Source organism: Micromonospora olivasterospora (assembly GCF_007830265.1).
GTDB lineage: Bacteria > Actinomycetota > Actinomycetes > Mycobacteriales > Micromonosporaceae > Micromonospora > Micromonospora olivasterospora.
Window position 1 is genome coordinate 403,155 of record NZ_VLKE01000001.1, and the last position, 230,686, is coordinate 633,840.

Annotated in this window: 192 protein-coding genes, 1 tRNA gene and 18 pseudogenes (1 of these 211 running past the window's edge); 78 read left to right on the top strand and 133 right to left on the bottom strand. The window is 73.5% G+C overall.

The annotated features are described in order from the left end of the window. Positions 1-280: 280 nt before the first annotated feature. Complete coding sequence (gene ltrA, locus JD77_RS01535; RefSeq protein ID WP_246140489.1) at positions 281-2,008, top strand: group II intron reverse transcriptase/maturase; 1,728 nt, start codon at positions 281-283, stop codon at positions 2,006-2,008. Beyond that, positions 2,005-2,172, top strand: a complete 168-nt coding sequence (locus JD77_RS33230; RefSeq protein WP_246140490.1) for a hypothetical protein — start codon at positions 2,005-2,007, stop codon at positions 2,170-2,172. Before ltrA ends, JD77_RS33230 begins: the two co-directional genes overlap by 4 nt. 33 nt (positions 2,173-2,205) lie before the next feature. Here the strand turns inward: JD77_RS33230 and JD77_RS01540 are convergent, their stop codons facing one another. From JD77_RS01540 to JD77_RS01565, 6 genes are all read right to left on the bottom strand, one after another. After that, positions 2,206-3,462 carry an amidohydrolase gene (locus JD77_RS01540; protein ID WP_211372463.1) on the bottom strand — a complete coding sequence of 419 codons (1,257 nt, stop codon included), beginning with the start codon at positions 3,460-3,462 and terminating at the stop codon, positions 2,206-2,208. Further along, a complete protein-coding gene (locus JD77_RS01545) occupies positions 3,459-4,397 on the bottom strand; it encodes an aldo/keto reductase (RefSeq protein ID WP_170286350.1) in 939 nt (312 codons plus the stop codon). The genes JD77_RS01540 and JD77_RS01545 overlap by 4 nt, the downstream gene beginning before the upstream one ends. Before the next feature lie 193 nt (positions 4,398-4,590). Beyond that, positions 4,591-4,950 (bottom strand): tautomerase family protein, encoded by a 360-nt coding sequence (locus JD77_RS01550; protein WP_170286351.1) that lies wholly within the window; start codon positions 4,948-4,950, stop codon positions 4,591-4,593. Positions 4,951-4,996: 46 nt separating this feature from the next. Continuing rightward, positions 4,997-5,815 carry a MetQ/NlpA family ABC transporter substrate-binding protein gene (locus JD77_RS01555; protein WP_170286352.1) on the bottom strand — a complete coding sequence of 273 codons (819 nt, stop codon included), beginning with the start codon at positions 5,813-5,815 and terminating at the stop codon, positions 4,997-4,999. Between the two features lie 40 nt (positions 5,816-5,855). After that, complete coding sequence (locus tag JD77_RS01560) at positions 5,856-6,518, bottom strand: methionine ABC transporter permease (RefSeq protein ID WP_145772708.1); 663 nt, start codon at positions 6,516-6,518, stop codon at positions 5,856-5,858. Further along, positions 6,518-7,480 carry a methionine ABC transporter ATP-binding protein gene (locus tag JD77_RS01565; RefSeq protein WP_145772709.1) on the bottom strand — a complete coding sequence of 321 codons (963 nt, stop codon included), beginning with the start codon at positions 7,478-7,480 and terminating at the stop codon, positions 6,518-6,520. Before JD77_RS01565 ends, JD77_RS01560 begins: the two co-directional genes overlap by 1 nt. A gap of 369 nt (positions 7,481-7,849) precedes the next feature. On the opposite strand from JD77_RS01565, the gene JD77_RS01570 reads away from it, so the two are divergent. Beyond that, the gene (locus JD77_RS01570) at positions 7,850-9,910 is read left to right on the top strand and encodes an FAD/NAD(P)-binding protein (RefSeq protein ID WP_145772710.1); all 2,061 of its coding nucleotides are present in this window, start codon (positions 7,850-7,852) and stop codon (positions 9,908-9,910) included. A 296-nt stretch (positions 9,911-10,206) separates the two neighbouring features. Here JD77_RS01570 and JD77_RS01580 read toward each other — a convergent pair whose 3' ends face one another. The 4 genes from JD77_RS01580 to JD77_RS01590 all read right to left on the bottom strand — a co-directional run bounded on the left by JD77_RS01580 (position 10,207) and on the right by JD77_RS01590 (position 12,392). Beyond that, positions 10,207-10,419 carry a hypothetical protein gene (locus JD77_RS01580; RefSeq protein ID WP_246140491.1) on the bottom strand — a complete coding sequence of 71 codons (213 nt, stop codon included), beginning with the start codon at positions 10,417-10,419 and terminating at the stop codon, positions 10,207-10,209. 168 nt (positions 10,420-10,587) lie between these two features. After that, positions 10,588-10,737 carry a hypothetical protein gene (locus JD77_RS31780; protein WP_170286301.1) on the bottom strand — a complete coding sequence of 50 codons (150 nt, stop codon included), beginning with the start codon at positions 10,735-10,737 and terminating at the stop codon, positions 10,588-10,590. A 306-nt stretch (positions 10,738-11,043) separates the two neighbouring features. Continuing rightward, entirely contained in the window at positions 11,044-11,802 is a 759-nt protein-coding gene (locus JD77_RS32705; protein ID WP_211372464.1) for a helix-turn-helix transcriptional regulator, read from the bottom strand. Positions 11,803-11,876: 74 nt separating this feature from the next. Further along, entirely contained in the window at positions 11,877-12,392 is a 516-nt protein-coding gene (locus JD77_RS01590; RefSeq protein WP_145772712.1) for a helix-turn-helix transcriptional regulator, read from the bottom strand. 269 nt (positions 12,393-12,661) lie between these two features. Here JD77_RS01590 and JD77_RS01595 point away from each other — a divergent pair, with 269 nt between their 5' ends. After that, a complete protein-coding gene (locus tag JD77_RS01595; RefSeq protein WP_145772713.1) occupies positions 12,662-13,456 on the top strand; it encodes an AfsR/SARP family transcriptional regulator in 795 nt (264 codons plus the stop codon). On the opposite strand, the gene JD77_RS01600 is transcribed toward JD77_RS01595, so the two are convergent. The 14 genes and pseudogenes from JD77_RS01600 to JD77_RS01660 all read right to left on the bottom strand — a co-directional run bounded on the left by JD77_RS01600 (position 13,443) and on the right by JD77_RS01660 (position 26,247). Beyond that, positions 13,443-14,669 carry an NADase-type glycan-binding domain-containing protein gene (locus tag JD77_RS01600; RefSeq protein WP_145772714.1) on the bottom strand — a complete coding sequence of 409 codons (1,227 nt, stop codon included), beginning with the start codon at positions 14,667-14,669 and terminating at the stop codon, positions 13,443-13,445. The two genes, JD77_RS01595 and JD77_RS01600, sit on opposite strands and share 14 nt — an antisense overlap. Then, positions 14,666-15,235 carry a phage tail protein gene (locus JD77_RS01605; protein WP_145772715.1) on the bottom strand — a complete coding sequence of 190 codons (570 nt, stop codon included), beginning with the start codon at positions 15,233-15,235 and terminating at the stop codon, positions 14,666-14,668. Before JD77_RS01605 ends, JD77_RS01600 begins: the two co-directional genes overlap by 4 nt. A gap of 18 nt (positions 15,236-15,253) precedes the next feature. Next, positions 15,254-17,215, bottom strand: a complete 1,962-nt coding sequence (locus JD77_RS01610; RefSeq protein WP_145772716.1) for a putative baseplate assembly protein — start codon at positions 17,213-17,215, stop codon at positions 15,254-15,256. Continuing rightward, positions 17,215-17,625 (bottom strand): GPW/gp25 family protein, encoded by a 411-nt coding sequence (locus JD77_RS01615; RefSeq protein ID WP_145772717.1) that lies wholly within the window; start codon positions 17,623-17,625, stop codon positions 17,215-17,217. Before JD77_RS01615 ends, JD77_RS01610 begins: the two co-directional genes overlap by 1 nt. 4 nt (positions 17,626-17,629) lie before the next feature. Beyond that, positions 17,630-18,001, bottom strand: coding sequence for a PAAR domain-containing protein (locus tag JD77_RS01620; protein WP_145772718.1), 372 nt, complete (start codon positions 17,999-18,001; stop codon positions 17,630-17,632). Between the two features lie 15 nt (positions 18,002-18,016). After that, positions 18,017-19,779: pseudogene (locus JD77_RS35360) on the bottom strand (VgrG-related protein). Next, positions 19,766-20,497: a CIS tube protein gene (locus tag JD77_RS01630; protein WP_145772720.1), complete on the bottom strand. Its 732-nt coding sequence runs from the start codon at positions 20,495-20,497 to the stop codon at positions 19,766-19,768. Before JD77_RS01630 ends, JD77_RS35360 begins: the two are co-directional and overlap by 14 nt. After that, positions 20,497-20,925 carry a phage tail protein gene (locus JD77_RS01635; RefSeq protein ID WP_145772721.1) on the bottom strand — a complete coding sequence of 143 codons (429 nt, stop codon included), beginning with the start codon at positions 20,923-20,925 and terminating at the stop codon, positions 20,497-20,499. The genes JD77_RS01630 and JD77_RS01635 overlap by 1 nt, the downstream gene beginning before the upstream one ends. Before the next feature lie 96 nt (positions 20,926-21,021). Further along, positions 21,022-21,429: a hypothetical protein gene (locus tag JD77_RS31795; RefSeq protein ID WP_170286355.1), complete on the bottom strand. Its 408-nt coding sequence runs from the start codon at positions 21,427-21,429 to the stop codon at positions 21,022-21,024. A 1,486-nt stretch (positions 21,430-22,915) separates the two neighbouring features. Beyond that, the gene (locus tag JD77_RS01645; protein WP_145772723.1) at positions 22,916-23,347 is read right to left on the bottom strand and encodes a hypothetical protein; all 432 of its coding nucleotides are present in this window, start codon (positions 23,345-23,347) and stop codon (positions 22,916-22,918) included. A gap of 228 nt (positions 23,348-23,575) precedes the next feature. Then, positions 23,576-23,734: a DUF6760 family protein gene (locus JD77_RS31800; RefSeq protein ID WP_170286356.1), complete on the bottom strand. Its 159-nt coding sequence runs from the start codon at positions 23,732-23,734 to the stop codon at positions 23,576-23,578. Next, complete coding sequence (locus JD77_RS01650; RefSeq protein ID WP_145772724.1) at positions 23,731-24,207, bottom strand: hypothetical protein; 477 nt, start codon at positions 24,205-24,207, stop codon at positions 23,731-23,733. The genes JD77_RS31800 and JD77_RS01650 overlap by 4 nt, the downstream gene beginning before the upstream one ends. Then, positions 24,204-24,644 (bottom strand): phage tail protein, encoded by a 441-nt coding sequence (locus JD77_RS01655; protein WP_091462645.1) that lies wholly within the window; start codon positions 24,642-24,644, stop codon positions 24,204-24,206. The genes JD77_RS01650 and JD77_RS01655 overlap by 4 nt, the downstream gene beginning before the upstream one ends. A gap of 55 nt (positions 24,645-24,699) precedes the next feature. After that, entirely contained in the window at positions 24,700-26,247 is a 1,548-nt protein-coding gene (locus JD77_RS01660) for a phage tail sheath family protein (protein WP_145772725.1), read from the bottom strand. A 358-nt stretch (positions 26,248-26,605) separates the two neighbouring features. Here JD77_RS01660 and JD77_RS01665 point away from each other — a divergent pair, with 358 nt between their 5' ends. After that, on the top strand, positions 26,606-27,811 hold the full coding sequence (locus tag JD77_RS01665; protein WP_211372465.1) for an eCIS core domain-containing protein: 1,206 nt from the start codon (positions 26,606-26,608) through the stop codon (positions 27,809-27,811). Between the two features lie 35 nt (positions 27,812-27,846). Here JD77_RS01665 and JD77_RS01670 read toward each other — a convergent pair whose 3' ends face one another. The 4 genes and pseudogenes from JD77_RS01670 to JD77_RS01685 form a co-directional block, all read right to left on the bottom strand. Then, positions 27,847-29,979: an ATP-binding protein gene (locus JD77_RS01670; RefSeq protein ID WP_145772727.1), complete on the bottom strand. Its 2,133-nt coding sequence runs from the start codon at positions 29,977-29,979 to the stop codon at positions 27,847-27,849. Between the two features lie 334 nt (positions 29,980-30,313). Continuing rightward, positions 30,314-30,787, bottom strand: a pseudogene (locus tag JD77_RS35365) (Pvc16 family protein); the annotation flags it as partial. A 13-nt stretch (positions 30,788-30,800) separates the two neighbouring features. After that, complete coding sequence (locus JD77_RS01680; RefSeq protein ID WP_145772728.1) at positions 30,801-33,836, bottom strand: NEW3 domain-containing protein; 3,036 nt, start codon at positions 33,834-33,836, stop codon at positions 30,801-30,803. Between the two features lie 197 nt (positions 33,837-34,033). Beyond that, positions 34,034-34,654 carry a helix-turn-helix transcriptional regulator gene (locus JD77_RS01685; protein WP_145772729.1) on the bottom strand — a complete coding sequence of 207 codons (621 nt, stop codon included), beginning with the start codon at positions 34,652-34,654 and terminating at the stop codon, positions 34,034-34,036. Positions 34,655-34,823: 169 nt separating this feature from the next. Between JD77_RS01685 and JD77_RS01690 the strand changes: the two genes are divergently transcribed. After that, a complete protein-coding gene (locus tag JD77_RS01690; protein ID WP_145772730.1) occupies positions 34,824-36,113 on the top strand; it encodes a COG1470 family protein in 1,290 nt (429 codons plus the stop codon). A gap of 223 nt (positions 36,114-36,336) precedes the next feature. Here the strand turns inward: JD77_RS01690 and JD77_RS01695 are convergent, their stop codons facing one another. The 3 genes from JD77_RS01695 to JD77_RS01705 all read right to left on the bottom strand — a co-directional run bounded on the left by JD77_RS01695 (position 36,337) and on the right by JD77_RS01705 (position 38,032). Then, on the bottom strand, positions 36,337-37,356 hold the full coding sequence (locus JD77_RS01695) for a tyrosine-type recombinase/integrase (protein WP_145772731.1): 1,020 nt from the start codon (positions 37,354-37,356) through the stop codon (positions 36,337-36,339). Further along, a complete protein-coding gene (locus JD77_RS01700) occupies positions 37,353-37,697 on the bottom strand; it encodes an AbrB/MazE/SpoVT family DNA-binding domain-containing protein (protein ID WP_246140494.1) in 345 nt (114 codons plus the stop codon). The genes JD77_RS01695 and JD77_RS01700 overlap by 4 nt, the downstream gene beginning before the upstream one ends. A 251-nt stretch (positions 37,698-37,948) precedes the next feature. Next, positions 37,949-38,032: transfer RNA gene (locus JD77_RS01705), tRNA-Leu, on the bottom strand. A gap of 234 nt (positions 38,033-38,266) precedes the next feature. Here JD77_RS01705 and JD77_RS33240 point away from each other — a divergent pair. The 6 genes and pseudogenes from JD77_RS33240 (at position 38,267) to JD77_RS01745 (ending at position 48,489) form a co-directional block, all read left to right on the top strand. Continuing rightward, positions 38,267-40,237 carry a tetratricopeptide repeat protein gene (locus tag JD77_RS33240; protein WP_246141187.1) on the top strand — a complete coding sequence of 657 codons (1,971 nt, stop codon included), beginning with the start codon at positions 38,267-38,269 and terminating at the stop codon, positions 40,235-40,237. Continuing rightward, on the top strand, positions 40,234-41,079 hold the full coding sequence (locus tag JD77_RS01725) for a fibronectin type III domain-containing protein (RefSeq protein WP_145772732.1): 846 nt from the start codon (positions 40,234-40,236) through the stop codon (positions 41,077-41,079). Before JD77_RS33240 ends, JD77_RS01725 begins: the two co-directional genes overlap by 4 nt. Positions 41,080-41,232: 153 nt before the next feature. Beyond that, a complete protein-coding gene (locus JD77_RS01730; protein WP_246140495.1) occupies positions 41,233-43,869 on the top strand; it encodes a fibronectin type III domain-containing protein in 2,637 nt (878 codons plus the stop codon). 30 nt (positions 43,870-43,899) lie between these two features. Continuing rightward, entirely contained in the window at positions 43,900-44,892 is a 993-nt protein-coding gene (locus tag JD77_RS01735) for an AAA family ATPase (protein ID WP_145772733.1), read from the top strand. Positions 44,893-44,909: 17 nt separating this feature from the next. Further along, positions 44,910-46,136, top strand: a complete 1,227-nt coding sequence (locus tag JD77_RS01740) for a DUF58 domain-containing protein (protein ID WP_145772734.1) — start codon at positions 44,910-44,912, stop codon at positions 46,134-46,136. Then, positions 46,112-48,489: pseudogene (locus tag JD77_RS01745) on the top strand (transglutaminase TgpA family protein). Before JD77_RS01740 ends, JD77_RS01745 begins: the two are co-directional and overlap by 25 nt. On the opposite strand, the pseudogene JD77_RS01750 reads toward JD77_RS01745, so the two are convergent. Beyond that, a pseudogene (locus tag JD77_RS01750) lies at positions 48,441-48,881 on the bottom strand (SDR family oxidoreductase); the annotation flags it as partial. The pseudogenes JD77_RS01745 and JD77_RS01750 overlap by 49 nt on opposite strands. Before the next feature lie 146 nt (positions 48,882-49,027). On the opposite strand from JD77_RS01750, the gene JD77_RS01755 reads away from it, so the two are divergent. The 4 genes and pseudogenes from JD77_RS01755 (at position 49,028) to JD77_RS35370 (ending at position 53,176) form a co-directional block, all read left to right on the top strand. Beyond that, on the top strand, positions 49,028-49,651 hold the full coding sequence (locus JD77_RS01755) for a low temperature requirement protein A (protein WP_246140496.1): 624 nt from the start codon (positions 49,028-49,030) through the stop codon (positions 49,649-49,651). Between the two features lie 39 nt (positions 49,652-49,690). Beyond that, positions 49,691-50,012: pseudogene (locus JD77_RS33245) on the top strand (DUF1028 domain-containing protein); the annotation flags it as partial. Between the two features lie 158 nt (positions 50,013-50,170). Continuing rightward, on the top strand, positions 50,171-51,184 hold the full coding sequence (gene mtnA / locus JD77_RS01765; protein WP_145777370.1) for an S-methyl-5-thioribose-1-phosphate isomerase: 1,014 nt from the start codon (positions 50,171-50,173) through the stop codon (positions 51,182-51,184). A 34-nt stretch (positions 51,185-51,218) separates the two neighbouring features. Continuing rightward, positions 51,219-53,176, top strand: a pseudogene (locus JD77_RS35370) (bifunctional aldolase/short-chain dehydrogenase). 41 nt (positions 53,177-53,217) lie between these two features. On the opposite strand, the pseudogene JD77_RS01775 reads toward JD77_RS35370, so the two are convergent. Then, positions 53,218-53,487: pseudogene (locus JD77_RS01775) on the bottom strand (maleylpyruvate isomerase N-terminal domain-containing protein); the annotation flags it as partial. A gap of 77 nt (positions 53,488-53,564) precedes the next feature. Between JD77_RS01775 and JD77_RS01780 the strand changes: the two are divergent. Beyond that, entirely contained in the window at positions 53,565-54,020 is a 456-nt protein-coding gene (locus JD77_RS01780) for a YbhB/YbcL family Raf kinase inhibitor-like protein (RefSeq protein WP_145772736.1), read from the top strand. A 49-nt stretch (positions 54,021-54,069) separates the two neighbouring features. Here the strand turns inward: JD77_RS01780 and JD77_RS01785 are convergent, their stop codons facing one another. After that, positions 54,070-54,957 (bottom strand): phosphatase PAP2 family protein, encoded by an 888-nt coding sequence (locus JD77_RS01785; RefSeq protein ID WP_170286357.1) that lies wholly within the window; start codon positions 54,955-54,957, stop codon positions 54,070-54,072. A 91-nt stretch (positions 54,958-55,048) separates the two neighbouring features. Here JD77_RS01785 and JD77_RS01790 point away from each other — a divergent pair, with 91 nt between their 5' ends. Next, positions 55,049-55,765 carry a DUF3159 domain-containing protein gene (locus JD77_RS01790; RefSeq protein WP_145777371.1) on the top strand — a complete coding sequence of 239 codons (717 nt, stop codon included), beginning with the start codon at positions 55,049-55,051 and terminating at the stop codon, positions 55,763-55,765. A 336-nt stretch (positions 55,766-56,101) separates the two neighbouring features. On the opposite strand, the gene JD77_RS01795 is transcribed toward JD77_RS01790, so the two are convergent. The 3 genes from JD77_RS01795 to JD77_RS01805 all read right to left on the bottom strand — a co-directional run bounded on the left by JD77_RS01795 (position 56,102) and on the right by JD77_RS01805 (position 60,541). Next, positions 56,102-56,524, bottom strand: a complete 423-nt coding sequence (locus JD77_RS01795) for a roadblock/LC7 domain-containing protein (RefSeq protein WP_145772738.1) — start codon at positions 56,522-56,524, stop codon at positions 56,102-56,104. Then, a complete protein-coding gene (locus JD77_RS34625) occupies positions 56,521-59,034 on the bottom strand; it encodes a sensor histidine kinase (RefSeq protein ID WP_145772739.1) in 2,514 nt (837 codons plus the stop codon). The genes JD77_RS01795 and JD77_RS34625 overlap by 4 nt, the downstream gene beginning before the upstream one ends. 82 nt (positions 59,035-59,116) lie before the next feature. Further along, complete coding sequence (locus JD77_RS01805; RefSeq protein WP_145772740.1) at positions 59,117-60,541, bottom strand: FGGY family carbohydrate kinase; 1,425 nt, start codon at positions 60,539-60,541, stop codon at positions 59,117-59,119. Between the two features lie 268 nt (positions 60,542-60,809). On the opposite strand from JD77_RS01805, the gene JD77_RS01810 reads away from it, so the two are divergent. Next, a complete protein-coding gene (locus tag JD77_RS01810) occupies positions 60,810-62,762 on the top strand; it encodes an anthranilate synthase family protein (RefSeq protein ID WP_145772741.1) in 1,953 nt (650 codons plus the stop codon). 63 nt (positions 62,763-62,825) lie between these two features. Here the strand turns inward: JD77_RS01810 and wrbA are convergent, their stop codons facing one another. Continuing rightward, positions 62,826-63,446 (bottom strand): NAD(P)H:quinone oxidoreductase, encoded by a 621-nt coding sequence (gene wrbA / locus JD77_RS01815; RefSeq protein ID WP_145772742.1) that lies wholly within the window; start codon positions 63,444-63,446, stop codon positions 62,826-62,828. A gap of 109 nt (positions 63,447-63,555) precedes the next feature. On the opposite strand from wrbA, the gene JD77_RS01820 reads away from it, so the two are divergent. The 3 genes from JD77_RS01820 to JD77_RS01830 all read left to right on the top strand — a co-directional run bounded on the left by JD77_RS01820 (position 63,556) and on the right by JD77_RS01830 (position 66,049). Then, on the top strand, positions 63,556-64,044 hold the full coding sequence (locus tag JD77_RS01820) for a GNAT family N-acetyltransferase (protein ID WP_145772743.1): 489 nt from the start codon (positions 63,556-63,558) through the stop codon (positions 64,042-64,044). A 61-nt stretch (positions 64,045-64,105) separates the two neighbouring features. Beyond that, positions 64,106-64,696, top strand: coding sequence for an HAD family hydrolase (locus tag JD77_RS01825; RefSeq protein ID WP_145772744.1), 591 nt, complete (start codon positions 64,106-64,108; stop codon positions 64,694-64,696). 240 nt (positions 64,697-64,936) lie between these two features. Next, complete coding sequence (locus JD77_RS01830; RefSeq protein ID WP_145772745.1) at positions 64,937-66,049, top strand: winged helix DNA-binding domain-containing protein; 1,113 nt, start codon at positions 64,937-64,939, stop codon at positions 66,047-66,049. Positions 66,050-66,119: 70 nt separating this feature from the next. Here the strand turns inward: JD77_RS01830 and JD77_RS01835 are convergent, their stop codons facing one another. The 4 genes from JD77_RS01835 to JD77_RS01850 are packed head-to-tail and all read right to left on the bottom strand — an operon-like array spanning position 66,120 to position 70,452. Beyond that, positions 66,120-67,328: an ABC transporter ATP-binding protein gene (locus JD77_RS01835; protein ID WP_145772746.1), complete on the bottom strand. Its 1,209-nt coding sequence runs from the start codon at positions 67,326-67,328 to the stop codon at positions 66,120-66,122. Between the two features lie 10 nt (positions 67,329-67,338). Continuing rightward, a complete protein-coding gene (locus JD77_RS01840; protein WP_145772747.1) occupies positions 67,339-68,175 on the bottom strand; it encodes a carbohydrate ABC transporter permease in 837 nt (278 codons plus the stop codon). A gap of 1 nt (position 68,176) precedes the next feature. After that, the gene (locus JD77_RS01845) at positions 68,177-69,175 is read right to left on the bottom strand and encodes a carbohydrate ABC transporter permease (protein WP_145772748.1); all 999 of its coding nucleotides are present in this window, start codon (positions 69,173-69,175) and stop codon (positions 68,177-68,179) included. Beyond that, positions 69,172-70,452 carry an ABC transporter substrate-binding protein gene (locus tag JD77_RS01850; protein ID WP_145772749.1) on the bottom strand — a complete coding sequence of 427 codons (1,281 nt, stop codon included), beginning with the start codon at positions 70,450-70,452 and terminating at the stop codon, positions 69,172-69,174. Before JD77_RS01850 ends, JD77_RS01845 begins: the two co-directional genes overlap by 4 nt. Before the next feature lie 219 nt (positions 70,453-70,671). On the opposite strand from JD77_RS01850, the gene JD77_RS01855 reads away from it, so the two are divergent. The 3 genes and pseudogenes from JD77_RS01855 (at position 70,672) to JD77_RS01865 (ending at position 71,782) form a co-directional block, all read left to right on the top strand. Then, positions 70,672-71,097 (top strand): VOC family protein, encoded by a 426-nt coding sequence (locus JD77_RS01855; protein ID WP_145772750.1) that lies wholly within the window; start codon positions 70,672-70,674, stop codon positions 71,095-71,097. A 149-nt stretch (positions 71,098-71,246) separates the two neighbouring features. Next, positions 71,247-71,479: pseudogene (locus tag JD77_RS01860) on the top strand (hypothetical protein); the annotation flags it as partial. Positions 71,480-71,506: 27 nt separating this feature from the next. After that, a complete protein-coding gene (locus JD77_RS01865; protein ID WP_145777372.1) occupies positions 71,507-71,782 on the top strand; it encodes a hypothetical protein in 276 nt (91 codons plus the stop codon). 383 nt (positions 71,783-72,165) lie between these two features. On the opposite strand, the gene JD77_RS01870 is transcribed toward JD77_RS01865, so the two are convergent. Beyond that, entirely contained in the window at positions 72,166-72,876 is a 711-nt protein-coding gene (locus JD77_RS01870) for an HAD family hydrolase (protein WP_145772751.1), read from the bottom strand. A 151-nt stretch (positions 72,877-73,027) separates the two neighbouring features. After that, a complete protein-coding gene (locus tag JD77_RS01875; protein WP_145772752.1) occupies positions 73,028-75,766 on the bottom strand; it encodes an MGH1-like glycoside hydrolase domain-containing protein in 2,739 nt (912 codons plus the stop codon). A gap of 42 nt (positions 75,767-75,808) precedes the next feature. On the opposite strand from JD77_RS01875, the pseudogene JD77_RS01880 reads away from it, so the two are divergent. The 4 genes and pseudogenes from JD77_RS01880 (at position 75,809) to JD77_RS01895 (ending at position 80,931) form a co-directional block, all read left to right on the top strand. Continuing rightward, positions 75,809-77,751 (top strand): annotated as a pseudogene (locus JD77_RS01880) (amylo-alpha-1,6-glucosidase). A gap of 132 nt (positions 77,752-77,883) precedes the next feature. Then, a complete protein-coding gene (locus tag JD77_RS01885; RefSeq protein ID WP_145772753.1) occupies positions 77,884-78,489 on the top strand; it encodes a YdeI/OmpD-associated family protein in 606 nt (201 codons plus the stop codon). Between the two features lie 173 nt (positions 78,490-78,662). Next, positions 78,663-79,991: a glycosyltransferase family 4 protein gene (locus JD77_RS01890; RefSeq protein WP_145772754.1), complete on the top strand. Its 1,329-nt coding sequence runs from the start codon at positions 78,663-78,665 to the stop codon at positions 79,989-79,991. A gap of 130 nt (positions 79,992-80,121) precedes the next feature. Further along, the gene (locus tag JD77_RS01895; RefSeq protein WP_145772755.1) at positions 80,122-80,931 is read left to right on the top strand and encodes a metal-dependent hydrolase; all 810 of its coding nucleotides are present in this window, start codon (positions 80,122-80,124) and stop codon (positions 80,929-80,931) included. Positions 80,932-80,964: 33 nt separating this feature from the next. On the opposite strand, the gene JD77_RS34630 is transcribed toward JD77_RS01895, so the two are convergent. The 7 genes from JD77_RS34630 to JD77_RS01925 all read right to left on the bottom strand — a co-directional run bounded on the left by JD77_RS34630 (position 80,965) and on the right by JD77_RS01925 (position 88,292). Then, a complete protein-coding gene (locus JD77_RS34630; RefSeq protein ID WP_281292076.1) occupies positions 80,965-81,090 on the bottom strand; it encodes a hypothetical protein in 126 nt (41 codons plus the stop codon). A gap of 158 nt (positions 81,091-81,248) precedes the next feature. Further along, the gene (locus tag JD77_RS01900; RefSeq protein ID WP_145772756.1) at positions 81,249-81,842 is read right to left on the bottom strand and encodes a nucleotidyltransferase family protein; all 594 of its coding nucleotides are present in this window, start codon (positions 81,840-81,842) and stop codon (positions 81,249-81,251) included. Positions 81,843-82,034: 192 nt separating this feature from the next. Next, positions 82,035-83,726, bottom strand: a complete 1,692-nt coding sequence (locus tag JD77_RS01905) for a bifunctional 3'-5' exonuclease/DNA polymerase (protein ID WP_387226641.1) — start codon at positions 83,724-83,726, stop codon at positions 82,035-82,037. A gap of 144 nt (positions 83,727-83,870) precedes the next feature. Then, complete coding sequence (locus JD77_RS01910; protein ID WP_145772757.1) at positions 83,871-84,827, bottom strand: carbohydrate ABC transporter permease; 957 nt, start codon at positions 84,825-84,827, stop codon at positions 83,871-83,873. 13 nt (positions 84,828-84,840) lie between these two features. After that, positions 84,841-85,782 (bottom strand): carbohydrate ABC transporter permease, encoded by a 942-nt coding sequence (locus JD77_RS01915; RefSeq protein WP_145772758.1) that lies wholly within the window; start codon positions 85,780-85,782, stop codon positions 84,841-84,843. Positions 85,783-85,825: 43 nt separating this feature from the next. Next, positions 85,826-87,241, bottom strand: a complete 1,416-nt coding sequence (ngcE, locus tag JD77_RS01920; RefSeq protein WP_145772759.1) for an N-acetylglucosamine/diacetylchitobiose ABC transporter substrate-binding protein — start codon at positions 87,239-87,241, stop codon at positions 85,826-85,828. A gap of 94 nt (positions 87,242-87,335) precedes the next feature. Further along, on the bottom strand, positions 87,336-88,292 hold the full coding sequence (locus JD77_RS01925) for a MurR/RpiR family transcriptional regulator (RefSeq protein ID WP_145772760.1): 957 nt from the start codon (positions 88,290-88,292) through the stop codon (positions 87,336-87,338). 199 nt (positions 88,293-88,491) lie between these two features. On the opposite strand from JD77_RS01925, the gene JD77_RS01930 reads away from it, so the two are divergent. Both JD77_RS01930 and JD77_RS01935 read left to right on the top strand, forming a co-directional pair. After that, complete coding sequence (locus tag JD77_RS01930; RefSeq protein WP_145772761.1) at positions 88,492-89,481, top strand: N-acetylglucosamine kinase; 990 nt, start codon at positions 88,492-88,494, stop codon at positions 89,479-89,481. 208 nt (positions 89,482-89,689) lie between these two features. Further along, positions 89,690-92,116 carry an ATP-binding protein gene (locus JD77_RS01935; RefSeq protein ID WP_170286359.1) on the top strand — a complete coding sequence of 809 codons (2,427 nt, stop codon included), beginning with the start codon at positions 89,690-89,692 and terminating at the stop codon, positions 92,114-92,116. 7 nt (positions 92,117-92,123) lie between these two features. On the opposite strand, the gene JD77_RS01940 is transcribed toward JD77_RS01935, so the two are convergent. The 3 genes from JD77_RS01940 to ngcE (JD77_RS01950) are packed head-to-tail and all read right to left on the bottom strand — an operon-like array spanning position 92,124 to position 95,405. Beyond that, positions 92,124-93,029 (bottom strand): carbohydrate ABC transporter permease, encoded by a 906-nt coding sequence (locus JD77_RS01940; RefSeq protein ID WP_145772763.1) that lies wholly within the window; start codon positions 93,027-93,029, stop codon positions 92,124-92,126. After that, positions 93,026-93,934 (bottom strand): carbohydrate ABC transporter permease, encoded by a 909-nt coding sequence (locus JD77_RS01945; RefSeq protein ID WP_145772764.1) that lies wholly within the window; start codon positions 93,932-93,934, stop codon positions 93,026-93,028. The genes JD77_RS01940 and JD77_RS01945 overlap by 4 nt, the downstream gene beginning before the upstream one ends. Positions 93,935-93,989: 55 nt before the next feature. After that, positions 93,990-95,405 (bottom strand): N-acetylglucosamine/diacetylchitobiose ABC transporter substrate-binding protein, encoded by a 1,416-nt coding sequence (gene ngcE / locus JD77_RS01950; protein ID WP_145772765.1) that lies wholly within the window; start codon positions 95,403-95,405, stop codon positions 93,990-93,992. Positions 95,406-95,606: 201 nt separating this feature from the next. On the opposite strand from ngcE (JD77_RS01950), the gene JD77_RS01955 reads away from it, so the two are divergent. Then, on the top strand, positions 95,607-97,052 hold the full coding sequence (locus JD77_RS01955; RefSeq protein ID WP_145772766.1) for an acyltransferase family protein: 1,446 nt from the start codon (positions 95,607-95,609) through the stop codon (positions 97,050-97,052). A 60-nt stretch (positions 97,053-97,112) separates the two neighbouring features. Further along, positions 97,113-98,084 (top strand): hypothetical protein, encoded by a 972-nt coding sequence (locus tag JD77_RS01960; protein ID WP_246140497.1) that lies wholly within the window; start codon positions 97,113-97,115, stop codon positions 98,082-98,084. A gap of 299 nt (positions 98,085-98,383) precedes the next feature. Here JD77_RS01960 and murD read toward each other — a convergent pair whose 3' ends face one another. Continuing rightward, entirely contained in the window at positions 98,384-99,733 is a 1,350-nt protein-coding gene (murD, locus tag JD77_RS01965) for a UDP-N-acetylmuramoyl-L-alanine--D-glutamate ligase (protein ID WP_145772767.1), read from the bottom strand. Between the two features lie 72 nt (positions 99,734-99,805). Here murD and JD77_RS01970 point away from each other — a divergent pair, with 72 nt between their 5' ends. Continuing rightward, positions 99,806-101,131 carry a MurL-like N-terminal domain-containing gene (locus JD77_RS01970; protein ID WP_387226653.1) on the top strand — a complete coding sequence of 442 codons (1,326 nt, stop codon included), beginning with the start codon at positions 99,806-99,808 and terminating at the stop codon, positions 101,129-101,131. A gap of 39 nt (positions 101,132-101,170) precedes the next feature. Here the strand turns inward: JD77_RS01970 and JD77_RS35850 are convergent. Together JD77_RS35850 and map are read right to left on the bottom strand one after the other, a co-directional pair. Then, positions 101,171-103,053 (bottom strand): annotated as a pseudogene (locus JD77_RS35850) (PucR family transcriptional regulator). Positions 103,054-103,189: 136 nt separating this feature from the next. Further along, a complete protein-coding gene (map, locus tag JD77_RS01980) occupies positions 103,190-104,008 on the bottom strand; it encodes a type I methionyl aminopeptidase (RefSeq protein ID WP_145772769.1) in 819 nt (272 codons plus the stop codon). Positions 104,009-104,084: 76 nt separating this feature from the next. Here map and JD77_RS01985 point away from each other — a divergent pair, with 76 nt between their 5' ends. Then, on the top strand, positions 104,085-104,351 hold the full coding sequence (locus JD77_RS01985) for a helix-turn-helix domain-containing protein (protein WP_145772770.1): 267 nt from the start codon (positions 104,085-104,087) through the stop codon (positions 104,349-104,351). Here the strand turns inward: JD77_RS01985 and JD77_RS01990 are convergent. The 8 genes from JD77_RS01990 to JD77_RS02025 form a co-directional block, all read right to left on the bottom strand. Continuing rightward, on the bottom strand, positions 104,348-105,748 hold the full coding sequence (locus JD77_RS01990) for an RNA-guided endonuclease InsQ/TnpB family protein (protein ID WP_145772771.1): 1,401 nt from the start codon (positions 105,746-105,748) through the stop codon (positions 104,348-104,350). The genes JD77_RS01985 and JD77_RS01990 overlap by 4 nt on opposite strands. Before the next feature lie 203 nt (positions 105,749-105,951). Then, on the bottom strand, positions 105,952-106,800 hold the full coding sequence (locus JD77_RS01995; RefSeq protein ID WP_246141189.1) for a TrmH family RNA methyltransferase: 849 nt from the start codon (positions 106,798-106,800) through the stop codon (positions 105,952-105,954). 53 nt (positions 106,801-106,853) lie between these two features. Continuing rightward, complete coding sequence (locus tag JD77_RS02000) at positions 106,854-109,115, bottom strand: transglycosylase domain-containing protein (RefSeq protein ID WP_145772773.1); 2,262 nt, start codon at positions 109,113-109,115, stop codon at positions 106,854-106,856. 228 nt (positions 109,116-109,343) lie between these two features. Beyond that, positions 109,344-110,159, bottom strand: coding sequence for a hypothetical protein (locus JD77_RS02005; protein WP_145772774.1), 816 nt, complete (start codon positions 110,157-110,159; stop codon positions 109,344-109,346). A 156-nt stretch (positions 110,160-110,315) separates the two neighbouring features. Continuing rightward, positions 110,316-111,422, bottom strand: a complete 1,107-nt coding sequence (locus JD77_RS02010) for an SPFH domain-containing protein (protein WP_145772775.1) — start codon at positions 111,420-111,422, stop codon at positions 110,316-110,318. Between the two features lie 11 nt (positions 111,423-111,433). Then, positions 111,434-112,372 carry an IS607 family element RNA-guided endonuclease TnpB gene (gene tnpB / locus JD77_RS02015; RefSeq protein WP_145772776.1) on the bottom strand — a complete coding sequence of 313 codons (939 nt, stop codon included), beginning with the start codon at positions 112,370-112,372 and terminating at the stop codon, positions 111,434-111,436. Beyond that, entirely contained in the window at positions 112,369-112,953 is a 585-nt protein-coding gene (locus JD77_RS02020; protein WP_145777375.1) for an IS607 family transposase, read from the bottom strand. Before JD77_RS02020 ends, tnpB begins: the two co-directional genes overlap by 4 nt. A gap of 55 nt (positions 112,954-113,008) precedes the next feature. Continuing rightward, entirely contained in the window at positions 113,009-113,482 is a 474-nt protein-coding gene (locus JD77_RS02025; RefSeq protein ID WP_145772777.1) for an NfeD family protein, read from the bottom strand. 115 nt (positions 113,483-113,597) lie between these two features. Between JD77_RS02025 and JD77_RS02030 the strand changes: the two genes are divergently transcribed. After that, a complete protein-coding gene (locus tag JD77_RS02030) occupies positions 113,598-114,914 on the top strand; it encodes a serine hydrolase domain-containing protein (RefSeq protein ID WP_145772778.1) in 1,317 nt (438 codons plus the stop codon). A gap of 9 nt (positions 114,915-114,923) precedes the next feature. Here the strand turns inward: JD77_RS02030 and JD77_RS02035 are convergent, their stop codons facing one another. After that, positions 114,924-115,736, bottom strand: a complete 813-nt coding sequence (locus tag JD77_RS02035) for a DUF3097 domain-containing protein (protein ID WP_145772779.1) — start codon at positions 115,734-115,736, stop codon at positions 114,924-114,926. A gap of 179 nt (positions 115,737-115,915) precedes the next feature. Here JD77_RS02035 and JD77_RS02040 point away from each other — a divergent pair, with 179 nt between their 5' ends. Then, the gene (locus JD77_RS02040) at positions 115,916-116,710 is read left to right on the top strand and encodes a hypothetical protein (protein WP_145772780.1); all 795 of its coding nucleotides are present in this window, start codon (positions 115,916-115,918) and stop codon (positions 116,708-116,710) included. Positions 116,711-116,726: 16 nt separating this feature from the next. Here the strand turns inward: JD77_RS02040 and JD77_RS02045 are convergent, their stop codons facing one another. The 8 genes and pseudogenes from JD77_RS02045 to JD77_RS02080 all read right to left on the bottom strand — a co-directional run. Beyond that, positions 116,727-117,506 carry an HAD-IIA family hydrolase gene (locus JD77_RS02045; protein ID WP_145772781.1) on the bottom strand — a complete coding sequence of 260 codons (780 nt, stop codon included), beginning with the start codon at positions 117,504-117,506 and terminating at the stop codon, positions 116,727-116,729. A 34-nt stretch (positions 117,507-117,540) separates the two neighbouring features. Continuing rightward, positions 117,541-118,569, bottom strand: coding sequence for a ferrochelatase (locus JD77_RS02050; RefSeq protein ID WP_145772782.1), 1,029 nt, complete (start codon positions 118,567-118,569; stop codon positions 117,541-117,543). A gap of 55 nt (positions 118,570-118,624) precedes the next feature. Next, a complete protein-coding gene (gene fabI / locus JD77_RS02055; RefSeq protein ID WP_145772783.1) occupies positions 118,625-119,392 on the bottom strand; it encodes an enoyl-ACP reductase FabI in 768 nt (255 codons plus the stop codon). A 39-nt stretch (positions 119,393-119,431) separates the two neighbouring features. Continuing rightward, a complete protein-coding gene (gene fabG, locus JD77_RS02060; protein ID WP_145772784.1) occupies positions 119,432-120,136 on the bottom strand; it encodes a beta-ketoacyl-ACP reductase in 705 nt (234 codons plus the stop codon). A 720-nt stretch (positions 120,137-120,856) separates the two neighbouring features. Next, positions 120,857-121,807 (bottom strand): VWA domain-containing protein, encoded by a 951-nt coding sequence (locus JD77_RS02065; RefSeq protein WP_145772785.1) that lies wholly within the window; start codon positions 121,805-121,807, stop codon positions 120,857-120,859. Further along, positions 121,804-122,829 (bottom strand): DUF58 domain-containing protein, encoded by a 1,026-nt coding sequence (locus tag JD77_RS02070; protein WP_170286360.1) that lies wholly within the window; start codon positions 122,827-122,829, stop codon positions 121,804-121,806. Before JD77_RS02070 ends, JD77_RS02065 begins: the two co-directional genes overlap by 4 nt. After that, on the bottom strand, positions 122,808-123,920 hold the full coding sequence (locus JD77_RS02075; protein WP_145772786.1) for an AAA family ATPase: 1,113 nt from the start codon (positions 123,918-123,920) through the stop codon (positions 122,808-122,810). The genes JD77_RS02070 and JD77_RS02075 overlap by 22 nt, the downstream gene beginning before the upstream one ends. A 169-nt stretch (positions 123,921-124,089) precedes the next feature. Further along, positions 124,090-124,911 (bottom strand): annotated as a pseudogene (locus JD77_RS02080) (IS5 family transposase); the annotation flags it as partial. 271 nt (positions 124,912-125,182) lie between these two features. Between JD77_RS02080 and JD77_RS02085 the strand changes: the two are divergent. From JD77_RS02085 to JD77_RS02095, 3 genes and pseudogenes are all read left to right on the top strand, one after another. Further along, entirely contained in the window at positions 125,183-125,413 is a 231-nt protein-coding gene (locus JD77_RS02085; RefSeq protein WP_145772787.1) for a hypothetical protein, read from the top strand. Positions 125,414-125,435: 22 nt separating this feature from the next. Continuing rightward, positions 125,436-125,994 (top strand): annotated as a pseudogene (locus JD77_RS02090) (PH domain-containing protein). Then, positions 125,991-127,322 (top strand): PH domain-containing protein, encoded by a 1,332-nt coding sequence (locus tag JD77_RS02095; protein ID WP_145772789.1) that lies wholly within the window; start codon positions 125,991-125,993, stop codon positions 127,320-127,322. The pseudogene JD77_RS02090 and the gene JD77_RS02095 overlap by 4 nt, the downstream one beginning before the upstream one ends. Before the next feature lie 3 nt (positions 127,323-127,325). Here the strand turns inward: JD77_RS02095 and JD77_RS02100 are convergent, their stop codons facing one another. Further along, complete coding sequence (locus tag JD77_RS02100; protein ID WP_145772790.1) at positions 127,326-128,426, bottom strand: phosphatase PAP2 family protein; 1,101 nt, start codon at positions 128,424-128,426, stop codon at positions 127,326-127,328. Between the two features lie 60 nt (positions 128,427-128,486). Here JD77_RS02100 and JD77_RS02105 point away from each other — a divergent pair, with 60 nt between their 5' ends. Continuing rightward, the gene (locus JD77_RS02105; RefSeq protein WP_145772791.1) at positions 128,487-128,942 is read left to right on the top strand and encodes a thioesterase family protein; all 456 of its coding nucleotides are present in this window, start codon (positions 128,487-128,489) and stop codon (positions 128,940-128,942) included. Further along, the gene (locus tag JD77_RS02110; RefSeq protein WP_145772792.1) at positions 128,939-129,769 is read left to right on the top strand and encodes an MBL fold metallo-hydrolase; all 831 of its coding nucleotides are present in this window, start codon (positions 128,939-128,941) and stop codon (positions 129,767-129,769) included. Before JD77_RS02105 ends, JD77_RS02110 begins: the two co-directional genes overlap by 4 nt. 75 nt (positions 129,770-129,844) lie before the next feature. On the opposite strand, the gene JD77_RS02115 is transcribed toward JD77_RS02110, so the two are convergent. Continuing rightward, on the bottom strand, positions 129,845-130,072 hold the full coding sequence (locus JD77_RS02115; protein WP_145772793.1) for a GntR family transcriptional regulator: 228 nt from the start codon (positions 130,070-130,072) through the stop codon (positions 129,845-129,847). A 324-nt stretch (positions 130,073-130,396) separates the two neighbouring features. Here JD77_RS02115 and JD77_RS02120 point away from each other — a divergent pair, with 324 nt between their 5' ends. The 3 genes from JD77_RS02120 (at position 130,397) to JD77_RS02125 (ending at position 131,287) form a co-directional block, all read left to right on the top strand. Next, positions 130,397-130,693, top strand: coding sequence for a hypothetical protein (locus JD77_RS02120; RefSeq protein WP_246140499.1), 297 nt, complete (start codon positions 130,397-130,399; stop codon positions 130,691-130,693). Between the two features lie 172 nt (positions 130,694-130,865). After that, positions 130,866-131,003 carry a hypothetical protein gene (locus JD77_RS31805; protein WP_170286302.1) on the top strand — a complete coding sequence of 46 codons (138 nt, stop codon included), beginning with the start codon at positions 130,866-130,868 and terminating at the stop codon, positions 131,001-131,003. Then, the gene (locus tag JD77_RS02125) at positions 130,997-131,287 is read left to right on the top strand and encodes a hypothetical protein (protein ID WP_145777379.1); all 291 of its coding nucleotides are present in this window, start codon (positions 130,997-130,999) and stop codon (positions 131,285-131,287) included. The genes JD77_RS31805 and JD77_RS02125 overlap by 7 nt, the downstream gene beginning before the upstream one ends. Here JD77_RS02125 and JD77_RS02130 read toward each other — a convergent pair. Continuing rightward, the gene (locus tag JD77_RS02130; RefSeq protein WP_145772794.1) at positions 131,277-132,212 is read right to left on the bottom strand and encodes a carbohydrate kinase family protein; all 936 of its coding nucleotides are present in this window, start codon (positions 132,210-132,212) and stop codon (positions 131,277-131,279) included. The genes JD77_RS02125 and JD77_RS02130 overlap by 11 nt on opposite strands. Before the next feature lie 17 nt (positions 132,213-132,229). Then, on the bottom strand, positions 132,230-134,191 hold the full coding sequence (gene asnB, locus JD77_RS02135) for an asparagine synthase (glutamine-hydrolyzing) (protein ID WP_145777380.1): 1,962 nt from the start codon (positions 134,189-134,191) through the stop codon (positions 132,230-132,232). 131 nt (positions 134,192-134,322) lie between these two features. Here asnB and JD77_RS02140 point away from each other — a divergent pair. The 3 genes and pseudogenes from JD77_RS02140 to JD77_RS02150 all read left to right on the top strand — a co-directional run. Next, positions 134,323-135,798 (top strand): annotated as a pseudogene (locus tag JD77_RS02140) (aminopeptidase P family protein); the annotation flags it as partial. A gap of 225 nt (positions 135,799-136,023) precedes the next feature. Continuing rightward, the gene (locus JD77_RS02145) at positions 136,024-138,051 is read left to right on the top strand and encodes a hypothetical protein (protein WP_246140500.1); all 2,028 of its coding nucleotides are present in this window, start codon (positions 136,024-136,026) and stop codon (positions 138,049-138,051) included. Between the two features lie 362 nt (positions 138,052-138,413). Next, positions 138,414-140,492, top strand: coding sequence for a hypothetical protein (locus JD77_RS02150; RefSeq protein WP_145772795.1), 2,079 nt, complete (start codon positions 138,414-138,416; stop codon positions 140,490-140,492). An 81-nt stretch (positions 140,493-140,573) separates the two neighbouring features. Here JD77_RS02150 and JD77_RS35035 read toward each other — a convergent pair whose 3' ends face one another. The 4 genes from JD77_RS35035 to JD77_RS02170 form a co-directional block, all read right to left on the bottom strand. Beyond that, on the bottom strand, positions 140,574-142,163 hold the full coding sequence (locus JD77_RS35035) for an alpha-1,6-glucosidase domain-containing protein (RefSeq protein WP_342799626.1): 1,590 nt from the start codon (positions 142,161-142,163) through the stop codon (positions 140,574-140,576). Positions 142,164-142,339: 176 nt separating this feature from the next. Beyond that, positions 142,340-143,029 carry a cellulose binding domain-containing protein gene (locus JD77_RS02160; protein WP_145772796.1) on the bottom strand — a complete coding sequence of 230 codons (690 nt, stop codon included), beginning with the start codon at positions 143,027-143,029 and terminating at the stop codon, positions 142,340-142,342. A gap of 242 nt (positions 143,030-143,271) precedes the next feature. Continuing rightward, a complete protein-coding gene (locus JD77_RS02165) occupies positions 143,272-143,661 on the bottom strand; it encodes a hypothetical protein (RefSeq protein WP_145772797.1) in 390 nt (129 codons plus the stop codon). Positions 143,662-143,754: 93 nt separating this feature from the next. Continuing rightward, positions 143,755-144,444: a hypothetical protein gene (locus tag JD77_RS02170; RefSeq protein ID WP_145772798.1), complete on the bottom strand. Its 690-nt coding sequence runs from the start codon at positions 144,442-144,444 to the stop codon at positions 143,755-143,757. An 85-nt stretch (positions 144,445-144,529) separates the two neighbouring features. On the opposite strand from JD77_RS02170, the gene JD77_RS02175 reads away from it, so the two are divergent. Beyond that, on the top strand, positions 144,530-144,724 hold the full coding sequence (locus JD77_RS02175) for a hypothetical protein (RefSeq protein ID WP_145772799.1): 195 nt from the start codon (positions 144,530-144,532) through the stop codon (positions 144,722-144,724). Between the two features lie 98 nt (positions 144,725-144,822). On the opposite strand, the gene JD77_RS02180 is transcribed toward JD77_RS02175, so the two are convergent. Beyond that, the gene (locus JD77_RS02180; protein WP_145772800.1) at positions 144,823-145,191 is read right to left on the bottom strand and encodes an ArsC/Spx/MgsR family protein; all 369 of its coding nucleotides are present in this window, start codon (positions 145,189-145,191) and stop codon (positions 144,823-144,825) included. A 1,390-nt stretch (positions 145,192-146,581) separates the two neighbouring features. On the opposite strand from JD77_RS02180, the gene JD77_RS02185 reads away from it, so the two are divergent. After that, positions 146,582-147,247, top strand: coding sequence for a C39 family peptidase (locus JD77_RS02185; protein WP_145776651.1), 666 nt, complete (start codon positions 146,582-146,584; stop codon positions 147,245-147,247). Between the two features lie 75 nt (positions 147,248-147,322). On the opposite strand, the gene JD77_RS02190 is transcribed toward JD77_RS02185, so the two are convergent. After that, positions 147,323-147,979, bottom strand: a complete 657-nt coding sequence (locus JD77_RS02190; protein ID WP_145772801.1) for a DedA family protein — start codon at positions 147,977-147,979, stop codon at positions 147,323-147,325. A 147-nt stretch (positions 147,980-148,126) separates the two neighbouring features. Beyond that, positions 148,127-148,519 carry a VOC family protein gene (locus JD77_RS02195; RefSeq protein ID WP_145772802.1) on the bottom strand — a complete coding sequence of 131 codons (393 nt, stop codon included), beginning with the start codon at positions 148,517-148,519 and terminating at the stop codon, positions 148,127-148,129. Positions 148,520-148,680: 161 nt separating this feature from the next. On the opposite strand from JD77_RS02195, the gene JD77_RS02200 reads away from it, so the two are divergent. Next, a complete protein-coding gene (locus tag JD77_RS02200) occupies positions 148,681-151,536 on the top strand; it encodes an aconitate hydratase (protein WP_145772803.1) in 2,856 nt (951 codons plus the stop codon). Positions 151,537-151,598: 62 nt separating this feature from the next. Here the strand turns inward: JD77_RS02200 and JD77_RS02205 are convergent, their stop codons facing one another. The 8 genes from JD77_RS02205 to JD77_RS02235 form a co-directional block, all read right to left on the bottom strand. Further along, on the bottom strand, positions 151,599-152,213 hold the full coding sequence (locus tag JD77_RS02205) for a GTP-binding protein (RefSeq protein ID WP_145772804.1): 615 nt from the start codon (positions 152,211-152,213) through the stop codon (positions 151,599-151,601). Continuing rightward, positions 152,194-152,580, bottom strand: coding sequence for a DUF742 domain-containing protein (locus JD77_RS02210; RefSeq protein WP_145772805.1), 387 nt, complete (start codon positions 152,578-152,580; stop codon positions 152,194-152,196). Before JD77_RS02210 ends, JD77_RS02205 begins: the two co-directional genes overlap by 20 nt. Positions 152,581-152,583: 3 nt before the next feature. Continuing rightward, positions 152,584-153,003: a roadblock/LC7 domain-containing protein gene (locus JD77_RS02215; RefSeq protein ID WP_145772806.1), complete on the bottom strand. Its 420-nt coding sequence runs from the start codon at positions 153,001-153,003 to the stop codon at positions 152,584-152,586. Positions 153,004-153,090: 87 nt separating this feature from the next. After that, entirely contained in the window at positions 153,091-155,682 is a 2,592-nt protein-coding gene (locus JD77_RS02220; protein WP_145772807.1) for a sensor histidine kinase, read from the bottom strand. Between the two features lie 97 nt (positions 155,683-155,779). Further along, positions 155,780-157,354, bottom strand: a complete 1,575-nt coding sequence (locus JD77_RS02225) for a prenyltransferase/squalene oxidase repeat-containing protein (RefSeq protein WP_387227179.1) — start codon at positions 157,352-157,354, stop codon at positions 155,780-155,782. Between the two features lie 134 nt (positions 157,355-157,488). Then, the gene (locus tag JD77_RS33270; RefSeq protein WP_246140502.1) at positions 157,489-158,403 is read right to left on the bottom strand and encodes a terpene synthase family protein; all 915 of its coding nucleotides are present in this window, start codon (positions 158,401-158,403) and stop codon (positions 157,489-157,491) included. Beyond that, the gene (locus JD77_RS02230) at positions 158,400-159,785 is read right to left on the bottom strand and encodes a cytochrome P450 (RefSeq protein ID WP_387227167.1); all 1,386 of its coding nucleotides are present in this window, start codon (positions 159,783-159,785) and stop codon (positions 158,400-158,402) included. Before JD77_RS02230 ends, JD77_RS33270 begins: the two co-directional genes overlap by 4 nt. A 265-nt stretch (positions 159,786-160,050) precedes the next feature. Continuing rightward, positions 160,051-160,482, bottom strand: coding sequence for a hypothetical protein (locus tag JD77_RS02235; RefSeq protein ID WP_145772809.1), 432 nt, complete (start codon positions 160,480-160,482; stop codon positions 160,051-160,053). A 30-nt stretch (positions 160,483-160,512) separates the two neighbouring features. Between JD77_RS02235 and JD77_RS02240 the strand changes: the two genes are divergently transcribed. After that, entirely contained in the window at positions 160,513-160,758 is a 246-nt protein-coding gene (locus JD77_RS02240; protein ID WP_145772810.1) for a DUF2630 family protein, read from the top strand. 87 nt (positions 160,759-160,845) lie between these two features. On the opposite strand, the gene JD77_RS02245 is transcribed toward JD77_RS02240, so the two are convergent. From JD77_RS02245 to JD77_RS34635, 3 genes and pseudogenes are all read right to left on the bottom strand, one after another. Next, positions 160,846-161,784, bottom strand: a complete 939-nt coding sequence (locus tag JD77_RS02245) for a serine protein kinase RIO (RefSeq protein ID WP_145772811.1) — start codon at positions 161,782-161,784, stop codon at positions 160,846-160,848. A gap of 427 nt (positions 161,785-162,211) precedes the next feature. Beyond that, on the bottom strand, positions 162,212-162,952 hold the full coding sequence (locus JD77_RS02255; protein WP_145772812.1) for a carbon-nitrogen hydrolase family protein: 741 nt from the start codon (positions 162,950-162,952) through the stop codon (positions 162,212-162,214). Positions 162,953-163,034: 82 nt separating this feature from the next. Further along, a pseudogene (locus tag JD77_RS34635) lies at positions 163,035-163,166 on the bottom strand (helix-turn-helix domain-containing protein); the annotation flags it as partial. 19 nt (positions 163,167-163,185) lie between these two features. Here JD77_RS34635 and tnpA point away from each other — a divergent pair. The 7 genes from tnpA (at position 163,186) to mug (ending at position 168,267) form a co-directional block, all read left to right on the top strand. Next, positions 163,186-163,602, top strand: coding sequence for an IS200/IS605 family transposase (gene tnpA, locus JD77_RS02265; protein WP_145772813.1), 417 nt, complete (start codon positions 163,186-163,188; stop codon positions 163,600-163,602). 184 nt (positions 163,603-163,786) lie between these two features. Beyond that, a complete protein-coding gene (locus tag JD77_RS02270) occupies positions 163,787-164,359 on the top strand; it encodes a TetR/AcrR family transcriptional regulator (protein ID WP_145772814.1) in 573 nt (190 codons plus the stop codon). Between the two features lie 109 nt (positions 164,360-164,468). After that, a complete protein-coding gene (locus tag JD77_RS02275; RefSeq protein WP_145772815.1) occupies positions 164,469-165,389 on the top strand; it encodes a TIGR04222 domain-containing membrane protein in 921 nt (306 codons plus the stop codon). Next, positions 165,386-166,288, top strand: coding sequence for an MbnB/TglH/ChrH family RiPP precursor modification enzyme (locus JD77_RS02280; protein ID WP_145772816.1), 903 nt, complete (start codon positions 165,386-165,388; stop codon positions 166,286-166,288). Before JD77_RS02275 ends, JD77_RS02280 begins: the two co-directional genes overlap by 4 nt. A 114-nt stretch (positions 166,289-166,402) precedes the next feature. Beyond that, positions 166,403-166,870, top strand: a complete 468-nt coding sequence (locus JD77_RS02285) for an SCO6045 C-terminal-like domain-containing protein (RefSeq protein WP_145772817.1) — start codon at positions 166,403-166,405, stop codon at positions 166,868-166,870. Positions 166,871-166,903: 33 nt separating this feature from the next. Continuing rightward, positions 166,904-167,665, top strand: coding sequence for an SDR family oxidoreductase (locus tag JD77_RS02290; RefSeq protein WP_145772818.1), 762 nt, complete (start codon positions 166,904-166,906; stop codon positions 167,663-167,665). Beyond that, the gene (gene mug, locus JD77_RS02295) at positions 167,665-168,267 is read left to right on the top strand and encodes a G/U mismatch-specific DNA glycosylase (protein WP_211372469.1); all 603 of its coding nucleotides are present in this window, start codon (positions 167,665-167,667) and stop codon (positions 168,265-168,267) included. Before JD77_RS02290 ends, mug begins: the two co-directional genes overlap by 1 nt. Here the strand turns inward: mug and JD77_RS02300 are convergent, their stop codons facing one another. From JD77_RS02300 to JD77_RS02310, 3 genes are all read right to left on the bottom strand, one after another. Continuing rightward, positions 168,268-170,247: an ABC transporter ATP-binding protein gene (locus JD77_RS02300; protein ID WP_145777384.1), complete on the bottom strand. Its 1,980-nt coding sequence runs from the start codon at positions 170,245-170,247 to the stop codon at positions 168,268-168,270. It lies immediately after the preceding gene. Between the two features lie 107 nt (positions 170,248-170,354). After that, entirely contained in the window at positions 170,355-171,122 is a 768-nt protein-coding gene (locus JD77_RS02305) for an enoyl-CoA hydratase/isomerase family protein (protein ID WP_145772819.1), read from the bottom strand. 46 nt (positions 171,123-171,168) lie between these two features. Beyond that, the gene (locus JD77_RS02310; RefSeq protein WP_007462679.1) at positions 171,169-171,396 is read right to left on the bottom strand and encodes a helix-turn-helix domain-containing protein; all 228 of its coding nucleotides are present in this window, start codon (positions 171,394-171,396) and stop codon (positions 171,169-171,171) included. Positions 171,397-171,638: 242 nt separating this feature from the next. Between JD77_RS02310 and JD77_RS02315 the strand changes: the two genes are divergently transcribed. Beyond that, positions 171,639-172,241 (top strand): cadmium resistance transporter, encoded by a 603-nt coding sequence (locus JD77_RS02315; RefSeq protein WP_211372470.1) that lies wholly within the window; start codon positions 171,639-171,641, stop codon positions 172,239-172,241. A gap of 76 nt (positions 172,242-172,317) precedes the next feature. Here JD77_RS02315 and JD77_RS02320 read toward each other — a convergent pair whose 3' ends face one another. Beyond that, entirely contained in the window at positions 172,318-173,922 is a 1,605-nt protein-coding gene (locus JD77_RS02320; protein WP_145772821.1) for an ABC-F family ATP-binding cassette domain-containing protein, read from the bottom strand. A gap of 215 nt (positions 173,923-174,137) precedes the next feature. On the opposite strand from JD77_RS02320, the gene ypfJ reads away from it, so the two are divergent. Beyond that, positions 174,138-175,055 (top strand): KPN_02809 family neutral zinc metallopeptidase, encoded by a 918-nt coding sequence (gene ypfJ / locus JD77_RS02325; protein WP_145777385.1) that lies wholly within the window; start codon positions 174,138-174,140, stop codon positions 175,053-175,055. A gap of 17 nt (positions 175,056-175,072) precedes the next feature. On the opposite strand, the gene JD77_RS02330 is transcribed toward ypfJ, so the two are convergent. From JD77_RS02330 to JD77_RS02370, 9 genes are all read right to left on the bottom strand, one after another. Then, positions 175,073-175,738, bottom strand: a complete 666-nt coding sequence (locus JD77_RS02330) for an acVLRF1 family peptidyl-tRNA hydrolase (protein ID WP_145772822.1) — start codon at positions 175,736-175,738, stop codon at positions 175,073-175,075. A 210-nt stretch (positions 175,739-175,948) separates the two neighbouring features. Further along, on the bottom strand, positions 175,949-176,401 hold the full coding sequence (locus tag JD77_RS02335) for a metal-sulfur cluster assembly factor (protein ID WP_145772823.1): 453 nt from the start codon (positions 176,399-176,401) through the stop codon (positions 175,949-175,951). Continuing rightward, positions 176,398-176,871, bottom strand: coding sequence for a Fe-S cluster assembly sulfur transfer protein SufU (sufU, locus tag JD77_RS02340; protein ID WP_145772824.1), 474 nt, complete (start codon positions 176,869-176,871; stop codon positions 176,398-176,400). Before sufU ends, JD77_RS02335 begins: the two co-directional genes overlap by 4 nt. Further along, complete coding sequence (locus JD77_RS02345; protein WP_145772825.1) at positions 176,871-178,175, bottom strand: cysteine desulfurase; 1,305 nt, start codon at positions 178,173-178,175, stop codon at positions 176,871-176,873. Before JD77_RS02345 ends, sufU begins: the two co-directional genes overlap by 1 nt. A gap of 6 nt (positions 178,176-178,181) precedes the next feature. After that, a complete protein-coding gene (gene sufC, locus JD77_RS02350; RefSeq protein ID WP_145772826.1) occupies positions 178,182-178,955 on the bottom strand; it encodes a Fe-S cluster assembly ATPase SufC in 774 nt (257 codons plus the stop codon). Further along, entirely contained in the window at positions 178,955-179,281 is a 327-nt protein-coding gene (locus JD77_RS02355; RefSeq protein WP_145772827.1) for a non-heme iron oxygenase ferredoxin subunit, read from the bottom strand. The genes sufC and JD77_RS02355 overlap by 1 nt, the downstream gene beginning before the upstream one ends. Continuing rightward, positions 179,281-180,429, bottom strand: a complete 1,149-nt coding sequence (sufD, locus tag JD77_RS02360) for a Fe-S cluster assembly protein SufD (protein ID WP_145772828.1) — start codon at positions 180,427-180,429, stop codon at positions 179,281-179,283. Before sufD ends, JD77_RS02355 begins: the two co-directional genes overlap by 1 nt. Before the next feature lie 127 nt (positions 180,430-180,556). After that, positions 180,557-181,987, bottom strand: a complete 1,431-nt coding sequence (gene sufB / locus JD77_RS02365; protein ID WP_145772829.1) for a Fe-S cluster assembly protein SufB — start codon at positions 181,985-181,987, stop codon at positions 180,557-180,559. After that, positions 181,984-182,694, bottom strand: coding sequence for a helix-turn-helix transcriptional regulator (locus tag JD77_RS02370; RefSeq protein WP_145777386.1), 711 nt, complete (start codon positions 182,692-182,694; stop codon positions 181,984-181,986). The genes sufB and JD77_RS02370 overlap by 4 nt, the downstream gene beginning before the upstream one ends. A 193-nt stretch (positions 182,695-182,887) precedes the next feature. Here JD77_RS02370 and JD77_RS02375 point away from each other — a divergent pair, with 193 nt between their 5' ends. Beyond that, positions 182,888-183,862, top strand: coding sequence for a COX15/CtaA family protein (locus tag JD77_RS02375; RefSeq protein ID WP_211372471.1), 975 nt, complete (start codon positions 182,888-182,890; stop codon positions 183,860-183,862). A 101-nt stretch (positions 183,863-183,963) separates the two neighbouring features. On the opposite strand, the pseudogene JD77_RS02380 reads toward JD77_RS02375, so the two are convergent. The 3 genes and pseudogenes from JD77_RS02380 to JD77_RS02390 all read right to left on the bottom strand — a co-directional run bounded on the left by JD77_RS02380 (position 183,964) and on the right by JD77_RS02390 (position 186,590). Then, positions 183,964-184,889, bottom strand: a pseudogene (locus JD77_RS02380) (ATP-grasp domain-containing protein). Positions 184,890-184,895: 6 nt separating this feature from the next. Beyond that, positions 184,896-185,231, bottom strand: a complete 336-nt coding sequence (locus tag JD77_RS02385) for a hypothetical protein (protein ID WP_145772831.1) — start codon at positions 185,229-185,231, stop codon at positions 184,896-184,898. Between the two features lie 399 nt (positions 185,232-185,630). Next, positions 185,631-186,590: a heme o synthase gene (locus JD77_RS02390; RefSeq protein ID WP_145772832.1), complete on the bottom strand. Its 960-nt coding sequence runs from the start codon at positions 186,588-186,590 to the stop codon at positions 185,631-185,633. Positions 186,591-186,888: 298 nt separating this feature from the next. On the opposite strand from JD77_RS02390, the gene tkt reads away from it, so the two are divergent. The 6 genes from tkt to pgl all read left to right on the top strand — a co-directional run bounded on the left by tkt (position 186,889) and on the right by pgl (position 195,755). Continuing rightward, entirely contained in the window at positions 186,889-189,027 is a 2,139-nt protein-coding gene (gene tkt / locus JD77_RS02395; protein WP_145772833.1) for a transketolase, read from the top strand. Positions 189,028-189,043: 16 nt separating this feature from the next. Beyond that, positions 189,044-190,222 carry a transaldolase gene (gene tal, locus JD77_RS02400; RefSeq protein WP_145772834.1) on the top strand — a complete coding sequence of 393 codons (1,179 nt, stop codon included), beginning with the start codon at positions 189,044-189,046 and terminating at the stop codon, positions 190,220-190,222. Positions 190,223-190,361: 139 nt separating this feature from the next. After that, positions 190,362-192,011, top strand: a complete 1,650-nt coding sequence (locus JD77_RS02405) for a glucose-6-phosphate isomerase (protein WP_145772835.1) — start codon at positions 190,362-190,364, stop codon at positions 192,009-192,011. Positions 192,012-192,302: 291 nt separating this feature from the next. Further along, entirely contained in the window at positions 192,303-193,817 is a 1,515-nt protein-coding gene (gene zwf, locus JD77_RS02410; protein WP_145772836.1) for a glucose-6-phosphate dehydrogenase, read from the top strand. 31 nt (positions 193,818-193,848) lie between these two features. Beyond that, positions 193,849-194,865, top strand: a complete 1,017-nt coding sequence (locus JD77_RS02415; protein ID WP_145772837.1) for a glucose-6-phosphate dehydrogenase assembly protein OpcA — start codon at positions 193,849-193,851, stop codon at positions 194,863-194,865. A 119-nt stretch (positions 194,866-194,984) separates the two neighbouring features. After that, complete coding sequence (pgl, locus tag JD77_RS02420; RefSeq protein WP_145772838.1) at positions 194,985-195,755, top strand: 6-phosphogluconolactonase; 771 nt, start codon at positions 194,985-194,987, stop codon at positions 195,753-195,755. A 4-nt stretch (positions 195,756-195,759) separates the two neighbouring features. Here pgl and JD77_RS02425 read toward each other — a convergent pair whose 3' ends face one another. The 12 genes and pseudogenes from JD77_RS02425 to rsgA form a co-directional block, all read right to left on the bottom strand. Next, a complete protein-coding gene (locus JD77_RS02425; protein ID WP_145772839.1) occupies positions 195,760-196,101 on the bottom strand; it encodes an RNA polymerase-binding protein RbpA in 342 nt (113 codons plus the stop codon). Between the two features lie 130 nt (positions 196,102-196,231). After that, complete coding sequence (secG, locus tag JD77_RS02430) at positions 196,232-196,492, bottom strand: preprotein translocase subunit SecG (protein WP_145772840.1); 261 nt, start codon at positions 196,490-196,492, stop codon at positions 196,232-196,234. Between the two features lie 95 nt (positions 196,493-196,587). Further along, positions 196,588-197,352 carry a triose-phosphate isomerase gene (gene tpiA, locus JD77_RS02435; protein ID WP_145772841.1) on the bottom strand — a complete coding sequence of 255 codons (765 nt, stop codon included), beginning with the start codon at positions 197,350-197,352 and terminating at the stop codon, positions 196,588-196,590. 28 nt (positions 197,353-197,380) lie between these two features. Then, positions 197,381-198,589: a phosphoglycerate kinase gene (locus JD77_RS02440; protein WP_145772842.1), complete on the bottom strand. Its 1,209-nt coding sequence runs from the start codon at positions 198,587-198,589 to the stop codon at positions 197,381-197,383. Then, entirely contained in the window at positions 198,586-199,590 is a 1,005-nt protein-coding gene (gene gap / locus JD77_RS02445) for a type I glyceraldehyde-3-phosphate dehydrogenase (protein WP_145772843.1), read from the bottom strand. Before gap ends, JD77_RS02440 begins: the two co-directional genes overlap by 4 nt. 333 nt (positions 199,591-199,923) lie before the next feature. After that, positions 199,924-200,904: a DNA-binding protein WhiA gene (gene whiA / locus JD77_RS02450; RefSeq protein WP_111134126.1), complete on the bottom strand. Its 981-nt coding sequence runs from the start codon at positions 200,902-200,904 to the stop codon at positions 199,924-199,926. Between the two features lie 54 nt (positions 200,905-200,958). Beyond that, a complete protein-coding gene (locus tag JD77_RS02455) occupies positions 200,959-201,939 on the bottom strand; it encodes a gluconeogenesis factor YvcK family protein (RefSeq protein WP_145772844.1) in 981 nt (326 codons plus the stop codon). Beyond that, positions 201,936-202,850 (bottom strand): RNase adapter RapZ, encoded by a 915-nt coding sequence (gene rapZ, locus JD77_RS02460; protein WP_145772845.1) that lies wholly within the window; start codon positions 202,848-202,850, stop codon positions 201,936-201,938. The genes JD77_RS02455 and rapZ overlap by 4 nt, the downstream gene beginning before the upstream one ends. A 396-nt stretch (positions 202,851-203,246) precedes the next feature. Continuing rightward, positions 203,247-205,154 (bottom strand): annotated as a pseudogene (gene uvrC / locus JD77_RS02465) (excinuclease ABC subunit UvrC); the annotation flags it as partial. 382 nt (positions 205,155-205,536) lie between these two features. Then, on the bottom strand, positions 205,537-205,995 hold the full coding sequence (locus tag JD77_RS02470) for a Rieske (2Fe-2S) protein (protein WP_145772846.1): 459 nt from the start codon (positions 205,993-205,995) through the stop codon (positions 205,537-205,539). A 171-nt stretch (positions 205,996-206,166) separates the two neighbouring features. Beyond that, positions 206,167-209,109 (bottom strand): excinuclease ABC subunit UvrA, encoded by a 2,943-nt coding sequence (gene uvrA, locus JD77_RS02475; RefSeq protein ID WP_145772847.1) that lies wholly within the window; start codon positions 209,107-209,109, stop codon positions 206,167-206,169. A gap of 445 nt (positions 209,110-209,554) precedes the next feature. Next, positions 209,555-210,606 (bottom strand): annotated as a pseudogene (gene rsgA / locus JD77_RS02480) (ribosome small subunit-dependent GTPase A). A 179-nt stretch (positions 210,607-210,785) separates the two neighbouring features. Between rsgA and JD77_RS02485 the strand changes: the two are divergent. Together JD77_RS02485 and JD77_RS02490 are read left to right on the top strand one after the other, a co-directional pair. Continuing rightward, the gene (locus JD77_RS02485) at positions 210,786-211,502 is read left to right on the top strand and encodes a maleylpyruvate isomerase family mycothiol-dependent enzyme (protein WP_145772848.1); all 717 of its coding nucleotides are present in this window, start codon (positions 210,786-210,788) and stop codon (positions 211,500-211,502) included. Positions 211,503-211,510: 8 nt separating this feature from the next. After that, the gene (locus JD77_RS02490) at positions 211,511-212,164 is read left to right on the top strand and encodes an MBL fold metallo-hydrolase (protein ID WP_145772849.1); all 654 of its coding nucleotides are present in this window, start codon (positions 211,511-211,513) and stop codon (positions 212,162-212,164) included. 39 nt (positions 212,165-212,203) lie between these two features. Here the strand turns inward: JD77_RS02490 and JD77_RS02495 are convergent, their stop codons facing one another. Both JD77_RS02495 and JD77_RS02500 read right to left on the bottom strand, forming a co-directional pair. Continuing rightward, positions 212,204-212,818, bottom strand: coding sequence for a DedA family protein (locus tag JD77_RS02495; protein ID WP_145772850.1), 615 nt, complete (start codon positions 212,816-212,818; stop codon positions 212,204-212,206). A 77-nt stretch (positions 212,819-212,895) separates the two neighbouring features. Further along, entirely contained in the window at positions 212,896-213,600 is a 705-nt protein-coding gene (locus tag JD77_RS02500) for a class I SAM-dependent methyltransferase (protein WP_145772851.1), read from the bottom strand. A 192-nt stretch (positions 213,601-213,792) separates the two neighbouring features. Here JD77_RS02500 and JD77_RS02505 point away from each other — a divergent pair, with 192 nt between their 5' ends. Beyond that, complete coding sequence (locus JD77_RS02505) at positions 213,793-213,996, top strand: cold-shock protein (protein WP_145772852.1); 204 nt, start codon at positions 213,793-213,795, stop codon at positions 213,994-213,996. A gap of 47 nt (positions 213,997-214,043) precedes the next feature. On the opposite strand, the gene JD77_RS02510 is transcribed toward JD77_RS02505, so the two are convergent. Next, positions 214,044-214,913 (bottom strand): hypothetical protein, encoded by an 870-nt coding sequence (locus JD77_RS02510; RefSeq protein ID WP_145772853.1) that lies wholly within the window; start codon positions 214,911-214,913, stop codon positions 214,044-214,046. Positions 214,914-215,176: 263 nt separating this feature from the next. Beyond that, positions 215,177-216,037 carry a lytic transglycosylase domain-containing protein gene (locus tag JD77_RS02515; RefSeq protein WP_145772854.1) on the bottom strand — a complete coding sequence of 287 codons (861 nt, stop codon included), beginning with the start codon at positions 216,035-216,037 and terminating at the stop codon, positions 215,177-215,179. Between the two features lie 552 nt (positions 216,038-216,589). Here JD77_RS02515 and typA point away from each other — a divergent pair. Further along, positions 216,590-218,458 carry a translational GTPase TypA gene (gene typA, locus JD77_RS02520; RefSeq protein ID WP_145772855.1) on the top strand — a complete coding sequence of 623 codons (1,869 nt, stop codon included), beginning with the start codon at positions 216,590-216,592 and terminating at the stop codon, positions 218,456-218,458. Positions 218,459-218,537: 79 nt separating this feature from the next. Next, positions 218,538-219,398, top strand: coding sequence for a serine hydrolase (locus JD77_RS02525; RefSeq protein WP_145772856.1), 861 nt, complete (start codon positions 218,538-218,540; stop codon positions 219,396-219,398). 23 nt (positions 219,399-219,421) lie between these two features. Here JD77_RS02525 and JD77_RS02530 read toward each other — a convergent pair. Beyond that, a pseudogene (locus JD77_RS02530) lies at positions 219,422-220,218 on the bottom strand (tyrosine-protein phosphatase). Between the two features lie 44 nt (positions 220,219-220,262). On the opposite strand from JD77_RS02530, the gene JD77_RS02535 reads away from it, so the two are divergent. Both JD77_RS02535 and JD77_RS02540 read left to right on the top strand, forming a co-directional pair. After that, positions 220,263-221,360 carry a mandelate racemase/muconate lactonizing enzyme family protein gene (locus JD77_RS02535; protein WP_145772857.1) on the top strand — a complete coding sequence of 366 codons (1,098 nt, stop codon included), beginning with the start codon at positions 220,263-220,265 and terminating at the stop codon, positions 221,358-221,360. Between the two features lie 59 nt (positions 221,361-221,419). Next, positions 221,420-222,343, top strand: coding sequence for a C40 family peptidase (locus JD77_RS02540; protein WP_145772858.1), 924 nt, complete (start codon positions 221,420-221,422; stop codon positions 222,341-222,343). Between the two features lie 67 nt (positions 222,344-222,410). Here JD77_RS02540 and JD77_RS02545 read toward each other — a convergent pair whose 3' ends face one another. After that, positions 222,411-223,406: a TerC family protein gene (locus JD77_RS02545; protein ID WP_145772859.1), complete on the bottom strand. Its 996-nt coding sequence runs from the start codon at positions 223,404-223,406 to the stop codon at positions 222,411-222,413. Positions 223,407-223,804: 398 nt separating this feature from the next. Here JD77_RS02545 and JD77_RS02550 point away from each other — a divergent pair, with 398 nt between their 5' ends. Further along, on the top strand, positions 223,805-224,098 hold the full coding sequence (locus JD77_RS02550) for an antibiotic biosynthesis monooxygenase family protein (protein WP_145772860.1): 294 nt from the start codon (positions 223,805-223,807) through the stop codon (positions 224,096-224,098). A gap of 303 nt (positions 224,099-224,401) precedes the next feature. On the opposite strand, the gene JD77_RS02555 is transcribed toward JD77_RS02550, so the two are convergent. The 3 genes from JD77_RS02555 to uvrB all read right to left on the bottom strand — a co-directional run bounded on the left by JD77_RS02555 (position 224,402) and on the right by uvrB (position 228,526). Further along, positions 224,402-225,379 (bottom strand): helix-turn-helix domain-containing protein, encoded by a 978-nt coding sequence (locus tag JD77_RS02555; RefSeq protein ID WP_342799627.1) that lies wholly within the window; start codon positions 225,377-225,379, stop codon positions 224,402-224,404. A gap of 137 nt (positions 225,380-225,516) precedes the next feature. After that, positions 225,517-225,885 carry a VOC family protein gene (locus JD77_RS02560; RefSeq protein ID WP_145772861.1) on the bottom strand — a complete coding sequence of 123 codons (369 nt, stop codon included), beginning with the start codon at positions 225,883-225,885 and terminating at the stop codon, positions 225,517-225,519. 535 nt (positions 225,886-226,420) lie between these two features. Continuing rightward, complete coding sequence (gene uvrB, locus JD77_RS02570; protein WP_145772862.1) at positions 226,421-228,526, bottom strand: excinuclease ABC subunit UvrB; 2,106 nt, start codon at positions 228,524-228,526, stop codon at positions 226,421-226,423. A 430-nt stretch (positions 228,527-228,956) separates the two neighbouring features. Between uvrB and JD77_RS02575 the strand changes: the two genes are divergently transcribed. Both JD77_RS02575 and JD77_RS02580 read left to right on the top strand, forming a co-directional pair. After that, positions 228,957-230,045: a hypothetical protein gene (locus JD77_RS02575; protein ID WP_145772863.1), complete on the top strand. Its 1,089-nt coding sequence runs from the start codon at positions 228,957-228,959 to the stop codon at positions 230,043-230,045. Continuing rightward, positions 230,042-230,686, top strand: partial view of a hypothetical protein gene (locus JD77_RS02580; RefSeq protein WP_145772864.1) — the 5' portion only. The gene runs 36 nt beyond the window's last position; the window shows 645 of its 681 coding nt (coding positions 1-645); its start codon is at positions 230,042-230,044; its stop codon lies off the right edge, out of view. The genes JD77_RS02575 and JD77_RS02580 overlap by 4 nt, the downstream gene beginning before the upstream one ends.

Sequence of the window (230,686 nt, forward strand, 5' to 3'; positions counted from 1 at the left end):
TGTAGGTTCTGTCACAGGAGCCGGATGCTGTTGGTGATCTTGGTTGCTTGATCGCCGTGGGGGTGCTTCGCTGCTGGAGCTGGGGGCGCTTCGATGCCTAGATAGCGCTATGTCGATGGGTGTTGGTTCGGCTTCTGGCGCCCCGACACCCGGCTTTCGGCTGTGGTGACCGGCAGCGGAAGGTTCGGTGAATTGGGCCGGCTCGAGTTGCCGGCTGCGGAGCGAGCACTGCAGGACTGGGGAACGATCGCCGTTCCCCTCACGGCGGAACTGCCTGCCAGTGCGTCTACTGGCGTACCTCGCCGCCCTTGTCGGCGCGCTCCTCGTCGCCGCTCCGGCGCAGGCGCACGTCCGCGCGGCCTCGGTCGCCGTCGACCTGCGCAGCCAGGGCAACGGCGCCGCGGCTGTCGTCGACGTGGAGTACGGCGTCCTCGCCCGGCTGCTGAGTCTCTGGGCTTGCATGCCACCCGCCGGGGTCCGGGTGGGCCGGGAACGGCTGCGGCAGATCCTGCACCGACACCGGATCACCTTCCAGCGGACCAAGACGTGGAAGGAGTCCACCGGCCCGCAGCGCGAGGTCAAGATCGCCCGGATCGAGTACGTCAGCAGGCACTTCCCGCAGCGCGTGTTCGCGTTCGACGAGTTCGGGCCCCTGGTGATCCGCCCGCAGGCCAGCGCCGGGTGGGCGCTGGCCGGGCACCCGCACCGGCTGCCCGCGAACTATCAGGTGAATACCGACGCGCCGCCGCTGGAGTGGCCCTTGCTGGGGTCGGCTGAGCTGCGGGTACAGAAGATCCAGGCCAAGCTGCACCGATGGGCGACCGACGATCCAGATCGCCGGTTCCACGATGTGTTCAACCTCGTCCATGACCCTGCGTTCCTGCTGGTCGCATGGCAGCGGGTGCGGGGCAATCGGGGTGCCCGCTCGGCCGGCGTGGACGGCCATACCGCGTTCTTCATCGAAGCGCGCCGAGGCATGGAGCCATTCCTCGCCGAGATCCGCGACCAGCTGAAGACGCAGCAGTTCCGTCCCTTACCTGTCCGCGAACGGATGATTCCGAAACCGGGCGGCAAGCGACGCCGACTGGGCATCGCCACCGTGCGAGACCGCATCGTGCAGGCGGCCTTGAAGCTGGTCCTTGAACCGATTTTCGAGGCTGACTTCCTGCCCTGCTCATACGGCTTCCGGCCGAGGCGCAGAGCGCACGACGCGGTCGCTGAGGTCCGCACCTTCGCCGGTCCACCCCACCGTTACGAGTGGGTGTTGGAGGGCGACATCACGGCCCGCTTCGACGAGATCGACCACACCCTCCTGATGGGGCTCGTGCGGCGGCGGATCACGGACAAGCAGGTCTTGGCGCTGGTCAAGGCGTTCCTGAAGGCCGGGATCTTCAGCAAGGAGACGGGCCTGCGGGAGTCGCGTGAGGGCGCACCCCAGGGTGGCATCCTGTCGCCTTTGCTGTCCAACATCGCGTTGAGCGTGCTCGACGAGCACTTCGACCGCATCACCCGACACCGACGAAGCCTTCCCCGTAGTCAGCAACGCGAGCTGCCGGTGTTCCGGCTGTCGCGTTACGCCGACGACTGGGTCCTTCTGGTGAAGGGTGAACGGGACGAGGTCGAGGCGCTGCGCGAGGAAGCAGCGGCGGTGCTGGACACGGTCGGACTGCGCCTGTCGCAGGCCAAAACCGTGATCACCCACATCGACGAGGGCCTGGACTTCCTCGGCTGGCGCATCCAGCGTCACCGCAAGCCAGGCACGGCCAAGAGCTACATCTACACCTACCCGAGCAAGAAGGCCGTCAAGGCGGTCACGGGCAAGGTGCGAACGCTGAGCCGGTGGAACCGGAACCAGCCGCTCGAAGTATTGCTGTACAACCTGAACCCAGTGCTACGAGGCTGGTGCGCCTACTTCCAGCCCGGGGTGTCCAGCGCGACGTTCGCCTACCTGCATGGTTTCACCTGGCGCAGGGTGATGGGCTGGCTACGCCGCAAACACCCCGGATGACGTGGAAGCAACTGCGCCGCCGCTACTGCCAGGGCGGCTGGTGGCCGTCCGACGGTGACGTAGTGCTGTTCAACTCGACGCGACTCGCCAACCTAAACGACCTCTACGCCCTCGCCGCCGCAGAAGGCGTTGCCATCCCGCAAGAGATCAAAGCAGCGTGTTGATGATCTGCGAGCCCTAACTACCCGGCCTTGGGGCTAGGACGGAACGTCGAGACGGGTGCCGAGAGCTGCGAGCGCGGCGCGCACTCCTGCCGGGATGGCGTACTCGGGCTCCGGAGCGAAGTGCGGCGTGTGGTTCGACGGCATGTCGCCGGGATCCCGGCCGGGGCGGTAGGCGCCGAACATCCAGAAGACGAGCGGCACGCCGATCGCGTCGGCGAGCCAACCCACGTCCTCGCTGCCGGTCGCCCGCAGGTCACGCGCGACGTTGTCCGACCCGAAGACGGCATCGAGGGCCGCCGCCACCTCGCCAGCCTGCTCCGGCGCGTTGAAGCACCGGGGAAAGCGGCTGATCTCCTCGATCGTCGGCTCGTGCGCGCCGCTCGCGCTCGCCTCGGCGGCGATCATGCGCCGGACGGCGGAGAGAACGGTTTCCCGCGTCTGGGCATCCGGCGTGCGGATGTTGAGCGAGAGGGTCGCCTCGTCGGGAATGATGTTCTCCTTGGTGCCGGCGTGGAAGGTGCCGACGGTGAGCACGACCGGGGATCCGGGTTCCACCTGCCGGGAGACGACGGTCTGCAGGCGGGTGACGAGGTGGGCACCGAGCACGATCGGGTCGATGGACTCGTGCGGGCGGGCTCCGTGTGCGCCGCGTCCGCGCAGTCGCACGCGCCACGAGTCGCCGAGGTTCATGACGTTCCCGACGCCGATCCGCACCTGGTCGCTCGACAGGGATGTCACGTGCTGCGCCAGCACCGCCTCGGGACGCGGGGCCTTTTCCCACAGCCCGTCGTCGACCATCGCCGCCGCCCCCGAGGCTGTCTCCTCGGCCGGCTGGAAAATCCACACGACGGTGCCGGCCCAGGCGGCCCGGTTCTCGGCCAGCACGCCGGCCGCCGCGAGCGCGACCGTCAGGTGGAGGTCGTGGCCGCAGGCGTGCATCACCCGGGTCACCGATCCGTCCGGCAGTTGGCCCTTGTCGGTGCTCGCGTAGGCCACGCCCGACTTTTCCTGGATCGGGAGCCCGTCGAGGTCCGCGCGGTATGCCACGACGGGTCCTTCGCCGTTGCGCAGGATGCCGACGACGCCCGTACCGCCGCACCGGAACGTCTCGATGCTCAGGTCGGCGAGTCGTGCCTCGACGAACGCGGCAGTCCGGTGCTCCTGTCCGGACAGCTCGGGATGGGCATGCAGATGGTGGTAGGCGGACAGCGACGGAGCCAACCGTTCCGCGCTCCAGAGCCGGCTCAGGACGGCACCTGCCGGGCCCGCCGCCCGCGCCGACCGGTTCACGCCGTCCCCGGGGCCGTGGCCTCGAGGTCCTCCGCCAGCTCGTCGAGGGCGGCCGTGACGCTCGCGTCGATGTCGAGTTCGGCGCCTGCGATGATGTCGTCTAGGTGCGACTCGCGACGGATGCCGCAGATGACGTTGACGGCGTCTGACGACGCGAGGAGGTAGGCGATCGCCAGCGCACCGGGAGTGGTGCCCACGGACGAGGCGACGGCGGTCAGTCCCTCGACGAGGTTCATGGCCGGTCCGAAGCGGTCGCCGAACAGTGGGTCGTCACGCCGGGAGCCTTCGCGCGCCGGCGGCGCGAACCTGGTGAACGCGCCGGTGAGGAGCCCGTTCGCGAGGGGTGAGTAGGCGTGCAGGGACAGCCCCGTCGACGCGCACAGCGGCAGGATGTCGTCGCGTACTCCGCGGGCAAGGAGGCTGTACTTGCGCTGCACGATCTCGATCGCGTCGTGCGCGAGGTAGGTCTCGACGTCCTCGGGAGGACAGTTCGACGCACCGATCGTGAGGATCTTCCCCTCGTCGCGCAGCTCGATGAGCGTCGCGATCGTGTCCTCGATCGGCGTCATGAACGGTGGCATCGCCGGGTTGTGGGTGTAGTAGATGTCGATGCGGTCGGTGCCGAGCCGGCGCAGGCTCTCCTCCACCTCGATCCGGATGGTCCGCGGACTGAGGTTGCGCTTGACGGCGTGCCCGTCCCATGTGAAGCGGTAGCTGCCCTCGTCGTCGCCCCACCACAGCCCGCACTTGGTCGCGATGATGACGTCGTCGCGGCGGCCGCGAACGGCTTCGCCGATCACCTCCTCGCTGTGACCGAATCCGTAGACCGGCGCAGTGTCGATGACGTTGATACCGCGGTCGAGGGCGGCGCGTAGGGCGCGGACCGACACCGCGTCGTCGGCATCCGGGTAGCGGAATCCGCCGCCGATGCCCATGGCTCCGAAGGTGACCACGGACGCCTTCAGCGAGGTCCGGCCGATCGGGCGGTACTTCATGCGATGTTCCTCTCGAAGTAGGTCGGTCAACGAGTTGGGCCGGCCGTCAATTGGGCTGGTGGGGCTGCGGTGCCTCACCCGCATCGCCCAATTGACGGACGCCCCTACTCGGCAACGGCACGGTCGGCCGATGTCAGGTCATGTCGAGGCGAAGGATCCCGCCGACTCCGACGTTTTCGGCGGCATGCTCCTTGATGATGACCACCACCTTGACGGTGTCGCCCCAGTCACTGGCCTGGACGACATCGTGGAGCGCCTTCACTATCCGACGCTTGAGCTCCACGCTCTTGCCGGGCGCCGTGTACAGGAAGAACGTGATCTCGTAGCCGTCCTTCACCGTGCAGTTCTCGGGTGGCAGCGGCACGAGGTAGACGCTGCGCATGTGCGGGGGCAACTCGAAGGCTGTCTGCGCCGCACACCCGATTTCGTCGACAAACGTGGGGAGATCGACCCTGTCGAGCGGGAGATCGGTCATGCCGACGACGCTGACCATGGTGTTTTCCTTCCTGAGGGGCTGCGGTTCGAGGGGCTGCGAGGAGTCAGGGCGTCTTCTTGAGGCCCTTGTAGGTGTTCGCGATCCAGGTCTTGTAGTCCGCGGACTGCATGAACGAGGTCGCCGCATCGAGCCAGGCGGTGTTCTTGTAGCCCTCCTTGACGACCCAGAGCGTGCCTCCGTAGGTGCGGTAGACCTCTGGCGTCTCCTCGTAAAGGGCCTTTATCGAGGGGTCCTTCATCAGGTAGACGGTGATCGAGGGAGCGGTCATCGCGTCCAGGTCGGGGAACGCCGCGGCCTTGCTGCGCGGGTTGACCTCAACCCAGCGGAGGTTCTTCGGGTTGGAGGTGACGTCGAGGATTGTGGGCGCCTCGACGCCCTTCGCGAGCTCGATGAGGCCGTTGGCGGCGAGGAGTTGAAGCTCCCGGGCGCGATTCGCGGAGTCGTTGGCGATGCCGATGCGCGCCCCGTTCGGGAGTGCGTCGGCCGAGTCGTACTTGCTCGAGACGAACTGCACGGCCGTGGTCTGCAGCCAGGGACCGTAGGTGACGAGCGATGATCCGTTGCTGTCCTTGTAGCTTTTGAGGTAGTTTGCGTTCTGGAAGAAGTTGGCGTCGATGCTGCCGTCCTCGGTGGCCCGATTCATGGCGATGTTGTCGTCGAACACCTGGACCTTCATCGTGTAGCCCTGCTGAGCCAGATGCTCGGCCACGAAGTTCAGGTCGGGCTCCTCGCGGGCGAGTACGCCGATCCTGACCGTCTTGCCGTCGCCTCCGGAGGCGGAGCCGGACGAGCAGGCCGCGAGGGACACGGCCAGGGCGCCGACGACGAAGAGCGTGATCACTCTCCTGAGGGGGTTTCTCATGGGGGTGCTGCCTTTCGTGCTGGGACTCATGGGGCTGGAGTTACCGGAGTTTGCGGTAGAGGGCGTTGCCGCCGAGCTGAATGCCGATCACCATGACGACCAGGATCGCTACGGTGCCGTACATGATGTGGTCGTTGAAGTTCTGGTAGCCGTAGGTCAGGGCGACGGCACCCAGGCCGCCCGCGCCGATCGTGCCGGCCACTGCGGTGAAGCCGAGCAGCGAGATCACGCCGAGCGTCATCTGCGAGACGATCGCCGGTACCGACTCGGTGACGATGACCCGGAAGGTGATCTGCCGGTCGCTCGCGCCGAAGGATCGTGCCGCCTCGATGAGGCTCGGATTGACCTCCTTGAAGGCGCTCTCGAGGAGCCGCGCGATCAGCGGGCTGCCCGCGAATGTGATGGCGAAGACCGCCGCCCACACGCCGATCGACGTGCCGAGTACCAGGCGGGTTAGCGGGATGATCGAGATGGCGAGGATGATGAACGGCACCGACCGCAGCATGCTGATAACGGTGCTCACGATTTCGTGGACCGTCCGGTTGGGTCGGAGCCCGTGTGTGTCGGTCGTTACGAGGACCAGTGCGAGCGTGAACCCCACCAGGGTGCACGTGATGAACGAGCCGAGCAGCATGGTGATGGTGTCAAGCAGCCCGGGCAGGATGATCCGCTTGAAGAGCTCGGAAAACTCGTATTGGTACATCAGATCTCCCTCCAGTCGGCCCCGAGCGCGGTCAGGCCGTCGCACACCGCGCGAAGATCGGCGTCGGCCACATGAAGCAGGAACGATCCCGAGACCCGGTCCCGGTAGCGGTCGAGCCCGCCCCACGAGATCTCGAACGGCACGCCGGTGCGGATGGCGAGCTGCGACAGCAGACTGGTCTCCGCGACGTCCCGCTGGACGACCCGGACGAGCGAGGTGCCGGGAGCGACTTCTGGGCGACGCCCCGCGTCGCGGATGAAGTCCCCCAGCAGCTCCGGATTCTCCAGGAAGAAGTGCTCGACGGCCCCCTTCGCGCGCAGGTGCCCGTCGCTGAGCAGGCCCATCCGAGTGCACACGGACTTCATGACCGCCACCTCGTGGGTCACCACGACGATCGTGAGGCCGAGTTCGCCATTGATGCGCTTGAGGAGATCGAGGACCGCCTCAGTGATGTTCGGATCGAGCGCGGAGGTGGCCTCGTCGCACAGCAGGATCGTCGGATCGTTCACCAGGGCCCGCGCGATGGCGACCCGCTGCTTCTGCCCACCGCTCAACTCCCGGGGCAGCGCCTTGAGCTTCTCGCCGAGTCCGACGAGGTCGAGGAGATCGCGCACCTTCCGGTCGGCCGCTGATCTGCGTACGCCCTGGCACTTGAGAGGGAAGTACACGTTGTCGTAAACGTTCTTGCGCTCCATCAGGGAGAACTGCTGGAACACCATGCCGATCCGGCGGCGGAACTGCGGCAAGTCCCGATCGCCGATGGCGCGTACGTCCGTGCCGTCGACGATGAGGCTGCCGCTGTCGATCTCCTCGAGCCGGTTGATGCACCGCAGCAGCGTGGACTTCCCCGCGCCGCTCACGCCGACCAGACCAAAGATCTCTCTCTGGTCGATATTCAGGTTTATATCGTCGAGCACGACGTGATCGCCGTAGGACTTTCTCAGGTCGCGGAACTCGATCACCGTCGCTGTGTTTCCTTCCCACGCTCACTTCAACCTCGACACAATCCGGAAAATGGCAGGCGACAGCGCGCCGGTGTGGTGAGTTGCCCCTGGTTGAACCTCGTGCGACGCATCGTCACCGACACCGTTTTTGATCCGTCGAAAATCGTCTACGGAAAGTCAACCGCCGGCATGACGGCGGGTTATACCCTCGCCGAAGGCGCCTCCGATGCCCCGATCTCACCGACATCGAGGCGGCGGGTCCGGGTCATGGCACACACTGTCCGTCCTGCCAGCGTCACACCGCGACACTGCTCGCGTATGCCGGGTGACCAGCAATTTCACCATGCCGGAACCCTACTAAACCTAGCGACCAAGTAGGGTAGGGCTGTGACCCGGTTCATAGACATTCGTCCACTATGGACATCCCGCCCCTCCCGCCCCGTCATCGCGCTCATCGGCGCAGGCCCCCGGGGGGTATCGCTGCTCGAGCGAATCGGTGCGAATCTCGCGGACTTCACCGATATCGACCACCTAGACATACTTGTCATTGACGACACTCAACTCGGTGCGGGTCGCATCTGGCGTACCGACCAAACGCGCCAGATGTGCATGAACACCCTCGCGGGGGCCGTGACACTCTTCACCGACGACACCGTGACGATGGCCGGCCCGGTCGCACCCGGGCCCACGCTGTTCGAGTGGTGCCAGCTCGCACTCGATGCCGCGCACCCGTCGCCGTCGTCGGCGATCCAGGTGGCAGACATCGATCCGGCCCACCGCGCCGCGTTCGCCTCGCTTGCCGTCCGCCCGGGCTTCGTCGACGACTACCGCGACGAGCTTGAGGCGATCACGGTTGCATCCCATCCAAGCCGATCACTTTATGGCGAGTACATCCGCTGGTGCTTCGAGCGGGCACTCAACACCATGCCGGAACGCGTGACGGTTGCCACCCACCTGGCGCGAGCAGTCGGCATACGCGAGGACGGCGGGCGCCAGCTCATCGAACTCAGCACCGGTGAGGTGCTCGCGTGCGATGCCGTCGTGGCCGCGACCGGGTGGATGCCGCGCGACCACACGTCCGAGGAGCACGGCTTCCTGGCGGTGCTGGCCAGGCATCCCGAGATGATGTGGGTACGTCCCGACAACCCGATCGACCAGGCCCTCGGGGATGTTCCGGACGGGGCGACCGCGATCGTACGCGGGCTCGGGATGGGCTTCTTCGACGCGATGACGCTGCTGACCATCGGCCGCGGTGGGCGATTCGTCGACGACTCGCTGACGCGGGCGGGAGTGCGCTACGAACCGTCGGGCCGCGAGCCGAAGATGCACGTCACCTCTCACCGGGGCGTCCCGTACCGGGCGAAGTCGCTCTACGGCTCCCTGCCACCCTCGGCGCCGCAGCGTCACCTGCGGTCGGTCGACTGGTCGACAATCCCACGCCCCATCGACTTCGACCGTCAGGTGTGGCCGCTCATCGTCAAGGATGCATTCGTCGACTACTACGAGACGCTTCACCGCGTGCGCCCCGAAGCGTTCGCCGCCCCACTGACCACGGTCCTCGCGACGATCGACACCACCGAAGGCCTGCCGTCGGCACTCGACGCCGCGATAGCGCCACACGTTCCGGACGCCACGGACCGCTTCGACCTGCCGGCGGCGATGTCGCCGGTCCGCGGAGCGTTCCCCGATCCCGAGACATTCACCGCCTGGGTCGTCGACTACATGGCCGACGACCTCACCGAGTCGGCGAAGGGACGGGACAGCGCCATCAAGGCCGGACTGTGGTCGATCAGCGCGGCGCGACAGCTGGCGAACGCCATCGGAACGTTCGGCGGCTTCGACGCCGAGTCGCGCGCGAGCGGCTTCCGCGCCCTGCAGGCGTTCGGCGGCATGGTCGGCAGCGGCCCACCGGCCTTTCGCAGCCGGCAGTTGCTGGCCCTCGTGGACGCCGGTCTCGTCAGGTTCATCGGCCCCGCGGCGCATGTCATCGCCGACGACGAGCTCGGCCTCTTCCGCGCCGAGTCGCCCGCTGTCGCCGGTTCCGCCGTCACCAGTCCCGTGCTCATCGACGCGTGGATGCACGCGCACGACGTCACGGCCAGCGCCGATACCCTCACCCACTCGCTCGCGGCGGCGGGCCGCATGCGTCCATTCAGCGTCCGCGGACGGGACGGACGCCGGCACCCCACCGGCGGATTCGATGTCGACCCCCAGACGGGGCTACTGGTCCGTCCCGACGGCACGCGCGACACCGCGTTCCACGTCGCCGGCATCCCCCTTGACGAGGTAATGGGCGACACGATCATCAGCCCGATGCCGCGCACCGATCCCACGATGCTGCGTGAGACCGACCGCGTGGCTTGTAGCGTCCTGCGGGTGGCGGCCGAGGCCGCCACCTCCCTTCGTACGTCGAGGGGAAGCCGCGTTTCGCCGACGTTCAACGGTTGACAATGGCGCCTCCCCAGCTTCCGGCGGCGGCACCGTGCTGCTCGACGACGCCGAGCCGGGCGTGCCCTACTCGGTGCACGGGACGCTCGGAACCTCGCTCCGGCCTCGGCGCACGCGGGCCGCCCAGGCCCCTGCCGGCAACACAGCCGGGCAGCGCCACCGGGCCGAGGACATCCAAGAGCGCCATCGCGTCATCCTCACCAACCCTCGCCGCAGCGGGTGGCAGGTGTGGAACAAGCAACGTACCGATGAGGTATTACTGGACGTCGAGGACGTGGCGATGGACCACACCGGCGTCATGCGCTGGAGCGCGCCCGACGCCCGACGAGTCGTCGCTGCACCCGGTCCACCAGCGGATCCAAAGCCACCGCGAAGAACACCGCGGCCACCACCCAGCTCAACACACGCTGGGTCTGCCACATCAACGCCAGCCCGACCAGGGTGACGAGAACCAAACCGATGACGATAAGCGTCCGGCGGACGGTGACCCGCTCGTCTGCAGCGCTCATCCGACGCAGCTACTTTCCGCGAGGGAACAAGGGCTCAACGCAACCCCCTCGTACCCGACGAGGAGCCGTTGAAGGCTTGAGGAACTGTTACGAGATCAGTTGCCGACTCCGACGTACGTGCCCAAACAGGGCTGGACCACTCCACCAGTGCCACATGGCGGTAGCCGCCTACGCCCTTCTGCGGACCCAGCCGGCGATCACGGTCGCGACGAACAGGAGCGCACCGACCACGGTGAGCCAGAACAGGCCCTTGACCACCAGCCCGATGATCACCAGAACCAGCCAGAGCAGCAACAGTGCAACGATCAGTGCGATCACCCGCGTCGCCTACCCGTACGTCTGCCGCACAAACCATGCGGTCAACGGGGCGCTGTTGCGTTGGCGGATCGGTGGACACGCCGGGCCGCGTCACCGGGCATTGTCAGATGGCTCGGGCCAGTTCCGTGAACGCGGCGGCCACCCGCAGACCGGGCGGGACGTCAGCGGTGAGTTCGTAGTGTCCGCTCCACCGATCCGCCAACGCAACAGCGCCGCTCGACCGAGCCACCGACATCCTCGAAGCGGTCAACGACGTCCCGTCGATCCGGCACACGGAGCGGGTGCGGGCCCAGCTCGGCGAGCCCCTCAGGTGATCGGGTCGACGCCGGAGCGGCGACGCTGCACCAACCCGAGGGTGATCGCCTTCAGGGTCAGCTCGGCCTTGTTCCCGACGTCGAGCTTCGACCTGATCCGGGTGACGTAGGTGTTCACCGTGGCCTCGGAGATGCCCAGCCTGCGGGCCGTCTGGGCATGCGTCAGGCCCTGGGCGATCAGCTCCAGGGTCGCCGCCTCCCGGGGAGCGAGCGCGGGCCGGCGGGGCGCCCGGGAACGTGTTCGGTCCCGGCCCGGCCCGGGACCCGGCGCGCAGGCCGGGCCCCCGCCGCCGGCCGCCTCCCGACCGCCGGTGACCGCGCCGCCGGACCGGCCGCCGCCGACCGGGCGCTCCGGGCCGGGGCCGTCCGCGTCGGCGCGGAGCCGGGCGGAGAGCATCGGGCACAGGTAGAACCCGCCGGCCGCGGTGACGTTGAGGGCGATCCGCAGCTGCGTACGCTCGGTCGCGGTGCTCACCACGGAGCGGGCGCCGGCCCGGATCGCCTCCAGCGTCGTGGCCTTCGTCGACTCCGGCATCATCACCAGGGTCGGGTGTCGCGCGCAGGACCACCGGACCACCTGCGGCAGCGGGTCGACCAGGACCACGACCATGTCGGGGCCCCCGCCGGCCGCGGTCACCTCGCTCGCCGTGTCGACGGTGAGCAGGCACCGGACCAGGTCATTGCCGTCGATCAGCTGGTGCACCCCGCGCCGGGCCAGCGGCTCGGACACCACCACACACACGTCGTACATCCGCCCACCTCTCGGTGAGCAGTCAACTACAGAATGGGTGGCGGGGCGAGGCGAGAAGACCGGCAAATGTGTCGTCACACCGACAGATAGCCGAGTTCGACCGCGCGCAGGGTCAGCTCGGCCTTGTTGGCGGCGCCGAGCTTGCGGCGCAGCCGCTTCGCGTACGTGTTGATGGTCTGTACCGTGACTCCGAGGCGGTGTGCGGCCTGCCGGTGGGTGAGGCCCTGGGCGATGCACCGGAGCGTCTCCACTTCCCGGGGGCCCAGGGACGCCGGGTCTCCCCGGCCGTCGCCGTCCGGCCGGCCGCCGACCGACGCGGCCACGCTCCGCGACAGGTACGACCCGCCGGTGAGCACCGCCGACCGGGCCAGATCCAGCTCGTCGGTGCCGTCGCCGTCCCGTAGGACGGCCCGGACCCCGGCGGCGAGCAGCGCCAACGGGGCGACCGTCGTCTCGTGGGGCAACACGAGGAGGACCAGCCCGTCGGCGGTGAGGTCGGCCAGCTCCGGCCAACGTTCGCCGGCCAGGTGGTCCCACCGGACCACGACCGGCATGGGTCCACCGACTTCGGGCGGGTCGACGGTCGACATCAGGTCGCTCCTGGAAGGATAAGTGCCCGAACCCCCAGCGTACCGAGCGCTACCGATGGTAGTTGCCACGAAAGTCCCCGAATTGACGTCTGCCCATGTCCCCCGACGGCCGAGCAGAATCTCCGGCGCGACGTGGGTCGCCCACCTCCCCAGCGCAGGCGGTCCCGCCTGCGCCGTGACCGCGCCGACACCGGCGCGGCCCGGTGCTGGCTTCTGGTCGCGGACCAGCAACGGCCCGCGTTGTCGTGGCGACAAGGGAGACAGATCACATGATTTCGAGGGATCGTCCGGCAGCCGCCTCCGAAGGGCGCCGGTACCTGCGGTTACGCTGCTTCGGCGGATTCCGGCTGGAGCCGGACGGCGTCCCGGTGGACTGGTCGGGCGTGCGCCCCCGGATCCGGACCCTGATGCGTTACCTCGCGGCGGAGGCCGGCCAGCCGGTACACCGGGAGCGGATCACGGCGGCGCTCTGGCCGGAGCTGCCGGACCGGGCCGCGGTCAACAATCTGCACGTCGGCGTCTCGACGCTGCGTACCTTCCTGGAGCCCGGCGTAGCCCGGGGCGCGTCCCGGTTCATCGTTCGCGACGGGTCGTCGTACCGGTTGGACGTGGGGGCGGGTGGTGTCTGTGACGTGTCGGCCTTCGAAGCGGCGCTGGCCGCCGTTCGACGGGCCCGGTCGACGGGCGAGGACGCGGCTGCGGTCGCGGCGCTCCGTGGCGCGCTCGACCACTACACCGGTGACCTGCTGCCCGAGGAGGGACCAGCCGAGTGGGTGCTCGCCGGCCGGGACCGACACCGGACCCGGGCTACGGAGGCGGCGGTGCTGCTCGCCAGGCTGGAGCTGAACCGGGGACGGGCCCGGGCCGCGGCGACGGCGGCCCGGCGGGCGCTGGAGCTGGACGGTTACCACGACTACGGATGGCGGCTACTGGTCGCCGCGCAGCGCCGGGCCGGCGACGTGGCGGCGTCCCAACGCAGCCAGCAGACGTACGAGCGGATGCTCCGCTCGCTCGGCGTCGCCCGGCCGGCCGACACCCGACCCGTGCACGTCACGGCCGCCTGAACACCTCGATCTCGGCCAGCGCCACCTGCCGTCCCCGCTGCGCGCCGTAGCTGGCGTCAACGGTCAACCGGAGCCGGGCCACCCCGCCCGTCACGTGGTGGAAACTCTGCGGTCCGGGCCGGTCGGTCAGGCGCAGCACCGTGGTGCTGCTCGTGCCGTCCCTGGTCCACAGGGTCATCGTCAGCTCGGCCGGCCTCCCCTGCCGGACGAACGCGTCCTGCTGCGGGGACGCCCCAGTGTGCACGATGAGATCCATCAGCCGGATCGGCGGGTCGAAGGTCAGCTCCACGTACTGGCCGGTGGCCGGCCAGTCGGCGGCGGGCGCCCAGTACCGGTTGTTCAGGCCGTCCACGGTGGACCGGGCGGGGTGGCCGGACGCCTCACTGGAGGCCGTCACCGTGCTCGGCAGGACCGCCTCGGGCTTCGCCGTCCGGTCCCGGACCGCGTCGACGACCGGGCCGGCGAAACGGGCGACAGCCCAGACCGCCCCGGCGACCAGGACCAGGGCCACCAGCACCGCGAGCAGCCGCCGCAGCCGGCCCCGGCCGGGCCGCCGCCGGGGCCACCGCAGCCGCCGCCACCACGGTACGACCACCGCCGGTCGGGCCGTCGCGATCAGCGGCCGGCCGCACCCCCGGCAGAACGAGCTGCCGCCCCGGTTGGTGGTCCCACAGGCCGGGCAGACCACGTGGTCCGCGCCGCCGGCCCGGTCACCGGCGAAGTCGCGGACCTCGGGCGTGGGCGCGACGGGCCGGCCGGGAAGCACCGCGCCGGGTTGGCCGGCGACGGGAGGCCGGTCGGCGGCCGGTGGTGGGCTGACGGCGGCGCGGTCGGGCGGCGGGGTGGGATTGGTTTCGTCGGCGGGGCGCACCGGGAGCACGAGCGCGGCGGCCCGCAGAAGATCCCGCTCCTGCGCCCGGTGTTCCTCGTGCTCGACGTCCCCGGTCCCGGCCGCCGGCTTGGCCGCCGGTTCAGTCGGTTCAGTCGGAGTCCTGGCCGGCGTTTCCGCCGCCGCCGTCCCGCCCGTCCCGGCCGGCGTTCCGGTCGCAGTCGCGGCCGGCGTGGCGCCGTCGCTGGCTGGGGCGTCCCTGGCGGTCATGGTCGCCGGCGCGGGTGCCGTGTGGGTGGCGTCCCAGGCAAGGAAGGCGCCGCAGGTGCCGCAGAAGCCGTCGCCGGGGGCCACCTCGGCGCCGCAGTTGTCGCAGATCCTCACCGGGGCCCGCCCGCCGCCGGACCGCCGTCCAGCGACAGCACCTCCACGGTGTATGGCACGTGTGCCGGCCGATTCGCCTCGACCACCGCCCGGAGCCGGGACTCCAGGGCCGCGGTGGGCTCGGACGCCCTGATCCGTACGGTCAGGGCGGGCTCGGCGGAGCCGGGCAGCTCCGCACCCGGGGTGGCGGACCAGGCGGTCCCGCCGCTCTCGGCGACCTCGGGGGTAACGCCGGTGGCGAGCCGGATCTCCTCGGCGAGCCCGGCGGCGGTGCCGCGCACCCGGTGCCGGGCGACCGCGCCCGCGACCACCCGGCGGCGCTCGTCGGGGGCCGCGTCGCGCCCGCCCCCGGCGGCGACCCAGCCACCCAGCCAGTCCACGAAGTCCGGCGGGGCCAGCGCCGGGTCGAAGTACGCCCACAGGCTGTCCAGCGTGGCGTGCACCGGCGCGATGACCTGGTCGTACGCGTCGGTCAGGCGTTGGGCCAGATCGTCGGCGGCGTAGACGGCGGGCAGCCGCCGACCCAGCGGGTCGGGCGTGGCCAGCCCCTCGATGGCGACGCGCATCCGCGTGCTCCCTCCTGCTCAGGCGCCCGGCGGGCGCTCGTCGACCCGGACCTGGTGCTGGTGGGAGAAGGCGAGGGCGTGCCGGTCCAGCTCGATCCGGGTCACCTGCTCGCCCCGGCGGCCGGTCAGCGGGTCGGCGGGGAACATCCGTACCTCCTCGACCACCTCGACCCCCGGCAGCCGTTGCAGGACCCCGAAGATCTCCCCGGAGTGCACCTGCCGCCCGAACGGCCACCCGGTCCCCTCCGGCCCGCCGCGTACCGGGTCGAGGTACCGGTACAGGGTGGCCGTCGCCTCCGCGCGGAGCTGTGCGGCAGCCGTGTCGGGGCGGGGAACAAGCCTGGCCGCGACCGTGACGCCCTGGTAGAAGGGCGGCTCCACCATGAGCCGGGTGCCCACCGGGCGGCGGGCGTCGAGGTGCTCGGCGATGGTGGCGAGCATCCTGTCCGGAGGCACCAGGTCCTCGAAGTGGAGTCGGCCCTCCTCGTCGGCGACCACCTCCGGCACGACCAGCAGCCGGACCCCGCCGGCCGCGCTGCCGTCACCGGCGGGCAGGCACCGGACCCGGGCCGCGGCGGGGCAGGCCTGCCGGGCCAGCAGCTCGTAGTCGCGGGCGGTCACCGCCCGGTCCTGCGCGCGCAGCTGCACCGGCCCGCGCAGCCGGGCCTCCGCCACTGTCTCCCCGTCAACGCCGCCGGTGGCCGGGCTCCGGTTCTCCACCCCCGAGATGTATGGCATGGAGCTGCGCAGGACGGCCAGGGCGCCCCGGGCGACGTTGCCGCTGTGTCCGCCCCCAGTGCGGTAGCGCCGGACCCGGACCTCCGACCCGGCGGCGGGTACGGCGCCGTACCGGCGCAGGGCGCCATCGGGTTGCCGGACGGCCGGTCCGAACAGGATCTCCCCGGCGGTCCGGTCGACGACGACGTGCCGGTCGTCCGGCCCGGATCCGTTAAACGTGTCCACCTCGGTCCACTCCAGCCACCCCGCACCATCGGCGGTCTCCACCATCAGCGGGTGCTCGTCGGGGACGATCGGCGACCGGGCCACCGTGAATCGCTGGCCGGGCACCCCCTCGGCCTCCCCGACCTGCTCGCCGAGGACGGTCTCTGCGTGCACGGCGGTGACCGTGCCGCCGATCGTGGCCGCCTCGACCGAGCGCACGGTCGGGGAGGCGGCGTAGAAGGGCTGGCCGGGTCGGGCCTCGACCAGCCGGCACCGCAGCCAGCCGGCCCGCAACCCGGCCACCACGGAGGTGACGTGGGTGGCCGGCATGTGCAGTACCACCTCGCCCGGCCTGTTCAGCCCGCCCGTGTCGTCGTGGTCGACATCGCAGGGCGACCAGTCCTCGCCGGTCCACGCCTCCCACACCAGCGGCGGCTGGCGCGGGTCCACGCCGACGCCCTCCACCCGGCTGTCCATCCGCAGCAGGACCGCGCAGGAGGGGACTGCGGCGGAGAGACCGAGCAGCATGGCGTCCCCGACCGAGGGGGCGGCCGGGAAGCAGGCCACGTCCCGGCCGTCGAGCAGATCCTCGGTCCGGTCCATTGGAGGGCCCTGAGCGGGGTGGCTGCGCAGCCGGGTCAGCTCGCAGGGCACCACCGCCAGGTCCGCGGCGGTGGTGAACACGATGGCCTCGTCGGTCTGGGTCCGTTCCGTGCCGACCTCGGTGCCGGCGCGCAGCACCACCGGCTGGGTCTGCGGGCCCGAGAGCCAGAACGTGACGTCCCCCCGGGCGGCCGTGGGCGGGAACGGCCGGACGCCGATCAGGTCGAGGAAGGCCAGGTAGTTCTTCTCCGGCACCCGGTTGAGCCGGTACAGGAGCTGGTCGACCATGTGGGCGAACGTTTCGACCAGGGTCACCCCGGGATCGGAGACGTTGTGGTCGCTCCACTCCGGGCAGCGCTGCTGGATGAAGCGTTTCGCCTCGTCGACGAGCTGCTGGAAGCGACGGTCGTCCAGGTTGGGCGCGGACAGCGGCATCAGGCGGTGCTTTCCTCGTGGGACGGGATGACGTAGAACGGGAAGACCAGGTTGCGGGGGTCGTTGGTGCCCCGGATCGAGTACCGGACGTCGATGTAGAGCAACCCGGCGTCCTCGGCGTCAAAGCCGATCACGACGTCGTGGACGTCGATCCGAGGCTCCCACCGGTCCAGTGCCCGGCGTACCTCGAAGGCGATGCGCCCGGCGGTGTTCTCGTCGGCGGGGGCGAAGACGTAGTCATGCACCCCGCAGCCGAACTCCGGCCGCATCGGCCGCTCGCCCGGGGCGGTGCCGAGGATGAGCTGGATCGCCTCGATGATCTCCCGCTCCCGGTCGACCAGGGCGATCCCGCCGGTGGCGTCGGTACGCAGCGGGAACGCCCAGCCCGCCCCGATGAACTGCTCCGCCACCTCCTCACCCGCCGATCAGCACGGTCGGCGCGCCGGTGCTCACCACGGCCCGGCAGGTGGTGGCGTCGCCCCGGCGCGCGGCCTGGTGCCCGCCGATCAGCACCCGGCGCAGCGGCGGCGGAACGGCCGGCACGATCCGGTTGGTCAGCAGGTGTACGGCGTGCTGCGGCGGCTTGTCGCAGACGCAGACGGTGCCGACCACGGCGGCGGGCTTGCCGGCGATGAGCACGCTGTTGACGCCGAGCAGCGGGGCGCTGGGTATTCCGGGTGGCAGGGCCCGCCCGCCGGGTGGGCCGATCGTCCCGGTGGGTAACCCGGGGGTAAGCCCGGTGGCGAGGTGGCTGATCTGGTCACCGATGCGCGCGGCCGGTGGCATGTGGTGTTCCTCCGGTCAGTTGAGCTTGACGAGTGGTGCCTGGATGTCGACCTGGGTGCCGCCGTCGACGGTCACCGACCGGCCCCTGAGGGTCAGCTCACCGGTTCCGGCGTCGAGGGTGATCCCGCGCCCCTTCACCATGACCTGCTGCCGGGCCTCGATTTCGACGCTGCCGTCGCTGTGGATGATCACCGCCGTACGCCGCTCGTCGAGGTGCACGGTGAGTCGGTCCCGGGACGTGCACAGCCGGATCCCCCGGGGCCCGGCGGGGAGCTGGGACTCCAGGAACTCGATCCGGTCCCCGCTGCGGGACGCGAACGAGCGCCGGTTCACCCGCCCGGACGAGGCGTCCACCAGCGCGCCGTCGTGCGGGGATGGCTTGTCCACCCCGTTGTAGAGCCCACCGATGACGTACGGGCGGTCCAACAGGCCCTGCTCGAAGCCGACCAGCACCTCGTCGTTGACCTCCGGACAGAACACCCCACCCCCGCCGACCCCGCCGAGCTGCACCGTCCGCACCCAGTCGGTCTCGTAGTCCGGGGCGTCGGTCAGCCAGGGGAACCGCAGCCGCACCCAGCCCTGGCCCACCCGCTCGGGATGGCGGCGGTCCACGTCGGCCTTGGTGTTGGTGACGATCCCGACGGCGAGCCCCGGCACCCGCATCGCCCGGGCCGGCGCGGCGGCGGCCGTGGCCAGGCCCCACGTCGACCGGTCCTGCCGGCCGCTGACTGTCAGCCACGTCTCGTAGAACTGGGCAGCGCCGAAGACGTGCCGGCTGGCGGTGGTCGTGTACTTCCCCTCGAACGGACTGCCCACCCGCTGCAACGACAGCGGCACCCCGGCCCGCAGGCGGGGATTGCCCGGATGCCGACCTCCAGCTCCGCGAACGCCGCCGTCACGTCGGCAGCCACCGCGCCTGCGACCGCCCGGGTCTCGGCCGCCGTCCGGTACGGCACGTCCGCCACGCAGAGCCGGGCCGTGCCGAAGGGCCGAGACACCTTTCCCGGGGTGGTGCCGATCTGCACCTCGTCGCTGGCGTCGGTGGTGACCTCGGTACGGACCGGCCGCTTGGCCCGGATGTCCCACCCTCGCACGGTGACCCCGGCCACCTGGCCGACCGAGGTCACGGTGGAGCGCACCGACAGAAGGTTCTCGTTCATCTCGACGACGAACGGGCTCTGCTCGGCGGTGACCCCGGCGCCCGGGGCGGCGGCGGCCCGCACCGACCGCCGGAACTCGAACCTGCCGTCGACGACCACCACTTCGGCGTCGTTGTCGACCGCCAGCATCTTGAGGAACTCCCAGTCGTTGACGTTCGGCTGGGTGACCGTCTCGTACACGGTCGGGGTGGGGTCGATCCGGCCGACCGGGATCCCGGCGGCGGCTGCTACCTCCCGGGCGATGTCGGAGGCCTTGCGGTTGACGAAGCTGCGGACCCGCTGACCCCGCATCAGCCGGTGGGACAGGTCCAGGGCCCGGACGGTTGTGAAGGTGCCGACGCCGTCGTACTCCGACTCCAGGGTCACCACCTCGCCGCTGAACAGCGGCAGCGGGGCGGCGTCGTGGCCGGTGCGGACCCGGACGGTCAGGTCGGTGCCGATGGTGACCCCGTTTTCGCCCAGGAACCGGCTCTGCTGGTCCCGGAAGCGCAGGGTGGCCGTCGCGGCGAGGTTGGTGCTGTCCTCCACGACCGCCGAGACCAGCCGGTCGGCCCAGGCCCGGAGCAGCGGCCCGGGCAGGCCGACGACCAGGTTGTTGGTGTGGTCACCGCTGGACATGGGGCCCCTCCTGGGTGCGCAGTTCGTCGGGGGCTGGCAGCAGCAGTTGGCTGCCTGTCCGCAGCCGGACCGGGTCGTCGATGTCGTTGGCCTCCGCGATGACCCGCCACGCGGTTGGGTCCCCGTACTCGCGGTGGGCCAGCAGCTCCAGGGAGTCCCCGGCCACCAGCCGGTGCACCCGGCGAGCGGTGCGGCTGCCCGACGTCGGGTTCTGCCCGCGGGTGGCGCCGCTGACCTCGTTGAGCATCAGCGAGCAGGTGGCCCGCAGCGGGGTGCCGTCCGGGTCGAACAGGCTGTACGTGGCGTTGATCTGGCTGACGTACGAGTAGAAGGAGACGGTCTGGAACTGCCCCCAGGCGAACTTCACCCACGGCGGAGACGGCGCCTTCGCCGCGATGCTCGCCTTCGTCGGCACGCAGCAGGTGAGTAGAGCGTCGACCCGTTCCTGGACGCTGCGGGAGTGGGTGTCCGTCGTGTCGAGAAAGATCTCCAGGCTCAGCGTCCGGGGCCCGGACCCGCTGAACTCGGCGACGCCGACGTCCGCCGCGCCGCGTACCACGTGCGGGATCCAGTTCGCCGACTTGGTCAGGGCGAGCTGCTGCGGGTTGAACATGAAGGCGATCGGCCCGCCGAGGGTCCCGCCGGGCTGGCTCCCGCCGGACGTGGGCGGCTGGTACCGCTGGAGGTGCGCCGCCACCTTGCCGGCCCGCGACCGCATCAGCCGACCTCCAGGAAACCGTGGTACGCCAGCTCGATGCTCTCGCTGGCCACTTCGGAGCGGTTCGGGTCGAAGGACGGCCCCGACCACCGCACCAGGACCACGTCGGCCAGCCCCCACTGCACCAGCAGCGCCAGGTCGGGCCGGAGCGCCGCGATCTGCGCGGTCCCTCGGCGCACCCCGCTGGGCAGTTGGGCGAGGTAGCTGGAGACCTTGGCGGTGTCCCGGGTCAGCGGGCGGGTCAGGGTGACGTTCGTGTACCGCAACCGCGAGGGGAGCTGCCAGACGAACTCGTTGTTGCCGCCCTCCTGGTACTGCTCCAGCTCCACTTCGCAGCCGAGGCCGTCACAGCTGTTCCAGTCGCCCAGGTCGATGCCGTCGACCTGGAGCCGGAAGTGGACGCTCGTCCCGGGGTCGCCACCGGCCATTCCCGTCTCCCCTCTCCTGCTGGTTCGTACGGTCCGACCCGTGCGGCCCGTGCGCTGGCTGTGCTGCCTGTGCGGTCGCCCGGCCGCTGGGCGGGCTCACCGTGAGCCGTCCCGCCACCGGCCGGACCGCTCCCGGCTGGCTCGCAGGTCGGCCCGGACCAGCCGGCTGATCGGCTCGACCAGCCGGTGGGCCAGGGCGTCCAGGTGCCGCCGGTCGAGGCCCCGCAGCACGGCCCCCACGTCCGGCTCCCGGTCCGGACCGGCCGACTCGACAGTGCTGCGCCGCTGAACGGTCCCGGCGGTCGGCCCGGCGGCGCTCCGCGTCGGCCCGGTGGTCGCCGGCCAGGCGGCGGTGGTCTGGGCCACCGGCCGGGTCGTCGCCCGCCGGACCGGCGCGGCCGGCTGTGCCGGCGTCGGCCCGGTGGTGGCCCCAGGCCCGCTGGCCGTGACCGGCGCCGCCGTCCGCAGCACCGGCATCGGTACGTCCCCGGTGGCCTCCCGCAACGGTGCGCCATGAGCGGCCACGGGCCGGGGCGCCCCGGCCTGCGGGGCACTCCGGGCTGGACCGGTGACCCCGGGGATGAACGGGCTCGGACCGCTACCCGGACGCGCCCCGGCAGGTCCGTCCCGGTTGCTGTGGGACGGGCCGCCGTGGGGCTGGTCGGTGGCGGGCGCGTGGGACCTCCCCGCGCCGGCTGGTGCGTGCCTGCGTCCGTCCGGTGCAGCGATCCCGGTAGCCTGTTGGACGGTCGCCGGGCGGCCGGGGTACGTCCCTGCGGTGGCAGGCCGTCCACCGGGGGGCGCCTCCAGGGCTCCGTCGCCACGGGTCCGCCAGTTCACCGGCACCGTGGGCCGGGCGTCGGCTGCCGGAGCCGGATCGGTCGGGGCGGGTGGCACGTCGGTGAGCAGGGTGAGCTGGCGCTCGGCCAGCAGCGGGACCCGCCGCTGGACCAGCGTGGGCACGGGCTCACGGGCGACCGACGTCCCGGGGGTGACAGCGGAGCCGGAACCGTCCCGGGTGGCCGGGCCCGCCCCGGCGACAGCCGTGTCTCCGGCCGGGGCGGACCCGGCGCCAAAGCGGGCAGGTGGCCCCGGGCCGGTGCCACCGGAGGCGGTGGTGTCACCCGAAAAATGGGGCGTCGGGGGCGCGTCGGCCCGGCGGGGAGAGATCGTCGTCCCGGGACCGGGCGCGGTGCCGGACATATCGGGGGTCCGCCACCAGAGCCGTTGGACCACCGGCCCGGTCGGCTCCCCGGCGGTGCTCCGTCCACCCATCGACGGCCGGGCCGTCGAGGTGCGGACCGGCACGCGTGGCGGAACGGACGCGGCGCGGTGCGGGCCCCCAACCGGGGCGACCGGCGACGTCCGTTCCCCCGACGGCCGGCCGGGGCGCGGGCGACGACCGGCGGCGCGGGTGACGGTTGCCGGGCCCCTTGATCGGCGGCCGGAGTTGGGTCCGGGGACCGGCCGGCCCGGGGGAGCGGCGATGTGGCGGCTGGCAGTGCACCGACCAGGGGGTCGTCCGCCCGCGAGCTTGTCGCGCCGGGGCGAACTGGTGGCCCCGGGCGTACCGCGGGCGGCGGCGCGTCGGCCGGCAGCGGCGGTCCCAGGCCGGCACGGACCGGTCGGTGGGGTGTCGGGGACGAACCGGTCTGCGCGGAGCCGGCCCACCGGACTCCCCGGGCGGCGGGGTGCCACCCGGCGGACCGGGGCCTGGGCGTCGCCGGTGCGCGGCGCGGCCTCGGCGGATCGGCGGGTGGGGCGGCCCGGACGGTGCGGGCCCGGCCGCCGGTCGGGGTGACGGGTCCGGTGGAGGGCGGGACGACAGCCGTGTCCGAGGTGCCCGTCGGGAAAGGCGCGGTGGCTCCGCCGGTGGGCTGGGTGGACGGGGTCCGGAAGGCCCGCTGGACCATGGTCAGCGGTGGGGCCGAGGGGGCGTCCGCGCGTGGGGTGCCGGTCAGTCGGCGGGTCGGGCCGGGTGGGGGCGCGGTCACCAGCGGCCTGGCCCGGCCGCAGGGGCGGCGACCCCCGGCGGTCTCCCCCACCGGGTCGGCCCGACGTCGGCTGGCCGGGTCGGGGTCGGCCCGGCGAGGGCAGGCAGCGGTTGTCCGGGCGCGGAGCGGTGGACCGGGGCGGTTCCGGCGGCGGCCGGACGGTCGGTTCCCGCCGACTCTGCGGGCGGGAACCCGGTTTTCGCCGCCGGACAGGTGGCGGGGCGGTCGGGGACGCGGCGCTGGACGGCCGGCAGATGTGGGGTCGGCCGCCGGTCGGCCTCCGGTCGGACCGGACGTGGGCGGGCCAGGTCACGGGCCACCCCGAGGGGCGCCTGGTCGCTGACCAGGTGGTCGAGCGGCGTACGCAGGGTGGGGTCATGGAAGGTGCCCAGCCGGTCAGCGAACCGGAGCAGGTCGGTGACCAGCACCGGCGCGGGGGTCAGGGCCCGTTGGATTGGCGGCAGGCTCCACCAGGCGGGATCGGCGGGCCCCGCCGGCCCGGCGTCGGGCGTCGGACCCGAGGCCGTCGATGCCGGCGCGGTGGCGGCCGGCGTCGGTTCAGGGCCGGGCGACGGGCGGACGGCGGTGGGGCCGGCCGGCCGGGCACGGCTTTCGGCGGCCAGCCGCCGCATCCTGTCGCGTAGCCCCATCGTGCCTCACTGACCTTCGTTCATCCTGGTGTTGATGCGGGCGATCTCACCCACGTACCGGGCCCGCTCGGCGTGGGTGAGATCGAGGATCTCGGCGCGCGGCCAGTGGAAGTGGTAAGCGACGTACGAGACCTCCTCCTGGAGCCGGTCGGCCCCGTACGTCACGATTCCCCCGGGCGACCACCCGCCAGGTCCACCTCGAACACCGACTCGCAGGAGGGACAGGTGACCTCGGCGAGGGTGTGCCCCTCGGCGTTGATCCGCCGGTACAGGTCCTGGAGGAAGGCCAGGTCGGAGGCGAAGAGCCGCTCGACGACCTCCGCGCGTACCTGGGTGATCGTGCCCAGCCGGGTGACCACCAGGCTGAGCAGGACGATCGACAGGTACGCCGGGTTCTGCTTGACCCGCAGGTCGACAAGTGGTGCCAGCTCGTCCCGGGCGGTGGCGAGCCGCATGCTGCCGTGCCGGTGCACGGTGCCGTCCTCGTCGACGTACCCCCGCGGTAGCTGGAAGGTGAACTCCGTCTGGAGCCGGACGGGCGCGGGTGGCGCGACCACCGGCGCGGCGGGCTCCTGCGGCCCGTCGACCGGGTCGACGAGGGTGTCGAGGCCCCCGGCCGAGACGCCACGGCGTCTCATTGCGCGCTGATCTCTTCGTACACCACGGTGACCTTCTCGGTCGCCGCCGTCGGGTCGCCAGCCTTGAGCCCCGGCCCCTCCCACCTGCTCACCCACGCGTTGGTCAGGTCGAAGCGCCGGGTCTCGGACTTGTCGGCGTTGTTGAGGATGATGCTGATGTTCTGCCGGGCCGCCTCTACCGCGCCCTTGAGGAACGTCTCCTTGATCCAGTCGGTGAAGGCGCTGCTCTGGTCGAGCCCCCGGGTGATGGTCACCTCGCCGGCCTTCCGGGCCCCGGGAATCTTGCGGATGATCAGCTCGCCGGTGGGGGTCACCGACTTGACCTCGATCGAGTCCAGCTCGACGGTCAGGCCGCTGACCTCCTGCACCAGCTCCACCTGGATGCCGCCCAGCTCCACCTGGAAGCTGTGCACGATGAGGGTGTCACCACTGGCCATCGTGGCCGCCTTTCGTCATGGTCGGTGCGGTCGTCGTACGCGGGGCCCGGCCCGGTCAGTCGCTAACCAGGCTGGTGCTGTCGGAGAACTGCGCCAGGCGGAAGACGACGAACTCGGCGGGCTTGACCGGGCAGATGCCGATCTCGCATACCACCTGACCCCGGTCGATCACCTCCGGGGGGTTGGTCTCGTGGTCGCACTTGACGTAGAAGGCCTCGGCCGCAGTCGCCCCGAACAGGGCGCCCCGCCGCCACTCCTCGGTGAGGAAGGCGGCGACGTTGCGCCGGATGGTGCCCCACAGGCGCTGGTCGTTCGGCTCGAACACGACCCACTGCGTGCCGAGCAGAATGGACTCCTCGACGTAGTTGAACAGCCGCCGGACATTGATGTAGCGCCAGGCCGGGTCCGAGGAGAGGGTCCGCGCGCCCCAGACCCGGACGCCGCGGCCAGGAAAGGCCCGGATGCAGTTGACTCCGATCGGGTTCAGCAGGTCCTGCTCACCCTTGGTGACGTTGTTCTGCAGGTCGACGACGCCCCGGACCACCTCGTTGGCGGGCGCCTTGTGCACCCCCCGCTCGGTGTCGTTGCGGGACCAGAGGCCGGCCAGGTGGCCGCTGGGCGGCACGAACACCGCCCGTCCGGTGCTCGGGTCGAAGACCTTCACCCAGGGGTAGTAGAGGGCCGCGTACCGGGAATCGTACCCGGCCCCGTCCTGCCGCCAGCCGCGCACCTGCTGGGCGGTCAGCTCCGGCGGCGGGTCGAGCAGGACCATCCGGTCACCCATCTGCTCGCAGTGCGAGATCAGGGCGAGCTGGGCGGCCTTGACCGCCTCCAGGTCGACGACCCCCTGCTGGTACGCCCCTATCAGGTCCGGCGCGGCGACCATGGTGATCTCGTCGATGGCCTCCAGCCCGGCCAGGCCGGTGCGGGAGTCGACGTCCCCGACGAACTCATCGGCCGACAGGGTCGCCGGCAGGGCGTCGGCGGGTGCTGCGGGCGGGGCCAGGGTGACCGTCTGGTTGGCCGGCCGGGCCAGGGAGTTGGACGGGGTGGCTTCCTCCATGGTGATCAGCTTGGACCGCTCGCGGACCTGGTTGACCACGGAGGTCTTGCTGCGCCGGAAGGAACCGTCGTACTCCTCGACCGGCTTGCCGTCGGAGTGGACGATCAGCCGGAACCGGTCCTCGCTGGCCCCCTCGCCCTCGACGTCGGCGACCTCCACGGTGACCTCGCCACCGGCGGCCGGCAGGGTGGCCACCCGGAACGTGCCGAGCGCCGACGACTCACCGGCCGGCAGCGACTTCTGCGCGCCCCGGCCACCGCTCTTGCCGCCGGCCGACGGATCGCCGATCCGGACGACGTAGCAGACGCCGCCGCCGTTGGCGAAGTACCCGTACACCGCGTGCGCCAGATAGGCGCCCTCGACCATTCCCCCGAAGAGCTGGACGTACTGGCTCCAGTTGGTGACCAGGGTCGGCGTGTGGAAGGACCCCTTCTCGGCGAATCCCAGGAAGGCAGCGACTGCGGTGCCGACGCCCTCGATGGGACGCGAACCGCTCTGCACCTCCTCCACGTACACGCCTGGGGACAGGTACGTCGGCATGCAAGCTCCTCTGCCAGGTCGGCGGACGCTGGCCAGCCTGCTCGGCCGGGCAGCCGGCGGGAAGGTCCCTACGGACCGCGCAGGGGCAGACTCGCGCACCACAGGGGCAGGGGCCGCGCTCCTGGCCGGACGACCTCGACCGACCGTCTGAACCGGGCCTACAATGGCCGTCGATACCGACCTGCGGTCGAGGAGGTGCCCGGACGTGCGTCATCACCGGTCCGACCTGACATCGAGTCCCCAGGAGCGCCAGGCGCCCCGGCCGGGCCCGGCCGCCGGCCGAAGGGCCGACGCCGTCCTACCGGGGCGCGCCGGTCCCGGGCGCAGCCCGCGGGAGGTCATCGCCCTACAACGGACGGTGGGCAACCGCGCGGCGGCGGGGATGGTCGAGCAGGACCGGCACGAGCACGCGGACTGCGGACACCCGCCGGCCGAGCAGGTGCAGCGGTCGGTCGCCTCGGTGCTCGGCTCCCGCGGGCGGCCGTTGGACGACGCGACCCGGGGCGACATGGAGGCCCGGCTGGGGTCGGACTTCTCCGACGTGCGGATCCACGACGACTCGGCGGCCCGGGCGTCGGCGGCCGGGATCGGGGCGCGGGCGTACACCTCCGGCAATCACGTGGTCCTCGGTGACGGGGGCACGGACCGGCACACCCTGGCACACGAGTTGACCCATGTAATACAGCAGCGGTTGGGGCCGGTGGCCGGCACCGACAACGGGGCCGGGCTGCGGATCAGCGACCCTGGTGACCGGTTCGAGCGGGACGCCGAGGCGAACGCCGCTCGCGCCCTCACCACCGGCCCCGCACCGCAGATGGCACAGGACACCATCGAGTTGCCCCCGCTGACGCTGCCGGGGGCGCAGACCCCGGTGCAGCGGACGCCGAAGGCGGATGTGGGGGGCACGGCGACGTCGAGCAGTCGCAGCGAGCCGTACCCGGGTGACGGGGGTCGTAGCACCCGTTCCAGCACCAGGAGGAAGAATCAGCCGGACCTGCCGGAGGCGAACCTCAACAGCCTACGGCTGAGCTTCACCTCCGAGTACGAGGGTCCGGCCACGCAGCGACTAGACGAGAAGCAGGACATCGGCTTCTACCAGGTCGCCACCCTGCACGCGCCGGAGAACCTGCCCCGTAGCGTGACTGCGTTATACGACTTCAGGCAGCAGGTCAAGGACAGCTTCGTCTACTACGAGCGCGTGGAGGACGACGGGGACTTCGAGAAGAGGGAGCAGCGTCCCAGCGCCTGGGTGCAGGACGGTCCCTACCAACCGGAGTACGACGATGCCCCGGAGGCGATCTCCGTGGGGAGCAACAGCATCGAGTTCAACGACCACCCGGGATGGTCGGGCCGGGTGGCCATGACTCCCGGCTCCTGGCTCGCCAGGTACTCGGTCAGCTTTAGGTGGAAGGTCAAGCGCCGGGACGCCAGGGGCGGCACCTGGACCAGCCCGGCGGTAACCCACAACTTCACCTCCCCTTTCGCCCCCAACAACCCGGTGGAGTCCGCACCGGTCACGGCGACTCCCGCTGAAAACACCGCCTGGGACGTCACGCTCGCCTAGCAGGCCGGCGTCTGCCGTCAGCCAAGGCGGGGACGTCAGGCTCGGCGGGGCCGGGCGCCGTTCGGCGTGGCCGCCGGCAGGAGCAGGCGGCCCAGCTTGCGGTACTCGCGCTGCGCAGCCGTCATGACCATCGCCATGGTCACCGGTGTCCCGGCTGCGGCGGCCAGGTAGCCGGCGCTGACCGCGCAGGACCGGATACCGCCCCCGCTCAACTCGAACGCGCGGGCGCAGTGGTCCAGGTCGACGTCGTCGGCGCGAGGCAGCTCGACGCCGAGGCAGCGGTCCCACAATGCCCGCCGCTGTGCCACGTCCGGGATCGGGAAGTCCACGACGACGTCGATTCGGCGCAGGAACGCCTCGTCCAGGTTGGCCCGCAGATTCGTGGTGAGCACCGCCACCCCGTCGAACGACTCCATTCGCTGCAACAGGTACGCGCTCTCCAGGTTGGCGTACCGATCGTGGGCGTCGCTGGCCTCGGAGCGCTTGCCGAAGATGGCGTCGGCCTCGTCGAACAGCAGCACCCCGTTGACCCCGGCCGCCTCGGTGAAAATCCGTTCCAGGTTCTTCTCGGTCTGGCCGACGTACTTGTCGACCACCGTGGAGAGGTCCACCACGTACAGGTCGAGGCCCAGGTCGGCGGCGACCACCTCGGCGGACATGGTCTTGCCGGTGCCGGAGTCCCCGGCGAACAGGGCGGTCACCCCGCGCCCACGCCCCCCGCCGGGGCGCAGCCGCCACCCACTCAACACCTGGTCCCGGTGGCGTATCCGCAACGCCAGCTCGGTGAGCTGGTCCCGGGCCGGGGCCGGGAGGACCAGGTCGTCCCAGCCGACGGCGGGCTCCACCCGCCGGGCCAGCTTCGCCAGCGCCGCCGCGTTCTGCGAGCGCACCCCCGCCCGGACGTGCCGGGTGGTGACCCGGTCGGAACCGTCGAGGACCGCCTGCTGGGCCGCGGCGACCGCCGCCCGCCGCACCTGGTCGGGCGCCAGCACGTACGCGGACAGCTCCCGCTCCGGGTCGACGTCGGCCGCCAGCTTCACCGAGCGTCCCGCCAGGGCGTCGCGCCACAGCCGGATCCGCTCCGCCGCCCCGGCTGGGGCGGCGGTCACCAGCAGCGGGGACCGGTCGGCCCAGTACGGGTCCCAGCGCAGCCGGCCGGTGAGCAGCACCGGCACCGGCAGGGCGGTGAGCCGGCGCAGCAGCCGAGCGTGGGCCGGGCCGGCCGCCGGGTCCAGGGTGTCGACCGGGCCGACGACCAGGCCCGCCCGGCGCAGCCGGGTCTCCCGCACCACGACGGCGAGGGCCTCCTCCGGCGTCGGGTCGACGCACAGCGCGTCCAGGTCGAGGGCCAGGACCGACCGGCCGGCCGCGAGGAGGGCGGCGGCGGCCAGCTCGTCGGCCGCCCCGCCGGGCTCCTCGCGTAGGTAGACCAGCCGGTCACCGGCGCGCAGCGCCGCCGCCAGCCCGTCGGTAACCGGCTGCCGGTCCGCCGGCCGGGGCACCCGGCGGACCAGGCCGTCGGCACGCCCGTCGCCGCCGTCCTGCCCGAGGAGGTGGCCGGTGACCCGGTCCGGCACCCGCAGGCTCCGGGTCAGGAAGGGGCGGTCGTCCTCCTCGACGAGGAGCAGGCCGCCGGCCACCAGTGGGCCGGCGCCGGCCAGGTGGGTCCGAGCCGCCCCGGTGACCGGGGAGACCCCGCACAGCCCCAGGGCCAGCCCGGTCGTCGCCCGCCGCCGGGTCACGTCGTCGTTGAGGTACCCGTAGAGCCGCTCGTACCGCTGGTCGAGGTCGGGCAGGAGCGCGATCAGCAGCAGTTCGACGTCCAACGGCGTCAGTGCGAAGTCCTCGGCCAACTCGCGCAGCGGCACCCGGCCACCCGCCGACCGGGCCCGGTCGGCCCACCGGTCGGCGGTCGCCACCGCGTCGGCCGCGATCTCGTCCGGGGCGGGTGGCACCGGGTCGTCCACGAGCCGCCAGGCGTCCTCGTCGGAGACGTGCAGCCCACGGAGCGGGTCGTCCGGGGCCGGGTCCGCGGCGCGCGCGGTGGCGACGGCCCGCCGGACCCGCTGCTCCACCAGGAACAGCCGGGCCCGCAGGTACGTCGTGCCCGGCGGTTCGGTCCGCTCCGGTTCCGGGGCCGTCCGGGCGTCTTCGCGTACGGCGGTCACCGGCGGCCGTCCCGGATCGGCCCGCCGGTGCCCTGGCGTCGCTTCCGCTCAGCGGCGGTGCCCCGCGCCCGGCGTACCCCGATCGGGGGAAGGTCTCCCCGGGGGCGGGGTCCGGGTGGCGCAGCCGCCGCGTCTCCGTCCCGGCGGGCGGCTGCTCCGCCGCTGGGTCGCCCGGGCGGCGGGCGCGGGGGCGGGCGGTCCGTCCGGGGCCGGCCCGGTGGTCGTCCGGGGCGGAGTCGGCCCGGGCGCCGGCGCGCAGCCGGAGCCCGTCGGTGACCGGCTGGGCCGCGAAGGCCGTGGACGCCGCGATCGGCGTGGTCACCACCAGGTCCAGCGACGGCTTCAGCGAGCCGCCGAGGGCGGACCAGATGTCGGCCAGCCCCCGGTCCCGCCTCGGCGGCACCGCGATGCTCATCGGCACGGTCAGCCCCAGGTCGGCGAGGCCGCCGACCAACCGGCCCGGGGGCAGCACGTCGTGGGTGACCAGCCCGGCCAGCAGCACGGAGAGCAGCCGGTGCTCGTCCTGCGGCTGGGCGGTCCACGCGGTCACCAGGTACGACAAGGCGAAGTACCGGGGCGGCCGGTGCTCGGCGACGACCACGCCGTCCGCGTCGCACTCCTCGATCCGGCCCTCCCGGCGGTGGGCCATCTCCTCCCGCACGTCGTAGAGGAACAGGTTCACCGTCGGGGCGTTGCGCCGGACCTCCCACTCCCGGGTCGGCGCGTCGAAGGACAACTGCACGTCGGTGCCGGCGAGCAGCTCCTCGGTCAGCAGCGCGTGCAGCGCCTCGTCCACCTCGTTGATCATCGTCGTCGTCCCCTCACCAGCCACGACCGAGCAGGCCGGGCGGCTGTTGGGCAGGCATGACCACCCGGAAGTCGGTGCGGACCGTGCCGAACCCCGGGCCGGTGGCCAGGACCTTCCGGGGGCCGAGCTCGTCGCGCGGCACCACCAGGAGCTGGGCCGCGAACGTGCCGTCGGCCGCCGGCACGGCCGGGTTCGCCGCCACGGTGAGGCCGACGTCCCAGGCCAGCCGCACCGGCACGCCGGGCGGGAAATCGGTGCCCCGGATCGAGGTGACGAAGCCCGGCGGCCCGATGTCCGGGACGGCCACGATCCGGGGCTGCACCACCCGGAACGGCGCCTGGGCCGTGTCGGCCAGCCCGCCGTCGCCGGCCACCGCGCCACGGACCGTCGTCGCCGTCGCCGCGGTCGGGGCCAGCACGAAGGTCAGCGTCCGGCGGGCGCCCGGGGCCAGGTCGGGGACCGGGCAGTAGGTCGCGGCGCAGCCCGCCGGGCGGATACGGACCGGCACCCGGGCCGGCAGCACGGGGGTGATCTGGACCCCGGTCACGCCCTGGCCGCCGGTGTTGCCGACGGTGTAGGTGACCGTGACCAGACCGCCCACGTACCCGGGGGTGGGGTTGACCGTCACCGTGATCTCCAGGACGGTCGGGGCCGGGCTGGTCGGTGCCGGCGTCGGGGTCGCTGGCAGGGTGGTCGTCGGCACGGGAACCGGGTTGACGGTCACCGGCACGGACGCTTCGTTGTCCGAGGGCCGGGCGTCGGCCGTCCAACCCCCGACCGACCAGGCCAGCGGGTACGTTCCGACGGTCACCCCGGTCAGCTCGACGCGCACCCGGACGGTGTTGCCCAACCCGACGGTGCCCAGGTCGCAGCCGGGCGGGTCGACCTGGCAGGAACCCGCCTCCGGCTCTAGGGCGGTGACCTCGACGCCGTCCGGTACCCGCAGGTCGAGGCGGACGTTCGTGGCCGGGGTCGGCCCCCGGTCGGTGACCGTCAGGGTCAGGGTGGTCCGCTCGCCGACCCGCACCGGCGCCGGTGGCTCCAGGACCGTCGTGGCCAGGTCCACCGACCGCTGCCAGGTCGGCTTCCGGTGCCGGCCGGGCAGCTCCCAGGTCAGCCCGTCCAGCACGCCGGTGTCGAAGTCGTACGTCTTGACGTACTCGGGGCTGGCCGGGTCGGTGTACCGGCGGGAGTTCAGGGCGAGCCGGTGCCCCTCCGGCGACCAGGCCACATCCCGGGGCCGGTGCGGGCCGTCCGGCGGGGCGGTCAGCAGGCCGGCGCAGTCCGTCGCCGGGGTCTGCGGCGCCAGCACCTGGCAGTCGCCGCCGGCGGTGTCGGTGACAACCAGCCCGTCGGCGCCCCGCCCGAAGGCGATCCGGGTGCCGTCGGGTGAGAAGCTCGGGCCGTAGTCCGCCCCGGTGCACCCCGGGCAGCCCGCAGCGGTCAGGTCCCGCTGCCCGGTGCCGTCCCAAGCGTCGACCGTCCACACGTGGCTGTCCGCCGCCGCCCCCTCCGGCTGCCCCCGGATCAGCGCCAGCGCGGACCCGTCCGGCGACCACGCGGGCTGGCTGTCAGACCGGTCCGCGCCGGCCCCCGGCGGCACCGTGAGCAGGCGCTCCCCGGTGTCCACGTCGGCCACCACCACCCGGCTCGGCCCGCCTGGGCCGGCCAGGGCGTACGCGACCCGGGTGCCGTCCGGGGACCAGACCGGGTCGGTCTCCAGGTCCGAGTCCGCGCGGCCGGCGAGGGGAAGCGGCCGGGGGTTGCCGCCGTCGGCGTCGACCACCCAGAGGCGGGAGACCCGGTGGCCGGCCACAGTCTCGAAACGGTTCACCACGATCCGCCGGCCGTCCGGGGAGTAGTCGGGGCGGGCGGTCCAGGGGTCGCCGTCGACGGGCCGCCAGAGCCGGTCCGGGTCGGTCGCCGCGCCCGGATCCTCCCGCAGGACGGTCAGTCCGAGGTCCCGGGGGTCGGTGGCGTCGGGGCGGATGTCCTGCAACGTCACCGTGTACCGATCCGGCGCGGTGGTCCGGCTGACCAGCAGGCGGGGCGGGCCGCCGCCCGGCGGGACGTACCAGGCGGGGTCGCCAACGAGGCGGTCCTCGGCGAGGCGGAGCACCGCTTCGCAGGGGCACAAGTCGTCGCGCGGCACCTCGGTGTAGACCAGGTCGACCGCGCCCCGGGCGCCGTCGGTGCCGGTGGTCCGGCTGAGGAACGCCAGCGTGGTCCCGTCCGGCGACCAGTTCGGCCGGCGGCTTTCCCAGAGCGCGTTGAGCAGCGGCCGGTCGTCGCCCCCGGCGCTGTTCATTAGGTGGATCTGCCGCTCGTCCGGGCGCTGCGGCCCGGCCGTGTACGCGATCCGGTCATGCGTCGGGTCCGGGTCCCAGGCGGGCTCCCCGGCCCCCTCCGGCCGGGCGGTCAGGGCGGTGACCGGCCCACCGTCGGCCGGCACGCGCAGGACCTGCGGCACGCCCGCGTCGTCGCGGCCCTCGAACGCCAGGGCGGAGCCGTCCGGCGACCACGAGGGCCGCCGGTTGTCGCCGGTGCCGTCGGTGATTTGGCGCAGGCCGGTACCGTCGGTGCCGATCACGAAGATGTCGCGCCAGCTACCGACACCCTCCCGGGTCAGCTCGAAGGCGATCCGGCCGCCGTCCGGAGACACCGAGGGCGAACCGGCCACCTGCACCGGGTCGTCGGTCAGCCGGACCGGCTTCCCCGCACCGCGCCGCATCCACAGTTGGGCCAGCTCCGACTCCCGCCGGCTGACCCAGCCGACCACGTCCCCACCGGCGGACGCCTCGTCGTCGAAGTGCGCCGGCCCGCCGCCGAACAGCGGCACGGCGGTCGCCGTCGCCCCGGAGCCCTCGATCAGGCCGATGCTCCGGTGCCCGGTGCCCAGGAAGGCGACCCGCAGGTCGGTGACCGGCGGCGGGTCGGCCGGCTCGGCGTACGATACCCGGCCGGGCGAGACGGCCAGCGCCCATGCGCCCAGCAACGCGGAGACCACGGTGACGACGGCGACGAGGGGGGACCTTCGGAAGAGACGCAATCGGCACCTCGGCGGTGGGAGACGGCGGGGCGGGAGGGTGGCGGGCGGCCACGTCGCGCACGGCCCCAGGTGGTCATCATCGACGCGGTGACGGCGTCCGGCACAGGGACTGCCGGCCAGGGACCGGGGCAGGATCCGCGTCGGTACGGGCAACGGACCTCGTCCCGACGGACGGGCCGCCGGGGCCGGGTGCCAGCTCAGATCAGGTCGTTTCTCAGCGCGTACGCCACCGCGTGGGCCCGGTTGCGCAGGTGCAGCCGGGTGGTCATGCCGTGCACGACGTTCTTCACGGTCCGCTCCGAGTAGGACAGCTTGGTGGCGATCTCCCTCGTCTCGAACCCGTCGGCGACCAGCCGCAGTACGTCGACCTCGCGGGCGCTCAGCCCGCCCAGGGTCAGCCCCCGAGGGTTGAGCACCTCCCGCTGGAGCTGGCGCATCTGGTTCAGCAGCCGACCGAGCAGGTCGGCCGGGACGCTCCCCTCGCCCCGGGCCGCCGAGAGGATCACCTCGACCAGGCGGGTCCCGGACGCCTCGCCCCGGCGTACCACCCCCACCACCCCACACTCCACGGCGGCCGACAGTTGGCCGTCATCGATGGTGGACGGCACCAGAACCAGCCGGGTCTGCTCCCGGCGCAGCCGCCGCAGGGTCTGCACCCTCTGCGGCGTCAGGCTGTCCACGACGACCAGGGTCACCGCCGCCTCGGCGGCCTCCGCCTCGGCCAGGACCCTGACCTCCGGGCGGCCCGTGAGCTGGCCCGTCACGCCTGTCCACGAGATCGGATCCGTCGTGTGCACGTAGATTGGTACCCGCTGCATCCTCGCCTCCTCACTCCCCGGCCGTCGGTCCGCGCGCCGACGGCCGGGGAAGTATGCGTGTCGTGCCTTTGCGTGTACTTAACGTCGTCTCCGCGGACAGCCACCTCTGCCCGCCGGCATACCCCGATGGCCCCTGACAGCCCGGGAAACCGCTCTTACGCTCGGCCAGATGCGCGTATCGGCGAATCTGGCCAGCACCTCCGTGAGCGTCGTCCCCGGCGGCGAGATCGATGTCCCGGTCACCGTGCGGAACGCCGGCGACACGGTCGAGGCGTACCAGATCGAGGTCCTGGGCGTCCCGGACGAGTGGGCGACGGTGGAGCCGGCGTCCCTCACCCTCTACCCGGCCGGTTCGGGCACCGTCGTGGTCACGTTCCGCCCGCCCCGGTCCGCCCGGGTGGACGCCGGGGACCGGCGCTTCGGGCTCCGGGTCGTCCCCTCCGAGTACCCGGACTCGGCCCTGGTGGAGGAGGGCGTCCTCACCGTCGAGCCGTTCTTCGCGCTGGCCGCGCAGGTGCAGCCGCTGTCGCGCGGCGGGCTGCGCGGGGCCCGGTACCGGATCGACACCGACAACCTCGGCAACGTGACCGAACCGGTCAGCTTCGCCGCCACCGAGGGCACCGACCAGGTGACGTTCGCGCTGCCAGCCGAGCCGGTCGAGGTTCCCAACGGCACGCGCGCCGAGACCCGGCTGCGGGTCCGAGCCCGCCGGCTGCTCTGGTGGGGCGAGCCGAAGGAGTACCCGTTCACCGTCGAGGCGCGGCCCTCGGACGGCCGGGCCCGCGCCCTGGACGCCACGTTCATCCAGCGCCCGGTGATCTCGGCGGGGCTGCTGAAGCTGATCGCGGCGCTGCTGGCCCTGCTCCTGGCGCTGGCCGCGATCTGGTTCGGGCTGCTGCTCCCGCAGGTAAAGACCGCCGCCCGGGAGGCGCTAGAGGCGGAGAACGCCCGGCAGGTCGCGCAGGGCGAGGTGGTGCCGACCACAGCGCCGAACCCGGTTCCTCCGGCCGCGTCGCCGACCGCGCCGGGCGGTGGCGCACCCGGCGGCGGTACGACCGACGGGGGCGGGGTCGGCGGTCCCGCCGGGGGCCTCGGCGGTGAGCAGTTCTCCGTCGCCGTCACCTTCCGCACCAGCCCCAACGGGTCGGCGGAGCGGAGCTACACCGTCCCCGAGGGGCGGACGTTCCTGCTGACCGACTTCCTGGTCGACAACGTGCAGGGCGACGAGGGCACGCTGACGGTCACCGCCAATCAGGTGCAGGTGGTCACCTACGCCCTGGAGAACTTCCGCAACCAGGACTACCACTCGGTCACCCCCATCCGGGTCCCCGCCCGCGCGAAGGTGACCCTGACCGTGGTCTGCCGTCGCCCGGGCGCCCCGGCCAACGCCCCCCGGGCCACCACCTGCCGCGAGTCGCTCTACCTCAACGGGGTGCTCACCAAGGCGCCGGAGGACTGACCCGGTTCACTTGTTCAAGGACCCGCCGGGAATGTCCCGATCCGTGCCGCTGCCTGATCCGTCCTTCCCCCGGATCGGCCTCGATAACCCGTGCACACCAGGAGTATCTGCCCTCCGATGCTGCCGCCCTCTTCGGCCCTGAGGCAGCGACGTCCAAACAATCGCGCCACCGGCCAGGGTGGGCCTGGACATGTCGACCGGGCCCACCCTGGCTCTGCGGTAGCTATGCCAGGGGATGGGGTTCGCTGGTGAGGGCTGCAAGCGCCGACGCGACCTCTTGGAGGCTCGCCCGCACGTAGGTCGTGGTCGTGCCTACGTCGCCGCCACTGTCCGAGTGACCGGCATAGGCGCGAGCCACGGCGTAGCCGAAGTTCCGCTCCACCCACGTCAGCGTCGTGTGCCGCAGCCAGTGCGTGCTGATCTGCTGCACGTACACCCACGGCAGGTGCTCACCGATGCGAACCCACAGGTGGTCATAGCGTCGGTACGTGATCGGCTGCCCGTTCCGGTACCGCAGCAACTGGCCCGTTCCCGTGGCGTACCGCTCCTCGGCATGCCGCTGCAGGTGTCTCATCAGGGTCGGTGACACCGGCTGCCACCGCACCGTATCCCCCTTCTCCCGCAGCAGGATCAGGCACTGGTCCGGGTCGAGGTCGACCGGCCGCAACGCCAGCGCGCCGCCACGCCGGCACGCCGTCTCGGTATGCAGGCGCAGCAACAGACTGTCCAACGCCGGATCATCACCGGTGCTGGCCGCCACGGCGTTGATCTCCGCCAGCCGACTGTCCGCCACTGCCCGCCGGGTGCTCGGCAACCGCCGCGGCTTGGCCACCTTCAGCGCAGGATTGTCCGCAGCCGCGATCAACCCGTCGGCGACCGCCCGCTTGTACAGACACCGCAACGCCGCGATCAGATGCTCCGCCGCACTACGCCCGCCACGGGCGTTGCGCCGGGCCACCACGTGCGTCTTGACGTACTCCGCCAACTGCTCGATCTCCGACGGTGTCGGCTCATCCAGCCGCCGCTGCCCCCAGTGCTCCAGGACCCGATTCCAGTACGAGCCATACGCCCGCCTCGTACCCGCGGTCACCGCCGCAGACACGACCGGAACATACTCGGCGAACGTCGGCGCCGGTGGACGCTCCGACGCCGCCTCGGCAAGATCAGCCGGCGAGATACCCATCCGCGCCAGCAACAACCGGGCGGCATCCAACTCCGCTCGCCCCGCCGGGGTGTCGCTCATGCGCGATCACCTCCAAGGGCCGCCGCGTGGGCCTGGGCGATCATCGCATCCAGCGCAGCCGGAGGGTGCACCACGAGCCGGGAGGCGTCCGGCTCGGCCGCCAGGAACACGCGGTCGCCGGCGGTGAGCCCACACCAGTGCCGGACCACGGCCGGCAGCCGCAGGTGCCCCTCCTTGGTCACGGCGAATACGCCCTGCTGATCGGCGGCTACGATGATCAGTCCGCGATGTTCCCGGATGTCGAGTCGCCGGCCAGGAGCCCAGCCGAGGGCCTTCATCGCGGTCCGGTCCGCGACCCGCCCACGGGAATCGAGGGTGACCAGGCCGTAGACGGTGCTCACAGCGCGACGGGAGACGAGTCTCGCCAACGGCAAGGGCGGTCGCTTGATTGCGCCTGCCGATGACTTCCTGCGGCCAGCGCTCAGCTGACCTGGCAGAACCACAGCCGGGATGACAGCGGAGACAGCCTGGTTACTCACTCCGCCCACCACCCCGCAAGCGGGGCCGCCATGGGCTTACAGAGAGTGAACGATGGTGGTTGAAGCCGCTCAACCACCGGTCCGCAAAACGTCGCACGGTTGCTACGCGGGAGTGTCCGAGGGGGGACTTGAACCCCCACGCCCTATACGGGCACTAGCACCTCAAGCTAGCGCGTCTGCCATTCCGCCACCCGGACTCACTCGCCCAGCCTACCCTGTCGACCGAGGGTGACCTCATCACCCCTCGGCCGCCCTGGTGGGCCGCACGGGGCATTACTGTACACGGCCGGGGTGGATCATGCACATCCCCTTCCTGCCGGCCCGCATCCACCCCATTCGCCCAGCTCAGCGGGCTGAAAGCCGAGACAGGAACGCGGCGGACGGATCAAGATCGGGACGCGGGTGGCGTCCGGGCACCCTTTTTGGGCAGCATGGCTGATGTGTCACAGCCCTCTCCCCTGGCCGCCCTCCAACATCAGGCACTCGCCATCCGAGCCACCGGCGACCTCGCCGGCGCGTGCCGCCTCCTGACCGATGCGCTCGGCCCACTCCGGGCAAGCTACGGCGAGGACCACCCGGAGGTGCTGGGCGGCGCGCACCTGCTGGCCCGGCTGCACCGGGAGGCCGGCGACCCGGTCTCCGCGCGGCGGGTGCTGGAGGAGGCTCTCGCGGCGGGCGAACGCCGGTGGCACCCGGGCGATCCCCTGATGTTGACGCTTTCCTTCGATTTGGCGTCGGTCTCCGAGGAACTGGGCAACCGGCACGAGGCCCGCCGTCACTTCGCCCGCATCGTCAGCGCCGGGCCCGCCGTGTTCGGCGCCGACCATCCGATGGTGCTGGCGGCTCGGCACTATCTGGGCGAGAGAGCGCCGGGGCCGGCTGCCACCGGGCCCGCACCGCAGCCTGCTCCGTCCGCGCTGACCAGCCCCACGATGCCCTTGGCGGCAGTGCCCACGCCTGCTCCACCGCAGCGCCCCACGCCCGGGCCGCAGGCCACCGCGCCACCGCCTCCAGCGCCGCACCTGCCCCCGCCGCCCCGGGTCCCGGCGCCACCGCAACAGCCTCCGATCCCGGCGCCCCCGCAACAGCCTCCGATCCCGGCGCCCCCGCAGCAGGCACCGATCCCGGTGCCGCCGCAACAGCCTCGGGTACCGGCTCCGCCGCAACAGAGCGTCGTTCCCGCGCCGCCCCGGCAGGTGCCGCCACCACCGCAGATCCCTGCTCCGCCCGCCCCGGTACCCGCCCAGCGCCTGCCCGAGCCGCCACCCTCACCGGCGGCGCAGCACATCCCGCCGCCGCCACCCTCACCAGCGGCGCAGCACATCCCGCCGCCGCGCGTCCCGGCGCCCCCACCGCAGGTCGCGCCGACGCCGGCACCGGCCCGGGCGGTGCCGCCCGCGCAGCCGGCCGCTCCCGCCCCACGGCAGGACGCACCGCCCACCGCCCCGAGCAGCCCGCCCGCGCATTCGGCGGTTCCGCCGGCACCGCGGGTGCCGCCTCCACCTCCTCCCGTCCCGCTCACAGCGAACGGGCCGCAGCACCAGGCGTACGCGCCGCCGGCGGTGGGGGCTCCGCACACCGGTCCGGCCACGTCGCCTCAGCCGCAGCCCCAGCCCGGGCCTGCGGCGGCTCCGCCCGCGCCGACGCCCCCGCGCCCATCTCGCCATGGGCGCCCCAGCCCACGACGGCCGCTCCCCCGCCGCCCGTGCCGGCTCCGCCGGCTACGCCGCAGGCGGCCCCGGCGCAGACAGCTTCCACCGGGGCGGGTCCGCAGCCGGAGCCCGCTCCTGGCCGGTCGGCCGGCTGGGACAAGCCGACGGTTCAGGTACGGCAGATCGATCCTCTGCTGCGGGAGAGGGCCGGACGCGCCGCCGGGGCTGGCACGGCACCGGTCAGCGGCGGCCAGGCCGCACCGGCTGTCGGACAGCCCGTGGGTGGTCCGCCCGTCAGTGGACCGCCGGCCAGCGTGGGCACCCCGGTCAGCGGGCCGCCCGCGAGCACACCGCCCGCAAGCCCGCAACCGCCAGCACCCGCACCACCGCCAGCACCACCGCCGCCGGCACAGGCACGGGCACGGGCACGGGCACGGGCACGGGCACAGGCACAGGCACAGGCACAGGCACAGGCACAGGCACAGGCACAGGCACAGGCACAGGCACAGGCACAGGCACAGGCGAGCGAACCACCGCGTGCCACGCCGCCTGTGGCCGTGCCACCCCCGCCCCGCGGCCCGTTCAGCGCCCCACCGCCCAATGCTCCAGCGGTCAACGCACCACCGGTCAACGCACCACCGATCAGTGGCCCGCCCACCAGCAGCCCACCGCTGGCGGGAGCGCCCGTCAGCGGAGCGCCCGCCAGCGGCGTACCCGTCAGCGGGGCGCCGGTGCCGCCGTGGGGGATGACCGCGCCGCCGTGGAGCAGTCTCGGCCCGCCGCAGCCCCTGGCCGCCCCGTCCGGCCAGCCGGCGGCCGGGGCGTACACCGCGGACAACGCGCCGGCCGAGGCGGACCCGGAGGCGGCCTCCCCGGCGGTCCTGACCGGCCCGGACGACATGCCGGAGCCGCCCCGCATCCCGCAGCCGGGCCAACCGGACGCGGGCCACCCGGCACAGGAGCCGGACCTGGGGTACCCGCACCAAGGCCATCAGGCGCCCCAGGCCGGGCAGGGACAGACGCCGCAGGGGCAGCCAGAGCAGGGCTGGCCCGAGCAGGGCGGCTGGCAGGCCGAGCACGGGAACCCGTCGTCGGCGCAGGTGTGGCCGGCGTACCCGGCGGACGAGCGACCCGCGTCGTCGCGGCGCGGCCGGACGGTGCTCGTGGTCGCGGTGGTCGCGGTCGTGCTGGTCGTCGTCGCGGTGGTCGCGGTGTTGGTGTTCGGCGTGTTCGGCCGCTCGGCGGAGGCGCCGCCTGGGGCCGGGGCTGCGCCGGCCACGGCGTCGGCCGCGGCGAAGGTGACCGGCCCGCCGCCGGGTGACCTGCGGCTGCGCGACGAGGGGAGCACGATCACTCTCACCTGGACAGACCCGTCCCGCGGGGCGGTGCCGTTCATGGTGGCGGGCGGTCGGGCGGGGCAGCGGCTGGGCGTGATGGGCGACGTGGACCCGGGCGAGACGAGCTACACGGTCAACGCGTTGAGCACCCGGGTGGACTACTGCTTCACGGTGCTCGCGGTCTACTCGACCGACACGTTCGCCACGTCCGGTCAGGTTTGCACCGCGCGGCAGGCGGGCTCCACGCCGGGCTGACGCCCTCCGCCGCCGCCCGCACGCTCGGTGTCCGGCGGCGGACGGTGCGGGTTTCCCCTGTCCGGGTCGAACCATATGATGGCACCCGGCTCGGGGCGGGTCGCCGGTCAACGGCGCGTCACCCGGCACGATCACACGGGGAGGCAGCCGGTTGTGGCCACCATCGATGATGCCGTGAGCACGGGTCCGCGGGCTTCTCGCCGACGTTCCCGCCTGCGCGGCGGCCTGGTCACGATCGGTACGGTCGCCGCGCTGCTGGCCGCGATGGGGCTCACCGTCCTCGGGCTGGGCTCGGCCGACAACGCGGTGGCCAACTACGACGCCAGCAGCTGGCTGTGGAGCGCGGCGCGCAGCGAGATGTCCCGGGTCAACGGCGTGACGGCGCGGGTCGACACCCGGGTGGAGGTCCCCGGCGCCCGGCGGCACCCGATGCAGGTCGTGCAGACCGACCGGCTGCTGATCCTGCGGGACCTCAACACCGGGCAGGTCAGCTCGCTGGATTTGGCCACCCTCCAGATCACCGCGACCACCCGCACGACCCCGGGGCTGGGCGTGAACGTGGCGTTGCACGAGGACGCGGCGTTCGTGGTGGACGCGGTGCAGGGCATCGTCCGGCAGCTCGACCCGCGTTCGCTGGTCCCGATCGGCGAGCCGGTGCGCTACCCGCCGGGCATCACCGGCGGCTCGTTCGACGGCGAGGGGCGGCTGTGGATCGCCGTCCCGGCCGAGGGCACGGTCTCGGCGGTCACGGCGGCGGAGCTGCCGGCCGAGCCCGGGTCGGCCGCGCCGGCCGGCGGGGGCCTCAGCCCGAAGAAGATCGAGTCGTACGACGTGACGGCGCCCAGCCACGAGCTGGTGGTCTCCACCCTGGACAACGGCGTCGCGGTGCTGGACCGCACCGCCGGGGAGCTGGTGCGGGTGCGGCGCGGCGAGGTCGCCCGTACCCCGCTGCGGATGACCGGCCCGGGTGCCCTGCCGGCGCGGACCAGCGGCCCTCGGGTGCCGGTGACGGTGCCCGGCGAGCGGAAGGTGCTCGTGGTCGGCGACGGCGGCGAGGAGCGGCAGTTCACCGTCCCGGGCCGGGGCGACGGGCTCAGCCCGGCGGTGGCCTGGGCGGGCCGCTACTACGTCGCCGACGAGACCACCGGCACCGTCTACTCCTTCGACTCCGGCGGCCAGCTCGTCGACACGATCGGCGGAAAGGGCTGGGCCGGGCCGCTGGAGCTGGAGGTGCGGGAGAACCACCTGTTCATCAACGCGCCGGACTCGGCGACCGCCCGCGTGGTCGACGACGAGCACCAGGTGCGCGACGTCGACAAGTACGCCAACGACGTGCTCGGCGGCGACCCGCCGCCGGTGCCCCCGCCGCCGCCTCCGCCGAAGAAGCCGAAGGTGGGCAAGCCGGGCGCGCCGCGCAGCGTCACCGCCTCGGCCGGCGACGCGCAGGCGCGGGTTGGCTGGCAGCCCGCGGCGGCGAACGGCGCCGACATCGTCCGGTACGTGGTGGAGGGCGGTGGTCAGCGCCTCGAGGTGGGCGCCAACCAGCGGTCGGTGGAGGTCACGGGCCTGACCAACGGCGAGACGTACCGGTTCTCGGTGCACGCGGTCAACGCCAAGGGCGACGGACCGGCGCGTACCAGCAACCCGGTCACCCCGACGGCGGAGGTGCCGGACCCGCCGGCCAGCGTCACCGCCGAGGCCCGGCCGGACGGCACGGTCCTGGTGAGGTGGCCGGCCGCGAACGGGCAGGGCAACACGATCGCGAAGTACGCCGTGACCGCCACCTCGGCCGGCGCGAACGCTCCGGCCGGTGAGTCGACGAAGACGGAGCTGGTGGTCCCGGCGGGCGAGCTGGAGTACGGCAACCAGTACGCGTTCACGGTGGTGTCGGTCAACGACCGGGGCGCCGGTTCGGTGGCGTCCCCGGTGAGCAACTCGGTCGTGCCGTTCGCCCCGCCGGGTCAGCCGGTCGGCCTGCGGGCGACGACCGTGGCCGACCAGCCGGGCACGGTGGCGGTGCAGTGGTCGCCGGCGGCGCCCAACGGTCGGCCGGTGACGAAGTACCTGGTGGAGGCGGGTGGCAGGACCAGCGAGGTGACCGACACCCGGGCCACCGTCGGCGGGCTCGGCGACGGGCAGAACGTCACGGTCAAGGTCCGGGCGGTCAACGAGGCCGGGCCGGGCCCGGAGGCCACCGACACGGCGCGGACGGTGGCGCAGCCCCGGATCACGGTCACCGGCTCCTCGGCGACGGCCACCTCGGTCACGGTCACCTTCACCGTGGACGCCGGGGGCGGGAAGCCGGCGTGCACGGTCAGCGTGCCGGGCCAGGCGCCGGTCGCCGCGGCCGACTGCGCCCGCGCCACGGTGTCGGACCTGACGCCGGGGACCGCGTACACGGTCACGGTGACGGTGCGCAACGCCGCCGGCCAGGGCATGGCGACCCGGGCGCAGAGCACCGACGCGCTCTACGGGATCGCCACCTGCAACAACGGGCCCTCGGGCGACCAGCGGACGTACTGCGACGCCGAGGTCGACGGCCGCAACGGCAACGAGGTCTTCAGGGTCACCCGGCAGGACAACAACCAGCAGGTCGGCTGGGCGAGGCCGGATACCCGGCTGAAGGCGTACTGCAAGAAGCAGGGCGCCAACGTCAACTCCTGGATCTACAACAACCAGAAGCAGAGCACCTGGTGGGTGCAGGTCGAGTTCAGCGGCAGGAACTACATCCCGTGGGCCTGGCTCAACCTGGAGGGCGGCGACAACATCAACGTCCTGCCCACCTGCTGACCACGCGCCACCCAGGCAAGGAGCACCGCCGTGAACACCCGTGAACCGCTCACCCAGCCGGAGGTGCAGGGCTTCGCCGCCCTGGCCGCCCGGCTGGCCGAGAACGTCAACTCGGTGGTGCTCGGCAAGCCGCAGGTGGTCCGGTTGGCGCTGACCGCGCTGTTCGCGCAGGGGCACGTCCTGCTGGAGGACGTGCCCGGGGTCGGCAAGACCACCCTCGCCCGGGCGATCGCCGCGACCGTCAAGGGCCAGTGGCGGCGCATCCAGTTCACCCCGGACCTGCTCCCCTCCGACGTGTCCGGGGTGACGATCTTCAACCAGGCCACCCGCGGTTTCGAGTTCCACCCGGGGCCGGTGTTCGCCAACATCGTCATCGCCGACGAGATCAACCGGGCGTCGCCGAAGACCCAGTCGGCGCTGCTGGAGGTGATGGAGGAGCGCACCGTCACCGTCGACGGGGTCCGCCACCCGGTGCCGCAGCCGTTCCTGGTGGTGGCGACGCAGAACCCGGTGGAGATGGATGGCACGTACCGGCTGCCGGAGGCGCAGCTGGACCGGTTCCTGGTGAAGCTGTCCGTCGGCTACCCGGACGAGGCGGTCGAGGTGGAGGTGCTGCGCGGGGCGACGGTCCGCTCCCCCGAGGCGCTGCCCCCCGTCACCGACACCGCCACCGTCGGGGAGATGGTGCAGATGGCCCGCCGGGTGCACATCGCCGAGCCGCTGTACGCGTACGCGGTGCGGCTGGCCGCGGCGACCCGCGGCCACCCGCAGGTGCGGGTGGGGGTGAGCCCCCGCGGGGTGATCGCGCTGACCCGGGCGGCGTGCGCGTACGCGCTGATCGACGGGCGGGGCTGGATCATGCCGGAGGACCTCAAGGTCCTCGCCGAGCCGGTGTTCGCCCACCGGTTGCTGCTCAGCCCCGACGCGCAGGTGCGCGGGGTGACCGCCGCGGAGGTGCTGCGCCAGGCGGTCGCCTCGGTGCCGGTGCCGCTGCCGTCGGGTCAGCTCGCCCCGGCCCGCTGACGGCCGGCCGCAGGGACGTGGGGATCACCGCCCGGGGCGCCGGGCTGCTCGTGGCCGCCGTGGTGCTGCTCGGCGCCGGTTTCCGGTTCGCGTACCCGGAGCTGACCCTGCTCGGGGTGGCCGCCGCCGGCGCGGTCGGATACGCCCTGCTGGTGGCGTCGTGGCGGCCCCGGCTTCAGGTGCGCCGGCACGCCGACCCGGACCGGGTGTCGCGGGGCGAGCCGGCCCGGATGGTGCTGACGGTGCGCAACACCGGGCGGCTGCGGGCGGCGAACCTGCTGGCCGAGGACCGCTGCGGCGAGCGCACCGTGCCGGTGCCGGTGCTGCGGCTGCGTCCCGGCCGGGACGTCACCGTGGCCTACGACGTGCCGACCGACCGGCGGGGCGTGGTGCGGGTGGGTCCGCTGCGGGTGACACGGCGGGACCCGCTGGGGCTGGTGGCGCTGGCCCGCGCGTACCCGGGGACGGTGCCGGTGTGGGTGCACCCGCGCGTGCACCCGTTGACGGCGGTGCCGACGGGCGCGGGGCGAAGCCTCGACGGCCGCGTCGACGGGGTGCCGCACGGGTCGATCACGTTCGACTCGCTGCGCGAGTACGTGGTCGGCGACGAGCTGCGCCGGGTGCACTGGCGCACCAGCGCCCGGGTCGGCGAGCTGATGGTGCGGGAGAACGTGGACACCAGCCTGCCCCGGATCGTGGTGCTGCTGGACAACCGGGCCGCCGCCCACCGCGATCCGGAGTCGTTCGAGTCGGCCTGCGAGGCGGCGGCGTCGGTGCTGGTGGCGGCGCTGCGCGCCGACCTGCCGGTGGTGCTGCTGCTGGTCGCGCCCGAACGCCCGACGGGCGACGGCGGGCCGGCGCCGGTCGGTGCGCCCGGCCGGCGGCGGTGGGTCCCCGCCCGCCGGGCGGCGGCCCGGGCGGCGGCCGTCGAGGAGTCCGCCGGTCCGCTGGACCGGCTCGCCGCGGTACGCCTCGACGGCGATGACGCGGCGGAGGCGCTGCGCGGCGCGACGAGGCGGCTGCGGCAGGAGCGCCTCGGCGACACCCTGGTCTTCCTCACCGGCCCGGACGGCCGGGGCGACCTGGGGCACGTCGGCGCGCTGCGCGGGGCGTACCCGTCAGTGGTGGTCGGGGTGTTCGGGGCGGCGGATCCGACGCCGGCGGCCGCGACCGGGATGGTGGTCGTCGACGCGGCCGACGGGGCCGGGTTCGCGGCCGGGTGGGACGGGGTGCGCCGGTGGTGAGGGTGCTCGGGGCGGCGCGGGCGGCGGTGGCGCCGCTGACGCTGGCGACGCTGGTCGCGCTGACCGGGGTGGTGCTCGGCCGGGTGTACGCGGACGGGCTGCTGACCGGGCTGGTGGCTGGCGCCGGGGCCGGCGCGGTGCTGGTCAGCGTGGCCGCCCGGCGGCTGCCGTCGTGGCTGGTCGCGCCGCTGTCGGTGGCTGCCCTGGCCGGCTGGACGGCGTGGTCGCTGCGGGTGTCCGCGGACGCGGCCGGGCTGGCGGCCCCGCTGGTCGACGTCGCGGCGGACGCGGCCCGCAACGGCATCCCCCGGCTGCTGACCGCGATGATCCCCGTCGAGCCTGCTCCGGACACGGTGCTGGTGCCGCTGGTCGCCGCGTGGCTGGCCGGCCTGGCCGGCGCCGAGGTCGGGCTGCGGGCCGGCCGGCTGTTGCTGGGCTACCTGCCGCCCGCGCTGCTCTACGCCGGGGCGCTGTACGTGGTCGGGCCGAACGCGGACCCGGCGATCTGGCCGACGGTGGCGTTCGCGGCGGTCGCCGCCGTGGGCCTGGCCGTGCCGGCCGGGCGGGCGGCGCCGCCGGGTGCGGACCCGACCGCCGGACTCCCGCCCGGGGTGCGGGCGGCGGTGCGGGTACGGCTGGCCGCCACGACGGCGGCCGGGTTGGCGGTGGTGGTCGGGCTGGCCGCCCTGCTCGGCCCGGCGGTGGCCGGCCGGGTGGAGGGCCGGCCGGTGGACCCGCGCCGGTACGTGGAGCCGCCGCAGGTGGAGTCGCTGGACGAGAACCCGCTGATCCGGATCTCCGGCTGGGCCCTGAACCCGGAACAGAAGCTGCTGGAGGTGAGCACGCGACGCGACAACTCCCCGGCTTCGGCCGCACCGGCGGGCGGAGGGCCGGAAGTCGACGAGGCGCGGGACGGCGGGGGCGCACCGGGCCGGGCGGCGCCGATCAGGCTCGCCGTGCTCAGCGACTACGACGGGGTGACGTGGCGGGTCGGGGCGACGTACCGCAACGCCGGGCGGATCCTGCCGGAGACCCCGACCGCGCCGGGGTCGACGGTCGAGACGGTCCGGCAGGAGATCACCGTGGCCGACCTGACCGGGCGGCTGCTGCCCGCCGTGGCCACCCCGCGGGAGGTCAGCGGCGCCCGCGTCGCGTACGACCCGCAGACCGGGACGCTGATCCGGCCGGAGGGGCTGACGCCGGGGCTGCGGTACACGGTCACCTCGGCGGCGGAGCGGCCCGACAGCAACCTGCTCGCCACGGCGGACGTACCGGCCGGGGACGCGGTGGCGCGGGTGCTGCGGGTGGCCGACGGGGCGCCGGACCCGCTGCGCCGGCTCGCCGCCCAGCTCGCCGAGGACAACAGCGCCCGTACGCCCGGGCGGCGACGATCGAGCAGTTCCTCGCCGAGCACTACCGGATGGTGGCGGACGCGCCCAGCGGGCACGCGTACCCGAACCTGGAGTTCTTCCTGTTCGGCCCGCGCAGCGGCGGCGGCCAGCGGGGCACCTCCGAGCAGTTCGCGGCGGCGTTCGCGGTGCTCGGCCGGCTGGCCGGGCTGCCCACCCGGGTCGTCGTCGGGTTCTCCTCCCCCGGCGACGGGCCGGTGCGCGCGGCGGACGCGTTCGCCTGGCCGGAGGTGCTGTTCTCCGGGGTCGGCTGGGTGCCGTTCGACCCGCTGCCCCGCCCCGACGAGCAGCCGCGCCCGGTCGAGGAGGACTTCCGCCCGGCGCCGGACGAACCGCCGCCGTCGGAGGCGCCCGAGCCCACCCCGGGGCCGGCGGAGTCCGCGCCGCCGGTGGCCGCGCCTGGCGGGCCGGCCGAGCCCGCCGGGGTGTCGACGCCGGTGCTGGTGGGCGGCGGCGCGGGCGGCCTGGTGCTGCTCGTCGGGGCGGCGCTGGCGGTGCTCGTGGCGCTGCGGCGGTCCCGGTCGCGGGTCCGGCTGTTCGCCGGCGACCCCGCGCAGCGGATCTCGGGCGCCTGGCGGGAGGTGACCGACGCGCTGCGGCTGGCCGGACGCCCGGCCGGCGGGGACCTGGCCGCCACCGAGGTCGCCGCCCGCGCCCACGCCGCCCTGGCCGAGGCCCGCGCCGGCACCTCACCGCCGGGCCCCGGCATGCCGGAGGTCGACGTGGCCGAGCTGGCGGGGCTGCTGAACCAGCAGGCGTTCGCCCCCGGCGCCACCACCGCCGAACAGGCCGAGCGGGCGGCCGCCGTGGCCGCCGCCTACACGGCCGCCCTGCGCGCGGCCCGTCCCTGGTGGCGCCGGCTGCTGTGGTCGGTGCACCCCGGCCCGCTGCGCTGGCCGACGGCGGTGAGCAGCCCCGCCGCCGAGCAGGTGTGCAGCAGGTAGCCCTGGCCCCGGGCGAGCATCCCGGGCAGCACCGCCCGGGCGGACTGGACGTGGGCCAGCACGTTGACCCGCCACGCCCGGTCCCAGTCGGCGGCCGGGGCGTCCAGGCCCGCCCCGGTGGCCACCCCGGCGTTGGCGCAGAACAGGTCGATCCGGCCGTACCGCCGCTCGGTGTCGGCCACCAGGTCGCGGACCTGCTCCTCGGCGGTGACGTCGACCTGGGCGGCGCGGGCGACCGGGCCGACCTCGTCGGCGACGGCGCGCGCCCCGGCCGGGTCGAGGTCGGCCACCACGACCGCCGCCGCGCCCTCGGCGGCGAACCGCCGGGTCAGCGCGGCGCCGATGCCGCCGGCCCCGCCGGTGAACACCGCCACCCGGTCGGTGAGGTTCATCGTCGGCTCCTCTCCGCTCGGCCGCCCGGCGAGGACCGTCAGGCCGGGCCCAGCCGGGCGATCAGGAAGGCCGCCACCGTCATACCCCAACGGTTCGTCACCGGTCGATCCTTCCGCTGTCCCGGCGCCCCGGCAAGATCCCGCGGGTGTTCGTCTTCGCGCTCACCCGCATCGTGGCCCGCTCGTTCGAGGACCTGGCCATCGAGGGCCAGATCTCGGGCTGGTCCCCGGTCACCGGCACGGGCAAGACGCTGCTGGTCATGCTGGCGCTGTGGTCGGTGTGGCAGGGCACGGCCTGGACGACGAGCCGGTACGACCCGTACAACGTGTGGCTGCAGAGCATCGTGATGATCGCGCTGGGCTCGACGATGGTGCTGGGGGTGGCCGTGCCCCGCGCGTTCACCTCCCTCGGGTTGGCGTTCGCCGTGGGGTACGTGGTGGCCCAGGTGAGCCGGCCGTTGATCCTGCTGCTGGCACTGGGCCGGCAGCGGCTCCGAGGGCTCAAACAGCGGATGTTGATCGTTCTCAGCGCCACGGCGGTGCTGTGGCTGGCCGGCGCGCTGCTGACCACCAACGTCCGGATCGTGCTCTGGCTGGCGGCGCTGACGATCGAGTACCTGGCCGGCCGGTTCGGCTGGCCGGTGCCCCTGCTCGGCCGATCGGCGGTGAACAGGTGGCAGCTCGGCGGCGCGCACCTGATGCTGCTGGCGGTGGCGGACGCCCGCCGGGCCTGGGGCCGCCCGCCGGAGCGGGCCAGACCGCCGTTCTGACCACTGCCGCCGCGCCCGCGCCTGCTCTGGCCTCCTCGGGTGACCTTCTCGATCGTGGGCCGCTCGGCGGACGGCCGGCAGCACGGCGTGGCCGTGGCCAGCAAGTTCCTCGCCGTCGGCGCGCTGGTGCCGGCCGCCGCGGCGGACGACGCCGCCCGCACCGACGCCGTCCGTCTCGCCGGCGAGGTGGCTCGGGGCGCTGGCCACCCAGGCCCACGCCAACCTCGCCTATCGGGAGCAGGGGCTGGCGCTGCCGCGCACCGGGGTCGCCGCCGCGGACGTGGTCCCGGGGCTGCTGGCCCACGCCGGCCACCCCGTCGGCGCGGCCGGGCTGGACGACGCGCTGGCCTCGTGGGCCGGGGTGAAGAACCTGGAGGAACGCCTGGTTTCCGGCCGGATCGACCCGATCGTCCTGGCGCACCTGCGCCGCGCCGCCCCGCCGCGGGACTGAACGCCGACGCCGTTGATCCAGACCGGGTCGCCACCGTAGATTGTGGACCCGCGGACTGAGGGGTGCAGATGCGAACTGTCGACGGGCGGGACGGCCTGATCATCGCGATCGACCAGACCCGGCTGCCGCACGAGGTCGAGTTCCTGGAGATCGGGACCGTCGAGGACCTGATCGTCGCGATCCGGTCGCTGGCGATCCGGGGCGCGCCCGCGATCGGCGTCGCCGGGGCGCTCGGGGTGGCCCTCGCCGCCCGGCTGCACCCGGACGACCCGGCGAAGCTGCGCGAGGCGCTCGACGCGATCCGGGCCGCCCGCCCCACCGCCGTGAACCTCGCCTGGGGCGTCGACCGGGTACGCGCCCGGCTCGAGGCCGGCGGCGCCGAGGCGGCCCTCGCCGAGGCCCTGACGGTGCTGGAGGAGGACGTCCGCTGCTGCCGGGAGCTGAGCGAGCGGGGCGCCCGCTGGCTGGTCGAGACGGTGGGCCCGCAGGTGGCGGTGCAGACCCACTGCAACGCCGGCGCGCTGGCCACCGTCGAGTGGGGCACCGCGCTCGGCGTGGTCCGGTCCCTGCAGCAGCACGGGGCGCTGGCCCACGTGTACGCCTCGGAGACCCGCCCGCTGCTGCAGGGCGCGCGGCTGACCGTGTGGGAGCTGGCGCAGATCGGGGCGCCGCACACCCTGGTGGTGGACTCGGCCGCCGCGTCGGTGCTGGCCCAGGGGCTGGTCGACGCGGTCGTCGTCGGCGCGGACCGGATCACCGCCAACGGCGACGTGATCAACAAGGTGGGCACGTATCCGCTGGCGCTGGCGGCGGCCCGCGCCGGCGTGCCGATGGTGGTCGCCGCCCCGGAGTCGACCGTCGACCTGGCCACCCCGTCCGGCCGGGACGTCCACATCGAGGTACGCGCCCCCGAGGAGATCACCGCCCTCGGTGCCGCGGCCCTGGCCCCGAAGGGCACCGGTACCCTCAACTACGCCTTCGACGTGACCCCGGCGGACCTGGTCACCGCCATCGTCACCGAGCGTCGGGTCATCCTGCCGTCCGCCGGTGGCCGCCCCGACGACCCCGCCGACCGGGCCTGACCCGCCCCGCCCCCTGCCGCGAGGAGCCGCCCCGATGCGCAACCGCTGGTCCGCCGCCGACGCCCCGGACAGCTCCGATCCGGTCGCGCGGCTCGTGTACGCGTCCCGGCTGCTCGGGGCCGACACCGACCTGGTGCTGCACGGCGGGGGGAACACCTCGGTCAAGACGACGGTCACCGACCTCACCGGCGAGCCGGTGGAGGTGCTCCACGTCAAGGGCAGCGGCTCGGACCTGGCGACCATGGACGCGTCCGGCTTCACCGCGTTGCGGCTGGACCGGCCGCGGGCGCTGCTGCGACTGGAGCGGCTCGGCGACAGCGACATGATGAACGAGCTGCGCTGCGCCCGCCTCGACGCGACCGCGCCGGACCCGAGCGTCGAGACGCTGCTGCACGCGCTGCTGCCGCACCCGGCAGTGCTGCACAGCCACGCCGACGCCCTGCTGGCCCTGACCAACCAGCCGAAGGGCGCCCGGCTGGTCGAGGAGGTCTACGGCGACAGCGTCGTCGTGGTCCCGTACGTCATGCCCGGCTTCGACCTGGCCCGGCTCTGCGCGCAGCTGTACCCGGAGCGCGCCCACAGCGGCACCGTCGGCGTGGTCCTGCTCAACCACGGGCTGTTCACGTTCGGCGCGGACGCCGAGGAGGCGTACCGCCGGCACATCGAGCTGGTCACCCTGGCCGAGGAACGGGTGGCCCTGCCGCGGCCCCGGGTCGCGCCGGCCGCACCGCGTCCGGTGGACCGGGTCCGGCTGGCCGGGCTGCGCCGGGAGGTCTCCGCCGCGGCGGGCGTCCCGATGCTGCTCAGCCGCCACGAGGACCCGGCCGTGCGGGCGTTCCTCGACCGGCCCGACCTGGCGGAGGTCGCCACGCGTGGCCCGGTCACCCCGGACCACGTGCTGCGCACCAAGCGGATCCCGCTGGTCGGCACCGACGTGGCCGGGTACGCCGACGCCTACCGCCGGTACGTCGACGAGAACCGCTCCCGGGCCCGCACCACGCTGACCGTGCTCGACCCCGCGCCCCGGGTGATCCTCGACCGGGAGCTGGGAATGCTCACCGCCGGCCGGCGGGCCGCCGAGACCGTGATGGCCCGGGACATCTACCGGCACACCGTCGACGTGATCGAGGCGGCCGAGGCGGTCGACGGCTACCAGGCGCTGCCGGCCCAGGACATCTTCGACCTCGAGTACTGGGAGCTGGAGCAGGCGAAGCTGCGCCGGGGCGGTCCGGCGCCGGAGTTCGCCGGCGAGGTGGCGGTGGTGACCGGGGCGGCCTCGGGCATCGGCCGGGCCTGCGCCGAGGCGCTGCTGGCCCGGGGCGCCTGCGTGGTGGCCCTGGACCGGGACCCGTCGGTCGGCCGCTCGGACGGGCCGGCCCGACTCGGCCTGACCGTCGACGTCACCGACTCCGCGGCCGTCGACGCCGCCCTGGACGCGGCGGTGGACCGGTTCGGCGGGGTCGACATCGTCGTCGCGTCCGCCGGGATCTTCCCGCCCAGCCGGGACATCGCCGCGCTGGACCCGACCGATCTGCGGCGCACGATGGCGGTCAACGCCGAGTCCGTGGCGTACCTGTTCTCCCGGGCGCACCCGCTGCTGGCGCTCGCGCCCCGCGGTGGCCGGGTGGTCGTGGTCGCCTCGCGCAACGCGCTGGCCCGGGGCCCGGCGCGGTCGCCTACTCCGCCTCGAAGGCGGCGGTGACGCAGGTGGCCCGGGTGGCGGCCCTGGAGTGGGCGGCCGACGGCATCCGCGTCAACGTGCTGCACCCCGACGCGGTCTTCGACACCGGGCTGTGGAGCGCGGAGGTGCTCGAGGCCCGGGCCCGGCACTACGGCCTGACCGTGGCGGAGTACAAGCGGCGGAACCTGCTGCGTACCGAGATCACCAGCGCCCGGGTCGGCGACCTGGCCGCCGCGCTCTGTGGGGAGGCCTTCGCGGCCACCACGGGCGCGCAGATCACCGTGGACGGGGGCAACGAGCGGGTGATCTGACCCCTCGCGGGGCCGGGGCGCGGCCCCGTCCCCGGAAGGGGTCAGCCGGCGGCGAAGGCGAGCCAGCGGACGCCGGCCGCCGCGAGGACGGCGCGTTTCCGGCCGGTGAGCGGCGCCCGCCCGGTGGCCTCGGCGACCAGGGTCGACCCGTCCCAGCCCAGCCCGGCCGGGACGCCACGCCCGCCGGTCACCTCGGCCGCGGCCGGCGTGAGCCACGGCTCGCGCCCCAGGGCGGCGGCCAGGTCCAGGCCGTGCACGCCGACCTCCACCACCCGGGTGACCAGGAACTCGGCCGGGGCCATCGCGTCGCCTCGCACGGCGACCGCCGTCGTTTCGTGCCGACCGGACCGGGTACGCGGCCGGGGCGACGACGAGAGGGGGCTCGGAGATGGCCGGGATCATGCTGCGCAGCGTCGCGTTCAACGACCACGACCGCCTGCCGGATCGTTTCGCCCGGGAGGGCGGAAACGTCTCACCGCCGCTGGAATGGGCCGACGTCCCCGACGGGACGCGGGAGCTGCTGCTGTTCGTCGAGGACCGCGACGCCGGCCGGGAGCCGTTCCTGCACTGGCTGGTCACCGGGATCAACCCGGGCTCCGGCGGGGTCGCCGAGGGCCAGGTGCCCGCCGGCGGCCAGGAGTGGCCCAACGGGTTCGGGGCCACCGGCTGGGGCGGCCCGCACCCGCCGGCCGGCGACGACCCGCACCGCTACTTCTTCCGCCTGTACGCCCTCGAACGGCCGCTGGAGCTGCCGGCCGCGCCCGGCGCCGGCGACGTGCACCGCGCGTTGGTGGACCGGGAGATCGCCAGCGGGAACATGGTGGGCACCTACGTGCGCGGCTGACCGGACGGTCAGCGGGACCCCGGGGCCAGGCCGCCGGGGTCCCGGCCGATCAACCCTTGTGGCGGGGCACCAGGCGGTGCACCGCGGCGAGCGCCAGCGCCGCCACCACGCCCATCGCCCCGGCGATCCCGGCCGCGCTGCCGGCGTACCCGACGAACAGCGGCCGGCGGCCCAGCTCGTGCGGGTCCACCCGGGGCAGGTCGACCAGCCACGACAGGGCGAGCACCGAGGCGACCACGGCCAGCGCGCCGCCGACGCCGAGCACGGCCGCGGCGATCCGGTGCGCGTCGGCCGGTTCCACCTGGGCCCGTTCCCGCTGGGTGACCAGCAGCAGCAGCCCGGCCACCGCCGCCCAGACGCCGACGACCAGGAACGCCGCGACGGCGTCGCTGGGCCGGTGCCAGCCGGCGGAGAGGGTGGCCACCCCGGCGGTGGCGGCGTACCCGGCGCCGAGGAACGCGCCGACGGCGCGCACCTTGCGGGGGAGCACCAGGATCAGCGCCAGCGCCACCGACGCCGCCACGGCCGCGTGCCCGCTCGGCAGGCTGTTGCCCACCGCCGCGCGCTCCGGGTCGATGCCGAAGTCCGGCCGGGCCAGGAAGTACTTGAGCAGCTGGGTGGTCGCGTTCGCGCCGCCGATCAGCAGCGTGGCCGTGACGGCCAGCGCCACCCGGCGGCGCATGAGCGCGATGAAGCCGATCACGGCCGTCGCCGCCAGCAGCGACACCGCCGACATCGCGTTCAGGAGCCGGTCCACCGGCTCGTCGATGCGGTCGTGACCGATCCGGTTGCCGGTCAGCGCGACCGTGTCGAGCCACTGGCCGAGCTCGGTGTGCAGGGCGAAACGCCACACCACGACGAGCCCGGCTGTCTGTGCCAGGGCGAGCACGACCAACCAGACCGCCGTCCAACCCCTTGCCGTCTCACGCACCCGCACACCGTAACGGCACACCGGGGACGTCGCCCACTGGCCCACCGACGGCCGGCGATACGTTGGGGTGGACCTGGAGGAGGTGCCGGTGACCGCCATGCCCGAGCCCGATCAGACGACGGCGGCCCCGCGGCCCGCCGGCCGGCCGGAGTCCCTCGCGGACCTGCTGGGCGGGCGGCGCGGGGCGGTGGACGCGACCCTGCCGCCGGTGGCGTTCGCCCTGGGCTGGCTGTTCACCGGCCGGTCGCTGCTGGGCGGGGTCGCCGCCGCCGTGGTGGCCGGCACGGCGGTGGCCGGCTGGCGGCTGCGGCGCGGAGACCGGCCTCGGTCGGTGCTGGTCGGGCTGCTGGCGGTGTGTGTCGCCGCGCTGGTCGCGTTGCGCACCGGGCGGGCCAGCGACTTCTTCCTGATCCAGGTGCTGTCCAACGCGGCCAGCGCGCTGGCCTGGGCCGTCAGCATCGTCGTGCGGTGGCCGTTGCTCGGGGTGCTGGTGGGTGTGGCGCTGGGCCAGCGGGGGCGGTGGCGGCGCGACCCGGCGCTGCTGCGGGCGTACGCGCGCGGCAGCTGGGTGTGGGCCGGCACGTACGTGCTGCGGCTGGCCGTGTTCGTACCGCTGTACTTCGGCGGGCAGGTGCTGGCGCTGGTGGCGGCGCGGGTCGCGCTGACCTGGCCGCTGGTGGCGGCGGCGCTGGCGCTGAGCTGGCTGGTGATCCGCCGGTCGCTGCCGGCCGGGCACCCGGGGCTGCGGCACCCGGTCACCGAACCCAACCCGCCGGCCGGGAAGACCAGCCGGGGTGAGCGGGCGGAAAGATAAGGGAGAGGCCGCCACGGGGGGAGCGGCCTCTCCGGTGACGTACGTTACTCCGTCAAAGACCGTGGTGTGATCCCCCGACGGCCACTTTTTCCGGTGCTTTTTCGCGGCAAGTTCGGCTTCGGGCGGTGCCGCGGGCCGGCCGGTCCGCCGCGTCGACCGGACGGTCTGCTCCACCCGGCTCGACGTGGGGATCGGGCCGCCCGCCGAGCGCCCTCCTCGGTTCTCCCGGCCCGGCACGATCTCCGGGCGGGCGGGCCGCGCCACCCACCCGGAGAGGCCGGATCACCCGTTCGGGAACGGGTTGCCGCGTCGGCGTCGCCGCCCCCGGGGGCGTTCTCAGCGGGGCAGCGCCTGCTGCAGTTCCGCCCGCAGCGCCGGCGTGAGCATCTCACCGGTCTGCTTGGCCAGCCGGGCCATCTCGTAGCCGACCACGCCGATGTCGGCGTCCGCGCCGGCCAGCGTGGCCAGGATCGACCCGTCGCGGATCTGCATGACCAGGAAGTAGCCGCGGCCCATCTCCACCACGGTCTGCTTGACGACGTCGTCGTCGAACATCTGCGCCGCCCCGGCGGTGATGCTCATCAGCCCCGAGGTCACCGCGGCCAGCTTGTCGGCGTGGTCGCGGGGCAGGTGGTCGGAGACGGCCACCAGCAGCCCGTCGGACGACACCACGATCGCGTGCACCACCCCCGGCACCCGCTCCGCGAACCGGCTGACCAGCCAGCTGAGGTCCTGCGCCTCCTGGCTCAGGGTCATCATTGTTGTCCTCCTTCGCTGCGCCCGCCGACCGGCGGCAGGACAATCTCGGGGGTCTCCTCGGCCTCGGCCCGCCGCACCCCGTCGTAGAGCCGCGACAGCATGCCGCCCACGGCCTCCGGGTCCGGATCGTGTCGCCGCTGCTGCGGCCGCGCCGATCCCGTCGCCGCGGCCAACAGGGCCATCGGCACCCGCACCGGCAGCCCGCGGTCGTTGATCCCGCCGGTGACCGGCACCGCCGGCGGCACCGGGGCCGAAGCCGCCGCCGGGGTCGGGCCCTGCCGCGTCCACCAGCCGCCGCCCGTCGCCTTCTCCGGGCACGCCGCCGGGGCCAGCACGTCCTCCGCCCGCACCGGCACCGGCCGGGCCGGTCGGGGCGCGACCGGGGGCTCGGGCCGGCGGCCCGCCACCGGCAGCTGCCTCGTGTCCGGCGACGCGGCCGGGCGGCGGGGTGACCCGGCCAGCGCGGCGGTCAGCATCCGGCGGGGCGCCGGCGGGTACAGCCCGGCGGGCGGGACGGCGGTGAGCAGGGCGCCCGGGATCACGACCCGCGCCACCAGGCCCTCCCGGCCGGGACGCAGCCGCACCTCCACCGCGTGCCGGGCGGCCAGGTGGCTGACCACGAACAGGCCCATCCGCTCCGACGCCGCGACGTCGGCGGCCGGCCGGGTGGCCAGTACCTCGTTCGCCTCGGTCAGCGCCGCCGGGCTCATTCCCAGCCCCGCGTCGGCGATCTCCACGACGGCGCCGAAGGCCTGCGGCTGGGCCGTCACCACCACCGCCGTGTCCGGCCGGGAGAACGCGGTGGCGTTCTCCAGCAGCTCGGCGAACAGGTGGACCAGGTCGCCGACGACGTGCCCGACGAGGTGCAGGTCCGTCGCCGGCTCGTGGCGTACCCGCTGGTACTGCTCGGTCTCGGCGGCGGCGGCCAGCAGCACCGCGCCCAGCGCCACCGGCCGGTTCCACCGCCGGGTCGACTCGCTGCCGGCGAGCACCAGCAGGCTCTCGTCGTTGCGCCGCATCCGCGCCGCCAGGTGGTCGAGTTTGAACAGGTTCTCCAGCTGGTCCGGGTCGTTCTCCTCGCGTTCCAGCTCGTCGAGCAGCTCCAACTGCCGCTCCACCAGTACCTGGCTGCGCCGGGCGAGGTTGACGAACATCGCGTTGACGTTGCGGCGCATGGTGGCCTGCTCCACCGCGACGCCGACCGCGCTGCGGTGCACCGCCACGAACGCCTCCGCCAGCTCGCCGATCTCGTCCAGCGAGCGGACCACCGCGGGCGGCACCTCGATGTCGGGCACGCCACCGCTGACCTGACGGAGCCGGTCCAGCGCCTCCGGCAGCTCGATCTGCGCGATGCGCAGCGCCTGGCCGCGCAGCAACCTCATCGAGCGGGCGATGGACCGCCCGATCAGCACGGAGATCAGCACCGCGACCAGCAGCACGGCCACCGCCCCGCCGGCCAGCGCCAGGGTCGCGCGCAGCTGGCCCGCGCTGGCCGCGTCGGCCCGGGTCACCGCGTCGGCCACCACCGCCTGTTCGAACTGGCGCAGCAGCTCCTGCCGTTGCTCGCTGGCGGCCCACCACTGCGGCGCGGGCAGCACCGCCGGCTCCGCCCCGCCGCTGGGCAGGCTCTGCTCCTCCAGCTCCGTGGCCGCGACGAACGCCGGGTCCGCCGCCGTGGCCTCGTACCGGCGGATCTGCTCGGCGGTGGCCGCGGCCCGGAACGCGCCGAGGGCGGTGAGCTGCTGGGCGCGCAGGTCGGTCAGCTCGACCTGGTCCTCCACCCCGTACCGGCCGGCGCGGGCGGCGGCGTACAGCTCGGCGCGGCCCCGGGAGGACACCTCCTTGGCCCGGGCGAGTTGCACGTAGCGCAGCACGGCCTCGTTGAGCGCCCGCTGTCGCTCGCCCGCCGAGGGTTGCGCGAGCAGGGTCAGCAGCGCGTCGACCGCCCGGTGGTAGGTGCCGAGGATGGTGTCGCCGGCCAGCACCGCCGGGGGCACCGTCGGCCGGATGTAGATGACCTGGTCGTACGCCTCCAGCACCTCCGAGTACGCCACCTGCCACGCCGCGGTGGTGTCGGCCAGCGGCTCGGCCGCCCGCCGCAGGTCCTGCACGGCCCGGTCGCTGGCCAGGTGCAGCGGCCGCAGCGCGGCGATCGCGGCGTCCCGGTCGGCCCGGCCGGCCGCCCGGCGCAGCTCGGCGAGCTCACCGGCGGTGCGGTCGCGCTCCTGCTGGAGCTGGTGCACGACGGCGGTGATCTCCGGACCGATGCCGACCTGCCGGGCGAACTGGCTCAGCGCCGTGGTCTGCCCCACCAGGCCCCGGGTCTGCACGCCGGCCAGCACCAGGAAGGCCGCTGTCGGGATCACCAGCACGGCGGTGAGCTTCGTGCCCATCCGCCAGTCGCGCAGCCGCAGCGGCGAGCGGCGGCGGTGGGGCACGACGCGGACGTCGAACCGGCGCCGCGCGTGGTTCGACACCCCGCCCCGCGCCCCGCCGGGACCTACGCCCAAACCCGCCTCCCAGGTCCCTCACGTCCACCGCAACCGGACGGCGGGATCCATCCAACCAGTCCGGCCGGCGGTGTCAACGGACCTAACTGAGTGGACGCTCAGGAAGGGCACGCGGGGCGCGCGGAGCTGACGGGGTCGGTGAGGCCACCTCATCCGTCCGGCCGATGTCGACGAGCCGCACGGGGACGTCCAGCCGTCCCAGCGCGGCCCGGGCGGCGCCCGCCGCGCCGATCTCTGGATCGGGCTGGTACCGCACCCGCCGCGGCGCCAGGCTCGCCGCGAAGGACTCCCGCCACCAGGCGGAAGCCGCCATCGCGCCCCCGCCGAGCACCACCTCCACCGGACCGTCCACGGTGGACTCCAGCTCGACGAGGTCGGCGGCGATCAGCCGGCACACCCCCGACATCAGGCCAGCCACGATCTCCACCGCGTCCGTGCCGAAGCTCAGGCCGCCCAGCGTCCCGGAACCGGCCGGGGCGCGACCCGGCGCCCGGTCGCCGCCGAGCCGCGGGTCGGCCGCCACCCCGCCACCCGGCGCGATCCGCGCCAGCGCCGCGTCCAGCTCCGCTCCCTGCGGCAGCCGCAGCTCCCGCCGCGCCCAGGCGAACAGGTTGCCCCCCGACGAGTACGCCGTCCCGGTCAGCACGTGGTCGTGGTCGACCCGGTACCGCCATAGCCCGTCCGGCAGCGGCGGCAGCCCCCACCCGGCCGGCGCCGGCTGGACCAGCCGGACCGCCGCCGACGTGCCCACCGTCACCGCCGCCCGGCCCGGGTCGACGCACCCCTGGCCGATGTTCGACGCCGCCCCGTCCCCCACCGGGGCCGTCCACGCCGCGTCCGCCAGCTGCGGCCAGCGCCGGGCGTGCTCCGGCCGCAGCCGGCCGCGCCACTCCTCCGGCGCCAGCTCCGGCAGCTCACCCGGCCCGGCTCCGGCCAGCGCGCACGCCTCGGCGTCCCAGGTCAGCGCGGACAGGTCGAGCAGGCCCGTGCCCGAGGCCTGGGACACCGACATCGGCGCCTCCTCCAGCAGCGCGCCGAGCGCGTACTCGACCAGGCCGACGAAGCGGGCCGGCCGGCCCACCCCCCGCTCCCGCAGCCACGGCAGCCGCACCGACCAGTAGGCCCGGTGCCACCACGTGCCGGTGCGCTGGTGGTAGGCCGCCGCGTCGGCCGGGCCGGCCACGCCGGCCGGCGGCTCCGGGCGGGTGTCCAGCCACGTGAGCACGGGCCCCAGCGGCTCGCCCGCCCGGCCCAACGGCAGCACCGAGTGCCACTGGCCGGACGTGGCGACCCGGCCCACGTCCCGCAGGTGCCCGCCAGCGGCCAGCTCGTCCAGGCACTCCACGAGGTGGGCCAGGTAGCCGGCGCCGTCCAGGGTCGCGCCGCCGTCGCCGAGCTGCATGCGCACCCTCCGGCGGGCCAGGGCGCCGGGACGCGGCACGGCGTCCGCGTCCAGCACCAGGCCCCGCACCGAGGAGGTGCCCAGGTCCAGCGCGAGGATGTCCATCGTCGATCACCGTACCCGCCGCGCGCCCGGCCGGCCGGGCGTCCGCGTCGGCGGGCGGTCCCGTACGGCGAGAACGGCTACCCGGTGCCGCCGCCCGACGCGTAGGGTGACCGCATGCCCGCGCACCTGTCCAGCTGGTGGCCCGCCGACCAGGCGGCCCACCCCCGCGCGTAGCTACCCCACGCGGCCGCCCGACGAGGCGGCCGCCGGTCCTCCCCCGGTCCCGGGGCCGCCCCCCGACGGAGCCGCCCGGCCACCAGGAGACCCGATGACCAGCCCGCACGACCTGCTCGCCGCCGCCGGCGCCGGCGTCGACCCCGGTCCCTTCGCGCTCGTACGCCGCGAGGGCGCCGACCACCTCGACCTGTTCACCGGCACCGTACGCGCGGTCGACCGGCTCGCCGACGTGCCGCTGCCCGACGGGCCGCCCGGGCCGCGCACGCTCGCGCTGGTGCCCTACCGGCAGGTCACCGAGCGCGGGTTCGCCTGCGTCGACGACGGCACCCCGCTGGAGTGCCTGGAGATCACCGGGCACGCCCGGATATCCCTGGCCGACGCGCTCGCGGCGCTGCCGACCGCCCCGGTCGTCACCACCGGCGCCGGGTTCGACACCGGCGACGCCGAGTACGCCGACGCCGTGGCCCGCGTGCTCGCCGAGGAGATCGGCCGGGGCGAGGGCGCCAACTTCGTCATCTCCCGCACCATACGCGCCGCCGTGCAGGGCCCGCCGCTGGCCGCGGCCCTGTCCGCCCTGCGCCGCCTGCTGCGCCACGAACGCGGCGCGTACTGGACGTTCGTGGTGCACACCGGGCAGCGGACCCTGGTCGGGGCCAGCCCCGAGCGGCATGTCAGCGTCGACGACGGCCTGGTCATGATGAACCCGATCAGCGGCACCTTCCGCCACGGCGGGACGGCCGACCGCGACGCCCTGCTGCGGTTCCTCGCCGACCCCAAGGAGGTCGAGGAGCTGTACATGGTCCTCGACGAGGAACTGAAGATGATGGCCACCGTCGCCGAGCACGGCGGCCAGGTCGTCGGGCCGTACCTCAAGGAGATGGCGCACCTGGCCCACACCGAGTACCTGCTGGCCGGGCGGGGCTCCCTGGACGTGCGGGACGTGCTGCGCGAGACGATGTTCGCCCCCACCGTCACCGGCAGCCCGATCGAGAACGCCTGCCGCGTCATCGCCCGCCACGAGGCGACCGGCCGGCGCTACTACGCCGGGGTGCTGGCCCTGCTCGGCCGCGACGACGCCGGCCGGCAGACGCTGGACGCACCGATCCTGATCCGCACCGCCGAGCTCTCCCCCGGCGGCGAGCTGCGGGTGTCCGTCGGAGCCACCCTGGTGCGCCACTCCACGCCCGAGAGCGAGGTGGCCGAGACCCACGCCAAGGCCGCCGCGGTGCTGGCCGCCCTCGGGCTGCGCCCCGACGCCCCCGACCCCGGCCCGGAGCCCGCCCCGCGGCTGGCCGACGACCCCGACGTACGGGCCGCGCTGGCCGCCCGCAACACGCCCCTGGCCCGGTTCTGGCTGGACCAGCGGACCCCGGGAACGGCGGCCCTGCCCGGGCTGGCCGGCCGCCGCGCGCTCGTCGTGGACGGGGAGGACACGTTCACGGGCATGCTCGCCCACCAGCTGTGCGCCCTCGGGCTCACCGTCGAGGTGACCCCGTGGGACGCGCCCGCCCCCGACGCGGGGCCGTACGACCTGGTGGTGGCCGGCCCCGGCCCCGGCGACCCCCGGGCCGTCGACCAGCCGAAGATGACCGCCCTGCGCGAGCTGCTCGCCCGGCGGCTGGCGACCGGCCGACCCACGCTGGCCGTCTGCCTCGGCCACCAGCTGCTCTGCGGGCTCCTCGGCCTGCCGCTGCACCGCCGCGACGCGCCGTACCAGGGGTTGCAGCGGGACGTCCAGGTGTTCGGCGCGACCCGGCGGGTCGGCTTCTACTCCACCTTCACCGCCCTGGCCGACGCCGACCGGGTGCCCACCCCGTACGGGCCGGTGGAGCTGTCCCGCGACCCGGCGGACCGGGCGGTGCACGCGCTCCGCGGACCCGGCTTCGCCGGGGTGCAGTTCCACCCGGAGTCGGTGCTCAGCCGCGACGGCCTGGCCGTCCTCGCCGACCTGCTCGGACACCTGCTGACGGCGGCCGGCAGGGACCCGGGCGACCCGCGCCGGCTGCCCGCCGGTGCGGCGCATGGAACGCCCGAACGGGGGTAGGGATGGCGACGACCGGTGGCCCCGGGCGGGCCGAGAGCCCCCGCCCGGCCACCGGTCCCCCGGTCAGCCCCCGGCCAGTCCCTTCTTCAGCGCGGCGCCGATCTGCACCGCCCGCCTCGCCGTCAACGCCGTCGCCGACAGCGCCACCTGGTCGGGCGCGATCTCCCCGTTGTTGCTGGTGTGCGAGGCGCCGTACGGGTTGCCGGCGACGAACTGGCTCGGGTCGGTGTAGCCGGGGGTCACCACCACGCCGCCCCAGTGGTAGAAGACGTTGAACAGCGACAGCAGGGTCGACTCGTGCCCGCCGTGGGCGGTCGCGATGGAGCAGAAGGCCGAGTAGACCTTGTTCGCCAGCGCGCCCTGCGCCCACAGCGGTCCGGTGGTGTCGATGAACTGCTTGAGCTGGGCGGCGATCATCCCGTACCGGGTCGGCGAGCCGAAGATCACGACGTCGGCCCAGGCCAGGTCGTCCGGCTGGGCCTCCGCCACGTCCTGGGTCTCCAGGCGGTGCGCCTGCCACCCGGAGTTGGAGCGGATCGCCTCGTCCGGCGCGAGCTCACGCACCTTGCGCAGGCGCACCTCCGCGCCGGCCTCCCCGGCGGCCTCATAGGCCGCCTGCGCCATCTGGTACGTGATGCCGGTCGCGCTGTAGTAGATCACCGCGACCTTGACCGGGCCAGCCATCGATCGTCCCCTCCTCAATTCGGGTCAGCCCCGGCGACTACCCGTTACTTGCGTCAGCAAACGCCGGGCGGCCGCCCGCCGGCCCCTACCACGCTGGCATGCTGGGCGCATGCCGATCAGGGAGGCCAGCGACGCCGACTGGCCGCGGATCTGGCCGTTCCTGCGGCAGATCGTCGCCGCCGGGGAGACGTACACCTGGCCCCGCGACGTCGACGAGACGACCGCGCGGCGGCTGTGGCTGCCGGGCCCTCCGGCGCGCGTCGTCGTCGCCGTGGACGACACCGGCGCCGTGCTCGGGTCGGCGAAGCTCCTCCCCAACCAGCTCGGCCCCGGCGACCACGTCGCCAACGCCAGCTTCATGGTCGCCCCGCAGGCCGGCGGGCGCGGTGTGGGACGCGCCCTCGGGAAGCACGTGCTCGACCTGGCCCGCGCGGAGGGGTACCGGGCGATGCAGTTCAACGCGGTGGTGGCCAGCAACGAACGGGCGGTGGCGTTGTGGCGCTCGCTCGGGTTCGAGGTCGTCGGCCGGATCCCGGAGGGCTTCCGGCACCCGAGCGCCGGCTACGTGGACCTGCTCGTCATGCACCGCCGGCTCTGACCAGGGTGGGAGCGGTCACACGGCAAGGTGAGCCACCACGGCGGACGGCTACCCTGCTGCGGTGATCCTGCCCCTGCCGCCCGGCGACTTCCAGGCGTACCTCTTCGACTGCGACGGCACCATCGCCGACTCCATGCCCCTGCACTACACGGCGTGGTGCCAGGCCCTGGACGAGTGGGGCTGCGAGTTCCCGGAGGACCTGTTCTACGCCTGGGGCGGCCGGCCGGTGGCCGACATCATCGACACCCTCAACGAGCGCCACGGGCTCGCCATGCCCGTGGACGCCGTCGCCCGCCGCCGGGAGGAGCTCTACCAGCAGCTCCTGCCCACCCTCACCGCCGTTCCCGGGGTGCTGCGGCACATCCACGACGCCCACCGGCGGGTACCCTTCGCCGTGGTCTCCGGCAGCACCCGCGAGTCCGTCACCGCCTCCCTGACCGCGCTCGGCCTGCTCGACAAGTTCGACGTCCTGGTCTGCGCCGGCGACTACGCCAGGGGCAAGCCCGACCCGGAGGCCTTCCTGCTCGCCGCCCGACTGCTCGGCGTCCCGCCGCGGTCCTGCCTCGTCTTCGAGGACGCGGACCTGGGCATCCAGGCGGCCACGGCGGCGGGGATGGCCTCGGTGCGAATCCCGGAGCCCCGCAGACGCTGAGCCCCGCGCGTACCCACCGTGGCGGCTCAAAATTTGCGCAAGTTCCCGGCGTGACGGCCCGTAACCGTCGGCAGCCGGCATCCTGAACGAACCGGTGCCGGCGTCTCGTGCCGCCGCCCCGGTGCCGGTCGACCTGGTACGGGGGATCGCGCTCCGCCGACCGGACGTATCCGGCGCACGGTAACGGTGTCGGACCGGCCGCCTATGCTGGCCGCCGAACCACCGACGGGGAGGCCGCGCATGCCCGTACAGCTCACCGCCGCCGAGGCGCTCGCGCTGCGGATGACCAGCCTGCTGCTGCGCCCGCACCCCGCCGCGCGTCCCAAGGACGTGGCGGGGGTCGTCGAGTGGTTCGGCGCGATGCAGGCGCAGGACGCCGCGAGCGGGCTGTGGTCGCTCGGGGCGCGGCTGCCCGGGTGGTCGCAGGCCGACGTGCAGGAGGCGCTGGAGCGGCGGGAGGCGCTGCGCACCTGGCCGATGCGGGGCACGGTGCACCTGGTGCCGTCCCGGGACGCCCGCTGGATGCTGGAGGTCACCGGGGTGCGCGCGCTCGCCGGGGCGGAGCGGCGGCGGGCCGTGCTCGGCCTCAGCGAGGCCGAGGCCGACCGGGCCGCCGACGTGCTCGGCACGGCGCTGGCCGGCGGCGGGCGGCTGACCCGCGCCGAGTGCGTGGCCGAGCTCACCGCCGCCGGCGTCGACGCCGCCGGGCAGCGGGCCTACCACCTGCTCTGGTACGCCGCCCAGCGCGGCGTCACCTGCATCGCCCCGCACGTCGGCGCCGAGCAGACGTTCGCCCTGCTCGACGAGTGGGTGCCCGACCCGCGCCGCCCCGACCGCGACGAGGCGCTGGGCATTCTCGCGCTGCGCTACTTCCGCAGCCACGGCCCGACCACCCGGCAGGACTTCGCCGGCTGGACGGGCCTGACCGCCACCGACGCCAAGCGCGGCATCGCCGTGGCCGGCGAGGCGCTGGCCACCGTCTCCGTGGACGGGGCGGAGGCGGTCATGGACGCCGCGCTGCTGGACGCGCCCCGCGCCCCGGTCGACGACGTGCTCGCCCTGCCCGGCTTCGACGAGTACCTGCTGGGCTACAAGGACCGGTCGCTGATGGTCGACCTCGCGCACAAGCAGGCCATCATTCCCGGCGGCAACGGGGTGTTCCAGCCCACGATCGTCCGGGCGGGGCGGGTGTTGGGCACCTGGAAGCGGTCCGTCGGGAAGACCCGGGTGAAGCTGTCGGCGCGCCCGCTGGCCGCCCCCGACGCGCCAGCCCGGGCCCGGGTGGAGGCGGCCCTGGAGGGCTACGCCGGATTCCTGGGCCTGCCGCCCGTGGTCGACTGGGCCGACGCCTGACCGGAGCACGCCGGGTCGGGGACGTGGCGGTGTCCGAGGGCCTCCGATGCCGCCACATCCCCGACCCGCGTCAGTCCGCGAGCGCGCCGGACGCTCTCCCCTCGTGCAGGGTCAGGTTCCGTCCCGTGGACGGGTCGAACAGGTGGATCTTCTCCAGGTTGAACCAGACCCGCCGGCGCTCCCCCTCCCGTACGGGCGACTCGGCCGACAGCCGGGTCACCAGGCTGGAGCCGGCGCCGGTGAAGTCCGCCGCCCCGGCGTCGGCCGCCAACTCCTCCAGTTCGGCGGCGCTGGCCCGCTCCCCCTCGACGGCGAAGTACACGTACTTGTCCGAGCCCATCGACTCGACGATGTCCACCGGGGCCTCGAACTCCATGCCCCGGCGGCGGGTGCCGTCGTCGACCAGCTCCGCGTCCTCGAAATGCTCCGGACGGATGCCGAGGATCAGCTCCCGGGGCGCGTCGGCCCGGGAGAGCTGGCGGCGGATCCGGTCGCCGACCGGCACGTCGCCGAGCGCCGTGCGCAGCCGGCCGTCCTCCACGGCGGCGGGCAGGAAGTTCATCGAGGGTGAGCCGATGAAGCCGGCCACGAACAGGTTGTGCGGGTGGTCGTACAGCTCCTGCGGCGGGCCGACCTGCTGCACCGCCCCGCCCCGCATGATCACTACCCGGTCGCCGAGGGTCATCGCCTCGGTCTGGTCGTGGGTCACGTAGACGGTGGTGGTGCCGAGCTGCTTCTGCAGGCGGGACACCACCGTACGCATCTGCACGCGCAGCTTGGCGTCGAGGTTCGACAGCGGCTCGTCCATCAGGAACGCCTTCGGCTGGCGGACGATCGCCCGGCCCATCGCCACCCGCTGCCGCTGCCCGCCCGACAGGTTCGCCGGCTTGCGGTCCAGCAGCGGGGTCAGTTCCAGCACCTTGGCCGCGTCCTCGACCTTGGCGTCGATGGTCTCCTTGTCGAGCTTGGCCAGCCGCAGCGGGAAGGCCATGTTCTCCCGGACGGTCATGTTCGGGTAGAGCGCGTACGACTGGAACACCATCGCGATGTCCCGGTCCCGGGGCGCCTTGTCGTTGACCCGCTGGCCGCCGATGCGCAGCTCGCCGGAGCTGATGTCCTCCAACCCGGCGATCATGTTCAGGGTGGTGGATTTCCCGCACCCGGACGGGCCGACCAGGATGACGAACTCGCCGTCGGCGATCTCCAGGTCGACGTCCCGCACCGCCACGGTCCCGTCCGGGAACCGCTTGCCCACCTTGTCCAGCACGATGTCAGCCATTTGTTACCACCTATCCCTTGACCGCGCCGGAGGTCAGGCCGGAGACGATGCGGCGCTGGAAGAAGAGCACGAACAGGATGATCGGAACGGTGATCACCACGGCGGCGGCGCAGATCGCCCCGGTGGGGTCCTCGAACTGCGACTCGCCGGTGAAGAACGACAGCGCCACCGGCACCGTGCGGGCCCGCTCGGTGGAGGTCAGCGTGATCGCGAACAGGAAGTCGTTCCAGCAGAAGATGAAGACCAGGATCGCCGTGGTGAACACCCCCGGCGCGGCCAGCGGGGCGATGACCCGCCGGAACGCCTGCCCCTGCGTGGCGCCGTCCATCTTCGCCGCCTTCTCCAGGTCCCACGGGATCTGCTTGAAGAACGCCGACAGCGTGTAGATCGCCAGCGGCAGGGCGAAGGTGATGTACGGCAGGATCAGCCCCGGCCAGGTGTCGAACAGGCCGAGCTGCCGCTCGATCTCGAACAGCGGCGACACCAGCGACACCTGCGGGAACATCGCGATCAGCAGCGAGACGCCGACGAGCAGCCGCTTGCCGGGGAAGTCCAGCCGGGAGATCGCGTACGCGGCCATCGCGCCCAGCACCACCGCGACCAGCGTGGCGATCAGGGCGATGCCGATCGAGTTGACCAGGGCCCGGACGAACTGGTCGGTGGCGAAGATCGTCCGGTAGTTGTCCAGCGTCCACTCCCGGGGAAGGAACTTCCCGTCGGTGAGGGTGGCCGGGGTCTTGAACGACAGCGAGGCGATCCAGAGCACCGGGATCAGCGCGAAGACGACGACGATGACGTCCAGCAGCCCCCAGCGCAGCTTCGCCCGCGTGGTGGTTTCGGTGGCCATCTCAGCGCCTCTCCCCATCGTCGCTGCCGGGGGCAGCGGTGCCGAACAGCTTCACGAACACGAACGCGATGACCGCCACGGCGAGGAAGATCAGCACCGACATGGTCGACCCGATGCCGAGGTTCAGCCCGCGGATCAGGTTGTTGTAGGCGAGCATCGACACGGACGAGGTCTCGTTGCCGCCGGCGGTCAGCACGAAGATGTTGTCGAAGACCCGGAACGCGTCGAGCGTGCGGAACAGCAGCGCGACCAGGATGGCCGGTTTCATCACCGGCAGCATGACCTTGGTGAACCGCTGCCAGGCGGTGGCGCCGTCGGTGGAGGCGGCCTTGAGCAGGTCCTCCGGGACCAGGGCCAGCCCGGCCATCAGCAGCAGCGCCATGAACGGGGTGGTCTTCCAGATCTCGGCGAGCATGATGATCGCCAGTGAGCTGGCCCGCTCGGTCAACGGTGCGCCCTCGCCGAACAGGTTCGCCAGGTAGCCGGTGCCGGGCGTCCAGGCGTACCGCCAGGAGAACGCGGCGACGACCGTGACGATCCCGTACGGGATCAGCGCCGCCGTGCGGACGATCCCCCGGCCGACCAGGGTGCGGTGCATGATCAGCGCCAGCCCCATGCCGAGCACCAGCTCGACGGCGACCGTGACGACGGTGATCAGCGCGGTCACGCCGAACGCGGTCCACCAGAACTCGTTGGTCAGCACCGTCGCGTAGTTGTCCAGCCCGACGAACTCGCGCTGGTCGGGAAAGCGCAGGTCGAAGCGCTGTAGCGACAGCCAGACCGAGTAGATGATCGGGTACGCCGTCACCGCCACCATGACCAGCGCGGCCGGCGCGCAGAGCAGCCAACCCAGCCGGCGCTCGGCCCGCTTGTTCTCGCTCAGCGGGGCCTTCGCCGTCCGGCGGCCGGTCCGCTGCGCCGGCACGGCGGCGTGCCGGCCGGCGCGGCCGGCCTCGTCCGCGGCGGCCTTCGCCCCGCCGGGCGTCACGTTCGTACTCACGGCAGCACCCCCTTCGATTGCAGGGCGTCGGAGATGGCGTCGCGCAGCTCGTCCGCGGTCTGCTCGGGCCGGATCTGCGACGGCGGCGACAGGATCGCGGACATCACCGTGGAGATGCTCTGGTACGCGGGGGTCAGCGGCCGGACCGCCGGCTCTTTCAGCTCCTCCAGGATGGTCTCCTTCATCGGGTACGCCTTGTCCATCTCCGGGTCGTCGTAGACCTTCTCGATGGTTGGCGGCACCCCGTCGTTGACCGCCGAGAACCTCTGGTTCCGCGCGTCGCGGATGCACCTCGCGGCCTCGAACGACTCCGCGGGGTGGGTGGAGTACGCGCTGACCGCCATGTTGATGCCGCCGATGGTGACCCGGCTCGGGGTGTCCGCGTCGATGCCCGGCACCCGGGCCCACTTCACGGTCTTCGCCAGCTCCGGGCTCGCCTCCTGCATGGCCGGGTAGACGAAGGGCCAGTTGACCTGGAACGCTCCGGCGCCGGACTGGAACTCCAGCCGGACCGGATCCTCGGTGGCGTTGCTGAACGACGGCGACGTCACGCCCGACGTGGCGAGCTTCCTGAGCTGGTCGAGGGCCTTGACCGTGCCGGCGTCCATCACGGCCCGCTTGCCGTCGTCGCTGAGGATCTTCCCGCCGGCGCTCTCGGCCAGGGTGTTGTAGAGGACCACCAGGCCCTCGTACTGGGCGCCCATGGTCAGCACCTGGTACGGCTTGCCGTCCCGCTTGAGCTGCTGCGCGGCGGAGATCATCTCGTCCCACGTCTTCGGGGGCTGCTGCGCCAGGTCGCTGCGATACCACAGCAGCTGGACGTTCGTGTGCTTCGGCGCGGCGTACAGCTTGCCCTGGTAGCGAGCGGTGTCCAGCGGGCCGGCGAGGGTGCCCTGCTCCGCCTCCGCCTTGTCCTGGCCGGTCCACTCCCGGATCCAGTTCGCGCTGGCGAACTCCTGGGTCCAGGTGACGTCGAGGCCGAGCACGTCCATCCCCGTGTCCCGGGCCGCGAGCCGGCGGACCATCTGCACCCGCTGGTCGTCGGCCTGGCGCGGCAGCACCCGGTAGGCGATCTTGTAGCGCCCGCCGGCCTCGGCGTTGCAGGTGTCCACCACCTTCTGCAGGTTCTGCTCCGGCGCGTAGTACAGGTTGATGGTGGGTGTACCGCCGTCACCGCCGGAGCCGCACGCGGCCAGCGGCGCGACCAGCGCCAGCGCGGCGGCGGCCGCGGCCACCCGGGCGGCCGGCCGGCGCCGGTGGCGGGCCGGGTGTGTCATCGCCCTCCCCCTCTCTTCGGCGACAGGCCGGGGAGGTCACCCGTGCCCCGGCACACGGCGAGACGGTCAGGGGCGGGCTCGACGAGCTGACGCCGAGCACGCCCCGGGCGTTTCGTGCGGGGAACACTGCCCGACCGGCGAAGCCGCGAAACCTGCCCGCGACGCGGCGCACCCGCCGGGTAGCCCGGCGCCACGCCCCGGGCCAGGCATGATGTCCGGATGATCGCGCGATTCAAGGACCTCTGCATCGACGCCGCGGACGCCCGCCACCTGGCCGACTTCTGGGCCCGGATCCTCGGCGGCGAGGCGGTCGACACCGGCGACGGCGACGCCCGGGTCGATCCCAGGCCCGGGGGTAAGGGCCCGGAGTCGATCTGGGTCAACCAGGTGCCCGAGCCGCGCACCGGCAAGACCCGGGTGCACCTCGACCTGCGCCTCGCCGAGCCGGAGCCGGCGGCCATGCTGGCGGCCGGGGCCCGGCTGGTCCGCGAGCCGGACGTCGACCTGGCCGGGCCGGACCCGACCCGGCTGATCGCCGCCGGGGCGACGCTGCTGCGCGAGCCCGACGCCGACATCCGGTGGTGGGTGCTGGCCGACCCGGAGGGCAACGAGTTCTGCGCCTTCGCGCCCCGCCCGGCGGCCTGAACCGTCGGCGAGGCGCCTTGCGTCCCATTGTTCCGGAGCGCCACCTCTCCCGGCCCACCCCGGCCTGGCCGAACGGTTGGTATTGGCGCGAACCATCCTCCGCCCGTCCCCCGGTTGGGCAGGATCGTCCGCAACGAGGAGGTGCCGTGGTGCAGGACACCCGCGCGCTCGCCCCGACGTTCGAGGTGAGCGGCCTGCCACCGGTCGAGACCGAGGCCCAGTCCGTCTTCGCCGCCGGGCACCCGCAGGCGAAGCGGGTACGGGCCTGCTCCGGCCGGCCTGCGGGGCGGCCCAACGCACGGGCTGGACACCGCTGGGCGGGCCGGTCGAGCCGGGTGGCCGCCGTACCGGCCGTGGTTTGACCGGCGTCCGCGGTGGGGTACCGCGCACGCCGACGAAGGGAGCGCCGATGTCGGAGCCACACGTCACGCTGGACCCGAGCGGGCTTGACCCCGTGCAGCGCAAGTTGCGCGGCCCGCTGGAGGAGCAGCTGACCTCGGCGCTGCAGGCGGCCACGGAACGGGTCCGGGCCGGCTACGCGGGCGAGCCGGTCGAGCAGGTCTGCCAGCGGCTGCTGGACGAGACACGGTCCGGGCTGCATCCCGACATCGCCGCCGGCTTCGAGCCGGACATGGAGGAGTTCTGCCGGGTGGCGGTGGCGATCGTCCGGGGCGACGTGACCTGATCCGCGCCGACCGGACGCCGGGCACGGGTCAGGGCCGGGTCCGCAACTCCCCGGCCCTGACCCACCAGCCGTCCGGCGGGGCAGCGGAATCTCGCCGTTCCGAGCGCGCGGGCGTGGCACGCCGCCCACGCCGGGCCCGATGCGGCGATCCGGCCCGCATGCACTCAGCTCCACGGTGCTCCGCCGCCGGACCACGGTGCGCTCCGACTCACCCCGAAGAGCCGTGAACGCGGGCCCAGGTTAGGCGCGTCGCCGCAGGTGGGACAAGGTGCTTCGGGCCCACCACGGGGTGATTAATGTCAATGCGAAAAAGTGGCATGTCGCCGTAACAGGGCCAGCCCCGCCGGCGCTGTTACCCACCGGGAGCGGGTGGGGCCCCGGCCTCAGAAATGCGCGAGCAGGTCCGGGAAGGCCGCCAGCCGCAGCACCCCGGTGTCGGTGGGGTCCAGGTCGTCGTGCTCCAGCACCCAGGTGTTCTCGTTCGGGATGAACACCGCCCGCATCCCGGCCGCCCGGGCGGGCACGATGTCGGACTTCGGGGAGTTGCCGATCATCCACGCGACGGTCGGGTCGAAGCGGTGCTCCCGGGCCAGCCACCGGTAGGTGTCGACGTCCTTCTCCTTCACGATGTGCGCGGCGTGGAAGTGGTGCAGCAGGCCGCAGGCGTCGAGCTTGCGCTGCTGCTCCTCCTGGTCGCCCTTGGTCAGCAGCAGCAGGCGGTACCGCCCGGCGAGCGCGTCCAGCGTCGCGGCGACCCCGGGCATCAGCTCGACCCGGTGCGCCACCAGCGCCTCGGCCAGCGCGTCGATCTCGCGGCGCTCCGCGTCGGTGGCCGGCCGCTCGCGCAGCCGCTCCAGGCACTCCCCCAGGCTGCGCAGGAAGACCTTGCTGCCGTACCCGTGGACGAAGGCGTTGGCCCGCTCGACGTCGTCGAGGATGACCCGGATCTCCGTACGGTCCAGCGTCGGGTGGTCCAGCCAGTCCAGGAAGTCGTCGATCACCCGCTCGAAGAGGACGTTGTTCTCCCACAGCGTGTCGTCCGCGTCGAACACCAGCACCTCGGCGTCGCGGCGCCGCCCCGTGACCTGCTGCATCGGCTTCCTCCCCGGTAACCCGGGACACGGTACTGCCCGCGGCGGATCAGCGGCACGCGGGTTTCGCCGGGCCCCGTGTCGCCGACATGGGCGCATCCGCGCGGCTCGGACACCGCCATGTCGCCGCCATGGCCACGATCACGTCGCGCGGTCAGCGGCGCAGGGTGAGGATCAGGTCGGCGACCAGTGCCGTCCAGCCCGTCTGGTGCCACGCCCCCAGCCCGGCGCCGTTGTCGCCGTGGAAGTACTCGGGGAAGGCGATCAGGTCCCGCCAGTCGGGGTGGGTCTGGAACAGCTGGCAGGCGCCGTAGATGGGCCGGCGGCCCCAACCGTCCCGGGTGAACAGCGCGATCAGCCGGGCGGACAGGTCGTCGGCGATCTCGTCGAGGCTGCGCTTCACCCCCGAGCGTGTCGGGTACTCGACCTGGAGGTCGTCGCCGAAGAACGCGGCGTAGTCGCGCAGTGCGCCGATCAGCAGGAAGTTGGTGGGCATCCAGATCGGGCCGCGCCAGTTGGAGTTGCCGCCGAACAGGCCGCTGGTCGACTCGGCCGGCTCGTAGCCGACGCCGAACTCCTGCCCGCCGAGGGTCACCGTGAACGGCTTGTCCAGGTGGGCGCGGCTGAGGGTGCGCAGGCCGTAGTCGGAGAGGAACTCGTCGGCGTCGAGCATCCGGGCCAGCAGCCTGACCACCTGCTCAGGGCCGACCATGGACAGCAGCCGCTGCTGGCGGCCGTCCGGGCCGATCCGGCGGGCGCCGATCACGTCGGCGTACTCGGGGCGGTTGGCGAGGAACCAGCGCACCCGCGCGCCCAGCTCGGGCAGCCGGTGCAGGGTGCGGGCGGTGAGCCGGGTGGTGGCGGCCAGCGGCAGCAGCCCGACCACCGAGCGCACCTTCAGCGGCACCATGGTGCCGTCGGTGAGCCGCAGCACGTCGTAGAAGAACGCGTCCTCGTCGTCCCACAACCCCTGCGAGTACGCGGCGGCGGCGATGTACGCGAAGTGCTCGAAGAACTTCGTGGCGGTGTCCGCCCAGGCGCTGTCCCGCTCGGCCAGCACGATCGCGATGTCGAGCAGGTTCAGCGCGTACATGGCCATCCAGCCGGTGCCGTCGGACTGCTCCAGGACCCCGGCCACCGGCAGGGCGGCCGACCGGTCGAACGCGCCGACGTTGTCCAGCCCGAGGAAGCCGCCCTCGAAGAGGTTGTTGCCGTTGACGTCCTTGCGGTTGACCCACCAGGTGAAGTTGATCAGCAGTTTGTGCATGACCCGGGCGAGGAAGTCGTGGTCACGGGAGCCGTCGATCTCGAACACCCTCAGCGCCGCCCAGGCGTGCACCGGCGGGTTCACGTCCCCGAACGCCCACTCGTACGCCGGGATCTGCCCGTTGGGGTGCAGGTACCACTCGCGGAGCAGGAGCAGCAGCTGGGACTTGGCGAAGCCGGGATCGACCCGGGCGATGCTGACGCAGTGGAAGGCCAGGTCCCAGGCCGCGTACCAGGGATATTCCCAGGGGTCGGGCATGGAGATCACGTCGAAGCTGTTCATGTGCCACCAGGCGCTGTTGCGCCCGTGCCGGCGGCCGGCCGGCGGGGGCGCCGAGCCGGGGTCGCCCTCCAGCCACCGCTTGACGTCGAAGTGGTAGAACTGCTTGCCCCACATCAGCCCGGCGATGGCCTGCCGGGCGACGAGGGCCTCGTCGGCGGTGGCGGCGGCCGGGATGACCCCGTCGAAGAAGTGGTTCGCCTCGGCCCGGCGCGCCCAGACCACCGCGTCGAAGCCGGCGCCCAGGTCGGCCGGCGGCGGCGTCGTCCCCCCGGGCGGCGGGGCGGTGCGGGTCAGCCGCAGCCGGATCTGCCGCTGCCCGCCCGCGGGCACGTCGAGCACGTAGTGCAGGGCGCCCTTGGTGCCCTCCCGGTCCGGGTTGACCGTGGCCGCGCCGTTCACCACGTGGTCGTTGATCCCGTCCTTCGGGTACGGCGAGCGGCCCGGCAGCCCCCACAGCCGCTCGGCGTTGGTGTCGTTGTCGCACAGCAGCGGGACGGGGTCGCCGTCGCCCTCCAGCAGGATCTGCCCGAGCACCCAGTGCTCGCCGAGCAGCCGGGCGCCGGAGCCAGCACCGGAGCCGGAGCCGGCGGGCGAGCCGACGATGCGGGGCACCCGGTCCCCGCCGGGCAGCCCCCACGCCCAGGTGTTGCGGAACCACAGCGTGGGCAGCACGTGCAGCCGCTCGGCGGTGTCCCCCCGATTCGCCACCGTCACCACCACACACATGTCCGTGGGGGACGCCTTGGCGTAGTCGACGGTCACCGCCCAGTACCGGTCGTCGTCGAAGATGCCCGTGTCGACCAGCTCGTACTCGGTGTCGTCGCGGCCGCGCAGCGCGTTGACGGCGACCAGTTCGTCATAGGGGAAGGCGGCCTGTGGGTAGTGGTACCGCCAGCGCATCCAGGAGTGGGTGGGCGTGGAGTCGAGGTACCACCAGTACTCCTTGACGTCCTCGCCGTGGTTGCCCCCGTCGCCGCCGAGGCCGAACATCCGTTCCTTGAGGATCGGGTCGCGCCCGTTCCACAGGGCGAGGGCGAGGCAGAACGTCTGCCGGTCGTCGCAGACGCCCGCCATGCCGTCCTCGTTCCACCGGTACGCTCGCGACCGTGCGTGGTCGTGGGGAAAGTAGTCCCAGGCCGTACCGTGTTCGCTGTAGTCCTCCCGTACCGTGCCCCATGCCCGTTCGGAGAGGTAGGGGCCCCATGCCCGCCAGTCCTGCTCGCCGGCGTCGGCCTGGGCGAGCCGGAGCCGCTCGGCGTCGGGTGCGGGCGCGGAGGGGGGTGGCACGTCCGTGATCACGTGCCCATCTTCGACGCCGCCGGGGTACTTCACCACACGGGCCATTGTTGTCGTGGCGCGTCGCACCACGCCGCCGCTGGAGGAAAGTTGAACGACATCAGGTTCGGTCCGCAGGTGTGCGGACAGCTCCCGGCCGGCGCGGCCAGGGAGTGGCTGGTCCCGGACGGCCGGGGCGGCTACGCCATGGGCACCGTCAGCGGGCTGCGCACCCGCCGCTACCACGGGCTGCTGGTGGTCGCCGGCCCGACGCCGGCGTCCCGGAACGTGGGACTGGTCAGCCTGGACCCGGCCGTCACCCTCCCCTCCGGAGCACGGGTACGCCTCGGCGCGCACGAGTGGTCCTCCGGGGCGGTCGACCCGCGCGGCTTCGAGCTGCTGGAACGCTTCGACCTGACCGACGGGCTGCCCCGCTGGCGGTGGCGGATCGGCGACGTGGTGATCGAACGCGAGCTGGCCATGGCGTACGGCCGGTCCTGCGTCGCGGTGGTGCACCGGCTGGTCTCCGGCGGCCCGGTGACGCTGGAGCTGTCGGCGGCCTGCACCTGGCGGGACGCGCACGGCGAGCGGCGCGCGGACGGCCCGGCGCCCCGGGTCGAGCCGGTTGCCGGCGGCGCGGTGGTCGACGGCGCGTTCCGCCTGGCCGGGCCCGGCTGGACGCCGGAGGGGCAGTGGTGGCGGGGGGTGCACCACCGCGAGGAGGCCGCCCGCGGGCTGCAGCCGGAGGAGGACCTCTGGCACGCGGGACGGTTCTCCGGCGCGCTGGAGCGCCCCGGCGACACGGTGTCGGTGCTCGCCTGGGCCGACGACCTGGCGGCCGAGCCGGCGCCGGCGGCCGAGATCGTCGAGGCCGCGCGGCGGCGCAACCGCGAGGTGGTCGCCGCGGCCCGGCCGGCCGACGCCGTGGAGGCCACCCTGGCCCTGGCCGCCGACGCGTTCGTGGTGCGCACCGCCACCGGCCCGGACGTGGTGGCCGGCTACCCCTGGTTCGGCGCCTGGTCCCGGGACACCATGACCTCCTACGAGGGGCTGTTCCTCTGCACCGGCCGCGCGGACGAGGGCCGCGAGCTGCTGCGCGCGTACGCGGCGACGCTGTCGGAGGGGATGCTGGCGAACACCGCCGACACGGGGCGGGTGGAGTACAACACGGTCGACGCGACGCTGTGGTTCCTGCACGCGGTCGCCCGGCACGTCGCCGTCACCGGGGACACCGACCTCGCCGCCGAGCTGCTGCCGGCGCTGCGCGGGGTGGTCGACGCGCACCTGGCCGGCACCCGGTACGGCATCGTCGTCGACCCCGCCGACGGGCTGATCACCCAGGGCGGCACCCCGGGCACCGCGCTGACCTGGATGGACGCCCGGGTGTACGGGGTTCCGGTCACCCCCCGCACCGGCAAGCCGGTGGAGGTCAACGCGCTGTGGGTCAACGGGCTGGCCGGCCTCGCCGAGCTGGCCGAGCGGGTGGGCGGGGACGCCGCCGAGCTGCGGCGGCTGCACGCCCGCGCCGCCGCGGCGTTCCGCGACCGGTACCCGGCCCCGGCCGGCTGGCTGTACGACGTGGTGGACGCGCCCGCGCCGGCGTACCCGCTGGGCGGCGCCCCGGTCCACGACGACGACCTGCTGCGGCCGAACCAGTTGCTGGCCTGGTCGCTGCCGTACGCCCCGCTGGAGCCGGACGAGCCGACCCTGCGCCGGGTGGCCGTCGGCCTGCTCACCCCGCTCGGGCCGCGCAGCCTCTCCCCGACTCGCCCGGCTACGCGGGCCGGCACCGGGGCGGCCCGGCCGAGCGGGACGGCGCGTACCACCAGGGCACCGTGTGGCCCTGGCTGCTCGGCCCGTGGGTGGACGCGGCGCGGCGGGCGAAGCTGCCGGTCGACGAGTTCCTCGTCGGGGTCGACGCCCATCTGACCGAACACGGCCTGGGCTCGGTCAGCGAGACGGCCGAGGGGGAGCCTCCGCACGCCGCGACCGGCTGCCCCTTCCAGGCGTGGTCGGTCGCGGAGGTGCTACGCGCGCGGCGGGCCTGCCGTTGATGTCGAGACCGTCCTGAGCATCGAGGTCCTGCCCCCGGCGGTCCGCCGAGCGACCGGCGCGCCGGCAGCCCGACGAGTCGGGCGGTCCAACACGCAGAGGCCGCGGCCACGGCGTAGCGATAGCCTGCCGTCATGGCGAGCGCCGAACTGGATGAGTTGATCGTCGCGGACGCGGACGCGCTGCGCGCGTGGTTGTCGGCCAACCACGCCACGTCGCCCGGTGTCTGGCTCGCCCTGACCAAGAAGGGCGGCACAGTCACGACGCTGACGTGGCAGCAGGCGGTCGACGAGGCCCTGTGTTTCGGCTGGATCGACGGGCAGGCCCGTAGACGGGATCAGGAAAGCTCCTGGATCCGGTTCACCCCTCGCAGGCCCCGCAGTTCCTGGTCACAACGCAACGTCGCCCACGTGGCCCGGCTGCAGGCGCAGGGGCGAATGCTGCCCCCGGGCCGCGCCGCGGTAGAAGCCGCGAAAGCGGACGGGCGGTGGGCGGCCGCCTACGCCCCGCCGTCGGAAGCCGAGGTGCCGGCCGACCTCCTCGCCGCCATCGCCGCCGACCCCGCCGCCCAGGCCATGTTCGACGTACTCACCAAAACCAACCGGTTCGCGCTCATCTACCGCGTCAATGCCGTCAAACGGGCGCAGACCCGCGAGCGGAAGATCAGCGAGTTCGTTGCCATGCTGGCCCGTCACGAAACGATTTACCCGCAGAAGGCCAAGCCTCCGCACTCGCCGTAACGCGACGCAACGCTGAAGGGCGGAGCACCGGCCCGCGGTCAGCGCTTTACATGCCGGCAACGGCGGCGTCGCCGCCGGGTATCGAGGCGGCGGCAGGATTGGTCCCGATCCGCGAGCGCGTCACCGGCGGCCGGCCGGCGGCGCGTGCCGGAGGACAACTCAAGGGAGCCTTCATGTCACCTGCCGCCGACGTGATCGACATCCAGCCCGCCCGGCGCCAGCGCGTGCTGATGCTGTCCTGGGAGTACCCGCCGGTGCTCGTCGGCGGCCTCGGCCGCCACGTCCACGCCCTCTCCGTCGCCCTCGCCGCCACCGGCCACCACGTCACCGTCATCACCCGCCACGCCCCCGGCGCACCCCTCGAGGAATACGCCGACGGCGTCCGCATCCTCCGCGCCCCCGAAGACCCCGTCGCCTTCCCTCTCGCCACCCCCAGCCTCCTCGCCTGGACCATGGCCTTCAACCACACCCTCACCCGCACCGCCCTCCGCGCCACCGAAGCCGACACCTACGACGTCATCCACGCCCACGACTGGCTCGTCGCCCACACCGCCATCACCCTGCGCGACCACCTCGACCTCCCCCTCGTCACCACCATCCACGCCACCGAAGCCGGCCGACACCAGGGCTGGCTCCCCGACGAGATGAACCGCACCATCCACGGCGTCGAACACTGGCTCAGCACCGAGTCCAACCGGGTCATCGCCTGCTCCGGCTACATGCGCGACCAGGTGACCCGGCTGTTCGACGTGCCCGCCAACCGCGTGGACGTCGTGCCGAACGGGGTGGACAGCCGGGCCTGGCAGGCCCGCCCCCGCGCGGTCGCCGCCGCCCGGGCCCGCTTCGCCGGCGACGGCCCCCTGGTCGGGTACGCCGGCCGGCTCGTCTACGAGAAGGGCGTGCAGCACCTGGTGCACGCCGTGCCGTACCTGCGCGAGCGGCACCCCGGGCTGCGGGTGGTGATCGCCGGCGACGGCCCGTACCGGGACGAGCTGGTCGACCAGGCGCACCGGCTGCGGCTGGCCGACAGCGTGCGGTTCGCCGGTTTCCTGGACGCCACCCAGCTCCCGGCGCTGCTGGCGGCGACCGACGCCACCGTGATCCCCAGCCTGTACGAGCCGTTCGGCATGATCGCCCTGGAGGCCGCCGCGGCCGGCGCGCCCCTGGCCGTCGCCGCCACCGGCGGGCTCGCCGAGATCGTCGAGCCCGGCGTCACCGGCGTGACGTTCCCGCACGACGATCCGGACGCGCTCGCCGGCGCGGTCCACCGGCTACTGGGCGACGAGGTGCTCTCCCGGCGGATGGCGCGCCGGGCCCGGGCGATGGTCGACGAGCGGTACGGCTGGGCGACCATCGCCGCCCACACCGCGCGCCGGTACGCCGCCGCCCGCCGGGAGCACGCCCCGCTGCGGGCGCGCCGGACCGGGCGTCCGGCCGCCGGTCGGCCCCGGATCGCCATCCCCGAGGGGAACCTGCTGGCGGCCGGCACGCCCACCCGTTGAGCCCCGCGCCCCCCATCCCGCGAGAACGCGACATCATCCCCAGTGGACCGTCCGGGTGATTGCCCCCCGGCGGCCGTTCTGTCAGAGTGGCGTAGTTTGTGGATCAAGACCCTGGGGAGGGCGAGGCGTCATGATGGGACCGTCCCACGCGCTGTCGGGCGCGGCTGTGTGGCTGGCCGGCTCCTGGGCGCTCGACCAGTTCGCCGACTACCACCAGTCGCCGCTGGCGCTGGCGGTGGGCACAGCGGTCTGCGCCGGCGGGGCGCTCTTTCCCGACCTCGACCTGTCCGGCAAGGTGACCCGCAACCAGGGCGGCGCCACGGTGGCCCGCACCTTCGGCGTGTTCAGCCTCTTCCTCGCCGAGGTGATGGAGAAGGTCTCGCTCGGCGTCTACTACGTCACCAAGCTCAGCAAGGACCCGAAGCGCAACAACGGCCACCGCACCCTGACCCACACCATCCCGTTCACGGTGCTGGTGGGCTGGGGCACCACCGCTCTCTGCGCCGCGTACGGCAAGTGGGCCGTGGTGAGCATCCTGTTCTTCATGATCGGGCTGGCGCTGCGCGGGCTGTTCGACCGGTGGGCGGAGCGGGCCGGCTGGGTGATCGTCACCCTGGCCTCGGCCGCCGCCGCCTGGTACACCTTCGCGAACCTCCCCGGCGACCGGGGCTACCCGATGATCGGGCTGGCCGTCGGCGTCGGCTGTTTCGTGCACATCCTCGGCGACATGATCACCCGGGCCGGGGTGCCGATCCTCTGGCCCATCCCGATCAAACGGCGGATGTGGACGATGATCGGCCTGCCGAACAAGATCGCCCTGCGTACCGGCAGCAAGGCCGAGGTGGTGGTGCTGCGCGCCGCCATGACCGTGGTCGCCGTGCTGGCCGCCGTCGGGCTGGTCGCCCCCTCGCTCCTGCGCAGGTTCAACATCGAGATCTGACGGGTCGCCGGCCGGCGCCGGCGGCCGTTGACGTCAGCCGGCGCAGGCGTCCGCCCAGCGGGCGAGCAGCTCCAGCACGGGCCGGCGGCCGGCGAACATCTCGGCCTCCCCGCGCGGGTCGTAGCTCTGCCGGGTGCCGCCGCCGATCCGGTCGAGCATCAGCGGGGCCAGCCGGAAGTACTTCGCCGCCCCGGTGAGCCGGACCGCGCGGACGACGGTGTCCGGGTCGACGGCCCCGCGCAGCCGCCCCGACCCTTCAGCCGACGGAAATCATCGACCCGTACGGGCGCTGAGGCAGGCGGCTCGGTCACCGACTGTCAGACGCCGACCCGCTGGGGCGGGACGTTGAGGCCGTACAGGGCCATCAGCTCCGGGGTGTCGACCCGGCTGCCGTCGGCCACCGAGTCGCAGGAGATGTCGACGATCTCGTCCTTGTGCGCCATCAGGTAGGGGCGGGCGCCCACGTCGGCGCTGGCCAGCGTGGCGATGCCGGACCAGTGCCGGCGGCCGAAGAGCATCGGGTACCCGCGCAGCCCGTCGTAGGTGGCGCAGACCAGCACGTCGGGGTACGGCAGGGCGACCACCCGCCGCACCGCGGCGGCGGTGAGCCCCGGCATGTCCACCGGCACCACCACGACCGCCTCGATCTCCTCGCCGGTCAGCGCGGCCAGGCCGGCCCGGATGGACGAGCCGACGCCGGTCCCCCAGGCCCGGTTGATCACCACTGTCGCCCGCGTCAGTTTCGCGATCTCGCGGACCTGGTCCGCCGCCGGGCCCAGCACGACGACGATCTGCCCGCACCCCGCCTCGGTCAGCGTGTCGACCATTCGGTCCACCAGGGGCTTCTCCCCCTGGTGGAGCAGCGCCTCGGGGCCGCCGATGCGGCGTCCACCGCCAGCGGCGATGATCATTCCTGCGATCCGGTTCAGCGGGCCACCTCCACTGTCGACGGGGACCCGCCCAGCCGCACACCACGTCCGTCCCCTCGTACGCACATGGGATGCAACGAGCGCACCGGCGATGAGTTCCGGGGCGAAACGGATATTTGTCGCAGTACGGGCGCCGAACGCGGTCCGCCGGCGTTCTCGGCCGCCGACCCGCCCTCAGTCGGCGTCGGCGTAGCACTCCACGACGGACAGGTCCAGGGGGAACCGGACCGGGGTGTCGCCGAACAGCAGGGCGGTCGCCCGCGCGCCGCTGTCGCGCACCGTTTCGGCCACCGCGTCGGCCTGCTCGGCCGGGCAGTGCACCACCACCTCGTCGTGCTGGAAGAAGACCAGCTCGGCATCGGTGCCGGCGAGAGCCGTGCGCAGCGTGGCGAGCAGCGTGGAGGCCCACTCGGCGGCCGTGGCCTGGATGACGAAGTTGCGGGTGAACCGGCCCCGGGACCGGGCCGCCCGGGCCCGGGGCCCCTGCGGGTCGGCCGCCGCGTCCGGGTCCGCGCCGGCGTCGTCGCCGTCGCCGTCGCCGTCGGCGAACCCGACCGCCCCCGGCGGACACGTCCGGCCCAGCCAGGACCGGACCAGCCCGCCGGCCTCCCCGGTGCGGGCCGCCGCCTCGACGTATCCGAAGGCGGTCGGGTAGCTGCGCTTGAGCACCGCGAGGGCGGGAACGGCCGCGCCGCCGGTCTGCCCGTACATCGCGCCGAGCAGGGCCACCTTGGCCCGGGCCCGATCGCCGCCGAAGGCGTCCTGGGCGAGGGCGGCGTAGAGGTCGCCGGCACCGCCCGCGGCGGCGAGCCGGGCGTCGCCGGAGACCGCGGCGAGCACGCGCGGCTCCAACTGGCCCGCGTCGGCGACCACGAACCGCCAGCCCGGGTCGGCCACCACCGCCCGGCGGATCACCTTCGGGATCTGCAACGCCCCGCCGCCCCGGGTGGCCCACCGGCCGGAGACCACCCCGCCCGGGACGTACTCGGGGTGGAACCGCCCGCCGCGCACCCAGGCGTCCCGCCACGCCCAGCCGTGCGCCGTCCAGATCCGGTAGAGCTCCTTGTGCTCCAGCACCAGCGGCACCGCCGGATGGTCCACCCCGCGCAGCACCCAGGCCCGGGTGTTCGGCAACTCGACACCCGCGCGGGCGAACGCCCTCAGCAGCTCGGCCGGGGAGTCGGCGTGCAGCTGGCGCAGCCCGAACGCCTCGGCGATCCGCGCGGCCAGCTCGGCCAGCCGGCGGGGCGGGCCGCCGACCGGGGACGGCTCGCCCAGCAGCTCGGTGAGGAGGGCGTCGTGCACGTCGGCCCGCCACGGCAGGCCGGCGGCGCCCATCTCGGCCGCGATCAGGGCGCCGGCCGACTCGGCGGCGACCAGCAGCCGGAACCGGCCGGGATGGTCGGTGGCGGCGACGCGGGCGAGCTGGTCGGCGTACACCCGGGTGAGGGCCTCGACGCCCGGGCCCGGCAGACCGGGCGGCGTGTCGAAGAGCGCGCCCTGGCCATGGCCGGGCGGCTCGGCCGGACGAGCCGGCGGGTCGGGGGGCACCGGCGCGCCGGTCAGCCGCGCCCACGCGGCGGCGCAGGAGCGCGGCTCGCCCCACCGGCCGGCGTAGCCGAGCAGCAGCGCCTCGGTCAGCTCGACGTCGTGGCAGCGGTCGAGCCGGACCCCCGCGCGCAGCAGGGCCGGGTAGACGGCCGCCCCGGAGGCCCAGACCCAGCGGGGGTGCCCGGCGGCCTCGCGGGCGGCCACCGCGGCGGCCAGGTCTGCCGCCGGCTCGGCCGGGCCGGCGGGCCGGCCGTCGGCGCCGAGCGGCTGCAGCACGCCGCCGCCCCGCTCGTCCGACACCACCGCCACCAGCACAGGCGCGATTCTGCCTCGCCCCTGCGACACTCCCCGCGCCCCGGGCCCGCCCGGCGGCCTCTCACCCGGCAATAGTGGCCATTCCGGGTCGAATGACCACTATTGCCGTGAATCTGCGCGCTCGCCGAGGGTCCGGCGTCCGCGCTATTTGCTGACGCCGGCCGTCAGGCCGGACTGGACCTGCCGCTGGAACACGATGTACACGATCAGGACCGGCAGCATCGCCATCGTCACGCCGGCGAACAGGCCGCTCCAGTCGGACCGGTAGCCCTGGTTGACCGACAGCTCGATCAGCCCCTGGGCGATCACCTGGTTCTTCGGCTCCCCCGCCACCGACTGCATCAGCAGCGTCGGCAGGTACCACTGGTTCCACTGACCGAGCACGTTGAAGATGCCGATGCTGATCAGGCCGGGCCTGGCCATCGGCAGCATGACGCTGAAGAACAGCCGGGTGTGCGAGGCGCCATCCACCAGCGCGGCCTCGGCGATCGAGTCGGGCAGCGTCTGGAAGAACGAGTGCATGAAGAAGATCGTGAACGACAGCGACCAGGCCACGTACACCAGGATCAGCATGAAGTGCCGGTTCGGGCCCAGCAACGGCAGGACGATGCCCATGTTGTAGACGCCCTTGAACAGCGGCACCGCGGCGAGGTAGATGGGCAGCGTCAGGCCGGACAGGAACATGTAGTAGATCAGCCGGTTGCCGCGGAACTCGTACCGGGCGAGCACGTACGCGGCCATCGAGCCGAGCAGCATCGTCAGGAAGACGCTGCCGGCCAGGACCAGCACCGTGTTCAGGAAGAACGCGCCGAGGTGGCCCGCTCCCCAGGCCCGGGAGAAGTTGTCCCAGTGCAGCCGGTCCGGGATCAGCGACAGCGGCTCCCGGATGACCTCCGAGTCGGACTTGAACGCCGACATCACCACCCACAGCAGCGGGTAGATCACCATCACGGCCCACACCACCAGGAACAGGTGGGAGAAGCCGGCGAAGACGCGCCCGCCAAGGTTGCGGCCGGCACCGGGCCGCGCCGTACGCCCTCCGGGCGGAGTCCTCCGGTCGGTGCGGGTCGATCCCTCGGACGGATGGGTCACCGTGCTCATCGTCCAGCCCCCTTCAGAACTCGATCCGCTCACGGCGGGTGATCCGCAGCTGCAACGCGGCCAGCAGGATGGTGAAGATCGCCAGCGCCACGCCCATCGCGCACGCGTAGCCGAACTGGCCCTTCTGGAACGCCGTGAAGTTCAGCACGGACGCGAAGATCTCGCTGGCGTGGTTGGGGCCGCCCTGGCTGGGCGTCATCACGAAGACCAGGGCGTACATGTCCAGCGCGATGAAGCCGAGGTACACCCAGGCCACCGAGACGGTGTCGCGCAGCAGCGGCAGCGTGATGCGGAAGAACGTGTGGAAGGGGCCGGCGCCGTCGAGGAGGGCGGCCTCGTAGATGTCTCTCGGGATCGACTGCATCGCGGCCGAGAACAGCACCATGTAGAAGCCGGCGCCGCTCCAGACCGCGATCAGCAGCAGCCACCAGAGCACCGCGGGCACGCCGAGGAAGGGCTCGGGGTCGGCGGTGAAGGCGATCGGGTTGTCCGGGTCGACCAGGCCGATCTTCATCAGTACGCCGTTGATCAGGCCCTGGCTGTCGGAGCGGTAGATCTGCTGCCACATCACGGCGACGACGACGAGCGACAGTACCTGCGGGAAGAAGAAGATGACCTTGTAGAGGCCGGAGCCGAACACGCCCCGGACGCCGGCCCTGTCCTCGCGTCCGCCCACGTTGAGCAGGAACGCGAGGAACAGGGCCAGCGCGATCGTGAACAGCGGCACGGTGACCAGGAAGAACACGTTGTGCCAGAACGCCTTCCTGATGAGCTCGTCGGAGAGCAGCCGGACGTAGTTGTCCAGCCCCACGAACTCCTGCCTGTCGGAGTAGCCGCCCCAGTCGGTCAGCGAGTAACCGGCCGCCTGGGCGAAGGGCCACACCACGTAGAAGAGGTACAGCGCGACGGGCAGGGCCAGGAAGCCCGTGACGAACCGCGCGACACCGTGCCGCATCTCACTCACATCCTCGTTCGACTCGGCGGTTTTCGTTCCGCCGTCAGGCGTCCCGGGTCTGCTTCTTGACCGACGGGTCCTTGGCGATCTTGTCGGCGGCCGCCTGCATCTTGTCGACGAACCCCTGCGCGGTGAGCCGGCCGGCCATCAGCTCCTCGGAGAGGTTCTGGCTCTCCTTGTCCAGGTCGGCGTAGAAGTCCCAGAACTTGGTCTTGATCAGGTCCTTGGGGGCGTTCTTCATCAGCTCGTTGGCGGTGGCCAGGGCCGAGTCCTGCACGCCGTCGCCGGAGCCCTTGGTGGAGGCGAGCGACTTGGTCAGCTCGGCGAACTTCGCGGAGCCGGACTTGGAGAGGATGGCCCGGATGAGCTCCTTGGCCGCCGCCTTGTTCGGGGCCTTGCTCGGCACCACCAGGCCCTCGCCGGCGCCGGCGAAGACGTCCTTGGGCGCCTTGTCGGTGGCGCCCAGGCCCCAGTAGTCCGACAGCTTCATCTCGAAGCCCGGCGGGATGGTCGCCGCCATCTCGTTCTTCAGCCAGGTGCCGACCTGGATGAACGCCGCCCTGCCGTCGAGCCAGGCCTGCTGGGACTGGGTGTGGTTGAGGTTGCCCGGCAGCAGCAGCTTGTCCTTGACCAGCTTCTCCCACGCCTGCAGCGCGGGCAGGATCCCGTCCGCCTTCCAGGCGTTCTCCTTCAGGTTGTCGATGTCGACGACCGCCTGCTTGCCGGCGGACTTCCAGATCGTCGCCATCAGCGCCCAGCGCGGGTAGTAGCCGTGCACCGCGTCGTGCACGTACGGCGCGATGCCCTTGGCCTTGATCTTCGGCGCGAGGGCGAAGAACTCGTCGAACGTCTTCGGCGGCTCCCAGCCCTCCTTGGCGAACAGGGCGCCGTTGTACCAGTTGCCCCACACCGTGAAGGCGACGTTGACCACGAAGAACTTGCCCTGGAACGTGCCGTCGGCCACGGTGCCGGGCAGCAGGGTGTCGGCGACCGTGCCCTCACCGTCCCAGGCCGGGGCGGTCAGCAGGTCGTCCAGCGGCTCGATGGCGCCCTCGTTGACCAGGGTGCTGATGTCCATGATGTCGGCGCCCGAGTTCATGATGAGGTCACTCGGCTGCGTCGCCATCTTGGGCTGCTCTTCGGTCTTGATCTTCTGCGTCGAGCTCATGTTGACGGTGACGTTCGGGTGCTTGGCGTTGAAGACGGCCTTGTCCTCCTTGGCCCACTGGTCGCCGAGGCCGCCGTTGAAGATCACCACCTTGACGGCGCTGCCGTCCTTGATGCCGAACGGGTTGTCCTTGCTCTTGGTGCCACCGGCCTCGTCGGACTTGCTGGGCTCGCTGCCCGCGCAGGCGCTGAGCAGGCCGGCGGCCGGGGTGACGAGCAGGCCCGCGGCGGCGGCGCGGCGCAGCAGGCTCCGGCGGCTGAGGTCGGCCGCGTTCTCGGGGGTAACGGACATCGTCGTCTCTCCTTGTGGTGGTCGGGTCAGGCAGTACGCCGGAGGTTCCCGGCGTATGGGACTCGAGGACGAAGCTGTGCTCGTCGGCCGCTGGTCATGTGCTCGCTCCCTTCGCGGCCTTGTGCCCGTCGACGGCCCGGGCGGTGCGCCGGAAGGCCGCGTGGGCGCGGTCGTGGGTGCGCTGGGCGACGGCGATGTAGAGCAGGTCGAGCACGACGAGTTGCGGGTGCCGGGCCGACAGGGCGTCGGGCCGGAAGGTGGTCGCCTGGCTGGCGGTGACCAGCACGACGTCGGCCAGCTCGGCCAGCGGCGAGCGGGGGAAGCCGGTGAGCGCCACCGTGGTCGCGCCGTGGCTGCCGGCCTCGGCGAGCATCTCGATGGTCTCCCGGGTCTGTCCGGTGTGCGAGATGCCCAGCGCCACGTCGCCGGGGCCCAGCAGGGCGGCGCTGGCCAGCCCCTCGTGCACGTCGCTCCACGCCCAGGCGGCCACCCCGATGCGGTGCAGGCTGAACTGCATCTCCTCGCCGACCAGCGCGGAACCGGAGGTGCCGAAGATGTTGACCCGGCTGGCGCCGGCGATGGCCACCGCGACCCGCTCCACCTCGGCGAGGTCGAGCAGCGCGGCGGTGTCGTGCATGGCCCGGGTGTCGGCGGCCATGAGCTGGCCGAGTACCCGTTCCAGGGGGTCACCCGGCTGGATCTCGCGCCCGATGTCGACGGTCCAGCCGGCGGCGCGGACCCGGCCGGTCTCGGCGGCGATGCCGAGCCGCAGGTCGGCGTACCCCTCGAAGCCCATCGCCCGGCAGAACCGGGTGACGGTGGCCGGCGAGGTGCCGCTGCGCTCGGCCAGCTCCACGATGGTCGCCCGCGCGGCGCCCGCCGGGTCGCTGAGCACGTGCTCGGCGACCCGGCGCAGCGCACCGGTCAGGTCCGCCGCGCCGGCCCGGACCCTGGCGAGCACGCCCTCGGTCGGCAGCGCGCCCCGCCGGTCGACCGCCTCGGCGTCGACCACCGCGGTCCCCGCCGCGGTGTCGACCTCGTGGTCAACCATCGACGCCCTTTCACAAAAGAGTGTTAACTGTTAGTGGTAAAATTTCTTACTAAAGGGCCCCCTCTGTCAAGGCCGTGGTCGAAGTTTTCAAACTGTTACCTGGCGTACCGCCGCCGGGCCGGCCCGGGATCTTGCCCCACGCGACCGGGTCGACCAGCATGAATCCGCCCGCCAGCAGCGCTCCAGGGAGGCCAGCCGGATGTCCGACACCGTCGTGGTCGGTCTCGACGTCGGGGGTACGTCCACCCGGGCGGCCGCCCTGACCCTGACCGGGCAACGCCTCGGCACCGGCCGGGCCGGCGGGGGCAACCCCACCAGCCACGGCGCCGAGCGGGCCGCCGCGGAGATCGGGGCCGCCCTGCGCGGCGCCGTGGCCGACGTGGATCCGGCCCGGGTACGCGCCGGCGCCATCGGGCTGGCCGGCGCCGGCCGGCTGCACGCCGACCCCGACGGGCGGGCCGCGTTCGACCGGGCCTGGCGCGACGCCGGCCTGCGCTGCCCGTACGCGGTGCACGGCGACGCCCTCGTCGCGTACGCCTCTGGCACCGCGAGCCCGGACGGCACGGTGCTGATCGCGGGCACCGGCGCGATCGCCGCCCAGGTTCGCGACCTGCGGCTGGACCGCGCCGCGGACGGGCACGGCTGGCTGCTCGGCGACGCCGGCTCGGGGTTCTGGCTGGGCCGCGAGGCGGTCCGCCGGCTCCTGGCCGACCTGGACCAGGGGCGTCAACCGGGTGCCCTGGGAACCCGACTGCTCACGGAGCTGCTCGGCTCCGACCGGGTGGCCGCCCGGCCCCGGGACACGGTGGACGCGCTGGTCCAGGCCGTCACCTGCCGCGCGCCCGTCGAGCTGGCCCGGCTCGCGCCGCTGGTGGTGGCCGCCGCCGTCGACGCGGAGCCGGTCGCCGTCGGGCTGATCGGGGCGGCCGCCGGCCACCTCGCCGACAGCGCCGCGCGGATCCGGCCGGCCGACGCGGTCGAGCCGGTGGTCGTCGGCGGCGGCCTGCTCACGGCGGACACCCCGCTGGCCACCGCCGTGTGCGCGGAGCTGGCCCGGCGCTGGCCCGGCGCCCCGTTGAGCACCGCGGGCGACGGCGCCGCGGCGGCGGCCTGGCTCGCCGCCCGGGACCTGCCCGAGGTCACCGACCCGGCCGCCCTGCACGCGCTGCTGGTGCCGCCGGCCGCCTGACAGGCGAGCGGCCGGCGTGGTGAGGATCGCCCCCGCTCCCCGCGGCGGCGCCGCTCCCCGTGTCCCCGGCGCTCGACCGCGTGCCGCCCGTCGCCGGGCGGCACTCCCCCGTCGGCCCGACCCGACCATGGTGGCAGCCCCGCCGGTCCCAGCCCGCGATGCTGGACGTCCATGGACGATCCTGGACGGGGCGTGGCACCATGCCCTCGTGCGTCCCGAGCCCCGCAACAGGTCCGAACCGGACGCCGCGGGGACGGAGCGCGAGCTGCTGGCGGAGCTGAACGCGCTGCGCGTCCGGGCTGGCCGGGCGCGCGGCAAGGCCCGGCTGTCGCTACAGGACCTGGCGAGCGCGACCGGCGTGCCGCGCAGCAGCCTCGCCAACTACCTGGCCGGCCGCACGGTCATGCCGCTCGACGTGCTCGACCGGCTGCTGCTGGCCCTCGGCGTGGACCCCGCGGAGGCAGGCGGCTGGGCGACGCGCTGGGAGCGGCTCGCCGGGCAACGACTCGACAGCGCGGCCGCCGACCGCGACCCGCGTGTCACCGCACCGCGGCGGCCCTGCCCGCCCGCCGAGCCGGCGCTGCCGGTGCCCGCCCAACTGCCACCCGTCACGAGTGCCTTCGCCGGTCGTCGCCGCGCCCTGGCGGCGCTCGACGAGCTGCTCTCCGAGGTGGAGGCGAACCCGTGCGCCCCCATGATCGCCGTGGTCACCGGGACCTCCGGCGTGGGCAAGACGACCCTGGCGACTTACTGGGCGCACCGGGTCCGCGCCCACTTCCCCGACGGGCAGCTCTACGTCAACCTGCGGGGCTTCGACCCGGCGAAGGCGCCCGTCCCGCCCGCGGAGGCGGTCCGCGGCTTCCTGGACGCCTTCGAGGTGCCCCGGCACCGGGCTCCGACCGGCCCGGACGCGCAGACCAACCTTTTCCGCAGCCTGCTGACGGGCCGGCGCGTGCTCCTGGTGCTGGACAACGCCCGCGACGCCGACCAGGTCCGTCCGCTGCTGCCCGGCTCGTCCGGCTGCCTGGTCCTGGTGACCAGCCGCAGCCAGCTCCCCGGCCTGATCGCCGTCGAGGGCGCGCGGTGCGTCCCGGTGGGGCTGCTGGGCGCCGAGGAGTCCCGCGCCCTGCTCGCCGGCCGGCTCGGCGAGCACCGGGTGGCCGCGGAGCCAGCGGCCGTCGACGAGATCGTCGAGCGGTGCGCCGGCCTGCCCCTGGCCCTCGCGGTCGTCGCCGCCCGCGCCGCGACCCAGCCACACTTCCCGCTGGCCACCATCAGCGCCGAGCTGCGGGAGTCCCCCCGCCGACTGGACCCGCTCGCCGGCACCGACCCCGGCATCGACGTACGGGCCGTCCTGTCCTGGTCGTACGCGCACGTCGGCGCCCCGGCCGCCCGGCTGTTCCGGCTGTTCGGGCTGGCCCCCGGCCCCGACATCGGCACGGCCGCCGTGGCCAGCCTCGCCGGTGCCGCGGTGCCCGAGGTCCGCCCGCTGCTGGCCGAACTCGTCGGCGCGCACCTGGTCACCGAGCACCGGCCCGGCCGCTTCACCTGCCACGACCTGCTGCGCGCGTACGCCCGGGAACTGGCCGACGCGGACCCGGCACCCGACCGGCGGGCGGCGACCCGCCGGGTGCTCGACCACTACCTGCACACCGCGCACGCCGCCGAGGAGCCCCTGAAGCCGCCCCGGGGGCCGATCGCGCTCGCCGACCCGGCGCCCGGGGTGACCCCCGAACAGATCGACGACCGGGCCGGCGCGCTGGCCTGGTTCGCCGCCGAGCACCGGGTGCTGGTCGCCGCCGTCGAACACGCCGCCGACGCCCGGTACGACGCGCACGCCTGGCAGCTCGCCGCCGCCTGCGTCAGCTTCTTCGACCTGCGGGGGCACTGGCACACCTGGACGAACACCCAGCAGGTCGCCCTGCGGGCCGCCCGCCGGCTCGGCGACCGGGCCGCCGAGGCCCACGTGCAGCGCTTCCTCGGCGGCGCCGCCACCCGGCTCGGCCGGTTCCTCGACGCCCGCGTCCACCAGTCGCGGGCGCTGGAGTTGTTCGGCGAGCTGGGTGACCCGGTCAACCAGGCGTTCGCGCACCGCGGCCTGGGTTGGATCGCCGAGCGGCTCGGCGACCACCGCACCGCGCTGGACCACGATTTGCGGGCCCTAAAGCTGTTCCGGCGCACCGGCCACCGCGTCGGCGAGGCGTACACCCTCAACTCGGTCGGCTGGTGCCACGCGCAGCTCGGCGACCACCGGCAGGCGATCGGACACTGCGAGCGGGCCCTGGCCCTGCTCGACGAGCTGGGTGACCTGGCCGGCGTCGCCATGACGCTGGACAGCCTCGGCTACGCCCACCGCCTGCTTGGCGGGCACGCCCGGGCCGCCGAGCTGTACCGGCGGGCGCAGGAGCTGTTCGTGACGCTCGGCGACCGGCACGGGGAGGCCGAGGCCGGCGCGAACCTCGGCGACACCCTGCGCGAGGCCGGCGACCACGAGGGCGCGGCCGCCGCGTGGCGGCACGCGCTGGCCATCCTCGACGACGTCGGCGACCCGAAGGCCGACCGGGTCCGGGCCAGCCTCGACGAGCTGATCTGCGCCGAGCTGGACCCGGAACGACCAGGGACCGGACGGAGCTGACCGCCGGCTACTTGAGCTGACCGGCGGTCAGGCCGGACTGGACCTGGCGCTGGAACGCCACGTACACCAGCAGCACCGGCAGCACGGCGATGGTGAGGCCGGCGAAGAGCTGGGCGTAGTCGCCCGCGTAGCCCTGGCTGACCGACAACGCGGCCAGGCCCTGGGCCAGCATCCACTTCGAGTCGTCGCCCTGCAACAGCACCTGCGGCAGCAGGAACTGGTTCCAGTGGCTGAGGAAGTTGAAGATCGCCACGCTGATCATCCCCGGGCGGGCCATCGGCAGCATCACCCGGAAGAACAGCCGGAAGTGGCCGCAGCCGTCGACCAGCGCCGCCTCCGCCACCGACGTGGGCAGGGTGCGGAAGAACGCGGTGAGGAAGAAGACCGTGAACGGCAGCGAGTACGCGGCGTAGACCAGGACCAACCCCGTCCAGGTGCCGAACAGCCCGGCGTTGCGCACGACGAAGAACAGCGGCACCAGGGCCAGGAAGACCGGGAACATCAGGCCGCCGACGAACAGGTAGTAGGCGAGCTGCCGGCCCCGGAACTCGTACCGGGCGAAGACGTACGCGGCGGTGGCGCCCATCAGCATGGTGAGGGCGACCGAGCCGGTGACGACGATCGCGCTGTTGAGGAAGTACCGGCCGATGTGCGCCGTGGTCCACGCCCGGGCCCAGTTGTCGAACCGCAGCTCGCCGGGCAGCCCCCACGGGTCGGCCAGGATCTCCGCGTTGCTCTTGAACGAGCTGAGGAACATCCACAGCAGCGGCAGCACGGTCAGCGCGCCCCAGAACAGCAGGAAGCCGTGCGAGAGGGCGTTCACCACGCCCAGGTCGCGGCGGACGGCCCGGTCCGCACCGGCGGCCCGGCCCCGGTCGGCGGCGACGCCGGAGGGCTTGTCGAGGGTGGTCACGACAGTTCGATCCGTTCCCGTCGGCCGACCCGCAGCGCCAGCACGGCCACCGACAGGGTCAGGAAGAACATCACCACGCCGATCGCCGACGCGTAGCCGAACTTGGTCTCGCTGCCGAACGCGGTGTCGTACAGGCGCACGCCGATGACGTCGGAGGAGAAGTTGGGGCCGCCGTTGGTCATCAGCTGGACCAGGATGAACCCGTCCAGCGCGGCGATGGCCAGGTAGATCCAGGCGACCTGCACGGTGTCCCAGAGCAGCGGAATGGTGATCCGGCGCAGTGTCGCCCAGCGGGACGCGCCGTCGAGCAGCACCGCCTCGTAGATCTCCCGGGGGATCGCCGACATGGCGGCGCCGAAGAGCACCACGTAGAACCCGACGTTGGCCCAGACCATCACCGCCAGCACGCACCAGAACGCGAAGCGCGGGTCCCCGAGCCAGGGCGGGGCGGGCAGCCCGACCGCGCGCATGATGCCGTTGAGCAGGCCGGCGTTGGGCTGGTAGACCTCCTTCCACAGCGCCGCGATGATCACCACCGAGAGCACCTGCGGGAAGAAGTACACGGTGCGGTAGAACGCGCTGCCACGTACCCCGGTGACCCCGGCCCGGCCCCGGCGTCCGCCCATGCTGAGCATGGTGGCGAAGAACAGGCCGAACACGATGGTCAGCACCGGCAGCACGACGAGCAGGATCGCATTGTTCTTCAACGCGTTCCAGACGTACTCGTCGTGCCACATGGCCCGGAAGTTGGCCAGGCCCACCGGGTTGGCCTCCGCCGAGTAGCCCAGCCAGTCGGTGGTGGAGATCTGGAACGCCTGCAGGTACGGCGAGACGACGAAGACGACGTACAGCAGCAGCGGCGGCACCAGGAAGGTGACGATCAGCGGGTACTTGCCGTGTTTCATTGGCCTACTCTCCAGCGGCGGCCGGGCGGGGCGGCGCCCCGCCCGGCCGGGGGTGTCAGGCGGCCCGCTTGTACTTCTTGATGGAGCTGTCCTGCGCGATCGAGTCGGCGCCCTTCTGGCACTGGTCCAGGAACTCCGCCGGGCCGATGCGCCCGCTGAAGAACTCGCCGCACGCGGCGTCGACGAGGTTGCGCTCCAGCTTGCGGTAGTAGTTGTTGTAGACCCAGTTGAAGCCGTTGGTCCCGGACGCGTCCAGCGCCCTGACCACGGTGGTGAGCCCGAACGGCAGCTCCACGCCCTCGGCGGCGCCGGCCACCACGGTGAGGCTGGCGACCTTCTTCGTGAAGTCCTGGGCGCCCTTCTTGGACAGCATGGTCCGGAAGTAGTCCAGGCCGCCCGCGACGTTCTTCGCCTTGGCCGGCACCATGAACGGCTCGCCGGCGGTGCCGCGGACCGCCTCGAACGGCAGCTTGTCGCCGCTGCCCAGGCTCGGGGTCGGCGCCACGGTCATGTTGAACCCGGCCGGGGTGACCGACTTCTGCTCGTTCTCCAGCCAGGATCCGCAGGAGATGAAGGCGGCCTTGCCCTGGCACCACGCGGTCTGCGACTGGACGTGGTCCAGCCCGGGCGTGCCGTCGAGGATGAACTTGTCCTTGACGATCTGGTGCCAGGCGTCGGCAGCGGCCTTCATCGCGTCGGACTTCCAGGCGTTGGGCTCCAGGTTGTCGATCGCGAGGGCCACCGAGGGGCCGCCGAACTTGATCGCGGTGGAGATCACCGGCCAGCTCATGTAGCGGGGGTGCTTGCCCGCGTACGTCCAGGGGGCGATGCCGGCGGCCTTGATCTTCTTGCACAGGGCGATGTGCTCGTCCCAGGTCTTCGCGTACTCCCAGCCGCGGTCGGCGAAGAGCTTGGTGGAGTGCCAGATGCCGTACACGGTGTAGGTGTAGTTCATCACCAGGAACGTGCCGTCGTACGAGCCGACCTCCACCGTGCCCGGCAGCAGCGTCTCCTTGACGGTCTTGCCGGGGATGTCGAGGCTCGGGGCGGAGAGCAGCTCGCCGAGGTCGGCGAGGGCGTTCTGGGAGACCAGGCCGTTGAAGTCGATCTGGTCCTTGCCGGAGTTGTTGACCACGTCCGGCGGGGTGCCGTCGACGAACCGCGGCTGGAGGGTCTTGGCGATCTCCTGGGTGGCCGAGTGTTTGATCTTCGCCTTCGGGTACCGCTCGGTGTACATGGCCTCGTGGGCCTTGGCGTAGTCCTCGCCGAACCCGCCGTTGAAGATCATGACCTCCAGCGGGGCGTCCTCCTTCACGCCCAGCGGGTTCTGCTCGCTCTTCGTGCCCTTGTACACCTCGGTGCCGCCCTTGTCGCCACCGCCGGAGGTGGCGCAGCCGGCGAGCAGGCCGGCGGCGGGGGTGGCCAGCAGGCCGGCGGCGGCGCTGCGCCGCAGGATGTCGCGCCTGTTCATGCTCTCTCCTCGAGTCGTTCCGGGCGGCCGACGGACAGTGGGGGGTGACGGCCGCCGCGCGAGGGGCGGGGGATCTGTCGCAAGTCTTCAGTTCACAGAATGTTACTGAAGAATTTCTACGGCAGGACCGCGCCGACTTCAAGACCGGACCACCGAACCGTTATCGTCCCCGGTCACCCGGCGCTCGCATAACCTGATCCCATGCGCCGCCTCCGGCAGCTCGCCGAGCGCACGCCGGCCACGCGGGAGCGCTACGTCGACCTGCTACGCGCGATCGCGATCGCGTTGGTCGTCGCCGGCCACTGGGCCGCCACGGTCATCGGGCGGGACGCGACGGGCCGGCCCACCGGCCACTCGGTGCTGCAGGACCTGCCGTGGGCGTACCCGCTGACCTGGGCGGCACAGGTGCTGCCGGTCTTCTTCCTCGTCGGCGGGTACGCCAACGCCGCCTCCCTCGTCTCCCACCGGTCCCGCGGCGGCGACGCCACCGGCTGGCTGCTCGACCGCAGCGCCCGGCTGGTCCCGCCGACGACGGTCCTGCTGCTGGTGCTCGCCGTCGGCGCGGCCGGGGCCCGTCTGTGGGACGTCGACCCGGCGTTCGTCCGTACCGCCGTCTGGACCGCCACGATCCCGCTGTGGTTCCTCGTGCCGTACCTGGCCGCCGTGGCCCTCACCCCGCCCATGCACGCGCTGCACCGCCGCTTCGGGCTGGCCGTGCCGGTCGCGCTGGTGGCCCTGGTCGCCCTCGGCGACCTGGGCCGGCTGCTCGGCCCGGCGGCCCTGGCCAACGGCAACAACCTGGCCGGCTGGCTCGCCGTCCACCAGGTCGGCTTCGCCTGGTACGACGCCCACGCCCGCCCCGGCGACCCGGCCTCCGGACGCCCCGGGACGGCCGGACGGCGCCGGCCCCTGCCCACCTCCCGGCGGTTCGCGGCGACCCTGCTGGCCGGCGGCCTCGGCGCGCTGCTGCTGCTCACCACCGTCGGGCCGTACCCGGTCTCCATGCTGCACCTGCCCGGCCAGCGGCTGCAGAACGACGGGCCGCCGAGCCTCGCGCTGCTCGCCCTGGCCGCCGCTCAGCTCGGGCTGATCCTGCTGCTGCGGGAGCCGGCCCGGCGCTGGCTGCGCCGACCGGGGCCATGGCAGGCGGTGATCGCCGTCAACGCCGTGGTGCTGACCGTCTTCCTGTGGCACCTCACCGCCGTGCTGCTGCTGGTCGGCCTGCTGGACGCGGCCGGGGCGCTGCCCACGCCGCCGGTCGCCTCGGCGGCCTGGTTCGCCTGGCGGGTGCCGTGGCTGCTGATGCTCGCCGTGCTGCTGGCCGGGCTGGTCGCCGTGTTCGGCCCCGTCGAGGCGCGCGCCGGGCGGCGCCGCCGGCCACCGCCGGGCGGACCGGAGCCACGACCGCCGGGGGCCGCGGAGCCCGGACCGCGTCACCCGCCCGCCCCCGGCCGGCCCCGGCACCCGGCCCGGACCGCGCTGGCGGCGGCCGGCTACGCCGCGGCGGCGGCGGGCCTGCTGGTCAACACCCTCACCCCCCGGGACGCCCCCGAGCCGCTGGGGTTGCCCGCCCCGGCGCTGGCGGCGTACCTGGCCGGGGCGGGGCTGCTGCGGCTGCTCCGGTCTGGGTGGGGGAGCCGAGGTTGACCATCGGCGCCGGGATGCGGATGTCGGCGGCGGGTCGGCCGGCACCGCTACCATCCGATCGTGCGGATCCGGGACGTGTCGCTGCCGACCGGCGAGGCCGGCGCCAGCCCCGAGGACCTGGCCGCCGGAGTACGGGACTGGGTCGACTCGGCACCGCTACGCGCCCTGGTCGCGCACTTCGGCGGCGACTGGCCGCCGGGCGACCTGGCGACGGTGCTCGCCCGGCTCGACGACTTCTCGGCACGACACTGGGACTTCCGCGGCGGCCGGGAGCGGCCGGACGCCCGGGAGCCGGCCCTGGACGACGGCACTGTTCGGCTGGTACTCGACGCGGCTGCCGCCCTCGGCCTGGTCCGTCCGGCGCCACCGGCCCGCCCCGCGTACGCGCACCTGGTGGTCCTCGGCGGGCTGGCCCGCGCCTGCCTGCGCCGCGTGTCCTACGCCGGCCACCTGCTGCGGGCCGGCACCCGGGTGGCGGGCGAGGTGGCCGTGCTGGGCAGCTTCCGTCCGCTCTCCGAGTGGGAACAGCGGACGCTGGCCGACGCGGGGCTGGCCCCCTGCGCCACGGAGGTGGACGCGCTGGACGCGGCGGTCCGGCTGGCGTTCCGGATGACCGCAGCGTCCGAAGAGGACGGTCACGACGGCGGGCACCCGCACCACTCCTGGTCGGCGCGGACGTACCGGCCGGCCGGGCTGCCGCCGGTGCGGGTGCTCGCCGCCCCGTCCAGCGAGCCCGACCGGCGGCGGGCGCACACCGCCGACACCCAGCGGTTCTGGGCGGAGCACGTCCGACTCTCCCCCGGCGACCCGGTGCTGCTGGTGACGGCCCCGATCTACGTGCCGTTCCAGCACTGCGACGCGCTGCGCACCCTGGCCCTGCCGTACGGCTGCGGGATCGAAACCGTCGGCGTCGACCCGGCGGTGCCCGACCTGACCCGGCTCCCCGAGCCGACCCTCAGCCCCGGCCGCTACCTGCAGGAGATCCGCTCGGCGATCCGGGCGATGCGGGCGCTGCATCGGGCGCTGCCCTGAGCCGCCCCACGGGCGTCCGGGAAGCGCCCGGTGCGGGCGTCAGGCGCCGGACCCGGGGGCCAGCGTGATGTTGGCGGCGGCGTACTCCTGGGCGAGCAGGTTGCGCAGCGTGCTGTCGAGCCCGCCGATCAGCACCGCCTGCGTCCCCGGCGACACACCGGCCTGGTCCTCGCGGCCGCGAAGAGCCGCGAAGTCAATCGCCCCTTCAGGGAGGCCGAGCACGCTCGCGGGTGCGACCGGCGGGAGCGGGCCGACGAGCCGGGCGTACGCGCACCGGCGCCGGCCGGGACGACCCTCGCTCAGGATGCGGCGGTCTCCGCGATGGCCTCGCGGAACGCCTCGGAGCGGTGCTCGAAGTTGCGGAACCGCCCGTAGCTCGGCGCGGCCGGCGACAGCAGCACCACCCCGCCGACGGGGGTCAGCTCCCGGGACAGCCGGACGGCGTCGACCAGCTCGTCGACCGTCTCGGTGCGCACCTTCGGCAGCCCGGCCAGCGCCTCGACGATCCGCGGCCCGCTGTCCGGGATGCCGATCACCGTGAGCTCCCGCTCCGCCAGATGCTCCCGCAGCGGGGTGTAGTCCAACCCCCGGTCGGTGCCGCCCACGATCACCGTCAGCGGCCGATCCTCGTACGCGTCGATCGCGTGGATGGCCGCGTACGGGCTGGTGGCCAGGGTGTCGTCGACGAAGGTGAGCCCCGACGGGTCGGCGATCTCGGCGAGCCGGTGGGCCAGCCCCCGGAACCCGGCGACCGCCGCCGCGAGGTCGTCGCGGCGGGCGCCCACGTCCACGCCCAGCGCCTCCAGGACGGCGAGGGCGACGCACAGGTTACCCTCGTTGTGCCGGCCGACCAGGGGCAGCGCCGCGCGCGGGAACAGCGGCCGCTCGCGCAGGTGGAACCAGGGGGCGCCGTCCGGGCCGGGGGCGACGTGGGTGGTGTCCGGGAACCCGGCGCGCACCGCCGGCCGGCCGCCCAGCTCGGCGGCGAGCCGCGGGTCGGTGCCGTTGACCACCACCGTCCCCGGGTCGTGCGCGATCAGGTTCAGCTTGTCCCGGTAGTACTCGCGCTCGCCGCCGTGCGCGTCGAGGTGCTCGGGGAACAGCGCGGTGACCACCGCCACCCGGGGCGAGTCGGTGAGGTCGGTGCACTGGTAGCTGGACAGCTCCAGCACGTACAGCTCCGCCTCGGGCAGGTCGAGCAGCGGGACGCCGATGTTGCCGCCGAAGACGTTGGGCCGGTCGACCGCGGTGAGCAGGTGGCTGATCAGGCTGGAGGTGGTGCTCTTGCCCTTGCTGCCGGTCACGCCGACCGTGCGGCGGGCGTGGTCGGCCATCCACAGCGCCGTGCCCTGGGTGACGGTCACGCCGCGCCGGCGCAGCTCCGCCATCCACGGGTGGGTGTTCGGCACCCCCGGGGAGCGCACCACCACGTCCGCGGCGAGCAGCCGCGCCAGCCCTTCCTCGCCGGTGACCAGCGGCGCGGCCTCCGCCAACGGCCCGTCCCACGGCAGCGACAGGAAGTTCGCCCGGTCGTTGACGGCGCAGAGGCTCGCCGGACCGTGCGCGGCGACGGCTGTCGCGGCGGCCATTCCCTCACGGCCGGTACCCCAGACAGCCACGGAGCGTCCGCGCAGGTCAGACAGGTGCACCAGTGATCTCCTCACTCGCAGGGGGACCGATGCGGACTAGTATGACCTGTGCTTACCGGACAGCTCGGGCGGATGGACGCCTTCACCTTTCCGTCCTACTCCATCGACCTCTCCACCGGCGAGGCGTTGTTCGACTACGCCCTGACCGGCCCGGACGGCGAGCAGCGGTTCACCGAGGCGATCACCCTGCCGCTGCCGGCGGACCCACCGTCGGACGCCGCCGTGGCCGCCCTGGGCCGGGTCCTGGAGCTGCTGCACGTGGTCGCCGGCGTGAGCTACTACAAGGCCGCCGCGCCGCGCCGGCTGGTGCTGCCGGCGCCGCTGGGCCCGGCCGCCGTCCGGCTGGTCACCGCCGTCTACACCAAGGGCCTCGCCGAGTACGCCTACCGCAACCGGCTGCCGCACGTGTTGGAGCTGGCCCCCGAGGTCCCCGCCGGCGAGGTCGGCCCGGTCCCGCCGTACGACAACTCGGACCGGCGGCCCCTGTCGGCCGTCGGCGGGGGCAAGGACTCGATCGTCACGCTGGAGGCGCTGCGCCGGGCCGGCTTCGACCCGGTGCCCTTCTCGGTGAACCCGAACCACGTCATCGTCGCCGTGAACCGGGCGTCCGACCTGGTCTCCCTGGCCGCCCGCCGCCGGATCGACCCGGCGCTGCTCGACCTCAACGCGGCCGGCGCGCGCAACGGCCACATCCCGGTCACCGCGATCAACTCGCTGATCGCGGTCGCGACCTCGGTGTTGGGCGGGCTCGGCCCGGTCGTGATGTCCAACGAGCGCTCCGCGTCCGACCCGAACCTGGTCTGGAACGGCCACGAGATCAACCACCAGTGGTCCAAGGGCGTGGAGGCCGAGGGGCTGCTGCGGGCGGCGCTGGCCGAGCACGCCGGCCTGACCGAGCCGTACTTCTCGCTGCTGCGGTCGCTGTCGGAGCTGCACATCGCCCGGCTGTTCGCCGAGACCGACCGCTACGACGACGTGGTGACCAGCTGCAACGCCGCGTTCAAGCTGCGCGACGCCAGCGAGCGCTGGTGCCGCGACTGCCCCAAGTGCCGGTTCGTCTTCCTGGCCATGGCGCCGTTCATGCCCCGGGAGCGGGTCACCCACATCTTCGGCGGCGATCTGCTGGCCGACTCCTCGCAGATCCCCGGCTACCGGGAGCTGCTGGGCGTGGACGGGCACAAGCCGTTCGAGTGCGTCGGCGAGGTCGAGGAGTCGGTGGTGGCGCTGAGCCTGCTCGCCGAGCAGGAGCAGTGGCGCGACGCGCCGGTCGTCCGCGCGCTGGTCGACGCGGTCCCGGCCACCGCCTGGTCGGCGGCGGCCACCTCCGACGTGTTCACCCCCGGCGGCCCGAACCACGTCCCCGCGCCGTACGCCAAGGCCCTGGCCGCCCTGACCTGACCGCGGCGGGCCGTCGCCCGGCCAACGCCGGAACGGGTGTCACGGGGAGCGGATGGCGTCGAGCGCCAGCAGGGCCACGTGCAGGGACAGGCACGCCTCCACCGAGTCGAGGTCCACGTCGAGGACGCGGGCGATGCGGGCCAGCCGCTCGTAGAAGGCGGGCCGGGACAGGTGCGCCGCGGCGGCCCCCGCCGACTTGTTCCGGCCCTGGTCCAGGTACGCCCGCAGCGTGCCGAGCAGCTGCTCGCGCGGGTGCCGGGCGTCGTACGCCAGCAGCGCGCCCAGCTCCCGCTCGACGAACGTCTGCAGGCGCGGCTCCTCCCGCAGCAGGTGCAGCAGTCCGGCCAGCCCGACGTGCGGCAGCCGGAAGATCGGCAGGTCCCGCCGGTCCCGCCGGGCCGCGTCGGCGATCTGCCGCGCCTCGACGAGTGAGCGGCGTGCCTCGCGCAGGCTGCCCACCCCGACCCGGCGGCGACGATCAGCCCGCAGCCGCCGGCCCGCGGCGCGCCGCCCGGGCGGTCGGCCCCGCCGCCCGCACCGACGCCCGCCAGGCGGGCCGGGGCGGCCTCCGGTGCCCGGCTCGGCCCGGCCTCCAGCCGGGCGCGGCGCAGCGCGGCGGCGAACGCGGTCAGGGCCCGCTCCTCGGCCGCCGCGTCGGGCAGGGCGAGCAGGACGCCGACGGCCTGGTCGTCGACGGCGCTGCTCAGCCCGGTCAGCTTCGCCTCGCGCAGGGCCTGCCCGACCGCCTCGGAGAGGTCCCGCAGCCGGGCGGGCCCGGCCTCCGGGTCGGCCGGGCCGGGCTCGCCCGCGCCGCCGTTCTCCCCGGCCGGCTCCTCGCCCCGGTGCCGCACCACCACGCCGACCAGGTGCCGCCGTTCCAGCACCACGCCGAGCGCGCGCGCCCGCAGGGCCACCTCGTCCACCGGCCGGGAGTGATCCAGCAGGGCGGTGAGCAGGGTCCGGTGGATCTGCCGCTCCAGCCCCTCGGCGTCCCGGCGGATCAGCCGGCCCAGCGCGAGGGTGGAGGCGGCCCGCTCGACGAGGATCGTCAGCCGGGTCGGCGGGGCGGCGGGGCGGGTCACCACCTCGGCGGGGCCCGGCGCGGCGTCGTCTTCGGGGCCCGGCGCCGCGTCCTCGTCGGGGCCTGGCGCCGCGTCCTCGTCGGGGCCTGGCGACAGCCGCCCGCAGGTGGTCAGCTCGCCGCCGGCCGGCCAGCGCAGCAGCAGCCGTCCCCAGTCCTGCCCGCGGGCCCCCACGGTCGTCACCAGCCACCCGCTGTCCGGGTCGTACGCGGTCCGCCCGGCCGGGCTGATCCGCCGCGAGTGCTGCTCCCAGCCGTCCAGCAGCAGCTCGGCGTTCTCCCCCGCCGGGTCATACGCGAGGACCTGCCGGGACAGGTTCTCCAGCACCACGGGGCAGCCGGCCAGCTCGGCGGCCTGCGAGACCACCTCGGCCGGCCCGGCGCCCTCGACCGACAGCTCGGTGAAGCGCTGGTGGATCTCCTCGGTCGCCCGCAGCTCGGTGAGTTGGGCGTCCACGATCAGCGCGTGCACGGCCTCCGTGATCGGGACGAACGGGGTGGCCCGCCGCAGCTCGACGAGGGGCAGCCCGCGCCGCTCGGCGGCGGCCATCACCCGCGGCACCGCGCTGACGTACCGGCGGCCCAGCTCCACGACCAGGCCGGAGACCCCGACGTCGGCCAGCGCGCCGATGAACTCGCGCAGCCCCGCGTCGTCGGCCGGCAGCCCGATGCCGGTGGTCAGCACCAGCTCGCCCCCGCGCAGCAGGGTGGCGATGTCCGGCACCTCGGCGACGTGCACCCAGCGCACCGGCCGGTCCAGGCCGGTCTCTCCCGCGACGAGGCGGGGCGCGCCGTGCCGCACCGGGTCGAGCGCGAGCACCTCACGGACGGTAGGGAACACGGGCGACACGCTACCGTCGGTGATGTCGATCCCGCATCGCCACTCGGCGTGCCCGGAAGGTCGCGCCCAGGTTCGTGGCCAACTCCATACCGCCGCATCCCCGGGAACGCCCCGGGTCACGCCCGAAGGCGGGGGGTCAGGAGGCTGTGGCGGGTTTTCTGGTGGGGTCGACCGAGGTGGCGCCGTGACTGGGGCGGCGGGTCAGGACCTGGGGGCCGGAAGCCGTGACGGCGACTGTGTGTTCGGAGTGGGCGGTGCGGGAGCCGTCGGCGGAGCGGATCGTCCAGCCGTCGTTGTCGAACCTGATTTTGTCGGTGGAGCGGCAGAACCAGGGCTCGATGGCGATGGTGAGGCCGGGGTGGAGTCTCATGCCGCGGCGGGCGCGGCCGTTGTTGGAGACGTGTGGGGCCTCGTGCATGGTGCGGCCGATGCCGTGGCCGCCGAACTCGGCGTTGACGCCGTAGCCGTAGGAGTGGGCGACCTCGCCGATCGCGGCGGAGATGTCGCCGAGGCGGCCGCCGGGCTGGGCGGCGGCGATGCCGGCCTCCAGCGCGACCTCGGTGGCCTCGATCAGCTTCAGGTCGGCCGGGTCGGGGGTGCCGACGACGACGGAGAGCGCCGAGTCGGCGACCCAGCCGTCGATGCCGACCGCCATGTCGATGCTGAGCAGGTCACCGTCCCGCAACACATAGTCGTGCGGCAGGCCGTGCAGCACCGCGTCGTTGACCGACAGGCACAGCACGTTGCGGAACGGGCCGCGGCCGAACGAGGGGGCGTAGTCCCAGTAGCAGGATTCGGCGCCGCGTTCCCTGATCCGGCGGCGGGCGTGGTGTTCGAGGTCCATCAGGTTGACGCCGACCGCGGCGACACCGCTCAGCTCGGCGAGCAGCTCGCCGACGAACTGTCCGGCCACCGCCATCCGGCCGATCTCCTCGGCGGACTTGAGCTCGATCACGACAGCCTCCCTCTCCCTGTGCGGTATTTTTATACCACGTCAGGTCGGAGCCCCTCCCGGGGGATATCCTGCTCGCATGGTTCGCCAACCACTGACCGCCGAACAGATCGCAGCGGGCCAGCGCCTCGGAGCCGCCCTCCGGGCCGCGCGGGCCGGCCGCAGCCTCGTCGAGGTGGCCCTTGCAGCCGGCATCTCCCCCGAGACGCTGCGCAAGATCGAGGCGGGCCGTCTTCCCGCACCGGCGTTCGGCACCGTGGTCGGCCTCAGCCAGGCCCTCGACGTCCCCCTCAGCGACCTGGCCGACGTCTGGCTGGCCGACATGCCCATCCGCCAGGCGTCCTAGTGCTGTGTCCACTGACGTTCACCGGGTCTCCGGCGGGGTGTTGTGGATCCTCGCTTGTTGGGCGAGCGACTCCCCACTGGTCGGTGGGGCGGGCCACAGCGGGCCATCTTGACCCGCACGCCGCCGGGTGGGCGGCGGGGGTCACGTCGGGACCGGCCAGCGCCGGGGAGGTGCCGGCCGGCTCGACGGTGCGTGACCATCCCGGGCAGCACGATGGCTGTGGGGGTGGTGCGTCCGCCGCCCGGGATACGGGTGGCGATGCTGGCCGCTGCGACGAGGTCGCGGTGGCCGGTGAACTGGCAGTGCGGGCAGGTCAGGGTCCGCCCACGCGGCTTCGGTATCCGCTGGCGGCAGGTGGGGCAGGTCGAGGACGTGCCGCGTTCGTCGACCAGGTGGACGGTGATGCCGGCGAGGGTGGCCTTGTCGGTCAGGATCTGCAACAGTCGGCCGATCTGCCACTGCCGTAGCCGCAGGTTGTGCCGCCGCCCGGCCGGCAGGTCCAGCACACCGCGGGGGTCACCGACGTGCAGCACCCCGACCCGCTGCTCGACAGCCCACCCGACGACGGCGCGGGCGGCCTCGTGCTGGGCCTGGCGCACCCGCCGCCGGTGCCGGCCCTCCACCGCCCGGGCGCGGGCCCGGTATCGGCGCCACCGCCGTGACCCCCGCTGACCGGGTTTCGGTGCCCGGCGGGCGACGGCACGGTGGCGGGCTTTGGTGTCGGCCAGGTGCATGCGATGCTCGGCGCGGATCGCCCGCCCGGACACCAGCAGCGCCTGCCCGCCAGGGCCAGCGACGGCGTACGGGTGGATGATGCCGATGTCCACGCCCGCGACCCTGGCAGGGTCCGGCCCCTCACCGGGCGGGTACACCGCGACCGGGACCTCGGCGGTGACGTCGAGGAACAACCGGCCGCCCTCGCACAGCAGGGTGATCGAGCGGACCTGCTCCACCGGATACGGCACCTGACGCGCCAGCCGCACCCACAACGCGGTGGTGCCTCTCGCGGTGGGGATACGCACGCGGTGGCCGTCGAGGGTGAACGTGCCGTGGTACCAGCGCACCGGCACCAACCCCCGCCGCCGCCTCGGAAACCGCGCCGACGCGTCACCGGCCTTGCGTTGTTTCGCCGCCGCGAACCACGCATCCGAAAACCGCCGCAACACCGACCGCGCACCCGTCGAGTCCAACTCCGCGAAAGTCCCCGCACCCGAGGCCGACAATTCCCGACACAACTCCTGATAGCCCGCCAGCGGGGCGTCGTGGCGGTGCCGCCGCCACGCGTTGACCTCCAGCACGCACGCCCATACGTCACCGGCCGACCGCAGCAGGCCGAAACACCGCCGCCGCTGCCCCGCCGTCACCCGCAACGCGACACGAGCGGTGCGATGCACCACCCGCGGCGCATCCGGATCCCGACGACGAGGCACGAACCGAAGCCAACACCACCAGTACGACAATTTCCACCGCCGACGAACCCGGCAAACGTTTGTGGACACCGCACTAGCGACCAGCCGCCGGGGGTGGGCGAGCCGACGTTCGACGGGCGATCACCGGCGACACCCCACCGGTGATCGCCCCGAACCGGCGGCTCACCTCGCTACAACGGGTCGTCGCGGCCCAGTTCCCAGAACGCCACCGCCGCGGCGGCGGCGACGTTCAACGAATCCACTCCGCGCCGCATCGGGATGACCGTCCGAACGTCGCTGGCTGCCTGGGCAGCCACGGTGAGGCCGGGGCCCTCGGCGCCCAACAGCAGCGCCGCCCGCTCGCGCTGGGCGGGGGTGAGCCGCTGGATCGGTACGGCGTCCGGAGCCGGCGTCATGGCGAGCACGGTGAAACCTGCCTCCCGGACCTGGTCCAGGCCCGCCGGCCACCGCTCGAACTTGGCGTACGGGACCGCGAAGACCTCCCCCATGCTGACCCGGACGCTCCGCCGGTACAGGGGATCGGCGCAGGTGGGTGAGAGCAGAACGGCGTCTATGCCGAGCGCCGCCGCCCCCCGGTAGATCGCGCCGAGGTTGGTGTGGTTGTTGACGTCCTCCAGGATGACCACGCGCCGGGCGGCGGCGAGCACGTCGGCCGGGTCGGGCAGCGGCTTGCGCCGGAACGAGGCGAGCACTCCCCGGTGCACGTGGAATCCGGTGGCCCGCTGGAGCACGTCCGGGCTGGCCGCGTACACCGGGGTGTCGCCGGTGTCGAGGTCGGCGAGCTGGTCGACCCGCTTCGCGTCGACGAGGAACGACCGGGCCGGGTATCCGGCCCGCAGCGCCCGGCGCAGCACCAGCTCCCCCTCGGCGATGAACAGGCCGTGCGGTGGCTCCCACCGGGTGCGCAACTCCACGTCGGTCAGGGCGCGGTAGTCGGCGATCCGGTCGTCGTCGGGGTCGGTGATCTCGTGGACGGGCACCCGACGATTCTGCCGGACCGCCGCCCGACCACGACTCAGCGGCTCCGCTCGTAGCGCAGCAGCACGGACCGGCCGTCGAAGGCGCGTGCCGGTCAGCCGCGCCGGCCCTGCAGCCAGCGGAGCAGGTCGGGCGCGACGCCACGCCGGTCCGACTGCTGCTGCGGCGGCGCGGTCGGCTCGACCGGGCGGTGCACCTCGCCGGCCCGTTCCCTGCTGGGCGGGGTGAAGTCGCGCACCGGCTGGCCGGACACCGCCGTGCTGATCACCCGGGCCACGGCGTCGATGACGCGGGCCTGCACGGCCGAGCCGACGAAGTCGCCCGGGTCGTCCGGGTTGGCGGCGATGCCGGCGACGGCCACCTGCGGGGTGAAGCCGACGAACGTCTCGGTGGCGTTCTTCTCCGAGCTGCCGGTCTTGCCGGCCACCGGGCGGCCGACGATCCGGTCCACCGCGGTCGCGGTCCCGCCGTTGCACTGGCCGTACGTCGTCTGCTGGCCCACCGGGCAGCGTGCCGCGTCGGTCGCCGCCCGGGCCACGTCGGTGTCGAGCACCTTCTTGCAGGACGGCTCGCCGACCGGCACCTTCTCGCCGTTCGCGGCGGTCACCGAGACCACCGGCAGCGGCGCGCAGTACGTCCCCTCGGCGGCCACCGTCGCGTACGCGTTGGCCAGGTCGAGCGGGGTGGTGGCGGCGACCCCGAGGGTGAACGATCCCCAGTTGGCCGCGTCGTCGCGGGCGAAGGCGGCGTCGGCGTCGGCCCGGAACCGGATGCCCAGGCGTTGCGCCATCTCGACCACCCTGTCCTGGCCGACCTGCTCGGCCAGCCAGACGAAGTAGGTGTTCACGGAGCGACCGAAGCCGTCCCACATGGTGCGGTAGCCGTCCATCCACTCCGGGTTGGCGTTCGCGGGGCACCACTTACCGCCGCAACTGCCCTCGCCCTCGGCCGGGTACCGGGTGGGCAGCCGGCTGGGCGCGTCGAAGCCGGTGGCCAACTGCCGGCCGGACTCCAGGGCGGCGAGCATCGTGAACAGCTTGAACGTGGAGCCGGCCTGGTAGCCGTCGACGCTGCCGCCGCCGGAGATCAGCGGGTTGACGGTGTTGGGGCGGTTGGCCTGCCCGTCCGGGTTCGCGTCGAGGCTGTAGTGCCGGTTGACGGCCATGGCCAGCACCCGGCCGGTGCCCGGCTGCACGGCGGCGATCGGCAGGGCGCGCTTGTCGTCGTACCCGTAGACGGCGGTGGCCTGCTTCTGCGCGGTGGCCTGGATCTTCGGGTCCAGCGAGGTGACCACGGTGTAGCCGCCCCGGCGCAGCGCCTGCTCGCGCTCCTCGGCGGTCGCCCCGAAGGCGGGCTGGGTCAGCCACCACTGGCGCAGGTAGTCGCAGAAGAAGCCCCAGTCGTCGTGGCCGTCGGCCGTTGCGGTGCAGCCGTTGGGCTGCGAGGTGGGGTGCAGGCCGAGCTTCTCGGCCCGGGCCGCCGCGGCCTGCTGCGCGGTGATCGCGCCGGTGGCGACCATCGAGTCGAGTACGTACGCGCGCCGGGCCAGCGCCGCGTCGGCGTTCCCGCCGATCGGGCTGTACGCGTCCGGGGACTGCACGAGCCCGGCGAGCAGGGCCGCCTCGGCGAGGGTCAGGTCCGCCGGGGCCTTGCCGAAGTAACGCTGGCTGGCCGCCGCGATCCCGTACGCGCCGGAGCCGAAGTACGCGATGTTGAGGTAGCGGTTGAGGATCTCGTCCTTGCTGAGCCGCTGCTCCAGCGCCGTGGCGTACCGGATCTCCTGGAGCTTGCGCCCGACGGTCTGCTCGGTGGCGGCCTGCCGCTCCTCGGTGGTGCGGCTCGGGTCGGTCTTGAGCACGTTGCGGACGTACTGCATCGTCAGCGTCGAGCCGCCCTGCTCGGTGCCGCCGCCGGTGACGTTGGCGACCAGGGCGCGGGCCAGGCCGCGCAGGTCGGCGCCGCCGTGGTCGTAGAACCGCCGGTCCTCGGCGGCCACGATGGCCTGGCGCATCACCGGGGCGATCTCGGCCAGCGGCACGTCGGTGCGGTTGACGTCGTAGAACGTGGTGATGAGCGTCTTGCCGTCGCTGGCGTAGAGGTACGACCGCTGCGGGGTCGCCGGGGTGCGCAGCGCCGCGGGCAGCGCCGCGTACGCCCCGATGGCCGACTTCGCGGCCCAGCCCAGCAGCAGGTTGCCCGGCAGCGCGGCGACCGCGAGGACGAGGCCGGCGAGCAGTCCGGCGAGCAGCACGGTGAACAGCCGCGACAGCGGCGACCGGGGAGGCGGCATGGCCCCAAGGATTGCCACGAAAGCCGCGATCCGACCAGCCCGGCGGGCGATTGTCAGCCAATTCACCGCGGCCTGCCAGCATTCTCTCTGCCGAACCCGCCCACCCCGCCCCCAACGGGACGCTCCCTCTGCCATCCCCCGGGGTACGCCGCGTCGCGTGCGCCAAGATCCGCGCAGTTTCCCGGAAACTGTGGCCTGCCGACGCGCCGAAGCAACACTTCCCGCGAACTTGTCCGGATCTTGGGAGCGCCCGACGGGGCGCGGAGCGGGTGGGGTGGGGTGGGGTGGGGTGGGTCAGGCGGCGGCGGGCGGGCCGCCCGGTGTCGGTGTCGCGCCGCCGGCCGGGGCGACGGTGGCGACGCTGGCGCTGGCCGCGTCCCGGGCGATCGCGGCGGGCAGCAGCCGGCCGGATCGGTAGCCGATGCCGATCCCGGCGATCAGCACGAAGATCGCCCCGAACGTCTGCAACGAGCCGATCAGGGCACCGCCGATACCGAGCAGCGGGGCGGCGACCATCAGCATGCCGCCGTCGGCGATGCTGAACGTGCCGGAGCGCGCCACCGCCCAGCCGGTCAGGAACCAGCCCAGGGTGTAGCAGGTGGCGCCGGCCAGGACGAGCGTCCGGGCCGTGGTGCCGAACACCGGGGCCTGCTCGGCCAGCCCGGCGAAGGGCAGCATGAGCACGGTCCCGGCGATGCTGACCAGCAGTCCGGCCACGGCCGACCGGCGGCTGCGGGTGGCGGCGAGCAGGCCGGTCAGGGCCAGCAGGGCGAGCAGGCCGAGCCAGACGGCGGCGACCCAGCCGACCAGGTACGCCTGCCCGCCGTCGGCCGGGTACGGGTCGTTGCCCACCCCGCCGTCGCTGGCCATCGCCACCAGCCCGTAGAGCAGCGCGTACGCGGGCAGCAGCCAGACCGCCGCGCGGCCGAGGCGGCGCAGCGACCAGGCCCAGGTGGCGTTGGTCGCCGGGCCGGGCGGCGTCGGCTCGACGATGAACGGCAGCACCCCGAAGCCGCCCCCGGTACGCCGGGTGCCCAGCGGCGCGGCCGGGTCGTGCGCGCCGGGCACGGGCGCCCTGGAGAAGATCTTGTTCGCCTGATCCTTGTCCATGCGTCACCTCGCTACGCTCTCTCGGCGGGGCCGGGGCGCGCCGCGGCGCCCCGGCGCCTGGTCACCACCCGTCCCTCGGGACCGATCGTGTCAGGCACCGGAGCGCCGCATGAGGATTTCTCGTATTCCCGCCCGGCCCCTGGGCCCGGCCCGCTGTCAGCCCCGTTCGCGCTGGTCGGCCGGATCGGTCAGCAGGCTCGCCGTAGACACCGGCTCGGGCGCCGGCAGCCCCTGCGGGGCCTTGCCGCCGGTGGCCTGCGCCTCGGCGACGCGTACCTCGTCGTGGATCTCCTGGGCGGCGGTCGCCGCCGCCCGCGCCGCCTCGGCGGCCTCGCGCTCCACCTCGCCGGCGTCCCTGGCGGCCTCCGGCGACGGCACGTCGCCGACCATGCCGGCCAGCCCGCCCAACGCGCCGCCCATCCCCTCCAGGGCCTTGGTCAGCTCGGCCGGGACGATCCAGACCTTGTTCGCGGTGCCGTTGGCGATCTGCGGCAGCGCCTGCAGGTACTGGTAGGCGAGCACCTTCTGGCTCGGGTTGGCCTGGTGGATCGCGTCGAACACCGTCCGGATCGCCTTGGCCTGGCCCTCGGCCTGCAGGATGCGGGCCTGCCGGTCACCGTCGGCGCGCAGCACCGCCGCCTGCTTCTCGCCCTCCGCGGTGAGGATCTGCGACTGCTTCAGGCCCTCGGCGTTGAGGATCGCCGCCCGGCGGTCCCGCTCGGCGCGCATCTGCTTCTCCATCGAGTCGCGGATGCTCGGCGGCGGCTCGATCGCCTTGATCTCCACCCGGGTGACCTTGATGCCCCACCGGCCGGTCGTCTCGTCCAGCACGCCGGACAGGTGCCGGTTGATCTCCTCCCGGCTGGTCAGGGCCCGCTCCAGGTCCAGCGAGCCGATCACGTTACGCAGCGTGGTGACGGTGAGCTGCTCGATCGCCTGGAGGAAATTCGAGATCTCGTACGTCGCGCGGACCGAGTCGACGACCTTGAAGTAGAGCACCGTGTCGATCGAGACGACCAGGTTGTCGGAGGTGATCACGGGCTGCGGCGGGAAGCTGACGACCTGCTCCCGCATGTCGACCTTGGTGCGGACCGCGTCGATGAACGGGACCAGCAGGTTCAACCCCGGGTTCAGGGTGCGCTTGTACCGCCCGAGGCGTTCCACGACGTCCTGGCGCTGTTGCGGCACGATCCGCACCGCCTTGATCAGGGTCACCACGGCGACCACCGCCACGGCGACCAACAGCACCGTCACAAACTCCATACCGTTCACCGTTACCTTTCAGTGCGCTCTAGCGAGCACACGGTTGGTAGTCCCGCCTTGCGGTGGGACGGTCCCGGTCTGACCGACTGGTGTCGTGCCGGGTTCACGCTTCGTGGCCACCTGCCCGCGTACGCGGCGCGCTGCCAGCGTTTCGACGGCCGCCGTCCGGTCCTACGGTCCGGGCCGGACTTGCGGGACAGCGCCCGGCCCAGCCGCCGAAGCCGGTCCTGCGCGGTGGCCAAGTGGCGCGGGTTCGGCACGAGTTCGCCGGTGGACAGCACCGCGAGGTGCTTGATGCCGACGTCGATACCAATCACACTGCCTGGCCGGTCCGGTGTCCGCTCGGCGCGTTCGACCTCGACGGTGAACGAGACGTGCCACCTGCCGCCGTCACGCCGCACGGCCGCGGACATGATCCGTGCCGTGCCCGCTTCGAGACGGCGGGCGAGCTTGCGGGCAGACTCGTGCAGCTTCAACCGGCCCAGCCGGGGCAGCACAATGTGCTTGCGGTCCGGCTCTACACGGATCGCTCCGGTGGTGAACCGCACGGACGGTGTGGTGCGGCGGCGGGACTTGAACCGGGGGAACCCGACCGGCCGACCGGCCCGCTTGCCTTTGCGGGAGTCAGCCCAGTTCTTCAACCCGCGGGCGAGGGCGTCCAGGCCGGTGTTGAACGCCTCCTTGGACACCTCGCCCCACCATGGCGCGACCTCAGGCTTGGCCGCGTTCCACGCCTTGCGCAGAGCGGGCAGCGACCACGACACCGCCGGGGTGAGCTGGTCGTCCGAGACGCCGTAGGTGCGTTCCGCGGCCCGTTGGTCCAGGACCGCTTTCACCCGGGCGAGCGCCCAGTTGTGGGCGACGCGGGCGGCCCCGGCGTGCGCGTACACCGCCCATTCCTGTCCCGGGGTGAGGTCGAGGGCGAACCGGTACGCCTGGATCGTCTTCACGTCGGGTTGTCCCCGGTGACGACGGCTTCAACGGCGCGGCGCGCACGGTCGTCAGCGGCACGCCGCCCGTACAGGCGCGCGCACAACGAGGTCAGGATCTCGGTCACATCGCGCACGAGATCGTCGTCGACCTCAGCCGGGTCGGCAACCAGCAGCCGGCGGCCCTGCGCAGCCAGCGCGGCTTCGACGTACTCGGCGCCGAAGCGGGCAAACCGGTCTCGATGCTCGACCACGATCGTCGTCACGGCAGGGTCACGCAGCAGCGCGAGGAACTTCTTCCGCTGCCCGTCCAACGCTGACCCCACCTCAGTCACGACCTGATCCACGGCCAGGTGCCGGCCAGTGGCCCAGACCGCAACCCGGGCGACCTGCCGGTCCAGGTCCGACTTCTGCTCGGCAGACGAGACGCAGGCGTACACCACGGTCTTCCCGGCGCCGGGTGCCGCGCCGGTCAGCGGTTCACCGACCATGATGAGACGGCCGAGCCGGTACGTGGGAACGGGCAGCGCGCCGGCCGCGTACTGCCGCCGCGCGGTCACGTATGAAACGCCCGTCGCCGCCGCCCATTCCTTCAAGTTCACGACGAAACCATACATCACCATCTGTTGCTAAAGATCACCGACACGCCAACAGTTGTCACTCTCTCGTTCCCGGCAGTTCGCCCGGGGTAGAAACGTCGTCCTGCCACACCAGGGCCGTCGCGCCCTGGACCTTGATCACCTGCACCCGCTGGCCGGGCGTGAAGCTCTGCGTCGCGTCGTACGAACGGGCGCTCCACAACTCACCGTCGATCTTGACCAGGCCGCGGTCGGCGTCGACCGGCTCCAGCACCAGCGCGGTGGCGCCCTCGATCGCCGCCACCCCGAACGGCTGCTCGCCGCTGTCGAGCGCCGGTCGGGCGTGCCGCCGGATCGCCGGCCGGACCACCGCCACGGTGAGCGCGGAGACCGCCGCGAACACCAGCGCCTGCACGGCGGTCGGCGCGCCCAGGGCCGCCGCCCCGGCCGCGGCGAACGCGCCGACGGCGAACATGAGCAGGAACAGCGTCGTCGTGAAGATCTCGGCGACCGCCAGCAGCACACCCAGCACGACCCAGAACACCGCGTCCACCCCCCGATCGTGACACGCGGATGCACGTGCGGCCCGACCGCGAAGATCAGTAAGCTCGGCGGCGACCGTGCCGAGCAGTGCCGGCGACGCCCGCGCCGAGCAGTGGAGGAGCCCCGTGTCGCTACCGCCCGAGACCGTCCGACAGGTCGACGCCCTCGTCGCCGAGGCGCAGGCCGCCGGCCGTACGCCCTCGCTCGTGCTCGGGGTGGTCCGCGACGGGCGGCTGGCACACCTGGCCGCCGCCGGGGAGCACCCGCGCCCGGACGCCGGCCTGCAGTACCGGCTCGGCTCGATCACCAAGACCATGACCGCCGTGCTGGTGATGCAGCAGCGCGACGCCGGCGCCCTGGCCCTCGACGACCCGCTCGAGAAGCACCTGCCCGGCACCGGGGTCGGCGCGCTCACCGTGCGCCAGCTCCTCGGCCACGCCGGTGGGCTGCAGCGGGAGCCGGACGGCCGGTGGTGGGAGCGGTCGGAGGTCGGCGACCTGGCCACGGTGCTGGCCGGGGTGAGCGGGCAGAAGATCGCGTACCCGCCGCACCACGTCTACCACTACTCCAACCTCGCGTACGGGCTGCTGGGCGGGCTGCTGGAGGCGGTCACCGGGACGCCCTGGCTCGACCTGCTCCGGCAGCGCCTGCTGGAGCCGCTGGGCATGGGCCGCACCACCTACCAGGCCAGCGAGCCGTTCGCCCGGGGGTACGTGGTGCACCCGTGGCACGACACGCTGCGGGAGGAGCCACGCACCGACACCGGGGCGATGGCACCGGCCGGGCAGCTCTGGTCGACGATCGAGGACCTCGGCCGCTGGGCGGCCTTCCTGGCCGACCCGGACCCGGCCCTGCTCGCCCCGGAGACGCTCACCGAGATGTGCGCCCCCGTCGTCATCAGCGACCTGGAGTCGTGGACCGGCGGGCACGGCCTCGGCGTGGAGCTCTACCGCTGCGGCGACCGGGTGTACGCCGGCCACGGCGGCTCGATGCCCGGCTACGTCGCGTGCCTGGCCGTGCACCGGCCCACCCGCACGTCGGTGGTCGGCTTCGCCAACTCGTACGGGCTGCGGGTCGGCAGCCTCGGCGCCCTCGGCCAGCAGCTGCTGACGACCGTGCTGGACGCCGCGCCGGCCCCGGTGACCCCGTGGCGCCCCGCCGCCGCCCCGCCCCCGGCCGAGCTGGCCGAGCTGACGGGCCGCTGGTGGTGGATGGGCAAGGAGTTCGAGTTCCGCGCCGACGCGACAGCCGGCGAGCTGCGGGGCGGGCCGGTCGGCAACCCGGCGCTGCGGTTCGTCCCCGAGGGTCCGGACCGGTGGCGGGGGCGCTCCGGCGCGCAGGACGGCGAGATCCTCACGGTGCTCCGCGACGAGGCGGGCCGCGCGGTGGCCCTCGACATCGCCACCTTCGTCTTCACCCGCACCCCGGACGAGGAGCCCTGACCGGGGCGGTCAGCGCTCCGGTTCGGTGACGAAGTCGATCAGGCGCTCCATCGAGTTGATCAGCGGCGTCTCCACGTCGGCGAAGGTGGCCACCCGGGACAGGATGCGCCGCCACATGTCGGCCGGCTCGGCCACCCCGAGGGCCGCACACACGCCCTCCTTCCACGGCCGCCCCGGCGGCACCACCGGCCACGCCGCGATGCCGAGCGCGGCCGGCCGGACGGCCTGCCACACGTCGACGTACGGGTGCCCGGTGACCAGCACGTACGGGGAGGTGACCCGCGCGACGATCCGGCTCTCCTTCGAGCCGGGCACCAGGTGGTCGACCAGCACGCCCAGCCGGCGGCCCGGCCCGGGGCCGAAGTCCCGCACCCGCGCCTCCAGGTCGTCGATGCCGTCCAGCGGCTCCACCACCACGCCCTCGATCCGCAGGTCGTCGCCCCAGATCCGCTCGACCAGGGCGGCGTCGTGCACCCCCTCGACCCAGATCCGGCTGGCCTTCGCCACCTGCGCCCGCACGCCGTCCACGGCGATCGAGCCGGACGCCGTACGCCGGCGGGCCGCCGGCACCTTCGCCGGGGCGGGCCGGCGCAGCGTCACCGGCTGGCCGTCGAGCAGGAACGCCGCGGGCAGCATCGGGAAGTTGCGCCGCCGGCCGTGCCGGTCCTCCAGCACCACCGCGCCGGACTCGAACCCGACGACCGCGCCGCAGAAGCCGGAGTCGGCGTCCTCGACCACGAGGTCCGGCTCGGCGTCCACCTCCGGGGTCACCCTCCGCCGCCGCCAGTCCCCCGTCAACACGTCCTCGCCGTACCGCCGCATGCCGTCACGCTAACGCCGGCCGCGCTCCCCCGCGCGGCAGCCGCGCCGGAGGTGTCGATCACGCGCGACGAAAGGCACGGGTCGGTCGTCACCGCCCCATAGGGGGCAGGTCGGGGCAGGGGTCGCCGCGCGGTCGGCAGTCGAGACACGGGCGGCGGGAACGACGTACCCTCTCTTGCATGTCCTCCCCCGCAACGGGCGCGATGACGCTCGCGCCGCGCCGGTCGAGCCGGTTCGTTGCCTGGGTGCGCGCGTGGCGCGCCGGGCTCGTGCCGTACGACGAGGTCGCCGAGGAGATCGCCGGCGACGAGGAGCACCTCGTCGCGGACGCTCCCGGCACCTGGACCGACGTCCCGCTGCGGGACGCGCTGCCCGTCCTGGCGAAGCTGTCCCCGGACGAGATCCGCCTGGTGCTGCCCGCGCCCGGCGACCCGCGGGGGCTGCCCGGTCCGGGCGACTTCACCGGTGCGGCGCTGCTCGCCGGCGAGGCGGTCGTCGCCGGGGGCCTCGGGCTGATCCCGGAGGTCCGCACCCACACCTCCGGCTCCGGGATGACCTGGGAGACCGTGCTCTGGCGGGTCTACCCGCTGCCCGCCGACGCGCCGGCCGCGTCCGCGGCCTGGCCCGGCGCCGCCGAGGCGGAGGCCGAGCTGGCCGCCGCGCTCGCCGAGACCACCGCGGCGCTGACCCGGCTCGACGTCGCCCAGTGGCGGCCGGAGCTGGCCGGCGCGCTGGCCGCGCTGCGCCGCCCCGACGGCGCCACCGACCTGCCCCCGGGCTTCGACCCGCGGGCGCGGCGGCTGTTCGCCCGCGCGGCCGTGCTCGACCGGGTGCTGGCACTGGCCGGGCACAGCGCGCCCGGCGGGGCGATCAACAACTACGAGGCCCAACAGCGCGACGCGGCGCTGCGGCCGCTGACCACCGCCTGCCGGCAGGCCCTCGTGGCCGCCTGCAACGCCCCGCTGCGCCCCTGACCGCCGGCCGGCCGGGTCAGATCTCGTCCATCAGGTCGGCGACGGAGTTGACGATCCGGGACGGCCGGTACGGGTACCGCTCGGCCTCCGCCCGGGTGCTGATGCCCGTCAGCACCAGGATCGTCTCCAGGCCGGCCTCCAGGCCGCAGAGGACGTCGGTGTCCATCCGGTCGCCGATCATCGCGGTCGTCTCGGAGTGCGCCTCGATGGTGTTCAACGCCGACCGCATCATCATCGGGTTGGGCTTGCCCACGAAGTACGGCTCCACGCCGGTCGCCTTGGAGATCATCGCCGCGACCGAGCCGGCGGCCGGCAGCGCCCCCTCCACCGACGGGCCGGTGGCGTCGGGGTTGGTGCAGATGAACCGGGCCCCGGCGTCGATCAGCCGGACGGCCTTGGTGATCGCCTCGAAGCTGTACGTGCGGGTCTCCCCGAGCACCACGTAGTCGGGCGCGTAGTCGGTGAGCACGTAGCCGACCGCGTGCAGCGCCGTGGTCAGCCCGGCCTCCCCGATCACGTACGCGGTGCCGCCCGGCCGCTGGTCGGCCAGGAACTGGGCGGTGGCCAGCGCCGACGTCCAGATCGCGTGCTCGGGCAGTTCGAAGCCCATCCGGGTGAGCCGGGCCTGCAGGTCGCGCGGCGTGTAGATGGAGTTGTTGGTGAGCACCAGGAACGGCTTGCCGGAGGATCGCAGCCTGTTGACGAACTCCGGTGCGCCCGGCACCGGCTGGCCCTCGTGCACCAGCACGCCGTCCATGTCCGTCAGCCAGCTCTGCACCGGCTTGCGCTCAAGCATCTGTCGTCCCAAGGGGTGTCGGGGGCGGGATGGGTCAGGGGCGACGGGCCGGCACGCAGCACACCGCGGGGCAGGTGTCCCACAGCGGCAGCTCGCCGAGGCGGCGACGCCGCCGCTCCCCGCCCGGCTCGGTGCGCTCGGCGACCAGTTCGCGCACCATGGCCACGAAGCGCGGGTCGGTGCCCGGGGTGGCGGCCCGGACGAAGTCCAGCCCGACCCGCTTGGCGGTCTCCAGCGCCTCGGTGTCGAGGTCCCAGACCACCTCCAGATGGTCGGAGACGAACCCGATCGGGCTGACCACCACGCTCGTGGTGCCCGCCTCGGCGAGGGCGGCGAGGTGGTCGTTGACGTCCGGCTCCAGCCACGGCACGTGCGGCGGGCCGGAGCGGCTCTGCCACACCAGGTCGTACGGCAGGTCGGGCGCGGCGGCGGCGCGCACCAGCCGGGCCGTCTCGGCGAGCTGGGCCGGGTACCGGTTGCCGTGCGGTCCGGCGTTCGCGGCCATCGAGGTGGGGATCGAGTGGGCGGTGAACACCAGCCGGGTGGTGGCCCGCCGGGCCGGGTCGAGCTGGGCCAGCGCCGCCCGTACCGCGTCCGCGTGCGGCTCGACGAAGCCCGGATGGTCCCAGAACTGACGGAGCTTGTCGATCACCGGGGCGTCGGGGCCGACCGCGGCGCGGGCCCGCGCGATGTCCTCCTGGTACTGGCGGCAGGAGGAGTACCCGCCGTACGCGCTGGTCACGAAGGCGAGGGCGGTGCGGACCCCGTCGTCGCGCAGCTGCGCCACGGTGTCGGCGAGCATCGGGTGCCAGTTGCGGTTGCCCCAGTAGACGGGCAGGTCGACGCCGTGGGCGGCGAAGTCGGCGCGGATCGCGGCGAGCAGGTCCCGGCACTGCTGGTTGATCGGGGAGACCCCGCCGAAGTGCTGGTAGTGCTCGGCGACCTCCGCCAGCCGCTCCGGCGGCACGCCCCGCCCCCGGGTCACGTTCTGCAGGAAGGGCAGCACGTCCTCGGGCCGCTCGGGGCCGCCGAAGGAGACCAGCACCAACGCGTCGTACGCCATGAGCCCATTCTTCCCCGCCGGCCTGGCCGGGCCGGCGGGGGCCCTTTCCTACCGGTCAGGCGCCGATGGCGTGGTAGCCGCCGTCGACGTGGACGATCTCGCCCGTGGTCGCCGGGAACCAGTCCGACAGCAGCGCCAGGCAGGCGCGCGCGGCCGGCTCCTGGTCGGTGAGGTTCCAGCCCAGCGGGGCGTGCTCGGCCCAGGCGTCCTCGAACTGCTCGAAGCCGGGGATCGACTTCGCGGCGATGGTGCGCAGCGGGCCGGCGGCGACCAGGTTGCTGCGGATGCCCCGCTTGCCCAGGTGCAGGGCGAGGTAGCGGGACGCCGACTCCAGCCCGGCCTTGGCCACGCCCATCCAGTCGTACACCGGCCACGCCTTGGTCGCGTCGAAGGTCAGCCCGACCACCGCACCGCCCGCCGACATCAGCGGCAGCGCCGCCATCGCCAGGGACTTGTACGAGTACGTCGAGACGTGCAATGCCGTGGCCACGTCCTCCCAGGGGGCGTCGAGGAAGCCGCCGCCGAGGCAGCTCTGCGGCGCGAACCCGATCGAGTGGACCACCCCGTCGAGGCCGTCGACGTGCTCCCGGACCTTGTCGGCCAGCCCGGCGAGGTGCTCGGCGTTGCTGACGTCCAGCTCGATGACCGGGGCCGGCTCGGGCAGCCGCTTGGCGATCCGCTCGACGAGGGAGAGCCGGCCATAGCCGGTGAGCACGACCTGCGCGCCGTTCTCCTGGGCGAGCTTCGCCACCGAGAAGGCGATCGAGGCGTCGGTGATGACGCCGGTGACCAGCAGCCGCTTACCGGCCAGCAGTCCGGACATGGTGGGAGTTCCTCCGTCGGGTCGGTGCGTACGAGGTGGTCAGTGGCCCATGCCCAGGCCGCCGTCGACCGGGATCACGGCGCCGGAGATGTAGCCCGCCGCGTCCGAGGCGAGCCAGGTGACCGCCCCGGCGATCTCCTCGGGGGCCGCGAACCGGCCGGCCGGGATGTTCTTCTGGTAGTCGGCCCTGCGGGCCTCGGGCAGCGCGGCGGTCATGTCGGTCTCGACGAACCCCGGCGCCACCACGTTGGCGGTGATGTTGCGGCTGCCCAGCTCGCGGGTGATCGAGCGGGCCACGCCCACCAGGCCCGCCTTGCTGGCCGCGTAGTTGACCTGGCCGGGGCTGCCGTAGAGGCCGACCACCGAGGAGATGAAGATCATGCGGCCCCACCTCGCCCGGAGCATCTTCGACGACGCCCGCTTGGCGCAGCGGAACGCGCCGGTGAGGTTGGTGTCCAGCACCCGGACGAACTGCTCCTCGGTCATCCGCATCAGCAGGGTGTCGTCGGTGACGCCGGCGTTGGCCACGAGCACCTCGACCGGGCCCAGCTCGGCCTCGACCGCCGTGAACGCGGCGTCGACGGAGGCGGAGTCGGTGACGTCGGCGCGTACCCCGAACAGCCCCTCGGGCGCGTCCCCGCTGCGGTGCGTCACCGCCACCCGGTCGCCCTGCTTGGCGAAGGCCTGCGCGATGGCCAGTCCGATCCCCCGGTTGCCGCCGGTCACCAGCACGGTACGGGCCACGGATCCCCCTCTGTCAGCCGATCTACGGTCGGTCCGGAGCCTAGGGGTTACCGGCAGGTAAGCGCTAACGCGGGCGCGTCGCGGCCGCCCCTCACCGAGCGGCGCGACGTGCGGGATCACGCCGTGGCGGGAGGCCACGCGGGTCACCTCCCGGCGGCCGATCAGCGCCGCCGGCGGACCGCCCGGCCCGGGGCGGCGCGCTCGCGGGCCCGGTGTACGATGATCCGCGTTCCGGACCCGGCCGACCGCAGGAGGTGATCGCTGTGCGAGATAGCGATCCTCCCAGTCGTGGCCGGGCCGCCCGTCAGCCCCGCTGAGCCACGGCTCGGCTGGTGAGCTGACCCAGCTCCGCTCCCCACACCCTGCGCCCTCGGCCCTTCCAGCCGGGGTGTCCGCGCTGTGTCCGTCCGATCGGGACGGACGCGGGGAGCCGCCCGGTCACGACTTCGTGTGCGCGTCCTGATCAACCCCCGCGGTCCCCGTGTGCCGGCGCGGACCGTTTAGTCGCCACCGGAGCTTCCCATGAGCCGTTACCTCGCCCCGCTGGGCTTCACCCTCGCCGCCGTGTGGGTGGCCGTCGTCTTCGTGCTGGCCGGCGGCGCCGGTCACTGACCGCGGACGCACGGACGGGGCAGCTCCACAGGGCCGGCGTCCAGGTGCCCGCGGTCCGCGCCGACGCCCGCCGGACCGGGCCGCGCGGAGCCCACGCGGACGGCGGCCTCAGAGCAGCCGGGACGACCAGAGCAGGCTCGTCGCGCCCGCGCAGAGCGCCAGCAGCAGGGCCAGGCCCGCGTACCACCGGGTGATCTCGCGCGGCTCGGTGCGGAACCCGATCGAGCTGCCCATGTCCTGGTAGACCTGTTTCAGCTCGCTGACCGAGGCCGCCTCGTAGAAGTAGCCCTCCGTGGTCTCGGCCAGCTCGGCCAGGGCGAGCCGGTCCACCGGCACCCGCTGGAGCTGGCCGCCGATGTCCACCTGCCCCGAGTCCGTGCCGAACGCGATGGTGGAGACCGGCACGTTGGCCGCCTGGGCGGCGGCCGCCGCCTCCTCGACCGACCGGCCCGACGTGCGGAACCCGTCGGAGAGCAGCACGATCCGGGCCGGCGGGATGCCGGCCGCGCCGTCGGCCGGCACCGACCGGATCGCCTCCAGGCAGGTGAAGACCGCCTCCCCGGTCGCGGTCGCCTCGGCCAGCACCAGCCCGTCGATCGCGGCGGTCACGGCGTCCCGGTCCTTGGCGGGCGCCACCAGCACGTTGGCCGACTTGGCGAACGACACCAGGCCGAGGTTGTAGCTCTTCGGCAACTCGCCGACGAACTGCTTCGCCGCCTCCTGGGCTGCCTCCAGGCGGTTCGGGGCGACGTCGTCGGCCTGCATGGACAGCGACACGTCGATGGCCAGCATGACGGTGGCCCGCTCCAGCGGCTCCTTGGTGTCCACCGCCGGCCGGGCCAGCGCGGTGGCGAGCACCAGCAGGCAGAGCAGGAACGCCGTCGCCGGCACGTGCCGCCGCCAGCCCAGCCCCTTCGGAGCGAGGGTGCGCAACAGCTTCACGTTGGTGAACCGCATCGCGTACGCCCGGCGGTGCAGCTGCCGCCAGACGTACAGGCCGGCCAGGGCGAGCACCGGCAGCACCGCCAGCAGCCACCACGGTTGCAGTAAACGGATCATCGTGTCGTCCCCCGGGTGCGGGCGTGCCGCTGCGCGGCGACGAAGCGCACCATGTCCAGCAGCCAGTCGGTGTCGGTCCGCAGTCGCAGGTGGGCGGCGCCGGCCGCCCGGAGCTGGGTGGCTGTCTCCGCGCGCTGGGCGGCGGCCGCCTCGGCGTACCGGCGGCGCAGCCGCGGGTCGGCGGTCTGCACCTCGTGCAGCTCCCCCGTCTCCGGGTCGACCACCGGCAGCACCCCCACGTCCGGCAGCTCCAGCTCGCGCGGGTCGACCACCTCGATCGCCAGCACGTCGTGCCGGACCCGCAGCTTACGCATCGGCCGCGCCCACTGCTGCGGCGGCGCCAGGAAGTCGGAGATCACCACCGCCACGCCCCGCCGGCGCGGCGGCCGGTTGAGCATGTCGACCAGCGCGCCCAGGTCACCGCGCCCGGGCCGCGGCTCCGTGCCGGCGATCGCCCGCAGCAGCGCCTGCGCCTCCTTGCGGCCGGAGCGGGCCGGCAGCCGGACCAACTGCCCCGGGCCGGACGGCGGCGCGGGCCGCCAACGGCCCGCCGGGGCGGCCGGCGCGGCGCCGCTGCCGACCACCGCACCGATCCGGTTGCCGCCGCGCACGGTCAGGTGGGTCAGCGCGGCGGCCGCGGCCACCACCACGTCCCGTTTGAGCCAGCGGCCGGTGCCGAAGTCCAGGCTCGCCGAGAGGTCCACCGCGAGCCAGGTCTCCAGCTCCCGGTCGGCGACCGTACGCCGCACGTGCGGGGTGGTCGTGCGCGCCGTCACCGGCCAGTCCATCCGGCGCACGTCGTCGCCGGGGCGGTACTCGCGCGACTCCCCCGCCTCGCTGCCGGGGCCCGGGAGCAGGCCGGCGTAGTCGCCCTGGAGCAGGCCGTCGAGCTTGCGGGTGACCAGGAGCTGGAGGCGGGACAGCACCGCCTCCGTACGGGGCCCGACGGCCGGCGAAGGCGTCCACCGGGTACCCCGGGAGGGGATGGGGGCGGGTGAGGTCACGGCCGCTGCCCGGGCCACCCGGCGCCGGCCGCCGGCGAACCGGGCGGGGCCGGGGTGGCCTGCTGGCGCGGGGCCACCGACGGCAGCGGGATGGTCGACATCACCCGGTGCACGACGTGGTCGGAGGGCACGTCGTCGGCGAGCGCGTCGTAGCTGAGCACCAGCCGGTGACGCAGGATGTCCGGGGCGATGTCCTGCACGTCCTGCGGCAGGGCGTAGTCCCGGCCACGCAGCAGCGCCAGCGCCCGGGTGGCCCGGACCAGGCCGAGCGAGGCGCGCGGGCTGGCGCCGTACTGGATCAACTGCGCGACGTCGGGCATGCCGTGCTCGGCCGGGGCACGGGTGGCCAGCACCAGCCGGACCGCGTAGTCCACCAGCGCGTTGTGCACGAAGACCTGGTCGGCCTTCTGCTGCAACGCCACCAGGTCGTCGGTGTCGAAGACCCGCGCCGGCTCGGGCGGCGCCACGCCCATCCGGTAGACGATCTCCCGCTCCTCGGCGTCCGTCGGGTACCCGACGACGATCTTCATCAGGAACCGGTCCCGCTGCGCCTCCGGCAGCGGGTAGACGCCCTCCTGCTCGATCGGGTTCTGGGTGGCCATCACCAGGAACGGGTTCGGCACCCGGTGGGTCTCCCCGCCGATGGACACCTGGCGCTCGCTCATCACCTCGAGCAGGGCCGACTGGACCTTGGCGGGGGCCCGGTTGATCTCGTCGGCGAGCAGGAAGTTGACGAACACGGGCCCCAGCTCGACGTCGAACTTCTCGCTCGACTGCCGGTAGATCCGGGTGCCCATGATGTCGGCCGGCACCAGATCCGGGGTGAACTGCACCCGGGCGAACGACCCGCCGACCACCTTGGCGAGGGTCTCCACGGCGAGTGTCTTCGCCACGCCCGGCACGCCCTCCAGCAGGCAGTGCCCCCGGGAGAGCAGCGCCACGAACATCCGCTCGACCATCCGGTCCTGCCCGACGATCACCCGCTTGATCTCGAACAGCGCCCGCTCCAGCAGGGTCGCGTCCTGCGCCGGGGTGGTCGCCGGCGGCGGGGGCGCCTGCGGGGCGCTGCCGTTCGGCGTCGGGGCGTCGGGCGTGGTCGGCTGGGCCACCGGTCCTCCACAGCGTGATCGGTTGTCGGGCGTGGTGCGGTATCAAGACTCGCATGCCCGGCTGAGAGACCGTCGGGTAACCGGGTGACTACGTGGCGAGAAGTCGCTCGACGTTGATGCGTTGGGCGGCTTCGCGCTCGGTGGCGTTGGCCCAGCGGATCGTTTGACCGGCCAGGCGTATCGTCATGAGTCGAATCATCGCTACCTTGATCATGGCCTCTGAGTTGACGGTCAGCCGTTCGTAGTCCCGGGCCAGGCGTCGGTTACGGACCAGCCAACCCAGCGTCCTCTCTACCACCCACCGGCGCGGTAGGACCTTGAAGCCCTTGACGTCGTCGTTGCGCTTGACGATCTCCACCAGGATGCCGAGCTGCTCTTTCGCCCAGGTCAGCAGAGTGGAGTCGATGCTGTTGGCGTAGCCGCCGTCGGCCCACACGAGGGCGATGGTGGTGAACGCCTCGGCCAGCCGCGCCAGGATCCGCCGGCCACCGGGACGGTCGTTGACCGAGGCGGAGGTGACCATCACGACCAGGATCAGCCCCATCGTGTCCACGACCAGGTGCCGCTTGCGGCCGGTGGTCTTCTTGCCCATGTCGAACCCACGGCATTCGCCGCCCTCACTGGATTTGATGGACTGGGCGTCCAGCACCGCCGCTGTCGGCTCCGGCTCACGACCGGCCGCTACCCGCACCTGCCGGCGAAGCTCGTCGTGGATCGCGTCCCACGTTCCGTTCTTCCGCCACGTCGTGAACCAGCGATGTGCCGCGTCCGGTGGCGCCAGATCCCGCGGCATCATCCGCCACGGACAGCCCGACCGCAGCACATAGAAGATCGAATCCAGGATCAGCCGATCTCCCCACTTGCGCGGCCGGCCGCCTTTACGCAGGTCGCGTACCGGCATCAAGGGCGCGAGGATCGCCCACATCGCATCGGTCAAGCTCGACGGATAGCATGAACGGGCGTCATCCCCGCCACAGTTGCAGTTGCGCACACAACGCGATCATGGCGGGGATGATCTATTTGTCGAGCACCTGGCATCGACGTGTCTCCCCGTAACAGAACGCTCGGAGCTGGTTACCCGACGGCCTCTGAGAGCCGAGGTGGGGAGAAGCCGATTTTCGCCGCCCCGTCCCGGCGTTCCGAATCGCCGATCACCGCTGGACACCGGGGGGTCGGGCGTGTGTACCATTCACCCCGTCGCCGGGCGGCTCCCCCCGTGGCCGCCCGGCGCTCACACTTCCCGCGCCCCTAAACTGGCCCGGATGAACGCTTCCCTCTCCGCCGACGAGGCCCCGATCTGCTCGGCCAAGGGCTGTCGGGCCCCGGCGGAGTGGGCCCTGCGCTGGAACAATCCCCGCCTGCACACCCCCGAGCGGCGCAAGACGTGGCTGGCCTGCGCCGACCACCGGTCGTCCCTGGGCGACTTCCTCGCCGCGCGCGGCTTCCTGCGGGAGGTCGCGCCGCTGCCCGCATCGCCTACGCTCGACGTGTGAGCGCGCGAAGCGGACGATCCCGGTGACCGGCGGACCGGCCGGCGGGCCGCCGGCCCCTCCGGGCCCCGTCGCACCCGGCCGGGCCGCCCTCGCGCGGGCCGCTCGACCCGTGGCCGGACACCGTCTCCTGGCAGCCGGTCTCGCCCGACCTGATCTGGGTGGAGCTGGTACGCCTGTCGGCCGTCCTCGGGGTGCTGCTGCTCGGGGTGGCGGTCGGCTGGGCGCTGGCCGGGCACTGGCTGTTCGGCGCGGCCGTCGGCGCGCTCGTGCTGCTCGGCGTGTGGCGGGCGGTCACCGTCGTCCGGGCGGTACACGCCTGGGGGTACGCCGAGCGGGAGGACGACCTGCTGGTCCGGCACGGCCTGCTGGTGCGCCGGCTGTCCATCGTGCCGTACTCCCGGATGCAGTTCGTCGACGTCAGCGCCGGCCCGCTGGAACGGGCGTTCGACCTGGCCACCGTGCAACTGCACACCGCCGCCGCGGCCAGCGACGCCCGGGTGCCGGGCCTGCGCCCCGCCGAGGCGTCCCGGCTGCGTGACCGGCTCACCGCGCTCGGCGAGGACCGCGCGGAGGGGCTGTGAGCCACGGTCCCTTGGGGCAGGAGCCGCGGCAGCGGCTGCACCCGCTGAGCCCGGTGCTGCACGGGGCGAAGTCCCTGGTGGTGGTCATCGCCGGCCTGTCCTGGTCGACCCTCAACCGGGTCGGCTTCGGCTGGTTCGTGGCGATGGTCACCGTGCTGGCCCTCGGCGCGACGGTGCTGGCGGTCGTCAGCTGGTACAACACCGGCTACCACGTGGTCGGCCGGGAGCTGCGGATGCACGAGGGGCTGCTGTGGCGGCGCACCCGGGCCATCCCGCTGGAGCGGCTCCAGGCCGTCGAGGTGGTCCGCCCGCTGCTCGCCCAGCTCACCGGGCTGGCCGAGCTGCGCCTGGAGGTCGTCGGCGGCGGGAAGACCGAGGCGCCGCTGGCGTACCTGGGGGTCGCCGAGGCCGCCGCCCTGCGGCAGCGGCTGCTCGCGTTCGCCGGCCGGGCGCCCACGCCGGGGCCGCAGGCCGCGGGGCAGCCGGCGGCGGACGCGGTGGCTGCTCCGCCCCCGCCCGGGCGGCTCCTGCACACCGTGGTCAACCGGGACCTCCTGGTCAGCCAGTTGCTCACCCCGCAGGCGTTCCTGCTGCCCTTCGGCGTCGCCTTCGTCGTGGCGCAGTTCCTCTCCGAGGGGTCCTGGTCGTTCATCGCCGTGGCGAGCACCCTGACCGCGATGGCGGGGGTGCTGCTGCAACCCGTCCGCCGCGTGCTGGACGACTGGAACTTCCGGCTGGCCCGCGACGACCGCGCCCTGCGGATCCGCAACGGCCTGCTGGAGACCCGGGCGCAGACCGTGCCACTGCACCGGGTGCAGACGGTCGGGGTGACCTGGCCGCTGCTCTGGCGGCCCAAGGGCTGGCTGCGGCTGCGCCTGGAGGTGGCCGGCTACTCGGGCGGCGAGCCCGACGACCGGAACCGGCCGGACCGGCTGCTGCCCGTCGGCGACCCGGGCACCGGCGAGCTGGTCGTGGCGGAGGTGCTGCCCGGCGTACGGCTGACCGGGCTCGCGACGACGCCTCCCCCGCCCCGGGCCCGGTGGCTGCGCCCGCTGAGCCGTCGCGCGGTCGGCGCCGGGCTCGACGAGCGGGTCTTCGCCGCCCGGTCCGGGCTGCTCACGAGGCAGCTCGCCATCGTGCCGTACGCCCGGATCCAGAGCGTACGGGTGACCCAGGGGCCGGTCCAGCGGAGGCTGCGGCTGGCCACGGTGCACGCGGACACCGCGGGCGGCTCCGGCGCGGCCGCGCACGACCGCGACCTGGCCGAGGCGTGGTGGCTGGCGGCGGAGCTGACCGCCCGGGCGCGGGCAGCCCGCCTCGCTGCCTGAGGCTCAGCGTGCGGCCGGCACCGCGGGCGGGCCGGCGGAGACGGGCGGGTCGGCGGAGGCGGGCGGGTCGGCGGAGGCGGGCGGGTCGACGGAGGCGGAGGGCCCGGGCACGCTGGGCCCGTCCCCGGCCGGTGTGCGGGCGGCCGGGTCGCGGCGGGCCCGCCGGGCGGCCCACCACCGCTCGCCCAGGCCGACGGCCAGGAACGTCATCCCCACGTACGCCCAACCGACCAGCACGTCGATGACGTAGTGCTCGCCGGAGTAGACCAGGGTGAACGTCATCGCCAGCGGGTACGCCAGCAGCAGCGGCCACCAGCGGCGGCGGGTGGCCCGCAGGAAGAACAGCACCACGAACAGCGCCCACGCGGTGTGCAGCGACGGCATGGCGGCCACCGGGTTGGAGGCGATCTGCCCGGCGTTGAGCAGGTTGCCCGCGCCGTGCATGCCGGACGCCTTCCAGCCCCGGGTGGAGATCCGGGCCACCTCGGTCAGCAGGCCGTTCTGCGCCGCCCACCAGGGCGGGGCGGCCGGGTAGAGGAAGTAGGTGGCCAGCCCGGCGGCGCAGAGGAACCCGAAGCGCCGCATGTACGCGACCCACCGCCCCCGGTCGCGCAGCCAGAGCACCCCGGCGGCGGCGAGCGCCACCACGAAGTGCGAGAAGTAGACCCAGCTGGCGAGGACGTCCCACCAGTGCACCTGCGGCCGGTACAGGTGCTCCTGCAGCCAGATTGTCGGCACCTCGCCCCCGGTCGCCCAGCCGAACATGAACCGGTCGGCGACGATCAGCTCCAGCGCGTGCGGGGTGGCCCCGTTGTCGGCGAACCCCCGCGACAGGTTGTACACGGCGAGCAGCAGCACCACCGGCAGCCAGTCCCGGGCGAAGCGCAGGTGGCTGCGCCACGGGCGGTGGGAGTTCCAGGCGACGGTGCCCGCCCAGATCCACAGGAACGCGTACGCCGGGTCCGTGGGCAGGCCGATGCCGAGCCAGCCGGCCACGAAGGCGACGGACCAGATCGACATGCCGACCACGCGACGGCGGCCGCCGTCGGGGGGTGCGGGCGGTCCGGTCGGGGCGGGGGGCTGGGGGTCAGTCACGACGGCCATCGCCGTCCAGGTTAACGGCGGCGCCCCGAGCGGCCGACGGCGACCACCTAGGCTGTGGCCATGCAGGAGCAGTCCGAGCAAACCCTCGCCCCCGGGCTGTCCGCCCGGGTCGAGCTGACCGTGACCGATGCCGACACCGCCCAGGCGGTCGGCTCCGGCGACGTGCCGGTGCTGGGTACGCCCCGGGTGCTCGCCCTGGCCGAGGCGGCGACGGTGGCGGCGACCGCGACCCGGGTGCCGCCCGGCCGGACCACCGTCGGGCTCCGCGTCGAGCTCGACCACCGCGCTCCCACGCCGGTCGGGCGTACGGTGGTGGCGTCCGCCCGGCTCGTCGAGGTCGACGGGCGGCGCCTGCGGTTCGAGGTGAGCGTCACCGACGGCGGCGAGACGGTCGCCCAGGGGCGGATCGAGCGGGTGCTGGTCGAGCGGCAGCGCTTCGTCGAGCGGGCCACCGGCGTACCCGCGACCCCGCGGGTCACGGGCGCCGGCGCGAGCGAGCCGGCGGTCGCGCCGTGAGCCTGCGCTTCGTCGAGGTCGCCGACCGGGTGTACGTGCTGCGGGAGCCGCTGCTCGACGTCAACGTCACGCTCGTCGTCGGCGACGGCGGGGCGCTGGTGGTGGACACGCTCTCCACCGCCGGGCAGGCCGCCGAGCTGGCCGCCGCCGCCCGCGCGGTCACCCCGCACCCATTGACGGTGGTGAACACCCACCACCACTTCGACCACTGCTTCGGCAACGCCACCCTCGCCGCCGACCCCGCCCGCCCCGTGTACGCGCACGAGGCAGCCGCCGCCTGGCTGCGCGAGCGCCCCGACGAGCTGCGCCGGGCCGCGGTGGAGGAGGTGCGCGACGGGCGGCCCGAGCTGGCCGCCGAGCTGGCGGAAACGACGCTGCTGGCCCCGACGCACACCGTGCGCCTGGAGACGACGCTGGACGTCGGGGGGCGCCGGGTGGTGCTGCGCCACCCCGGCCACGGGCACACCGACGCCGACCTGGTCGTACACGTGCCGGACGCCGACGTGCTGGTCGCCGGGGACCTGGTCGAGGAGAGCGGGCCCCCGGCGTTCGAGGAGTCGTACCCGCTCCAGTGGCCGGACGCGGTCGCGGACCTGCTCCGGCTGACGGGGCCCGGCACCGTCGTCGTGCCCGGGCACGGCGAGCTGGTCGAACCGGAGTTCGTCCGGGCCCAGCACGCGCAGCTGGCCGAGCTGGCGTGGCTGATCCGGGCCGGCCACACCGCCGGCGCCCCGCCGGAGCGGATAGCGGCCGAGGCACCCTTCGGCGCCCGCGCCGCCCTCACGGCCGCCCGCCGCGGCTACGCGGAGCTCACCGGCACGGCGTGACCCACGGACGGACGGGCGGGCGGGCGGGCGGGCGAGAACATCGCCCGCGCCTTGCGCCGGCAGGCCCTGGCCGGGTCAGTCTTCCGGTCGCTCGGTGACGAACACGCCGACGCCGTGCACCCCTTCGACCAGTCCCTGTGTCTGAAGGACGAGAATCGCCTGTCGCACGACGGTCTGCGACACGCCGTGCTCCTGTTTGAGCTGCGCGGTCGACGGCAGCTTCGCTCCCGGCGCCAGCTCACCCGACTCGATCCGCTCACGGATGTAGTCGGCGAGCTGCGCCCACTTCGCCTTGGCGGGCATTCACACTCCCAGGTCTGCACCGCCATTCGACCATGAACTACTAGCCACAACAAGTAGTTCCAACCGCGCCTTGCTTTGTACAACATGGTGTGTAAAGCTCTTCGTGGCCAGCTCCCAGGTCTGCAAACCACGGGCTGGTTGTCCCTCAAGGCGCACCCGGTCGACCACTCCCCGGCGGTCGACCGGGTGCTGGATCATGCCCCGCCGCCGTCGGCAGGGGCGCAGTAAGCAGGCCCGGGGTGGGTGCCGGGCTCCAGCCGCCCGCGCAACGGACTGTCCCCGCCCGCTCCGGCGCCGCTACACCCAGCGAAGAAGGGCTTGAAGGTGCAGACGACCGTCGACCGTCCCGTGGACGCGGTGGAGAAGGTGCTCGGCGAGGTGCCGGTACCGCCGTACGTGACGCAGCAGCACGTCCAGCTCGCCATGCGGGCCGTGCTGCAACACGGCCCCGAATCGTGGCCGACCGGGCCGCTGTGCCGCAGCGACCTCACCCCGTACCCCTGCCGCCTGCACCGCTGGGGACGAGCCGTGCTGCGTACAAGAGGCATGACCGACCGGGCCGTCGACGACCTGATCGCCCGCGCCGAACGGCCGGCGCGCGTACCCGACGGGCGGCGCTGAGATGTGGCCACGCCGGCGGCGAAACGCCCAGCCGATCCCCCTCGCCCCGCGCCACCGGCCCACCTGGCGCCGCTGGCGGCGCTGGTGCACCTGCGGCCTACGCTGGACCACCTGCCCCGACCGCCACACACCCGTACCCACCGAGCCCAACGCCTACGGAGCTGCCCCATCCATGCGCCCGGGCCACCGGGCCGCCCCGGCGCGGAACAGCCGGTGGTGCGACGAGGTGACCCGCGCCAACCCCCAGGTCGGCCGGGCCGGCCGCCTCACCCCCGCCCAGACCTGGCGGGCCAACGGCGGCCACTGGTGACCCCACCACGCCCCCACCTACCCATCCGGCCACTGTGGCTGTGCCGCGCCTGCGCCGCACCCTGGCCCTGCGCCACCGCCCGACTCACCCTCCGCCACGAGTACACCCACGACCGCGTCGCCCTGCTCGTCTACCTCGGCGGGCAACTCCACGACGCCGCAGACGACCTCTACCGACTCAACCCGCACGACGGACCGGAACCCCGGCAACTCTTCGACCGGTTCCTGGGCTGGGCGCTCATCCGCGGGGCAGCCGGCGACGACCGAACCCGGATCAGTCCGTGAAGCGGCAGAGGACCTCGGCGCGGGTCGGCATGGCGGTCGCGCCGCCCGGGGACTCGCAGACCAGCCCGGCGACCCGCAGCGCGAACGCCACCCGCCGGTGCCAGTCGGCGGGCTCGGTGGGCTCCCCGTCGACGAGCAGCTCGGCGATGAGGGCCCCCATCACCGAGTCGCCCGCACCCGTGGCGTCGACCGCGCGGACCTTCGGCGCGGGTACGCGTACCGGATCGCCGTCGGCCGCGGCGACCACCGCGCCGTCCGGGCCGAGGGTGACCACGACGGTCGCCGCCCCCAACTCCCGCAGGTACGCCGCGACCCCCTCGACCGGCTCGCCGGGGTAGAGCAGCTTCGCGTCGGCCGCGCTGAGCTTGACCAGGTGCGCGGAGGCGGCGAACTCCGCCACCGTCTCCCGCAGCCCGGCCAGCGCGCCCGGTCCGTCGAGCAGCCGGGGCCGGACGTTCGGGTCGAACACCCGCAGCGCGCCGGCGGCGGCCCAGGCCCGCCGCGCGGCGGCCAGCACGGCCGGGCAGAGCAGCACGACGGACCCGCAGTAGAGCACGTCGGCGCCCTCGACCAGGCCGACGTCCAGGTCGTCGGCGGTGAGCAGGCCGTACGAGGGCGGCTCACCGTAGAAGCAGAACTCGGGCTCGGCGCCGGAGTGGGTGGCCACGGCCAGCGCGGTCGGCACGGGGGCGGTGACCGCCCCGTCCAGCCCGACGCCCGCCGCCCCGAGAAAGGCCCGGATCCGGCCGGCGAGCACGTCGTCGCCGAGCGAGCCGACGAACTGCACCCGCCCGCCGAGCCGGGCCACCGCGACGGCGACGTTGAGCGGCCCGCCGCCGATCGCCTGCCGGAAGACGGGCGCGCCCTCGCACTCCGCGTCGAGCAGGTCGACCAGTGCCTCGCCGAGCACCACCGCGTATCCCATGGCCCGCGCCTACCCGCTCAGCGGACCATGGAGCCGACGACGGGCTTGGTGAGCAGCGCGGACTGGTTGCGCTGGATGCCCGGGTCGAGCGTCTTGGCGACGAAGATCGCGTGCCAGATGCAGAAGATCAGCACCGTCCACACCTTGCGGGAGTGGTCGGCCTCCTCCCGCTTGTGCTCCTCCAACAGCCGCAGCACGTACGACAGGTCGATCAGCTCGCCCGCGCCGGAGTTGGACAGCACCCAGCGGGCCCACTCGTACATCTCGCCCCGCAGCCAGACCCGGGTGGGGGTCGGGAAGCCGAGCTTGCGGCGGTTGACGATGGCCGGGGGCACCACGCCCTGCAGCGCCTGGCGCATCGCGTACTTGGTGGCGTCCGAGCGCGGGGGCAGCTTCAGGTCCACCGGAATGGTGGCCGCCACTTCGAACACCTCGCGGTCCAGGAACGGCACCCGGACCTCCAGCGAGTGCGCCATCGAGATCCGGTCGGCCTTGACCAGGATGTCGCCCCGCAGCCAGGTGTACAGGTCGACGTACTGCATCTTGGTGACGTCGTCCAGCTCGGTGCACTCGGCGTAGATGGGGGCGGTGACGTCGGTGTAGCGCACCGAGGGGTCGTAACGGCGCAGCAGGTGCTGCTTCTCCTCCTCGGTGAACATCCGGGCGTTGCCGTAGTAGCGCTGCTCGATCGGGGTGGTGCCGCGCTCCAGGAAGCTCTTGCCCTTGACCCCCTGCGGGATCGCCTTCGACACCGCCCGCAGGCCCTTCTGCACGCCGCCGGGCAGGCTGTTGACGCTGTTCAGCGACAGCGGCTCCCGGTAGATCGTGTACCCGCCGAAGAACTCGTCGGCGCCCTCGCCGGACAGGACGACGGTGACGTGCTCGGCGGCCTTCTTCGCCACGAAGTACAGCGGCACCAGCGCCGGGTCGGCCACCGGGTCGTCCAGGTGCCAGACGATCTTCGGCAACGCCTCGATCATGTCCTGCGGACCGATCTTCGTCGGGATGGTGGTCACGTCGAGGTGCCGGGCCGAGTCCTGGGCGACGTCGATCTCCGAGTACCCGGGCACGTCGTAGCCGACCGTGAAGGTGAGGATGTTCGGGTTGAACTCGCGGGCGAGGGCGACCACGGCGGTCGAGTCGATGCCGCTGGACAGGAACGAGCCGACCGGCACGTCCGAGCGCATGTGCATCCGGACGCTCTCCCGCAGCGTCTCCCGGATGTGGTGGTAGAGCCGCTGCTCGTCGCTGACCGGGGTGGGCCGGAACACCGGCCGGTACCACCGGCGCACCTCGATCCGGCCGCCCGGGGTCCAGGTCAGGTACTCCCCGGAGCCGATCCGGTTGATCCCCCGGTGCAGCGTGCCGGGCTCCGGGACGTACTGCAGGGTCAGGTAGTGGCTCAGGTTCGCGGTGTCGATCCCCGCGTCGCCCTGGTACGCCGACTGCGCGAACGGCAGCAGCGCCTTCTTCTCCGAGGCGAGGTAGAGCCCGTCGGCCGTCTCCAGGTAGTGCATCGGCTTGATGCCGAAGTAGTCGCGGGCGCCGAACGCGCGGCGCTCCTGGCGGTCCCAGATGACGAAGGAGAACATGCCGCGCAGCCGGTTCAGCACCTGCGGGCCCCAGTAGTGGTAGCCGGCGACGATCACCTCGCCATCGCCCGCCGTGGCGAACTGGGCGCCGAAGTTGCGCGCCAACTCCTCGCGCAGCTCGATGTAGTTGTAGATCTCGCCGTTGAAGGTGAGCAGATAGCGCCCGCCCGCGTACGGCAGCGGCTCGTGGCTGGACGCCACATCGATGATCGCCAGGCGCTTGTGACCGAACACCGCGTCCGCGTAGTGGCCGGTGGCGTCACCGACCACCTCGACCCCTGTCTCGTCCGGTCCGCGGTGGTGCAGGCATTCCAGCGCCCCCGCGATGTGGTCGCGGTGGGCGGCGGCGTTGCCGTTCGCGCTGAAGAAGGCCAGGAGTCCGCACATGGTGGTCATCTTTCCACGCGATCCGAGCGGGCGTCGCGGCACCGCGCCTCCGCGCCCTCGCACCGCGGGGCTCCGCACGGCGGTACGCGCGGGGTACCGTCTGCACCAGCGAGAGGCGGAGGGAGCGGATCATGACCGAGCAGCGGACGGATGGCCAGCCTGCGGACGGCACCGAGTCGCATGACCACGACTTCCCGGAGGCGTTCCTGGCCTTCATGCGCCAGGGGTGGCGGGACACCACGCTGCCGGTCGGCCCGCGGGTGGAGGTGCCGAACCACGCCAAGCGGCGGGCCGCGCTCTCCGCGGCCTTCCCGGGCGAGACGCTGGTGATCCCCGGCGGCGGCGAGAAAGTACGCGCCAACGACACGGAGTTCCGGTTCCGCCCCGGCAGCGACTTCGTCTACCTGACCGGCGACCACGCGCCGGACAGCGTGCTCGTGATGCGCCCGAACGGCTCGGGGCACGACGCCACGCTCTACATGCGGCCCCGGGCCTCGCGGGAGACCGACGAGTTCTTCCGCAGCCGGCACGGCGAGCTGTGGGTCGGCCGCCGGCACACCCTCGCCGAGAAGTCGACGGAGCTGGGCCTGCCCACGGCCGAGCTGGCCGAGCTGGAGCCCGCGCTGGCCGACCTCGCGCCGGGGCGCACCCGCGTGCTGCGGGGCTTCGACCGCCACGTCGACGCGGCCGTGCGGCCGTACGACGGGCCGCGGGAGCAGGGCCAGCCGGGCCGGGACCGGGAGCTGGCGACCGCGATCGCCGAGCTGAAGCTGATCAAGGACGAGTGGGAGATCGCCCAGCTCCAGGACGCGGTCGACGCCACCGTACGCGGCTTCGAGGACGTGGCCCGGGTGCTGCCGGCCGACCGCGCCGTCTCGGAGCGGCTGCTGGAGGGGATCTTCGCGCTGCGCGCCCGGCACGACGGCAACGACGTCGGCTACGGCTCGATCGTCGGCGCCGGCGAGCACGCCACGATCCTGCACTGGGTGCACAACCACGGCGTCACCCGCCCGGGCGAGCTGCTGCTGATGGACATGGGCGTGGAGAACCGCAACCTCTACACCGCCGACGTCACCCGCGTGCTCCCCGTCGACGGCCGGTTCACCCCGCTGCAGCGCCAGGTCTACGACATCGTGTACGCCTCGCAGCAGGCCGGCATCGACTTCATCAAGCCCGGGGTGAAGTTTAAGGACGTGCACCTGACCTGCATGCGGGTGCTCGCCGAGGGGCTGCACGACCTGGGCCTGCTGCCGGTGAGCGTCGACGAGGCGATGGACGAGAAGTCGACGGTCTACCGCCGGTGGACGCTGCACGGCTTCGGGCACATGCTCGGCATCGACGTACACGACTGCTCGAACGCCCGCAAGGAGATGTACCGGGAGGGCGTGCTGGGCGAGGGCTACGTGCTCACCGTCGAGCCGGGCCTGTACTTCCAGCCCGAGGACGACCTGGTCCCCGAGGAACTGCGCGGCGTCGGCATCCGGATCGAGGACGACGTGCTGGTCACCGCGACCGGCGCGGTCAACCTCTCGGCGGGCCTGCCGCGGCGCGCCGACGAGGTGGAGACCTGGCTGGCCGAGCAGCGTGAGGCGGGCCCCGCCTGCCCGGCTGATCCTCCGGTACGACCACGCGGCGGGCCCCGCCGCCGGTGCGCGACGACGCTGTCGCCGACGCGCCGGTGGCGGGGCCCGTCTCCGTTTCGGGCGCCCCGGCCGCCGGGGCGCCCTCTTCCGTCCCTCCCGCCGGGCCGGGGCCCATGATCCACTCCACGTCCCCGACATAGCGGCGTTCCTGCGGCTCGGATACCGCCATGTCCCCGACATGACCAGAATGTGGGGCTTTTTCAGATACGTCCTTGTCATGAGGATCCTTCTCATACGGTGGAGATCAGAGGCTGCAACCGATTTGTAGCTGGTCGCGCCCGCTCGGGCGGTGCGACCCCGTCTGGTAGCAGGAAAGGGCGGAAAGCTCTGATGTCCAACGACGAAACGACTCTCGACGGCGGGGCCGATACGGCCGCGCCGATCAGAAGGCGGCGCCTCTGGGTCGCCACCGGCGTGGCCGGCCTGACCGGCGTCGTCGGCCTGGCGGCGCTCGGTGGATTGGCCGCCCGCAACGACAAGTCCGACACCCCGGAACGGGTTGCCGACAACCACGCGGCCGCACCGCAGATCGCCAGCGACGCCGAGCCAGGTCACGACGCCGACGAGAAGCAGAACCGGGCGGACCCGAACGACCGGGACGGCAAGGGTCGTGCCGACTGGGATCGCGGGCGGGTGCGTGAGGTGCCGTGTGACGACGAGAAGCTGGTCGAGGCGATCGATCTGGCGAACCGGGATCACGGCGGCACGTTGAAGCTGGCCGAGCGTTGCACCTACGAGCTGAGCTTCGCGGACAAGGAGTCCGGCACGGGCCTGCCGACGATCAGGCAGAGGATCTCGATCAAGGGTAACGACGCGACCATCAAGCGCGACTCCGAGGACGCCTTCCGGCTCTTCCGGGTCGCCGACGGCGGCGACCTGACCCTGAAGGACCTCACCCTCAAAGACGGCAACGCCGCCGAGTTCAAGTACGGCGCCGCACCGAGCACAGCATCGGGCTCCGGCTCACCGGGTTCGGGGTCGCAGAGCGGCACGCAGGCCGACATGGACGCCGACATGGAGGCCGGCACGCAGGCTGGCGCCCAGGACGCCGCGCAGGGCTCCCAGGATTCGGGGTCGCAGTCCGGGTCTCCGTGGTCGCCGGACAAGGACAAGGACAAGGAGAAGAAGGAAGGCGAGGCCGACGGCGGCGCACTGCTCGTCGAACGCGGCGGCAGCGCACAGCTGAAGAAGGTCCACCTGACCCGCAACAACGCCGAAGGCAACGGCGGCGCAGCCGCCAACTTCGGCCGCCTCGACATCGAAGACAGCAAGGTCGACGACAACCACGCCGGCAAGAACGGCGGCGGCGTCTTCAACCGCGGCGTCCTCAAGATCAAGGACACCCACATCGCCGACAACACCGCCGGCGAGAACGGCGGCGGCATCGCCAACGGCGAAGCCAAAGACAAGAACAAGCACCACGACAAGGACAACAAGGACTACTGGGTCAAGGGCCGCGACGAAGCCGGCACCGTCGAGATCATCAGCACCCACGAGGGCAAGGACAAGTTCCGCACCGACATCGAGAACAACCGCGCCGGCGACAACGGCGGCGGCCTGTTCAGCTCCGGCGGATTCGTCAAGATCTCCTTCACCACCATCAAGCAGAACACCGCCTGCAACAGCGGCGGCGGCATCTACGCCGCCAACACCGACCTGACCCTCGACCACGTCATCGTCGCCAAGAACCACGCCGACAAGGACGGCGGCGGCATCGTCAACACCGGCGGCGAAGACAAGAAGAAGGACTGGCCCACCAACGGCGACAAGAAGGACCAGGACAACAAGCGCCACGGCAACAAGGAGCAGGAGGCCACCGCCACCATCTCCGACAGCGCCATCATCGACAACACCGCCGGACGCTTCGGCGGCGGCATCTTCAACGGCGACACCGACGTCAAACTCAAGGAAGGCTTCAAGGAAGAACCCGGCAGCAAGGACAAGGAAAAGGACGACAACGCCACCCTCACGCTCCGGGACACCGAGATCAAGGGCAACACCGCCCTCAACGGCGGCGGCATCTTCAACAACAAGGGCACAGTCACCCTGACCAACACCAGCGTCACCAAGAACACCGCCACCGACTCCGCCAAGACCCACCGCGTCGCCGGCGGCATCCTCAACAACGAAGGCAACGTCCGCCTCGACGACAAGTCCACCGTCACCGACAACGACCCCACCAACTGCGGCGGCACCGTCAAGGACTGCTTCAACTGAACCACCACATAACCGAGGAAGTCCCTTTCCGCCGGGTCACGGCGGAAAGGGACCCTCTTCCTTCGGCGTCACCACCGGGCGGTTCGTCGCCGTCACCGCCGATGCGAGCCGTCCGCGGACGACCGCCAACTTCCGCCCCGTCCGGCACCCCTTCGCAGGCCCTGACACCGCTGCTGCACTGCGGTCCCCCGTGCGGCCGGCCGCACCGCCCGCCCCTAATGCGGGTTTTTTTCGCATACGGGCACGAGGTGAAGAAGGTTCTCATACGGTGGTCTTCAGCAGCTACAACCGATTTGTAGCGAAGGCCGCCTCGCCGTGGCGAAGCGACCTTGTCGGGTACAAGGAGAGGGCAGAGAGCTCCGATGTCCAACTACCTTCGCAATAACGATGACGCCACCCGGGAGACGATCTCCCCGATTCGTCGTCGCCGGATCTGGCTGGCAACGGGCGTCATGGGCCTGACCGGAGCGGTCAGCCTCGCCGGTGTGGCGTACGCGACCACCGGGGCCGTCGGTCCCCACCGGCTCGCCGACGTGAAGTGGTCGACCGCCCAGCAGCTCACCAAGGACGATGCGCGGGGCGAGGCGGGCCGGGACGAGGAAGGCCGGAAAAAGGAACGGCGGAACGAGGAAGGCCGGGACAAGGACCACGGCGACTGGAGCGACCGGGACGGCAAGGGCCGCGACGACGAGGATCGCGGGCGGGTGCGTGAGGTGCCGTGTGACGACGAGAAGCTGGTCGAGGCGATCGATCTGGCGAACCGGGACCACGGCGGCACGTTGAAGCTGGCCGAGCGTTGCACCTACGAGCTGAGCTTCGCGGACAAGGAGTCCGGCACGGGCCTGCCGACGATCAGGCAGAGGATCTCGATCAAGGGCAACGACGCGACCATCAAACGCGACTCCGAGGACGCCTTCCGGCTCTTCCGGGTCGCCGACGGCGGCGACCTGACCCTGAAGGACCTCACCCTCAAAGACGGCAACGCCGCCGAGTTCAAGTACGGCGCCGCACCGAGCACACCATCGGGCTCCGGCTCACCGGGTTCGGGTACGCAGAGCGGCGCCCAGCCCGGTGCGCAGGGCGGCGCTTCGGGTGCGCAGAGCGGCGCCCAGCCCGGTGCGCAGAGCGGCGCCCCGGCCGTCGTGCAGGGTGCCGCGCAAGCCGCCCCGCAGACCGGTACCCAGGGCGGCGCCCAGACCGCCCCGCAGACCGGCGCCCAGACCGCCTCTGCCCAGGGCGCCCAGGGGGCGCCGGGCATGCAGGCGGCGCAGGGCTCGGGGTCGCAGGGTGGGTCCAGCCCGCAGTCCGGGTCTCCGTGGTCGCCGGACAAGGACAAGGACAAGGAGAAGAAGGAAGGCGAGGCCGACGGCGGCGCACTGCTCGTCGAACGCGGCGGCAGCGCCCAGCTGAAGAAGGTCCACCTGACCCGCAACAACGCCGAAGGCAACGGCGGCGCAGCCGCCAACTTCGGCCGCCTCGACATCGAAGACAGCAAGGTCGACGACAACCACGCCGGCAAGAACGGCGGCGGCATCTTCAACCGCGGCGTCCTCAAGATCAAGGACACCCACATCGCCGACAACACCGCCGGCGAGAACGGCGGCGGCATCGCCAACGGCGAAGCCAAAGACAAGAACAAGCACCACGACAAGGACAACAAGGACTACTGGGTCAAGGGCCGCGACGAAGCCGGCACCGTCGAGATCATCAGCACCCACGAGGGCAAGGACAAGTTCCGCACCGACATCGAGAACAACCGCGCCGGCGACAACGGCGGCGGCCTGTTCAGCTCCGGCGGATTCGTCAAGATCTCCTTCACCACCATCAAGCAGAACACCGCCTGCAACAGCGGCGGCGGCATCTACGCCGCCAACACCGACCTGACCCTCGACCACGTCATCGTCGCCAAGAACCACGCCGACAAGGACGGCGGCGGCATCGTCAACACCGGCGGCGAAGACAAGAAGAAGGACTGGCCCACCAACGGCGACAAGAAGGACCAGGACAACAAGCGCCACGGCAACAAGGAGCAGGAGGCCACCGCCACCATCTCCGACAGCGCCATCATCGACAACACCGCCGGACGCTTCGGCGGCGGCATCTTCAACGGCGACACCGACGTCAAACTCAAGGAAGGCTTCAAGGAAGAACCCGGCAGCAAGGACAAGGAAAAGGACGACAACGCCACCCTCACGCTCCGGGACACCGAGATCAAGGGCAACACCGCCCTCAACGGCGGCGGCATCTTCAACAACGAGGGCACAGTCACCCTGACCAACACCCGCGTCACCAAGAACACCGCCACCGACTCCGCCAAGACCCACCGCGTCGCCGGCGGCATCCTCAACAACGAAGGCAACGTCCGCCTCGACGACAAGTCCACCGTCACCGACAACGACCCCACCAACTGCGGCGGCACCGTCAAGGACTGCTTCAACTGACCGACGGTTCAGCGAAACGGGGTCCACGCAGTGATCCGGCCCCCTGCCACCGAAGTGGCAGGGGGCCGGATCGTCGTCGGGTCAGCTCTGGACGAAGACCGCCACGCTGCGCCCCGGCACGGTGAACGTGCCGCTCGCCCGGTCGAACGACGCGGTCCGCAGCACCGGGTCGGCCGAGTCGCGCAGCACCGGGTGCAGCGCCACGTCCGCCCCCCGCAGCCCGGGGACCTGCTGCGTCGCCGCCTGGGGGGTGGCGTTGAAGACGACCGTCAGGGACTTCCACTTCCCGTCGAGCCCACGGGCGTCGACGGTCATGGTGAGCACGCCCGGGGTCTCGGCGGCGCCGGAGAGCGGGAAGGCGACCCGCTGCTGCACCTGCTCGGCGGTGGTCAGCCCGAACACCGGCGAGGAACGGCGGATCCGCAGCATCTCCGCGTACCGGGCGCCGGCCAGGTCGATCGCCGCGCAGTCCGGCACCAGCTTCGGGTCGGCCAGCAGCGGCTTCGCGTACGGCCACTTGTCCTGGTTGTCCGCCGCGGGCGGCAGGCCGGCGCCGAACCCGTTGCCCTGGGCGCAGTCCCAGCGGATCTGGTTGAACCAGTCTCCCGAGTTGCCGGCCTTCTCGGCGGCGCGGGCGATGCCCTGGCTGAACTGCGGCCAGAACTCCAGGTTGGCGTGCTCGACGGTGTCCAGCCGGAAGCCGTCGACGCCCGTGTCGGCGATCCAGTCGCCGTAGATCTTCGTCATCCCGCGCACCACCTCGGGGCGCTCGGTCCACAGGTCGTCCAGGCCGAAGAAGTCGCCGTACTCGCTGTTCTCGCCGGCAAAGGTCGAGTCGCCCCGGTTGTGGTACATGGTGGGGTCGTTGAGCCACGCCGGGACCTTGGCCTTCGCATCTGCGGGGGTGGCGAAGGTCGGGGTGTACGGGAAGGGCTCGGCGTCGACCTCGGGGAAGTCCCGGTTGCCGTCGGCGTAGTTGCGGTCCTCGAAGGGGCGCCCCTGCGCGTCGGTGTACGGGGAGGTCTTCTTGTCCACGTAGGTGTACGTGTTCTCGGCGTACCTGATCACGTCGGCGGTGTGGTTGACGATGACGTCGAGGTAGACCTTGATGCCCCGCTGGTGGGCCTGCCGGACCAGCTTCTTCAGGTCCGCGTTCGTGCCGAAGTGCGGGTCGACCTGGGTGAAGTCGGTGATCCAGTACCCGTGGTAGCCGGCCGAGACGTCCGCGCCGCTGCCCTGCACGGGGCGGTTCTTGAAGACCGGGGCGAGCCAGATGGCGGTGGTGCCGAGGCCCTGGACGTAGTCGAGCCGGTCCATCACCCCCTTGAGGTCGCCGCCGTGGTAGAAGCCCTTGTCCTTCGGATCGAGGCCGGTGCTGAGCCGGTCGCCCGCCAGCCCTCCGGCGTCGTTGCGCGGATCGCCGTTGGCGAACCGGTCGGGCAGGACGAAGTAGAACTGCTCGGCGCGGCCGGCCTTCGTGCCGGCGGCGAGCAGGGCCGCGGCGGAGGGCTCGGAGCGCCACTGCGCCGCGCCGGCGACGGCGAGGGGGTCGGTGCCGGCGGAGCGGTCGGTGATGTCGCTACCGGGGTTACGCACGGCGACGGGGGCGCCGACGAGGGCGAGGGCGAGGGCGAGGGTGGAGACCGAGGCGAGCATCGCTGTGCGGGGCATCGGCGGGGGTTTCATCGACGGCCTCTCTCTGGTCGTGATTCGCCCGCACGCTAGCCCTTGCCGAAACATTCTGCAATACCTTGCAAACCAAGTCGTAACAAAGCAGCAGCCTTGCGAAAGACCGGCTCAGGACATGGTGGACGGTGCGCGTCACATGCCCCGGCGGGGCGGGGTGCTCAGTCGAGGCCGGCGCAGGCGGCGTCGCCGACCGTGCAGCTCGTCGGCCGGTTGGCGCGGGTGCGGTCGTACTGGAACCGCAGCGGAACCGTGCCGCCCGGCGCGAGGCCGGCCCCGCCGGTGAACGTCCAGGTGTCGCCCGAGCGGCTGACCTGGCCCTGCGGGGCACCCTCGACCCAGGACGCCACCAGGCGAGCGTCGGGGACGGTCAGCCGGACCGTCCACTCCTGATCCGTGCCCGAGGCGTTGCGCAGCAGCACCTCACCGACGAAGGAGCGGTTGAACTCCTCGACCACCCGGTACGTGCCGGTGACCGGGGGCGGCGAAACCAGCGCCGACTCCACCGGCGGCGCGGACACCGACGCCGGCCCGCCGGGGGCAGACGGGCTCGGGCTACGGCCGGCGGGCCGAGTGGCGCTCGGCGAGGGTGTGGCGCGCGGAGTGAGCCGGGGCGCCACCGGTGCGGGCGGCTCCGCCGCAGCTCGGCGCACCGACGGCGTCGGCAGCGGCATGGTCGCCTCCGGCTCGGGCAGCACCAGCCCGGCGGGCGCCCGCCCCCGGTACGCCCCGAGCGCGACGACCAGGAGCACCACCATCACGACCACGCCCACCGACACCACGATCCAGGGCGAGGAGGCGACGGCGGCACTGGCGTCGGGGGTGCGTCGCGTGCGACGGCTGCCGGACATAACCCTCCCCCTCGACGGTCTGCGTCCGCAGAGCGTATCGATCGGCGGCGACCGGTGGAAAGTGCCGGGGGATCGGCCGACCGTCCTGACGGTACGGTCGTTCGGCCCGGCGGCGATCGGCGCGATGGCGAGGCCGCCCCGGGCGGCGCACCGAGCGCCGGAGCCGGCGGCGTCACGCCGTCGGCCCCGGGCGGCGCGCCGAACGCCGGAGCCGGCGGCGTCACGCCGTCGGCCCCGGCGAATCAGACGATCCGGATCACCGTGCAGATGACGAAGCCGCCGTCGGTGCCGCGCAGCAGGTACCGGTAGCGCTCGCCCGGCACCCGCCGGCCCTGGCTGTCCAGGAACTCCCACTCCACGGCCACCTCGATCAGCGACGCGGAGACCGGGTTGACGTCCTCGATCGCGGCGTGCGCCGCGACCAGCTCGTGCTCGGTGTAGTCGGGTGCGGCGCCCACGAAGGACAGCGCCACCGCCGCCGGGGAGGCGAACGAGAAGCTGTACGTGTCGGCGACCACCAGCCCGGGCAGGGCGTAGCAGCCGGCGACGGCGGCCACGTCGCCGGCGGTCAGCGCGACGCCGTACCGGTCGAAGAATTCGGTCAGCGCGTCGAGATCGGTGGAGGCTGTCACGAGCACTGTGATTGCCGGCCGGCCGGCCTGGCAAACCCCGGCGGCGGCCAGGACACCGGCCTCGGGGAACTCCCGCGCCGCCCGGCCCGACGCTCACCGGGGCGGGACGCGTACCTCGATCTCCGCGCCGAGCTGTGCGCCCCCGGTGAGGCCGAGGTCGTCGCCGCTCCAGAACCGCCCCGGGTCGTACCAGTTCGGCCGGCGCCCCGCCGGCAGCAGCCCCATCGCCTCGTACGTCACCGCGACGACCTCGGCGCAGTACGCCGTCTCCAACGCCCGGTCGCGCACCCCGGCCCCGCCGTCCCCGGTGGACGGTGCGGCCGGCGGCCCGGCGGGCCGCCGCGCCCTGGGCAGCCGGACGGCCGGCACCCGCCCGCGCAGCCAGCGCAACGCCAGCTGGGCGGTCGACGGGAACGGGGTGCCGTCGAGGCGGGCGACGGTACGCAGCACCGCGTCCTCCATCGTCGCGTCGGCCGGCGGTTCGAGCTGGCGCAGCCAGGCCCGCTGGCCGTACCGGTTGGCCCAGACGCAGACCGCGTCGCGCAGGTCGTGCAGCTGCACGCCCCGCTGGTGGGTGCCCGCCCACAGGTCCGGCAGCGACCGGCCCAGCTCGGCGTGCCACATCAGCGGCGGCATGTCGTCGAGCACCACGGCCATGCCCACGTGGTTTACCGGGCTGTTCGTCGTGAACTGGATGGCCCGGTCCGGCACGCTGCGGCCCCGGAACACCCACACGTCGCCGGTGCGGGTCAGCTCCACGGCCTCGTCCAGGCTGATGCTCATGCCGTCGCCCCGCTCCGCTCGCTCATACCGCCCGCGCCTCCCCGGTCGTCCGGTGCGCTCACTCACGAACGTCTACCCTAGGCCGATGCGGAAGCGGATGCGGTGGTGGAAGGTGCTCGGGCTGGCCGGTCTCGCGGGCGTCGCCGCGACCGGGGTGGTCGTCGCCCGGGCCGAACGGCGGCGGCGGGCGTACACCCCGGAGGAGATCCGGGCCCGGCTGCGCGACCGGCACGCGGCGGCCGCGACCGGCGCCACCGGACCGGGAGACGACCCGGCCTGAGCCCCATGGCGCCGTCACGTGCGGCCCGACCGGGGAGCCCGTCCCTGGGCTGCGGGCGGTCTTCGGCGTCCGGTCACTGGCCACTCGGCCGACCGGCGTCACCCGGTCGTCCGGCGGACCGCCTCGTCCAGCACCTCCGGGGTACGCCCGACCAGCGCGCCCCCGTCGTCGAGCAGCAGGATCGGCCGCTGGATCAGCTCGGGATGGGCCACCATCGCCTCGATCCACCGCGACTCGCTGGCGTCGTCCCGGGGCCAGTCGGCCATGCCCTGGGCGACCGCCGACGGTTCCCCCGTCCGGCAGATGTCCCAGGCGCGGGCGTCCAGCCGGCGCAGCACCTCGGTCAGCTCCGCCGCGTTCGGCGGCTGCTCCAGGTACGCCCGCAGCCGGTACGGCACCCGCGCCTCGTCGAGGCTCGCACGGGCGCCGGCACACTTCGAGCAGGACGGGTTGTGCCAGATCTCCATGGTGACCATGGTGACAGACCACGGAGCCCCGCACTGTGGACGGATCGCCGGCGCCCCACGGTGGTGCTGGTGCACCGGGATACCCCTACCTCCCGACGCCCCGACCCGCGGTAACCGGGAGTCCTCCTCCCCTGCCCCGCCGCGCCCGAACCCCACCCCACCTCCCGCGATCTTGCACATTCGGCCCGACAAACCAAACAAATCACCCACAGCAGGGGCCGAAAGTGCAAGATCGCGCATAGAGGGAGCCGTTCCGACCCCTCCCCACCCGAGGGCGGGACAGAATTCGCGCAGTTTCGGGGGAGGAGTGGTCATACCGCCAGTTGGGGGGCAGTTCCCCGGAAGTGTGGCCTCGGGTGCCGGTCCGGCGCGCTGCCGGCATCCGCTCCCGGTGGGGGCCGGTCGGCGAGAGGGGGTTCCCGGCCGGCGGGGCGCCGGCCGGCGGCCGGGCGGCGGCGGGGCGGGGCGGCGGGGACGGGTGTCCGGTTTGGGGGTGGGTGTCCCATGGTCGGTGGGTGGTCGTGGAATGGCGGCCGGGCCCGCGCGGCCGTTTGCGCCCCCGCCGCCTCCTGACCCATTGGGCACTGACGCGCCCGGGGGCGGTCATCAACCCCATGGCCGGTTGACCCCATGTCGCCGACATGGGGGCATCCACGCCAGGGGGACCCCGCCATGGCGGCGACATGGCGTGCACCATCACGCCCCGGCCGGCCTCTCCGGGGCGGTTGACCCCATGGCGGCGACATGGCGGGCACCACCACCCCCGGCCGGCCTCTCCGGGCCGGTTGACCCCGTGTCGGCGACATGGGGGCATCCACGCCCAGCGGATCCCGCCATTCGGCGACGTGGGGGCACCACCACGGCCCGGCCGGCGACGAAGTGGGTGGAATGCCTCCGGCTCCGGCAGCGTTACCCACCCCGGGCGCCCCGAGCAGCGGCCGGGTCGACCCGATGCCCGGACAGGCCGGTGGAATGGCCCGCCGCCACCGGTCGTTGCACCACCCGGGCCACGCACCCCGGATACCGGGTCCCGGCCCGGTGGAATGCCCCGGCCCGGTGGAATGCCCCGGCCCGGTGGAATGCCCCGGCCCGGTGGAATGCCCCGGCCCGGTGGAATGCCCCGGCCCGGTGGTTGGCCCGGCCCGGTGGAATGGCCCGCCGCCCCGGCGCGTTACACCCCCGGGATGCGCCCGAGCATCGGGCCGAACCCAACCCCGGGAAGCCGCGACCCGCGGGAATCACCCGCCGCCCCCGGGCGTTACACCCCCGGGCCACCCGAGCCAGGCACCATCGCCGGGACCCGAGCTCCTCGCACTCTTCCCCTTTCCTTCCGCGCGGCGCGCCGCCCCGGCGTGTTGCCGCGCGCCCCCGATCGAAAGGTTCCCTCATCATGCGTACCGACCTGATCCGCAAGACCGCCCTGACCGTTGCCGGCATCGCCGCCACCGCCGGCGGCATCGCCGGACCCGCCATCGCCGCCCACGCCGCACCCGCCCACAAGCCCACCCAGGCCACCCACACCCAGGCCGACCGCAAACCCGCGGGCGAGCGGGAACTCGACGTCCGCTACCAGGCCCAGCCCAACTTCTACTACTGCGGCCCCGCCGCCACCCGCAACGCCCTGTCCGTCCAGGGCAAGAACATCGACGTCGACGCCATGGCCAAGGAAATGGGCACCACCGAGAACGGCACCAACAGCATCAACGACATCACCCCCGTCCTGAACAAGGAAACCGGCGGCAACGTCTACAAATCCGTCGAGATCCGCGACACCAAGGCCACCGACACGCAGACCGACACCCTCCGCGCCGACATCGTCCGCACCATCGACAACGGCAAGGCCGTCGTCGCCAACATCGCCGGCACCACCACCGACACCGACGGCACCACCCACTCCTTCGAAGGCGGCCACTACATCAGCATCGTCGGCTACCACGACAACGGCCACACCGTCACCATCGCCGACTCCGCCAACCCCGACCAAGCCTCCTACCACCTCACCGTCGACAACCTCGCCGACTGGATCGCCACCCGCGGCTACAGCACCACCTCCTGACCGCAAACCCCAACCACAGGAGACAACACGAAGGGCCGACCCCAGCGAGGGGCCGGCCCTTCGACGTACCCGAAGTCAGTCGGTGCCGGCGCGGAGCGGCTCGGCGCCGGCCGGCACCGCCGTCGCCTCCGACATCCGGCGGGCCCGGCGGCGCAGCCACCAGGTGCTGCCGAGGCCGGCGAGCACCGCGAGGGCGAGTCCGGCCCAGGAGATGTCCTTGAGCCAGTGTTCGGCTGCCCGGCCGACGCTGAACAGCAGGTAGGTGGTGCCGAACGCCCAGACCAGCCCGCCGGCCGCGTTCGCCAGCAGGAACCGGCGGTACGGCACGCGCAGCGCCCCGGCCAGTGGCCCGGCGAGGATCCGCAGCAGCGCCACGAACCGGCCGAAGAACACGGCCCAGACCCCGTGGCGGGCGAAGCTCTGCTCGGCCCGGGCGAGGTGGGCGGGGCCGAGGTGCCTGGGGAACCGCCGGCCGAGCCGTTCCAGCAGCGGTCGGCCACCGCGGCGGCCGATCGCGTAGCCGAACGAGTCGCCGACGATGGCGCCGAACGCGGCCGCTCCCGCGACCCACTCCGGCTCGATCACCCCGGTGGCGGCGAGCAGGGCGGTGCTGACCAGCACGATCTCGCCGGGCAGCGGGATGCCCATGCTCTCCACACCGATCACCCCGGCGACGATCAGGTAGATCACGAGCGGGGGCAACGCGGAGAGCCAGTGCTGAACGTCGACCACGGCCGACCCCCTTCCGGTGCGGCCTCGAACCCTACCCCCGGCGCGGGGCCCGTCGCGGCCCGCGCCGGCCGACCACCCGCCCGGGCCCTGGTCGGGCGGGTGGGGCTGGGACGCGGGGCCGGAGAGATGCGCCCGGCCCCGCGAGCGTCAGGCCGGGGCGAGGAACTCCAGGCGGTTGCGGTGGGCGTCCTCGGTGTGGAAGCGACGCAGGCCCGGCAGTTCCTCCTCGGCGCCCCAGTGGATGGGGGCCAGGCGGGCCGCGAGGTCGTCGAGGTCGGGCCGGAGCAGGGCGACGTGAGCCTTCCGGCCGGGCCTGAACGCCGCCTCGACGCCGAGGTGCAACTCCGCCCCGACGCCGAGGTGCAACTCTGCCTCGACGCCGAGGTGCAACTCCGCCCCGTACCCGGTGAACCAGCACCCACCGCGGGCCGCGAGGGCCGGGGGCTTGGGCTTCTCGACCCTCCCGAGCAGGCCGGCGTAGAACGCCCGGGACGCGGCCTCGGAGCCGCGTGGGCAGGCGAGCAGGACGTGCTGGATCATGATGACGCACCTCCCGTCCCGAACCCTGGCACGAGGTTGCGCGAATAGCAAGACGGACGTACGGTTTTGTTGAAGACGAGAATCGGCGGTAAGTGTCACCTAACCGGGGTGCGGTCCCCGGTGGTGCGACAGACTGCTCAGGACTACTCACGGTCGCTGGTGTGAAGGAGTACGACGTGGCGAGCCTCGACACCTTCGGTGCGAAGACCCAGCTACGCGTCGGAGACGCGAGCTACGAGATTTTCAAGATCAGCAAGGTGGAGGGGCACGACCGGCTGCCCTACAGCCTGAAGATCCTGCTGGAGAACCTGCTGCGGACGGAGGACGGCGCGAACATCACCGCCGACCACATCCGGCAGCTCGGCGCCTGGGACCCGACCGCCGACCCGAGCGTCGAGATCCAGTTCACCCCGGCGCGGGTGCTGATGCAGGACTTCACCGGCGTACCGTGCGTGGTCGACCTGGCCACCATGCGCGAGGCCGTCCGCGACCTCGGCGGCGACGCCACCAAGGTCAACCCGCTGGCTCCGGCCGAGCTGGTCATCGACCACTCGGTCATCGCCGACCTGTTCGGCCGTGAGGACGCCTTCCAGCGCAACGTCGAGCTGGAGTACGGACGCAACAAGGAGCGCTACCAGTTCCTGCGCTGGGGCCAGACCGCGTTCAACGAGTTCAAGGTCGTGCCGCCGGGCACCGGCATCGTGCACCAGGTCAACATCGAGTACCTGGCCCGTACGGTCATGGAGCGGGGCGGCCAGGCGTACCCGGACACCGTGGTGGGCACCGACTCGCACACCACCATGGTCAACGGCCTGGGCGTGCTGGGCTGGGGCGTCGGCGGCATCGAGGCCGAGGCCGCCATGCTCGGCCAGCCGGTCAGCATGCTGATCCCGCGGGTCGTCGGTTTCAAGCTCTCCGGCGAGATGCCGGCCGGCACCACCGCCACCGACCTCGTGCTCACCATCACCGAGATGCTGCGCAAGCACGGGGTGGTCGGCAAGTTCGTCGAGTTCTACGGCCCGGGCGTGAGCGCGGTGCCGCTGGCCAACCGGGCCACCATCGGCAACATGTCCCCCGAGTACGGCTCCACCGTGGCGATCTTCCCGATCGACGCCGAGACCGTGCGCTACCTGGAGCTGACCGGCCGCGACCCGAAGCAGGTCGCGCTCGTCGAGGCGTACGCCAAGGAGCAGGGCCTCTGGCACGACCCGGACGCCGAGCCGGAGTACTCGGAGCGGCTGGAGCTGGACCTCGGCACCATCGAGCCGTCCCTGGCCGGCCCGAAGCGCCCGCAGGACCGGGTGCCGCTGGGCAACGCGAAGACGCTGTTCCGCTCCGCGCTGACGGACTACGTGGCCGACGCCCAGACCGGCAGCGGCGCCGACGCCCGCGGCGGCGTGCGCACCAGCCCGCCGTACGGCGTGGCGGGCCGCGCCGACGAGGCGAGCGCCGAGTCCTTCCCGGCCAGCGACTCCCCCGCCACCGGCACCGTCCCCGACCCGGCCGACGAGCCGCGGGAGCTGGTCAACGGCGCGATCGGCTCCGGCGGGCGGGCCAGCAACCCGATCCGGGTCACCGGCGCCGACGGCACCGAGTTCGAGCTGGACCACGGCGCCGTGGTGATCGCCGCGATCACCTCCTGCACCAACACCTCCAACCCGCAGGTCATGATCGGTGCGGCCCTGCTGGCCCGCAACGCGGTGGAGAAGGGCCTGACCCGCAAGCCGTGGGTCAAGACCACCCTCGCGCCCGGCTCCAAGGTCGTCATGGACTACTACGACCGGGCCGGCCTCACCCCGTACCTGGAGAAGCTCGGCTTCAACCTGGTCGGCTACGGCTGCACCACCTGCATCGGCAACTCCGGCCCGCTGCCGGAGGAGGTCTCCGCCGCCGTCAACGAGGCCGACCTCGCCGTCGTCTCGGTGCTGTCCGGCAACCGCAACTTCGAGGGCCGGATCAACCCGGACGTCAAGATGAACTACCTGGCGTCCCCGCCGCTGGTGGTGGCGTACGCGCTGGCCGGCACGATGGACATCGACCTGGCCAACGAGCCGATCGGCGAGGACCGCGAGGGCAACCCGGTCTTCCTGCGCGACATCTGGCCGAACAGCGCCGAGATCCAGGACGTCATCGCCTCGGCGATCGGCGCCACCGGGTTCGCCGCGGCGTACGAGGACGTGTTCGCCGGCGACGAGCGGTGGCAGTCCCTGCCCACGCCGACCGGCGACACCTTCTCCTGGGACGGCGAGTCCACCTACGTCCGTAAGCCCCCGTACTTCGAGGGCATGGAGCACGAGCCGAAGGCGGTCACCGACATCACCGGCGCTCGGGTGCTGGCCAAGCTGGGCGACTCCGTGACCACCGACCACATCTCCCCCGCCGGGTCGATCAAGGCCGACTCCCCCGCCGGCGAGTACCTCGCCGCGCACGGCGTGCCGCGCCACGAGTTCAACTCGTACGGCTCGCGCCGAGGCAACCACGAGGTGATGATCCGGGGCACGTTCGCCAACATCCGGCTGCGCAACCAGCTCGTTCCCGGGGTCGAGGGCGGCTTCACGGTCAACCACCTGACCGGCGAGTCGACCACGATCTACGACGCCTCGATGGCGTACCAGGAGGCGGGCGTCCCGCTGGTAATCCTGGCCGGCAAGGAGTACGGCTCCGGCTCGTCGCGCGACTGGGCGGCCAAGGGCACGATGCTGCTCGGCGTCAAGGCGGTCATCGCCGAGTCGTACGAGCGCATCCACCGGTCGAACCTGATCGGCATGGGCGTCCTGCCGCTGCAGTTCCCCGTCGACACCACCGCCGAGTCGCTCGGTCTCACCGGTACCGAGACGTTCTCGATCACCGGCGTGACCGCGCTCAACGACGGTGCGACCCCGCGTACGGTCAAGGTCACCACCGACACGGGCGTCGAGTTCGACGCGGTGGTCCGGATCGACACTCCGGGTGAGGCGGACTACTACCGCCACGGCGGCATCCTGCAGTACGTGCTGCGCCGCATGATCGCCGGCTGACGCTGACGGAGAAGGGAAGGGGCCCCTGGTCGACCAGGGGCCCCTTCATCGTCCGGTGTGGGCTACTTTCCGCCGTTGGCGGCGCGGCGGCGGGCCTCGCGGGTCTTCATGGCGTGCTCCATCAGGGTGATCAGCACCTCCTTGCTCGACTCCCGCTGCCGGGCGTCGCAGAGCAGCACCGGGACCCCCGGGTCCAGGTTGAGGGCCGCCTGCACCTCGTCCAGCCGGTAGCGGCGGGCGCCCTCGAAGCAGTTCACGGCGACCACGAACGGGGTCCCGCGCCCCTCGAAGTAGTCGATCGAGGGGAAGCAGTCGGCCAGCCGCCGGGTGTCGGCGAGCACCACGGCGCCGAGCGCGCCGAGCGCCAGTTCGTCCCAGACGAACCAGAACCGGTCCTGCCCCGGCGTGCCGAACAGGTAGAGCACCAGGTCGTCGCTGATGGTGATCCGGCCGAAGTCCATCGCCACGGTGGTGGTGGCCTTGCGCTCCACGCCGGACAGGTCGTCGATCCCGACCCCGGACTCGGTCAGCACCTCCTCGGTGCGCAGCGGGCGTGTCTCGCTCACCGCGCCGACCATGGTGGTCTTGCCGACGCCGAACCCGCCCGCGATGAGGATCTTGATCGCGGTGGGCAGCGGCGCGGCGCCGGCCGGCCGCTCAGAGTGCCCGTAGTCCATTGATAACCGCCTCGAAAACGCTGTCGTCGGGAAGGCCAGCGGTCGCCCGCGGCTCGCGTACCTGCACCAGATCGCGCGCGGCCAGGTCGCCGAGCAGGACCCGGACGGTGCCCACCGGCAGGTCCAGGTGCGCGGCGACCTCGGCGACGGACTGGACCCGCTGGCACAGCGCGACGATGGCCAGGTGCTCGGGCCCCAGCCCGACCTCCGGTGACACCTCCGCGCGGGTGGCCGTCACCAGGGAGATCAGATCGAACGTGCCGGTGACGGGCCGGGCCCGGCCGCGCGTCACGGCGTACGGGCGGACGACCGGCCCGGCGTGGTCGTCAACCCACTGCTCCTCCGTGGGCTCCCCTGCGACGGTCATCGCCTACTCGCCGGCCGGCTGCTCGGGAACCCGGTTCGGCGAGGCCACGTACTTGCCCACCCGGGTCACCAGCATGGCCATCTCGTACGCGATCAAGCCGACGTCGGCGTCCTCCGAGGCCAGCACGGCGAGACAGGCGTTGCGCCCGGCCGCCGTGACGAACAGGAACGACGACTGCATCTCGATGATCGTCTGCTGTACCTGCCCGCCACCGAACCGCTTGCCCGCACCCCGGGCCAGGCTCTGGATCCCGGCGGCCATCGCCGCGAGGTGCTCGCCGTCGTCCCGGCTCAGCCCCTGCGACGACGCCATCAGCAAGCCGTCGGTGGAGAGCGCGACAGCGTGTTCGGCCTGCTTCACCCGGCCGACCAGATCATCCAGCAACCATGTCAGGTCGGCACTCGAAGCCGTCTTCTGCGCCACTCGTCGTCCTCTTCTTTCCGGCTGTTGTCGCCGTTCTCGTCTGGGACCACCGTCCCGCCACGGGCGCGCGTCCTGTCCGCGCCGCCGCTACGTCGTCTCCTGCTCGCCCGCCTCCGGCCCGCCGGCGGACTCCGCGCCGCCCAGCAACCGCGCCGCGTCGGTGCGCCCGCGCCGGGTGCCGGTCTGGTAGGAGCTCATCATCCGGCGGATCTGCTCCGGCGGCCGCAGCGTGTCCTCCTCCTCGTCCGCCTCGGGCCCGGACGGGTCGTCCCGCAACTCGGGCACGATGTTGGCCTGCCGCACCCGCACCGGCAACCCCGAGTCGGTCAGCCGGGCCGGGGCCGGCGACGCCGCCGGGGCCCACGGCGACCCGGCCGGTGCCCCCGGCTCCGCGTCCGTGCCGGCGTCGGCCGGACCGCCCAGGGGTGTCCGGGGCGCGGTCACCGGCAGCCCACCGGGGACCGTCGGGCCGTCCAGCGCCGGCTGCCCGGCGCCACGGCGGGTGCGTACCGGCAGCCCGGCAGCGTTCGTCGCCGGGGCGTCCGCCGGCAGCGGTCGCGGCGCCGCGCCGGGGCGGGCGCGGGTGGGCAGGCCCGGTTGAGCCTCGTTCCCGCCGGCCTCCGGGTCCGCCGCACCGAGGGCGCCGCCGGCGGAGAGCGCCGCGGGCTCCGCCAGCGCGACGGGCGCGGCCGGACGGGCGGCCGGCTGGTCGGCGGCCGGGGCGGGCGGAGCCGCCACCACCGGGGTGCCCGGGGTACGCGCCGGGCACCCCGGGTGCTCCGGGGCCCCGACCCCGTCGCCGGAGTCGACGACCAGGTCCAGCGGGATCAGCACGACCGCGGTGGTGCCGCCGTACGCGGACTCCCTCAGCTGCACCCGGACGCCGTGCCGCCCGGTCAGCCGGCTGACCACGTACAGGCCGAGCCGGGACGCGTTGGCCAGGTTCAGCTCGGAGCGGTCCACGATCCGGTGGTTCGCGGCGGCCAGGTCCTCCTCGCCCATCCCGAGGCCCCGGTCCTCGATCTCGACGGCGAAGCCGTTGGCCACCAGCTGGCCGCGCACCTCGACGGTGGTGTGCGGCGGCGAGAAGGACAGGCCGTTCTCGATCAGCTCGGCCAGCAGGTGGATGACGTCGCCGACGGCCCGGCCGGCGAGCGAGACGTCCCCCAGCGGCAGCACGTTGACCCGCGTGTAGTCCTCCACCTCGGCGACCGCGCCCCGGACCACGTCGACCATCGGGACGCTGCGCCGCCAGGCCCGGCCCGGCGTGGAGCCGGAGAGCACGATCAGGTTCTCCGCGTTACGCCGCATCCGGGTGGCGAGGTGGTCGACCCGGAACAGGTCCTCCAGCTCCTCGGCGTCCTGCTCCCGCCGCTCCATGGCGTCGAGCATGGTGAGCTGGCGGTGCACCAGGGCCTGGGTGCGCCGGGCCAGGCTGAGGAAGACCTCGCGGACGTTGCGGCGCAGCTCGGCCTGCTCGACGGCGGTACGCAGCGCGGTCTCCTGGACCACGTTGAACGCCTTGCCCACCTGGCCGACCTCGTCGTCGCCGAACTCCAGCGGCGGCGCCTCGGTCGCGACGTCGACCGCCTCGCCGTGGCCCAGCCGCTCCACCACGCTCGGCAGCCGGTCGTTGGCCAGCGTGAAGGCCGCCTCCCGCAGGCGCTCCAGCTGCCCGAGGATGGCCCGACCGGTGGTGATCGACACGATGATCGACGCGATGACGGCGAGCAGGCCGAGGCCGGTGGCGAGCACCAGCCGGCTGATCACGGCGACGGCGACCGGGATGGCCCGGTCCACCACGTCGTCACCGCCGGCGGTCACCACGTCGTTCCACTGCGCGAGCGCGGGGCCGACCACCTGGTCCCACTCCGCGGCCTCGAACGTCAGCCGGGTGTCGCCGCCCCGGCCCTGGAGGATCCCGTCCTCCAGGCTCCGCAGGCGCTCGAACGTCGCGCCGTCGAGCATCCCGGCGTACCGCTGGCGGTCCGCCGCGGGCAGCCGGCTCACCGCCAGGTCGGCGGCGACCCGCTGCCCGCCGATGAGCTGGGCCAGCTGGACGCGCTCCGCCGGGGTCACCCGGCCCGCCGCGAGCACGCCGGCGAGCAGGGCGTCCTCCTGGCTGAGCAGCTCGCGCGCGCGGTTGAGGTCGATCAGCGCCTTGGTGTCCTCCGCGATCCCCTGGTCGTCGAGAACGCCCAGCTCCGCGAAGACGTCGAAGATGGACCGGATCGCCCCGCCGTACGCGGCGTGGGTGGACGCGCGGTCGGCCCTGCGGGCGTCCACCTCGGAGCGGGTCTGCGACAGCCGGGACAGCTGCCCGTAGACCGCGTCGAGCCGCTGGTCGAGGGTGTCGCTGGCCGCCATCCCGGCCCGCCAGCCGCCGGACGACTCCCGGAACGCCACCGCCAACTCGTCGGTGCGCCGCCGCTCGGACGCGAGCGCCTCCCGCCGGGCCTCGTCCGGCCGGCCGAGGTACGCCAGGGACGTCCGCCGCTCCCCCTGAAGCTGGGCCAGGAGCTGCTCAGCCGGCTCGGAGACCTCGGTGTTGAGGGTCTGCACCCCGAGCAGGTTGAAGCCGTCCCGGACTGTCACCCACGCCGCGAAGGCCCAGAGCGCGACGAGCGACGCGAGCAGGGCGACGACTTTGGTACGGAGGTTCGTACTGCGGGAACGCATCACACCGTCCTGGCCGGGTGTACGAAAGGGGTGTCGGGCACACATGGTCGGTACACCATCGACCACGCGCGCACGCTAGCAGTGTCCGAATGCTCACTCAAGCGGCACTGATCAACGGGGTAGTCCGACTTTCGGTGCCATCGGCTGTCCCGACGGCGTGGTCGCGGACGAGATGACGGGCGGCGGCCACCGCGGCGCCCACGATCACGGCGGGCCGGTACAGGTCCTTGTCGTGCCAGAGCGCCGGCTCCCCGTCGAGTCCCTCCATCGTGGACAGGTACCGTCGGGCGCGCGCGAGCGCGGGCCCGGTATCCGCCGGCGCGGCGGTTCCCGCGGCACGAAGGACCTGGACGGCGTACGCGGTCTCCTCGACCGTGCCGCCCCACCGCCCCCAGGAGCCGTCGGCGCGTTGCCCGGCGAGCACCCACCCCGCGGCCCGGGCCACCGTGCCCGCCAACTGCGAGCCCAGGCCATGCCCGGTGAGGGCGAGCACCACGCAACTGGTGGCGTAGTACGGCGAGGCGTGCCAGCGGTCGCGCCAGGCGCCGTCCGGCAGCTGCCGGTCGACCAGCCAGTGGGTGAGCCGCCGCACCACCGGGTCGAGCCGCGGATCGGCGCCCCCGCCGTGCGTCAGGTGCCAGCCGAACGCGTCGAGCACGTGCGCGTTCGTGGTGACCGACTCCCCGTCCTCACCCTGCCAGGTGCAGAAGTGCTCCCCCGTGTCGTACCGCCACAGCGGGGACGGGTCGACCGGGCGCCCCAGCCGGGCCAGCGCGTACAGGGTCACCGAGGTGGTGTCGGCGTCGGCGGGCAGGCCGGGACCGGTGGCGGCGCCGACGGGGCCGATCGCCGCCCCGAGGCCGGCCAGCAGCCGGGGCGGCACCGGCGGCGCCAGACCCGCCCGGCTCAGGATGCTCAGCGTCCAGGCTCGCTCGAACACGGCGATCGGGGTGGCGCACGGCACCGGCCCGCCCTGCCGCCGGGCCACGTCCTCCAGGTAGGTCACCGCCGCCGCGACCCCGCTCGCCGCTCCTGCCTCGGGTACGCCGAGCCAGGCCGCGGTGGCCGCCGGGGACGCGCCGACGGTCCCCGGCCCGGCCAGGACGACCCCACCGGCGCGGCGCGCCGCGGCACCGCCGACCTCCAGCGCGTGCAGCAGCTTCTCGGGCAGCGGACGGCCCGTGGCGACCAGTGCGCGGACCCGGTCGAGCCGGGCCCCGTCCAGCCCCGCGGGCAGCGGCAGCGGGCGGGCACCGCGCCAGCCGGCCAGGCCGCTGTCGCCGGCGCGCAGGGCGTCGAGGTGCCCGTTGACCGCCTCCACCAGCGCCGGGACGGTCAGGTCGGTGGCCGGGAGGTCGGGCAGCGCGACCCGGCCGGGGAGCCGCCCGTACAGGGCACGCAGCCCGCCGTCCACGGCCCGGAACAGTCGCCCGCCGGCGTCGGGCAGCCAGGCGGCATCGCCCCGGCGCAGGGCCGTGAGCAGGGCCTCGACGGCGCTCAGCGTCGGCGCCAGCGCGTACCCCTCCGGGCCGCCCCACGCCCCGTCCGGGCGCTGCGCGGCGAGGAGGTGCTCGACGCGTTCCGCATGGTGGATCAGCCACGGGGCCAGGCTGACCAGGCGGCCGGTCTCGTAGACCGACGGCGAGGCGTGCCCGGCCGGGTCGCGGGCCATCGCGGCCACCAGGGCCCGGGCGTCGGCCGACGGGGTCCGCGCCGCCCGGTCGCCGGCGGTCGCGGTGCCCGCGTCCCGTTCGGACCGGTCGCCGGCGGCCGCGTCGGCCGTCGTGACCCACTGCCTCGCGAGCGTCATCGCTCGCCCCAGAAGTCGGTCGACCGGTAGAAGCCGCTGCTGAAGCCGATCTGCCGGGCGAGGTACGCCGCCTGGACCGGGCAGCTGGGCGCCAGCCGGTCCAGCAGCTCGGTGCACCGCTCGACCAGTTCGGCGGTCCGCCGCTCCACCTCGGCGCGGTCGGCGACCAGCAGCAGGGCGTTCAGGTCGCCCCATTCGAGGTCCCGCTCGTGCGTGCCGAGGTCGTTGACCAGCCGCAGCACGCGCTGCACCTCGTCGCTGGCGACCACCAGCTCGTCGAGGTGCCGGTGGGTCGCCGCGTCCCCCGTCCAGATCCAGTGCGCGACGTTGACCACGGTGCAGGCGAGGTTGTCGGCGTTGTCGAGGTATTCGGCGAAGCTGGGCAGCGGGGCGCCGGCCCGCTCCCGGGCTGCCTTCCAGTCCCACTCCCGGGCCATCGCGGTCACCGTCCGGCGTACCGCCGCACGCCAGGCGTCGCGCAGTCCGGCGAAGGCCGGCAGGGTCGCCAGCTCGTCGCGCAACTCGGCGAGCAGGCGCCCGAGCGGATCGTCGGCGTCCGGGGTGGCCCCGTCGGCGACCGCCAGGGTGCCGCCCACCACCCGGTCGACGTCCTCCCTGGACTTGGCGAGGTAGTCGATCTGCCAGTCGAGGGCGAAGCCCCACAGCACCGCCCGGTTGGTCAGCCGCAGTTGCTCGGCGGTGCACCAGGGCGCACCGAACGCGATGGCCAGGGCGATGTTGCTGAACAGCGCGCCGTCGAACGGCCGGCCGGCGAACAGGTCCGGGTACCGGGCGGCCTGCCGCTGCAGGTCGCGCTGCCCCTTGGCGGCGAGGGCGCAGATCCGGCCCTGCTCGGCGGCGGCGGACAGCTGGTCGGGTGGCGCCACCGCGGGACGGGTGGAGACGTTCATGCGGCGGCCAACGGTCGGACCTGGCGCAGCTCCAGCAGCACCCGGCTTCCGGGACGCAGCGCGGCGGCGAGTCGCACGTCGGGCACCGCCGGGCCGCGCACCGTCAGGCGGTAGCGGCTCAACAGGTTCGCCACGATGAGGAGCGCCTCCTGGTAGAACAGGTGCATTCCCAGGCACTGGTGCGGGCCGCCGCCGAAGGGGAAGAACGCGTACCGGTGCCGGCTGCGGGCCCGCTCGGGGGCGAAGCGCTCCGGGTCGAAGACCTCCGGGCGCTCCCAGTGCCGGGCCATCCGCTGCGTGATCAGCGGGCTGACCAGCAGGGTCGCACCGGCCTCGATCCGCACCCCGCCGAGGGAGGTCGAGCGCGTCGCCTCCCGGGGCTCCAGCCAGCCCACCGGGTAGAGCCGGACCAACTCGTCGAGCACCATCCGGGTGTAGCGCAACCGGGGCAGGTGCTCAGGCCCGACCCGGTCGCCACCCACCACCCGGTCGATCTCCTCCTGCAACCGGGCGGCGATCTCGGGGGACTGCTTCAGGTGTGGCCAGAGCCACGCCAGCACGTTGATCGTCGTCTCGGTGGTCACGGCGACCATCGAGACCGTGTCGTTGCGCACCCGCCGCTCGTCCAGCGGCTGGCCGTCGGCGGTGCGGCCCCGCCACAGGGTGGCGATGATGTCGTCGCCGTCCGCGGCCGTCGCCCGCGCCTCGCGGACGATCGGCACCAGGATCTCGTCGATGCACCGCACCGCGTCGCGGAAGGTCCGGTCGCCGGGCATGGGCAGCCACATGGGGGCGAACGGCACCAGCAACCGGGGGATCACCGAGGTGGCGATGGCGTCCTGGGCCCGCATGATGCGCAGCGCGTCGGGGACCGAGATGCGGTCGGCGAACAGCGCGCGCATGATGGCCCGGCAGACGATCCGGGCCTGCTCGGCGAGCATGTCCACCGGTCGCCCCGCCCGGGCCGGCTCGTCCAGCTCGGCGACCGCCTCGGCGATCGTCTCGGCCATCCCGGCCATCAGCGCCTCGACCCGCCTCGCGGTGAACAGCGGCTGCAGGATGCGCCGGCTGTCCGCCCAGATCGGCCCCGCGCCGAGGATGCCCTCGCCGAACAACCGGCCGAGCGGCCGCCAGAACGCGCCGTCCCCGGTGCGGGCGAAGTCCTCCGCCCGGTCCTTGAGCACCTGCTGGACGTGGTCCGGCTCGCTCACCAGATAGGGGCGGAACGATCCGAGGTGGAGCCGGATGACCTCGCCGTCGGCCCGCTCTCCGAAGCCGACCAGGGCCCGGGCGGGGTCACGCGCCAGGCCGGGCACGACCTGGTGCAGCGGGACGGTCCTGGCGCGCCGGGTGCCGGCCGGGACGGTATGCGGGGTGCCCACCTGCGTGAACTCTCCTGATCGACGGTGCGTCGCGAGACGACTGTGCAAAGTCACAGGCGTGTCCGAGCATGCCACCGGGCAGGCACCTTCTCCAGGGGTGCAGGAGAGAAATTTTCGCGCGCAAAACTGCGCGCCTCCACAAGGGACGCGCCGCATGGCTGTCATCAGTGCAAATCCCGCACGTACCGACGGCGGCCGGCGACCGGCTGGTACCCGAACCAGGGGTTGAGGCCCAGCATCGCTTCGTTGCCGGCGTCGTTGAGCGTCACCGCGTGCCGGAACCCGGCCGCCGGGCCCGGGTCAGCCCGGCGTGCTTGACGAGCCGGGCCAGGCCCAGCCGGCGGCACGCGCTCCGGGTGCCCGTCATCCCCGACTGGTACCGGTACCGCCCGTCGGTCAGCGCGACGCTGAACGCCACCATCGTACCGTCCATGATGGCCACCGTCGTCAGCTCCCGATCGAGGTCCGGGCGGTGCCAGTGGGCGGCCAGCCAGTCGGCGTACCCGATCTCGTCCATCCCGACGTCGGCCGGCTCGTCGCGGGCGGCGTCCAGGTCGGCCTCGCAGAGCGGGCGGGGGGTCGGGCAGGTCGGCCGCGGCGCGGACCGTGACCCCGACCGGGGCGACGGGCCGGGCCGCCCCAGCCCGCCGCCCCGGGCCACCTCTTTCGCCCCAGCCGGGCGCGGGAAAGCCGGCACCGCCGCACGGGCTGTGCCAGGCTCAGTGGCATGGACGACAAGGACATCCTGAAGCGCATCTCCGAGCTGGTCGACGAGGAGCACCGGCTCCGCTCGGCCGCGCAGGTCAACGAGTCCGGCACCGAGGGCGAGCAGGACCGGCTGCGCGAACTGGAGGAGTCCCTGGACCAGTGCTGGGACCTGCTGCGCAGGCGGCGGGCCGCGCGGCAGACCCACGGCGACCCCGACGCCCAGGGCGTACGCCCGCGGCCGGAGGTCGAGCGGTACCTGCAGTAGTCGGGCGCCGGGGCGGACGCCGCCGCCCGCCCCGGCCCCGCGCGGGCGGCCCGGCCGGCTCGCCGAGCCGCCCGCGCGGGCGGCCGCTCAGCGGATGCCGGCCTCACGCAGCAGCAGTTCCGTCAGCGGTGCGGGATCGGCCTGGCCCGCCGGCAGGCCGCGCGCCGCGAACCACATACCCACCGCCCGGACGTCCCGGGCCAGGAACTCCGGCCCCTGCGGGTTGGCCACCACGTCGACCACCTGCGGCAGGTCGATCATCACCAGCCGCCCGGCGTGCACGAGCAGGTTGTACGGCGACAGGTCACCGTGGGCGTAGCCGGCCCGGGCCAGCACGACCAGCGCGTCGACCAGTTGCTCCCACAGCGACCGCAACTCGGCCGGCTCGGGGCGGCACTGGGCCAGCCGGGGCGCGGCCATCCCGGAGTCCGCGTCGCCGACGAACTCCAGCATCAGCTCGGTGCCGAGCAACTGCACCGGGTACGGCACGGCGATGGTGCCGTGTGCCGCGCCGATCTCCCAGAGCCGGGCCAGGGCGGAGAACTCGGCCGCGGCCCACTGCCCGGCGATCATCTGCCGGCCGAAGGCGGTCCGCCCGGCCATCGCCCGGTTCTCCCGGGACCGACGCACCCGGCGGCCCTCCAGGTAGCCGGCGTCCCGATGGAACAGCCGGTGCTGGGCGTCCCGGTACCGCTTGGCCGCGAGCAGGCAGGACCGGTCGGTCTCCGGCACGGCCCGGCGGACGAGATGGACGTCCGCCTCCTTGCCGGTCTTGAGCACGCCGAGCTCGGTGTCCCGGGCGACCAGCTCGGTGACCAGCCAGGCCGGGTGCGGATCCGGGCCGTGCACCGCCTGGTCCCAGGTCGACCAGTCGTCGCCGGGGGTGTCGTCGCCGGGGCCGGGGTCCGGCTCGGTCAGGGCCGGCGCGCCGGGCCGGCCACGCCTCAGGAACTGGGGGTCGTCGTCGTCGAAGCGGCTCTTGCCGCGGGTCCGGCGCTGCCGCACCGGGAAGTCGTCGTCACGCACTGTGCTGGTGATCCCTTGATCGAGGCTGGTGGAGGCAGGTGGAAGCGCCCTGCAAAGACGGCCATGACCGACCTCCTCACTCCTCGACCGGGAACGCCCGGCTGCGCCCTCGCGCCGCACCATGTTCGACCGCGCCCGTCGGCCCCGCAACGGAATTTCCGCGCGTACGCCGGACCAGGCGGCCAGCACGGCGGCGACCGCCTCGGGGCTGTCCCCACCACCCACGATCCGGGCAGCGGCATCCGGACCCGCCGAGCGGCCAGCGCGAAGATCCTCGGATCGGGCTTGCTGACTCCGACCTCCTCGGCGAGCTGGCCGTCGACGACCCACGGCTTGTCCACGACGACCCAGTCGGCGCCGTACCGGTCCAGCCCGGTACGGCGGATCTTCGCGTCCTGCAGGTCGACGTCGGTGGCCGGCGCGGGGATCAGGCGCGCAGGGACCCGCGGGCCGAGCCGGGGCCGGCGGGGCGGTCGGCCAGCATGAAGTGCGCCGCGCGGGTCGCCGCGAGCTCGGCCGGGTCGAGGACGGCGACGAGCACGTCCTCGCCGGTGTCGGCGCCCCGGGCCAGCGGCCGGCCCTGCGGGTCGTACACCGCCGCGCCGCCGTTGAACCGCCACGGCGCCGCGCCGTCGACGGCGTTGGCGAAGACGACGAACATCGTGTTGTCCAGGGCTCGGGCGGGGTAGTAGAGGTCCCGGCGGTGCTCGGAGCCGGCGAGGTAGCCGCTCGGGCAGAGGTAGCCGTGGGCGCCGTCCGCGGCGGCGGCCCGCCCGTGCTCGGGGAAGCAGCCGTCGTAGCAGATGCCCAGCCCGAGGCGCCAGTCGTCGAGCAGCAGCGTCGCGCCCCGCCGGCCAGGCTGGAACAGCTCCCGCTCGTCGCCCCAGAGCTGCTGCTTGTCGTACGCGGCGCGGGCCACGCCCGTGCGGTCGACGACGACGGCGGAGATGGCGCGCCGCCCGTCCGGGTGCCGCACCGCCGCCCCGACCACCGCGACGGCCGCCCTGTCCCGGGCGACGGCCCGCAGCGGGTCGAGGCGGGCGTCGTCCACCGTGCCGTCGTCGGCGGCGACCAGGTCGGTGCCGGCCGGGTCCGCGGCGAGCGTGGGCGGGTGGTACGCCGGCAGGAACAGCTCGGGCAGCACGACCACCCGGGCACCCAGGTCCACGCCACGCCCGTTGCGGCGTCAGCTTGGCCTGCGTGATGACCCGCTTGGACAGTTCGGCATCCGAGACGTACTTCTCGCCCTGCTCGCGGGCCTGCTGACGCACACGCAGCCCGTCGTTGAACACCACCCGCGCGCACCCGAACGCCTTCGCCAGCTCGACCTGCTGGCGGGGCGTCGGGTAGACGCGGAACTGGTAACGAAGCTGCACGATCATCACTGTATCATGTTGGTTTATGGCCGAGGTTCAACGCATCCGCACCGGCAGACACTGCGTTTTCGCGATGCACGTGCACTTGGTTTTCGTGACGAAACTCCGGCACAACGTGTTCACCGACCGGCACCTGACCCGGATGGAAACGATCATGCGAGACGTGTGCGCCGACTTCGAGGCGGAGCTGGTCGAGTTCAACGGCGAGAACAACCACGTGCACCTGCTGGTCAACTTCCCACCCAAGATGGCCGTGGCCCGGCTGGTCAACAGCCTCAAGGGCGTATCCTCGCGCCGCCTGCGGCAGGAGTTCCCCGACCTGCTACGCCACTACTACCGGGCCAACAAGCTCTGGTCGGGCTCATACTTCGCCGGATCGGTCGGCGGGGCACCGCTGAACGCCATCAAACAGTACATCGAGCAGCAGAACCCTCCCGGTTAAGGCACTGCTCGGGCCCAGCGGCCCTCCCAGCACGGACCTTCACCCCCGCCTGAAGACCGGCACACTGGCCCGCAGTCAGGTAGCGGGAGGGCGGGCGACGATCACCCGCGCGACGGCCCGGCGCCCGAATCCCAAGCCGTACGTACGGTTTGCGTAGCGCCCGCGTACCTGACACGATCGGCGTGTGCCCAGAGTAAGTCAGGACCAGCTCGACGCGCGCCGGCAGGAGATCCTCACCGCCGCGCGGGCATGTTTCGCCCGGCACGGCTACGAGGGCGCCACCGTGCGCCGGTTGGAGGAGGCCACCGGTCTCTCCCGGGGCGCCATCTTCCACCACTTCCGCGACAAGGACTCCCTCTTCCTCGCCGTCGCCGAGGACGACGCCGCCGCCATGGTGGAGACCGTCGCCCGCAACGGCCTCGTCCAGGTGATGCGGGACCTGCTGGCCCGGGCCGTCTCGCCGGACACCACGGGCTGGCTGGGCAGCCAACTGGAGGTGTCCCGCCGGCTGCGCACCGACCCGGCGTTCGCCCGCCGCTGGGCCGAGCGTTCCGCCGCCGTCGCCGCGGCCACCCGGGAGCGGCTGGCCCGCCAGCGGGAGGCCGGGGTGCTCCGCGAGGACGTGCCGATCGACGTACTGGCCCAGTTCCTCGAACTCGCCTACGACGGCCTGGTGCTGCACCTGGCGATGGGCCAGCCGGCCGGCGACCTCGGCCCGGTGCTGGACCTCGTCGAGGAGGCGGTACGCCGGCGCTGACGATCGCGGGCGTGCGTATCGGTCCGGTAACTGGCGGGCTCAGCGGGGTCGGCCGTGGCGGGCCTGCTCCACAATGGGGCCGCGACCCCCTCGCGCGACAGGAGCAGCCATGTTCGTTCTCGCCGCACCGCGAGACACCTGGGGCATCCCGGGTCAGACCTTCCTCGGAATCTACCTGCTGGCGGCCCTCGTGGTCGTCATCGTCTCGGCCGCCCGCCGCAACGCGATCCTCGCCGGCAGCCGGGTCGCCAAGGGCGGCGGCCAACTCGGCCCGCAGCAGGTGGCCTTCCTCAACGGTGGCGACCAGTTGGCGATCTGGACGGCGCTCGGCGGCCTGCGCGGCGCCGGCGCCATCGGCGTACGCCCCGACCGACGGCTCGCCACCGGCGGTCCCCTGCCGGCCGGGCTGACCCCGCTGGACCGGGCGATCCACCACGCCGCCTCCCGGAACCTGCTCGCCCGGGAACTGGCCCGGGACGAGTGGGTCACCCGGGCCCTCGGCGAGCTACGCGAAGGCCTGCAGCGGCAGGGCCTGGCGCTCACCCCGGCGCAGCGCGTCGCCGCCCGCCGCGGGGCGTTCGTGCTGTTCGCGCTCGTCGTGCTCGGCGTGTTCCGGCTGTTCGCGGGCCTGTCCAACGACCGGCCGGTCGGCTTCCTGCTGCTCAGCATCATCGGGGTGGCCATCGCGGCCGTGCTGCTCGCCCGGGTGCCGTGGCGGACCCGGGCGGCGAACGCCGCCCTGCGCGACCTGCGCCGGAGCAACATCCACCTTGCCCCGGCGTCCAGCCCGGCGTACGCCACCTACGGGGCGGCCGGCGCGGCGATGGGCGTGGCGCTGTTCGGCACCGCCTCCCTCTGGGCGCTCGACCCTGGGTTCGCCGAGCAGGCCGAGATCCAGCGGCAGGCCCTCACCGGCACCGGCACCTCCTCCGGCGGCAGCTCGTGCGGCGGAAGCAGCAGCTCGTGCGGCGGGGGCAGCAGTTGCGGGGGCGGCGGTGGTTGCGGGGGCGGCGGCGGGTGCGGGGGATGACCCACGCAGCCGGGCCCGGCCCGACCGCCGCAAACGCGCCCGGCCCCGGCGTGGCCCGTTCCGCCGGAGTGGCTCGCGGCGCGTCCGGCGTCGCCGGGGTCGGCATCGGCTGGCGACCCGAGATCGCCGGTTTCGTCGCCGACCTGCCCGGGCTGCGGTTCGTGGAGGTGGTGGCCGAGACGCTCGCCCCGCACACGCCCCTGCCGGACGCGCTCGCCGCGCTGACCGGGCGCGGCGTCACCGTCGTACCGCACGGGGTGAAGCTCTCCCTCGGCGGCGCGGAGCCGGTCGATCCGGCCCGGGTCGCCCACCTTGCGCGGGTTGCCGAGCTGGTCGGGGCGCCGCTGGTCAGCGAGCACATCGCCTTCGTACGGGCCGGCGGCGTGGAGGCCGGCCACCTGCTGCCGCTGCCGCGCACGCGGGAGGCGGTCGCCGCGGTGGTGGCCAACGTCCGCCGGGCACAGGCGGAGCTGCCGGTGCCGCTGGCGCTGGAACCGATCGCCGCGCTGTTCGACTGGCCGGACGACGAGCTGGACGAGGCGGACTTCCTCACCGAGATCCTCGACGCGACCGGCGCGACGCTGCTGCTGGACGTCGCCAACGTGCACGCCAACGCCCGCAACCGCGGCGGCGGCCCGCTGGCCCTGCTGGACCGGCTGCCGCTGGACCGCGTGGCGTACGCGCACGTGGCGGGCGGGACCGAGCAGGGCGGTTTCTACCACGACACGCATACCGACCCGGTTCCGCCGGCCGTGCTGGACCTGATCGCCGCGCTCTGCGACCGGCACCGCCCGCCGGCGCTGCTGCTCGAGCGCGACGGGCACTGGCCGCCCGCCCCGGAGCTGCGCGCCGAACTGGACGCGATCGCCGCCATCTCCGGATACCCGGCGGTCACGTGAGCGCGAGGAGCGAGCCGGTCCTGCGAGCCCCGCAGCCGCGAACAGCGGAGGCACCGTGAGCGCGAGGAGCGAGCCGGTCCTGCGAGCCCCGCAGCCGCAAACAGAGGGGGCACCGTGAGCGCGCCCGGCTCCGCCCGGCCGGGCGACCTGGCCGCCCGGCAGGCGGAGCTGGTGGCCGCGCTGGTCGCGGGCGGGCCGCTGCCGCCCGGGTTCGATCCGGGCCCGGTCGACGCGGCCCGGCGCGCCCTGCTGCGCAAGCGGGCCGGCGACGTGGCCCGGCACTGGCCGCTGCTCGCCGCCGGCCTCGGCCCGGACTGGCCGGCGACGTTCGCCCGCTGGGCGGCCGGCCGGCCCACCAACGGCTCGCTGCGTGACGGCTGGGATCTGGCCCGCGACCTGCGTGCCCGGGGCGAGCTGCCGCCGCTGGGCGCGGAGGAACTGGCCGTCCGGGAGGCGGGCGCCCGCTACGCCGGCTCGGGGGCGCCGCGACCGCGCCGGCTGCCGGCCCTGCGCCGCGTCGGCGGCGCCGTCGCGGTGCAGCTCGCCGGCCGGGTACGCCTGCTCCGCCCGGCCCGCCGGTAGCCGCCCCACCCGGCGTACGGCAGGATCTTCCGTATGGATCTGGGACTCACCGACCGGGTGTACGTGCTGACCGGCGCCTCGCGGGGGCTGGGCTTCGCCACGGCCGAGTGCCTGGTGGCCGACGGTGCGCGGGTGGTGCTCTCCGCCCGGACGCCCGAGCGGGTGGCGGAGGCCGTGGGCCGGCTCGGCGGGCCGGAGCACGCGATCGGGCTGGCCGCGGACCTGAGCGACCTGGCCACACCGGAACGGCTCGTCGCCGCCGCCCGGGAGCGGTTCGGTCGGCTCGACGGCGCGCTGGTCTCCGTCGGCGGGCCACCCGGTGGCACCGCCGCCGGCGCCACGGACGCGCAGTGGCGCGAGTCCTTCGAGACCGTCTTCCTCGGCACCGTCCGCACCGCCCGGACGGTCGCCGCCGCGCTGCCCGACGGCGGGGCGATCGCGCTGGTCCTGTCCACCTCGGCGCGCGGCCCGATCGCCGGGCTGGGCATCTCCAACGGGCTGCGGCCCGGCCTGGCCGGGGTGGCCAAGGACATGGCCGACGAGTACGGCCCCCGGGGCGTGCGGGTGGTCGGGCTGCTCCCGGGGCGGATCATGACCGACCGCAACCGGCAGCTCTTCGAGGCCGCCGGCGACCCGGAGCAGGCCCGCGCCGAGGCGGAGGCGGGCATCCCGCTGCGCCGGATCGGCGACCCGGCGGAGTTCGGCCGGGTCGCCGCGTTCGTCCTCTCCCCCGCCGCCGGATACCTGACCGGGCTCACCCTGCCGGTCGACGGCGGCGCGCTGCGCGGGCTCTGATGCCCCGGGCGGCGGGCCGGGGTCCCCGGCCGACCCGCGAGACCGGCAGGGATCGCCGGCCGACCCGCGAGGAGCTGGCCGCCGCGGCGGACCGCACCATCCCGGACGTCATCGCGTCGGGGCTGGCCGTGCTGTTCGTCGGGATCAACCCCGGCCTCTGGTCGGCGGCGACCGGCTGGCACTTCGCCCGGCCCGGCAACCGGTTCTGGCCGGCACTGCACCGGGGCGGGTTCACGCCCCGGCAGTTGCACCCGAGCGAGCAGGACGAGCTGCCCGGGTACGGGCTCGGAATCACCAACATGGTGGCGCGGGCGAGCGCCCGGGCCGACGAGCTGGCCCCCGCCGAGTTGGTCGAGGGCGCGCGGACCCTCACCGCCAAGGTGCGGCGGTACCGGCCGGCGTGGGTGGCGGTGGTCGGGGTGACCGCGTACCGGATCGGCTTCGCCCGGCCGAAGGCCACCTTCGGGCCGCAGCCGGAGCCGCTCGGCGGCGCCCGGCTCTGGGTGCTGCCCAACCCGAGCGGGCTGAACGCGCACTTCACGCCGGAGACCCTGGGCGCCGCCTTCGCGGAGCTGCGCGCCGCGACCGGTGCCGCGCACTGATCAGTTGGCGGCGGCCGGGGGCAGCGCCTCCTCGGCCACGTAGGCGGCCATCGGCATGGTGACCACCGGCTCGGGGCCGGTCGCGTCGACGTACGGGGTGGGCGAGTCGGCGACGGCGAACTGGGTCCGGTACAGCTCGGCGTACAGGCCGCCGACGGCGACCAGCTCGTCGTGCCGGCCCCGCTCCACGATCCGCCCCTCGTCGAGGACGAGGATCTGGTCGGCGTCGCGGACCGTGGAGAGCCGGTGGGCGATCACCAGCGCCGTACGGCCGGCCAGCGCCACCGACAGCGCCCGCTGCACGGCCGCCTCGCTCTCCGAGTCCAGGTGCGCGGTCGCCTCGTCGAGGATCACGATCGACGGCGCCTTGAGCAGCAGCCGGGCGATGGCGATGCGTTGCTTCTCGCCGCCGGAGAAGCGGTAGCCCCGCTCGCCGACCGTCGTGTCCAGCCCGTCGGGCAGCGACCGGACCAGGTCGGCGACCTGCGCACCGGCCAGCGCCGCCCAGATCTCCTCGTCGGTGGCGTCCGGCTTGGCGTAGCGCAGGTTCTCGCGGATGGTCTCGTGGAACAGGTGGGAGTCCTGGGTGACCACGCCGATCTCGTCGCGCAGCGAGGCGAGGGTGGCGTCCCGGACGTCGACGCCGCCGACCAGCACCTGCCCGTCGGTCACGTCGTAGACCCGGGGAAGCAGCATGGACAGCGTGGACTTGCCGGCGCCGGACGGACCCACGAGGGCGACCACCTGCCCCGGCTCGACGCTGAACGAGACGCCCCGCAGCACCGGCTCGTTGACCGTACGGTCGAGGGTGGCGACGTCCTCCAGCGAGGCCAGCGACACCTCGGCGGCGCTCGGGTAGCGGAAGCGCACGTCGCGGAACTCGACCCGGCCGCTGCCCCGGGGCACGGGCACCGCGTCGGGCTGCTCCTCGATGCCGGGGCGCAGGTCGAGCACCTCGAAGACCCGGTCGAAGGAGACCAGCGCGCTCATCACGTCGACCCGGACGTTGGACAGCGCGGTCAGCGGGCCGTAGAGGCGGGTGAGCAGCAGCGCCAGGGTCACCACCGTGCCGGCGCTGACGCCGCCGGTCACCGCGAGCCAGCCGCCGAGGCCGTACGTCAGCGCCTGGGCCAGCGAGGCGACCAGCAGCATCGCCACGAAGAACGTCCGCGAGTACATCGCCGACTGGATGCCGATGTCACGCACCCGCTCGGCCCGGCCGGCGAACCGGCGCGCCTCGACCTGCGGCGAGCCGAACAGCTTCACCAGCAGCGCCCCGGCCACCCCGAACCGCTCGGTCATGGTCGCGTTCATCTTGGCGTCGAGGTTGTACGCCTCGCGGGTGATGTCGGCCAGCCGCCGGCCGACCCGGCGGGCGGGGATGATGAAGATCGGCAGGAGGATCAGCGACAGGGCGGTGATCTGCCAGGAGAGGGTGAACATCACCCCGGCGGTGAGCACGAGCTGGATGACGTTGCTGACCATCCCGGACAGGGTGGAGGTGAACGCCCGCTGGGCGCCGAGGACGTCGTTGTTGAGCCGGCTGACGAGCGCGCCGGTCTGGGTGCGGGTGAAGAACTGCAGCGGCATCCGCTGGACGTGGTCGTACACCCGGGTCCGCAGGTCGAGGATGATGCCCTCGCCGATGCGCGCCGAATACCACCGCTGGGCCAGCGAGAAGAGCGCGTCGGCGACCGCGAGGGCGGCGATGACCAGGGCCAGCCGGACGACGGTCGAGCCGGCCTCCGGACCGCCCCGGCTGATCGCGTTGATCACGTCACCGGCGAGGACCGGGGTGGCCACGCCGATCACGGCGGCGATCACCACGGTGACCAGGAAGACCACAATGTCCCGCTGGTAGGGCCGGGCGAACGCGACGATCCGCCGGGCGGTGCCCCGCTTGAGCCGGTGCGCGGAGATCTCGTCCTTGTTGCGCATCGCGCGGAGCATGCTCCAGCCGACCATGCCGCCGCCGGACATCGGGTTGGACACGCGTCACCTCCGGGTCGTGTGGCAGCCGTCGGGTCAATTCTCCCGACGACTACGACAACCTCGGCCGTAACCCGGTTCTTCCCAGACGGTCCTTACTATTCTCCCCGCCCGGCAAGATCGCGCAGCCGCCGGGTCTGCGCCTCGCGCTCGGCCCGCTGCTGCTCGGCGTGGCTGCGGCTGGTCGCCCCCGCGAGCAGCGCCTTGATCTCCACCACCGCGTCGCGGTCGTTGGCGAGCAGGCCGGCCGTGAGGTCGCGCACCGCGGCGTCCAGCTCGGCGTTCGGCACGACCAGCGTGGCCAGCCCGAGCCGGTCGGCCTCGGCGGCGTCCATCCGCCGGCCCGTGGCGCAGATCTCCAGGGCGCGGGCGTAGCCGACCAGCTCGACCAGCCGCTTCGTGCCGGCCAGGTCGGGAACCAGGCCGAGCGTCACCTCCGCCATGGACAGCCTGGCGTCGGCGGCCAACACCCGCAGGTCGCAGGCGAGCGCGAGCTGGAAGCCCGCGCCGATGGCGTGGCCCTGCACCGCCGCCACCGAGATCACGCCGGGCCGGTGCAGCCAGGTGAAGGCGGCCTGGAACTCCGCGATCCGGTCGGCGCACTCCTGCTCGGGCAGGGTCGCCAGCTCGGCGAACGAGCCCGGCCCCGAGGCGCCGGCCACCGACAGGTCGAGGCCGGCGGAGAACGCCCGGCCCTCGCCGCGCACCACGACGACGCGTACGTCGCCGGGGAGCTGCCGGGCGAAGTCGCTCATCGCGCGCCACATCGTCGGGGTCTGCGCGTTGAGCACGTCGGGCCGGCACAACGTGACCGTCGCCACCGGCCCGTCGCAGTCGAGTCGTACCCCGACCGTCTCGGCGATCACCGGACGGACCGGAGGGCGACGCTGATGGACGACGTCGGAGGACGGGTCACGCCTTCTTACGGCGCCGGGCACCGCCGCGCTGGCGCAGCTGCACGCCGGACTCGGTGAGCACCCGGTGGATGAACCCGTAGGAACGCCCGGTGGAGGCCGCGAGCGCGCGGATGCTCTCCCCCGAGGTGTACCGCTTTACCAGGTCCTTGGCGAGCGTCTGACGCTCGGCCCCGACGATCCGGCGACCCTTCTCAGTGCTGGTGGCTGTGCCAGTGGCTGCCATGCTGATTCCTCACGTCCCAGACTGTGCGGTTCGGATACGGTCCCACCTATTAGACCGCCTCGAACGATCATGCGCCAGATATCAACTATTCGCCAACCGACACGCTATGCAGTGTCGCCTACCCGATAGGGTAATCGCGCCGGCCGGTCGGGCCTTGCGCGCCGGCGGTCGGCGGGCCGTGCGCATGACGGCGGCGTGGCACGCGGCGCACGGCCCGCGCCGGGGTGCGTACCCTCCCTCGCGTGACCGACCTGCTCGCCGCCGCGGCCGGCGCGGCCCTGGTGTTCGCCGCCACCAACCTCGACGACATCGTCGTGCTGACCGTGCTGTTCGTGGCCGCCCGGGGCACCGGCCGGCCCCGCCCCTGGCACATCGTCGCCGGTCAGTACCTGGGCATCGGCGCGCTGGTCGCCGCCGCCGTGGTCGTCGCCGCCGGACTGCTCGTGGTGCCCGACCCGTGGACCGGCCTGCTCGGCCTGCTGCCGATCGGGCTCGGCGTCCGCGCCCTGCTGGCCCGCGGGGACGACGACGGGCCGCCGGCCGTGGTCGGCGGGCTGCTCGGCGTGGCCGGAGTGACCGTCGCCAACGGCGCCGACAACATCGCCGTGTACGTGCCCGTGTTCCGCTCCCTGACGCCGACCACCGGCCTGGTGTACCTGCTGGTCTTCGCCGCGCTGGTCGCCGCGTGGTGCGCCGCCGCCGCGGTGCTGGGCGGCCACCCCCGGGTGGTCCGACTGGTCGGCCGGGCCGGCCACTGGCTGGTCCCGGCGGTCTTCGTCGCGATCGGCGCGGTGATCCTGGTCAGCTCGGGCGTGCTCGGCCGCCTGGCCGAGCTGGTCGACTGAGGGTGATCATGAGGTTGGCGGCGTCTTCGATCTCCGTCCGCGCGTCAACCCAATGATCGACGGGGGCGGCCGCCGGTCAGGCCAGCTCGACCAGTTCCAGCAGGTCGTCGCTCCAGGCGTCCTCGTCGCCGTCGGGCAGCAGGATCGCCCGGTCGGGCTTGAGCGCCGTCACCGCGCCCGGGTCGTGGGTGACCAGGACGATCGCGCCCGGATAGCGGGCGATCGCGTCGAGCACCTGCTCCCGGCTGACCGGGTCGAGGTTGTTCGTCGGCTCGTCGAGCAGGAGCACGTTGGCGCCCGAACAGACCAGGGTGGCCAGGGCCAGCCGGGTCTTCTCCCCGCCGGAGAGCACCCCGGCCGGCTTGTCCACGTCCTCGCCGGAGAACAGGAACGCCCCGAGGATCTTCCGCAGGTCGGTGTCCGTCTGCTCCGACGCCGCGCTGCGCATGTGCTCCAGGATCGTCCGGTCCACGTCCAGCGTCTCGTGCTCCTGGGCGTAGTAGCCCAGCCGCAGCCCGTGCCCGGGGCGCACCTCGCCGGTGTCCGGCTCCAGCAGGCCGCCGAGGATCCGCAGCAGGGTGGTCTTGCCGGCGCCGTTGAGGCCGAGGATCGCCACCCGCGAGCCCCGGTCCACCGCCACGTCGACGTCGGTGAAGATCTCCAGCGACCCGTACGACTTGGACAGCCCGCTCGCGGTGAGCGGGGTCTTGCCGCACGGCGCGGGGGTGGGGAAGCGGACCTTGGCCACCTTGTCGGCGACCCGGACCTCGTCCAGCCCGGCGATCAGCTTCTCGGCGCGGCGGGCCATGTTCTGCGCGGCGACGGTCTTGGTGGCCTTGGCCCGCATCTTGTCGGCCTGCGCCATCAACGCGCCGGCCTTCTTCTCGGCGTTGGCGCGCTCCCGGCGGCGGCGCCGCTCGTCGGTCTCCCGCTGCTCCAGGTACGCCTTCCAGCCGAGGTTGTACATGTCGACGACCGAGCGGGTGGCGTCGAGGAACCAGACCTTGTTGACCACCGCCTCCAGCAGCGAGGCGTCGTGGCTGATCACGATCAGCCCGCCCTTGTGGTTGGCGAGGAACCCGCGCAGCCAGGTGATCGAGTCGGCGTCGAGGTGGTTGGTTGGCTCGTCGAGCAGCAGGATGCCGCCGCCGTTCTCGCCCGCGTCGCGGAACAGGATGCGGGCCAGCTCGATGCGGCGGCGCTGGCCACCGGAGAGGGTGCCGATGGTCTGCGCGAGGGCCCGGTCGGGCAGGCCGAGGTTGGCGCAGATCCGGGCCGCCTCCGCCTCGGCGGCGTACCCGCCGAGCGCGGCGAACTGGTCCTCCAGCGCGCCGTACCGGCGGACCATGCGCTCGTCGCCGCCGTCGGCGAGCCTGGCCTCCAACTCCTTCATCTGGGCCATCAGCACGTCCAGCCCCCGGGCGGAGAGCACCCGGTCCCGGCCGGTGACCTCCAGGTCGCCGGTGCGCGGGTCCTGCGGCAGGTAGCCGATCGCGCTGCGCCGGTCGATCTGCCCGGCGTACGGCTGACCCTCGCCCGCCAGCACCTTCAGCGTGGTGGTCTTGCCGGCGCCGTTGCGGCCGACCAGGCCGATGCGGTCGCCCGGCTGCACCCGCAGGGTGGTGTCGGACAGCAGGATCCGGGCGCCGGCGCGCAGCTCCAGGCCGGTGGCAGTGATCATCTCGGGGACTCGCTCTCGGGGTCTGGAAGGGCTGACTCAGGGCACGCGAAAGCGCCGGCGGGTGGATCTTCCCGTCGGCGCGGGGCGGTTCAGCCTTCGCAGCGCAGCACGGGGCAAGTGTACCGGGCCGCCGCGCGCCCGCCGTCCGGATTACCATGCAAGATCATCGGGTACGGAACCAGGCGTCCGGTGACGAGTCGGTGATCGGGGTCAACATGGAGCTGAACGAGAACGCGCAGATTGACACCAGCGAGGTGGACGATCGGCGGGGGTCCGGCGGAGGCGGCGGCCTGAGCGGGATCCCCATCCCGATCGGCGGCGGGCGCGGCGGCATCGTCGGCATTATCGTCGCGGTGCTGGTCGCGCTGGTCGGCGGCGGCTTCGGGCTGAACGCGGCCTTCGACGGCGGCGGGTCCGGGCAGGGCGACAACACCTCGCTGAAGCAGAAGTGCTCTGCCGACGACGCCCTCCAGCAGCTCGACTGCCGCAACAACCTGTACGTCAACTCGATCCAGGCGTACTGGCGCACGGCGATGCCGGAGGCGTTCGGGGACCAGTACCGGGACTCGAAGACCGTCTTCTTCAGCCAGGGCGTCAACACCGGCTGCGGGCAGGCCGACTCCGGCGTCGGGCCGTTCTACTGCCCGGCCGACGACCTGGTCTACATCGACCTGACCTTCTACCAGCTGCTCGCCGACCAGCTCGGCGCGCGGGGCGAGTTCGCCCAGCCGTACGTGCTGGCCCACGAGTACGGCCACCACGTGCAGGACCTACTCGGCACGGAGGCGCAGATGCGCCGCCAGCAGCAGCGTGACCCCGGCAACGCCAACGCCCTGTCGGTGAAGCTGGAACTGCAGGCCGACTGCTACGCGGGGGCGTGGGCGAAGAACGCCACCGGCACGGCCGACGCGAAGGGCCAGAAGATCTTCACCAGCATCACCGAGCAGGACATCCAGGAGGCGATCGACGCCGCCGAGAAGATCGGCGACGACGCCATCCAGCGGCGCTCGGGACGCCCGGTGAACCCCGACGAGTTCACCCACGGCACGTCCCAGCAGCGTAAGCAGTGGTTCAGCAAGGGGTACGAGACCGGCGACCCGAAGTCCTGCGACACCTTCGGCGGCACCCTGTAGTCCCCGGCGGCCACCTGTCAGCCGGTCGGGGTGTCCCGCTCCGGGTCCCGGACCAGGACGTGCACCGCGCGGGCCGCGCCGACCGCGGCGACCAGCACCGCGTGCCGGGGCTCGGGCACGTCGAGCAGCCGGTCGGCGCGCAGCGCCGCGAGCGGGGCCAACCGTCGGTCGGCCAGCACGGTGTCCACCGCCCGGCGGTCACCGCCGCAGACCAGGGCGGCCAGGGTCGCCGCCGCCGGCAGCAGCAGCCGTACCGCCAGCTCCACGGCGTCGCCCAGGGCAGCCTTCGCCTGGTTGTCCCGGCGCCGGGCGAACCGCTGCTGCGACCAGCCACCCGCGGCGGTGCGTCCCTGCACGTACCGGGTGTCCACCTTGGAGACGACCAGCTCGGTCCCGTCGGCGACGCCGACTGCCACCGCGCCCTTGCGGGCCAGCAGCAGGCCGAGCCGGCGCGGCGCGCCAGCGGCGGCCACGAACCCGGGTACGTCGACGCTCGCCGGGGCGCCGGGCGGGGTGTGCAGCTCGGCCGTGGCCCCGTCCGGGGCGGCGAGCAGCAGGCCGTAGTCCTCGACGGTGGTGCTGGGCGGGCCGTGCCGGTCGGCGAAGCCCTCGACCCAGCGGGCGACGCGGGCCGGGTCGACCTCGACCCACCGGCCGCCCCCGGCCGCGGGTCGACTGCTCATGCGACGACCGTACGGCATCGGACACGGTCCCGGCGCGGCGCGCGGACAGCAACCTGCTTCTGGTACGCCCCGATCACCCGCCCATCCTGCGCCCGTCCCCCACGTTCCCGCACCCGATTTCCGCGCCGCCGCGGATCAGGGGCGGAGACGCGTCGAGCGCGGCGCCCCACGGGGCGTCGCGCTCGACGGAGAATCCGGCGCGGGGCCGGGTCAGACGTTGAAGCCGAGGGCGCGGAGCTGGTCCCGGCCCTCGTCCGTGATCTTGTCGGGGCCCCACGGCGGCAGCCAGACCCAGTTGATCCGGAAGTCCTTGACCAGTCCCCCGCCAGGGCCGGTCGTCAGCGCCTGCCGGGTCTGGTCCTCGATGACGTCGGTCAGCGGGCAGGCCGCCGAGGTCAGCGTCATGTCCAGGGTGGCGACGTTGTCGTCGTCGACGTGGACGCCGTACACCAGGCCGAGATCGACCACGTTGATGCCCAGCTCGGGGTCGACGACGTCCCTCATCGCCTCCTCGATGTCGCCCGGGGCCGCCTTGCCGCCGCCGGCCGGGGCAGCCCCGTCGGTGGCCGGCGTCGTCGCGCCGTCGGTCGTCGCGCCGTCGGTCGCCGTACCCTCGGTCGCCACGGCACCGGCCTCCGGCGTGGTGGCGGTTTCCTCGTTCATGCCTTCACCTCCGGGCTCACGCCCACCCCCGCGCGTGCCGCGGCGTCCTTGAACGCCATCCACGGCAGCAGCGCGCACTTGACCCGGGCCGGATAGCGCGCGACACCCGCGAACGCCACCCCGTCACCGAGCACGTCCTCGTCCGGCGTGACCTGGCCACGACCGGACATCAACTCGACGAACGCCTCGTGCACGGCGAACGCCTCCCCCGTGCCCCGGCCGCGCAGCAGCTCGTGCAGCACGCTCGCCGACGCCTGGCTGATCGAGCAGCCCATGCCGTCGTACGAGATGTCGTGCAGCACGTCGCCGTCGGTGGCGACCCGTACGGTCACCTCGTCCCCGCAGGTCGGGTTGACGTGGTGCGCCTCGGCGACCCGGTCGGCCGGGTCCTCGGCGTCGCGCAGGCCACGGCCGTGCGGGTGCTTGTAGTGGTCCAGGATGATCTCCTGGTAGAGCTGGTCGAGCTGCATCAGTCGAACACCTTCCGCACCTGCTCGAGACCGGACACCAGCGCGTCGATCTCGTCCGTCGTGGTGTACAGGTAGAACGACGCCCGCGTCATGGCCGGTACGCCGAACCGGGTGCACACCGGCTTCGCGCAGTGGTGCCCCACCCGGACCTGCACGCCGAGCGAGTCCAGCACCTGCCCCACGTCGTGCGGGTGGATGTCGCCGAGCGCGAACGAGATCGTCCCGCCCCGGCCCACCGGCACGGTCGGCCCGAAGATCCGCAGGCCGGGCACGGTGGCGAGGGCATCAAGCGCGTACGCCGTCAGCTCCTTCTCGTGCCACTGCACCGCCCGCATGCCCAGGCCGGTGAGGTAGTCAACGGCCGCCCCGAGCGCCACCGCCTCGGCGATCGGCGGGGTGCCCGCCTCGAACCGCGCCGGCGGCGCGGCGAACGTGGACCGCGCCATGGTCACCGTCTCGATCATCGACCCGCCGCCGAGCACCGGGGGCATCGCGGCGAGCAGCTCGCCCCGGCCCCACAGCACGCCGATGCCGGTCGGGCCGCACATCTTGTGCCCGGTGAAGACGATGAAGTCGGCGTCGAGGTCGACCACGTCCACCGGCATGTGGGGCACCGACTGCGAGCAGTCGAGCAGCAGCAGCGCCCCCACCTGACGGACCCGCTCGGTGATCCGGGCGGTGGCGTTGACCGTGCCGAGGATGTTCGACGTGTGCACCAGCGAGACGATCTTCGTCCGCTCGGTGACCAGGTCGTCCAGCCCCGACTCGTCGAGCCGGCCGTGGTCGGTGACCGGGAACCAGCGCAGCGTCGCGCCGGTACGCTCGCACAGCAGCTGCCACGGGACGATGTTCGAGTGGTGCTCCATCTCGGAGATCACCACCTCGTCACCGGGGCCGATGCGGAACCGTGGGTCGGCGTCGGGCCGCAGCGACGCGTTGGAGAACGCGTACGCCACCAGGTTGATCGCCTCGGTGGAGTTCTTGGTGAACACCACCTCGTCCACGCTCGGCGCGTTGACGAACGCGGCGATCTTCGCCCGTGCCCCCTCGTACGCCTCGGTCGCCTCGGTGCCCAGGGTGTGCACCGAGCGCGACACGTTGGCGTTGCGCACGGCGTAGTGCTCGGCGAGGACGTCGAGCACCTGCCGCGGCTTGTGCGAGGTGTTGGCGCTGTCGAGGTAGACCAGCCGGTGCCCGTTGACCTCCCGGTCGAGGATCGGGAAGTCGGCCCGCACCCGCGCCACGTCGAACCGGGGCACGTCGTCGTACTGCGGCATGCCCGCCGGGATCGCGATGGAGGTCATCGGAACTCAGGCCCGCGCCGCGCCGGCCCCGGCCACGTACCGCTCGTAGCCCTCGTCCTCGAGCTTCTCGGCCAGCTCCGGGCCGCCCTGCTCGACGATCCGGCCGGCGACGAAGACGTGCACGAAGTCCGGCTTGATGTAGCGCAGGATCCGGGTGTAGTGGGTGATCAGCAGCAGGCCGGTGTCGCCGGTGTCGCGGACCCGGTTGACCCCCTCGCTGACCACGCGCAGCGCGTCGACGTCGAGGCCGGAGTCGGTCTCGTCGAGGATCGCCATCTTCGGCTTGAGCAGCTCCAGCTGCACGATCTCGTGCCGCTTCTTCTCGCCGCCGGAGAAGCCCTCGTTGACGTTGCGCTGGGCGAACGCCGGGTCCATCTGGAGCCGCTCCATCGCGCCGCGCAGCTCGCCGGCCCAGGTGCGCAGCTTCGGCGCCTCGCCGTCGATCGCCGTCTTGGCGGTACGCAGGAAGTTGGCCACCGAGACGCCGGGAACCTCGACCGGGTACTGCATGGCCAGGAAGAGGCCCGCGCGGGCCCGCTCGTCGACGGACATGGCCAGCACGTCCTCGCCGTCGAGGGTCACCGAGCCGCCGGTGATCTCGTACTTCGGGTGGCCGGCGATGGAGTATGCCAGCGTGGACTTGCCGGAGCCGTTCGGACCCATGATGGCGTGGGTCTCACCGGACTTCACGGTCAGGTCGACCCCGGCCAGGATCGGCTTGAGCTCACCCTCGGGCAGCTTGACCGACACCTTCAGGTCGCGGATCTCCAGGGTGCTCATTATCGGGTCACTCCATTGCTCGGCGTGAGGCTGACGAAGATGTCGCCGTCGCGGACTTCGACGGGGTATACGGGGACGCGTTCGGTGGCGGGCAGCCCGGTCGGCTCGCCCGTACGCAGGTCGAAACGGGATCCGTGCAGCCAGCATTCCAGCGTGCAGTCCTCGACCTCGCCCTCGGAGAGGGCGACCGCGGCGTGCGAGCACTCGTCGTACACGGCGTAGAACCGGTCGTCCTCGCCGTGCACGACCGCGATCTGGGTGCCGTCGACGTCGGCGCTGATCACGGTGCCCTTCGGCACGTCCTCGGTCGCGCAGATCCTGATCATCAGGCGCCCGCCCTGGTGAGGCGGGCCTCGATCGCGTCGCCGAGGCGCTCCCGCAGCCCCTCGACCGGGATCTTGTTGATCAGCTCGGCGAAGAAGCCGCGGACCACCAGGCGGCGGGCCTCACCCTCCGGGATGCCCCGGGCCATCAGGTAGAACAGCTGCTCGTCGTCGAAGCGGCCGGTCGCGCTGGCGTGGCCGGCGCCGGCGATCTCGCCGGTCTCGATCTCCAGGTTCGGCACGGAGTCCGCCCGGGCGCCGTCGCTGAGCAGCAGGTTCCGGTTGATCTCGTACGTGTCGGTGCCGGTCGCCTCGGCGCGGATCAGCACGTCGCCCACCCAGACCGTGTGGGCGTCGTCGCCCTGCAGCGCGCCCCGGTAGCCGACGTGGCTGCGGCAGTCCGGCACGTTGTGGTCGACGAGCTGGCGGTGTTCCAGGTGCTGGCCGCCGTCGGCGAAGTAGACGCCGTACAGCTCGGCCTCGCCGCCCCGGCCGGTGTACTCCACCGAGGTGTACTGCCGGACCAGGTCGCCGCCGAGGCTGACCTGCACGTGGACCACCTTGGCGTCGCGGCCCAGCCGCACCTTGACGTGCTGCGCCTGGACGGCGTCGTCGTCCCACTCGGCGAGGGTGACCAGGGTCAGCTTCGCGCCGTCGCCCACCGCCACCTCGACGTTGTCGGCGAGGGCGCCGCCGCCCACGTGCCGCAGCACGAGGACCGACTCGGAGAGCGCGCCGACCTCGATGAACGTGTGGGCGAAGGCCACCACGTCGGAGGGACCGCCCTGCACCGTGATGACCACCGGCTCGGCGACCACCGCCTCCCGGGCCACCTGCACCAGCTTGCCCAGGTCGGACTCGCCGTAGGCGCGTGCGCTGATCCGGTCGAACGGGGTGAGCACGCTGCCCCGCCGGGGATCGTCCTTCGCCAGCGCGCCGACGGTGACGCCCGCGGGAAGCTGCCCGTGCTCGTAGGCCGGCCAGTGCGCCGACTCGTCCGAGGTGCCGCCCTCCAGCAGGCCGCGAAGGCGCTTGAGCGGGGTGAAGCGCCACTCCTCCTCCAGGCCCGTCAGGGCGGGGAAGTCGGCGACGTCGTACGAGCGGAGCGCCTGCGACTTGGTGCTGGGCGGCGCGGAAGCCTGGATAGTCATCTCTTCCTTGGTCTGTTCTGCGACGACGGTGTCATTGATCGGAGGGTCGGTCGGGGCCCGCGCGGCCCGGCCCAACGGGTCCGGGTTGGCGCGGCCCGGCCCGGTGGGTCGGGGTTCGCGGTCGGCCTCAGCCGACCGCGCCCTCCATCTGGAGCTCGATCAGGCGGTTCAGCTCCAGCGCGTACTCCATCGGAAGCTCCTTGGCGATCGGCTCGATGAAGCCCCGCACGATCATCGCCATCGCCTCGTCCTCGCTCAGGCCCCGGCTCATCAGGTAGAAGAGCTGGTCCTCGCTGACCTTGGAGACGGTCGCCTCGTGCCCCATCGCCACGTCGTCCTCGCGGATGTCGACGTACGGGTAGGTGTCGGAGCGGGAGATCGTGTCCACCAGCAGCGCGTCGCACTTGACGGTGCTCCTGCTGTGGTGCGAGCCCTCCAGCACCTGCACCAGGCCCCGGTACGAGGTGCGACCGCCGCCCCGGGCGATCGACTTCGACACGATGGTGCTGCTGGTGTGCGGCGCCGCGTGCACCATCTTGGCGCCGGCGTCCTGGTGCTGGCCCTCGCCGGCCATGGCCACCGACAGCACCTCGCCCTTGGCGTGCTCGCCGGTCATGTAGACCGCCGGGTACTTCATGGTGACCTTGGAGCCGATGTTGCCGTCGATCCACTCCATGGTCGCACCCTCGTGGCAGACGGCGCGCTTGGTGACCAGGTTGTAGACGTTGTTCGACCAGTTCTGGATGGTCGTGTAGCGGCACCGGGCGTTCTTCTTCACGATGATCTCCACCACGGCGCTGTGCAGCGAGTCCGAGGAGTAGATCGGCGCGGTGCAGCCCTCGACGTAGTGCACGTACGCGCCCTCGTCGACGATGATCAGCGTCCGCTCGAACTGGCCCATGTTCTCGGTGTTGATCCGGAAGTACGCCTGCAGCGGGATCTCCACGTGCACGCCCTTCGGCACGTAGATGAACGAGCCGCCGGACCACACGGAGGTGTTCAGCGCGGCGAACTTGTTGTCGCCGACCGGGATGACGGTGCCGAAGTACTCCTTGAACAGGTCCTCGTGCTCCTTGAGCGCGGTGTCCGTGTCCAGGAAGACGACGCCCTGCTCCTCCAGGTCCTCGCGGATCTTGTGGTAGACGACCTCCGACTCGTACTGCGCCGCGACACCGGCGATCAGCCGCTGCTTCTCCGCCTCCGGGATGCCCAGCTTGTCGTAGGTGTTCTTGATGTCCTCGGGCAGGTCTTCCCAGCTGGTGGCCTGCTTCTCGGTGGACCGGACGAAGTACTTGATGTTGTCGAAGTCGATCCCGGTGAGGTCGGCGCCCCAGCCCGGCATCGGCTTGCGGCCGAACAGCCGCAGGCCCTTCAGGCGCAGGTCGAGCATCCAGGCGGGCTCGTTCTTCTTGGCGGAGATGTCCCGCACCACCGCCTCGTTGAGGCCGCGCTGGGCGGACGCCCCGGCCACGTCGGGGTCGGCCCAGCCGTACTCGTAGCGACCGAGGGCGGCGAGCTGCTCATCCTGGGTCAGGGGCTGGACGATCTGCTCGGTCATCTATCTGTCCTCACAGTGGTGACGGTGTTACCGGACTGGACACGTGCCGGCTGGGCCGGGATGTGCGTGGTGCAGACCCCGTCGCCGTGCGCGATGGTGGCCAGGCGCTGCACGTGGGTGCCGACCAGGCGGGAGATGACCCCGGTCTCGGCCTCGCACAGCTGGGGGAACTCGGCGGCCACGTGCGCCACCGGGCAGTGGTGCTGGCAGAGCTGGCCGCCGGAGGCGATCGTCGACGCGTTGGCAGCGTAGCCCTCGGCGGTGAGCGCCCCGGCGAGCGCCTCGGCGCGCGCGAGCGGGTCGTCCCCGGCGTCCTCCATGGCGGCGCGGCAGCGGCCCTCCAGCGCCTCGACCTGCTCGGCGGCGAACGCCTCCACGGCCTCGGGCCCGCCGTTGCGGGCGATCCAGCGCAGCGCGGCGGTGGCCATGTTGTCGTAGTGGTGGGTGCCGCAGCGCACCCGGGCCGCGTCGGTCAGCAGGAACACCTTCGCCGGGCGGCCGCGCCCCCGGCCGCCCCGCACGGCCTGCTCGCGGGCGACCACGTCGCCGTCGGCGAGCATCGCGTCGAGGTGTCGGCGGATCGCCGCCGGGCTGAGCCCGAGCGCCACGCCGAGCTGGGCGGCGGTGGTCGCGCCACGCTCCAGCAGCAGCTGGGTGACCCGGTCCCGGGTGGAAAGATCGGCGGACGCGGCCTGCGACAACTCCAGCTCGGTGCGTCCGGCGCCGCGCCGCGACCCGGAGTCGCCGCCGACGGCCGGCGCGGTGGCCGGCTGCCGCCCGGAGAGCGCCGCCGCGTTTTTCACAACGGCAACGTTACGTAATTCGCGGCGAGCCCGCAATCCGCCTTCCGGTGATCCGAACCACCGGCACACCGGAGTCACCCGATCGGGCTCCACTACGGTGCGTAGGATTTGCCGCGTGAAGCGATCCGTCCGGTTCCCGGTCTCCGCCACCCTGCTGCGCCGGCTGGCGTACGCGTCGATCGTCGCGAACGTGGCCATCGTGGTCACGGGCGGAGCCGTCCGGCTGACCGCCTCCGGCCTGGGCTGCCCCACCTGGCCCCGGTGCACCGACGACTCCTACCACGCCACGCCTGAGATGGGCGTGCACGGGGTGATCGAGTACGGCAACCGGCTGCTCACCTTCGCCGTGGGCGCCATCGCGTTGGCCGTCGTCGTGGCCGTGCTGCTGCACCGGCCGCGCCGACAGGGCCTGCTGCCGCTCGCGGTCGCGGTGCTGTTCGGCATCCCGGCGCAGGCGGTGATCGGCGGGATCACCGTGCTGACCAACCTCAACCCGTGGGTGGTCGGGCTGCACTTCCTCGCCTCGATGGTCGTGATCGCGGCCGCGTACGCGCTGTGGCGGCGCATCGGCAAGCCGGACGGCCCCACGCTGCCCACCGTGCCGGCGCCGCTGCGGGCGCTGGCGCTGCTCACCACCGTGGTCAGCGCCGCGGTGCTGGTCGTCGGCACCTGGGTCACCGGCAGCGGCCCGCACGCGGGCGACCACGGCGCGGCGCGCAACGGGCTCGACCCGGAGGCGATCTCCCAGGTGCACGCCGACGGCGTGTTCCTGCTGGTCGGGCTGTCCGTGGCGCTGGTCTTCGCGTTCCGCGCGGTGGGCGCCCGGCGGGCCGAGCGGGCGGCGGTCATGCTGCTCGCGGTGGAGCTGGGTCAGGGCGTGATCGGCTTCGTGCAGTACTTCACCCACCTGCCGGCGGTGCTGGTCGGCGCCCACATGCTCGGCTCCTGCCTGGTGCTGCTGGCCACCCTGGCGGTCCTGTCGTCCACCCGCGAACGCCGCCCGACCCCGGTCGCTCCGGCCGCCGCCGCGCCGGAGGCCACCCCGTCCGCCCCGGTCCCCGCCGCCGCCTGACCGCCCCCACCACCCGCCCACCCCCGCGCACTGCCCACCCGCGCTCCGCCCGCGCCCCGCACCGCAGGGGTCCGGGTGGCGCTCGCGGATCTTGCGGCGGGTCAGTGGGCGGAGCGGGACAGGCGCAGGCGGGTCAGGACGGCTTCGGCCAGACGGTCGGGGGCGCCGTCGGCGTACCCGATGAGCAGGCTCGGCTCGGTGAGCTCCAACTCGACCAGGACGGGCGCGCCGTCCGGGCCCGGGATCAGGTCGACCCGGGCGTACAGCAGGCGCTCCGGGCCACCCGGCACCGCCGTCAGGGCCCGCTCCGCGACGGTGAGCTGCTCGGGAGTGGCCGTGCGCGGGGTGATCGCCTCGGCCTTGTAGAGCCCCTCCACGCCCAGGTCGGGGCCGGTCAGCATCGGGCCCTTGCGGATGGCGTGGCTGAACCGGAGCCCGCCGGGACCGGCGAGGAACAGCAGCGCCGTCTCGCCCGCGGTGTCGACCGCCGGCAGGTACGGCTGGACCATGGCGAGCCGGCCGGCGTCGGAGAGCCGGCGGACGTGCGCCACCGCAAGGGCGCGGTGCTCCGGGTCGGTCAGGTCGTACCGGCCGGTGTCCCGGCTGCCGATGCTGACCGCCGGCTTCACGACGTACTCGCCGCCCGCGGGGGGCTCCCAGGACTCGCCTGGGGCGACCCACGCGGTGGGCACGGTGGGCACCCCGGCCGCGGACAGCTCGGCCAGGTAGCGCTTGTCGGTGTTCCAGCGCACCACGTCGGCCGGGTCTGCCAGCCGGGACACGGTGTCGGCCCAGGCGACGAACTCGTCGCGGCGCAGCGCGTAGTCCCAGGGCGAACGGAGCACGACCAGGTCGTACGCCGCCCAGTCGACCGCCGGGTCGTCCCAGACCGCGGCGGAGACGGTGACGCCCCGCCCGGTCAGGGGGCGAGCGGGAGCCGGTCGTCCGGGTCGAGGTCGGACAGCTCGGCGCAGGTAACGAGAGCGACCCGGGGTTCCCCCCGGGTCGGCTGGTGGGTGGTGGTCAACTTATGTCAACGGGCCATCGTGCGCCGGGCCATGGACCGCCAGAGGTCGTTGCTCGGGCGCATCTGGTCCATCAGTTCGCGCTCCCAGGCGTTCTCGACGGCGACTCCGGCCGTGGCGCAGGCCTGCCGCGCGACGTCGGTGCCGTCGGCGAACTGGTCGGCCCATGCCCCGTCCGCGCCGACGAGGACGATGCGCGCCCCCCGCTTGCCGACGTACTCGATGACCGCCTTCGCCCCGCCGTGCCCGGCGGCGAACGACTTGATGCCCGCGACGAGGCCGTTGGGGGCCTGCGCGGCGACGGGCTGCTCGGCCGTCAGCGTCGTATCGGAACCATCTGCCATGACGCGAAGCGTAAGCAGACTTCCGCCCGGGCGCGCGACAACCATGAACCAATTGTGATTCCAATTACCTGCACGTTTAAGGAAGACCACAGGCAACTTGCCCGTTTATATCCATATTTGAGAGACCAAAAGGCAGCGGCAAGTTGCACGATCCGTAACAGGTTGAGCGGAGCGGGCCCATGCCAAAAATCTCCGATGGACGACATAAGCCGGACAACCCGTCCATGATGACCATTTGTCAGCACTCACGGCGGGCCGGAGCCCCGGCGCCCCGGAGCCCCGGAGCCCCGCGATCTTGCACTTTCCGCCCCCTATATATGGGGTTCTGCCCGATTCGCCCGGGCCGAAAGTGCAAGATCGCGGAGGGAGTGGCCGCGGGGGGAGTGGCCGCGGGGGGGGTTAGAGCAGGGCGTCTGCCGCTACGGCGGCGAAGAGGATCGTCAGGTAGACGTACGACCAGTGGAACAGCCGCATCGGCCGGACCGCCCCGCCCCGGGCCACCTGGCGGCACAGCCTGTGCGCCTCGACCACGAAGATCCCGCCGGCCACCAGCGCGGTGACGCCGTAGATCGGGCTCATCCCCAGCGGCCACACGGCCAGCGACGACAGCAGGGTCAGCCAGGCGAACAGGATGATCTCGGCGTTGACCCGGCGAGCGGAGGCCACGACCGGCAACATCGGGATGCCGGCGCGGGCGTAGTCGGTTTTGTACTTCATCGCCAGCGGGTAGAAGTGCGGCATCTGCCAGAAGAACACGACCGCGAACAGCGCCCAGGCGGCCGGGGCCAGCGAGCCGGTCACCGCGGCCCAGCCGATCAGCACGGGCGCCGCCCCGCAGGCGCCGCCCCAGAAGGTGTTCTGCGGCGTCGTGCGCTTGAGCCAGAGCGTGTAGACCAGGTCGTAGTAGGCGATCGCCGCCAGGGTCAGCCCGGCGGCCAGCCAGTTGGTGAACGCCGCCATCAGCGCCACCGAGACCACCGCGAGCACCAGCCCGAACACCAGGGCGCTGCGCGGCGACACGGTGTGCGTCGGCAGCGGCCGGCGCTTGGTGCGCCGCATCAACTGGTCGATGTCCCGGTCGATGTAGCAGTTCAGGACGCTGGCCGCGCCGGCGGCGAGCGAGCCGCCCACGAGCACCACCGCCATCAGCCACAGCGACGGCAGCCCGCCCTCGGCCAGCATCATCGCCGGGACGGTCGTGACCAGCAGCAACTCGACGATGCGCGGCTTGGTGAGGGCGACGTACGCGGAGACCACCGCCCGGGCGTCCCGCCGGGCGACCGCCGGCGCCTCGGCCACCGTGCGCACCGGCGGCTGCCCGGCAGAGTCGCTGACGGGGCGCTCGGTGATCATGCTCACGGATTGCCACCTTCCGGCGTTGGCGGAGTCGCCACGGTCCACCGTCGGGCGGACCGCAGGGAGGAGGTACGGGTCGGTCGGACCCGTCCGGGCCCACACACCGCCCACAGACTACGCGTCGTCGTTTTGGCTGCCCTGGCGACCCGACAACGGTGCGGACCGTCACACCCCCGGAGGAACGGCCGATTCAGGCACACCGGCACAGAGCGGCATGCACAGATCCCCGGTCGCCCGTTTAGAACCACTCGATAGGGTCACTACCGAGGGTTCCGCCCAACTGCCGAGGAGCACAACCATCGTGGCTGCCAACCGACCCGAGCAACCCGCACTCAACTGGTCCGACCTCGACCGCCGGGCCGTCGACCTCGTCCGCGTACTGGCCATGGACGCCGTGGAGAAATCCGGCAACGGCCACCCCGGCACCGCGATGAGCCTCGCCCCCGCGGCGTACCTGCTGTTCAACCGGGTGATGCGGCACAACCCGGCCGACCCGAACTGGCCCGGGCGGGACCGCTTCGTGCTCTCGGCCGGCCACTCCAGCCTGACCCTCTACATCCAGCTCTTCCTCTCCGGCTACCCGCTGGGCCTGGACGACCTCAAGGCGCTGCGGCAGTGGGGCTCGCTGACCCCGGGCCACCCCGAGCACGGCCACACCCCGGGCGTGGAGACCACCACCGGCCCGCTCGGCCAGGGCATCGGCAACGCGGTCGGCATGGCCATGGCGGCCCGCCGCGAGCGCGGCCTGTTCGACCCGGAGGCCGAGCCCGGCGCCTCGGTCTTCGACCACGACATCTGGTGCATCGCCTCCGACGGCGACATCGAGGAGGGCATCAGCCACGAGGCCAGCGCCCTCGCCGGCCACCAGCAGCTGGGCAACCTCACGCTGATCTACGACGACAACGAGATCTCGATCGAGGACGACACCCGCATCGCCAAGAGCGAGGACGTGGCGGCCCGCTACGCGGCGTACGGCTGGCACGTGCAGACCGTCGACTGGCGCGCCGGCGACGCCGACCAGGGCGAGTACCACGAGGACGTCGAGGCGCTGTACCGGGCCCTGCTGGCCGCGAAGGCCGAGACCGGCCGCCCCTCCTTCATCGCGCTGCGCACCATCATCGGCTGGCCCGCGCCGAACAAGAAGAACACCGGCAAGATCCACGGCTCGGCGCTCGGCGCCGACGAGGTGGCCGCGACCAAGCAGCTCCTCGGCTTCGACCCGGCCCAGACCTTCCAGGTCGACGACGACGTCCTCGGCCACGCCCGCCAGGTGCTGCGGCGCGGCGCCGGCGCCCAGCAGGAGTGGGACGCGGCGTACGCCGACTGGGCGAAGGCCAACCCGGAGCGCAAGGCGCGCTGGGACCGGATGGCCGCGCGGACCCTCCCGCAGGGCTGGGCCGACGCCCTGCCGACCTTCCCGGCCGACGCCAAGGGCGTCGCCACCCGGGCCGCCTCCGGCAAGGTGCTGGAGGCCCTCGCGCCGGTGCTGCCCGAGCTGTGGGGCGGCTCGGCCGACCTGGCCGAGAGCAACAACACCACCATGAAGGGCGAGCCGTCGTTCATCCCTGCGGCCTTCGCCACGAAGGAGTTCCCGGGCCACGAGTACGGCCGCACGCTGCACTTCGGCATCCGCGAGCACGCCATGGGCGCGATCCTCAACGGCATCGCCCTGCACGGCGGCACCCGCCCGTACGGCGGCACGTTCCTGGTGTTCAGCGACTACATGCGCCCCTCCGTCCGGCTCGCCGCCCTGATGAAGCTGCCGGTGGTCTACGTCTGGACGCACGACTCGATCGGCCTCGGCGAGGATGGCCCCACCCACCAGCCGGTGGAGCACCTGACCGCGCTGCGGGCCATCCCCGGCCTCGACGTGGTCCGCCCCGCCGACGCCAACGAGACCGTGTGGGCGTGGCGGCAGGCCCTGGAGCACACGGACCGGCCGACGGCCCTGGCGCTCAGCCGCCAGGCGCTGCCGACGCTCGACCGCTCGACCCTGGCCGGCGCCGAGGGCGTCGCCAAGGGCGGCTACGTGCTGGCCGAGGCGTCCACCGGCCAGCCGCAGGTGATCCTCATCGGCACCGGCTCCGAGGTGCAGCTCTGCCTCGCCGCGCGGGAGCGGCTGGAGGCCGACGGCACCCCCACCCGGGTGGTGTCGATGCCGTGCCAGGAGTGGTTCCTCGCCCAGAACGAGGCGTACCGGGAGTCGGTGCTGCCGCGCGGGGTAAAGGCACGGGTGAGCGTGGAGGCGGGCATCGGCATGTCCTGGCGCGCGGTCGTCGGCGACTCCGGCGAGAGCGTCAGCCTGGAGCACTACGGCGCGAGCGCCCCGCACACCGTGCTCTTCGAACAGTTCGGGTTCACCCCCGACCGGATCGTGGCCGCCGCGCACGCGGCGCTGACCCGGGTGGGCGAGATCACCGGTTTCACGACCGGCAACTGAGGGGAGCGTTGACGACATGACGGACAGGCTGGGTGACCTCAGCGCCGCCGGGGTGGCGGTGTGGCTCGACGACCTCTCCCGGACGCGGCTGAGCTCCGGCGGGCTGGACCAGCTACGCCGGGAGAAGCACGTGGTCGGGGTGACCACGAACCCGACGATCTTCGCCAAGGCGCTCGGCGACGCCGCCGAGTACGACTGGCAGCTGCGCGACCTCGCCGCCCGGGGGGTAAACGTCGAGGAGGCCGTGCGCATGCTCACCACGTACGACGTGCGGTGGGCCTGCGACGTGATGCGCCCGGCGTACGACGCCAGCGCCGGCGTCGACGGCCGGGTGTCCATCGAGGTGGACCCGCGGCTGGCCCACGAGACGGCCAGGACCGTCGCCGAGGCCAAGGCGCTGTGGTGGCTGGTCGACCGCCCGAACCTGTTCATCAAGATCCCGGCCACCGAGGCGGGGCTGCCGGCGATCACCGCGACCCTGGCCGAGGGGATCAGCGTCAACGTCACGCTGATCTTCGGCCTGGACCGCTACTCGCAGGTGATGGACGCCTTCCTCGCCGGGCTGGAGCAGGCGAAGGCAAACGGCCACGACCTGTCGAAGATCGGCTCGGTGGCGTCGTTCTTCGTCTCCCGCGTCGACACGGAGGTGGACAAGCGGCTGGAGAAGATCGGCTCCGCCGAGGCCAAGGCGCTGCGCGGCAAGGCCGCCGTGGCGAACGCCCGGCTGGCGTACGAGCGCTACAGCGCGGTCTTCTCCTCCGACCGGTGGCAGGCCCTGGCCGACGCCGGCGCCCACCCGCAGCGCCCGCTGTGGGCGTCCACCTCGACGAAGAACCCGGACTACCGGGACGTGATCTACGTGGAGGAGCTGATCGCGCCCGGCACGGTGAACACCATGCCGGAGGCGGTGGTCCACGCCTTCGCCGAGCACGGCGAGACCCACCCCGACACCGTCACCGGCGCCTACGACGACGCCCGCGAGGTCTTCACCGGCCTGGCGGCGCTCGGCGTGGACATGTCCGACGTGATCGCCACGCTGGAGCGGGAGGGCGTGGAGAAGTTCGAAGCCAGCTGGGTGGAGTTGCTCGACGGCGTCCGGCGCTCCCTCACGTCGGCGGGCAAGGGCAGCGGGCGGCCCGGTCAGGCCGCCAAGGACAGCGGCCGGGCCGCCGAGAAGGCGGGGGGCAACGCGTGACGTACGGCCGCGGACGCGCCCCGGGGCACCGCCCCGGGGCGCGTCGCGCCGCCGGTCGCCGGGAACCCGGGACGGGCGCCGCCGCCGGCCGCCGCAGGTCCGGGACGCGCAGCCCCCTCCGCCCCGCGGGGGTGGCGACGTGAGCGACCTGCTGTCCGGCTCCCCCGAGGCGGCGGCCGGGCTGGCCGTGTACGGCGCGGACGCGGTCGACCGGTCCGCGCCCGCCTCCGTCCGGGACGCCCTCGTACGCCGGGGCGTGCCGGCGAAACTGGCCGCGAAGGACCCGACGCTGTGGGGCCCGGAGGCCGAGGCCGAGGCGCGCGTCCGCCTCGGCTGGCTGGACACCCACCGGCGCAGCTGGGAGCTGCTCCCCCAGCTCGCCGAACTGACCGCCGAGCTGGCCGACCTGGATCACGTGGTCCTCGCCGGCATGGGCGGCTCGTCGCTGGCCCCCGAGGTGATCGCCCGCACGCTGGGCCGGCCGCTGACCGTGCTCGACACCACCGACCCGGGCCAGGTCCGCCGGGCGCTGGCCGACCGCCTGGAACGCACCGTCGTCGTGGTGGCCAGCAAGTCCGGCTCGACGGTGGAGACCGACAGCCACCTGCGGGCGTACCGGCAGGCGTTCCTGGACGCCGGGCTGACCGCGGCGGAGGCCGGCCGGCACTTCGTGGTGGTCACCGACCCGGGCTCCCCGCTGGAGGCCGCCGCCGTCGAACTGGGCGCCGTCACGGTGCTCGCCGACCCGCAGGTCGGCGGCCGGTACGCGGCGCTGACCGCGTTCGGGCTGGTGCCGGCCGCGCTGGCCGGGGTCGAGGTGACCGAACTGCTGGACCAGGCCGACGCGCTCGCCGACGCCCTCGGGCGCGACACCGACAACCCCGGCCTGGCGCTGGGCGCCGCCCTCGGCGCCGCGGCCACCCTCGGCCGGGACAAGCTGGCCCTGGTCTCCGACGGCACGGGGCTGGACGGGCTCGGCGACTGGATCGAGCAGCTCGTCGCCGAGTCGACCGGCAAGGCGGGGCTCGGCATCCTGCCCGTCGCGCCGGAGTCCCCGGCCGCCCCCGCCGGCAGCGGCCCGGACCTGCTGACCGTCACCTACGGCGGCGCGCTGTCCGCCGGAGACGTCCCCGGCGGCGGCTGCGAACCGGACGTGGCGGTCAACGGCCCGCTCGGCGCCCAGTTCCTGACCTGGGAGTACGCGACCGCGGTGGCGGCGGTGGTGCTCGGGGTGAACCCGTTCGACCAGCCGAACGTCGCGGAGAGCAAGGAGAACACCCGGCGCATCCTGGCCTCCGGCGCGCCGGCGGAGGCGCCGTCGTTCACCGAGGGGGCGATCGAGGTGTACGCCCCGGCGGGCGCCCCCGCCGACCTGGCCGGCGTGCTGCACCACCTGCTCGACGGGATCGCCGGCGACGGCTACCTCGCCGTCATGGCGTACCTGGACCGGATCGGCGACGCCGAGGTGGCGGGCCTGCGCCCGCTGCTCGGGCAGGCGACCGGCCGGCCGGTGACCTTCGGCTGGGGGCCGCGCTTCCTGCACTCCACCGGCCAGTACCACAAGGGCGGCCCGGGGGTGGGCACGTTCCTTCAGCTGACCGGTACGGTCGGGGATGATCTGCCGGTGCCCGGGCAGCCGTACTCCTTCGGGGAGCTGCAGGCGGCCCAGGCCGCCGGCGACCGGCAGGCCCTGGCCGGCCGGAAGCGGCCGCTGCTGCGGCTGCACCTGACCGACCGGTCGGCGGGGGTGGCCCAGCTGCTCGATGCTGCGCGGCGGTTACGGGCGTGACGATGGACGATGTGGAACCACGAGGAGACAGCGTGAGCGCGAGGAGTGAGCCGATCCTGCGAGCCCCGCAGTCGCGAACCGAGGTGGCAATGTGAGCGCGAGGAGTGAGCCGATCCTGCGAGCCCCGCAGTCGCGAACCGAGGTGGCAATGTGAGCGCGAGGAGTGAGCCGATCCTGCGAGCCCCGCAGTCGCGAACCGAGGTGGCAATGTGAGCGCGAGGAGTGAGCCGATCCTGCGAGCCCCGCAGTCGCGAACCGAGGTGGTGCTGTGAGCGCGAGGAGTGAGACGGCGTGAATCCGCTGCGCGACGCGCAGGACCGGCGGCTGCCGCGGATCCCGGAGCCCTGCGCTCTGGTGATCTTCGGAGTCACCGGCGACCTGGCGCAGAAGAAGCTCCTGCCGGCGGTCTACGACCTGGCGAACCGGGGGCTCCTGCCACCCGGTTTCGTGGTCCTGGGCTTCGCCCGGCGCGACTGGGGCGACGGCGACTTCGAGTCGCTGGCGCACGACGCGGCCAAGCAGCACGCCCGGACACCGTGGCGCGAGGAGGTCTGGGCCCGGCTCGCCGGCAACATCAAGTTCGTGGGCGGCTCGTTCGACGACGACGCCGCCTTCGACCACCTGGCCGCCACCCTGGACGAGCTGCGCGACAGCCACGGCATCCAGGGCAACGCCGCGTTCTACTTCTCCATCCCCCCGGCCGCGTTCCCCGTGGTGCTCAAGCAGCTCGCCCGCACCGGCATGGCCGACAACGCCAGGTCCGGCGGGTGGCGCCGGGTGGTCGTGGAGAAGCCGTTTGGCAACGACCTGCCCTCGGCCAAGGAGCTCAACGACCTGGTCGACGACGTCTTCACCCGGCAGGACGTCTTCCGGATCGACCACTACCTGGGCAAGGAGACGGTCCAGAACATCCTGGCCCTGCGGTTCGCCAACAGCCTGTTCGAGCCGCTGTGGAGCGCCCGGTACGTCGACTCGGTCCAGATCACCATGGCCGAGGACGTGGGCATCGGCACCCGGGCCGCCTTCTACGACTCCGTCGGCACCGCCCGGGACGTGCTGCAGAACCACCTGCTCCAGCTGCTGGCCCTGGTGGCGATGGAGGAGCCGACGAGCTTCGACGCCGACGAGATCCGCACCGAGAAGCTGAAGGTGCTCAAGGCGATCACGGTGCCGAAGGACGTGGCCCGGGACACCGTGCGCGGGCAGTACCTGCCGGGCTGGGTGGGCGGCCAGCGGGCGAAGGGCTACCTGGAGGAGGAGGACGTCCCGCCGGACTCCACCACGGAGACGTACGTGGCGGTGAGGCTGGGCATCCAGAACCGCCGCTGGGCGGGGGTGCCGTTCTACATCCGGGCCGGCAAGCGGCTGCCCCGACGGGTGACCGAGGTCGCCATCATGTTCAAGAAGGCGCCGCACCTGCCGTTCGACCCGGTCGACATGGAGATGCTCGGCAACAACCAGCTCGTCATCCGGGTGCAGCCGGACGAGGGCGTGGTGCTGAAGTTCGGCTCGAAGGTGCCGGGGACCACGATGGAGGTCCGCGACATCGCGATGGACTTCCAGTACGGCGAGGCGTTCACGGAGTCCAGCCCCGAGGCGTACGAGCGGCTGGTGCTGGACGTGCTGATCGGCGACCGTACCCTCTTCCCCGACGCCGCCGAGGTCGAGCAGAGCTGGGCGGTGGTGGACCCGCTGGAGCACGCCTGGGCGGGCACCCGACCGGAGCCGTACCGGGCCGGCGAGTGGGGTCCCCGGGCCGCCGACGAGATGCTGGCCCGCGAGGGCCGGGCTTGGCGGAGAGCGTGAGCGAGCACTGCGAGCTAACCAGGAGGCTCCATTGATCGGCCTGTGGGACACCACCGGCAGCGAGGTGGTCAAGGCGCTCGCCGCGGAGCGGCGCAGCGCGGGCGGGGTGGCCAGCGGCATGGCTCTCACGCTCATCGTCGTCGTCGACGAGAAGCGGGTACGCGAGGCGGAGGCGGCCGCGACCATCGCCGCCGCCGCCCATCCGTGCCGGCTGCTCGTCGTGGTCCGCACGGACGTCGAGCGGGACCGCAACCGGCTGGACGCGGAGATCGTCGTCGGCGGCCGGCTCGGCCCGTGCGAGGCGGTGGTGATGCGGATGTACGGCCGGCTGGCGCTGCACGCCGAGTCGGTGGTGATGCCGCTGCTGGTGCCGGACGTGCCGGTGGTGACGTGGTGGCACGGCGAGCCGCCGCACGAGATCGCCACCGACTACCTCGGCGTGGTCGCCGACCGGCGGATCACCGACGCGGCGCAGGCCACCGACCCGATCGAGGCGCTGCGCCAACGCGCCCGGGACTACGCCCCCGGCGACACCGACCTGGCGTGGACCCGGATCACCCCGTGGCGCACACTGGTCGCGGGCGCCTTCGACACCACCGAGGCGCGGGTCACCGCGGCCCGCGTGGTGGCGCCGCCGACCGACCCGACGGCCGCCCTGATGTGCGGCTGGCTGGGCAGCCGGCTGGGGATCAGTCCCCGGTGGGAGCGGGCCGGCGACTTCCCCCGGATGCGCGAGGTGCAGCTGAGCTGCGCCAACGGCGACGAGCTGACGCTGACCCGGGAGGACAGCGTGGCGACGTTCCGGCGCACCGGGCAGGCGGACCGGCAGCTGCCGCTGGTGCGCCGGCCGCTCGGCGACGAGCTGGCGGAGGAGCTGCGCCGGCTGGACGCCGACCAGGTCTACGCCGAGGCGCTCGGCGCCATGGCCGAGGTCTCCGGGCTGGACCAGCGCCCCGGGCAGCGGGTGCACGTCTGGAAGGACCCGGCGACGGCGGAGCGCGCCGAGGCCGGGGTGACCGCCCACGCCGGGACCAGCGCGACCCCCTGAGGGCGCGCCGGGCGGGCCGCCCGACGGCCCGCCCGGCAGTGGGCGCGACGGAGGGCCGCCGGTCTCCCGGGCACGACGTAGAGGGACCGCGCGGGCGGTCGGAAACGAAGGCAAACCAGATGAGTGAGGCGAGTGTCGCCGTCCATGCCGACGCCAACCTGCTGGCACAGGCGGTGGCGGCCCGGTTGGTGGTGAAGCTGCTCGACGCCCAGGCCGACCGCGGTCAGGCGTCGGTGGTGCTGACCGGAGGGCGGATCGCCGCGGCCGTGTACCGGGCGGTGGCCACGCTGCCCGCCCGGGACGCGGTGGACTGGTCCCGGGTCGACGTGTGGTGGGGCGACGAGCGCTTCCTGCCCGCGGGCGACCCGGAGCGCAACGAGACGCAGGCCCGGGCCGCGCTGCTGGACGCGGTGCCGCTGGACCCGGCCCGGGTGCACCCCATGCCGCCGTCCGACGGCCCGGCCGGCGCCGACCCGGAGGCCGCCGCCGCCGAGTACGCCGCCGAACTGGCCCGCGCCGCGCGACCGGGGCACGCCGCGCTCCCCCACTTCGACGTGCTGATGCTCGGCGTCGGCGAGGACGGGCACGTCGCCTCCGTCTTCCCGGAGCACCCGGTGCACCACGACAACCGGCCGGTCAGCGCCGTGCGGGGCAGCCCCAAACCGCCGCCGGTGCGCACCACCCTGACCCTGCCGGCGATCAACACCGCCGACGAGGTCTGGCTGGTGGCCGGCGGCGCGGACAAGGCCCGGGCGGTGGGCATGGCGCTGGCCGGCGCCGGGCCCGTCCAGCTGCCGGCCGCCGGGGTGCGCGGCGTCAGCCGTACGCTGTGGCTGCTCGACCGGGCCGCGGCGGCGGACGTCCCACCCCGCCTGCGCAGCCTCCGCTGACGGGTTACCTGCCGCAGCGGCGGTGGAGGGTGGCCAGGGCCTCGGCCAGGATCGCCTCCCCCTGCTCCGGCGTGCGCCGCTCCTGCACGTACGCCAGGTGGGTCTTGTAACGCTCGGCGCGGAGCTGGCCGGGCGGGTCCCCCGGGTCCCGCCCGGCCGGCTGGCCGCAGCGCGGGCAGTCCCACAGCGGCGGGGCCCCGACGTCCGCCGCGATGGGGACGTCGACCCGGTGGCGTTCCCGGCACCAGTAGCTGACCTCCCGCCGCGGGGCCGCCTCGTGCCGGCCGCCGGGCCGCTGCGGGCCGGACCCTACCCGGGCTCCCCGGATGACGTTGCCACTCGCCACGGCTGCTCGCTCCTGTCGTCGGAGGGGACCGCCGCTCGGCCGGGCGGCGGCGCGGTGCAGCGGGTAAACGACTGCGCGCGGCCCGTCGGTGACGGACCGCGCGCAGATTGTACGCTCGACGGGCTCGCTGTCAGGCCCCGCTCGCCATCTGGAGGCGCAGCCACAGCCCCAGCCCCACGATGCAGGCGAACCAGACGATGCCCACCAGGACCGTGTAGCGGTCGAGGTTCTTCTCGGCCACTGAGGAGCCGGCGAGGCTGGAGCTGACACCGCCACCGAACATGCTCGACAAGCCGCCGCCCTTGCCTCGGTGCAGCAGGATCAGCATGGTGAGCAGGATGCTCGTGATGCTCAGCAACACGATCAACGTGTATGCGAACCAGATCGGCATAGCTGGGGTCAGTCCTCTCGTAGCGATCCTCGCCCGGACAGGTCGGGCACGGCGGCACCGACCGGCGGACGGGCGGAGTCAAGGATAGCGAGCCGTCAGGCGCTGATGTGTTCCGGGAAGCGGCAGATCTTGGCGAATTCCTCGGCGTCCAGGCTCGCGCCGCCGACGAGGGCCCCGTCCACGTCCGGCTGGGCCATGATCGCTCCGACGTTGGAGGACTTCACCGATCCGCCGTAGAGGATCCGGACCTGCTCCGCGGTCGCCTGGCCGAACGTCTCGGCCAGCCGCGCGCGGACCGCCCCGCACACCTCCTGGGCGTCCTCCGGGGTGGCCGTCTTGCCCGTCCCGATCGCCCAGACCGGCTCGTACGCCACGACCACCTTGGCGACCTGCTCACCGGTGAGCCCCTGCAGCGCCGCGTCCAGCTGGTCGCAGCAGTGCGGCACGTGCCGCAGCTCCTCCCGGACCTCCAGGCCCTCACCGATGCACAGGATCGGGGTGAGCCCGTTGGACAGCGCCGCCGCCACCTTGAGATTGATCGTCGCGTCGTCCTCGTGGTGGTACGTCCGCCGCTCGGAGTGGCCGACCGTCACGTAGGTGCAGCCGAGCTTGGTCAGCATCGGCCCGGAGATGTCCCCGGTGAACGCCCCCGACTGGTACGGCGACAGGTCCTGCGCGCCGTAGCCGATGAGCAGCTTGTCGCCGTCCACCGCGGTCTGCACGGTGCGCAGGTCGGTGTACGGCGGCAGCACCACGGTCTCGACCTCGGTGAGGTGCTTCTCGGTCAGGCTCGCGGCCAGCTTCTGCACCAGCAGGTTGGCCTCGAGGTGGTTGAGGTTCATCTTCCAGTTGCCGGCCATCAGGGGCCGGCGGGTGGTGGGGCCGCCATCAGTCCTCCAGCGCCGCGATGCCGGGGAGGGGGTTGCCCTCCAGGTACTCCAGGGAGGCGCCGCCGCCGGTGGAGATGTGGTCGAACGAGCTCTCGTCCAGCCCGAGCGCCCGCACCGCCGCGGCGGAGTCCCCGCCGCCGACCACGGTGAACGCCTTGGACTCGGCGATCGCCTGGGCGACGCCGCGGGTGCCGTCGGCGTACGGCGCCATCTCGAACACGCCCATCGGGCCGTTCCAGAAGATCGTCCGTGCGCCGGCGGCCTCCTTCAGGGCGGCGGCGAACCCGGCGACCGTCTCCGGACCGATGTCGAGCCCGAGCCGGTGACTCGGGATGCCGTCGACGCGGACCACGTCGTGCGCGGCGTCCGGCGAGAAGGCGTCCGCGGCCACCACGTCGACCGGGAGCATGATCTTGCCCTCGGACCGCTCCAGCAGGCTGCGGCAGGTCTCGACCATCTCCTCCTCCAGCAGCGAGGTGCCCACCTCCAGGCCCTGGGCCTTGAGGAAGGTGAAGCACATCCCGCCGCCGATGAGCAGCCGGTCGACCTTCGGCAGCAGCGCCTCGATCACCCCGAGCTTGTCGGAGACCTTCGAGCCGCCGAGCACCACCACGTACGGCCGCTCCGGCTCCCCGGTCAGCCTGGACAGCACCTCCACCTCGCGCAGCACCAGCCGGCCGGCGAAGTGCGGCAGCCGGGCCGGCAGGTCGTAGACGCTGGCGTGCTTGCGGTGCACCGCACCGAACGCGTCGTCGACGTACGCCTCGCCGAGCGCGGCGAGCTGGTCGGCGAACGCGCCCCGCTCGGCGTCGTCCTTGCTGGTCTCCCCCTTGTTGAAGCGGAGGTTCTCCAGCACGGCGACCTGGCCGTCGGCGAGCGCGTCCACCGCGGAGCGCGCGGAGTCGCCGACCGTGTCCTCGGCGAACCGGACCTCCGCGCCGAGCAGCTCGCCGAGGCGGGCGGCGACGGGCCGGAGGCTGTACTGCGGGTTCGGCTCGCCCTTCGGGCGGCCCAGGTGCGAGAACACCGCGACCTTGGCGCCCGCCCCGGTCAGGGCGGTCAGCGTCGGCAGCACCGCCCGGATGCGGCCGTCGTCCGTGATCGCGCCGGTCTGCTTGTCGAGCGGGACGTTCAGGTCGGCGCGCACCAGCACGCGCCGACCCGACACCCCCTCGGCGAGCAGGTCGTCGAGCGTACGGATGGTCACAGCGACGAACCCACCAGCTTGACCAGGTCCACCAGGCGGTTCGAGTAGCCCCACTCGTTGTCGTACCAGCCGACGACCTTGACCTGGTTGCCGACGACCTTGGTCAGCGGCGCGTCGAAGATGCACGACGCCGGGTCGGTGACGATGTCGGAGGAGACGATCGGGTCCTCGTTGTAGACCAGGATGCCCTTGAGCGGGCCCTCGGCGGCGGCCTTCATCGCGGCGTTGACCTCGTCCACCGTGGTCTCCCGGTTGACGTTGACCGTGAGGTCGGTGGTCGAGCCGGTCGGGATCGGCACGCGCAGCGCGTACCCGTCGAGCTTGCCCTTGAGCTCCGGCAGCACCAGGCCGATCGCCTTCGCGGCGCCGGTGGAGGTCGGCACGATGTTCAGCGCGGCGGCCCGGGCGCGGCGCAGGTCGCTGTGCGGCGCGTCCTGCAGGTTCTGGTCCTGCGTGTACGCGTGGATGGTCGTCATCAGACCGTGCTGGACGCCGAACGTGTCGTGCAGGACCTTCGCCATCGGGGCGAGGCAGTTGGTCGTGCAGGAGGCGTTCGAGATGATGGTGTGCTTGGCCGGGTCGTACTGGTCGTGGTTGACGCCCATGACGACCGTCACGTCCTCGTTCTTGGCCGGCGCCGAGATGATGACCTTCTTGGCCCCGCCGTCGATGTGCGCCTTGGCCTTCGTGGCGTCGGTGAAGAAGCCGGTGGACTCGATGACCACGTCCACGCCGGCGTCGCCCCACGGCAGCTTCGCCGGGTCCTTCTCGGCGTACGCCTGGATGGCCTTGCCGCCGACGGTGATCTCGTGGTCGGTCGCCTTGACCTCGTGCGGGAGGCGACCCAGGATGCTGTCGTACTTGACAAGGTGGGCGAGCGTCGCGTTGTCGGTCAGGTCGTTCACGGCCACGACCTCGATGTCCGCGCCGGACGCCAGCGCGGCCCGGAAGAAGTTACGGCCGATGCGGCCGAAGCCGTTGATGCCAACCCGGATGGTCACAGGTCCCATCTCCTCGCGTTCTGATCCGCCGGCGTCAGCCCTGGGCCGGCGAGATGATGTGCGCCGACCGTTGGAGCCGGCCGTTGACAGTTCAAGTCGGCCGCCCCGCCGCGGTCTGAGAGACCCTGACCGCCCGAGGCGGTGAGCGCGGCGAGGAGTGCCAGTGCCGGCCCCCTTGCCGTACGCAGCGACCTTATCCGAACGGGCGACACCGCGCCGCACGGGGTGGTGATCGCTTTCGCGCCCCGGGGTCGTCCCGCCGCCCCCGGGCGGCGGGACGCGCGCGGGCGCGTCGGCCGCGCCCGCTCGCCTGCGCCTACCGTCACCGTCCTATCAGACCACGAGCATCTCGGGCGTGACGGCCGCTTCGGTATCCGGGATGCCCAGGTCCCGGGCCCGCTTGTCGGCCAGCGCCAGCAGCCGGCGGATCCGCCCGGCGATGGCGTCCTTGGTCAGCGGCGGGTCGGCGAGCGCGCCCAACTCCTCCAGGGATGCCTGCCGGTGCTCCAGACGCAGCCGCCCCGCCGAGGTCAGGTGGTGGGGGGCGTCGTCGGCGAGGATCTCCAGCGCCCGGGTCACCCGGGCGGCGGCGGCGACCGCGGCCCGCGCGGAGCGGCGCAGGTTGGCGTCGTCGAAGTTGGCCAGGCGGTTGGCCGTCGCCCGGACCTCGCGGCGCACCCGGCGCTCCTCCCAGGCGAGCACGCTGGAGTGCGCGCCGATCCGGGTCAGCAGCGCGGCGATCGCGTCGCCGTCCTTGACCACCACCCGGTCGACCCCGCGCACCTCGCGGTTCTTCGCGGTGATGCCGATCCGGCGGGCCGCGCCGACCAGGGCGAGCGCCGACTCCGGCCCCGGGCAGGTGATCTCCAGGGCGCTGGAGCGGCCCGGCTCGGTCAGCGAGCCGTGCGCCATGAACGCCCCCCGCCACGCGGACACGGCGCAGCAGACGTTGGCCGCCACCACGTGCGGCGGCAGACCCCGCACCGGACGGCCCCGCACGTCCAGCAGCCCGGTCTGCCGCGCCAGGGCCTCGCCGTCCTTGACCACCCGCACGATGAAGTGGCTGCCCTTGCGCAGCCCACCCGAGGCCAGTACGTGGATCTCGCTCGGATAGCCGTACACCTCGGCGATCTCCCGGCGCAGCCGCCGGGCCACCGCCCCGGTGTCGAGCTCCGCCTCGACCACCACCCGGCCGGAGACGATGTGCAGCCCCCCGGCGAAGCGCAGCAGCGCCGCCATCTCCGCCCGCCGGCAGCAGGGCTTGGGCACGTCCACCCGGCTCAGCTCGTCCTTGACCGCAGCCGTCATCGCCATTGTGCGCCCCCTCACGGACCGGTTCCGGCGTGTCGCCGGAGATTACGTACGTGCTTAACGATCGGCGCCCAGGACAGGCACCAGCGCGGCGCCCAGAGCGGCCGGATCGTGACGGGGCTCGCCGTCGGTGACGGCGACCGGGGCGAGGACCAGCCGGGCACCCAGCGATTCTGCCGCACGCTGGACCGGCCCGGGATCACCCACCGCCTTGGAGTCCGCCAGCACCAGGTCCACCGTCAGCTCGGGCAGATAGTGCCGCAGGGTGTCCAGATGGTCGGCCAGGGACAGCCCAAGGGTCTCCTTCTCCGCCGCCAGGTTGAGCGTGACCAGCCGACGGGCGGAGCTGGTGACGATCGCGGCGGCCAGCCCCGGCACCAGCAGGTGCGGCAGCACGCTGGTGTACCAGCTGCCCGGGCCGAAGATCAGCCAGTCGGCCTCGGCGGTCGCCGCCACCGCCTCGGCGCAGGCGGCCGGCGCGAGGGGGGTGAGCCGCAGCGACTCCACCCGCCCGGTGGTGACCGCCACCTGGTGCTGCCCGCGCAGCGTCCGCACCTCGTCCGGGTACGCCGCGTCGGCGCCGCGCACCCGGGCCTCGATGCCCACCGGCTGGCGGGACATCGGCAGCACCCGGCCCACCGCGCCGAGCATCGCCCCGGCGTGCTCCAGCGCCGCCACCGGGTCGCCGAGCAGCTCGGTCAGGCCGCAGAGCACCAGATTTCCCACCGCGTGCCCGGCCAGCCCGTCGTCGCTGTCGGCCGGGTCGCCGGGCGTGCCGGCGAAGCGGTGCTGGAACAGCCCGGCGCTGCGCCGGGTGGCCGGGTGGTCGCCCGCGAGGGCCACCAACGCCTGGCGCAGGTCGCCCGGCGGCAGCCCGCCCCGGCGGGCGCGTAGCCGGCCGCTGGAGCCCCCGTCGTCGCCGACGGTGACCACGGCGGTGATGTCCAGGTCGAGCTCGGGCGCGCACCGGCGCAGCGCCCGCAGGGACGCCGACAGCCCGTGGCCGCCGCCGAAGGCGACCACCTTCGTCGCCGTCACTCCCGCCCCAGGTCCCGGTGCTGGGCGTTGGCGGCGATGCCCGACTGGCGCAGCCGGCCGGCCAGCTCCTCGGCGATGGCGACGCTGCGGTGCTTGCCGCCGGTGCAGCCGACGGCCACGGTCAGGTAGCGCTTGCCCTCCCGCTCGAAGCCGACGGTGGTGGCGTTGACCAGCTCGGCGTACGCCCCGACGAAGGCCCCCGCGCCCTCCTGGCCGAGCACGTACGAGCTGACGGCCTCCTCCCGGCCGGTGTGCTCGCGCAGCTCGGGCACCCAGTACGGGTTGGGCAGGAACCGGGCGTCGAGGACGAAGTCGGCGTCCGGCGGCAGGCCGTACTTGAAGCCGAAGGAGAGTACGGTGATCCGCAGCCGGCGGGCGTCCTCGCCACCGAACAGCTCCTCGATCCGGCGGCGCAGCTGGTTGACGTTCAGGTGGCTGGTGTCGATGATCACGTCGGCCTGGTCCCGGGCCTCCTCCAGCAGTCCCCGCTCGACGGCGATGCCGTCGGCGAGCCGGCCGTCGCCCTGCAACGGGTGCGAGCGCCGGACGCTCTCGAAACGGCGGATCAGCACCTCGTCGTCGGCGTCGACGAAGACCACGCGCGGGGAGAAGCCCCGCTCCTTCAGCTCCCGGATCGCCCCGGCCAGGTCGGTGGAGAAGGCGCGGGAGCGGACGTCCAGCACCATCGCCGTGCGCCGGGCCGCCCCGCCGGCCTTGACGGCCAGCTCGGCCATGTCGAGCATCAGCGCCTGGGGCAGGTTGTCCACCACGTAGTAGCCGACGTTCTCCAGCGCCCGGGCCACGGTGCTGCGGCCGCCACCGGACAGCCCGGTCACCACCACCAGTGTGGTGTCCGGCTCCGCCGCCGGCTGGCCGACGACCGGGTCGTGGTCGGTCCGCGCCTCGTTCACTGCCTACTCCCCCGGGCCGTACGCGGCGGCCGGTGCCCGGCCGCGCATTGGGTCAGTCAGCGACTCTATCCCGGCCCTGCCGACCGGCCGCCGAGCCTGCCCGTGATCACCCCCATGTCGGCGACGCGGCGGGGTCCGGACGGCCCGGATACCGCGACGCCGCCGACATGGCGGGGACCCGGCGACCCGGACACCCGACGACGCGCCGCCCGACGCGGCGGGGACCCAGCCACCCGGACACCGCGATGTCGGCGACGTGGCGGGGACCCGGCGACCCGGACACCGCGATGTCGGCGACGTGGCGGGGATCAAGCCCCCGGGGCGGGGGCGGGGGCGGGGCGGGGGCGGGGGCGGGGCGGGGGCGGGTGGCGGGGCGGGGGCGTCCGCGTCCGGGTTGAGCGCCGCCATGATCGCCTCTGCGGTGCGCCGGCCGACGCCCGGCACCTCGGTGATCTCCTCCACCGACGCCGCCGCGAGCCGCTTGAGCGAGCCGAAGTGCCGCAGCAGCGCCTTGCGCCGCACCTCCCCCAGCCCGGGGATGTTGTCCAGCGCCGAGGCCGTCATCCGCTTGGACCGCCGCTGCCGGTGGAACGTGATGGCGAACCGGTGCGCCTCGTCGCGGACGCGTTGCAGCAGGTAGAGCGCCTCGGAGGTGCGCGGCAGGATCACCGGGAAGTCGTCGTCGGGCAGCCACACCTCCTCCAGCCGCTTGGCCAGCCCACACAGCGCCACGTCGTCGACGCCCAGCTCGGCCAGCGCCTGGGCGGCCGCCGCGACCTGGGGCGGGCCGCCGTCGACCACCACCAACTGCGGCGGGTACGCGAACTTCCGCGGCCGGCCCGTCGTGGGGTCAATGCCCGGGCGGTCCGGGTCGGCGGCGGTCTCCTCGCCGATCTCGCCGGTCTCGGCGCGCGCGTCGAGGTAGCGGGCGAAGCGCCGGCGCAGCACCTCGGACATGGCGGACAGGTCGTCGGTGGCGCCCCGGACGATGAACCGCCGGTACTCGCTCTTGCGGGGCAGGCCGTCCTCGAAGACGACCATGCTGGCCACGACGTCGGTGCCCTGGATCTGGGAGACGTCGAAGCACTCGATGCGCAGCGGCGTGGTGCGCATGCCCAGGGCCTCGCCGATCTCGTCGAGTGCCCGGCTGCGGGTGGTCAGGTCGCCGGCCCGCCTGAGCTTGTGCCGGGCGAGGGCGTCCTTCGCGTTGCGCTCCACCGTCTCCAGCAGCGCCCGCTTGTCGCCGCGCTGCGGCACCCGCAGCGACACCCGGCTGCCCCGGCGGCCCGACAGCCAGTCGGCGAGCGCGTCGGCGTCGCCGGGCAGGGCGGGCACCAACATCTCGCGGGGCACGTCGGCCTCGCCCTGCTCGCCGCCGTACACCTGGGTGCAGAAGTGGTGCACGAGGTCGCCGGTGGTCAGGTCCTCGGTCTTCTCCACCACCCAGCCGCGCTGGCCGCGGACCCGGCCGTCGCGGACGTGGAACACCTGCACGGCCGCTTCGAGGGGGTCGTCGGCGAACGCGACGACGTCGGCGTCGGTGCCGTCGCCGAGCACCACTGTCTGCTTCTCCATGGCCCGCCGCAGCGCCGCGACGTCGTCGCGCAGCCGGGCGGCCCGCTCGAACTCCAACTGCTCGCTGGCCTCGGCCATCTCGCGTTCGAGCCGGCGGACCATGGTGTCGGTGCGCCCGGCCATGAAGTCGCAGAACCCGTCGACGATCCCGCGATGCTCCTCGGCGGTGACGCTGCCCACGCAGGGCGCGGAGCACTTGCCGATGTAGCCCAACAGGCAGGGCCGGCCGACCTGCCCGGCCCGCTTGAACACCCCCGACGAGCACGTCCGCGCCGGGAAGACCCGCAGCAGCAGGTCGAGCGTCTCGCGGATGGCCCACGCATGCGAGTACGGCCCGAAGTAGCGCACCCCCTTGCGCTTCGCGCCGCGCATCACCTGCAGCCGCGGGAACTCCTCGTCGAGGGTGACGGCCAGGTACGGGTACGACTTGTCGTCGCGGTAGCGGACGTTGAACCTCGGGTCGTACTGCTTGATCCAGGTGTATTCGAGCTGGAGGGCCTCGACCTCCGTGCCGACGGTGACCCAGTCGACCGACTCGGCGGTGGTCACCATCTGCTGGGTGCGCTGGTGCAGCCCCCACAGGTCGGCGAAGTAGGAGTTGAGCCGGCTGCGCAGGTTCTTCGCCTTGCCGACGTAGATCACCCGGCCGGTGCCGTCGCGGAACCGGTAGACCCCCGGGGACTCGGGAATGGTGCCGGGCGCGGGGCGGTAGGTCGAGGGGTCTGCCACGCCCGCAAGCCTAGTCCGCACTCCCGACAGCCCCCGCCCGTCGACCCTTCGACCACGCCGGGCCGGCAGGAATGGGTGGCGCGCCAATCAGCGCCGGAGTCATGAACCATTGACATGAACAGCTTTATTGACATAGTTTTCGATCACGGAAACGATTGCTCACCTCCGCCTGACCACCCGCGCTAATACCTTCCGCCAGCCGGCTCTCGCAAGCGTGAGTGGGGTCCGGGACACCGGCCCGGACCCCCCAGACCGCTCGCCGGCACGCGTCCCTTTCCTCGTTCACGGCGATTCGTCAACAATTCGTCATCGACGCCCGCGCAGAACTCGGGATTGCATACAAATTGTCTTCCGCTTGCCGCCCTCGCCGAATTCGGGAGGCTCAGGCGAGCGAGATCTGGTCCCCCTCGACCTTGATGCTCTTCGGTTCGAGCGGCCTGGTGGCTGGGCCGCCCTTCACCGAACCGTCAGCAATCGAGAACTTGCTGAAGTGGCAGGTGCAGTTGATGGTGCCGCCGTCGACGTTCGACACGGGGCACTGCTGGTGGGTGCAGATCGGGACGAACCCCTTGAACTCGCCGGCCACGGGCTGGGTGACGACCACGCCCTTGCTGGCGTAGATCACGCCGCCGCCCACCGGGATGTCGCTGGTGCGGGCGAGCGCGCCGGTCGAGTCGCCGCCGCCGGGGGTCGCCGTGGTCGCCGTGGTCGCCTGGCCGCCGTCGGTATCGTCTCCGCCGCAGGCCGACAGGACGACCGCCGCGCCCACCGCCCCGGCTCCGGCGAGCAGCGCCCGCCGCGTCCGAGTGCCCGGCCCGGTCTGCGCCTGCTCGTCACTCATCTGTGCCCCTCTCCTCAGCGCGGCCGCAGTCGTACGGCCCACCGTCATGCACGCACAACTGTGCCGGACGGTTCACCTGTCGCCCATGCGGACACCCCGGCCCTTTGCCGCACGATTGGCGGAGAAATGGGCGAAAGGCGGGACGACCCCGCCCCTCGCCCGGCTGTCGACTCAGCGCGCCGCGGGAGCCTTCCGGGCAGCCCGGGAGCGGGCACCGCCGTTGGCCTTCGCGGCCCGGCCGGTGGCCGCCGCCGCGCCCTTGGCCTCGCCGTCGAGCTTGAGCACCTGGCGCAGGAACCGACCGGTGTGGCTCTCCGGCACCTCGGCGACCTCCTCCGGAGTGCCCGTGGCCAGCACGGTGCCGCCCCGGTGGCCGCCCTCGGGGCCCATGTCGATCAGCCAGTCGGCGGTCTTGATCACGTCGAGGTTGTGTTCGATCGTGATCACCGTGTTGCCCTTGTCGACCAGGCCCTCCAGCACCATCAGCAGCTTGCGGATGTCCTCGAAGTGCAGGCCGGTGGTCGGCTCGTCGAGCACGTACACCGTCCGCCCCGTCGACCGCTTCTGCAACTCGGAGGCGAGCTTGACCCGCTGGGCCTCGCCACCGGAGAGCGTCGGCGCGGGCTGGCCGAGCCGGACGTAGCCCAGGCCGACGTCGACCAGCGTCCTGAGGTGCCGGTGGATGGCCGGGATGGCGGAGAAGAACTCCGCCGCCTCCTCGATCGGCATCTCGAGCACGTCGGAGACGGTCTTGCCCTTGTAGTGCACCTCCAGGGTCTCCCGGTTGTACCGGGCGCCCTTGCACACCTCGCACGGGACGTACACGTCGGGCAGGAAGTTCATCTCGATCTTGATGGTGCCGTCGCCGGAGCACGCCTCGCACCGGCCGCCCTTGACGTTGAACGAGAACCGGCCCGGCCCGTACCCGCGGACCTTGGCCTCGGTGGTCTCGGCGAACAGCTTGCGGATGTGGTCCCAGACTCCGGTGTACGTGGCCGGGTTCGACCGGGGCGTGCGGCCGATCGGCGACTGGTCGACGCCGACGACCTTGTCCACGTGCTCCAGCCCGGTGATCCGGGTGTGCCGGCCGGGCACGTGCCGGGCGCCGTTGATCTGGTTGGCCAGCACCGCGTGCAGGATGTCGTTGACCAGGGTCGACTTGCCCGAGCCGCTGACCCCGGTGACGGCGATGAGCTGCCCGAGCGGGAACGACACGGTCAGGTTGCGCAGGTTGTGCTCGCGCGCGCCGTGCACGACCAGTTCGCGGCCCGGCGTGTGCGGCCGGCGCTGCTTCGGCGTGGGGATCTCCTTGCGCCCCGACAGGTACGCCCCGGTCACCGACTCCGGGTTCTCCAGCAGGGCCGGCACCGACCCGGAGTGCACGATCCGGCCGCCGTGCTCGCCCGCGCCGGGGCCGATGTCGACGATCCAGTCGGCGGTGCGGATGGTGTCCTCGTCGTGTTCCACCACGATCAGGGTGTTGCCCAGACCGCGCAGCCGCACCAGCGTCTCGATGAGACGGTGGTTGTCCCGCTGGTGCAGGCCGATCGACGGCTCGTCGAGCACGTAGAGCACCCCGACCAGGCCGGAGCCGATCTGGGTGGCCAGCCGGATGCGCTGGGCCTCCCCGCCGGACAGCGTGCCGGCCGGGCGGTCCAGGGACAGGTAGTCCAGGCCGACGTCGAGCAGGAACCGCAGCCGGGCGTTGATCTCCTTGAGCACCCGCTCGGCGATCAGCTTCTGCCGGTCGGTCAGCTCGATGCCGGCCAGCAGGTCGGCGCACTCCCCGACCGACAGGTTGCACACCTCGGCGATGCTCTTGCCGGCCAGGGTGACCGCGAGGACCTCGGGCTTGAGCCGGGCGCCGCCGCAGGCCGCGCAGGGCACGTCCCGCATGTAGCCCTCGTACTTCTCCCGGGACCACTCGCTCTCGGTGTCGGAGTGCCGGCGCTCGATCCACTGCACCACGCCCTCGAAGCCGGTGTAGTAGGACCGCTCACGGCCGTACTTGTTGCGGTAGCGCACGTGCACCTGGTCACCGGAGCCGTGCAGGATCGTCTTCTGCGCCCGCGACGGCAGCGCCCGCCAGGGCGTGTCGACGTCGAAGTGCTCCGCCTCGCCCAGGGCCTCCAGCAGGCGCAGGAAATACTCCAGGTTGTGCCCGGTCGCCCAGGGCTGGATCGCGCCCTCGCGCAGGGTGCGCTCCGGGTCGGGGACGACCAGCTCCGGGTCGACCTCCTTCTTCGTGCCCAGGCCCGTGCACTCGGGGCACGCGCCGTACGGGGCGTTGAAGGAGAAGACCCGGGGCTCCAGGTCCTCGATGGCGAGGGGATGGTCGTTGGGGCAGGCCAGGTGCTCGGAGTAGCGCCGCTCCCGGTCCGGATCGTCCTCGGGCAGGTCGACGAAGTCGAGCAGCACCAGCCCGCCGGACAGGCCCAGCGCCGCCTCGACCGAGTCGGTCAGCCGCTGCTTGGCGCTGGCCTTCACGGTGAGCCGGTCGATCACCACCTCGATGGTGTGCTTCTCCTGCTTCTTGAGCTTCGGCGGCTCGGTCAGCGGGTGCACCACGCCGTCGACCCGGGCCCGGGCGTACCCCTTGCCCTGCAGCTCGGCGAACAGGTCCACGTACTCGCCCTTGCGGCCGCGCACGACCGGGGCGAGCACCATGAACCGGGTGCCCTCGGCCATCGCGAGGACCCGGTCGACGATCTGCTGCGGGCTCTGCTTGGAGATCCGCTCGCCGCAGACCGGGCAGTGCGGCTCGCCGACGCGGGCGAACAACAGCCGCAGGTAGTCGTAGACCTCGGTGATGGTGCCGACGGTCGAGCGGGGGTTGCGCGAGGTCGACTTCTGGTCGATGGAGACGGCCGGGCTGAGCCCCTCGATGAAGTCGACGTCGGGCTTGTCCATCTGGCCGAGGAACTGCCGGGCGTACGACGACAGCGACTCGACGTAGCGGCGCTGCCCCTCGGCGAAGATCGTGTCGAAGGCCAGGCTCGACTTGCCGGACCCGGAGAGCCCGGTGAAGACGATCAGGGCGTCCCGGGGCAGGTCGAGACTGACGTCACGCAGGTTGTGCTCGCGCGCGCCACGGATGATCAGTCGGTCGGCCACTGTCCGTGTACTCCCGGGTGAGAAAGAGGAGGAGGATCTGTCCGCTCCGGGGAGGTCCGGGGGATTCCGGGACGGCCCGGAGCGGTTGTGCGGACGCAGAAGAAGCGCCTCGGCAACTCTAGCCCCGAGGTACGACAACTTTCCGCGCCGGCACATTCCCCCAGCTCACCCCGGTCGCGCCGGACCCAGCCCGACCCGCGCGGCACCTGCCCCGGTCACTGACGGCGGGCCCACCAGGTGGGCGCGCCGACGCCGCCCGGATGCCTCGCCCGCGTCGTCCGGGGATCGGGTACGCCGCGCCACCCGGTCAAGATCCGCGCAGTTTCCCGGAAACTGTGGCCTGCCGACGCACCAAGGCCACAGTCTCCGGGAAGTTGTCCAGATCTTGGAGCTCGCGCCGGCCACGCGAGGCGGCGCCGGCCGCCGCCGCCTCTCGATCTTTGCGTCAGGGGCGGGCGGTGCGGCGCCGCCCGCCGCGCCAGCCGCCCCGGCGTTCCGCGGCCGGCCGGGCCTCCCGGCGCCGGGTCTCGTACGCCACCTCGCGCTGCAGCTTGCGCCAGTTGTCGTACCGGCGGACGCTGAGCTCGCCCGCGGCCAGGGCGTCGAGGACCGCGCAGCCCGGCTCCGCCTCGTGCGAGCAGTCGGCGTACCGGCAGCCGGCGGCCAGCTCGGCGATGTCGGCGAAGGCCCGGTCCAGCCCGGCCGAGCCGTCGAGCAGGCCGACCGCCCGTACCCCCGGGGTGTCCAGCACCGCGCCCCGCCGGGCACCGGGACCAACGCCCGCCAGGTGGTGGTGTGCCGGCCCTTGCCGTCGACCCGGCGGATCGCCTGGGTCGGCATCACCACCGCCCCGGCCAGGGCGTTGACCAGGCTCGACTTGCCCGCCCCGGACGGGCCGAGCAGGCCGAGGGTGCGCCCCGGGGCGACCCACTCCCGCAGCGGGTCGAGGCCGACGCCCCGCTCCGCGCTGACCGGCAGCACCGGCACGCCGGGGGCGACCCCGGCGAGCTGCCGGGCGATCGCCGCCGGATCGGCGGCCAGGTCGGCCTTGGTGAGCACCACCAGCGGCGTGGCGCCCGACTCGTGGGCCAGGGACAGCAGTCGCTCGATGCGGGCGACGTCCGGCTCGGGGTGCACCGGCTCGACCACGGCGGCGGCGTCGAGGTTGGCGGCGAGCACCTGCCCGCTGGCGTCCTTGCCAGCGGTGCGGCGCACCAGCGCGGTGCGCCGCGGCAGCACCGCCTCCACGGTCACCGGGCCGTCCGGCCAGGTACGCAGCAGCACCCAGTCGCCCGCGCAGGGCAGCCGGGTCAGATCCCGGGCGGCGGCGGCCAGCACCGCCGCGCCGAGGGTGGCCCGCACGGGCCCGTCGGCGTCGAGCACGGTGCACACGCCCCGGTCGACCCGGGCCACCCGGCCCGGGCGCTGGTCGGTGCGCCGGCGTACGTGGACCGCCCGCTCGGCGTCCCAGCCGAGGTCGGTCAGATCGATGGTCATGCAAACCTCATCGGTGTCGAAGGAAGCGGTGCTGCGACGCGCGTGCCACGACCCGCATGGGCACCACCTCCTCCGACGCCCCGACTGCCGCCTACCGACCCCGACGGTAGGTGGCCCGCCGACGCGCCGAAAGCGATTTCCACGACGACGCCGGAGCGGCGGGACGTTAGGGTCGGTGCGTGACCTCGGATCCGCTGCTGCTGACCGGCGAGGTGGACGGCGCCACGGCCCGCCTGCTGGCGACCGCGGCGGCCCTCGACGCGGCGGGCGTCGCCGCGCCGTCCCTGCTGCCCGGCTGGACCCGCGGGCACGTGCTCACCCACCTGGCCCGCAACGCCGACGCGCTGGTCAACCTGCTCACCGCCGCGCGCACCGGCGAGCGGATCCCGATGTACGCCAGCGCCGACGCCCGGTCCGCCGACATCGAGGCCGGGGCGCCCCGGCCGCCCGCCACGCACCTGGACGACCTGCGCCGCACGGCGGACCGGTTCGCCGAGGCGGTCGCCGCGATGCCGGTCGAGGCGTGGGCGGCCACCGTGCAGACCCGCCGCGGCCCGTGGCCGGCGGCCATGCTGGTCTGGGGCCGGCTGCGCGAGGTCGAGGTGCACCACGTGGACCTGGCCGCCGGATACCGGCCGACCGACTGGCCGGAGGCGTTCGCCCACCGGCTGCTGCACGAGGTGGCCGCCGGCCTGGGCGAACGGCCCGACGCGCCGGCCATGGTGCTGCGCTTCGACGGCACCCGCCACGAGCTGGCCGTCGGCGACCCCGCCGGGGCGCCCACGATCACCGGCCCCGCCCCCGAGCTCGCCGCGTGGCTGATCGGCCGCAGCGGCGGCGAGCGGCTCGCCGTCCTCCCCGACGGTCCCCTGCCGGCCCCACCGGAATGGATATAGGACACCGAATGACCTACAGCGGAGACGTGACCCCCGGCGGCGCGCCGGCGGTACGCGAGCTCGACCGGCTCACCATCACCAAGCTCTCGGTGGGGCCGATGGACAACAACGCCTACCGGCTGCGCTGCCGGTCCACCGGCGAGCAGGTGCTCGTCGACGCGGCCAACGAGGCGCCGCGGCTGCTGGAGTTGGTCGGCGACGGGGGCCTGGCCGCCGTGGTGACCACCCACCAGCACATGGACCACTGGGTGGCGCTGGAGGAGGTGGTCGCCAAGACCGGCGCCCGCCCGCTGGTGCACGCCGACGATGCCGCCGGCCTGCCGATCGAGGCGGAGACGCTGTCCGACGGCGACACGGTGGCCGTCGGCGACTGCGCGCTGGAGGTGATCCACCTGCGGGGCCACACCCCGGGCTCGATCGCCCTGCTCTACCGGGACCCGGCGGGCACCCCCCACCTGTTCACCGGTGACAGCCTGTTCCCGGGCGGGGTGGGCAACACCGACCGGGACCCGGAGCGCTTCGGGCAGCTCATCGACGACGTCGAGCACCGGCTGTTCGACCGGCTGCCCGACGACACCTGGTTCTACCCCGGCCACGGCGGGGACAGCACGCTCGGCGCGGAGCGCCCCTCGCTGCCGCAGTGGCGGGCGCGCGGCTGGTGAGACGGGCGCGCGCCCGCCAGGCGACCCGGGTTTCGCCGCTCAGGCGACCGTGGTGACGGCGCGCAGCCGGCGGCGGGCGCCGAACAGCACCACACCGGCCAGCAGCAGACCGAGCGCCGTGGTGACCAGCATCGGCGACGCGCCGCCGGGCAGCAGCCCGGCCAGCGACCGGGACAGGCTGCCCAGGGCCACGTAGACGCCGGCCCACGCCGCGGCACCGACCGTCGCGCAGGCCAGGAACCGCGCGTACGACATGCGCAGGCCGCCCGCCGCCAGCGGCAGCAGCGCGTTGAACACCGGCAGGAACGGCGCGACCAGCACCATCCGCCCCCCGCCCCGGCGCAGGATGGCCTCGGCGGCGGCCCAGCGGGGCTCGCCGATCCAGCCGCCGACGCGGCTGTGGCGCAGCCGGTCGCCGTACCGCCGGCCGGCGAGGAAGGTCAACGACCAGCCGGCCAGGCAGCCGGCGACCACGGCGGCGACGATGGCCGCCCCGGTGGCCGGTCGCCCGACGGCGACCGCGGCAAGGACCGCGACGTCGCCGGGGACCAGCACCCCCAGCAGCGGTACGGCGTCGAAGAGCATCACCACCCCGAGCACCCCCAGCATCAGGGTGGTGGGAAGCTCGCCGACCTGGGCCGTCCAATCCGCCATGTCCGTACGCTATGGCCGCACCGGCGGCGCGGACATCCGGTCCGATCCCCCACCGGTCCCTGATTCCACCTCAGGGTTCACCCCAGACCCGCGGTGTCACCCGCCGGGCGCAGCACCTCCACCCGACGCAGGGGGGAGTCGACGCTGGGTTCGGTGGTGGGCACCCGGTAACTGGTCACCACGTCGAGGCTGTCCCGGGGCAGATGGTTGCGGCCCGGGTCGCCGACCAGCACCTGACCGCCGCGGGCGACGGCGCGCCGCAGGAACGGCAGCACCCGGCCGGCCAACTCCCGGTCGTAGAAGACGTCCCCGGCGACCAGCAGGTCCGCGTCGCCGCCGTCGCTGTCGAGCAGGTCGTCGACGCTGGTGGCGACGGCGACCCCGTTGGCCCGGGCGTTGACCGTCACCGCGGCGACGGCGTACGGGTCGATGTCGTTCGCGACCACCCGGGCCGCGCCCGTCAGCGCGGCGGCGATCGCCACCAGTCCCGAGCCGGCCGCCAGGTCGAGCACCCGGCGGCCGGCGGCGAGCCGGGGATGGTCGAGCAGGTGTCGGGCCAGGGCCTGCCCGCCGGCCCACGCGGACGCCCAGTACGGCGGGGGGAGGCTGTGCCCCGCGGCCGCCTCCATCCGGGCCCACCAGACGATCGCGTCCTCCGCGAGGTGCAGCCGCACCTCGGGGACGAACGGGGTGCGGACCAGCCGGAGCCGGTCCAGCCCGGCACCGGGCGCGTCGATCTCCCGCTCCAGATCGGTCAGGGCGGCGGCTGCGGGACCCCTCATCCGGGCAAGCATGCCGTAGCCGGCCGCGATCCGGAGGGGTTTCCCCCGGGCCGCGCCCAACCGGACAGTTTCGGCGCATGGCCTACGGCACTTCGCCCAGCAGACCCGCCTTTCGCCCGTTACTGTCGAGGAAGTACAGGGCGATCATCGGCCGGCGGTCGGTGGTCTCCCGCATGGAACAGGGAGAGATGCATGGCAACCGGCACGGTCAAGTGGTTCAACTCGGAAAAGGGCTTCGGCTTCATCGAGCAGGACGGCGGGGGCCCGGACGTGTTCGTCCACTACTCGGCCATCCAGAGCGGCGGTTACCGGGAGCTGACCGAGGGCCAGAAGGTCGAGTTCGAGGTGATCCAGGGGCAGAAGGGCCCGCAGGCGGACAACGTCCGCCCGATGTAGCCCGTGCCGGCGGCGGCCGTCAACGGGCCGCCGCCGATGCCGGGTCGTCAGGCGGCCAGCCGCTTGGCGATCTCGTCGGCCACCTCCTTGGCCACGGTCGGCGGCAGTGCCGCGGCGATCTTCTCCGGGGTCAGCGTGGCCAGCACCCCGGCCACGATGGCCTGCTCATCGGTGAAGTCCTTGTTGGACAGCGCGGTGAGCTGGGCGATGGCGGCGTCCAGCCGCAGCATCGTGTAGTCCAGCTTGGCCACCAGGCTGTTGCTTGCGGTGGCCGGTCCGGTGCCGTCCGGGTCGACCTTGCGGCCCATGCTGTTGCCGCCGCTGAACAGCCCGACGTACACCTGGTGGATCTCGTTCTCGGCCTGCGCGCTCATGTCGTCCCCCTGAATGAGTCCGATGGTGGTCAGGTAGCGGCGGAACAGCGGGGTCTGGTCCCGGCCCGCCTTGGTGGAGTCGCGGAAGAAGCTGAAGTGGGTGTGCGTCAGGTGGGAACTGGGCCCGGTGCTCCGCTTGCCGAGCCGGTCCCACCGCTTGACGACCCTGCCGTCCGGGGAGTAGATGATCTCGCGGATGTCCCGGGTGTCGGCCGCGCCGGCGGCGCACTCGCCGACGCACCAGACGGAGAACGAACGCAGGTCGTGGGTACGACCGCCGGCCGCGACCGTGAACATGCCGACGTCCACGGCGGACGCGTCGAGCGTCAGTCCGGAGCGGTCCCGCGTCGACTCCACGACGGAGTAGTCGCCGTCCACGACGCGGTCGGAGCCGCAGTGGTAGCCGCCGAGGTGCTGGGCGTCCCCGACGATGCCGACCTCGTCCGGTTCCAGGTCCTGCGGGCGCGAGACGTCCGGGTCGACGTTGAGGTGGGTGAGCAGGAAACTTCGGACTGCCAGAAGATTCGCCGGGGCCCGGGTCATCGGAGCCCCCCTTTCGTACGCTGGGGAGACCGGGCAGGCGGTCACGCCGCGTGAGGAGTCGCGGGTCCGGCGCCGAGCCCGACCGGGTGCTGCACGGCGCCGGGCGATTGACCCAACGGTAACCGGGGCTCTGAACGTTTTACCAGCTCAGGGTGCGGTTTTTCGGATAGGGCAAAGGCGCGCCGGGCTCGGGCCAGGCACTCGTGGACAGTCGCCTGAGCGAGCGGAGCACCCCGCCGTACACATCGGATAGTTATCGGCGGTCAGTACGCCAGGCACTCGCACCCGGTCATCAGCGCGCGGACGTTCTCCACGTACCGCGGGTTCGGGACGGTCAGCGGCTCGCCCTCCCGAGCCACCGCCTGGTGCCCGACGTTGTACGCGGCGATGACCACGTTGAGCAGGCACGAGGTCAGCCCGTCGCACAGGTCGGGGTTCAGGGTGTAGTCGGAGTCGAAGTACATGTCGCCGATGTACTTGGTCAGCCAGGCCAGGTAGGTGGCGCCGAGGTAGGCGTTGTCCCGGTAGTCGTCGACGTCGTACGACTGGCCGAACCGCTGGTTCATCCAGGTCGCGGTGTCCGGCATCACCTGCATCAGCCCGATGCCGCCGTCGCACGCGACGATGTCGGACTGCCAGCCGCTCTCCTGCCAGGCGGTCGCTTTCAGCAGCTCCAGCGGGATCCGGATGTCGGGCGCCGACGTCGGCCAGTACACCCGGCCCGCCGCGTCGGTCAGCGCCGCCTTCACCTGCGCACGGGTGGCCTTGTCGCCACGCCGGGTGGGCGTGCAGCCGGGTGCGGGCTTCTTCGGAGGCGGCGGCACCTTCGTTTCGGTGGGCGGCTTCGGGATGCGCCGCGGCGCCGTCGCCGTGCGGGTCGGCCTGGGCTTGCGGGTCGGGGTCGCCGCGGCCGTGGCCGACGGGGCCACGCTCGGCGCCGACCCCATCCGCTCCACGCCCGCCGGCTCCTCGACGGGCTGCTCGGCCGGCGGCTCGGTCACCAGGTCGACCGGCGCGGCCGCCCCCGGCGGCGGGCTCTCCGGGTCGGCGCAGCCCACCCCGACCGTGGCCAGCAGCAGCCCGACCGTCACCGCCGGCACCACGCGACGCCAACCGGAACCCATCCGCGCCCTCCCCCGTCACCCGTCGCCGGACCATAACAGGGACGGGCGGCCCAGGGATGTCCCGTCGGCGCGCGACGGCGCATTCCCCCCACGCCCGCGCGACGGCTCGTCCCGCCCGCGCCCGCGCGACGGCTCGTCCCGCCCGCGCCCGCGCGACGGCACAGCCCGCCCACGCCGCGACGCCGCCGCCTCCCCGCCGGTCGGCCGCCGGTGTGTCTCCGGTCACCGGCACGCCGGGCGGCACCCCGGCACGGGAACAAGCCGGCGCCCGCGCGCGTACGCTAGTAAGCCGACCGGCGACAGGGCCGCCCCGCCCGGCGCCGGCGGGCCGAAACCCATCGCCGCACCGGATCGTCGTGGCGATCACCTGGGCGAACAGGGGTGACAGCCCCGCGGCGAGGTCGGCAGGGCAGCCACCGATCCCCGACGAACCGGGGTCGGCAGGCCGGCCGACGGAAACGGTCGGCACAGCAGTTTCGGCACAGATCCGGGCCCGGCCGGGGGGTGACCCCGGCACGCGCCCGGCAAACCGCAGACAGGAGTATGGAGGGTATGCAGCTACGCACCGACCTCCGCAACGTCGCCATCATCGCTCACGTCGACCACGGCAAGACCACCCTGGTCGACGCCATGTTGCGGCAGGCCGGCGCGTACGGCGCCCGCGGCGAGACGACCGAGCGCGTGATGGACTCGATGGACCTCGAGCGCGAGAAGGGCATCACGATCCTGGCCAAGAACACCGGCGTGCGCTACCTGCCGGCGGACGGGTCGGAGCCGGTCACCATCAACATCATCGACACCCCCGGCCACGCCGACTTCGGCGGCGAGGTCGAGCGCGGCCTGACCATGGTCGACGGGGTCGTGCTGCTGGTCGACGCCAGCGAGGGTCCGCTGCCGCAGACCCGCTTCGTGCTGCGCAAGGCGCTGCGCGCCCGGCTGCCGATCATCCTCGTGATCAACAAGGTGGACCGGCCCGACGCCCGGATCAAGGAGGTCGTGGACGACACCTACGAGCTCTTCCTCGACCTGGACGCCGACGAGGAGCAGATCGACTTCCCGATCGTCTACGCCTGCGCCCGGGACGGCATCGCCTCCCTCACCCAGCCCGCCGACGGCGCCGTACCGCAGGACAGCCACAACCTCGAGCCGCTGTTCCGCACCCTGCTCGACACCATCCCGCCGCCCGCCTACGAGGAGGACGCGCCCCTGCAGGCGCACGTCACCAACCTCGACGCCTCGCCGTTCCTCGGCCGGCTGGCGCTGTGCCGCGTCCGGCAGGGCACCATCAAAAAGGGCCAGACCGTCGCCTGGTGCCGTACCGACGGCAGCGCCCAGCGCGTGCGCATCTCCGAGCTGCTGATGACCGAGGGCCTGGAGCGCAAGCCCGCCGACTCGGCCGGTCCCGGCGACATCATCGCCGTCGCCGGCATCCCCGAGATCATGATCGGCGAGACGCTCGCCGACGCGGAGAACCCCACCCCGCTGCCGCTGATCACCGTCGACGAGCCCGCCATCTCGATGACCATCGGCACCAACACCTCGCCGCTCGTCGGCCGGGTCAAGGGCGCCAAGGTCACCGCCCGCATGGTCAAGGACCGCCTCGACAAGGAACTCGTCGGCAACGTCTCCCTGCGGGTGCTGCCCACCGAGCGGCCTGACGCCTGGGAGGTGCAGGGTCGCGGCGAGCTGGCCCTGGCCATCCTCGTCGAGCAGATGCGCCGCGAGCAGTACGAGCTGACCGTCGGCAAGCCGCAGGTGGTCACCAAGGAGATCGACGGGAAGACCTGCGAGCCCGTCGAGCGGCTCACCATCGACGCCCCCGAGGAGTACCTCGGCGCGATCACCCAGCTCCTGGCCACCCGCAAGGGCCGCATGGAGCAGCTGGTCAACCACGGCACCGGCTGGATCCGGATGGAGTGGCTGGTCCCGGCCCGCGGCCTGATCGGCTTCCGCACCGAGTTCCTCACCGAGACCCGGGGCACCGGCATCCTGCACCACGTCTTCGAGTCGTACGAGCCGTGGTTCGGCGAGCTGCGCACCCGCAACAACGGCTCGCTCGTCGCCGACCGCGCAGGCAGCGTCACCGCGTTCGCCATGACCAATCTTCAGGAGCGCGGCCAGCTCTTCGTCGAGCCGGGCACCGAGGTGTACGAGGGCATGATCGTCGGGGAGAACTCCCGCTCCGACGACATGGACGTCAACATCACCAAGGAGAAGAAGCTCACCAACATGCGCTCGTCGACCGCCGACGAGACCGAGAAGCTCATCCCGCCGCGCAAGCTGTCGCTGGAGCAGGCCCTGGAGTTCTGCCGCGAGGACGAGTGCGTCGAGGTCACCCCGGCGGCGGTGCGCATCCGCAAGGTGGTGCTGGACCAGACCGCCCGCGCCCGCGCGACCGCCCGCCGCAAGCACGCCGGCTGACCGACGGCGCACCACGCGGGGCCGGGAGCCGACCAGGGCTCCCGGCCCCGCGTCGTACCCGTCGGCTACGGTCACCGGCATGACCTGGGACGAGCTCGACGCCCACCTGGACACGCTGCCCGGCACCGTCTCGGCGTACGCGGGCCGGCTCGACGCCGCCCCCACCTGGACCCGGCACCCCGACGCCAGCCACTACGCGGCGAGCACCATGAAGGTCGCCGTCCTGCTGGCCCTGCACCGGGCGGCCGAGGCCGGCACCCTCGACCTCGGCGCCCCCGTCGCCGTCCGCAACCGGTTCGACTCGGCGCTGCCCGGCGCACCCCGCTTCGCCAACGACCGGGACTACGACAACGACGAGACGGTCTGGCAGCGGGAGGGAGCGACCGCGCCGCTGCGCTGGCTCGCCGAGCGGATGATCGTCCGCTCCAGCAACCTGGCCACCAACATCTGCCTCCGCGAGGTCGGCCTGCCCGCCGTCGCCCGCGCCTGGCAGCTCGCCGGGGCCCGGCACAGCGTCACCGGCCGCGGCATCGAGGACTTCGCCGCCCGCGAGGCCGGCATCACCAACCTGGTCACCGCCGCAGACCTGGCCGCCCTGCTCGGCGGGCTGGCCGCCGGGGCCACCCGGCCCGGCCCGCTCGCCACCCCCGCCGCCTGCGCCGCCATGCTCGACGTCCTGCACGCCCAGGAGTTCCGTGAGGACCTCGCCGCCGGGCTGCCCGACGGCGTCCCGATCGCCCACAAGAACGGCTGGGTACGCGGCGTCCGGCACGGCGCCGGGGTCGTCTACCCGCCCGACGCCCCGCCGTACGTGCTCGTCGTCTGCACCACCACCGACCTGGCCGAGGGCGAGGGGGCCGACGACGACGCCTGCCGCCTGCTCGCCGACATCTCCGCCCGGGTCTGGGCCGCCCGCCACGACCTGACCGCCGCCGACTGACGGGCCTGCCGGGCGGCCCCGCCTCAGTCCAGCAGGTTGTCCCGCAGCGCCGCCAGGTGCGCCCCGGTCAGCCCCAGCCCGTCCCGCAGATACCCGTCGAACGACCCGTGCACCCGCCGGACCTCGTCGTACGCGGCGTCCAGGTACTCCCCCCGCACCTCCAGCAGCGGCCGGATCGCCGCCTCCGCCAGCACGGGCTGCCGCGCCTGCATCGCCTGCAGGACGACCTCCCGCAGGCTCTCGGTCTGCGCGTTGGTACGCAGGTAGTCCGCCCGGATCGCCGCCTCGTCCACCCCGAGCGCGGTGAGCAGCACGACCGACAGCCACCCGGTGCGGTCCTTGCCGGCCGTGCAGTGGAACAGCAGCGGCAGGTTCTCCGCGTCGGCCGCCAGCCGCACCGCCGCGCCGAAGCTCGCCCGGGCTCCCTCCCCCGTGACGAACCAGCGGTAGATGGCCGCCATCGCCGCCGGGCTGCCCTGCACCGCCAGCGTCGCCTCCGCGCCCAGGTCGTGCCCCAGCAGCACCTCCGCCACCGCGGTGAAGACCGGGTGCGCGGCGTCGTACACGGGCAGGCGCACCACCCGCGGCTCGCCCACCAGCCGGTCCGCCGGGCCCGCCGCGATCTCCGAGTCGTCGCGCAGGTCCACCACGCAGGCCAGCCCCAGCTTCTCCAGCACCGGCAGGTCCTCGTCGGTCAGCCGGCCAGCGCCGGCGTCCGGATCAGCCGGCCCGCCCGCACCCGCCTGCCGTCGGCCCCCACCATGCCGCCCAGGTCACGCGCGTTCGGCGCCCCGACCAGCGTCCAGTCCTGCCCCGTCATCCGGCCTCCCCTGTCCGCACTCCGACCCGTATAGGGTGCCGCACATGACGATCGCCGCGGTACGCACCCACCGGCTCTCCGCGCCCCTGCACACCCCGTTCGTGACCGCGCTGCGCCGCACCACCACCACCGACACCCTCGTCGTGGAGGTGGTCGACGGCGACGGACGGTCCGGATTCGGCGAGGCGCCGCAGGTCTGGCAGGTGACCGGCGCGTCGTTGGCCGGCGCCGAGGCGTGCGTCCGGGAGATGCTCGGCCCGCGCCTCGTCGGCCGCGACGCCGACGACCTGGTGGCCCGCTGCGCCGAGGTGTCCCGGGCGGTCGCCGGCAACGAGGCCGCCAAGGCGGCGGTGGACACCGCCCTGCACGACCTGGCGGCGCGCCGGCTCGGCGTACCCCTGGTGCGGCTGCTCGGCGGCACGGCCCTGCGCGTGCCGACGGACGTCACCCTGGCCGCCGGCGACGCCACCGACCTGGCCGCCGCCGCCCGGCAGCGGCGCGCCGAGGGCTTCTCCGTGCTGAAGCTGAAGGTGGGCACCGACGCGGCCGGCGACCTGGAGCGCGTCCGCGCGGTCCGCGCCGCCGTCGGCCCGCAGGTGCGGATCCGCCTGGACGCCAACCAGGGCTGGACGCCCCGCGAGGCGGTCCGGGTGATCCGCGGCATCGAGGACGCCGGCCTGGACGTGGAACTGGTGGAGCAGCCCGTCCCCCGCTGGGACCTCGACGGCCTGGCCTGGGTCAGCGACCGCGTCGGCCTGCCGATCCTCGCCGACGAGTCGGTGTTCGGGGTCCGCGACCTGGTCGAGGTGATCCGACGGCGGGCCGCCGACATGGTCAACGTCAAGCTGGCCAAGTGCGGCGGCCTGCACCCCGCCCGCACGCTGCTCGACCTGGCCGCCGCACACGGCGTCGGCACGATCGTCGGGTCGATGATGGAGAGCCAGATCGGGCTGGGCGCCGCCGCCAGCCTGGTCGCCGCGTACGGCACCACCGCCGTGTCGGACCTCGACGCCGCCTGGTGGCTGGCGTGGTCGCCGGTGCGCGGCGGCATCCGGTACGACGGCGCGACCGTGGTGCTGCCCGACGCCCCCGGGCTCGGCATCACCGCCCTGGCTGAAGTAAACATGCAGCCGACCAGTTGAATACCGGCGAAAACTTTCATATGGTCACCTGAGGGTGACACCTCAAGCTGGGGGTGGGCGTGGAACTGCAACCAGGCCGGGAGGCCGTCGTCCGGGTCGCGGTCGCGACCCTCTGGACCGCCCCCGAGGCGGTCCGTCCCGTCGACCGTCCCGCCCTCGACGCGCACGCCGACGTGGCCGCGTGGATCGCCGGGATGGACGCCGACCAGCAGGTCGGCGAGTGCGCGCTCAGCCAACTTCTGCTCGGCGAGCGGGTGCTGGTCACCGAGCTGCGGCCCGACGGCTGGGCGCACGTCGTGGCCGTCGAGCAGCCGGCCGCCCAGCTCGACCCGCGCGGCTACCCGGGATGGCTGCCGGCCGCCCAGCTCGCCCCGCTTCCCGGCGAGGCCCCCGACCCCGCGGACGCCCCGCTGGTCGTCGACGCGACCGTCACCGCCCTGCGCAGCGCGCCCGGCGGCGAGCCGCTCCTGCCCGGGGTCGTCCTCGGCACCCGGCTCACCCCCGCCGGCCCGCCCGTCGACGGCTGGCGCCCCGTGCGCGCCCCGGGCCACGACCGCCCGCTCTGGCTGCCGGACGGGCACGTCGTGCCCCTGCCGACCGCGCCGCCGTCCGCGCCGGAGGTGCTCGCCGTGGCCGGCCGGCTGCGCGACGTCGTGTACGTCTGGGGCGGCGTCTCGGCCTACGGGATCGACTGCTCCGGCCTGGTCCACCTGGCGTGGCGGCGGTTCGGGGTGACGTTGCCGCGCGACGCCGACGACCAGGCCGTGGCTACCACCCCGCTGCCGCCCGGCACCGAGCGCCCCGGCGACCTCTACTTCTTCGCCCGCCCTGGCAGGAAGATCCACCACATCGGGATCGTCAGCGCCGCGCCGCAGGGCGAGTACCGGCGGATGCTGCATGCCTGCTACAAGCAGCGCGAGGTGCTGGAGGAGGCGCTGCCGGACGAGCGCACCGCGACTCTGGTCGGCGCGCACCGGGTCTGACCGCGTACGCGGAGGAGGGGCGCCGCCCGTTTCCGGGGCCGCCCCTCCTTGACGCGTCGTGGGTCCGTCAGCGGGCCGCGGCCAGCTCGCGGCGCCGGTCCCGGGCCGACTTGACCAGGCTGGCTGCGGTCGCCGCGGACAGCGTGCCGAGGATGACCACCAGGGACAGCCAGATCGGGATGTGCGGCGCCCAGCCCACCGGCTGCCCGCCGTTGACGAACGGCAGGTTGTTGTCGGCCAGGGCCTCCAGCGCGAGCTTGACCCCGATGAAGCCGAGCACCACGGCCAGCCCGACGCTGAGGTAGATCAGCCGGTCCAGCAGCCCGCCCAGCAGGAAGTACAACTGGCGCAGCCCCATCAGCGCGAAGACGTTCGCGGTGAAGACCAGATACGGCTCCTGGGTGATGCCGAAGATGGCCGGGATCGAGTCCAGCGCGAAGATCAGGTCGGTGGTGCCGATCGCGATCATGACGATCAGCATCGGGGTGAACAGCCGGCGGCTGTTCTCGTGAGTGATCATCTTCGCGCCGTCGTAGTCCTTGGAGATCGGCAGCGCCCGGCGGCTCCACCGGATCAGGACGTTCTCGCTGAACTCGTCCTCGTCGGGCTCACCCTGCCGCAGCAGGTTGACCGCGGTGTAGATGAGGAACGCGCCGAAGATGTAGAAGACCCAGGTGAACTGGGAGATCAGCGCCGCGCCGGCGGCGATGAACCCGCCGCGCATCACCAGCGCCAGCACGATGCCGATCAGCAGCACCTTCTGTTGGTACTGCCGGGGCACCGCGAAGCGGGCCATGATGATCACGAAGACGAAGAGGTTGTCGACCGAGAGGCTGTACTCGGTGAGCCAGCCCGTGTAGAACTGGCCGGCCACGCTGGGGCCCGAGGTGAGCCACAGGCCGACGCCGAAGAGCAGCGCCAGCCCGACGTAGAAGCCCACCCACAGGCTCGACTCCCGGACGCTGGGCTCGTGCGGCCGCCGACCGATGATGAGCAGGTCGACGAGCAGGACCGCCGTCAGCGCGACGAGCGTTGCCGCCCACACCAATCCGGACACGTTCAACTCAATCCTCCGGCAGACACGCGGCGTCGGGCACACCGTACGCTCCGTGCGGGGCGTCTGGTGCGGCGACGCGGACAGTGGTGACTGTCGGAGGTCTCTTCCGTCGCCGCCCGGCAGACGGTCGGCGACCAACGGAGCCGGGTCGCGCCACCGAGGGGGCCGGCGGTCGACCGTGCTGACGACTCCGTCGCGGGGGAATACTCCCCTCCTTCGGGCCCATTGTTCACCATGACCAGCCCGGACCGCATCTCCGGGCCCCCCGGTTCGGCGCTCCGACCTGGCGACGGTGACGAGTGTCTCTGCGCACAGTGCTTCCTAGGAGGCCAGTTCACCTCGGCCGGACGCGCTGCCCGGGGCCCACCGCGCGGGCCCCCACGGCCCATGGCAGGCTCTCGGGCATGGTGCTTGAGGTCGCGCTGATCGACGTGACGCCCGGACACGAGGACGACTTCGCCGCCGCGTACGCGCGCGGACGCGAGATCCTCGCCGGCACGCCCGGCTGCCGGTCGGTGCGGATGACCCGAGGGATCGAGTCGCCGTCGCGGTTCGTACTGCTCGTGGAGTGGGACTCCGTCGCGGCCCACGAGGAGAACTTCCGGGCCACGGAGCGGTTCCAGCAGTGGCGGGCGCTGATCGGCCCGCACTTCGCCAACCCGCCGCTGGTCGAGCACTTCGTCGACGTCCCGGCCTGAGCGTCGGCCCCGGCCCGTCCCGGGCCCCGGACTCCGCGTCCGGGCTGCGCTGTCGTACCCCCGGGTTAACGTACCCCCGCATGCGCCGGTCGCCGGTGCCGGCGGGTTCGGGGCCGCCGGGCCCGGCGGCGGCGGGCTCGGGGCCGCCGGGCCCGACGGCGGCGCGCGCCGATCCGGCAGGCCCGCGAACTGGCCCGTCATCACGCCGTCCCGGCCGCTCCGGCTCGACGCCGTTCGTGACGGGCACGCCTGTTCCACGCCGGCCCCGCTCGGCGGCCTGGGCGCCACCTCGTTTCGGCGGCCTCAGTCGGGGGACGGCCGGGGGCGGGGCACCACCGCCGTGTCCTCCGCACCGCCAGCCGGGGGCAGCGGGCGGCCACCCGGGGCGGGCAGCACCGGATCATCACGCCGGGCCAGCAGCGCCGGGTCGTCGGCCAGCCGGGCCAGCAGCGCCGTCGTCTCCGCCGCCGGCAGCGCGGCGTCGAGCAGCCGGTCGACCACCGCGTCGTACCAGGCCAGATCGGCGGCCGAGACCAGCCGGACGTCGGTGGTCAGCGCCTCGAGCATGACGGTGCGGGGGTCGGCCGGGTCCGGGAACGAGTACCGGGAGAACGGGGTCAGCGGGTGGGCGCCGCCCGCGGTCACGCCGGGCGGCACCACCCGGATCGTCACGTGCGGCTTCGCCGCCAGGGCGACCAGGTGCCGCAACTGCTCGCGCCAGATGTCGTCCGGCACCCCACCCGGGTCGCACGCGGCCAACTCCAGCAGCGCCGTGTACTGGGGCGGATCGGCCCGGTGCAGCACCTCCTGCCGGATCAGCCGGGCCCGCACGTCGGCCTCCACGTCCACGGCGCGGTCGAGCAGCCGGGCAACCCCGAGCCGCAGCCGGGCGTACGCCGGGGTCTGCAGCAGGCCCGGGACGACGGCGAGCTGGTACTCCACCACCGTCGCCGCACCGCCCTCCAGCTCGGCGTAGGCGCGCTGCCGCTCGCCCATCCCGCCGAGCGTCTTCCACCAGCCCCGGCCGGTCGCCGCATCCCGGGCGATGGCGACCAGCATGTCGCGCTCCGGCGGGGGCACCTGGTAGACGTCCAGCAGGTCGAGCACGTCGGCGAGGTCCGGCCGGCTCTGGCCCAGCTCGATGCGGGACAGCTTCGACGTCGAGGCCCAGCCCAGCCGGTCGCAGACCTGCTCCAGCGTCAACTCCTCGCGTCTGCGCAACTGGCGCAGCTCAGCGCCCAGGCGCGCCCGTCGGATCACCGGACTCGTTGGCAACGACATCCCCGCCTCCCAGGACGGAGATTAGGGCACGACGATCACTGTGTGCAATACCTTGCTCGCTTACCGCAATTGAACGGTCGCGCCGGCCGATCCTCAAGGATGGGTGCCCGGCAAGGCTCGGCCGGCGCCCACCGGGCTCAGGGGCGGTACGTGCCGAACGACCAGATGTTGCCGGCGAGGTCGCGGGCCACGTAGTCGCGGGAGCCGTAGTCGGTGTCGAACGGCTCCCGCACGATCTCGGCACCGGCCGTGCGAGCGCGGGCGTGGTGGGCGTCGACGTCGTCGACGGCGACGTAGACGGCGTAGTCGTCCTCGGCCGGACGCATGCGCGGGCCGGGACCCCGGCCGAGCATCACCATGCCCGTGTCCAGCACCAGCTCGGCGTGGACGATCGTGCCGTCCGGCGCGCGGTGCACCTCGCGCGCGTCGAAGCCGAAGGCGGCGTGGAGCCAGTCGACAGCAGCCTGGGGGTCGGGATACCGGAAGACCGGGTAGACGGTTCGCATGCCCCGAGTCTGCCGGTCGGGCACCGCCGACGATTGGACGAATGTGACCGGCGGTCGGTCAGACGCGGACCTGCGCCCTCAGGGACCGGTACGGGCGGCAGCGGGTGACGCGACGCGACCGGCAGGGGTGGGATGCGAGGGCGCGTCCGGCCCGGGCCGGACGGCAACAGGCGGCGCGACGAGACCAGCGGGGGTGCGGCCGGCGAACTCGCGGAAGTCCCGGATCAGGTGGAACTGGTCGTAGTAGCCGCAGGCAACCGCCAGCTCGGCGCCGCCGGGCCGGCCCGTCCGCGGCCACGGCCACGGCGGCTCGGGCGGCCCACCGGCCTCGGGCGGCTCCCCACCGGCCTCAGCCAGCCCGCCGGTCTCGGGCCACTCCCCGCCGGTCTCGGGCCGCTCCCCGCCGACCTCAGCCAGCCCGCCGACCTCAGCCAGCCCGCCGACCTCAGCCAGCCCGCCGGCCTCGGGCCGGCCCGGTGGTCGGCGGCGCCCGGAACCGGGTGGCCGGCGTCGACCGCCTCGCGCATCGGAAGAGTCACTTCACGCCGGCCGCGTCCATCCCGCGCAGCTCCTTCTTGAGGTCGGCGATCTCGTCGCGGATGCGGGCGGCCAGCTCGAACTGCAGCTCCCGCGCCGCGGCCAGCATCTGGTCGTTGAGCTCCTGGATGAGCTGGGCCAGGTCCGCCCGGGCCATGCCCTCCCGGGACGGGCCCGCCGCCCCCGCCCGGCTGCGGCTGCGGGTCTCCTTGACCGGCGCCTTGCCCCGGGAGAGCTGCCGCACCGCGCCGCCGACCCGGGAGTCGGTGTCCTCCGCCTCCCGGTAGATATCGTCGAGGATGTCGTGGATCTTCTTGCGCAGCGGCTCGGGGCTGATGCCGTGCGCCTCGTTGTGCGCGATCTGCTTGGCCCGGCGCCGGTTGGTCTCCTCGATCGCGTCCGCCATCGAGGGGGTGATCTTGTCGGCGTACATGTGGACCTGGCCGGAGACGTTCCGGGCCGCCCGGCCGATCGTCTGGATCAGGGACCGGCCGCTGCGCAGGAAGCCCTCCTTGTCGGCGTCCAGGATCGCCACCAGGGACACCTCGGGCAGGTCGAGGCCCTCGCGGAGCAGGTTGATGCCGACCAGCACGTCATAGTCGCCCTTGCGCAGCTCCCGCAGCAGCTCGACCCGGCGCAGCGTGTCGACCTCGGAGTGCAGGTAGCGCACCCGGATGCCGTTCTCCAGCAGGTAGTCGGACAGGTCCTCGGCCATCTTCTTGGTGAGGGTGGTGACCAGCACCCGCTCGTCCCGCTCGGTGCGCAGCTTGATCTCGTGCATGAGGTCGTCGATCTGGCCCCTGGTGGGCTTCACGATCACCTCGGGGTCGATCAGCCCGGTCGGGCGGATCACCTGCTCGACGAACTCGCCCTGGGCCTGCTCCAGCTCCCACGGCCCCGGGGTGGCGGAGAGGAAGACCATCTGGCCGACCCGCTCCAGGAACTCGTCGAAGCGCAGCGGCCGGTTGTCGGCGGCGCTGGGCAGCCGGAAGCCGTGGTCGATCAGCATCCGCTTGCGGGACGCGTCGCCCTCGTACATGCCGCCGATCTGCGGGATCGTCACGTGCGACTCGTCGACGACGGTGAGGAAGTCGTCGGGGAAGTAGTCGAGCAGGCAGTGCGGCGGGCTGCCGGGCAGCCGGCCGTCGATGTGCATCGAGTAGTTCTCGATGCCCGAGCAGAACCCGACCTGGCGCATCATCTCGATGTCGTACGTGGTGCGCATCCGCAGCCGCTGCGCCTCCAGCAGCTTGCCCTGCCGCTCCAGCTCGGCGAGCCGCTCGGCCAGCTCGGCCTCGATGTCGCGGATCGCCCGCTCCATCCGCTCGGGACCGGCCGCATAGTGGGTGGCCGGGAAGATCAACAGGTGGTCGACCTCGCGGACCACGTCGCCGGTGAGCGGGTTGAGGTAGTAGAGCTTCTCCACCTCGTCGCCGAACAGCTCGATCCGGACGGCCAGTTCCTCGTACGCCGGGATGATCTCGAGCGTGTCGCCCCGCACCCGGAAGGTGCCCCGCTGGAAGGCCACGTCGTTGCGGGTGTACTGGACGTCGACCAGGCGGCGCAGCAGCTGGTCCCGGTCGAGCTCCTGCCCCACCGCGACCCGCACCGCGCGGTCGAGGTACTCCTCCGGGGTGCCCAGGCCGTAGATCGCCGACACCGTGGCCACCACGACCACGTCGCGGCGGGTGAGCAGCGACATCGTCGCGGAGTGCCGCAGCCGCTCGACCTCCTCGTTGATCGAGGAGTCCTTCTCGATGTAGGTGTCGGTCTGGGGGATGTACGCCTCGGGCTGGTAGTAGTCGTAGTAGGAGACGAAGTATTCCACCGCGTTGTGCGGCAGCAGCTCGCTGAACTCCTTGGCCAGCTGGGCGCAGAGCGTCTTGTTGGGGGCGAGCACCAGCGTCGGCCGCTGCAGCCGCTCGACGAGCCAGGCCGTCGTGGCGCTCTTGCCCGTGCCGGTGGCGCCGAGCAGGACCGTGTTGCGGTCGCCTCGACGCACCCGGCGCTCCAGGTCGTCGATGGCGGCCGGCTGGTCGCCGGCCGGCTGGAACTCACTGACGACCTGGAAACGGTTGTCGAGCCGGGGAATGTCGAGCGCCATGACGTCAACGGTACGCCGCAGGTCCGACAAGCCGGCCAACTACGGTGAGTCCTTGATCGGCTTCAATATTCCCGTTGTGTGGCACATCTCACCGCGCTAGGGTGCTTCCGTAGGCCGCTCGCGGCGGCCGTCCGGGCCGGCGGCCGAGCCCCTCGAAGGGCCGGCACGCCCCCGGCACAGGAGGTCGCAGCACCCGGACGACCGGCGTGCGCACCCGAGGTGGTCGCGCCGAGGCGCAGACCGGCCGCCGCGAGCGCCCCAACGCCCCGAGGCCGACGGGGAGTCCCGCCCGACAACCCCACGCGGCCCGCCCACGGCGCGAGCACAGTCGGCATCCCGCTCCCGACCGGACCGCCCCCGCCGCGGACACCCCGCGGCCCACCCTCCACGCGGGCGTCACCTGTCCGGCACACCGCTAGTTCATCCACCCGTGGAGAACTCGTCGCGGCCCACGAGCCCTGCCGAACCGGCGACCGGCCCCGCCGACCGGACCGCCCGGCGGACATCCGGCCCCGCCCACTCCGCCGGCCCGGGCGCCGGCCTGGGCCCGGTGGCCAAGGCGGTGGCCGGCGCCGCCCGGGCCGGCGTACCGCCCGCCGGCCAGGCGGTCGTCCCGCCCACGGCGGGGGCTGCCGGGCCGGTGGCGACGCGCCGCGCGGATACGCCCGCCGCACGCGCCGACGCGACCCCCGATCCCGGGATGGCCGGTGCCGACCCGGCCGACATCGACGCGGCCGACCGGGCCTGCGGCGGCCGGCGCCGCGCCGTCCGCATCGCGTTGGGCGTGGCCGCCGTCGCGTCGGCGGCGGGCCTCACCGCCGGGCTGCTGACCTGGGCGCCGACGGAGCCGGAGCCGTCCCGGCCGCTGACCGGGCCGAGGCGCAGCGGTTCGCCGCCGTGCGGGTCACCAACCAGCGGGACGTCCGGTCAGGCCTGCGGCTCACCCTCGGTGACGCCAGCGCGCGCCTCGACCTCGTCGGCTGGATCGACTGGTCCCGGTCGCTGGCGTACGTCGACGTCGGCGGGCCCGGGGCCGGGCCGGACCGCGGGCTGGTCCAGGCACCCCCCGGCTGCTGCTCGCCCGGCCGACCCGGCCGCGGTGCCCGCGCCGGCGCCCCACCGCTGGTGCCGCCCGCCGACGGGTGCGGGTGCCGGCCCCGTCCGCCCGGCCCTGCGCCCCGCGCTCGACCTGCTCTTCGCGCTCGCGGCGCCCCGCCCCGAACCGCCCGGGTCGCTGCCCGAGGGCGACGGCCGCTGGCTGGGCCGCGCCGAGGCCGGCGGCCAGCCCGTGGACATCCTCCAGGCCCCGCTGCCCGGCGGCGGCGCCGATCGGCGGGACACCGACAACCCGGGTACGGCCACGCCGGCCCCGACGTGGCCCGGCCCCGTCGCCAGCCTGCGGCCGCCGCGGCGCCGTCCGGCGTCACGCGGCCGCTGGACGGGCCGGCCCGCTGGTGGATCGACCGGGACGCCCGCCTGCACCGGCTCGAGGGACGCCTGCCCGGCGGCGTACCGGTGATCCTGGAGCTGCAGCGGACCAACCGGCCGACGCTGTGGCCGGTGCCGGCCCTGGGCGGGCGGCCGGGGCTGCCGCGGGCGCTCACCGGACCCGAGGAGGACCGGCTCGCCCGGCTGCCGGCCCGGCTCCGGGCCGACGGCGGCGCGGCCGTGACGCTCACCGCGCCCGTCGCGCCGGGCGCCACACCGCACGGTACGGGCTGGGTCAGCTGGACAGCCCGCGCGGCGTACCTGGCGGTCGGCGACCCCGCCGCCCCCGACGGACGGACGCTGCGCCGCTACGACCCGGGCGGCCTGTGGGTGACGCCGTCCCCGGGCGACCCGGTCGCCGGGCCTCCCCCGCTGCCGCCGCCGCGCGCCGCCTGGCAGTGGCGCCCGCCCGCGACGGACGACGTGGACGCGCTGCTGGCCGCCGCGCTGCGGGCCGGCGAGGCGGCGGCATCGCCCGCGTCGGCGAGCCGGGTCCGGGGCGACCGCGCCGCCGGCCGGACGGTCGACGTGGTGGAGGTGAACACCCGGCAGGGGCGGGTGCGCTACTGGATCGACCGGGACGGAGTGCTGCGCCGACTGGAGCTGCGCACCCGCCTCGGCACGTACGCGCAGCTCGACCTGGACCCGGGCCGCACGCCGGCGCTGCCGCCG

Coding starts and splice junctions, on each gene's coding strand:
- JD77_RS33230 (WP_246140490.1), top strand. CDS start 2,005: ATGACGTGGAAGCAACTGCGCCGCCGCTACTGCCAGGGCGGCTGGTGG.
- JD77_RS01545 (WP_170286350.1), bottom strand. CDS start 4,397: ATGGGCATCGGCGGCGGATTCCGCTACCCGGATGCCGACGACGCGGTG.
- JD77_RS01550 (WP_170286351.1), bottom strand. CDS start 4,950: ATGGTCAGCGTCGTCGGCATGACCGATCTCCCGCTCGACAGGGTCGAT.
- JD77_RS01555 (WP_170286352.1), bottom strand. CDS start 5,815: ATGAGAAACCCCCTCAGGAGAGTGATCACGCTCTTCGTCGTCGGCGCC.
- JD77_RS01560 (WP_145772708.1), bottom strand. CDS start 6,518: ATGTACCAATACGAGTTTTCCGAGCTCTTCAAGCGGATCATCCTGCCC.
- JD77_RS01580 (WP_246140491.1), bottom strand. CDS start 10,419: ATGAGCGCTGCAGACGAGCGGGTCACCGTCCGCCGGACGCTTATCGTC.
- JD77_RS32705 (WP_211372464.1), bottom strand. CDS start 11,802: ATGTACGACGTGTGTGTGGTGGTGTCCGAGCCGCTGGCCCGGCGCGGG.
- JD77_RS01590 (WP_145772712.1), bottom strand. CDS start 12,392: ATGTCGACCGTCGACCCGCCCGAAGTCGGTGGACCCATGCCGGTCGTG.
- JD77_RS01595 (WP_145772713.1), top strand. CDS start 12,662: ATGATTTCGAGGGATCGTCCGGCAGCCGCCTCCGAAGGGCGCCGGTAC.
- JD77_RS01605 (WP_145772715.1), bottom strand. CDS start 15,235: ATGCGCGTCGCCATCGAGGGGCTGGCCACGCCCGACCCGCTGGGTCGG.
- JD77_RS01610 (WP_145772716.1), bottom strand. CDS start 17,215: ATGCCGCTGTCCGCGCCCAACCTGGACGACCGTCGCTTCCAGCAGCTC.
- JD77_RS01620 (WP_145772718.1), bottom strand. CDS start 18,001: ATGCCACCGGCCGCGCGCATCGGTGACCAGATCAGCCACCTCGCCACC.
- JD77_RS01630 (WP_145772720.1), bottom strand. CDS start 20,497: ATGCGGTCGCGGGCCGGCAAGGTGGCGGCGCACCTCCAGCGGTACCAG.
- JD77_RS01635 (WP_145772721.1), bottom strand. CDS start 20,925: ATGGCCGGTGGCGACCCCGGGACGAGCGTCCACTTCCGGCTCCAGGTC.
- JD77_RS01650 (WP_145772724.1), bottom strand. CDS start 24,207: ATGAGACGCCGTGGCGTCTCGGCCGGGGGCCTCGACACCCTCGTCGAC.
- JD77_RS01655 (WP_091462645.1), bottom strand. CDS start 24,644: ATGGCCAGTGGTGACACCCTCATCGTGCACAGCTTCCAGGTGGAGCTG.
- JD77_RS01660 (WP_145772725.1), bottom strand. CDS start 26,247: ATGCCGACGTACCTGTCCCCAGGCGTGTACGTGGAGGAGGTGCAGAGC.
- JD77_RS01685 (WP_145772729.1), bottom strand. CDS start 34,654: ATGCAGCGGGTACCAATCTACGTGCACACGACGGATCCGATCTCGTGG.
- JD77_RS01690 (WP_145772730.1), top strand. CDS start 34,824: ATGCGCGTATCGGCGAATCTGGCCAGCACCTCCGTGAGCGTCGTCCCC.
- JD77_RS01695 (WP_145772731.1), bottom strand. CDS start 37,356: ATGAGCGACACCCCGGCGGGGCGAGCGGAGTTGGATGCCGCCCGGTTG.
- JD77_RS33240 (WP_246141187.1), top strand. CDS start 38,267: ATGGCTGATGTGTCACAGCCCTCTCCCCTGGCCGCCCTCCAACATCAG.
- JD77_RS01725 (WP_145772732.1), top strand. CDS start 40,234: ATGACCGCGCCGCCGTGGAGCAGTCTCGGCCCGCCGCAGCCCCTGGCC.
- mtnA (WP_145777370.1), top strand. CDS start 50,171: ATGCGAACTGTCGACGGGCGGGACGGCCTGATCATCGCGATCGACCAG.
- JD77_RS01780 (WP_145772736.1), top strand. CDS start 53,565: ATGGCCGGGATCATGCTGCGCAGCGTCGCGTTCAACGACCACGACCGC.
- JD77_RS01790 (WP_145777371.1), top strand. CDS start 55,049: ATGCCCGAGCCCGATCAGACGACGGCGGCCCCGCGGCCCGCCGGCCGG.
- JD77_RS01795 (WP_145772738.1), bottom strand. CDS start 56,524: ATGATGACCCTGAGCCAGGAGGCGCAGGACCTCAGCTGGCTGGTCAGC.
- JD77_RS01805 (WP_145772740.1), bottom strand. CDS start 60,541: ATGGACATCCTCGCGCTGGACCTGGGCACCTCCTCGGTGCGGGGCCTG.
- JD77_RS01810 (WP_145772741.1), top strand. CDS start 60,810: ATGACCAGCCCGCACGACCTGCTCGCCGCCGCCGGCGCCGGCGTCGAC.
- wrbA (WP_145772742.1), bottom strand. CDS start 63,446: ATGGCTGGCCCGGTCAAGGTCGCGGTGATCTACTACAGCGCGACCGGC.
- JD77_RS01820 (WP_145772743.1), top strand. CDS start 63,556: ATGCCGATCAGGGAGGCCAGCGACGCCGACTGGCCGCGGATCTGGCCG.
- JD77_RS01830 (WP_145772745.1), top strand. CDS start 64,937: ATGCCCGTACAGCTCACCGCCGCCGAGGCGCTCGCGCTGCGGATGACC.
- JD77_RS01835 (WP_145772746.1), bottom strand. CDS start 67,328: ATGGCTGACATCGTGCTGGACAAGGTGGGCAAGCGGTTCCCGGACGGG.
- JD77_RS01840 (WP_145772747.1), bottom strand. CDS start 68,175: ATGGCCACCGAAACCACCACGCGGGCGAAGCTGCGCTGGGGGCTGCTG.
- JD77_RS01850 (WP_145772749.1), bottom strand. CDS start 70,452: ATGACACACCCGGCCCGCCACCGGCGCCGGCCGGCCGCCCGGGTGGCC.
- JD77_RS01855 (WP_145772750.1), top strand. CDS start 70,672: ATGATCGCGCGATTCAAGGACCTCTGCATCGACGCCGCGGACGCCCGC.
- JD77_RS01865 (WP_145777372.1), top strand. CDS start 71,507: ATGTCGGAGCCACACGTCACGCTGGACCCGAGCGGGCTTGACCCCGTG.
- JD77_RS01870 (WP_145772751.1), bottom strand. CDS start 72,876: ATGCAGCAGGTCACGGGGCGGCGCCGCGACGCCGAGGTGCTGGTGTTC.
- JD77_RS01875 (WP_145772752.1), bottom strand. CDS start 75,766: ATGGCCCGTGTGGTGAAGTACCCCGGCGGCGTCGAAGATGGGCACGTG.
- JD77_RS01885 (WP_145772753.1), top strand. CDS start 77,884: ATGGCGAGCGCCGAACTGGATGAGTTGATCGTCGCGGACGCGGACGCG.
- JD77_RS01890 (WP_145772754.1), top strand. CDS start 78,663: ATGTCACCTGCCGCCGACGTGATCGACATCCAGCCCGCCCGGCGCCAG.
- JD77_RS01895 (WP_145772755.1), top strand. CDS start 80,122: ATGATGGGACCGTCCCACGCGCTGTCGGGCGCGGCTGTGTGGCTGGCC.
- JD77_RS34630 (WP_281292076.1), bottom strand. CDS start 81,090: ATGCTCGACCGGATCGGCGGCGGCACCCGGCAGAGCTACGACCCGCGC.
- JD77_RS01900 (WP_145772756.1), bottom strand. CDS start 81,842: ATGATCATCGCCGCTGGCGGTGGACGCCGCATCGGCGGCCCCGAGGCG.
- JD77_RS01910 (WP_145772757.1), bottom strand. CDS start 84,827: ATGAGCACGGTGACCCATCCGTCCGAGGGATCGACCCGCACCGACCGG.
- JD77_RS01915 (WP_145772758.1), bottom strand. CDS start 85,782: ATGCGGCACGGTGTCGCGCGGTTCGTCACGGGCTTCCTGGCCCTGCCC.
- ngcE (WP_145772759.1), bottom strand. CDS start 87,241: ATGTCCGTTACCCCCGAGAACGCGGCCGACCTCAGCCGCCGGAGCCTG.
- JD77_RS01925 (WP_145772760.1), bottom strand. CDS start 88,292: ATGGTTGACCACGAGGTCGACACCGCGGCGGGGACCGCGGTGGTCGAC.
- JD77_RS01930 (WP_145772761.1), top strand. CDS start 88,492: ATGTCCGACACCGTCGTGGTCGGTCTCGACGTCGGGGGTACGTCCACC.
- JD77_RS01945 (WP_145772764.1), bottom strand. CDS start 93,934: ATGAAACACGGCAAGTACCCGCTGATCGTCACCTTCCTGGTGCCGCCG.
- ngcE (WP_145772765.1), bottom strand. CDS start 95,405: ATGAACAGGCGCGACATCCTGCGGCGCAGCGCCGCCGCCGGCCTGCTG.
- JD77_RS01955 (WP_145772766.1), top strand. CDS start 95,607: ATGCGCCGCCTCCGGCAGCTCGCCGAGCGCACGCCGGCCACGCGGGAG.
- JD77_RS01970 (WP_387226653.1), top strand. CDS start 99,806: ATGGACGCCTTCACCTTTCCGTCCTACTCCATCGACCTCTCCACCGGC.
- JD77_RS01985 (WP_145772770.1), top strand. CDS start 104,085: ATGGTTCGCCAACCACTGACCGCCGAACAGATCGCAGCGGGCCAGCGC.
- JD77_RS02005 (WP_145772774.1), bottom strand. CDS start 110,159: ATGGACAAGGATCAGGCGAACAAGATCTTCTCCAGGGCGCCCGTGCCC.
- JD77_RS02010 (WP_145772775.1), bottom strand. CDS start 111,422: ATGGAGTTTGTGACGGTGCTGTTGGTCGCCGTGGCGGTGGTCGCCGTG.
- JD77_RS02035 (WP_145772779.1), bottom strand. CDS start 115,736: ATGCGGCGGTACGGCGAGGACGTGTTGACGGGGGACTGGCGGCGGCGG.
- JD77_RS02040 (WP_145772780.1), top strand. CDS start 115,916: ATGTCCTCCCCCGCAACGGGCGCGATGACGCTCGCGCCGCGCCGGTCG.
- JD77_RS02045 (WP_145772781.1), bottom strand. CDS start 117,506: ATGCTTGAGCGCAAGCCGGTGCAGAGCTGGCTGACGGACATGGACGGC.
- JD77_RS02050 (WP_145772782.1), bottom strand. CDS start 118,569: ATGGCGTACGACGCGTTGGTGCTGGTCTCCTTCGGCGGCCCCGAGCGG.
- fabI (WP_145772783.1), bottom strand. CDS start 119,392: ATGTCCGGACTGCTGGCCGGTAAGCGGCTGCTGGTCACCGGCGTCATC.
- JD77_RS02065 (WP_145772785.1), bottom strand. CDS start 121,807: ATGATCCGTTTACTGCAACCGTGGTGGCTGCTGGCGGTGCTGCCGGTG.
- JD77_RS02085 (WP_145772787.1), top strand. CDS start 125,183: ATGAACGCTTCCCTCTCCGCCGACGAGGCCCCGATCTGCTCGGCCAAG.
- JD77_RS02100 (WP_145772790.1), bottom strand. CDS start 128,426: ATGGCCGTCGTGACTGACCCCCAGCCCCCCGCCCCGACCGGACCGCCC.
- JD77_RS02105 (WP_145772791.1), top strand. CDS start 128,487: ATGCAGGAGCAGTCCGAGCAAACCCTCGCCCCCGGGCTGTCCGCCCGG.
- JD77_RS02115 (WP_145772793.1), bottom strand. CDS start 130,072: ATGCCCGCCAAGGCGAAGTGGGCGCAGCTCGCCGACTACATCCGTGAG.
- JD77_RS31805 (WP_170286302.1), top strand. CDS start 130,866: ATGCGCCCGGGCCACCGGGCCGCCCCGGCGCGGAACAGCCGGTGGTGC.
- JD77_RS02130 (WP_145772794.1), bottom strand. CDS start 132,212: ATGGGATACGCGGTGGTGCTCGGCGAGGCACTGGTCGACCTGCTCGAC.
- asnB (WP_145777380.1), bottom strand. CDS start 134,191: ATGTGCGGACTCCTGGCCTTCTTCAGCGCGAACGGCAACGCCGCCGCC.
- JD77_RS02150 (WP_145772795.1), top strand. CDS start 138,414: ATGTCCAACTACCTTCGCAATAACGATGACGCCACCCGGGAGACGATC.
- JD77_RS35035 (WP_342799626.1), bottom strand. CDS start 142,163: ATGCCCCGCACAGCGATGCTCGCCTCGGTCTCCACCCTCGCCCTCGCC.
- JD77_RS02160 (WP_145772796.1), bottom strand. CDS start 143,029: ATGTCCGGCAGCCGTCGCACGCGACGCACCCCCGACGCCAGTGCCGCC.
- JD77_RS02170 (WP_145772798.1), bottom strand. CDS start 144,444: ATGAGCATCAGCCTGGACGAGGCCGTGGAGCTGACCCGCACCGGCGAC.
- JD77_RS02175 (WP_145772799.1), top strand. CDS start 144,530: ATGCGGAAGCGGATGCGGTGGTGGAAGGTGCTCGGGCTGGCCGGTCTC.
- JD77_RS02180 (WP_145772800.1), bottom strand. CDS start 145,191: ATGGAGATCTGGCACAACCCGTCCTGCTCGAAGTGTGCCGGCGCCCGT.
- JD77_RS02185 (WP_145776651.1), top strand. CDS start 146,582: ATGCGTACCGACCTGATCCGCAAGACCGCCCTGACCGTTGCCGGCATC.
- JD77_RS02195 (WP_145772802.1), bottom strand. CDS start 148,519: ATGATCCAGCACGTCCTGCTCGCCTGCCCACGCGGCTCCGAGGCCGCG.
- JD77_RS02205 (WP_145772804.1), bottom strand. CDS start 152,213: ATGGACTACGGGCACTCTGAGCGGCCGGCCGGCGCCGCGCCGCTGCCC.
- JD77_RS02210 (WP_145772805.1), bottom strand. CDS start 152,580: ATGACCGTCGCAGGGGAGCCCACGGAGGAGCAGTGGGTTGACGACCAC.
- JD77_RS02220 (WP_145772807.1), bottom strand. CDS start 155,682: ATGCGTTCCCGCAGTACGAACCTCCGTACCAAAGTCGTCGCCCTGCTC.
- JD77_RS02225 (WP_387227179.1), bottom strand. CDS start 157,354: ATGGCCCGCGACCCGGCCGGGCACGCCTCGCCGTCGGTCTACGAGACC.
- JD77_RS33270 (WP_246140502.1), bottom strand. CDS start 158,403: ATGAACGTCTCCACCCGTCCCGCGGTGGCGCCACCCGACCAGCTGTCC.
- JD77_RS02240 (WP_145772810.1), top strand. CDS start 160,513: ATGGACGACAAGGACATCCTGAAGCGCATCTCCGAGCTGGTCGACGAG.
- tnpA (WP_145772813.1), top strand. CDS start 163,186: ATGGCCGAGGTTCAACGCATCCGCACCGGCAGACACTGCGTTTTCGCG.
- JD77_RS02275 (WP_145772815.1), top strand. CDS start 164,469: ATGTTCGTTCTCGCCGCACCGCGAGACACCTGGGGCATCCCGGGTCAG.
- JD77_RS02280 (WP_145772816.1), top strand. CDS start 165,386: ATGACCCACGCAGCCGGGCCCGGCCCGACCGCCGCAAACGCGCCCGGC.
- JD77_RS02290 (WP_145772818.1), top strand. CDS start 166,904: ATGGATCTGGGACTCACCGACCGGGTGTACGTGCTGACCGGCGCCTCG.
- mug (WP_211372469.1), top strand. CDS start 167,665: ATGCCCCGGGCGGCGGGCCGGGGTCCCCGGCCGACCCGCGAGACCGGC.
- JD77_RS02300 (WP_145777384.1), bottom strand. CDS start 170,247: ATGTCCGGCGGCGGCATGGTCGGCTGGAGCATGCTCCGCGCGATGCGC.
- JD77_RS02310 (WP_007462679.1), bottom strand. CDS start 171,396: ATGGCAGCCACTGGCACAGCCACCAGCACTGAGAAGGGTCGCCGGATC.
- JD77_RS02320 (WP_145772821.1), bottom strand. CDS start 173,922: ATGATCACTGCCACCGGCCTGGAGCTGCGCGCCGGCGCCCGGATCCTG.
- ypfJ (WP_145777385.1), top strand. CDS start 174,138: ATGGAGCTGAACGAGAACGCGCAGATTGACACCAGCGAGGTGGACGAT.
- JD77_RS02330 (WP_145772822.1), bottom strand. CDS start 175,738: ATGAGCAGTCGACCCGCGGCCGGGGGCGGCCGGTGGGTCGAGGTCGAC.
- JD77_RS02335 (WP_145772823.1), bottom strand. CDS start 176,401: ATGAACGAGGAAACCGCCACCACGCCGGAGGCCGGTGCCGTGGCGACC.
- sufU (WP_145772824.1), bottom strand. CDS start 176,871: ATGCAGCTCGACCAGCTCTACCAGGAGATCATCCTGGACCACTACAAG.
- JD77_RS02345 (WP_145772825.1), bottom strand. CDS start 178,175: ATGACCTCCATCGCGATCCCGGCGGGCATGCCGCAGTACGACGACGTG.
- sufC (WP_145772826.1), bottom strand. CDS start 178,955: ATGAGCACCCTGGAGATCCGCGACCTGAAGGTGTCGGTCAAGCTGCCC.
- JD77_RS02355 (WP_145772827.1), bottom strand. CDS start 179,281: ATGATCAGGATCTGCGCGACCGAGGACGTGCCGAAGGGCACCGTGATC.
- sufD (WP_145772828.1), bottom strand. CDS start 180,429: ATGACTATCCAGGCTTCCGCGCCGCCCAGCACCAAGTCGCAGGCGCTC.
- sufB (WP_145772829.1), bottom strand. CDS start 181,987: ATGACCGAGCAGATCGTCCAGCCCCTGACCCAGGATGAGCAGCTCGCC.
- JD77_RS02385 (WP_145772831.1), bottom strand. CDS start 185,231: ATGGCAGATGGTTCCGATACGACGCTGACGGCCGAGCAGCCCGTCGCC.
- tal (WP_145772834.1), top strand. CDS start 189,044: ATGACGGACAGGCTGGGTGACCTCAGCGCCGCCGGGGTGGCGGTGTGG.
- pgl (WP_145772838.1), top strand. CDS start 194,985: ATGAGTGAGGCGAGTGTCGCCGTCCATGCCGACGCCAACCTGCTGGCA.
- secG (WP_145772840.1), bottom strand. CDS start 196,492: ATGCCGATCTGGTTCGCATACACGTTGATCGTGTTGCTGAGCATCACG.
- tpiA (WP_145772841.1), bottom strand. CDS start 197,352: ATGGCCGGCAACTGGAAGATGAACCTCAACCACCTCGAGGCCAACCTG.
- whiA (WP_111134126.1), bottom strand. CDS start 200,904: ATGGCGATGACGGCTGCGGTCAAGGACGAGCTGAGCCGGGTGGACGTG.
- JD77_RS02470 (WP_145772846.1), bottom strand. CDS start 205,995: ATGAGTGACGAGCAGGCGCAGACCGGGCCGGGCACTCGGACGCGGCGG.
- JD77_RS02490 (WP_145772849.1), top strand. CDS start 211,511: ATGACCTACAGCGGAGACGTGACCCCCGGCGGCGCGCCGGCGGTACGC.
- JD77_RS02495 (WP_145772850.1), bottom strand. CDS start 212,818: ATGGCGGATTGGACGGCCCAGGTCGGCGAGCTTCCCACCACCCTGATG.
- JD77_RS02500 (WP_145772851.1), bottom strand. CDS start 213,600: ATGAGGGGTCCCGCAGCCGCCGCCCTGACCGATCTGGAGCGGGAGATC.
- JD77_RS02505 (WP_145772852.1), top strand. CDS start 213,793: ATGGCAACCGGCACGGTCAAGTGGTTCAACTCGGAAAAGGGCTTCGGC.
- JD77_RS02510 (WP_145772853.1), bottom strand. CDS start 214,913: ATGACCCGGGCCCCGGCGAATCTTCTGGCAGTCCGAAGTTTCCTGCTC.
- JD77_RS02515 (WP_145772854.1), bottom strand. CDS start 216,037: ATGGGTTCCGGTTGGCGTCGCGTGGTGCCGGCGGTGACGGTCGGGCTG.
- typA (WP_145772855.1), top strand. CDS start 216,590: ATGCAGCTACGCACCGACCTCCGCAACGTCGCCATCATCGCTCACGTC.
- JD77_RS02525 (WP_145772856.1), top strand. CDS start 218,538: ATGACCTGGGACGAGCTCGACGCCCACCTGGACACGCTGCCCGGCACC.
- JD77_RS02535 (WP_145772857.1), top strand. CDS start 220,263: ATGACGATCGCCGCGGTACGCACCCACCGGCTCTCCGCGCCCCTGCAC.
- JD77_RS02550 (WP_145772860.1), top strand. CDS start 223,805: ATGGTGCTTGAGGTCGCGCTGATCGACGTGACGCCCGGACACGAGGAC.
- JD77_RS02555 (WP_342799627.1), bottom strand. CDS start 225,379: ATGTCGTTGCCAACGAGTCCGGTGATCCGACGGGCGCGCCTGGGCGCT.
- JD77_RS02560 (WP_145772861.1), bottom strand. CDS start 225,885: ATGCGAACCGTCTACCCGGTCTTCCGGTATCCCGACCCCCAGGCTGCT.
- uvrB (WP_145772862.1), bottom strand. CDS start 228,526: ATGGCGCTCGACATTCCCCGGCTCGACAACCGTTTCCAGGTCGTCAGT.